The sequence below is a fragment of the Paenibacillus zeirhizosphaerae genome, from assembly GCF_030705605.1.
Classification (GTDB): domain Bacteria; phylum Bacillota; class Bacilli; order Paenibacillales; family Paenibacillaceae; genus Paenibacillus; species Paenibacillus zeirhizosphaerae.
Window position 1 is genome coordinate 519,041 of the sequence record NZ_JAPCKK010000016.1, and the last position, 230,686, is coordinate 749,726.

The window sequence follows — 230,686 nt, forward strand, 5'->3', positions numbered from 1 at the left end:
ACTTGACCACATCCAGCCCTACACCTCTTCCGGAAATATCCGAAATCACCTCCGCAGTGCTGAAGCCCGGAGCGAACAGAATCTGGTACGCTTCCTCGTCCGTCATGGCCGCCGCCTTCTCCCGGGTCAAAATCCCTTTGTTAATGGCGTTTCTCAGTACCTTCTCACGATTGATGCCCGCACCGTCGTCTTCGATCTCGATAAATACGTTATTGCCACTGTGAAAGGCACGCAGATTCACGGTACCTGTTTCCGGTTTGCCAGCAGCAATCCGGTCAGCGACCGATTCGATGCCATGATCAACCGAGTTGCGGAGCAGGTGAACGAGCGGGTCGCCGATCTCGTCGATCACCGTACGGTCCAGCTCCGTTTCAGCACCTGTGATCACCAAATCCAGCTTTTTATCCAGCGATTTGGCCAGGTCACGTACCATGCGCGGAAAACGGTTAAACACGGTGTCCACCGGAACCATCCGCAGCTTCAGCACGATATTTTGCAGGTCTGCGCTGACCCGGCTCATATGCTCAACCGTCTCGGTCAAGGCCGAATTCCCAACTTCACTGGCCAACTGCTCCAGACGCACGCGGTCGATCAGGAGCTCACTGAACAGATTCATCAGCACATCAAGGCGCTCAATATCTACGCGGATCGTCCGGTTTGGCGCAGGAGGCGCATTTTTCACAGGAGCTTTGGCCGCCTGCGGGACAGCTTGAGACGCACTCTTGCCCGCTTCCACAACGGAAGGGTGAACGACTTCCGCAACTGCTGCGGCAATCTCGGCAGAAGCGGCGTGGGCGGCTTCTATGCTCTCATTGCTCATGTGCTTCAGTGACTCTTCATCCAACTCGGTAAGCTCCGCATTCTCAACCTCGGAAATGCCGAGAATTTCTTTTCGCAGCTCATCCGTTTCTTTCTGTGTAATGAAATACAACGAGAAGCTGCGGTCGAATTTTTCCTGTTCGATATCCTGCACTGAAGGATTAGCTTTCACGATTTCTCCGGCATTTTCCAGAACGTTGAAAACCATAAACGCCCGCGCTGCCTTAAGCTGGCTCTCTTCGCTAATGGCCACCTGAACGTACAGCACACGATGCCCTTCCGAGATGGACTGCTCCAGCACGGAATACTGGAACTGATCCAGCGTAAGTCCCGCATTGTCCAACGCGCTGGCGGCAGAAGAAGCTGCGGCTGTCTCCTGCTTGGCTGTGGAGGACTGGAAGTCGCCGTTTACAATGGACTGCAACGCAGCAACAATAGAGGTGACATCGGCTTTCCCTTCGCCGCCTGCCGTGATATCCTGAACCATGGACTCCAGGGCATCCAGGCCTTTGAAAAAGGTATCGAATATAAACTCCTGCATCGCCAGCTTTTCGTTGCGTACCAGGTCGAGCACATTTTCCATTTGATGCGTAAGCGAAGCCAGATCTTCAAAGCCCATTGTTGCAGCCATCCCTTTCAGGGTATGAGCTGAACGGAAAATCACTTGCACGATTCCAAGATCGGTCGGACTGCTTTCAAGCTGAAGCATTTTTTCGTTAAGAGACTGCAGATGATCATTCGACTCATCAATAAACATGGTTAAATACTGATTCATGTCCATTGTGAGACACCTCCTCCGTGAGTTACACTCCGATTATTTCACAACTTGTATTAACTTGGGGCCGATTTCCTGCAGAGGCAGGAGATGCCTTACACAGTTTAACTCCACGGCAGAGCGGGGCATGCCGTATACGACGCAGGTTTCTTCATTTTCCGCGAATGTGGATTGAACGCCTTTGTCGTACAGCAGTTTCATCATTTTGGCTCCATCGCTGCCCATTCCTGTCAGCAGAACAAGATGCCGTTCCAGAGAAGTAAAAGGCACAAGGGACTCAAACATGGTGTCTACCGAAGGTCTATGACCGTTACGCGGCTCTTCCGATGTAAGAGAAATCGTATACCTGCTACCATGTCCGCCGGTTATTTTCATTTGATATCCTCCCGGGGCAACGTAGGCTGTTCCATTCTCCAGCATCATTCCCTGCTCCGCCTCCACGACCTTAAGCCTACTGAGCGAGTTAAGTCGCTGGGCGAGTGAGCGGGTGAAGTTCGGCGGCATATGCTGCACAATCACGATCGGTGCCGGAAAATTGCCCGGAAGGCTTTCCAGCAGTGTCTTGAGTGCTCTTGGACCACCGGTCGAGCATCCGACCGCTACCAGCTTACGCAGATCGTTGGAGCCTCCGGAGCTTTGAAGCGGAGACGGTGTTGATGCCAGAGACGGAACGACTGGACGTATTTCTGCCAACGGAGCGTCTGGCTTCTTTGGATGCTCCGGCATTTTCTGTGCTGCCCGCTTCTGGAGCTCTGGCTTAGGCTTCTTGTTATCCGTCGTTTTGGCTGCTTGCCGGGCAAGCACATCGGGAATGGAAGTGTTCCGGTTAACTTTGCTTGAAGAGAAAGGTGCCGTTCCAGGCCGCTCCGTCTGCCTGTTCTGCTGTGGAGCGGCTGTCTCACGCGGCGGCGATGCGGCCGGCGGAATAAGTGGACGTACAAGCGGCTTCAATTCAACAGTCCGCTCCTTGATCGCTCTTTCCTCGACAACCCTTTTCAGCGCTTCCTCCCGGTCAGCTCTCTGCTTTACCGCCTGCATGGCGGTTCTCATTTGCTCACGCAATGACGCGCCGACCTGCTGAATATCCTGGGAATGGGAGACGGATGGCTTGCGGATAAAATCGAAGGCTCCCGCCTCCAGTGCCATGATCGTTTCCTTCATTCCTTCCTCGTTGATCCCTGATAGCATGATCACCGGCAGCGGATGTTCCTTCATGATGAGCTTCAATGCCTCGAGACCGTTCATTTCCGGCATTTCCACATCCATCGTCACCAGATCGGGCTTGAGCCCACGGATCTTGTCCAAGGCTTCCCTGCCATTTACTGCGGTACCGGCAATTTCAAAAGAAGTATCCTGTACAATCAAATCGGAAATGATTTTCCGCATAAAGGCAGAATCATCTACGATCAGTACCCGAAAAACTGCCAATTTCAACACCTCTGTTCCCTTATCTCAGAATCATTTTGTTGAGCGTCGAAGCCATTTTTGCATAAATCCTTTGATTCCTGCTAAGGTTCCAGTTTCCGCCGCAACGGGCATTAAGGCAAAGCGGTGTGCCAAACGTAATATGTCTTTGGAAGCCGGGCAGCCCGGATAAGCGAGTGAAAAAGGAACCTGTTTTTTAACAGCTTGCATGACATGCTGATCATCGCGGATATGTCCCAGAAGCGGGATATTCAATCCCAGAAAGCGATGCGCGACCAGCGAAATTTTATTAGCAACCTGCAGGGCCTCATTATCGTTATCGGCACGGTTGACGATAATCTTAAATACCGTGTCTTGTTGCACCCCGTTTACTACTTTGATCAGTGCATACGCATCTGTAATGGAGGTGGGCTCCGGTGTAGTGATGACCAGACATTCGTCTGCCGAGGTGATGAACTTCAGATTTTCCTTGGACAAGCCGGCCCCTGTATCAAAAAACACATAATCCATCTCAGCGGCCAGCTCCTCCACCTGCTCCGCAAAACATTCCAGGTCCTGCTCCGACAGGGAAAACAGCTCGCTTACCCCTGATCCGCCTGGAATATAAGGAAGTGAACCGGCTCCATTCTGTACGATCTCGGCAATCGTCTTTTCTCTCCTCAGCACATGAGCGAGATTGTATCTGGAGGAGGTGCCCATAAGAATATCAATATTTGCCATTCCGATATCCGCGTCAAAAACGAGTACTCGTTTGCCCAGGCTTTGGAGCGCCAGCGCAAAATTCAGCGTAAAATTGGACTTGCCCACACCGCCTTTGCCGCTGGATACCGTAACGATCTTGGCCTGTCCGTTGCGCCTGGGGGGACGGCTTTGCTCATGCTGCGAAGCCATTTGTCTCAGAGACTGGGCCTGGTCGCTCATACCCGGTCTTCTCCCAGCAGAAGTGTCTGAATCATGACGTCATCGGGCATCAGCAGATCGTCGGGAACGTTCTGGCCGTTGGTCATATAGGACAATGACAACGGATAATGCCGAAGGACATTAAATATGGCTCCCAGGCTTCCTGTTTCATCCATTTTGGTGAATATCACCTTGTCCAATCCATATTTATTGAAGTGTTCGGTAATCTCAAGCATATCCTTGGATTTCGAGGTCAGACTCAAAACCAGGTAGGTTTCGCTTTCTTCCATGGGTGTCAGCAGACTCTGGAGCTCGGATACGAGCAACTCGTTTCTGTAATTGCGCCCGGCTGTATCCATCAGGATCAAATCGCAATGCTCAAGCTTCTGCAGCGCCCGCTGCAGATCCCCAGGAGATTGCACAACTTCCAGTGGGACATTCAGAATCGTGGCGTAGGTCCGCAGCTGCTCCACTGCTGAAATACGATACGTATCAGATGTAATAAAGCCAACCTTACGCTGATATTTGAAAAGCTGCTCTGCAGCCAGCTTGGCAATCGTCGTTGTTTTGCCCACCCCGGTGGGGCCTGCTATGTACACGATTTTGGTTCCCGAGGAAATTCCTCCGCCAAAACGGTGACTCAGAAACTGCTGTATTTCTTCACTTAGGGCCTTCTTAAAAGAAAATTCCTCAATTGAAACACCGCTGTCCTGCTGGCGCTGGAGCACCCGTTCCAGCCATTCGTTCGCCAGCGCTTGTTCCACATCCTGTTCCAGAAGACGTTCACGCAGTGTCTGCGCTTGCTCAGGCAGAGCCGGTGAGACCTGTGTATAACGTGAAATCCGGTTCATCATCGCTTTCATTTCACGGATTTCTTCAAGGAGCGCATCCTGGGACACAGAATCGGAAGCATCGCCATCCTTCACAGCAAAGCGCTCGTCCGCCAACGCAGCAGCCGTTAAATCAGACACCGGCAGAACCGCTTCATGCGGAAAGCTCTGAGGCCCGCTACTCCCTTGTGATTCAGCCTGTTGACGCGGCGGCTCTGCTGCTGTTTGCCTTCGCTTGCCGTCTCCCTCACTGTCTTTGCTCAGCATTGCTGCTGTTCGCTTATAGGCACCGGGAGCTGTCACACGGGCAGCGACTGCTTGCGGGACATGGGGCTGCTTTTGGGAAGAGTTAACCGGTGAGCCGGAAGTAGTTCGCGCTGATGCATCAGTCTCCTTCTCCACTGCGGCAATGACCTCGATCTTCTTTTTCGAAAACAAACCCAAAAATCCGCCGACCTTCATCTCTTTCGTGCTAAGAATTACAGCATCTGTCCCTAGTTCCCCTCTGATTTGCTGCATCGCCTCAGGCATCGTGTCAACAACGTATCGTTTCACTCTCATAAGTTCACCACCCCGACACTTTGAATTTCAACGTTCGGTTCAAGCTCGCTGTAAGATAACACCGGAATATCCTGCATGGTCCGTTCGATAACCTGACGCAGGTACATACGGATGGTCGGCGAGGTCAGGACAATCGGCTGCTGGCCGGATTGCACCAGTCGGTTAATCTGCTCGGTAAGCTTTTGATATACGGTCTGAGTTGAGACAGGATCGAGAGCCAGGTAGCTTCCCTGTTCGGTCTGCTGCACGCTTTCCGCAATTTTTTTCTCAAGGGACGGACCGACCGTGATCACCTTCAACGTATCTCCCTTTTGCGAGTATTGCTGTGTAATCTGACGTGAAAGCGCCTGTCTTACATATTCAGTAAGCACATCCGGATCTTTCGTATAGGTGCCGTAATCAGCCAGTGTTTCAAAAATGGTAACCATATCCCGGATCGATATTTTTTCACGAAGCAGCTTGGCAAGCACCTTCTGCACGTCCCCGACGCTAAGCACAGAAGGGATCAGCTCGTCCACCAATGCCGGGTAATGCTCTTTCAGATTATCGATAAGCGCTCTCGTCTCCTGTCTGCCAAGGAGCTCGTGAGCATGCCTTTTGATGGTTTCCGTTAAATGAGTGGCCACAACAGATGGGGGATCCACCACCGTATAACCCGACAGCTCCGCAATATCCTTCGTGGACTCATCGATCCATAAGGCAGGCAAACCGAAGGCCGGTTCTGTCGTTTCGATTCCCGATACGGAATCGTCATCATAGCCAGGGCTCATCGCCAGGTAATGGTTCAGCAGTAACTCACCGCCGCCTACGTTATTGCCTTTAATTTTGATCACATACTCATTAGGCTTGAGTTGAATGTTATCCCGAATCCGGATGACAGGGACCACCAAACCCAGCTCCAGCGCGCATTGACGGCGGATCATGATGATTCTATCCAGAAGGTCTCCTCCCTGCTGGGTATCCGCCAGCGGAATAAGTCCATATCCGAATTCGAATTCGATCGGGTCTACCTGCAGGAGGCTGATGACACTCTCCGGACTGCGGACCTCTTCAATCTGCTGTTCTTCTTCCATCTGCTCATCCTCGATCGATTTACGCTCAATGTTCTGCTGCATTCTACGCGCAACATAAAATAACAGCAGCGCAAGCGGCAGCGTCGTAAGGACATGAATCGGGGTAAAAAAACCGAGCAGCGCAACAGTTACTGACACAATATAGATCAGCTTCGGGAATAAAAACAGCTGTCCGGACAAGTCCTGGGCCAGATTGCCCTCAGACGAAGCGCGGGTGACGATCAGACCGGAAGCCGTCGAGATCAGCAGCGCCGGGATCTGGCTCACCAGCCCGTCACCGATCGTAAGCACCGAGAAGGTAGACAAGGCTTCCTGAAAACCCAGTCCCATGACCGCCATGCCGATAATAAAACCGCCGACCAGGTTGATGATCAGAATAATGATGCTCGCAATGGCATCACCTTTGACGAACTTACTGGCACCGTCCATCGCACCGTAGAAATCGGCTTCCCGCTCGATCTTGCTGCGACGCTCACGCGCCTGCTGCTCATTGATAAGTCCTGCGTTTAAATCCGCATCAATGCTCATTTGCTTCCCCGGCATGGCATCGAGTGTAAAGCGAGCGCCTACCTCGGCAACCCGTTCCGAGCCTTTGGTAATTACAATAAATTGCACAATAACCAAAATCAGGAACACGATAAACCCGATGGCAATTTGACCGCCCGCGATCCAGCTCCCGAAGGTGGCCACCACTTCCCCTGCATGCCCGGTTCCTAAAATAAGCTTCGTCGTGGATATGTTCAAAGCAAGGCGGAAAAGTGTCGTAATCAGCAGCAGCGCCGGGAAAATGGAGAATTCCAGCGCCTCCTTGGTATTCATCGCCAGCAGCAAAATCATAAGCGCGAGCGCAATATTAATGACAAGCAGGATATCGAGCAGCCATGCAGGAATCGGAAGTATCATCATCAGCACTATGCCGATAACGCCTCCAAGGACAGCTATATCTTTGGTTTTCAATGGTCTCTTGCCCTCCGATCCCGCTATTTCGTCTTACCTTTTAATTTATATACATACGCCAGCACTTCAGCGACCGCTTGAAACAAGTCCCCAGGAATCGTGTCCCCGATTTCCGCCCTTGCATAGAGCGCCCGTGCCAGCGGCTTATTTTCCATCGTAATTACGCCATGCTCTTTGGCGATCTCCTTGATGCGCAGCGCCATGTAATCCTGACCTTTCGCAACAATCTGCGGGGCCTCCATTTCCGAGCCGTCATACTTAAGAGCTACCGCAAAATGCGTAGGGTTGGTGATGATCACGTCCGCTTTGGGAATCTCCTGCATCATGCGCTGCATCGCCATGCGTCGCTGGCGTTCACGAATCTTCCCTTTGATCAGCGGATCACCCTCCATTTTTTTGTACTCATCCTTGATATCCTGTTTGGACATCCGCAGGCTTTTTTCATGCTCATATCTCTGGTAGAGATAATCCATAACAGCAAGCACAAACAGACAGACACCGATTTTAATGCCCAGCTCCATCGTTAAACCGGCGGCATAGGACAGGATCTGATCACCTGTCAACTCGGACATTTTGGACATATCGCCTCTTGTATCCCAAATGACACTGTACACAAGAAAACCGATAATGGTCATTTTCAGAATGGATTTCAGAAACTCTACTGCTGAACGCATTGAAAATATGTTTTTAAAACCTTTGATCGGATTCAGCTTGCTGAATTTAGGAGTCAGGCCTTCGCCTGTCAGCAGAAAGCCGACCTGCACATAGTTTGCAAGAATAGCAATCAAAAAAGCGGACACAAAAATAGGAGACAATATCAACAAAATCTGAACACCGTATTGACCGAACATCGTAATCACATTTTCCGTGTTGACATCCATCGTAAGCCTGTTCGTAAAAATATCTGTAAACAAACGGACCGTACTATCTTTGAAATAGGTGCCAAACATCATCAAGCTCAGCACGGAGATCAGCAGCACTGCAGAGGTCGATATTTCCTGACTCTTGGCAACCTGACCCTTTTTGCGGGCTTCCTGCTGCTTCTTGGGTGTAGCTTTTTCTGTCTTTTCCCCGGCAAACAGTTGCAGATCAAGGGAATATTTCAGCACTTCAACAGGCACCTCCAAATCAGGCTTTCGGGCCGCTGCCCACAATGTCCAGCAGACTTCGCATCGCTTCAAACATCACATCAAACAAACGCTCAAAAGAAACAGCGAGAGCCGGCATCAGCAGAAACAGCATGACCAGACCTACAATCAGCTTGACCGGGACCCCGATCACAAAAATGTTAAACTGTGGCGCTGTTTTGGCCAGAAAACCCAATCCAACGTCTGTCAGAAAAGTGGCAACTACAATCGGAGCAGCCATTTGAAACGCCAGCAAAAACGATTCGCTGAAGGTTCTGAGCAAAAACTCGGTGATGCTTCCACCATACAATTTGACAAAAAAATCATTGTCCAGCGGGACCCAGTTGTAGCTGTACATTATAGCGTCCAGCAAGTAATGATGGCCGTTCATGCTGAGAAAAAACAGCAGCGCGATCGTATACTTGAAATTGCCCGTAATCGGCACGGAAGCGCCTGTCATCGGATCAAATACACTGGCTATACCCAGTCCAATCTGTATGTCGATCAATGAACCCGCCGTCTGGATCGCCATAAACATCAAATAGGCAACAAACCCAAGCAGCAGGCCAATCATGACCTCGCGTATAACAAGAAGCGCATAGCTTAAATCAGTAGGCACCTGCTGGTTAATGCCGAATGTCAAATACACCAGGATGGACAGGATGCCCGCTATACCGATCCTAAACTGAATAGGAACCCCACGGGTGGCAAACAAGGGGGTAACCACAAAAAACGATGTAATTCGACAAAATATCAGCAAAAAAACAGGAAAACTCTGCAGTATAATCTCCATTCCGTCCGCCTATCCTATATATCGATACAAATTGTCGAGGATATTGAAGGTGAAATCGACCATGGTCTGCAGGATCCAAGGACCAAACAGCAGAAGAGCAAGCAGAACCGCCACGATTTTAGGTACGAAGGCCAGCGTCTGTTCCTGTATTTGGGTTGTTGCCTGAAAAATACTGATGATCAACCCCACAACCAGCCCCAGTATAAGCATGGGCGCACTCACGACAAGCACCGTATACACGGCTTGACCTGCCAGAGAGATAATAAATTCTGATGTCATGGCCGTCCTCCTTGAAGTAAATCACAATCCATAAACCCTCATGTATTGAAGCTGAGCAGCAATGATTTCACGACCAGATACCAGCCGTCCACAAGGACAAACAGCAGTATTTTGAACGGGAGCGAAATCATGACCGGAGGCAGCATCATCATCCCCATAGCCATCAAGGTACTTGATACGACAATATCTATAATGAGAAAGGGGATAAATAACATAAAGCCCATCTGAAAAGCGGTCTTCAACTCACTAATTGCGAATGCCGGAACCATGACAGTCAGAGGAATTTCCTGATAATTGCTGGGCTTTTCCATTTTCGTGTACTTCATGAATAAAAGCAGATCTTTTTCGCGTGTGTGGCTGAACATAAAGGTTTTAATCGGTTCCTGCGCTTTTTGCAGCGCTTCCGACTGCGAGAGATCTCCTTTCAGGTAAGGCTGGAGTGCTGTCTCGTTCATGGTCGCGAATGTAGGAGCCATTATAAACAAGGTCAGGAACAGCGCAAGCCCTACCAGAACCTGATTGGGTGGCATCTGCTGCGTGCCCAGTGAGGTTCTAACAAACCCAAGTACAATAACAATCCGGGTAAAGCTCGTCATCAGCATGAGCAGAGCAGGCGCAACGCTGATCACGGTAATAAGTAAAATAATGGACAGCGACGTTGTACCGGGCTGTCCGCTATCTTGGCCGCCGATGTCAATGTTGATGTCCGGAATCGGTTCAGCGGCGGACGCCGCTGTCACGGACAGGAAGCTGAACAAGACAAGCAGCAAACTGGCTAGTATAATCTTTTTTCTCATGCATCTCCCGACCGATCTGTAGTATTGTCCTCATTGCGCAGTTTGTCCAGCTTGTCTTTACGACTTGGCATCTGCCGAAGCTTGGACTCGAACAATTCATGAAATGAGATGTCGTCATCCGCTTCTTCCGGCTGGTCATGACTCTTCCTGCGCAGCTTGTCCCCCAGCTTGGCAAGAAGCGGGGCAAGCGGAGTGCGCTGCAGGGTCGCTTCCTGCTCAAGAGCGGCCATAATCCGCTCCACTTCCTCAGGATCGGATACCTTATCGATCAGACGAATCTCTTCCCCTACACCAACCAGATAAATACTGCTGCCGATCTCAATCATCTGCAGAGATTTGTTCGGAGCAAGTCCCACGCCCCCTATCACCCGGATGGACCTGCTGCCGAACCAGCTCTGATTCTTTTTGCTCAGAAAGCGAATCAGGTAGAGAATCAATACAATAATGAAGGCAAGCGCAATAAAAACTGTTACCGCATTCCAAGCACTGAAGCCTTCAACCCCTCCGCTGCCTTCCACTACCGTACCTCCTGTCCTGTATCCATTGCCGAATATTACGCGCCTAGGGTTTTGCTAATCGCTTCAATAACACGGTCCGACTGGAATGGCTTCACGATGAAGTCCTTCGCGCCCGCTTGAATTGCATCGATAACCATGGCCTGCTGGCCCATTGCAGAGCACATAATGACCTTGGCGTTGGCATCAATTTTCTTAATTTCCTTCAAAGCGGCAATGCCATCCATTTCCGGCATAGTGATGTCCATCGTGATTAGATCTGGACGGAACTCCTTGAACTTCTCAATAGCCTGAGCACCGTCCTGAGCTTCTCCTACAACCTCATAACCATTCTTTGTCAAAATATCACGGATCATCATTCTCATAAATGCTGCGTCGTCAACGATCAAAATTCGGTTAGCCATGTAAAATAAATCCTCCCTAAATTATGTTTATTGTAATTTTTGAATCCGGTCCCATTGGCTCACAATATCCGTTACGCGCACACCGAAGTTTTCATCGATAACGACAACCTCGCCCTTTGCGATCAATTTATTGTTCACCAGTATATCTACGGGCTCGCCCGCCAGCTTATCCAATTCGATAATCGAGCCCTGCGAAAGCTCCAGAATATCCCGAATCTGCTTCTGAGTCCTTCCCAATTCTACGGTCACTTTCAGCGGGATGTCCATCAGCAAATTCAGATTGTTTTCATCTACCTGAGCGTATCCGCCGGATTGCAAATTCGCGAATTGAATCGGCTGCACATTCACATTGCGCCCGGGAGCAGCGCCGTAATGCTGGGGTGCCCCATACGGCATTTGCTGCGGCATTGCTCCTTGCAGTGGAGGCTGCATATATCCTCCATCCTGAGGAGTCATCGGCTGCTGTGCATACTGCGGAGCCGTTTGTGCAGGCGGCTGCGGTGGAATAGGCGGCTGCGGAGACACTGCCTGCGTGGGCGGCTGCGGTACCGGAGCCACCGTCTGCGCAGGGGCAGGCTCGTCCGTGCCACCGATCAGAATGCGAACCATCTCCTTGGCAAACGATACGGGAAGCAACTGCATGATGGTCGAATCGATCAGATCACCAATCAGAAGCCGGAAGGATACGGTCACAAGAACTTCATCTGCCGGAAGACCGGATACCCCATTCCCCCGGGTAGGATCGAGAATATCGATGCCCGGTGGCGAAATGTTAACAAACCGGTTAAATATGGTGGACATGGAGGTAGCCGAGGAGCCCATCATCTGATTCATGGCTTCCTGAACGGCGCTGATATGAATTTCATTCAGCTCTTCATCCGTCGGATTACCTTCCCCGCCAAGCATCAGGTCGGCAATCACCTGTGCATCCCGCTTTCTGATGACAAGTGAGTTAATGCCTTCGAAGCCATCGACATAATTCACATGAACAGCCACATGCGGTTTGGGGAATGTAGATTCGAATTCAGAGCGTGTAATAATGGATACTTTCGGTGTGGTGATGTCCACTTTAACACCGAGCAATGTGGAAAGCGCCGTCGCGGCACTGCCGAACGTAATGTTGCCGATTTCCCCAAGAGCGTCCTGCTCCAGAGGAGTGAGAAGATCGTCAACCGTTTCATGTGAAGCGGGGGAGGCCCCTTCACCCATCTCGGTCTGCTTCAGGAGAGCGTCTATTTCCTCCTGTGATAAATAATCCTTACTCGTCAAATTCTTCAACTCCTTCGCTGACGATTTCGTCAATCTGGACGGCAACCCGTTCCTTGAGCACACCGGGACTTCCTATAAATTTCAATTTATCCCCCACTTTGATGGACAGACCATCCTTCACAGATGTATTAAGGGAAATAACATCGCCGACAGAAAGACCCAAAAATTCGGAGACGGATATGCTTGACTCGCCCAATTCGGCTACAATCGGCAGCTTTGCCTTGCTCACCCGTTGCTTGAGTGCAACCACTTCCTCTGGCGCTCTGGACTTCTTCTCTGAGGTAAACCACTGATGTGTAGACAGCCTTGACATGATGGGCTCTACAACAACATGAGGAATACACAGATTGATCATGCCGCTCGTATCCCCGATCTTGGTGCTGAGTGAAATAAGGGCGATCGTCTCGTTAGGTGACACAATCTGCATGAACTGCGGGTTAGTCTCCATGGCTTCAAGCCTTGGCGTTATATCAAGCACCGTTTTCCAAGCTTCCTGCAAACTTTGAAATGCTCTGCTGAAAATCCGCTCCATAATCGTTGTCTCAATCTCTGTCAATGTGCTGACCTTGGAAGGAGCGGACCCGATACCTCCTAGGAGACGATCCAGCATCGCAAATGCGACATTTGGGTGCACCTCCAGAACCATACGGCCTTCAAGAGGCTCGGCTTCAAAGATGTTCAATATCGTCATTTTAGGTATAGAACGTATAAACTCGTCATACGGAAGCTGTTCAACCTGAACGACGCTAATTTGAACGAATGTTCTAAGCTGTGCAGAAAAGTATGTTGTTAGAAAACGTGCAAAATTTTCATGAATTCGTGTTAAGCTGCGGATATGATCCTTGGAAAACCGGACGGCCCGTTTGAAATCATAGGAACGGATTCTTTTCTCCGTTTCTTCTTTTTTCAATTCCTCCGCGTCCATCTCACCTGAGGAGAGAGCAGCTAATAAGGCATCAATTTCACCTTGTGAAAGTACATCCACCAATGTTTTCACCCCCTTGCATGTTTAACCAGCCGCAAAATTAAAGTGTAGCCAGCATAAATTCAGTAAATTTGGTACTGACCAGCTTGCCTTCAGGCAGGGTCTTATTGATCAGAGCCGTCAGCCTGTCCGCAAATTCCTCACGCCCTTTGGCCGTTTTAAGCTGCTCCGGCTTGGTGTCCGCAAATGTTTGGATGACAATTGGTTTAATGCTGATGTCCTTAATTTTTTCGAATGATTCCTTGGCCTTGCCGTTGTTCAATTGGAAAGCAATATTGACGGCAACGACATAATCCGAATCCGCCAGATTGGTGCGAATCTCTTTCATTTCAGAAGTCACTTCAACAATTTCATCTGCAGAGAGCTTCGGAGCAGAATGCTCTTTGGCAGCAGCTTTTGATGATTCCCCGCCTGTTAGCTGTGGCAAGAGTAAAAAAGCGGCCAATACGATTAGTGTAATCCCGAGCAGCGTCGTAAGCAGCCAAGGCAGCATTTTCTTCATTTTTCTTCCTCCGTTTGTTGCACTTTTATCGTGGCGGCATGCATGCCGATTTCACGATTGTAATCCTTGATCAGAGCTACAATGTCAGCCGCTTTCTCCAGCACAATCAGCCTTTTTCCCGTCACCAGGGTGACATACGTATCAGGCGTTTCTTCCACGGTTTCAATCAATAATGCATTCAGCCACATCGGTGAACCGTTCAACCGCGTTACAGGAATCATCGCTGCTTCTACCTCCTGATTGACGGGGGAGCTAGGCTCCCCCGCTGTTCATAAATTAACGTTTCAGGTTAACTACTTCTTCAAGGATGCTGTCACCGGTTGTAATGATACGGGAGTTCGCCTGGAAGCCGCGCTGGGAAACGATCATCTCGGTGAATTCGTTCGTAAGATCAACGTTCGACATTTCAATCTGGCCAGAGATAATGGCACCGGTTCCTGCTGCAGCATCGTTGCCGCCAAAGAACTCTTCAATCGTTCCGCCTTCAATCGCATTGTTGGTAAGCCGGTATAAGCTTCCACCAATTTTCTCAAGACCTTCTGTGTTGGGAACTGTCGCCAAGCCTATTTGCGTGTTTAACTCAATCGTTCCGTCTTCCATTGTTTCTGCAATGAATCCATCCTGCTGAATGGTGAAAGATGTGGTATCATCCCCAATTTGGATAGGTACTCCACCGGTATCACATACATACATGCCATCCGAAGTCACCAGGTTGCGGTTGGCGTCAACATGGAAATCACCGGCACGCGTCAGGTACGGCACCTCCTGATCTTCTGTCATTTTGATGAGGAAAAATCCATCACCGTTCACACGCAGGTCAGTCGGATTATTGGTTGTCTGCGCACTGCCGGGCAAATGCAGCGTATCAATGGAGCTTACCGTTACCCCGAGACCAATTTGCTTAGGGTTGACACCGCCGCCAGCATCGCTAGGAGCACTTGCACCTGAAGTGGTCTGGCTTAACATATCCTTAAACATAACCCGGCTCGATTTAAAACCTGTCGTATTCACGTTGGCAATATTGTTGCCGATGACATCCAACTTTGTCTGAAAGCCTTTCATGCCGGAGACGCCAGAGTATAAGGACCTTAACATGAATCAAATTCCTCCTAAGTGGGTGGTGTAAAACGGACAACCGCTTCTGTCGATCAGCGGTTGCAGTTCCGGCTTCCTGTCGGGCCAGCCGGTTAAATGATTACAGCGCTGTCGATCTGGGTAAACACATTATCCTTCATGGATTGCTTATCCATAGCAGTGACTACTGTACGGTTTTGGACGTTGACGATCAAAGCCATATCCTGCATCAGGATCAACGACTCCTTTGCCCCTTTGGCCGCCGCTTTATCCACCGCCGATGTAATCTTCGCCATTTGCTCGGAGCCCAACTCAATGCCACGCTGTTCCAGGCGCTTAACAGCATGATTACTTAACGTAAGAGTCTGGGCCTGCTCCTGCAGCACCTGTTTAAAGGATTTGTTCTCATGGTTAACCGGAGTACCGCTATGTTTGGGGACGGCCCCTGGCGGCACTTTGGCGGGAAATAAACGCCCAACGATCATGGATTCGTTCATGGTGTTACACTGCTTCCTGCTTCCGTCTCACCTGCTGGCTCCTCCGGTATTGATTCTTTCGAATCTTCTCCCGCAGGGTTTTTAATGGACGTAATGTCCGTCAGAGCAATCTCCTCTTTCCCAACAGTGGCATACTGTACTCCGTCTCGTATCACAATTGAATCTACAATGCCGCTCTGTACAGTGCCCTCTGATTTTTCACCAGTGATGGGATCCGTCTTGCCTTCACTGATCCAGCTGACTTCCTTACCGATCATCGCAGAAGATACACCAAGCGATTCACTCATGGCCGTTAGCTGTGAGGAAATGTTCATCAGCTGTTCTACCGAGGTGAATTGGGCCATCTGCGCGATAAACTCTTTATCCTCCATCGGCTGCATCGGGTCCTGGTTTTGCAGCTGTGTGATCAGCAGCTTCAAAAATTCGTCTTTGCCAAGTGAGCTTGTGCCGCTGCTGTCGCTTTTTGTACTGCTTGCAGCCCTGTTCACATTGGGTTCGGCGTAATTCGGCCACATATTTGGTGTGGATGCAATACTCTCTGAAGCCATTTGTTGTTCACCCCCATTTTAAGCCTGCGCGGTAAACGAGCTTTGTCCTGTACCATTCAGACGTTGTTCCTTCGTCCAACTACGAAGCTCTTCTGCCATTTCCGCAGCTTTCAAAGCATCCTCATTTTCTTCTTTGCCACGGCTCCTGGAACGTCGTTCCTGCTGCTGCTGGTTAGCGCCGGATCCCTGATCCTGCTGGTATAAATGAGAGGACAAGGACTCATTGTGAGTGACTTCAACCTTACTCACCTGAATGCCCTGGTTGTGCAAGCTGGCGCGAAGGTGGGACATCTGTTGTTCAAGCAGGTCTTTTGCCCCGATATGCTCAGTCATAAACTGGGCCACAAGCTGGCCGTTCGACATGCTAAGCTTTACCTCGAGCTGGCCTAAATGGTCCGGACGCAGCATAATTGTCGCTTCGGACAACCCGCTTTGCTTGACGATATCGAGCTTTTGCACGACAAACTCCGTCATTTCCTTCGCAAACTGTCTGACATGTACCACTGGTTTCTCAGCCAGGGCTGGTGCTGTGCCGTTATTTTGAATGGCCAATTGTCCTGCAGTAGTCACATTATTCAACGGCATTTCATCAGCCTGCTCCGAAGATGCTGCGTCGATCTCCTGTCCGGCTTGAGTATTACGGTTGAATCCGTCACCGTTTTGTCCAGATTGCGGTCCGCCTTGCTGAACCTTCAGCTGGAACAAAGCATTGGAATCGGACGAATCTGCAGCCTGTGACTGCATCATTTCAGTCTCGAAGGATTGAGCTGGCTCAACAATCGTTTGCAAAGACTGCAAAAGCTTCATAGCTTGTGATTTTTCCTCATCTGTCGCAGCATTCAGCAGCTGTGCCAGGCTGTCCTGGAGAGCAAAACGGATGGTTGCCGGATGCTCCGCCAGGTTGAGCGTAGCGCCCATCTCAGCATCTGCACTTCCCGCATCTCTGTTCAGATACTGCTGCACTCCTGCCACCCATGCCTGAAGGGCAGAGAACAGTTCCGGGTTGCTTTGCAGCAGATCATCCAATTGATCAAGATCATTCATCAGATCAGGCAGCATTTCAAGCAACTCTGTCCCGGTGCCCTCCTCTTCAAGCGCTCCGCCAATCCCGGCCAGCAGTTGAACAGAAGAAGCCATGAGGCCAGGCGCCGCTCCCGCATTTTGCCCTGCTCCTATGACCTGAACAAGCGTCTCGTTAAATCCTGAGCTTCCCTGGGCTGGGCTGGAAGTTGATGATGAACCTGCTTTTGCTACAATCCGAGCTGTAGGAGCGCCCAGATTATTCGGTATCGTTGACATCTATTTTTCACCTCCTTTCCAGACATGACACAACGTGTCCTCACATCAGTTGCTGGCCAGCAGCTTGTTCAAAATTTTGGCCGCCTGTGCTGAATCACTCCTCGACATCTCTTCCAGCAGGCCAGAACGGGTGGCACTATCCACCGTACGCAAAATGTTTAACGCTTTTTCCGGGCTGATCTTATAAGTCTGCAAAATCAACTCGGCACCCTCTCCGGGATCCATCGAAGCAAATGTACTGCCCACAGCTTGGTCGTCCATTTGCCCTGTAGACGCCGGGGTGGTTTTCTCCTCTTGCTGCAAACGGGCTTGAAGGGCAGCAACCTTCAAATCGCTTGAATCTGTCGCATTTTTCAAATCCATCGTGATTTCAGCAGCCTTTTGCGGGTCCATTTTAGCGAGGATTTTCGACTGGTTCTCTGGTGCCATGTACATAAGCATCTGTACAGTTTCCAGATTGGTCAGATTCGACAAAATGGGAGCAGCCTTGCTTGGACTCATTTCCTCGTACATGGAGGACAGGTTTTTGATCTGTTTCAAATACGGATCTTCATCCGCCTCAGAAGTCGCGGCAGCTGCTGCTTCCTGCTCGGCTTTCGCATTCTGGAGCTGCTTTTCCAGCTCCTGAACCTTCTGGTCCCGCTCGGCCTTGGCGGCGGCGGTTTGCTTCAGTTCCGTCTCCTGCTGAGACAGTTCGCTTTTCAACTTTTTAATTGTGGCCTCGGAGCTATCGGCCTGGGCTTTCTTATCCGCAGCCTTTTGCTCTTCAGACGCTGGCTTCGGATCGGGTACCCAATTCTTGACTAACGGAATTTTGTTGGCCGTCTGCAGCAGACTGCTGCGAAAATCCATGTTAAACAATGTAAGCAGAACACCAACAAGCACGATGGTGAAAACGATCGGAATGAGAAAGAATAACACTCGCTCAATACCACCGGCAGATTCCTTTTCAAGTTCCATTTCATTTTGTGGCATTTTTCTCCCCCTCTGGCAGGACCTTCATCCCAGAGCAGCCTAACGTGCTCTCATTGCATAACGAACGGAAGCCATCTCATCCAGTTCATTCTGTTCGTGGAGGAGCAGTTCCTGTTGAAATTTTGCCTTGGCCTTCTCTCTTGCCTTAAGCCAAACCTGCTCGTCCAACATTTTATCCGTCAAAAGATTTTGTTTACTTTGCACATTCATCTGCGCATGTTGAACATCTTTGTTTTTGCGTAAGATACATTGTTCCAGGTGTCTGACGTATGCCTGTAATTCCTGGATAGAGGAAAGCGGAACACAAGCCTCCGCTGCGCTTTGGATGGCGAGTGATACCCGCTCCTTCTCGGCGGTGATCTGCTGCAGCGTTTGTTCCTCGGATTGAAGCTTGCCTACTGCGCTTGACAGCATCCATTCGGCTTGTGATTTTTCATTTGACTTTAGATCAACGACTTTCTGAAACGAATATTGGAATTTCATTTTTCAGTAGTCAACTCCTCATAAACTCAGAAATCAATCGCTCCCGCACTTCCTGCAGCTCCACCTTTTCGTCTGTCCGCTGCCGGGTGAAATCCCATACATCCTTAATCCGCTCAATAGATTCATCAATTTCGGCATTCGTACCACGCTGATAGGCACCGATGTTGATCAAATCCTCCGAGTCTTTATATACAGCCATCAGCCTTTTTACATTTTCGGCCGCTTCAATTTGGTCCCGTGGCGCAATATCTTTCATGACCCGGCTAATGCTGGCCAGCACATCGATAGCGGGAAAATGTCCCTTATTAGCAATCGCACGGTTCAGAACGATATGACCGTCCAATATACCGCGTACCGCGTCCGCGATCGGTTCATTCATGTCGTCCCCGTCCACCAGCACGGTGTAAAAGGCGGTAATGGAGCCAGCCGGACCGGTGCCCGCCCTTTCCAGGAGCTTCGGCAGACTGGCGAACACCGACGGAGTGTATCCCCTCATCGCAGGCGGTTCGCCGACAGCCAGCCCCACTTCGCGCTGGGCCATGGCATATCGGGTCACCGAATCCATCATGAGCATCACATTCAGTCCCCGGTCCCTGAAGTATTCAGCAACCGTAGTGGCGATCAACGCCGCCTTGATGCGAATTAATGCCGGTTGGTCGGAAGTGGCCACAATAACGACCGACCTTTCCAATCCTTCAGGACCAAGGTCCCGTTCAATGAAGTCAAGAACTTCACGTCCCCGTTCGCCAACGAGCGCAATGACGTTAACATCAGCAGCCGTATTGCGGGCAATCATGCCCATCAGCGTACTCTTCCCGACCCCGGAGCCTGCGAATATACCTACACGCTGCCCCTTTCCCACCGTCAGCAAACCGTCGATAGCTCTTACACCGATACTAATCGGCTCCTGAACTCTCGGTCTGCTCAACGGGTTCGGAGGTGTGTTGAATGTCGAATATCGCGCCATCCGCGAAGGAATCAGCGAGCCGTCCAGCGGCTGTCCCAGCCCGTCCAAAACCTTGCCCAGCAGCTCAGAGCCTACCTGAATGTTCAAAGGCTTCCCTGTCCCTACCACATCACAGCCGGGACCAATGGACTGCAGTTCGCCAAGCGGCATCAGCAGCACTTTATTGTCTCTGAAGCCAACAACCTCGGCCTGCAGTGGCTGGGCATTTTTACCGGGGTAAATATAGCAGACATCACCGATACTGGCGTCAGGGCCTTCTGATTCCACCATGAGGCCTATGACCTGTGTGACCTTGCCGTTCACCCTGACAGGGTCCAGATTTCTGAGATGCTCCAGATACCGGCCGGAATTAAACTCCTTCATGCCTTTGCTCCTCGCTATCTAATGCCACTCGCAGCAGCTCTTTCTTGATTTCTGCCAACTGTGTATCGATCCGGGCGTCTACGCTCCCGAATGCGGAACGAATGACGACACCCCTGTCTTTTACAGAACCGTCAGGAATAATTTGCAATTCCGCCTGGGAATCAACCGTCAGGGCGAGCTCCTCGCGCGCGGCGTTTACAAAAGCGAAGTGAGCGGGTGCCACACAAAGTGTAATTGTCCCCTGCTCCCGTTTACGGGCCAGATTTTTGCGGATAAGCTCAATCATATATTCGGGCTCGATGCTGAGCTGTTTATCAATGACCTTCTCCGCGATCCCGCAACTGAGATCTACCAGAAACGGTTCTGCTTCCAAGATAAGCTGTTCTTTGACTTCATAGGCATGAAGAAGCACTTCCTGCGCTTCTCCCATCATCTTATCTGATCTAGCCTGCCATTCCGCTGCGGCAAGCCGCTGTCCTTCCTCATATCCCTGCTGAAAGCCTTCGGCCTTAATCGATTCGATCAGTTGTTCATCCTGCTCGCGTTTCTCCTGCCACCAGACAGCAATTTGTTCCTGTGCCTCCTGAAGCAACCGTTCTGCTTCCTCTGCTGCACCTCTGACCTGCTTTTCAGCAAATTCCTTGGCATCGGAAAGAATTTCGTCTCGCAGCTTTTCAGCTTCCCGGTCGATTTGCGGCTCCAAGTGCTGCTCCTGTACTGCCTCTTCTTCCTCGTGCGTCTCCGTTGTCTGGTAGACCTGCGCAAGCTCAAGCTTCTTCAGTGTTTCTACGGGAATATATTGGAATGACTTGATCACATTAGACAATGATGTCATCTCCTCCGCCGCGGGCAATTATGATCTCTCCGGCTTCTTCCAGTCTCCGGATTATGGAAACGATACGCGTCTGTGCTTCTTCCACGTCACGCAGCCGGACAGGGCCCATAAATTCCATCTCTTCCTTGAAGGTTTCCGCCATTCGTTTAGACATATTGCGGAAAATGGCATCACGTACTTCTTCGCTTGATACTTTGAGCGCAAGCTGCAGATCAACATTCTCCACATCACGCACAATACGCTGAATCGAGCGGTTGTCCACATTGACGATATCCTCGAATACAAACATCCGTTTCTTGATTTCCTCAGCAAGCTCAGGATCCTGTATCTCCAAAGAGTCCAAAATGGTTCTCTCCGTACCGCGGTCTACACCGTTCAGGATTTGCACGATGGATTCGATGCCACCAGCGTTCGTGTAATCCTGAGTTACAGTGGAAGAAAGCTTCTGTTCCAGCACTCGTTCAACCTGGGCAATAACCTCCGGCGAAGTGCTGTCCATTACCGCCACTCTTCTTGCCACATCCGCCTGCTTCTCCTGAGGGAGAGAGGATAGGATGGCGGCAGCCTGCTCAAATTTCAGATAAGAGAGCACCAAAGCAATAGTTTGCGGACTTTCATTCTGGATAAAGTTCAAAATCTGATTTGGATCGGCCTTTCTGGCAAAGTCAAACGGTCTGACATGCAGCGTCGCCGTCAGTCTGTTGATCACTTCAACCGCTTTTTGCGAGCCGAGCGCTTTTTCCAGAATGTCGCGGGCATAGTTGATGCCGCCTTGCGAAATATACTCCTGAGCCAAGCAAATCTGGTGAAACTCCGCCAAAATGGCATCCTTTTCGGGAGCCCCAACTGATCTTACATTGGCAATTTCCAAGGTCAACTGCTCTATTTCATCATCTCTCAAGTGTTTGAAAATTTGTGCGGATACTTCCGGTCCAAGCGTGATCAGCAGGATCGCCGCTTTCTGTCTTCCGGATAATCCAAGTCCACTTGCCTTCGCCAATGCATTCACCTCTATTCGTCAGCCAACCATGTACGCAGCAGGTTGACGAACTCGTCAGGCTTCTTCTTGGCCAGACTTTCAAGCTGTTTGCGTACTTGATCTTCACTTGTCACACTTTCCAAACTAATGGAAGGAAATTCTGTCGGTGGAGGCAGGATCAGATCATCTTCATACTCTTCTTCTGCCTGTCTGCGGCGGTTCCGCATAATCAGGATAATGGCTATGGCCACTAGAGCGAGTATCGCAGCTCCAATTCCCCATACCCAAGGGTTAGAGAGTGAAAGCCATGTTGTCGGCCCCTGTTCAGGCGCTGCCTCCTGCGTAATCACCTTAACTTTAGCCGCAAGCTGCTGTTGAGTGAATGGAGTTCCGGAATCCGTCAATGACGCGCCAACGATATTCGTAAGCACCGTTTCCATATCAGCAATTTGTGCTGGAGTTAAAGCCGTTTGTTCCGAACCTGTTTCAACCGCCACATTAATGGTTAAATCTTTAACAGTATAAGGGCTTGAGACGACGTCTCTTGCGATTCTGTTAACTTCATAATTAATCGTGCTGGATGTTTTTTCGGATTCGCTTGTACCCGCCGCTGCATCTCCACCGGGATAGCCGGGAACATCCTGTTCACCTGTACCGGCAATCCCTCCGGTTTGCCCGCTTGTACCTGATGAGGTTTCAGAGGTTTCCTGCGTACTGATTTCGATGCCTTTCATTCGTTCCTGATCAACAGGCGTAACCAATTGCTCTTTGGAAGTCACCTTGTCGAAATTAAGCTGGGAAGCTACCAGCACATGAATCCGGTCCGCACCTACATATTGGGATAAAAATTGTTCTACCTTGGCTCTGACATCACTCTCAAACTTTTTCTGCAATGCCATATTTTCTTGAACGCCGTTAGATAGACCGCCCTGACCGCCCTTCACGGTCGGTATTAGCTCATACTCGTTATTGGTAATGGTGATATTTTCAACCGGCAGATTGGGAACGGCGGTTTTCACCAAGTTAAAGTAACCGTCAATTGCCTCTTGGGACGGTCGGAACCCCGGCTCAAACTGCATGACGATGGAGGCCGAAGCCTTGTCTTCCTCTTCAAGTCCTGCGAAGATATTTTCCTGTGGAAGGTTGATAATCGCTTTGGCGCTTTTGACACCGTCCATCTGTCCTAGAAGCTGCTGAACCTCACCGTTCAAAGCATTGTTATATTTCACATTAAACTCGTTCTCGGTCATGCCGATGGCATTTGAGGATTTGTCAAACGCACCCAGGCCAATCGACCCATTCTGGATGAGCCCCTGTGATCCGACAGCGACTTTGGCTTCTGCTGCAGATGCGCTGGGAATCGAGATATCCGTCCCGCTGGCACTTAACTTATAAGGGATGCCCGCTGAGTTCAGATACTCAATTACCCCAGCAGCATCATTAGCATTCAAGTCCCGGAAGGCAACTTCGTACTCCGTTTTTGTGAACTGCATAGTCAGCACCGCGGCAGCAAGCACGACAAACGCGAATGTCGCTATGAGCAGTATTTTTTGTTTTTTGCTGAAATTGGTCCAATATCCGACAAGCCTGTCACGATACTGGGCTATTCTTTCGTTCACTGTGTCACCCCATCCGAAACTTTGCTAATTCTCATTAAAGCTGCGTACGCATAATCTCTTGGTAGGCTTCTATCGCTTTGTTCCGTATTTGGGTAGTGAACTGCAAAGACAGCAAAGCCTCTTGAGAAGCAATCATTACTTGGTCAACATCCACCTGACCTATCAGGAATTTGTTCGACATTTCCTGCGAATTGATTTCCTGCTGGTTCACCTGATTCAGCGCATCCTCCAAATAGGCCCCAAATTGACGCAAAGATTCCGCAGGAGTCTCCTGCGTCTTCGAATTGTTCAATGAAGCTGCCTGCTGCACCGATGGGGACTGGATATTGAACATTGTATTTTGAATCATCTATTTCTCTCCCTCCATTGATAAAGCGATCTTAACGATCATTTACCGATCTCCAACGCTTTGCTGACCATAGCCTTTGAAGCATTCAGCGCTGTGACGTTCGCCTCGTAAGATCTTGAAGCGGAGATCATATCTACCATTTCCTTCGCGATATCCACATTCGGCATATACACATAACCGTCCGCATCCGCATCCGGATGTTCAGGGTTATAGACCGGCTTAACCGGTGAGCTATCTTCCCGAATCTCTGCAATCTTTACCCCTGAAGCCGTCGTACTGCCGTTCATCCGTGCGTTCAGCATATCGGCAAAGCTGGATTGATTAGGCTCCAGAACTACCATTTTTCTGCGATAAGGAACCGCCTGCCCATTGATTACCTGCGCCCGGGTGGTTTCTGCGTTAGCAATATTGCTTGAAATGACATCCATCCGCAAACGTTGTGCAGTTAGGGCTGAAGAACTAATACTAAAACTATTGCTGATATTCAATTTGTCCTCTCCCCCCATATCAAAAAATGTCTTCTCTTGTCTAAAAAAAGAATTTTCAACAATTAGTGTTTATTCTACTTTTTTCGATACTAATTTTTCGTTTTTACACAAACTTAACTAGGACTTAAGTAGATACATTTACCATGTTTTTGTATATTCTAAGTTTCGTAGAACTTGGGACTAATTACAATAAGAAAAAAGCCCTATCTTTTCGAAAAAAGTGGGCTTTTCATGGGTTTATTGTTAAATTTTGTTTCTTTTCAGTGAATATTATCGAATTTTTTCATCGATACACGTCTTAACAAGCTTTTTTATCCTACCAAAGAATCGGGTCATTCTTCTCTTTTTTGCTGATCAACGCAATTTCGTTATCCTGCTGAATACGGTTATTTCAGTCCCAATCAAAAAAATGAAAGCGATGCGCTTTAAAGAATATACTGACTTAAGTCCCGGTCATTCGCAATATCCCCCAGTTTTTCCTTCACATATTCGGGAGTTATCAGCATTCGGTCCAGTGTCAACTCCGGAGCCTCAAAGGAAAGATCCTCAAGCAGTTTTTCAAGTATGGTATGCAATCTGCGGGCACCGATGTTCTCGGTATTTTTATTTACAGATTCCGCAATCTTCGCGATTTCCCGGATCGCGGCTTCAGAAAATTCGATTTCAATCTCCTCCGTCCGCAGCAGATCCACATACTGTTTCGTCAGTGCATTTTGCGGTTCGGTCAAAATGGAGACAAACTCCTCCAGTGTCAGACTGCTCAGCTCTACCCGAATTGGGAAACGGCCCTGCAGCTCAGGAATCAGATCCGATGGTTTGGCCAGATGAAAGGCACCGGCAGCGATAAACAAAATATAGTCCGTTTGTACCGGGCCATACTTCGTCATGATGGTTGACCCTTCTACAATCGGGAGAATATCACGCTGTACACCTTCACGGGAGACATCCGGACCGCTTCCCTTGCCCTGGGTTGCAATTTTGTCAATTTCGTCAATAAATATAATGCCTGACTGTTCAGCTCGGGTAACGGACTCCTGAATGACATCGTCCATATCGATCAGCTTGGCCGCTTCTTCCTGAATCAGCACCTTACGCGCCTCTTTAACCGTAAGTTTGCGCTTCTTCATTCTTTTAGGCAGCAAGTTGCCGAACATCTCCTGCATGTTCATGCCCATCTGTTCATTGCCTTGTCCGGCAAACATATCGAACATATTAGGAGCTGTATCTTCAACTTCGATTTCGATCACTTCATTTTCCAGATTCCCTGACAGCAAGTCAAACTTAACCTTACGCCGTTTCTCCATGACCGATCCGTCCTGCTGCTCCGGCTCCTCCTCCTGCGTCTGTCCCGCATTTCCTCCAAACAGCATTTCAAACGGATTGCGCTGGCTCTTGCTGTTGCGACTTCCAGGTACAAGAATTTGCACAATGCGCTCATTGGCCTGTTCTTCCGCTTTATCCTTAACCTTGTCTGTACGCTCTGCTCTGACCATCCGTATAGAAGTCTCGATTAGGTCCCTTACCATCGATTCCACGTCACGGCCCACATAACCGACTTCTGTAAATTTCGTAGCTTCTACTTTGACAAAAGGAGCCCCGACCAAACGAGCCAGCCTACGGGCAATCTCCGTCTTGCCCACACCTGTCGGCCCAATCATCAAAATATTCTTGGGCACGATTTCGTCCCGGACATCCTCAGCCAGCCTGCTGCGGCGGTAACGGTTGCGGAGCGCAACCGCTACCGACTTTTTGGCTTGCTTTTGACCCACGATATATTTATCCAGTTCAGCAACAATTTGTCTCGGTGTTAACGCTTGATTGTTCATATCCATTCCTCCAGCTCCTGAGTACTCAAAGCCGATATTTATACTACAATTCTTCTACAATAATGTTGCTGTTCGTATACACACAAATCTCCGAAGCTACCTGCAGCGCTTCTCTTGCCATCTCCGCGGCCTCCAGGCCTGATCCATGACGTTTCAGAGCACGGGCTGCAGCGAGCGCAAAATTGCCCCCGGACCCAATAGCAAGCACGTCGTCATCAGGCTCTATAATTTCGCCCCCGCCCGATATGAGCAGCATCCCGCTGTTATCCATAACAATCATAAGGGCTTCAAGCTTGCGCAGAATACGATCCTGCCTCCAGTCCTTGGCCAATTCTACAGCCGCCCTCTGCAAATTCCCATGGTGTTCTTCCAGCTTGCCCTCGAATTTCTCAAACAGAGTAATAGCATCGGCGACTGAACCGGCAAAACCGGCGACTACCTGGCCGCGATATAACCGTCTTACCTTTTTGGCCGTCTGCTTCATCACTACGTTATTGCCGAATGTCACCTGACCGTCTCCGGCAATCGCGCCTTTACCGTTATGACGAACTGCACAAATCGTAGTGGCATGAAATGACATATCCATGCGGCGCCCTCCTTTATGGCTAGGGCCGCTGCACAATCTATGCAACAGCCCTCAAATATTTTTAGATTATAGAATTTATATATTTTCAGCGGGGCTGAACCATTCTATAATCGCAAGAAAAATTACCAGTAAATGCGGTCTGGCTTCTTTGAAATTATGTCTTATGCTTCCTGACCCACTGGCATGACGTGTGCTTCCTGGATATAGCTTTGGATGCTGTTTAGCGCACGTTGTGCCAAGGCTTCGTTCTTCTCTTTTTTGTTGCGGATCCTAGTTTCCAGCTTCGGAAAGAGACCGAAATTGGCGTTCATCGGCTGAAAGTGCTTAAAGTCTGCAGTCGTAATATAACGGGCCATGCTGCCAAGCGTTGTGTCCTCCGGGAAAACGAGCAGCTCCTGCCCCTGTGCCGCACGGGCGGCATTCATTCCTGCAAGCAGGCCGGAAGCTGCCGACTCCACGTAACCTTCCACCCCTGTCATCTGGCCTGCAAAGAAAAGTCCACGGCGTCCCTTAAACTGATAGGTAGCTTCCAGTTGCTTGGGCGAGTTGATAAAGGTATTACGGTGCATCACTCCGTAACGCACAAATTCGGCATTTTCAAGACCAGGAATCATGGAGAACACCCGCTTCTGCTCTCCCCACTTAAGATGGGTTTGGAAGCCTACCAAGTTATATAGTGTACCTGCCGCATTATCCTGACGAAGCTGTACCACCGCGTAGGGCAGTGTGCCTGTATGCGGATTAACAAGCCCTACCGGCTTCATCGGACCGAACAGAGCCGTCTGCTTCCCGCGCTGCATCATCACTTCAATTGGCATGCAGCCCTCAAAATAAATTTCTTTCTCAAACTCTTTCACCTGAGCCACTTCCGCCGAAATAAGCGCTTCATAAAAAGCGTCAAACTCTTCCTCATTCATCGGGCAATTGAGGTAGGCCGCTTCTCCCTTGTCATAGCGGGAAGCAAGATACACTTTGCTCATATCAATGGAATCCTTCTCCACAATCGGGGCGGCAGCATCGTAAAAATAAAAATACTCTTCGCCCATCAGCGCTTTGATTTGCTCAGAAAGTGCTGGAGAGGTCAAGGGCCCTGTCGCCACAACAACAATCCCATCCTGCGGAATTTCCTGAAGCTCCTCATTCACAACCTCAATCAACGGATGCTGATGAAGCGTGCGTGTAACTTCTTCGGAAAATCCGTCCCGGTCTACCGCTAGCGCTCCGCCCGCAGGCACGGCATTGCGGTCAGCCGCACCCAGAATGAGCGAGTCCAGCATTCTCATCTCTTCCTTCAGCACGCCCACCGCATTGGTCAAACCGTTAGCCCGCAGCGAATTGCTGCAAACCAGCTCGGCAAATTTATCTGTATGATGCGCTGGTGTTTTGACCACCGGACGCATTTCATATAAACGGACAGGCACGCCTCGACTTGCGATTTGCCAGGCAGCTTCGCTTCCGGCCAAACCTGCACCGATGACGGTTACCTTTTGTACATCCACCACTTCAATATCCCCCTGCTTTGTCTTCTTCCGGTTGCCGGTTGTTAATTACATCGTTTCTTCCATGGCATCATCTGTCTCCTCGATCATTTCCACATGATCACAGGAGGTGCATTGCAGCTTAGCCCCTTGCTTATTCCGTTTCTCCACCATCAGACTGCCGCAGTTCGGACAAGGTTTGGCAGAGGGCTTATCCCAGGACACAAAGTCGCATTCCGGATAACGGGTGCATCCGTAGAAAATACGCCCTTTTTTACTGCGCCGTTCAACAACATTGCCTTCTTTACAGGTCGGACATGTTACACCGATATCTTTCACAATCGGTTTTGTATTGCGGCATTCCGGGAAGCCGGAACAGGCAAGAAACTTGCCGAATCGGCCGAGCTTGTAGACCATGGGCTTACCGCATTTATCGCACATCTCATCAGATACTTCGTCTTCAATTTCAATTTCCTTCATTTCCTCCTCGGCGACCTCAAGCCGCTTCTCAAAGGATTGATAGAAATCATGAAGAACCTTGACCCAATCCCCTTCCCCTTCCTCCACATGGTCCAGATCTCCCTCCATGTTGGCCGTGAATTCCACATTCAGAATTTCGGGAAAAAATTGCTCCATCTGCTCAATGACAAGCTCCCCAAGCTCGGTAGGCATGAACTTTTTCTCTTCAATGGCTACGTAGCCCCTTTTTTGGATCGTTTCAAGCGTTGGAGCATACGTACTCGGACGTCCTATTCCGAGCTCTTCAAGCGTCTTTACGAGCCTTGCTTCCGTATAACGTGGCGGTGGCTGCGTAAAATGCTGCTTCGGCTCAATCTCTTCCGTCTTCAGCTTATCCCCTTCCGCAAGCGGCGGCAGCAGCTTCTCTTCTTCGGTCTTTCCATCATCATTGCCCTCAACATATACCTTCATAAATCCGGGAAACCGTACTTTGGAACCCGCTGCTCGGAAAATGGCCGAAGCTGCCTCAATATCTACCGAAAGAGTATCCATAATGGCTGATGACATTTGACTTGCCATGAATCTTTCCCAGACCAGCTTGTAAAGCCGCAGTTGATCCCTGCTTAAAAAAGGCTTCATCGTTTCCGGGTCACGCAGTGCGGAGGTCGGACGGATTGCTTCGTGAGCGTCCTGTGCGTTGGCTGCTTTTTTCGAATACTGGCGCGGGCTTTCCGGTACGTAAGATTCTCCGAATTTCCCGGCTATATATTCCTTGGCTTCCTCTTGCGCCGAAGCAGCGATGCGTGTGGAGTCCGTACGCATGTAAGTAATCAGCCCGACCGTGCCTTCCTTCCCGAGATCTACGCCTTCATACAACTGCTGAGCGACAGACATCGTTTTGGATGCGCGAAAATTTAATTTGCGCGCCGCTTCCTGCTGTAGCGAGCTGGTCGTAAATGGCGGAGACGGATTGCGGAGGCGTTCTTTCTCTTTCACGCTAATGACCGAGAACGAGGCATTTTCAATAGCTGCCAGTACCTCTTTCACATCCGCCTCGCTCGCAAGCTCTTTCTTCTCCCCGTTCAGCTTATGAAATCTAGCCTCAAAACTGCTGTCTTTCACGGACAGACGGGCTGTGATCGTCCAATATTCCTCCGGTACAAACTCGCTGATTTCATTCTCCCGGTCCAGAATGATTTTGACGGCAACAGACTGCACACGTCCGGCCGACAGGCCCTTCTTTACCTTTTTCCACAGCAGCGGACTAATTTTGTAACCTACAAGGCGGTCCAAAATCCGCCTCGCCTGCTGAGCATTTACCAGGTCCATGTTGATTTTACGCGGTGTTTTAAAAGCATCCTTGACCGCCTGCTTGGTGATCTCATTAAATACAACACGGCAATCAGCCGTATCATCCAGCTCCAGAGCATGGGCCAGATGCCAGGCAATAGCCTCACCTTCTCGGTCAGGGTCAGCCGCCAGATACACTTTTTTTACTTTTTTGCTGGCATCCTTTAATTCTTTCAGTATTGAACCTTTACCACGAATGGTTATATATTTTGGATTGAAGTCATTCTCCACTTCAACCCCGATCTGGCTTTTAGGCAAATCCCGGACATGCCCCATTGAGGCTTTAACGATAAATTTGCTGCCTAAGTATTTGCCGATCGTCTTCGCCTTGGAAGGCGATTCCACGATGACGAGTGAATCTGCCACAAGCCATCCCCCTCTCGATTACTACTTACTATTACATGTAAGCTCAATTCAGCAGTTGCTGATTAAATTAACTGATATTTTAGTCCCGCAAGCTGAGCGACCCTTTTTTTTATGATTAACGATAACAGAACTGAGTGTAAAAGTCCAAAATCCCAACCGGTCGACGTTAACAGCTCATCAACCGTAAGCGTTCCCTGCTCCAGCAGCGAAACAATCCGCTCTTCATCAGAAGAGTAGTTTTGCTTCAAAGAGCCTCCATGGTTCCCCGCACTAGCTGCGGCAAATGAGCCGGGCTCTGCATCGGCAGGAGAAAACCACCTACCATATTCCTCCATGATGTCGGAAGCTTCAGTAACCAGCTTAGCTCCTTGCTTGATTAAATTCAAGGTGCCCCGACTTTTTGGGGATGTAACAGGACCCGGCACCGCAAATACATCCCTACCTGACTCCAGGGCGGCGTCGGCTGTAATCAACGAGCCGCTGCGGATATCAGCTTCCACGACGAGTGTTCCACGGGTCAAGCCTGCAATAATGCGATTGCGCTGTGGAAACAAACCTGGATGGGATTTCGTACCAGGCGGATATTCGGAGATAACGAGGCCCCTGCGGACGATTTCCTTATATAAGGATGTGTTTTCCAGAGGATATGCTACGTCAATCGCTGTGCCTAGCACAGCCAGCGTGCTGCCGCCACAGCGGAGCACGGCTTCGTGGCATATGCTATCGATTCCCCGGGCCATCCCGCTGACAATCGTATACCCGTTGGCGCTTAGCTCCGCTGCCAGCGTTTCCGCCATCTTCCGGCCGTAGGCTGTAGGCACTCGTGTGCCCACCATGGCTACAGACACGGAGTCAAGCAGTGATCTATCTCCAAGGAAGTACAATACCCACGCAGGATCAGGAGTTTCCTTCATTAATATAGGATAGTCATCATCCAAATAAGTAATAACCCCGATGCCCGCCTGCTGAACCTGCAGCCACTGTTCTATCGCCCACTCCCTAGTAAATAAGATAGAGGCCTGGCGGGCATGCTCCACTGTCAAGCCGATCCCCATCCATTCTTTCTCCCCAAATTCAAAAATATCATGCCATTTGATTCCGCTGGAGAAGAGCCGGCTGACCGTTCTGCGGCCCACTCCTTGCAGCATCGTTAATCCCATTAAAATCTGGCGTTCTTCCATTTCCGTTTCCTCCCTAAAAGGGAAGGCTGTGCCCTCCCTATTTTGTGACAGAGATCATTTTTTTGCAAGCGTTTCCTCACCCAAAAGATGAAAACGCAAAAAAAGCAACCTTTTCATTTCCACCTTAGGAAACAAAAAGGTTGCTTACCTTTACTACATTATATACCAGTAAAAACAGAATAGTTCAAGCCCCATTAATGAGTGGTGCAAAGATTAAGAATACCCCGTTCTTCAAGTACGCTAACCAGCGTAGATCCCATTTCCGATGGAGTTGGAGCGACTTTAATACCGCAAGATTCCAACTTCTCGATTTTTTCCTTTGCCGTTCCTTTGCCACCGGAAATGATCGCGCCTGCGTGGCCCATCCGTTTACCTGGAGGCGCGGTTACGCCGCCGATAAAGCCGACAACCGGCTTGGTCATATTCTCCTGAATCCACTCTGCGGCTTCTTCTTCCGCAGTACCACCAATTTCACCGATCATAATGACGGCATGTGTCTGCGGATCCTCGTTGAATCGACGTAAAATGTCAATAAATTCGGAGCCTTTGACAGGGTCACCGCCGATGCCCACCGCGGAAGATTGACCAATACCACGGGTAGTCAGTTGGTGCACCGCCTCATAAGTGAGGGTTCCGCTGCGAGATACAACGCCCACATGGCCAGGCATGTGAATATACCCCGGCATGATACCGATTTTGCACTCGCCCGGAGTAATAACCCCAGGACAGTTTGGACCAATCAGAACGGTTTTCTTGCCTTCCATAAACCGCTTCACCTTAATCATATCCATTACTGGAATTCCCTCGGTGATGCAAATGACAAGATCCATCCCCGCATCTACCGCTTCCAGGATAGAATCCGCTGCAAAAGCTGGTGGCACATAAATAACACTGGCCGTTGCGCCGGTCTTCGCTTTGGCTTCTTCAACTGTGTTGAAGACAGGCAGCTTTACCGCACTACCGTTCTCCAGCGTGATTTCCACTTCCGTGCCGCCTTTGCCCGGCGAAGTGCCGCCGACCATCTGCGTCCCGTAATCAAGGGCTCCCTTGGCATGAAACAATGCTGTTTTCCCTGTAATCCCCTGCGTAATGACCTTTGTATTTTTGTCGACCAAAATACTCACGCTGCTCACATCCCCTATCTAATATTCTTTCATGCGGAATGCAAAAAATGTCTAAAGTATCTACTGCACGAGTGAAACAATCTTCTGTGCTCCATCTGCCATCGAATCCGCAGAGACGATATTTAGGCCAGATTCGGACAAAATTTGCTTGCCAAGTTCCACATTGGTACCTTCCAGACGAACCACGAGCGGTTGGTTCAGACCGACCTGCTTGGCCGCTTCCACGACACCGTTCGCGATGATATCACACTGCATAATGCCGCCGAAAATGTTGACGAAGATACCTTCTACTTTAGGGTCGGACAGAATAATTTTAAATGCTTCGGTTACCTTCTCCGTTGTGGCACCGCCCCCTACATCGAGGAAGTTGGCCGGATCACCACCGTAATACTTGATGATATCCATCGTGGCCATAGCGAGACCTGCACCATTCACCATACATCCGATGTTGCCGTCAAGAGCTATGTAGCTCAGATCGAATTTGGAAGCTTCAATTTCCTTCTCATCTTCTTCATCCAGATCGCGCAGCGCCTGAATATCCTTATGGCGGAACAGGGCGTTGGAGTCAAAGTTCAGCTTGGCGTCAAGAGCTATAACGGCTCCGTCACCTGTAACCACCAGCGGATTGATCTCGGCAATCGAGCAATCTTTGTCAACAAATGCCGAATAAAGTGCCACCATAAATTGGGCAGCCTTGTTTACGAGTTCATTCGGAATGTTAATGCTGTAAGCCAGCTTCCGGGCTTGGTACATTTGCAAGCCGATAGCTGGATCGATAACTTCCTTGAATATTTTCTCCGGAGTGGCTGCCGCCACCTCTTCGATTTCCGTACCGCCTTCCTCGGATGCCATCATGACGACACGTCCGGTAGCCCGATCAACCACAACGCCTACATAATATTCCTTACGGATGTCACAACCCTCTTCAATTAACAGACGTTTAACTTCTTTTCCTTCCGGGCCTGTCTGATGTGTAACCAATACTTTACCGAGAATTTCGGAAGCATAGGTCCGTACCTCATCAAGGTTTTTTGCCACCTTCACGCCGCCGGCTTTACCGCGTCCCCCGGCATGGATTTGAGCTTTCACCACTGTAACAGCGCTTCCAAGGGATTGAGCGGCCTCTACCGCTTCTTCCACCGTATAGGCTACTTTGCCGTTTGGAACGACTACTCCGTACTGTTTTAAAACCTCTTTACCTTGATATTCATGGATATTCATTCTCGAATCCTCCTATCAACATGACTGCAGCAAGGCGGTTTACAAGGAAATTTGATATAAACCCACATTATTGTAACATGTTTTTAAAACGCTTTCCTTAAAAAACGGAAGATGAAATCCAAGCTTTTTTATATCGGTATCATTCCTAAAAGCGAATATTTGGATAAATATGTATTTCAATTCATTACATTTTCTTACTGCAAGTATTCAATACTTAGTAAATGTAAACACTTATGCAGATGGGAGGACTCGTTATGAAAATGGATAAGAAATTCAGCTATGTGCCGCTATTCCTGCAGTGGGTGTTAAACATCCTGTTAACCCTACTGGCTCTTATCCTCTCCGTCTTTCTAGTCAAAGAGACCTTCACCATTTACCAGATTATTTTCAACTTAGACGGGACCCCGGCCATTGATCTGTTGGAAAGCATCCTTAACTTTTTCCTTTATTTCGAATTTATAGCGCTGATCATTAAATATTTCGAAGCCCACTTTCATTTTCCGCTTCGTTATTTTATTTATATCGGCATTACCGCCATCGTGCGGCTCATTATTGTAGACCATAAAGATCCGATGGATACGATCCTTTACTCAGGGGCCATCCTAGTTATGGTCGTCACTTTATTTATTGCGGACCTCCGCAAAAAAAGCAGCAATTGATTTTTTAATGAAGAAAAAGTATACCAGACTGCAATTTCGAAGATATGGGAACACAAAAAAAGTCCCGGGTTAACCGGGACTAGGCAAACAAGAAATCTTACCAGGGGATTACTTTCCGCAACTGTCCTTATTGTATTGGTGTACCCGGTTCAACAGGTTGTTGAATTGCTCCAGCAAAGAGCGGAATTCCTCGGTATCCTTGCAAATTTTGCCGCCAATAGAGTCAGGGATGCTTAACGCTTTATGTCTCAACTGGCTTCCGGAGTCCGTCAAAGTAATCAGCACTTTGCGTTCATCCTGGGCAGACCGTTCACGATGAATGAGGCCTGCTGTCTGAAGCCTCTTTAACAGGGGAGTCAAGGTGCCGGAATCCAGATACAGCGCATCCCCCAGCTCCTTCACCGTACACTGTCCGCGCTCCCAGAGAACAATCAGTACAAGGTACTGGGAATAAGTGACGCCCAACTGCTCAAGATAAGGTTGATACAGCTTCGTTATCTCACGAGAGCAGGCATATATTGTAAAACAAAGCTGGTTTTCTAATTTCAATGCTTGATCTGCGGTGTTACTTTCCATGTCTGTCATTCACCTACTTTCGTCATTATTTTATCACAAAATTAAAAAATAAGCATATAAATTTCGGGAAATATATTTACACAATATATTTATTGTGTTAAATTATATTTTGTAAAATATATTTGAGAGGAAGTTGATTAATGATGATGACAATTCAACAAAAAATGTACGAAACAACAGTTAAGGCTGTAGGCGGCCGCGAGGGTTACGTTGAATCTTCTTCTCCCGAGCTTCGACTCGATATCCGGACTCCAAAAGAAATGGGCGGCTCCGGCGGCAACGGTTCCAATCCAGAGCAACTGTTCGCAGCGGGCTACTCTGCATGCTTTGATAGCGCCCTTAATCTGGTGGCGCGCACACAACGTATCAAACATGAAGGCACAGAAGTTACCGCTACCGTCTCTTTTGGCAAGGTTGAAGACGGCGGCTTCGGAATTGCTGTTAAGATGGATGTCCTGGTGAAAGGCATTGACCGTGAAACAGCTACCCGACTCGTTGAAGAAGCTCACCAAGTATGCCCTTATTCCCGGGCGACCCGCGGCAATATCGTGGTCGAGCTTAACGTTATTTAAGAGTATCTCCAACAATTCCTGAATATGCCGCACTGCCTTCTCTCACTTCCCATGTCAGGCAGCTCGGCCTCAGTTCATTTATATACATGATCCTTCCGGATCACGAAAGCACCCTCTCATCCGTTGCTCGGATGGAGGGTGCTTTCGTATGTTATGTAATGGTACAGGCTTCTCTAATTGCTGCTCATATTCTTCATATCCAGCTTTCGATATTGTATAGCCTCAGCCGTATGCTCCATACCAATCTGATCTGCCCCAGCCAAGTCGGCAATCGTGCGGGAAAGCTTGAGAATACGGTCGTAGGAACGCATGCTGAGACCCAGGGCTTCTACCGTTTGCTGAAGAAGCGTGTGCGCACGCGGCTCCATTTTGCAAAACCTGCGCAGCAGCGCGCCCGATAGCTCGCTGTTCCAGGAAATTGGAAGCTCCCGGTATCTTTCGGCCTGAACTGCCTGAGCGGTTAGGACTTGCCTTCTCATCTCCTCGGAACTAATCGAAGCTTGTTCCTGCTGCCACTCCCTGGGACGCGGCACCTCAAGCTGGAGATCAATCCGGTCCAGCATGGGTCCTGATATCCGTGAGCGGTAATGCACAATCCGTCTCGGGCTGCAGGTACAGCGCTGTACGTCCGTCTCGCTTCCGTACCAGCCGCAGTAACACGGGTTCATGGACCCCGCAAGGAGAAATTGGGCTGGGTAGGTAAATACCGCCCTTGCGCGGCTAATCGTTACCTGCTTATCTTCCAATGGCTGTCTAAGCACCTCCAGCACCTGTCGGTTAAACTCCGGGAGCTCGTCGAGAAAAAGCACCCCGCGATGCGCGAGGCTGACCTCGCCCGGCTTCGGAATGGCACCGCCCCCAATAAGCCCTCCTGAAGAAATCGTATGATGAGGCGCACGAAACGGCCTGGTTCTGATCAGACCGGAAGCGGATTCTTTCAGTTTGCCCGCTGCGCTCAATATTTTGGTTACCTCAAGCGCCTCTGCCTCCTCCAGCTTTGGCATGATGGTGGGAAGTCGGCGAATCAGCATTGTTTTGCCGGTGCCCGGAGGACCAATGAGCAAAATATTGTGCATGCCCGACGCCGCAATAACCAATGCTCGTTTGGCATGCTGCTGGCCCAGGACATCGGCATAATCCTCTAATGCCCTTCCCGGTGGGGCATCATCCCCATCTTCCGACACCATCAGCACCTGCTCATTGAGCAACAGATGATCAAGGCTTTCGACACGGACCGGAGGCCTGGCTGTTTCCCCACCTTCCGGTTTCTGTGTTAGATTAATGCTAGCTGGCGGGATCATATCCTTTAAGTGCCTGACGCCGTACACCCGTATGCCTCTGACTAGCCTCGCCTCCTGCCCATTTTCCCAAGGCAGCATAACGGAATCGAAGCCCTCTCTCTTGGCCAGGTCAACCATCGAAAGTACACCGTTCACCGAACGCAAGCTGCCGTCCAAAGCCAACTCACCGATAAACATCGTCTTTTCTTCACTAGGGAGTATAATCTGGGCGCTCGCTGTCAACAGTCCAATCGCAATCGCCAAATCGAATGAAGATCCTTCCTTGCGCAAATCGGCCGGAGCCAGGTTAATTGTTACGCGCTGGGACGGATATTTAAAACCGCAGTTTTTAATGGCGGCACGCACCCGTTCCACCGCCTCGCGGATCGCCGAGTCCGGCAGCCCGATTATCGAGGTCTGAGGCAGTCCGTTGGACAAATCCGTCTCCACTTCAATCAGTACACCGTCAATCCCATACAGACAAGCGCTATTCAGCTTTCCATACATAAAAAAAGCACCTCTTTCCACCTTGAAATTCCGCCTTGTTGTAGGGCGGGTTAAATGGTTGAAAAGGGTGCTTCCTCATTTTCAATATTGGAAATATTATCAGTCGAACACTGTCAGCTTGTCAGCAGCAGGCGTTCGCTGTTGAGCTTTCGGTACTACCTCTGGATATCCGGCATACACCATGCCTACAATTTTCTCTCCTGGAAGTATGCCGAGCTGCTCACGAAATACCGGCGAATAAAGGAAAGGCTTCGTAACCCAAAAGGTTCCGATTCCTTCACTCCAAGCAGCAAGCATAAAGTTTTGGACCAACGCGCTGACCGCCGCAAAATCCTCATCCCAAATAGCCTGGCGCGGATCTTCCTTCATGACGATGATCAGTTCAACAGGAACATTCATAATGGCTGCTGCAAATTTATTGTCCTCCCCCAGCTCCGCCGTTACCGCGTCGGCCAGCTTTTGACGTCCATCGCCTGTGAATAGCAGGAAACGCCAAGGCTCGCGCAGCTTGTGATTCGGGGCCCATACAGCGATATCAAGCAGTCTGGTAAGGGTCTCCACAGGTACCGGATCCGCTTTAAACTTCTTAACCGTTCTGCGTTCCTGAATTACATCTATCACATTTGTTGCGAATACCGCAGATTCATTCATTTCAATTCCTCCTTATAAAAGCCTACAGCTCATCAAGTAAATGAGAACATTTCTCAATCCAATATATCCGCTCCTTATCTCTATGTCAAACCCTGACAAAATAAAACGGGCTGCTCTCCCAAATGTATACGAGAAGCAGTCCGTGTTCTTCACGCGCTAAGAAAATTATTTTTTCTAAAAAGCAGCTTCAATATGCTCCGTAACAACTGCCTGTTGGTCCGGAAGCAGCCTGACAGCCACCATATCAAAACGGACCGGTATATCAGCCACCCCCCGCATATGCATGTAGATTTCAGCCGTATGCCGAACCTGGGTTATTTTGCGGGCAGTTACAGACTCGGCTGCCGTTCCGTGGGTAGTTCCCGTCCTGCTCCTTACTTCTATAAAAATGAGCGTTCCGTCCTTCTCGGCGATAATATCTACTTCCCCGCTGCGGCACCGCCAGTTGCGTTCTATAATTCTACAGCCTTTATCGATCAAATATTGTGCAGCCGTCTCCTCGCCCCGCGCGCCTTTGCGTCTGCGATTATCAGACATCTCGGACATATGGACACCTTCATTCCTGATATGAATCGCCTCCTGCCAGCTTATCCATGCGGTATACGTAGCTAAGCACCTCAGCGACAAGCTGGTACAGCTCCGTGGGAATCTGCTCATTCAGATCAAGCTTGGACAGGACCTCCACCAGCGCCGGGTCCTCTTGTACCGGAACACCGTGCTCTTTGGCTCTTTCCAGAATGGCCTCCGCCACCTTGCCGCGGCCTTTGGCAACCACAACAGGTGCGTCATTTTCACCCGGGCTGTATTTAAGTGCAACCGCTTTTTTCTGGGACAGGGAAGGGGCGTCATCCGTCTGCTCTTTCATACTTTGATATCGACTCCTTTATACACCTGCGGGCTGTAGTCCCCAACGATATGGGCGGCTGTGCCGCTTTCCGCCTGCACACGGACCGGGAGCGGCTCCGCTTTCAGTGTCAGAAGCTGGTAGCCGATACCGGCCAAAGATTCAATTATAGTTTCACGTGTACTGTCCAGCAAAGACTCCGTCCACTCGCTGTTATTATGCACTTTTACACTGACGATACGATTCACAACCTGGACATCAACCATCGTCGTTCCCAGAGCTTTCATATCAAGGTCAAACCATAGGCGGCAATTGGATGAATCCAACTCTCCGCGTTTGCCCCTTCTGGACTGGATCTGTACGGATGCCGTCTCCTGGCCGTCCGGTCCAACAAAAGGGATAAACATGTGCACCTGGGCAAAAGGAGCCGTCCGGTCCGTGTTCAGCAGCAACTGCTGTCCGGTCAGATGCTGCACAACCTGCTGCGCGGCCTCCTTCAGGGCCGGCGGCACGCTGCTGCTGTCCATCAACTGCAGCAGCAGCCCCTTGACGGTGGCGTCGTCCACCTGCGCCGCCGTCTGAGCTGCCGACGCTGCGCCTGTCGGCAGCTCCACACGCGCCGGGGCCAGCCCGGCCGCCGCGCGCAGCGCCTGCTGCTCGTGCTCCGCACCGAGCAGCTTCAGCACCCGCCCCACCCACGGATCTTCCCTGTGGGTGACTGCGGGTGCTTGGCCTTCACCCGGTCCGTTGTCCGGGACCGGGTCCGCTTGCTGCGCCGCGATGCTGCGCAGCTCCTGCAGCAGCGTGCGCAGCTTAGGCAGCGCGTCTTCCTGCGGCGTAGCAGCCGCTGCTGCGCCGCCTGCCGGTAGCGGCACTCCTGCTGGCTTGTTACGGTCGGCTGCTACTGCCTCCGTCATCTCGCCCGCAACCACGGCCGTGCTGAAGGTCCCCCTGCCGGTGGGGAGGCGCGCTCCATCCGCTCTGTCCTTCCCGGCCGTTGCCGGCGCTCCACCATTCAGCGGGGAAGCGGCTGCGCCGGATCTCCCCTGCGCTCCTGGTGCTTCCAGCTCCGCATGATTCACATTTGCCATGCCGCCGCTTCCTCTAGCTTCAGCAGCCCCTGCTCCTTCACCCTGCCGTGCTGCGGCTCCATTTCCCATCCACTGAGCCGGGACCGCACCGATGTTGCCCGTCTTCGCTGCGGCCGAACCGGATCCGCTCATACCTGAAGCATTCGCACTATTCGGCAATACAGCAGTCTTTGCATTTACCTCTGAAGCCGGACTGCCGGTAGCGGCACCCGCAAGATCTGAACCACCACGGATTCCCTGCTTCAAAGTCTGTTCAACAAGCTTCTCCAGGGAAGACAGCAACTGGTCCAATGGAGGCCCGAAGATGGCCTGGTGCAGGCCTGCTACCGCTTCCGCGGTGATTGGAAGCCCCCGCTGGAAAGCCACAGCCGCCGCCTGAACAATCGTCTCCGGTTTGGCTCCGCTTGGCAGCAGGTAATCCACCGCCTCCCGCAGCAGCTCCGCATTTTCCGCCGTGAGGGGAATGCCGCTGCGCTGCATCAACTGGATCAACTCGCGGTTCTGCGACGTATCCGGCAGCTTTACCGATTGCAGCACCTCAGCTATGGCAACAGTTGAGATCGGTTGATTTGCTCCTTGAGACAGCGGCTTTAGCACGACAGTCCCATCATCGTTTGGGGGCTGCACTTGCAGCAGCGCCATCTGCCCTTCCTGAAGTGGTGTCTCTACCTTAGCCCGTACCTGCGTGCCTTGGATTTGCAGAACCGCTTCTCCACCGTCTTCGGAGACCTTCACCACCGTTCCACGGACGACCTGTCCGGTCTGCAGCTCCAGCTTTTTGCTCTCTCCTGCTTTCGCATCCCCAAGCAGTCCCCGGATCACTGACCCGATATTCATGCCGCCCATCCTCCTGTCATTCTTCTATCTATTGTATATCGGCGCGCACCTGCCTCCAGATGAGCGTATCCGGATTCAAAGATCAAACAATGTAGGCTGCTCGACCAGCAGATTTCCCAAAAAGCTGCGCCGATGCATATCCGTAGGACCGAGGGCCATGATCTGTTCACGGTGCAGCTTGGTGGCGTATCCTTTATGTATAGCAATACCATATTCAGGGTATTTGGCTTCCCATTCCCCACGACACAGCCGGTCTCTCGTCACTTTCGCGATAATGGACGCAGCAGCAATGGACTGACTCACCGCATCCCCTTTAATAATCGCTAATTGCGGCAGAGGGATATCCACTTTCTCGGCGTCAACCAGCAGATAGTCCGGCTGCAAGCCCATAGCTTCCACCGCCTTTTTCATAGCCAAACGCGCGGCCTGCTTGATGTTGATCTCATCAATCAGCTTTGCAGTCACGGTGCCGATCCCGATCGCCAGCGCATTTTCCATGATCAGCTCATAGCAGGTTTCTCTCTTTTTGTCGGTCAGTTTTTTGGAATCCGTGACTCCTTCCAATATCAGTCCTGTTGGCAAAATAACCGCGGCAGCCACCACATCCCCGAACAGACAGCCCCTCCCTACTTCATCGATCCCCGCGACATATTTATAATTCTGCTTCCAACATTCCTCTTCATAACGAAGCATTTCCGTCATTTGTATTCAACACCCGCCTTTATTTTACTCTGCTTCCTCATTCGAACGCTTCCCGTATGCAATGAATGACTAACATACTCTAGCTTATCATACCGGCCTAGGGCCAAAAAGGGGATGTCCTATTTTCGGCAAAGCTATATTTTTCCACAAAAAAACCTTCCGTATCTCCACCAGAGACACGGAAGGTTCTTCCTTTCCGTTCAAAAAAAGGGCTTAGCTCTGCTTTTTCAAAGCTTCTTGTGACTTCAATAAGGAGCTTCCAGCGAAAACCGGCCTAGCTTGCCTGCCCGCAGCTCACGCAACAGCACGCCCGACGCCTTCTCCAGATCCACCCGTCCGCCGCTGACGATACAGCCCCGTTTACGGCCAATCGCTTCCATGACGCCGACAATCTCATCCGGATTCTCACTGTCCTCGGGTCTTGCGGTCAGCTCAAATCGCTCCGCCATAGTATCCCAGTAATAGCTTACTAAATATTTTACCGCAAAAAAGGCAATATCTTCAACATTAAGTATTTCCTCTTTGATTGCGCCTGTTACGGCAAGCCGGTACCCGACATTCTGGTCCTCAAATTTCGGCCATAAAATCCCCGGCGTGTCCAACAGCTCGATCTCTCCAATCCGAATCCACTGCTGCGCCTTCGTTACGCCGGGCCGATCGCCCGTCGCTGCCACACTGCGGCCGGCCATGCGGTTAATCAGCGTCGATTTACCCACGTTCGGAATACCGACAATTAATGCACGGATTGGCCGCGGCTTTATCCCTTTCGCAATCTGACGATCGATTTTCTCCTTAAGCAGCACCTTAGCCTGAACCGGAATGTCCTTAATGCCCGTGCCTGTCTGGGCATCGACCGGCAGCGCCGTTTGTCCCTGCTCTTTAAAATAAGCGATCCACTGCTGCGTCACTGCAGAGTCGGCAAGATCTGCCTTGTTCATAATGATCATCCGCGGCTTGCCCTGCAAAATCTCGTCGATCATGGGATTGCGGCTGGACAGCGGAAGTCTCGCATCTATAAGCTCTATCACCAGATCAATCAGCTTCAGCTTCTCCTGAATCTGGCGGCGTGCCCTGGTCATATGCCCGGGGAACCACTGTATCGTCACCGTATCACCTCATTGTATAAAACATGTATTTAGAATGCGCTATTCGTCGTGATTAATCCATTCCATCTCACGGATTGGCCAGAAGATCACATCAGCACGGCCTATAACATCGTCTAAATTGATAAAACCCAGCTTGCGGCTGTCCGTACTGTTCGAACGGTTGTCCCCCATGACAAATATTTGTCCCTCAGGAACCTTCGTTTCCTGATTCACGCCATTCGGGAAATCCATCAGCATATTGTAATCTTCGCCCTTGGCATGCGCTTCCTGTACGGCTTCTTGAATGTAGGTTTCCGGAATCTGCTCGCCGTTCACCTTAACAACATCCCCTTCAACCGTCACCGTATCGCCGGGAACAGCAATCACGCGTTTAATAAAGTCGCGGTTTTCTTCAGGTACATGAAACACGATAACTTCGCCGCGCTGCGGCTCACGGATATTATACAAAATTTCATTCACAATCACCCGTTCACCTGTATGGAAATTCGGCTGCATCGACGGTCCTTCAACGATAAACGGCTTGAAGAGAAGCCAGCGGATCAGGAACACCAGCACCAAAGCGATGACGATTGCCTTAACCCATTCCCAAATCTCATTTTTTTCTTTCTTTGTTGCTCCGCCACCATCAGCCGGCTGCTGTGCAGAACCCTGCTCCAATTCGCGCTCCATCGTTCACTGTCCTCTCTTATGGTCAAGTTTCTACAGTCCCTATGTAATTTCATGTAAATGTAGAAACAAAGCGGTTCTCATGAAGAGTATCTGCCTCATGAAATTGCCTCATTGAAATAACAAAAGGGGCTTGCTGAACAAGCCCCTTTTGTTACTCGTGTATTAACGACGAATTTCTTTAATTCTCGCTGCTTTACCGCGCAGTTCACGAAGATAATAAAGCTTCGCACGACGCACTTTACCACGGCGAGCCACTTCGATTTTATCGATTTTCGGGGAATGCAGTGGGAAAGTTCTTTCCACACCTACACCGTAAGAAATTTTACGAACCGTAAAAGTCTCACTGATTCCGCCGCCACGGCGCTTGATTACAACACCTTCAAACAACTGGATACGCTCGCGCGAACCCTCGATAACCTTAACGTGCACTTTCAAAGTGTCACCAGGACGAAAGCTTGGCAAATCGCTACGCAGTTGCTCTTGAGTAATCGCTTGGACGATATTCATCTAGGACTCCCTCCTTCCGCTACAGGTGTTCATGCCTCTTCCAGAAACTCGTCTGTTTCCTTCATCATTAACAGAGGACCACCATATTACACACAACGGAAGAATTATACCATGGATTAGTTCGTTTGCGCAACAAAAATTAAGGGACTTGACCATTAAATTATTAAATTTATATTTTATTATAAGAAAAATGTCTATCGATGTAAATTCACAGAAGATAGACCGCGTTTAGCGGGAATTTTTCTTGCGATTCCAGGAAGCCTATACTAAGAAGTTTATACTTTCTGCAATCTTAAGAAAAACATCTATCGATGTAAATTCACAGAAGACAGACCGCGTTTAGCGGAAGTTTTTCTTGTCATTCCAGGAAGCCTATACTAAGCCAGCAGATCTGACACAAGAAAAAAAAGACCGCTTCAGTCCCGATGGAATCGGAGGAAGCCGTCTTTTATCAACGTTGCATCTATGTGCTCTTGGAGGCCTGTGAATCACGCAAAGATTGAATCCATTGTCTTTCCTTGGCGGTCAAATCAGCATGATCCAGCAGATCGGGACGTCTTTCCAGCGTCCGCCGCAATGATTCACGCCGCCGCCACTCCTCAATATTCGCATGGTGGCCTGAAAGCAGGATATCAGGCACCTTCCAGCCGCGAAAATCAAGCGGTCTCGTATAATGCGGATGCTCCAGCAGCCCTGTGCTGAACGAGTCAGCCACCGCACTCGTTTCATTGCCGAGCACACCTGGCAGAAGTCGTACGACGCTGTCAATAACAGTCATGGCAGGCAGCTCTCCACCTGTCAGGACATAATCCCCGATGGACAGCTCATCGGTCACCAGATGCTCACGGATGCGCTCATCATAGCCTTCATAATGGCCGCATATGAAAATCAGATGCTCCTCGCGCGCCAGCTCCTCCGCTTTTCTCTGGGTGAAAGTCTCCCCCTGGGGACACATCAGAATAATGCGCGGTGGCCTGGCCGTTCCGGCCGGTTGCTCATCCGCCGTCCATTGGGCCTCAGATTTAGTCACTTCCCCTTCTTTAGAAACCTTATCTGCTTGTCCTTCCAGCAAGTCCTCCACCGCGGCAAAAATCGGATCAGGCTTGAGCACCATACCTCCTCCCCCACCGTAGGGAGTATCGTCAACCGTATTATGCTTGTTGTCGGCGTACGGCCGGAAGTTGACTGCACTGAGTGAAACGATGCCCTTTTCCTGAGCTTTGCCGAGGATACTGGCACCGAAGACACCTTCGAACATTTCCGGAAAAAGGGTTAATACTTCCACTTTCATATCAAAGGAGTCCTTCCATGAGCCGAACCGTTACTTTTTTATTCTGCACATCCACAGACAACACAACTTCTTCGATGTACGGGAGCAACAGCTCTTTGCCCGTCTTGAGCTTGACTACCCAGACATCATTGGCACCCGGGCTCAATATTTCCTTGATCTCACCAAGCTCTTCCCCGTCTTCCGTAAAGGCGATACAGCCGATAATTTCATGGTAATAGTATTCGTCGTCCTCCAGCTCACCCAGCCGCTCTTCGGTTACTTTCAGCATACTGCCCTTATATTTCTCTACATCGTTAATATTGCCGTATTCCTTGAATTTAACGATAACTAGGTTCTTCTGAAACCGTGCCTGCTCCACCGTCACCGGAATCGGTGCCCCGCCTTTCTCCGGTATGATCAGCAGTTCGCCGTCTTTTGCGAACCGATCTTCCGGAAAATCAGTGGATGTGAGTATTTTCAGTTCCCCGCGAATGCCGTGCGTGTTAACGATCTTGCCGACATTATACAGTTTATGCATATTGCTCCTCCTACACTTAGTACGTTCCATAAGGGCCAGATATAATTTATGTTCAGCATGTACGAAAAAGGGCTAGGACATTCATCCTAACCCCCTTTCGTATATCTTTAAGATATGATATCTACGGTTACCCGCTTATCCATCTTAACGGCTGCCGATGTAACCACAGTGCGAAGTGCTTTGGCGATCCGGCCCTGCTTGCCAATAACCTTGCCCACATCATCTGGATGCACGCTAAGCTCATATACAACAAGCCGATCCTTCTCCACAGTCTTCACGATCACATCTTCCGGATGATCGACTAAAGCCTTAGCAATAAGAATTACTAATTCTTCCATGGTTGACCCTCCGAATCAGCGCCTTATTTCTGCAATTTAGACTCATGAAACTTCTTCATAACGCCAGCTTTGCTGAGCAAGTTGCGGACGGTATCGGATGCTTGCGCACCGTTTTGAAGCCATTTCAGCGCTTTATCTTCGTCGATTTTCACAACTGCCGGAACTTCAACAGGGTTGTAATAACCGATTTCTTCGATAAAACGGCCGTCACGAGGGGAACGGGAATCAGAAACCACCACGCGATAGAAAGGCGCTTTATGTGCACCCATACGTTTCAGACGAATACGAACTGCCACGAAATTCACCTCCTTCAAGAAATAGACTCTTTATTTAAACATGGGACTGGTTGGAGCATTATCTAAAAGGAAAACGCATACCTTTTCCCATGCCTTTAAGCTGTTTCATAGCTTTGTTCTTGCCGCCCTTCGGCCCCATCATATCCGAAAACTGCTTCATCATGCGCCGCATCTCGTCAAACTGCTTGATAAGACGGTTCACCTCTGCAATCGAGGTTCCGCTACCCGTCGAGATTCGTTTACGGCGACTGTGATTAATCAGCTCGGGGTGCTGCTTCTCTTCTGTCGTCATCGAGTGGACGATGGCCTCAATCCGGCTCATTTGCTTGTCATCCACTTTAATGTCCTTCATCTGCTTCATGTTACCCATACCGGGAATCATGTCGAGAATCTGATCAATGGGTCCCAGCTTCTTTACCTGTTCCATCTGTTCGAGGAAATCCTCAAACGTGAACTCGGCATTGCGCATCTTGCGCTCCATCTCTTTCGCTTTCTCGGCATCGATGTTGGACTGGGCCTTCTCAATTAAGGAAAGCATATCACCCATACCCAAAATCCGCGAAGCCATCCGTTCCGGATGGAACGGCTCAAGAGCATCCAGCTTCTCGCCAAGCGAAGCAAATTTGATCGGACAGCCGGTAACGGCTTTAACTGACAATGCAGCGCCGCCGCGTGTATCCCCGTCCAGTTTGGTAAGAACAACGCCTGTCAACTGAAGCTGATTATTGAAATGCTCGGCCACGTTCACCGCATCCTGACCTGTCATGGCATCCACGACAAGCAGGACTTCATCCGGGTTAACAACCTGATGAATCTGACGAAGCTCTTCCATCAACTCTTCGTCTACATGCAGACGGCCAGCCGTGTCGACGATCACATAGTCGTTGCCATTATCCTTCGCATGCTGCAGACCCTGCCGTGCGATTTCAACCGGACTAGTCTGATCTCCCAGCGAAAATACTGGCGCATTAATCTGCTCGCCCAGCACCTGCAACTGCTTGATCGCGGCGGGACGGTAAATGTCGCCTGCCACCAGGAGCGGCCGGTGGTTCTGCTTTTGCAGCAGCTTGGCCAGCTTGCCCGTAGTTGTCGTCTTACCAGCGCCCTGCAGACCCACCATCATAATGACGGTAGGCGGTTTATTGGCCTTGGCCAGCTTAGCCTGACTTCCGCCCATCAGCTCCGTCAATTCCTTGTTGACGATGTCGATAATGACCATACCAGGAGTGAAGCTGTCCATCACTTCCTTGCCGACGGACTTCTCCTTCACCTTGGCGATAAAGTCTTTAACAACCTTAAAGTTAACGTCCGCTTCCAGCAGCGCAAGACGCACCTCGCGCATCGCCTGGGACACATCCTCCTCGGATACCTTTCCTTTACCCCTAAGCTTGCTGAATACACTCTGCAGCCTTGAGGACAATCCTTCAAACGCCATATAGTCACACCTCCCTCTTTCTTCTGTTGTGACTCTATCTGTATCAGTTAGGACCTCTGCATTTGTTGCAGCCGGTTAACAATATCGTTAATTTGTTGAAGCTCATCCGGACTCGGTGCTTCCTCCTGCTTCATTAAGGATGCAACCTTCTCGGACAACTGCTCCAGCTCACGTGTCCGTTGTTCGTGCTTACCGAGCAAACCGAGCTTGTCTTCATACATTTCGAGCACCTGCTCAGCACGTTTAATGTGCTCATATACCGCCTGGCGGCTAATTTCAAATTCCGAGGCAATTTCTCCGAGCGAAAAATCGTCATGGAAATAATATTTGAGAAATGTCTGCTGTTTTTCCGTAAGCAATGGTTCATAGAAGTCAAACAGCAGGTTGATGCGGTTGGTCTTCTCGAGCCGATTCTCCTGACTCATTCATTACAACCCCCAACGTCAAGGAAAAACACTTTACAGTTCTTTTCAACGCTCCTTATCATACCTAAAAGAAATACGTATGTCAAGCATTAAACCTTGTCACATTTTCAAGCTGCTTTTTCAAATTTTCAATGGTGTCAAATACAGCAGAACCGCAAAGAAATGAAGCACACTGCCTCCGAGGACAAAAACATGCCAGACCGCATGATGATAGGGAAAAGCCTTCCACACATAAAATACGGTGCCCAGGGTGTAAAGCACTCCGCCAGCGGCAAGCAGCACAATTCCGGTATGCGGGATAACAGCAACCAGCGGGTTCCAGACAATGACGATCAGCCAGCCCATGGCAAGATAGAAAAGTGTCGACATAAAAAGAAACTTTTTGGTGAAAAAAGCCTTAAATACGACGCCAAACAAAGCGATTCCCCAAATGACGCCGAACAAGCTCCATCCGAGCGTACCGCGCACAGCAGTCAACAAAAACGGAGTATAGGTACCTGCAATAAAGAGGTAAATGCATGAATGATCCAGAATTTCAAATAGATCCTTTGCTTTGCCCTCTTTGAGCATGTGCAGAAGCGTAGAATTCGTGTACAGAAGAAGCATGGTGATCCCGTACACCGTAAAACTGACAACATGCCATGCCGTTCCGTGTGTGGCGGATGTGACGATCAGCAGGACCAGTGCGGCAATACTCAGCAGAACGCCGATGCCGTGGGTAATCGCATTCGCCACCTCTTCCCTGCGGCTGTATGTGTGGGTGTTAGCCATAACATTCCTCCCGTGCTTTCGATAAGATTCAAAGTCCAGCCGCTCAACTTCTTAGCTGCGGATTTTGTAGTTTCGCCTATGCTCATTATACTATGCCCGCCGCTTAAACACACATCCGGTACGTTGCCATCGATTCGGTAACTGGAGATACCATTTTATACAAGAAAAAGGAACAGAGCTACAAAAAGCCCGTCCCTTTTTTGCAGCCTGATTAGCCGCGCTTGTTATTCTATGCTGTGCTTCAGTTCGTTCCACCCTCTTCACCAGGAGCTTCCTGAATCAGCCCCGTGAAAAGCGCATGTACGAACTGGTCGGAATCGAACGGCTGCAGATCGTCTATTTTCTCGCCAAGTCCCACAAACTTGACCGGGAGGTTCATTTCCTGACGAATGGCAATGACAATGCCGCCTTTAGCCGTACCGTCCAGCTTGGTTAATACAAGGCCTGTAACACCGCTCTTTTCCCCGAACAGCTTCGCCTGGTTGAGCGCGTTCTGTCCTGTCGTCGCGTCCAGTACAAGCAGCACCTCATGCGGCGCGTCTGGAATCTCGCGCTGAATGACACGAAAGATCTTGTTAAGCTCTTCCATCAGGTTAGTCTTGTTCTGCAACCGTCCGGCCGTATCGCACAGCAGCACATCTACCTTGCGTTGCTTAGCTGCCTGCACCGCATCATACATCACAGCAGCCGGATCGGAACCGGAATGCTGTTTAATGACATCAACTCCGGCGCGCTGCCCCCACACTTCCAGTTGCTCAATAGCGCCAGCGCGGAACGTATCCCCCGCTGCGAGCAGAACTTTTTTGCCTTCCTGCTTAAAGCGATGAGCCATCTTGCCAATGGTAGTCGTCTTGCCAACCCCGTTCACGCCGACAAACAGAATAACCGTAATCCCATCAGGGTTAGTCTTCAGACTAGAGTTTTCTTCACCGCGCAGCAGTTCCGACAGCTTCTCCGACAGCACCGGCTGCAGTTCGGCGGCGTCTTCGATTTTGCGCTTACGAACTTCAGAGCGCAGCTCGTCAATCAAATTCATGACCGTATTCACGCCAACGTCGGCACCGATCAATATTTCTTCCAGTTCCTCATAAAATTCCTCGTCAATCTTCTTACGGCGGATCATCAGATCCGATACCTTTTCCACAAAGCCTTTACGCGTTTTTTCGAGTCCGTCCTTAAACTGCTTTGTCACCGATTCGGTTTTATTGGCAATGCTCTCTCTCAGCTTTCTAAAGAAACTCAAGTCCGTTCCCTCCTATAATGAAGCCCGATTTAAGATTGATCATCTTGGAACTCAGGCGATTTCCGCTTCTTCATCCTCAAGCTTGACGGACACCAGCTTCGACACGCCGCCTTCTTCCATCGTTACTCCGTACAGCACATCCGATTCTTCCATCGTGCCTTTGCGGTGGGTCACCACAATGAACTGAGTTTGCTCGGAGAACTCGCGCAAATACTGCGCAAATCTAACCACATTCGCTTCATCAAGCGCGGCTTCCACCTCATCCAGCACACAGAATGGAACCGGCTTGATGTGCAGAATAGCAAACAGCAGCGCCATCGCTGTCAGCGCCCGTTCTCCTCCCGACAGCAGTTGCAGATTCTGCAGCTTCTTGCCTGGAGGCTGGGCAACGATGTCAATGCCGGTCTCAAGCAGCTTGTCCGGGTCCAGCAGCACCAAATCCGCACGGCCGCCGCCGAACAGCTTGGCAAAGACAGCTCCGAAGCGGGAGCGGATCGCATCAAACGTTGTTTTGAAGCGCTTGGACATTTCATCATCCATTTCCCTGATAACCTCGTACAGCGTTGTCTTCGCCTCGACCAGATCGGCCTTCTGCTCGTTGAGGAAGGTATATCTTTCGTTCACCCGCTGAAATTCCTCAATCGCACCAAGGTTGACCTCACCCAATGCGGCAATGCTCCGTTTAAGCTTCTGTACCTCGGCCTGCGTGCCCTCCACATCTTCAGGCACGGGGTAGCGCTGCTTCGCCAGCTCATAGCTCAGCTCATACTCATCGGCAAGCTTGCGCAAAATATTTTCCAGCTCCACATCCAGCCGGTTCGCTCCGATTTCCGTCTGTCTGAGCTGCTCCTCCACCGCTTTAAGTTGTATACGCTGTTCCCTTGTTTCGTTTTCCTCCAACTCCAGCTTCTTGGAAAGCTGACTGCGGGCAGCCCGTTTGAATTCCAGCTTCGCAGCCGTCTCGTCCTTCAGAATACGGAAGCGGTTCAAATCCTCCACCTGCTTCACGCTTTCCTCACGATTGATACGGAGATCGGCCTCCACTGAAGCCAACAGCGAGCGGTTCTGCTTCGCATCCTTGTAAAGAGAGTTGTAGTCCCCCCGCAAGCGCTTCACCTGCTCTTCCAGCGAAAAGCGCTCCTGTTCAAGCTTGCCTTCCCTTACCCGCAGATTTGTAAGCTGACTCTGAAGCTCCTCTTTCGCCGACTCATTCGCTTTACGCGCGAACTCAGCCGCCTGAATGGCCTGATGCGTCCTTTTCTCTTCCCCTTCGAGCTCCGCCAGCTTGCGGACAGCCTCCGCGCGTGTTGACTCCAGCTCCTTAATCTCCTGATCAAAGCCTTTTTTCTCCTGGCCTGAAGCGGCCACCTGCTCCAGCACATGACGCAGCTCATGCTCAATTTGCTTCAGCTCTGATGCGGCCTGCTGCTCTTCGCCACGCTTGACGTCGCCACCCTGGCGCAGCTCATCCAACCGGAGCTGGGCTTCTTCTAGTTGTTTCTTAATATCCAACGAGCTGTGACGAAGTTTCTCCACCTGCTGTTCGGCATCAGCAATCTCCTGATCTAACTGATCAAGCTGACGCTTGCGACCGAGCAAGTTCGTATTCTTCTTGAACTGGCTGCCCCCAGTCATGGAACCGCCGGCGTTAACGACATCGCCCTCCAACGTGACCACACGGTAGCGGTACTGGCAACGAGCCGCGATCCGGTTGGCATCCTCCAGCGTTTTGGCGATGACGACATTGCCAAGCAGGCTTCCAATGATGCCTGCATAACGTTCATCATATTGGATCAGATCCGCGCCGATGCCGACGAAGCCTTCCGCGCCCTCTATAATTTGACGCTCCCCTGAGCCGATCTGGCGTGGTCGAATGACGTCCATCGGAAGGAAGGTTGCTCTGCCCAATTGACGCTGCTTCAGAAACCCGATGGCCTGTCTGGATACCGCTTCGTTTTCCATGACGATATGCTGAACTGAAGCACCCAACGCGGTCTCCATTGCCTGCTCCAGCTTTTCGGGCACGCGAATCAGCTCGGCAACCGCTCCGTGCACGCCATGCAACTGTCCTTTGCGGGATGCCTTGAGCACCTCCTTGACGCCTAACATAAAGCCGTCGAAGTCCTCCTGCATTTCCTTCATCGTATCCCGGCGAGAGATCAGCGCCTCCCGTTTTTGTTCCCATTTACGTGCGGCGGAGAGGCTTTCTTCCTGCAGCTTCTGCAGCGACTGGTATCGCTCGCTTTCACTGATATAACCCGTGCGCAGCCCGCTGATTTCCTTAGCGATTCTGGCGATATCCACTTCAATTTCCTGCTTGCGCTGCTCCAGCCCCGCCTTCCGTGTCTCCCATTTGCCGGATTCATCACTGACCCGGTTCCTCCGGCGCTCAATCGACTCCTTCTGCTGATCAGCATACCGGATCTCATTACGCGCCTGGGCCATCTGGTTCATCAGCTCGAGCAGGTTGCCCTTGAGGCTCTCCTCCTGCTCCTGACTGATTCCCCCTGTTACCCCCTCAAGTTTTGCCTGTTCAGCAGACAAGAGGGACTGCAACTGCTCCAGCTCGTCTGTGAGCTGGGTCAGTTTGTCCTGCAGCATTTCCAACTCTGTATTGCGCTCTCCGCTACGGCTTTCATTCGCCGTCAGCGTCTGCAGCAGTTGTTCGCGGTTGGCCTCAAGATTACGCAGCCGTTCTTTCAGCAATTGGCCGTAACCCTCGCTTTTTTCAGTGCCCTCAATATATTGAAGCAGTTCGCCCTGGAGCCGCTCTATATCCTCCTCCAACTGCCGCAGCTCATTGCGGTCGTTCTCCAGCTTGGCATCATGACGGGACACCACGGTGGAAAGCTGAAGCTGCTCTTCCTGTAGCTTTTTCAGCTTCTCATTGGCCAAGCTCCAGGAGGAGTGAATGTTCTCGATCTGATGCACGTACATCGATATTTCCTTCGATTTCAATTCGCCGCGCAGCTCTTTATAGTGGATCGCCTTCTCTGACTGTTCTTTCAGGGGGCCGATCTGATCTTCAAGCTCGCTAACCAAATCATGGATCCGCAGCAGGTTCTGCTCGGTATCGTCCAGCTTGCGCATAGCTTCCCGCTTGCGGGATTTATACTTTACAATGCCGGACGCTTCTTCAAATATCCCCCTCCGGTCTTCGGACCGTGTGCTCAATATTTCCTCGATCCGTCCCTGGCCGATAATGGAATAGGCTTCCTTGCCGATCCCCGTATCCATGAACAGCTCCGTAATATCCTTCAGCCTGCAAGCCTGGCGGTTGATAAAATATTCACTGTCTCCGCTGCGGTGCACCCTGCGGGTTACCGTCACTTCGCCAAAATCGAGCGGCAGGATCTGGTCCTCATTATCCAGCGTTAAGGACACTTCCCCGTAATTCACAGCTTTGCGCGCATCACTGCCGGCAAAAATAACATCCTCCATTTTGCCACCACGAAGCGATTTGGCACTCTGTTCGCCAAGCACCCAGCGGATGCCGTCAGAGATATTGCTTTTCCCGCTCCCATTCGGACCTACAACAGCGGTGATTCCACGGACAAATTCCATCTCCGTCTTATCTGCGAAAGATTTAAAACCCGCTAATTCAATGCGCTTTAAAAACATGTTATGCCTCACCTCTAAATACTGAATATCCGTCACCCTGTCAGCCTTGAACGAAAAAAGAGCAAAAAGCAGTCCGGTCCATCGATACGGCCGGGACTAGCCCGCGGGCTGCTCTTTGCTCTTGCTTTGTCCTTGGCAATTTATGCTGCTGTATCAGGATTCCGAAAGCTTAAGCTTGCTCAAAGCGACGGCTGCCGCCTGCTGCTCTGCCTCTTTCTTGGAACGTCCTGTACCGGTTCCAAGCCGTTCGCTTCCCATATACACTTCGGCCACAAACTCCCGCTCATGCGCGGGACCACGTTCTTCAACAATACGGTACTCCAAAACGCCCATATTGTGCTGCTGCGTAAGTTCCTGGAGCTCTGTTTTATAATCACTCATCTGGAGTTTTCCCTGAACTGCAATCTGAGGGAAAATGTGACGCTCCAGAAACGACCGGACGGCCTCCAGACCCTGGTCCAAATACAACGCCCCTATAAAGGATTCGAACACATCCGCAAGAAGCGCAGGGCGGGTTCGCCCGCCCGTCAACTCCTCACCTTTGCCCAGCAGTACATACTGACCAAAATCCAGACCAACCGCAAATTTCACAAGCGACGGCTCGCAGACGATGGCCGCGCGCAGCTTGGTCAACTCTCCTTCAGGCCGGGTCGGATACTGATTGTAGAGCTGTTCCGATACGGTCAGCTCCAGGACAGCGTCGCCCAGAAATTCCAGACGCTCGTTATCCTGGTGCTGGCTGAATCGGTGTTCGTTCACATAGGAAGCGTGAGTAAAGGCCTGTTTTAACAACTGCCGGTTGTTGAATTGAATATGAAGTTTCTGCTGTAACTGCTTCAAATCTCCACTCAACGAACTGACCCCTTATGCTTCGTATTTTTTCAAGACTACCGTAGCATTATGACCGCCGAACCCAAAGGAATTCGACATAACGATATCGAGCTTCGCCTTGCGCGGCTCGTTAGGTACATAGTCAAGATCGCACGCCGGATCCTGGTTGTCCAGGTTGATGGTCGGAGGAATGATCTGGTTCTGCAGCGCAAGACCGCAGATAACCGCCTCCACCCCGCCGGCTGCCCCAAGCAGGTGACCCGTCATAGACTTCGTGGAGCTGACGGCTACTTTGTAGGCATGATCGCCGAGCGCCTTTTTGACCGCTTCCGTCTCCGACTTATCCCCAACCGGAGTTGACGTACCGTGTGCATTGATATAATCCACTTGGTCCGGGGAAATGTCCGCATCGCGAATCGCCATCTTCATGCAGCGTGCGGCTCCATCCGGGTCCGGTTCCGTCATATGATGGGCATCTCCGGAAAGACCGTAGCCGATGACTTCTGCATAGATGTGTGCCCCTCGTTTTTGCGCATGTTCCAGCGATTCCAGGATCAGCACGCCGGCACCTTCTCCCATAACAAAGCCGTCGCGGTCTACGTCAAACGGGCGGCTCGCCTTCTCCGGCTCGTCATTGCGGGTAGACATCGCCCGCATGGAGCAGAAGCCAGCCATCCCTGTTGGACGAATCGTCGCCTCGGCTCCGCCGCAGACCATGACATCGGCATCCCCGCGCTGAATCATTCTGAACGAATCGCCAATCGCGTGGCTTCCGGTCGCACAAGCGGTCACAGGAGTTGTATTCGGACCTTTTGCGCCCAGCGTAATAGACAACTGCCCGGATCCCATGTTCGCAATCATCATCGGGATAAAAAACGGGCTTACCCGTTTGGGACCTTTCTCCAGCAGGATGTTGTGCTGATCCTCCCAGGTACCCAGGCCTCCGATGCCAGACCCGATAGATACGCCGACTCGTTCAGCTTCAGCATTGGTACCGATTTCGATGCCGCTGTCTTTCATCGCCATCGTGCCGGCAGCTACCGCGAATTGGACAAAACGGTCCGTTTTGCGCGCGTCCTTGCGATCCATATAATCTTCCGGATTGAAATCTTTCACGGAAGCGGCAATTTTCGTAGGGTAGTCACTTACGTCAAACGCCTCGATGATACTCACTCCGGATTTGCCCGCCATCAGATTGCTCCATAGCGTATTCAAGTCCTGTCCGAGTGCGGTGACCACGCCCATTCCTGTTATAACAACACGTTGTTTCAACGATATTCACCTCTATGTTTAACTGCAATGTAAGTGCCAGCTCTATTTCTTGCCCTGCATGTATATAGAATCAACTAAAGTCAGTAATTCATCATTACCGTCAAAATTCGAGCTTTAGTTCAGTCTGTATGGCTATGCCATCCATGGCAGAATCCCAAATTAGGAGAAAGTCCCGCCTGAATCAGAACGGGACTTGTGTTGACTTAGGTATGAGATTGTATGTAGTTTACAACTTCACCTACAGTTGTAATTTTCTCTGCATCTTCATCAGAGATTTCCATATCAAACTCATCTTCCAATTCCATAACCAATTCAACTACATCGAGAGAATCAGCACCCAAATCATCTTTAAAAGATGCTTCCAGGGTAACTTCTGCTTCGTCGGCTCCCAAACGGTCAACGACAATGCGTTTTACACGCTCCAATACGTCGGACATCCGGCTCACCTCCTCTTTGGTATTATACGAAAAACACAATAAAAATGCCATAGAAGAGACATGATCCCTCTTCTTAACGGACATGCGCCCGGCTACATGTACATGCCGCCGTCCACATGCAGAGTCTGGCCCGTCATATATGAGGAAGCGTCGGATGCCAAGAATAGCACGACCTCAGCTATTTCCTCAGGTCGTCCAAGACGAGCCAGCGGAATATTTCCAAGCATTTTCTCACGCAGTTCATCCGTCAGTATCTGCGTCATCTCCGTATCAATGAAGCCCGGGGCGACGCAATTGACCGTAATCTGCCTGGAAGAAAGCTCTCTTGCTGCAGATTTTGTCAGTCCGATGACACCCGCCTTGGCGGCAACATAATTCGCCTGACCCGCATTACCAACCACACCAACCACAGATGAGATATTGATAATACGCCCGGAACGCTGCTTCATCATCGGTCGCGTTGCGGCTTTGAGACAGTTATACACGCCTTTAAGATTCGTTTCAATCACCTGATCGAATTCTTCCTCTTTCATACGCATGATTAAATTATCTCTTGTTATCCCGGCATTATTCACCAGTATATCAATACGGCCCCACGTATCTGTCACCTGCTTGACCAATTGCTCGGCTTCATCCGTTTTGCCAACATTAGCCCGCACGGCAATGGCCTCCACACCCTTGGACCGAATCAGATCAACCGTCTCCGCTGCCGCATGCTCGCTGCCGGCATAATTGACAGCCACGTTGGCCCCTGCTTCCGCCAGTGCAAGCGCAATGCTGCGCCCGATCCCTCGAGATGCGCCCGTTACCAGTGCTGTTTTTCCGCTAAAAGGCTTGGACATGATTTCCCCTCCTTAATCTCGTTCACCAGTTAAGAAAGTGCCTGAACCGCACTCTCTAACGACTCCATGTCACTTACGTTGATCAATGTCAATGTTTTATCTATTTTTTTGATCAAGCCAGTCAGCACGCTACCAGGCCCAAACTCTACAAATGTATCCACACCTTGGCCTATGAGCCAGGCTACACTGTCTTCCCACAGCACAGGAGAATAGACCTGCTCAACCAGCAGGGAACGAATCTCTCCTCCATCCTGTACCGGAGACGCCGTAACATTCGCGACAACAGGAATCGACGCTCTTGCAAAATCCACTCCTTCGAGCTTGGCCGCCAATTTATCCGCAGCCCCCCGCATCATGGACGAATGGAAAGGACCGCTAACCTCCAGCGTAATAGCCCGCTTGGCCCCCGTTTCCTTTACCCGTTCGGCAACCAGCGCTACACCTTCCTTCGTTCCGGACACCACAATCTGGCCGGGGCAATTGACATTTGCCAACTCAACCGTTTGTCCGCCAGCCGTAATATCACTGCAAAGAGAGGAGAGCAGACTGCGGTCAGCACCAAGCACGGCTGCCATACCACCTTGTCCGCCAGGGACAGCTTCTTCCATGAACAGACCGCGGGATCGAACCAATTCTACCGCATCCGGAAAGGATAGCACCTCCGCCGCAACAAGCGCGCTATATTCGCCAAGACTATGCCCGGCTACGAAATCAGGCTTGATGCCGCTCGCTTTAAAAACCTCATATAAGGCTGTACTGGCTGTAAGCAATGCCGGTTGCGTATTGGAGGTTTGCTTTAAATCGGTATCGGGACCTTCAAAAATAAGCGTGCTCAGCGCAAAGCCCAAACGTTCGTCCGCCTGGCGGAATACCTCCTTGGCAGCCTCGGAGGCTTCATATGCGCCCTTGGCCATGCCCACACTCTGGGATCCCTGTCCCGGAAATACGAATGCTGTTTTGCCCATTCGTATTCACCTCGCTTCTATATTAATGTTTGCTATATTATCAGATTAGTGCTTACCAAACCAATACGGAGGCACCCCAGGTCAAGCCGCCGCCGAAGCCAACCATTAGCACACGGTCGCCCTCTTTCATGCGCCCTTCCTCTGCCGCCTCAACCAATGCAAGCGGAATGGAGGCTGCGGAAGTATTCGCATATTTATCCACGTTGATCACTACTTTTTCCTCAGGCAGATTAAGACGCTGCATAGCGGATTGAATAATGCGGATGTTGGCCTGATGTGGTACAAAGACATCAATGTCATCCTTGTCAAGTCCCGCTTTCTCCAGCACTACGTCAGTCGCTGTCGCCATAACACGAACGGCAAACTTGAACACCTCGCGCCCGTTCATGTAAATGTAATGCAGCTTATTCTCAAGCGTCTGCGGTGATGCCGGCAGCCTTGATCCACCCGCTTCCATCTTCAGCAACGAACCACCCGCGCCTTCAGCGCCAAGATCAAAGGATTGGAAGCCTCTTCCTTCCGGCACCTCGCCCACTACAACCGCGCCAGCCCCGTCTCCGAACAGTACACATGTATTGCGGTCCGTATAATCCGTAATCCGAGACAGACAATCCGCTCCGATGACCAGCGCATTTCTGTACATGCCAGCCTGAATAAAGCTTGTGGCAGTAGCCAGTCCGTATACAAAACCCGAACAGGCCGCAGACAGATCAAACGCCGCCGCCCCCTTCGCTCCCAGCTTATCCTGAAGAATACATGCGGTTGAAGGGAATGTCATGTCCGGCGTAATTGTAGCTATAATAATGAGATCCAGTTCTTCCGCCGTCATGCCTGCGGACGCGAGGGCTTTAACAGCGGCCTCATAAGCCAAATCAGATGTCGCCTGCTCGGGAGCCGCGATATGACGCTCACGGATGCCAGTGCGGCTGACAATCCATTCGTCGCTTGTTTCCACCATTTTTTCCAAATCGCTGTTGGTTAAAATTTTCTCTGGCACGTATTTGCCGATACCAATAATACCGACCGGTTTCAAATTATTCATTTCGATTTCGTCACTCACTTCCCGCTGATTTCCTTCGATATGCTTTCGACAAGGCGGTTCTGCAGCGCGATCCGCGCCTGTCTGACCGCATTTTTGACGGCGTTTGTGTCCGCCGAGCCGTGGCTTTTGACGACGAGTCCACTCAATCCAAGAAGCGGAGCCCCACCATGCTCAGTATAATCAAGTTTGTTCTTCAACCCTCGAAGCTCAGGCATCAGCATGGCGGCCGCCAGCTTCGTCTTCAACGACTTGTTGAATTGTTCCCTAAGCAACGAGAAAATAGCTCCTGCCGTCCCTTCCAACGCCTTAAGCAAAATATTTCCGGCAAAACCGTCGCACACAAGCACATCGCAGCTGCCTGTCAATACATCCCTGGCCTCCACGTTGCCCACAAAACGGATTGGAAGCTGCTCCAGCAGCGGATAAGCCAGCTTGGTCAGCTCGTTGCCCTTGCCGGCCTCCGTACCCACATTAAGCAGCCCGACGCGGGGCTCAGCTATGTTATGCACCTTCTGACGGTAAAGGCTTCCCATCTGGGCATATTGCGCCAGATGCTCCGGTTTGGCATCCATATTGGCTCCCAGATCCAGGGCCAAAACCCCCAGATCGTCGAGTGTCGGAATCATCGGGGCAAGCGCGGGACGCTCAATCCCTTCCATCCGACCCACAACAAGCAGGCCGGTCGTCATCAGCGCTCCCGTATTGCCGGCGGATATCATGGCATCCGCCTCCTGCTCCTTCACCATTCGCCCCGCCACAACCATTGAGGAATCCTTCTTGCGGCGAACGGCCCGCACCGGCTCATCCTCCGCATCAATGATTTCTGAGGCATGACGGATCGTCAGATTGGACGGCACCTGCTTTCCCTTCAACAGCGGCTCGATTCTGCTCCGGTCACCGACAAGCACGATCTCCGTATCCTTCCATTCAGTTGCAGCGGCCAGACCGCCCTCAACTGTAACTTCCGGCGCGTTGTCTCCTCCCATCGCATCAATGGCGATCCGCATGCTGATTCCCTCCTTCGCTGTATTCTTCCCCGGTGGAACGGTAAATGACAAAGTTCCCCTGGAAGACCATCTCTTCTCCCACATAAGTGAATACTTCCACCTTAGCCTTGCCCTTCTGCTCCGGCTGGGAGCGGACATAGGCCTTCGCTATGCATTTCTCAGCCAGATGGACCGACCGCACGAAACGGATATCCGCAGAAGCAGTCAGCGCAATCTCGTCATTGATAACGGCAACGGCTAGTGAATTGGCCTGGGCAAACACATAGTGCCCCCGTGCGATGCCCGTCCGTGAAAACACATGCTCGTCCCGAATTTCAAATATGGATATGCCGCTTTTATCCAACTGCAAATCGACGATATCACCGATCACCTCATGCAGAGGCAGCGAACGGACCTGATCGTATGACCGCTCGGCCATCAGCTTCATCCGTTCACGAAGCTCCGGAATACCGAGCTCCATCCGGTCTAGCCGGATCGTCTGAATGCTGACCTTAAGCTGGCGCGTCAATTCCTGATCCGTGACGAACGGATTGTCTTCAATTAATTGCGATAGTCTCTGCTGTCTTAGTCTCTTCGGCAGCCGCTCGATGGCCAAACGCCTCCTTCCGTCCATACGGTTGCAGAACTATTGTATAAGAAAAACGTCTATCGACGTACATCCAAAGAAGACAGACCGCATTTAGCGGAAGTTTTTCTTGCGATGACAGAATTGTTCAGCTCCGCTGAAAACTTATAAATTCTATAATCTTAAAATATATGTATAAGCGGACTTTTCCGTCCGGCTTTTCTTAGAACCAGGTACTAAGCCAGTATATAGCATAGCCCGGCAAAAGGAAAGCCGAGTTACAAAAAAAATAGCACCTCACCGTGGTGAAGCACTACTTTTACATTTCATCCAAGACGATTTGCTGCAGAATTGCAGCAAATCATTCCGAATGTTATTGAGAGATAATCTCTCTAGATTTGTATGTTCCGCACACTTTGCACACGTGGTGAGCAAGCTTCAATTCTCCGCATTGTTCACATTTCACCATGCCCGGCACAGCCAGTTTAAAGTGAGTACGACGTTTGTCGCGGCGCGTTTTGGACGTTCTGCGTTGTGGTACTGCCATCATTCCCACCTCCTTATCGAGATCAACCCTGAAGGGTATGTGTGTTATCTCATTCAAGACTGGGCAGGACGACTCAGGGCCAACCCCACCGCAGCCGGTGAATAACTCATCGATTATTTCAATCTTTTATTTCTTAAAAAAATCCTTGAGACCTGCCAAACGCGGATCTATCCGCTCGTTGTTACAACTACAGGAGCCTTCATTCCAGTTCTGGCCACAGGTGGGGCACAGCCCTTTACAATCCGTCCGGCACAGCGGCGCAAACGGAAGATGAAGCAGAAACGATTCCTCACAATAGGGAGCGGTGTCGAACGTCTCTCCTTCGATCATGATCGTCTCCATGCCCTCGTCCACGTCATCCTGCTGTTCCTGTCCTTGCTCGAAGCGTTCCGAAAAAGAGATATTCATATGCTCGTGAATCGGCGTCAAGCAGCGGGAGCACAGCGTGTCCAGCTCAACTGTCAGCGTTCCGCTCATATCGATCCGTTTCTCTTCCACGCTTACGGCTGCAAGGTCTACAGTCAGCGGTGAAACTGAAGTGATATCCTTGCGGTGTGTAATTAGCGGCTCGACATTCAAGCTCTCCCGGATCAAAACCGGACCGTCATTCATAGCAACCTTGCGAAAATGCAGATGCATATATATCACTCCAAACAAACAAAAATTATTATACCGACTGAATGAGGTGTTTGTCAACACCTTTTCCTTTACACCCTTGAGAGGAACTCGTTTCTTACGGTATGCGGGCAAAAGTGCCGATGTTCGTGTACAATGTTATACAACTATTATACCCCACTTGACAAGGGAGCTGTCATGGAGCATGAAAACGCTCGGAATCATCGTTGAATATAATCCCCTTCACAACGGCCATGTGCATCACTGGACCGCATCGAAGGCCACCGCCCGAGCGGACCGGACCATCGCGGTTATAAGCGGTCCATTCCTGCAGCGCGGCGAGCCCGCGATCGTGGACAAGTGGTCGCGCACCGAAATGGCCCTTGCCATGGGAGCCGACCTTGTGATCGAGCTCCCGGTCGCTTATGCCGTGCAGGCCGCGGAGTGGTTCGCCTACGGAGCGGTCGCGCTGCTGAACGCGACCGGCATCGTGGACGCGCTCTGCTTCGGCAGCGAGAGCGGCGACCTCGCGCCGCTGCGCGCGCTGGCGCGTGTGCTGGCCGCAGAGCCGGCCGAGCTCAAGGCCGGCATCGCCACGCGGCTGGCGGGCGGTGCCAGCTACCCCGCAGCTTACGCAGGGGCGGCCGCCGCGCTCGCCGGCGGAGAGGCGGACGGCGCGGAGCTGTCCGCCCTTCTGCAGCAGCCCAACAATACGCTTGGGCTGCACTATTTGATCGCGCTGGAACGGCTGCACAGCGCGATCACCCCCTTCACGATAGCCCGCACCGGCGCGGGCTATCACGATACGCTGGCGACTGGCAGCATCGCCAGCGCCACTGCGGTCCGCCGCCTGCTGCTGGCGGGCGGACCTGAGGCTGCGGCGCCGTATGTGCCAAGCGCCGTGCTGGACATTCTGCGGCGCGAGTGGGCCGAAGGCCGCGCGCCGCAGACATGGGAAGCGTTCAGCCGTCCGCTGCTGAACGCCTTGATCACGCGCAGCGCGGACGAGCTGGCGCGGATGCACGAGGTGACCGAGGGGCTCGAGTACAGGCTGAAGAAGCTGCTTCCAGCCCTGCCACAGCCCTCAGCCACAGCCCTGCTGACAGCGCTGAAGACGAAGCGCTATACACATGTGAAGCTGCAGCGGATGCTGACGCATATCCTGCTGAATCATGCCAAATCCGATCTGGGCCCGGCCCGTCTGGCCGAAGGACCGGCCTATATCCGCGTGCTCGGCTTTAACCGAACAGGTCAGACCATGCTGGCCGAAATGAAGAAGACCGCTTCCCTTCCAGTCATTACCCGTCCGGCAGCGTTAGACCATCCGCATCTGCAGATGGATGTGAGCGCAGCAGCCGTATACACCGCGGGCATGCCTACGGCTGCCGTGCGCAGCCTGTACGAAGACTATTTCAGAGCGCCTGTTATTGTTCCTTGACCGGCAATGCATCCAGGTAGTGCAAAGCATCGTCCAGTGTGCGGACAGACACAAGCTTCATGCCAGTCCCGATTTGCTTCGCTTTCGCTTCAGCGGCCCCTGCATTTTCCTCCGGCACGAAGAAAATTTCGGCATGCTCCCTGTCCGCTGCCACAATTTTATGACCAACGCCGCCAATAGCGCCTACCGTGCCTTCTTTATTAATCGTGCCCGTACCCGCTATGCGGTATCCTTTCGATAAATCTCCAGGCGTCAGTTGATTATAGATTTCCAGCGTGAACATCAGACCTGCGGACGGACCGCCGACATCTGTCGATGAGAAGGTGATTTCATGCCCGGCGCTCTCCGGTACGATTGTCCGAAGCGTGGCGATGCCGACCCCAAAGCCTGTACGCTGCTCCCCGGAAGCCGTATCCTTCACCGTTGTAAGCTTCACCATCCCACTCACCCCTTCTCCCTTGCGATCCAGCTTAACGGCTACGCTGTCTCCTGGCTGCTTGCCCTTCAGGATGTGCTGGAGATCATCGCTCTCCTCTACGCTTTCACCGTCAACCTCTACAATTTTATCTCCTGGATGAAAAAACGGGTCAGCTCCTGCGCCGGTCTCCAGCACATAGATGTACTGTGGGACAATCCTGTAGGCTACTCCCGCTTTTTTATAGGCCGCTTCAATAGCAGAGGACTGCGAATTGTCCATATAATACACCTGCTTGGCCGCATATTCGTCTTCACTGCTTCCCTGCAGGCGGCTTTCCTTGGTCCTCACCTCGGCATTCCTGTCACCTTTTACCAGTCCCAGCATCAGCCAATTGGCGTAGCTGGCCGATACCGTCGTCATCATAAAAGTCCCCTGCTCTGTAGGATCACCATCCTTAACGGATACCATCGGCTTGACCTCCTCAGCGCTGCCGGGACGGTAAATCAGATACGGGGTCGGCATATATACCAGCACATAAGCCATGACGGCCATGACGGCGGCATACAGTAAGGTAAACCATAACTTACGGCTTCCCGCCCTCTTCATTCGCACTTCCCCCCTTAGGTTCAATTCAGTAAATACCGAAACATACAAACCCGTGCTGACAAGCACGGTCTGCCGCCGCTCCCCGCCGCATATCCTATTACTAGCTTATGATTATAAAATATCCCGCTTGATAGAACCCATCCGGAAGGAGGAGTAACATAATGGAGACCATACAGGAAAAACAGCCTGGTCAATTGTGGACAACCTGGCTACTCGGGGCGTGCTCGCTGCTGCTGGTGGCGGCGGTCGTGGCCGCGCCTGCGCAGGTATACGAGGCTTCCGGACAAGGGCTGAAGCTGTGGTGGAGCATTGTCTTCCCCGCCCTTCTCCCTTTTCTGATGCTGTCCGAAATGCTGATCGCCTCCGGCTTTGTACATGGTCTCGGCGTGCTGCTAACTCCGCTTATGCGCACCTGCTTTGGCCTACCGGGCCGCAGTGGCTGGGTGCTTGCACTCGGCCTTACGGCCGGCAGCCCGGCTGCCGCGGAAGCGGCCAGACAGCTCGCCAATCAAGGCGAACTGGAGGAACGACAGGTCCGCCTGCTGACCAGCACAGCCCACTTCTGCAATCCCATGACAATTCTGCTTGTCATCGGAGCCGGCTTTCTGCACAGCCCGGCCACAGGATATCTGCTGCTGCTCGTACACTGGATCACAGGCATAGCTACCGGCATGATTTCCGTCCGCCTTTTCGGCACGAAAGAAAAAACAGTAAAGCAGGACACGCAAGCCGCCACGCCGCGCGGTTCCGTCCCCCGTCCTTCCATACTGCAGGTCCTATACACCGAAATAGCCACCGCCCGCCAAAGAGACGGGCGCAGCTTCGGTCGATTGCTGGGCGAGACGGTATCCAACGCTGTTCAAACCTTGATGCTGACAGGCGGATTTATCATCTTTTTTGCCGTCATGATCCGGCTCCTGAATGTCTATTTAACCCCTATGGCTCCCATGCTGCTGTGGCCGGGGCTACTTGAGCAGCACCTTGGTGCCTACGCGGCCGTCCGTTTTTTGGGCGAGCCTCATTTGCAGGCTGCGACGATCAGCGCCGTCCTGGGCTGGGGAGGGGTAAGCGGATGGCTGCAAATCGTCTCTATGACAAGACCTGCCGACAAGGGCTTCACCTTCGCGGTCACTCGCCTTCTGCATGCAGGGATGGCATTTCTGACTGCACTGATCCTGTGGGCGCCCTGGCAGCAGTTAACCTCCTTTGCGGTTCCGGCTTATCTGGAACTGCTGCCTGTACAGGAAGAAGCTATTGAAGGTTCATTAACCCGGACACTGACTCTTGCCACTGCCCCGTTTGCCCTGCTGGCGGTCATACTGGGTATGCTGCTGACGGCGTCACTTATGATTGGCTGGCGGAATCATCGTTCTTCTCGCTGATTTTTCGCATAAGAGCTTCTTCCACCTCAGGCGAGACCAGATCGATGACACTGCCGTTAAAATGCGCAATCTCCTTCACCATGCTTGAGCTCAAATAAGAATATTTCGGATTGGTCATCATGAAAATCGTCTCGGCCTCCGGGTTCAGCTTATGATTTGTGGAGGCAAGCTGCAGTTCATACTCAAAATCAGTTACGGAGCGAATGCCTCTGACAATCACCTGCGCTCCCTTCTGCCTTACATAATTGGCTGTCAAATCGCGGAAAGAATCAACTTCAACGTTCGGCATCTCTTCCGTCGCCTGGCGCAGCAGAGCGATCCGTTCTTCTACGCTGAACAGCGGATTTTTGCTTATATTGTTCAGCACCGCCACAATCAACAGGTCAAACTGCTTGGATGCCCGCTGAATAATGTCCATGTGCCCCATCGTCACCGGATCGAAGGTCCCTGGATAGACTGCAATCCTTTTTTTGTTCTCTGGCTCAGTCATGCTGCTCCTCCTCGTCTGCCGTTGCCTCTGTATGTGGTTCATGCACGGCCTCTGATTGTCCGCTTGTCTGCCCCTGTATCCGTTCATACCTGAAGATGGACACAGCCGTTTCACCATAGACCGCTTTACGGATCTGGTTGAAAGACCCGAATCGCTCCGGATAGCTGTAGCCGGATTCGTATTCAAGAATAACGACGGCTCCGTCCTGCAACAGGCCGAGCTCGTCCATCCTGTTCATCAGTTCATCTCCGTGCTTCATGCGGTAGGGCGGATCCAGAAAAACGGCATCAAAAACAGTCCCGCGCTTAGCCAATGCCTTCAAAGCACGTCCGGCATCATTGCGGAACACCTCAGCCTGGCTATCCAGGCCGGTTTTACGAAGGTTCTCCCTGATCACCTCGATGGCTTTCGGTTCCATATCGATAAAAACCGCTCTATCCATGCCGCGACTCAGCGCTTCAATGCCCAGTCCCCCGCTGCCCGCGAACAGATCAAGCGTGGCTCCGCCGTCAAAGTATGGACCAATCATGCTAAACAGCGCTTCCTTCACCTTATCGGTTGTCGGTCTTGTTCCCGTTCCGGGAACTGCCTTGAGCGGTCTGCCTTTAGCACTGCCCGATACAACTCTCACGCTATGTTCACCCATTCTCTATGTAGTCTTGACCGTCTGTCCCTGACAGACCGATATGACGTTATCGTAACACATAGCGCATATATATGGAAAATAGCGCATATTATTTTGCACAAATTTTTCATAATATCCCCACCGGCATGTATATCCCTGCCATAATCGGGTCACAATGGAGATATCGGCATTTAACCAATGCCGTAGACAACCGCGGAGAAGGCTTACGTTTCCCCATAAGCTCTTCGTCCGGTTTCTCCTCTCCCATCAAAGGGCGTCTCGAAAGAGGCGCCCGATTTTTTTTGAACACAAGACAGCCCAATTAGAATAAATGCTTTTGGATCAGGAGGATCAATCATGCGATTACGCTGGACCCCCTCATTGCTTACAGCGTGTAACCTGGCTGCCGGAGTCTGCTCCGTACTCGCTGTATCCCGGAGCTGGTACGTTTTAGCCGCACTTCTTATTTTTGCGTCCATGCTTTTTGACCTTTTTGACGGTTACATCGCGCGTCGGATCGGCGTCGAGGCTGAATTTGGCAAACAGCTCGATTCACTTGCCGACATCGTTTCTTTTGGCCTTGCCCCGTCCTTCCTGATCAATGTCTCCATTTTTCATGACTGGAACGGGGTACTAGGAGGCTTGCTTGTCATCTTTTTTACATTATGCGGCGCATTCCGGCTAGCCCGGTTCAATCTGTCCTCCTTTAGCAAAACGTTTACAGGTTTGCCGATTACAGCCGCAGGAAGCCTGCTTGCCCTGCTTTCCTTGGCTGAGCACCGGCTGACGGATTCATTTTTTGCCGCTGTCATGCTCGTTTTTTCACTCCTTATGATCAGCCGTCTCCCGTTTCCATCCATTAAAAAAGAATCCGCCGCCTATCAAAATCATAAGCACGGCAAATAAAATCAGCCCTATCCGAATCCATCGGAAGGGCCATTTTCGCTGTGGGACCAATAGTGCTTCTGTAGTAACGCAAAAAAAATCCGCCTTTGTTGACGAATTTTTTTGCGGCGTTTTTCTTACACTGGAATGTTCCTTGTTATCTGTTCCAGTCAAAGTCTATGGCATTCAGAAATGCCCGCGTAATTATCATATGGCCCGCCTGATCAGGGTGCACCCTGTCCCAAGCGAGGGATGCCGGATACACATACTCCCACTGCTTGTCAAACGCTTTTTGGGTATTCACGGGTATAGCATCAAACTCATGCGCGATTTCCATGACGGCCGCACCGTAGACATCCATCGTTGCCCGCATCGGGTCCTCAAGGTTAGGCTCAAGATAATAAGGTGTCATAAGCACCAGCCCTCTCACCTTTGGACGAACCTCGGCGAGCAGTTCCCGCAGTGTGCGCTTGTATTCATCCAGATACACATGAATCTCCGGACGGCTGAAAGCGTCAAATTGTCTCCATACATCGTTAATGCCGATTTTGACCGCAAGCCAATCAGGTTCCTGAGCTATAACATCACGGCTCCAGCGCTCCTTCAAGTCTCGTACGGTGTTGCCGCCGATACCCATGTTGACAACCCGTATGCCGAGCTCAGGATAAAAAGCCCGCAGCAGCGCATCCACCTGGGTAACATAGCCTGTTCCCAAAGCACTGCTGGAGCCTTCCCCTATAGGACGTTGCCGACCGCAATCTGTAATCGAATCGCCGATAAACACCAACTTCTCATGATTTCCCAACTTCATGATTCAGGTCTCCTCCCGAAAACTTCCAATGAATTACAAACCAATCCAAATAACATATAATCACACGGACGACAGATGTTCAAGCGGTTTTCTTTACATTTTATGTATGAAAATCATAGATCTAATATAATGTTCTAAACTGCTGGGGGGTAAGCCCCTCCATTTTACGAAAGGTGGCCACAAAATGGCTCGCATCACGGAAGCCAACCATCCTGGCTGTCTCCTTAACAGACAGAGAGGGTTCGCTGGTCATCAGCTCCTTCGCCTTGCGCAGACGGAGGACAATCAGGTAAGCATAGGCAGTAACCCCGAGCGACTGCTTAAAAAGATTGTTCAAATGCCGCACGCTGACATGGAGTACGGCAGCCATATCCTCCAATCCGATCTCCGGGCGGTTGTAATGCTTCTGCATAAAATCGAGAACGGGTGATATTCGCTCCACATGCTCGGATAAGGAGGGAAGTGAGCCGGTCCGGCCATGCTTTTTGAGCAGGGTCAAAAATTTGTAGAGGTCTGCTGAAGCATCAAGCCCCGACATATCTCGTTCCGGGGCAACGGTATTCACAACGTCCATACCGAAGCTTTCCAGACTGCTTCCTGCATCCCAGTGGTACCATAAAGCACGATTCAGTCCGAGGGAAGAGAGCACCGTCGCCGCCGCAGGGCCACCAAAAGTAATGTAGAGGGTTTGCCAATAGGACGTCGTACTGAGATAGGCATGCGGTTCGCCGGGTGGAAGCAGCACTCCGGTATGCGGAACCAAATGTACCTCTACACCTCCGTACTGAAAACGCCCCTCACCCTGCACCGTCTGCAGCCAATGATACAGCGGGTATCCCTCTGGACGGTCAACCTGCTCCTGCCTACCGTTCCATCCAATGCTTTCCATGTACATAGGAAGCGGCTGCTCCCGGTGAGTCAAGAAATATCTTTTATGGACAGTTTCCATCTGATCTCCTCCTTAATTAGTTCCATATTTTTATACTTATCATTACTTTTATTATATTTAAAAAGACTAAATATTGATATACGATAGATTTATTCTTATATGACGAGGTGAAGATTGTGATTAACAGCAAGCTGCCAAAGATGTTTTACGGAGGAGACTATAATCCCGAACAATGGGACCATGCGACACACCAAGAGGACCTGCGCTTGTTCAAACTCGCCGGCATTGATATGGCAACGATCAACGTATTTTCCTGGGCCAAAAATCAGCCGGATGAGGATACTTATCACTTCGAATGGCTGGATGAGTTGATCGAGAGCCTTTATGAAAACGGTGTCTTTGTCTGCCTGGCTACAAGCACAGCCGCCCATCCCGCATGGATGGCCACAAGATACCCGGATATTCTACGGGTTGACGCAGACGGACGGAAGCATAAATTCGGCGGTAGGCATAATTCCTGTCCGAACAGCCCAACGTACCGCAAATACTCTGAGCGAATTGCTGATAAGCTGGCGGAGCGCTACCGTGAGCATCCCGCAGTACTGGTGTGGCATGTTTCCAATGAATACGGCGGGGAATGCTACTGCGATAATTGCGAAAAGGCCTTCAGAAGCTGGCTGCAAAAAAAATACGGCTCGATTGAGGAGGTCAATCGGGTCTGGAATACGTCCTTCTGGGGACACACCTTCTACGATTGGAACGAAATTGTGCTGCCCAGCAATCTCAGCGAGCATTGGGGAGACAACAAATCATCCTTTCAGGGCATTTCACTCGATTATTCACGCTTCAATTCGGACAGTATGCTGGAATGCTACCTCTTGGAGCATGCCATGATCAAAAAGCATATTCCGGATGCTGTAGTCACAACCAATCTGATGGGCTTTTTCAAACAGCTTGACTACTTCAAGTGGGCCCGCCATATGGATATCGTCTCCTGGGACAGCTATCCTGGGCTGAGTACGCCTTACAGCTACACAGCTATGGCCCATGATCTGATGCGCGGGCTGAAGGACGGACAGCCGTTCATGCTGATGGAGCAAACACCAAGTCAGCAAAACTGGCAGGCCTACAATTCACTTAAACGGCCTGGGGTCATGCGGCTCTGGAGCTATCAGTCCGTTGCCCATGGAGCCGATACGGTGATGTTTTTCCAATTGCGGCGGTCTGTAGGAGCCTGTGAGAAATTCCACGGTGCTGTCATTGAGCATGTTGGGCATGAGCACACAAGAGTATTCCGGGAGGTCGCACAGCTCGGCAAGGAGCTGCAGCAGCTTGGGGATCAGACACTGGACGCACTGGTGGAAGCCAGGGTGGCTATTCTGTTTGACTGGGATAATTGGTGGGCGGTGGAAAAATCCAGCGGACCAACGGTCGCGTTGAAATATGTCGATCAGGTTCACAAATATTACGCAGCGCTTTTTAACCGTAATATCCAGGTTGATATGATCAGCGTTGACAGCCATTTTGATCAATACGATCTGATCCTCGCCCCTGTCATGTACATGGTGAAGCCAGGGGTTGCAGAACGGCTGGAGCGCTTTGTCCAAGCAGGCGGAACCTTCCTGACGACCTTCTTCAGCGGCATCGTTAATGAAAGTGATCTCGTTACACTGGGTGGGTATCCGGGAGAGCTTAGAAAGCTGCTTGGCATTTGGGTGGAAGAAATCGACGCGCTGCTGCCTGAACAGAAGAACCGTATTGTCATGACTCAAGAATACGGTTCACTTCAAGGGGATTATGCATGCGGCATGTTATGCGACCTTCTGCACAGTGAAGGTGCCGAGGTGCTGGCAGAATACGGAGAAGATTTCTACCGTGGTATGCCAGCGCTGACCCGCAACCGTTTCGGCCAAGGCAGCGCATGGTATATGGCCACCGACCCCGACGAGCAATTCCTTGGCAAGCTGCTGCAGCAAATCTGTGAGGAACAAGGCATTCTACCGCTGCTGGATGCTCCGGCAGGAGTTGAAGCGAGCATGCGGACCAAGGACGGCAAGCAGTATTTGTTCGTGATGAACCATAGCGCCGAGGCGCAGACCTATGATCTTGGAGTCAGAAGCGCTCGTGATTTGCTAAGCGATACAGAAATAACCGGCTCCACCACGATAAGTGGAAAGGGTGTCCACATACTGGAGCTTGGGTGAAGACATAAAGGAGCTGAACCTCATTGAAACGTTTGTTATGGATCGGCGGATTTTCCTACCTGCTGATCGGTCTTGCCCATGTCATTATCGGCTCTCTGCTGCCTGTACTGCTCACACATTATGGCAGAGATTATACCGATGGAGGAACACTAATATTTGCCCAGTTCGCCGGCTTCCTGGTCGGTGTGCTGATCTCCCCCGCCCTTGCGGCGAGATACGGGAAACGAGCCTCCCTGGTGCTGGCCCTGTTCCTGCTATGTGCCGCACAAATGCTGTACGCTTTGCTTCCACCCTGGGGCTGGCTATACCCTATAGGCGCCGCAGCCGGGTTCGGCTTCGGCATGGTCGAAGCTGTAATCGGCACCATTGTCATCGGAGGGGTTAAGGAAGGCACTGGCTCCGTGATGAGTCGTCTTGAGGTATTTTTCGGTCTCGGGGCTCTGGCTATGCCTGCGCTTGCCGGCTGGCTGATCCTGCTTGGCATGTGGAGATTCTCCTTCCCGATCATCGCTCTGCTGGCGGCGGCTATGGCCGTATTCTGGTTGATGGCATCATTCGGAAAGCTTGATCCGGTCCTCAATGAACGACAGACACGCACTGCGACTGCTCCTGTTCGTACCGTAAAGTATAAGACCCGAATGCTGCCGCTGCTGGTCCTGTTCATTCTTTTTTTCTTCTTATATGTCGGCACAGAAATGAGTCTGGCCAACTTCCTGCCATCCATGCTGCTTGAGAGACTGAAGCTGGATGAAGCCCAGGCCGCCCTCAGCGTAACCTGTTTCTGGCTTGCGATGTCGGCTGGCCGGATGTTCTCGGGGAAACTCGCGGATAGCTACGGATATGGGCGTTATGTGGTGCTCAGTTCAGCCGCAGCGGCACTGCTGCTTATGATGTTTCCGCTTGCGAACGGGACGGCTGGCACTTATGCCCTGATTATTTTGCTTGGACTTGCGATGTCGGGCATTTTCTCCATCGCCCTCGTGTTTGCCAGCAGGATGCTGCCGGATACGGAAGAGATGACTACAAGTCTGCTGATTGCTGCAGGAGGCATCGGTGGAGCGCTTCTTCCGCTGTGGACCGGAAGGAGCATGGATATTGGCGGCGCCGTCTCGTCAGCCTGGCTGCTGGCCGGATTCGGCGGGGCGCTGTGTCTGCTGGGGATCGTACTGTTTGCCATCCAGCGGAGAAACAGCAGCACGAATAGATCGGCATTGCTCAATAAAAGCAGCTAACTCCTGCATGTGTTCCTTTTCTCAGCCTGGATATGTGCTATAATATGGAAGCGTGTAAATTGTCGCTACCGATCCGGGTTGAGGAGCTGAATTCACAAAAATGAGCAAGTTGATCCTGTTTTCTCTATTATTATGGCTTGTGGGCAATCCATTCCTCGCAATTCTGATTTTAATTCTGATCATTTATGCACTGGACCGCCGATTTGTCGGGATATTCCCGAGCTTGACCCGGCCCTGGAAACGAAGACGCAATGAGAACCGACTCCGGCAGCAGATCGCCTTGAATGCAAATGATGTGTCTGCTCGTTTGGATCTCGCCCGCAGCTTGCTTGAAAGGAAAAAGCATCGCGAAGCGCTCGGGCTGCTTCATGACATCCGCTCCAGTTACGAGCAATCGGCAGATTACTGGTGCGCTGTCGGAACTGCCGAGCTGATGGGAGACGATACGGAGCAAGGCGAAACCCATCTGCTGCAGGCGCTGGATCTTAACCCTCGTGTTCAATACGGTGAGCCCTATCTGCGCCTGGCTTCCGCATTCAAGAGCTCTAATCATAACAAAGCACTCACTTACCTGGATCAATTCCAGCACATACAGAGCTCTTCAAGCGAGGGATATTATTTATCCGGCATGCTCTATCGCTCCCTCAGTATGAAAGCCGAGGCCAATGAAGCCTTTGCACAATCCTTGGCAGTTTATCGTTCTCTTCCTAAATACCGACGCAAAAGCGAACGCAAATGGGCTCTCCGCAGTTGGTACCGTAAACTCACAGGTTAGATAATGTTATGAATTGAAAAAAAGGAGCCTAAGTTCATTTTGAACTTAAAGGCTCCTTTTTTTGCGGATTTTCATGATCAGAACAACGGATAAAAACCGAGCTTGTCAAGCTGGGCAGCGATTACGCGGTAGCCGCGCCCGTTAGGATGCACCCTGTCAGACGAAAGAAGCTGCCGCTCCCGACCTTTGAACGAAGAATACGTATGGGCCACGCGGAAATACGGTGCGTTCATTGAGCTTAGAAAAGCATTAAAGCTGCGAATCCCCACAGCGGCTTCAGCCACCTCTGGAAAAGGATTGTAAAGGCCGACGAATCGAATCAGAAACGGCGCGCGGCTGCTTGCTTTTATGCTGTATAACACCGCAAGAGTTTGACACAAGCATTGCTGCAACTGGAGCATTCCAGGGCCGATATTTTTGCCCCCGGTTGATTGGGCTATACGGATCAGATCGTTTCCCCCAATAGAGATCGTTATCATATCAGCCTGCGCCAGGGCATTCCTGTAGACAAGGGAACTTGTCATATTTCGAAGCAGCTCAGGGCAGGTCATTCCCTTGACCCCCAAATTCCGATAGAGGACCCGGCTGCCCGAATATCTCTCAATAGACCTCAAATATAACGGTGCAAAGCCCTTCCCCGGCGGCGCCCCTGTCCCGACCGTAAGTGAATCGCCAATGGCCGTATAGCGGTACACCAACTCTCTCACCTCCTGGCCGGCGGATCATCGTATTCACTCCCGATAACCTACCTTATGAAATGAAAGAGAGAGTCGGCACGGTGAATGCTTATTCTTCATCCTCCGTGTTATAGACACAGTGGAAATACTCCAGCCCTGTCGCCGGATCCTCTGATCCATAAACCGTAAAGCTGAGATTTCTGAAAAATTGGGCTCCCTCTTCATCCGTGTCTGCTGTAATTTGCCGTGGATCAAAATCCTTGATGAGCTGGAGCAGCATACCCCGTCCATAGCCCTTCAGCCGATTCTCCGGCAGCACCGCAATATGATGCAGATGAGTAACGCCTTGATCCTTGCTCTCAAACCCCAACAGTCCTACAATAAGCCCGTCATCCTCATAACCGTACAAATGCAGACGGTCGTCCGTCTTGTAACGGTTGATGAGTCCTTCTTCATCTTCCCTACCCGCAACGTCGGCATAACCGAGCAGTTCGCGCACTTCGGGCCGATTCGTTTCAGACTTGATATTTTTCAGCATTCGTCTTTAACCCCTTTCATGGTGCTCCATAGTTCATTCATCCCTGCTCATCCATAATTAGCAGCGGCCAGGTGTCGAGCCATTCCTTTTGAAATACACGCACACGGAACGCGGTCGTATTCCGGAAATATGGACTTTTCCTGACCTTCATCTCAAACAGATCGTCAAGACCGAATGGCGCAACGATATGCAAGGCATCCCGAGCGTCCATATATATGCCCACTGCTGTCGCCGTCTCGGGCCAGTACCGCATGGCATCCTCTACGGAAGCATAAGGAGGATCGCCATTGCGTTCATGCATATGGGCCTGGTTTTTAACCGACCAATGGCGGTTGATCTGATCCCGGTTCAGCAACTGCTCCAAGTGTTGATCCCTGCGGATCATCCATATAAGAAAACAGAAGCTCCTCGTGCTTCATGTTCATTCCCCCTCAAATCAAAAAAGGCGCTGAATATAACCGGCAAAAAAAGTACCGGCTAGCCAACCGGTACAGAAATTGTATCGCAAATTAAAGAGAACCCTCAGCCGTAAGACCCAGCTTTTTCAACAAAGCGACAGCCTGCACCTTCTCCTCTGCTGAAAGGCCGCTAACAGCCTCAATAATGACCTGCTTGTGCTGCGGGAAAATCCGCTCAAAAAAATGTCTTCCCTCTTCTGTTAACTCCGCAAAAATAACACGGCGGTCATCCTGGGAGGCACGGCGTTTTAATAGTTGTTTCTTTTGCAGCTTATCCACAACATACGTTATATTTCCACTGGAAATCAGAACTTTCTCACCGATCTTCTGCAAAGGCTGTGGTCCCCGGTGATAGAGCAGGTCCAGCACGCCGAACTCGGTCGTGTTCAAGTCATGGCTGTGAATATCCCGGTTAGAGCGGGCAGTGACCGAGTTATAGGCCCGGGCCAGCACTACAAATAAATTAAGGGCAAGTTCATGTTCATCAAGAGTTTTAGACATATTCAAAAAGCCTCCATAACAATTACCTTTATTCAAAGATATCGCAATTGCATGGAGATGTCAAGTTTACTGTGTTGAGAAGTACAGCCTCTATTCGGGGACTGCGGCTTCTCATTTCACGCGGGTATCCAATTCACCGTCGGACTTGGCTATAATGACTTGATCCGCCATTCCGACGAACAAGCCGTTATCCACCACACCGGGGATGCCGTTCAGCATCGCTTCCAGTGCAGCGGGGTCGCGGATCTCTCCATAGCGGCAATCGGCGATATAGTTGCCGTTATCGGTTATGTACCTCACACCGTCTTTCAGCCGCCACTGCACGTCAGGACAGGAAGCTTCCAGCCTTCTTTTCGTCCATTCGCTTGCAAAAGGCACCACCTCCACCGGGAGCGCAAAGCTGCCCAGCGTATCCACCGCCTTACTTTCATCAGCGACCACGATAAAATAATTCGTGTTCGCCGCAACAATTTTCTCGCGCAGCAGTGCTCCGCCGCCGCCTTTGATCAAATGCAGTTCAGGATTGACTTCATCGGCTCCATCAATCGTGATATCCAGTCTTGTTATATTTTCAAAGGGAACAATGGGAATGCCGAGCTGAACAGCCAGCTCTTCCGAAGCGACAGATGTCGCTACGGCTTCAATTTTCAAGCCCTCCCTAACCCGCTCTCCAATTTTCTGTATCGCCCAATAGGCTGTGGAGCCTGTCCCAAGCCCGATACACATTCCATCCTTGATTGCTTCCACCGCTTTTTCCGCAGCCGCTTTCTTTAAATTCATTGATATCAACTCCCGAGCTTATTCAGTACAATCATACTGTAGATTAGTTTATATTATCCTTGACAGTAGTTAAAGCTCAACTTGTAACCGCTTTTCCGCCTATCTTATTGATTTGAGGCTAATTATAGCGTGTTTCATAGAATTATCCACCATTTGATTGATGTTTTTAATGATTATCGATTAAAATACAATTGTCAGCCTGTGTCGATTTATCGCAACTTTGGGAGTGAATTTTTTGTTAAAATGGAGCACACTATCTTTTTTCAATAAAAACCTGTTGTTGTCATTCATGAATATTATCCTGATCGGTACAGCTCTCATAAGCTCAAGCTACTTTAATCAGCGGAGCATTCTTACCGACCAACTGCACAATCAGATCGAAAGAACCACGGCAGAATGGTATAAAGGACTGGATTCCGAGCTTGTCCGGAAGGCCGTGGAGGAACGAAGCTATAATGGGCCGACCCAGACAAGGCTGCGCGCCTATTTGGATGCCGTCTCGAAGCATAATCCCAACATAAAGTATGCTTACATTTTCGGTACGGAGCTTGGTGGAATAAACCGTCTCGATACCTCCATTGTAGCCATGCCCACCTCCTTGAGAAAGGAATTCGGGCAGAATTGGAAGCTGAGGGTAGGCGATATGTACCAGCAGCCGCCCGAGGTGGCAGTGGCTCTGGGAAAAATGCTGGATACAGGTCAGCCTGGATTCACCGACATTTATAAAGACGACTTTGGCGAGTTCACCACCATCATTTATCCGATCATGGATGAAACGAACAAGAAGTTCGCCTATTTCGCTGTCGACGCCGATGCCAGCGCGATCCATGCCGGGCTGCAAAAGCTGCTGATTCATGATTTACTTACTCTTGCTGGCTTCCTTGTTATTTGTCTACTGCTGCAATATCTTGTCGTCAAAGGAACCCTTGCTCCCATTAAAGCCCTGATCTCCGGTATTGAAGAAGTTAGCCAGGGCAGGCTGGACATCCGCATTCAAGCCGGGAGTGACGATCTTGGCCAGGTGAATGAAAGCTTCAATCATATGGTCTGCAAAATAAACGACATCATGGTCAAGGTGAAGCATACGACAGATGCAGTGAGCAATTCCGCCAAGGATCTGCTCGCGATCTGTGAGCTAAACAGCAGCAACGCTAATATTATCGATCTGAATGTGAATGAAATTGCGGAAAATATACGCATGCAGGCCAAGGCAACCACGGTAAGCACGCTCTCCATGTCAGAAGTGGCTGCTGTTCTGCAGTCCGTATCAGAATGCTCCACCACCCTGGCAAAAGAAACGGAGCTGCTGCGGCAGCGGTCTAAAGAAGGTATTGAAATGGTTCGTCATATGACAGAGCGAATGCATCCGGAAACCGATTCATCACTCATCGTACAAAAGGCGGCTGACGTATTTATGGAAATGCAGCAGGCCGTCGATGAGGTCGCTGGGCAGGTACAGCATATGCGGGCGGCAACGGTCGAAATTTCAGCAGGTATCCAGGAAATGAAAGCAACTTCCGATCATCTGTCCGCCATGATTACCAAAACAGCAAGTAGCAGCGGCCAAATCTCCCAATCCGTGGAAAGGCAGTGGGCATCCATAACTGCAATCACCAACTCATCTAATAAGCTGAGCGTAATGGCTCAAGAGCTACAGAAACTCACCTCTTATTTCATGGTAGCCGAAGAGCCTCCATCCAAAACATAAACAATATGCAAATACCTTCCGGCAGTTACGCAGGAAGGTATTTGTGCAGCTTGGCTTTATTTTTATTTGAATTCTAAATAGTAATCCTGAACAATGTTCTGCAAAACAGTTTCAAAGCCAGCCTGATCCATAAATACAAGGGCAATGACGGCCAGATGAACCGGGTAAAAGCTGATCCACAGCCAGCGCGGAACCATCCGGCGAAACACTGCAGGATTGGACTGAAACAGGCTGATGACAACTGTAGAAATAAGGCTGTAATGTTGAACCACAGTAAATGGCCGATAATACATATATCCGATATAACGGTAATTCCACAATTCATACAGAAGATTCAACATTAAATGGCTGACAACCATCCAGCCCCCTCGCGTATAGCGGAATATCAGTACAAGCCCCAGTCCGTATGCTCCGTAATCCATATTGGACCATTCCATGAAGGCCCCCACAATCATATAAAAAGGAATAACCAAAGCCAACTTCTTCAGTTTGTCGGCACCGACCAGAGCCAGCAGAGAGATCAGCAGTGTAAAAATGACGTTTAGACCGACGGTTTCAAAGGCAAGCATAAAAGGCAACTGTGACAGTACAGCCAGCACAAATAAACGAAGCATGTAGCGCTTCATATTCCGTGTATGCAGGAATCCCAGGTACAGGGCAAAAGTATATATGGGAAAGGCGATCCTTCCTATAATTCGCCAAGGAGCGAGTTCATTCGGGTAAAACACGGCTCCAACATGGTCAATCAGCATCGTAATCATCGCGATCCAGTGCAATAGCCCTTGCCTCCCATTTCCTTATTCGTTGATCTGGTAGTGATTACCTTCTTGTCCAAATGGGTAATATAACGTTGTCGATCTCTTGAGGTACATACTAATTATACTTTTTAGGCTAGTGCAATGCTATTATTCAGAAAATTTTGCAGAGTGAAGGTTGTTTTCCGTTCATTTTGCAAAATCTAAGCTGAATTATAAAACTGAGGAGGAGTTCTCGTATGAAGTTTTTCTTAGATACCGGTAATATTGAAGAAATCAAACGCATTGAACGTCTGGGGCTTGTTGACGGCGTAACCACCAACCCTTCCCTAATTGCCAAGGAAGGCAGAATTTTCAAGGAAGTCATTCTGGAAATTTGCGACATCGTCAAAGGGCCTGTAAGCGCTGAGGTTATCGGACTTAAGGCGGAAGAGATGCTGGAAGAAGCTTATGATATCGCAAAATGGGCTTCCAACGTTGTCATCAAGCTGCCGATGACCGAGGACGGTCTGTATGCCTGCAATGAGCTGAGCAAAAACGGCATCAAGACCAACGTCACACTCATCTTTTCCGCCGCCCAGGGCTTGATGGCCGCCAAAGCCGGTGCTACCTTCATCAGCCCATTTGTCGGACGCTTGGATGACATTGCCGTGGACGGTATGCAACTGATTCGTGATCTAAGACAAATTCTCGACTTCCATGATCTCAAATCCGAAATTATTGCCGCTTCCATCCGCAATATTAAGCACGTAGAGGACGCTGCCCTGGCTGGGGCACATATCGCAACCATTCCGGGCTCCCTTCTTCCTTCACTCTGGAAGCACCCGCTTACAGACAGTGGTATTGAACGCTTCCTGAAGGACTGGGAGAAAGTACCCCAAACAAAATAAACGTTAATCAACAGGCTGCATTCCGGTGCAGCCTGTTTTGCATTTGTAATCCTTTTTCCCTTTGACAAAATCATAAACACGGCGTATTTGTTGGCCAGGCTTCCGTCTATTTCACCGGAGATTCAGGCAAAATTCCCTGTTGCCAAAAGTTGTCGCACCTTCTCTGCCGTATCTGTTCCCTCAAAGGGCATATTAATGACAACCTGCAATTCGGGTGATTCATTCGCTGTAAACGATAAATTATGAAAAGTCAGCTCACCTGCAACCGGATGATCCAACTGCTTTAGTCCTTCTGGTGCATAGATCACTTCCTGACGCTGCCACATTGCTTTGAATTCTTCACTGATGGCGGACAATTCCGCAATTTGCTGGGACCACCACGGATCCTCTACAAAACGACCGTACCCGGCACGAAATTGGGCCAGACAACGAAGCGCAGCTTCCTCCCAATGCTCTCCCTTGATCTGGCGGAAATAATCCGAGGTAAACGTAATCCATACCAGATTCCGTTCCCGCTCAGAGAGTTCATCGTAATTGCCGTAAACGGAGCGGAAGGCATTATTCCATCCGACAATATTTAATCTGGCATCAATTACGCTGGCCGGATGGATCTCCATTTGGTCGAGAAAATGCTGGAGTGTGGCGCTTATTCGTACTTCAGAGGATTTTTCTTCTACCGGAAAATGTCTATGAGCAAGCAAAAACAAGTGCTTTCGCTCGTTGGTATTTAATTGAAGAACACGGGCCAGGCTTTCCAAAACTTCGGAGGATACTTGAATATCCCTGCCCTGCTCCAGATAGGTGTACCAATCCTGGCTCATTCCGGCCAGCATCGCGACTTCTGAACGCCGCAGACCCGGGGTACGCCGCCTCCCTCCCTCCATAATTCCCGCATGCTGTGGTGAAATACGTTCCCGGCGGCTCCGCAGAAACTGCGCCAATTCTTGGCGGCGGTCTACTTTTAACAAATCGTTCAGCCCTCTCTATAGCTTATCTAAAAGATTATGGGAGTTTTTCTCCTAGGATAAACGTGCCCCTCGTTAACAATTACTAACTATTATACCTTATAGATGTGCCTATAACAGCAAGTCAAAAATTTCAATGCGCTGGGGCCTCTGCCTTAGCTGATATGTAAGCACAATTCACATCAATTTATTGGGAGGAATCATAATGTCAGTACAGGAACAGAAAGTTATCCTGATTACAGGAGCAAATAAGGGGATTGGATTCGAAACGGCACGTCAGCTCGGTTTACAAGGCCATACGATATTCGTCGGAGCAAGAAATATGGAAAGAGGCACTGAGGCGGAAGCAAAACTGCGCGCCGAAGGAATTAACGCCTCTTTTATTGAAGTGGATGTTACGGACCAGGCAACCATAGATGCAGCAGCCCAAAAGATTGACGAGCAGTATGGCAAACTTGATGTTTTGATCAATAATGCAGGCGGTGGTGTCGGGAAGTTTGAAGAGATCGTAGTTCCTTCCACAACCCCACTTGAAGCACTGAAAGGGACATTTGAACTCAACGTCTTCGGGGTGTTTGCCATGATGAAAACGATGCTGCCTCTGCTGCGCAAATCTGAAGCCGGACGTATTGTGAACCTGTCCAGCGGACTGGGGTCGCTTACCTTGCAGAGTGATCCAGCCTTCGAATATTACGATCACAAAATATTGGTGTACAATGCTTCGAAAACAGCAGTTAATGCGCTTACCGTTCATTTCGCTTATGAATTGAAGGATACCAACATCAAAGTAAACTCTGCCGATCCAGGCTTTACAGCTACAGATCTGAACGGTTTTACTGGCATCCGCACGGTTGAACAAGCTACGAATGTTGTGGTGCAGCTGGCAACACTTCCTAAAGACGGTCCTACAGGCGGATTCTTTGACGAAAACGGACCTCTCCCTTGGTAAAAAAATTGGATACGAGCAATGTTGCGGCAATATAACTGAACGGTGAAAATGCAGTGGGTCCTGAATTACTCAGGCCTACTGCATCTTTTGTTTATTATCGTATTCAATTATCTCAGCATGACTATTGCATTTTGTCTTGAAGGCATGTATATTATGGTTAGTGATTGATTGATCACAAATGTCCTAAAGATAAGGAAGCTACAGCCTATGCCAAAAGATTCAGCCATTTCAGTCAGCCGACAAACCGAAATTGTTTCTGCTGCCATTGAGGTTTTCGCGGAATTGGGGTATTACAGGGCAACCACAGCTAAAGTGGCAGAGCGGGCAAATATCTCTCAGCCCTATATCTTCAAATTCTTTGCCACGAAGGAAGAGCTGCTGCGTGAAGCGTTGAAGGTTTCCTGGATGCGCATTACAGATTCTTTTACCCATGTGGTGAGCACGACTCCATCTGATCGTCTTGAGGAAGAACTGATCTCAGCCTATGCGCGGATTATGTACGAACACCGTAATGAAGTCCTGCTGCAAATGCAAGCACAGACGATTATGGATGCCTCGATTATCGAGATCATGCGCGAAGGATTCAGCAAGAGCAGACAAATCGTACATCATGCTTTCCTCGAAGCTGGTATCCCTAGAGCTGCTGAAAGAACAATGCTTTTTCTCGCAAGAGGCATGCTTTGCAACATTTCCATGTCGCTGGATATCCCGGAGTTGATGAACATAGACGATTGAAGCCAATCGTCTATGTCTACTCCAATGTCAACAACTCATGACTCAAGTCACGAGCCTGTCTCTGCCTACTTCGTAGACAGTGCTTGCGCTTCGCACAAGCCTTTTAGGCTTATTCCTAACCGGTAGTGCAAACGCACCTCACGGTGCTCCTACCTTAGCGTGTTGGAACATCAGGACGGTCGACCTCGCCCCTACAACAAGAGTTATACTCCTATTGTACCTGTACCGATGTACTCGATTCCTTTGCGGTACAGATTCATAGCTCCAATTCGGTCATCATTAGAACGATAGTGACAGGTTTGGCATTCAAAGGTGTGCATCTTTTTGTTTCGATTCGCTCGTTCGATATGTCCGCATTTCGGGCAGGTTTGAGACGTGTATTTAGGGTCTACTGCGATGACGCCCTGTCCATTCAGTTGAGCCTTATACTCCAACATCTCACGGAATTGGTGAAATGCCCAGGAAACCGACACATACCGATGGTGAACACATACTTTTTCCGTGGCGGAACGAACACCTTTTAAATTTTCGATCACAAACAAAGTCCCTTTCGGATACGTTTCAACGAGTGCCTTGGTTATCTGATGGTTGACATCGGTAACATAACGGTTTTCTCTTGAACCGATTTCCTTGAGTCGTTTGCGAGCGGATGAGGTTTGTCTCATCTGAAGTTGTTTGCGTAAGACTTTATACTGGCCTCGTTTGTGTTTCATGGTTCGTCCAGGATAAAACGTCGTCTGGTTTTGAGTGTCGTAGGTGGTGGCGAGAAAGTTGATTCCCAAATCAATTCCTACCATGTGATCGACCTTTGTAAGATCCAATTCAGGAAACTCTTTGGTCATGGAAATATGCAAAAACCACTTCTTGTGTTTACACACGAGCTTGGCCGTGCCCCATTTCCATGTGCCATCAAAGAAGTGTTGCATTCCTTTTCTTTTGTAACAAAGCTTCACTCGTCCGTCCAGCGTATTTACGCTAAACCGATCATCGTTCAAAGAGTAATCTCGATGCCATACCAGATCATATTCAGGTCGTTTGAATTTGACCAAACTCCAATCGTGCCCGTTGGATCGGGCAGAGCTATAGCGGGCGATGACCGTTCTGATCACTGATTGCGCCATTTGACTTTTCAAACCAAAACGACTTCGCAGCTCTCGATAATACAAGTCATGGAGTGCACGCTGACGTAATTCTTTGGTTTGAAATACAATGACGGAAAGATAATTACATGCTTCACGATAGGTTTGGATGGTCTTGGTGAGCATTTCTGTATGCTCATGCGGGACATTAATTTGGATTTTTGCTGTAATAGTAGACATTCGATTCACCTCTTCTCACTGCATTAAATATACCATAGGATTCAGTGGGAAATGGTTAAATCTTCATGGCGGAAGGAGAAAGCATGGACCTTTCGGCTTTCGAGCTGCCGATGGCAGCCCTTATGCCGAGCGCAATTCCTCACACGACTTAAGTCGCGTGTCTCCATGCGCGGTGATGAAATGGCCGTCCCCAAGTTATTGATCATAACAGGAAGGCCATTTCAATTCATTTAGATTAAAGAGTGATCCTCATCGTTCCCAGTGCATCGGTCGGCGTGATGACAACGCCTTGGCCCCCCTGCTCACTGCTTCCCCCGTTTATGCCGGACAGTTCGTTGATTCCACGCAGTACGAGGATCCATGGCTTCCCTGCTCCTTCAGACACGACGGACAGCATTCCGCCTTCACGTTTGACGGATACAGTCAATTCCTGCTCCCCTGCGGTACTGCACACAACGCTTGTTACTGAAGCCCCGTCCTCGAGCTCGAACAGATGAAGCTGCACACCCTCAGCATAATCGTAATCCGGACGGCTGTCCTCACGCCCGATTGCAATCAGACTGTTCGGCTTCACCATCAACGGCAGGGTCATAAAGCTGTGGTTTTCTTTGCGCCAGCGTCCGCCTTCCAGGACTTCCCCTGTAAGCAGATTCGTCCAGCGGCCTTCCGGCAGGTAATACTGTACACTGCCCTCGGCGTTGAAGATCGGAGCGACAAGCAAAGAGTCGCCGAACATATACTGGCGGTCAAGCGCATGTGTCGTTGGATCGTCCGGGAATTCCAGCAGCATTGCCCTCATCATAGGCAATCCGCGCACGGAGGCTTCAACGGCCGAACCGAACAGATAAGGCATCAAAGAGCATTTCAGCTTGGTAAATGTACGCACGACATCAACTGCCTCCTCATCAAAGAGCCAAGGCACGCGATAAGACACATTGCCGTGCAATCTGCTGTGGGAGGACAATAAGCCGAATTGCACCCACCGCTTGTATACATCAGGTGTTGCCGTATTTTCAAAGCCGCTGATATCATGACTCCAGAACCCGAATCCGCTTAGGCCGAGCGAAAGCCCCCCGCGCAGTGATTCCGCCATGGATTCATAAGTGGAGGAGCAGTCTCCGCCCCAGTGAATCGGAAACTGCTGTCCGCCGGCTGTAGCGGAACGCGCAAACAGAGCGGCTTCATTTTTGCCCAATTTCTGTTCCAGCAGTTCAAAAACAGCCTTATTGTATAAATGAGTATAATAGTTATGCATTTTATAAGGATCTGAACCGTCATAATATACGACATTGGTCGGAATACGCTCGCCGAAATCGGTTTTGAAGCAATCCACACCCTGATCAATCAGCGCTGCCAGCTTACCCTGGTACCAGGCCACGGCATCCGGGTTCGTGAAATCGACAAGTCCCATGCCCGCCTGCCACATATCCCACTGCCACACGCTGCCGTCGGCTGTTTTTACCAGATACCCGTTCTCCATACCTTCATCAAACAGGATCGATTTTTCCGCGATATACGGATTGATCCAGGCGCAAATTTTAAGACCTTTTTCTTTCAAGCGGCGCAGCATGCCCTCCGGATCGGGAAACATATCTTTATCCCACTGAAAATCGCACCACTGATATTCCTTCATCCAGAAGCAATCGAAGTGAAAGACGGACAAGGGCAGGTCACGCTCAGCCATACCGTCCACAAAATGGTTCACCGTCGCTTCATCATAATCGGTTGTAAAGGAGGTCGTCAGCCACAGGCCAAACGTCCATGCAGGTGGAAGAGCAGGCTTGCCGGTCAGCTTGGTATAGTTGTCCAGCACTTCCTTCGGATTGTTACCGCCAATAATGAAGTAATCAAGCGTTTCACCTTCCACGCTAAATTGTACTTTAGATACGTTCTCTGAAGCGATCTCGTAGGAGACGCGCTCCGGATGATTGACGAACACGCCGTATCCTTTGCTCGACAAGTAGAACGGAACATTTTTATACGCCTGTTCACTGCTCGTTCCCCCGTCTTCATTCCAGATATCCACGACCTGCCCGTTTTTTACAAACGGTGTAAAGCGTTCACCCAGGCCGTAGACGTATTCGCCGATCCCGAGCTCAAGCTGCTCCCTGAAGTACCCTTGTTCGTTGGGAGCCTTGATATACCCGGGGCCACGATGGCCGCTGCCGGTCAGCCGGGTGCCATCATAGTGAAAGCCAACATTCCAGCCCTGTCCCCGTCCGACCGTGACGCTGAGCTTGCCGCTTTGCAGAACAACCGCTTCCTCCTGCTCGGAAATTTGTACATCCGTAGCTAGTGACGCTATTTCAAACTCGGGTCCTTTTCTCACCCGCCCTTTGTGATGATTGAATGTGACACGAATGACATCCGGCATCGGTGAGCTATACGTCGCTTTCAAGAGCATCCCGTTCAGGGTATCTCCTTTTCGCTCGATCCGTTTGGTGGCGGCATATACCGTCATGGAAGAACCGTCTGTCACAATATCCCGGACATCCGCCGGGTTCTGAATTTCATAGCCCTTGCGGACCATCCAGTAACCGTCTGTAAATTTCATCCCTTGCTTCCTCCTCGACATCTTCTGCATCGATATGAACTGCTGTGTAGATTGGAATTTGTTGAATTCTCAACTATAATAATATTGATTTAGGAAAGGGTTTTCTTTTAATATTTTGACGAATAGTAACAGGATTTTGATGTATTTATTTCAAACAGCTCTCTGGAAAAAGAAAAACCGAGCCTACCAGCCCGGTTTGTGATACAAGACATGATCTATAGTTGAATTTCTGCTCGCGCAGCTCGAACCTATCGATCACGATCTGCAAGTTATTATATGTGGCTATTCAAGCCCAAGTTAGGAGTAAGCATGATGAGACGCGAAACGCTCCGCGAAAATCGGATACACGGTCATCCGTCTTTCCCTGTAAGCGTATATGCTGACGTCGAGCAGCTCAACGGCAACTGTATTCTGGACTGCCATTGGCATGATGAAATGGAGTTGATCCTGGTACGTAAGGGAAGCGCCCTTTTTCAGACAGATATGCTGCATACGGAGGTCAAAGCAGGCGAAGCGTTGTTCGTGAACAGCGGAATGCTGCATGCCGGCTATTTGCACCATGATGCCCACTGTGTCTTCTCCGCTGTCGTCTTTGACCCGAAAATGCTGCTCAGCCGGGGGATGGATGTGATCCAACAGCGCTTTATCGAACCCATACTTCACAAAAAATTGCTGCCGCCTGTCCATATCAAAGGAACAGAATCGTGGGGGAAGGAAGTATTAACGGCCTTGCAAAAAATTTTGCAGGATCATGAAACACGACACCCAGCCAAGGAAATCTCGACCAAAGCTCAACTGTATAGCATCTTCGCCAGCATGTATCCGTATATGACGACTGCCGCCGGTGAACCTCCAGAAGTATCGGCGGGTCTCTCCAAGGTCGAACGCATCAAAACCGCGATCGGTTACATCCATGAACACTATCAAGAACCTCTCAGACTGAAAGCCATTGCCGATGAGGTAGGCATGAGCGAAGGCCATTTCTGCCGTTTTTTTAAGCAGATGGTGCAAAAAAGTCCGATAGAATACATGAACCACTACCGCATCCAGAAGGCATGCCTACTGCTGGAGCAGAGCGACCGCAAGGTGGTTGATATCGCGATGGAGGTAGGCTTCGACAACTTAAGCTACTTTATCGCCACGTTCAAAAAATGGAACGGCATGACCCCCTCCCGCTACCGTAAAGAGCACGAAGCATTCCTCCAATCCCCTGTTATATCTTCACCTGCTCAGCGGTAAACAGCGGAACCTTGCGAATGCCGTCCGCCCCAATCGCTACAAGTCCCTTGTCGGACAAGCGGATTTCCGGAATGACCACGAGCGCTAGCAGCGACAGTGTCATAAACGCATTATTAAGCATACAGCCCGCTTGCTGAAGCGCTGTGCTGATGCCCTCGGACTGCTCCGCAACCTCGGCAAATGGAGCGGGAGACATCAGCCCGGCGATCGGCAGCGGCATCAAGGCCTCTCCGGAAGTCGATATCACCGCAGATCCGCCCTGCATGGACATGACCTCATTTGCAGCCCGAGCCATCAGTTCGTCATCATTGCCGATCACGAGCAGGTTATGGCTGTCATGCGCCACGGTCATGGCGATGGCAGCGGGCTCCGTAAATCCGATGCCGGTTACCAAAGCAACGGAACTGTTGCCTGTTCCTTTATGGCGCTCAAAGACGGCGATTTTGCATAAATCCTTGCCGTGATCTGTAACAACGTGCCCTTCTTCTACTGGAACCATCATTCTGACTTCTTTCGTTTCGACATGGTTTTCCGTCACCTGGATGACCCGCGCTTCCGTTTCGCCTGCATGAACCGGAGCTGGCAAGGCGAAATCAGTGGCAAGAATCGTACGATCAATGTGTACGGTATTCAAGGCATCCTCGGGATAGGTGAAGCTGTCCCAATCTGCAATCATCTTGCCGTTCTCGGCCACAAGACTTCCGGCGGCGATGGTTGCAGACACCTTTACATCCGCAAGCCTGCCCTCCAACAGAATCATATCCGCAATGGAGCCCGGGGTCACCGAGCCGATGTCTCGTGCCACTCCAAAGCGTTCCGCCGTATTGATCGTCGCCATCTGAAAGGCGGTGACCGGCTTCACCCCTTGAGCGATGGCGTGCCTTACCACAAAATTCATATGGCCTTCCTTCAACAGCGATTCCGAGCTGCGGTCATCCGTCACCAGCATCATACGGCGGGTGTCCAGCCCCATCTCCGTGCAGGCTTTGATCGTCTCCGCTACGTCATGCCAGGCAGATCCCTGCCGCATCTTGGCGTACATTCCGAGACGTATCCGCTCAGCCACATCCTCGGGGGTCACGCACTCATGATCCCCCGTTATACCACTGGCCGCATATACAGGCAGCCTCCAATCGTCTGACGCCCAGGTAAAGTGTCCGTCGGCCACTTTGCCTGCACGCAGCGTTGCCTGTATTTCGCCAATCATCGTTTCCTCACCATACACGACACCGGGAAAATTCATCACTTCTCCCAGGCCGATCATATCCGGTCCCCAGCCGAGCGCCTCTGCTACCTCCTCCGGTCCGAACGCAGCGCCGGATGTCTCAAGCTCCGCATTTGTAGAAGGCACACAGGAAGCAACTTGCATATAGGCTGCCATAGGTGTTGTCCGCGCTTCGTCAAGCATGAGGCGAAGACCCTTTAGGCCCAGCACGTTGGAAATTTCATGGGCATCGAAAAAACCGCCGGTAGTACCGAGCGGAAGCACAGCTTTGGCAAATTCGGTCACAGTTAGCTGCGTGCTTTCGATATGACAATGCCCGTCCAGCAGACCAGGCGCAATATAGCGACCGTCTGCTTCAATAATAACCGTATTCGGGCCAATCGTATGGCTAACATCCTTGCCGACATAGGCGATCCGGGAGCCCTGCACCGCTACAGACATTCCGGGAATCATTTCCCCGGAAATGACATTTACAAGCGTGCCTCCACGAACGACCAGCGTAGCCGGGCGCTCCCCTCTTGCAGTGGCTACGAGTTCAGGAACACAATCCGCAAGCGCAGGACGTTCAAAAAGATTCATATGGACTACCTCCGATTTTCTTCAAAATTGCTAATCCGGTGAAAAATATATGACTCGTATTATAAGCCCGCAGGCGAGGATTTGTAAAATCTGCTGACACATCGCTGTTGCAGTGACCAAAATCGGCTCAATCATTTGTGCATGGATATGATTGTATTCCTATTGATGGAATATATTGTGACATCGTTTGGCTCAGTGCATACACAGAGCCCCGAGCCTGTGGGCCCGGGGCTGAATGGACGAGTACTGCTCTTTAATTGGTTAAATCTCGATAGATAAACGTTTCGGGCGATTGTCCTGTCACAAAAGGTGTGGTCTGGCCAAGGGAGTAGATATGCAGTAAATGCATCGCCCGTGTACATGCCGTATAGAACAGCTTCCGTTCACTTTCCCGTGCATACCTGCGGCTTGAGCCATCATAAATCAGGACGGCATCGAACTCAACACCTTTCGCCAGGTAAGCTGGAATGATGTGAATCCCCTTTTCAAAGGCGGGCGTCGTTTTTTTGATCAGCCGCGGCTTGACGGACAGCAGTTTCTCCAGCGCTTCATGAGCGGCTGCGCTTTCTTCGGCGGTTTTACAAATGACGGCTACGGATTCATAACCTTCACCCAATAAAGCCTCGACATCCCGCGTTATGGACTCATGGAGCTTACCACGTGTGCCGATCTCGGTCACCTCCGGCTTGTCGCCGCTGCGGTTAAACGGAATAATATGCTCGCCGCCGGCGACCATGCCCCGTGTGAACTCCACAATTTCCTTAGTGGAACGATAGCTCCTTGTCAAGGAAATCAGCTCCGTTTGATCCGGTCCATAAAGTCCCATCAAAGGACCGTTATCCTGAAGTACGGAAGCATGGGCATAGATCGCCTGATTAAAGTCGCCGAGAGCCGTCATTTTCGCTCTCGGAAACAACCGCTTCAGGAAGGAAAGCTGGAACGGTGAGTAGTCCTGCGCCTCATCGATAAACACATGGTGTATCCCGCCGTTGGAGCGAAAACCCAGCGTGATCTCACGCAAATACAAGTACGGTGTCGCATCCTCATAGGCTAGCTCGCCTTCGCCGATCCGCTCCAGCGTCAGCCTGCTCATCTCCTCCCAGCGTGACGGCAGCTCCGCACCGCCGGACAACCGCTCTGCAAGCTTTCTATTGCGGAACAGCTCGCTGTACAATCGGGTGATATCCACAAAACGCAGCGCTTTTATCCATTTGCGTAAGGGCTTGAGCCGGTCACTGACCACCATCCTGGCAAGAATGCTCCGCTCCCGGTCAAAATCATCAAATGTCTCGTCGATCCTCTTGTTCTTACGACGAAGCCGAGTATAGGCGCGTTGATAGTCTTCACTGGACAGAAGCTCGATCTGTTGGTCCACCCAAGACGCCGTATACTCCTCCTTTCCGAATGCCGCCAGTTCCTTCAGCAGCCATTCACGCAGCAGCTCCAAACGGTTAGCCAATCGGATGTCAGGGTCAAAATTATAAAATTTCCGGGCCATTTCTTCGGCGGATACCACCTCACGGCCTTGAAAGCGCACCGGCTTAAATATCATGCCTTCCCGTTCCAACAACGGCTTGTAGCTCTCAATCATGCTCTGAAAGATCTGCGACGATTTGAAACGAATCCCTTCCATCCTGGCCTTATATGCAGGCTGATCGGAAGCGGACAGAACGTATTCGAGCTGCTCGAATGGGTCCTCAAGCTGAAACTCCCTGCCGAGACGGCGCTCCAGATATTCCTGAAACGTGGTCTGGCTCATATTTTCCTCACCAAGCTCAGGAAGCACAGTGGACACATAGCTATTAAACATCGGGTTGGGCGAGAAGAGCACGACCTGATCCGCACTCAGTCGGTCCCGGTACTTATACAACAAGTAAGCTACACGCTGCAAAGCAGCGGACGTTTTGCCGCTTCCGGCAGCTCCCTGTACAATCAGCATCCGGCTACGATCATCGCGGATAATCCGGTTTTGCTCCTTCTGAATGGTCGCCACAATGCTTTTCATCTGGGCATCAGAGCTGCGGCTCAAAACCGCCTGCAGCAGTTCATCTCCGATCGTAACACCGGTATCGAACATGAACCGGATGCGCCCGTCACGGATCACAAACTGCCGTTTCAGGGTAAGCTCGCCCTCCATGGGGCCTGATGGAGTCTCATAGGAAGCAGGTCCCGGCATACTGTCATAATACAAATTGGATATCGGGGCACGCCAGTCGTAGACAAGAAAACCCACCTCATTATCATCCAGCAGGGATGCAATGCCAAGATAAATTTTCTCCTCTCGGCCCTCCATTTCCGCAAAATCAATTCTTCCAAAATAAGGAGACTGAAGCAGACGGTTTAACCGGTTCAGCATGGTAGCCGACTGCTTGTGCCGTTGCTCACGATCCGATAATACCTGGGACTGCTGACGCAGGCTTGTAGACGTTTCACCTACATCATCAGACTCACTGAAGTTCATCGTCACCTCATCCCAGAAATCCTTTCTCATAGAGACGACATCCTCCCGGACACGGCCGACCTCGGCTTCCAGTTTGCGGATGCGGCCGCGGATAAGGGAAGTAACTTCATCCACCCTTTGCTGCTCCTCTGTCCATTCCTGATCCGTACTCATTGGCATCTCCTCTTTCTCATCCACAACCGGACTGTACTTTATGAAAAATATGGGGATGTTGACATCCTCAATTCCATCTGCTAGAATATTAAGCGATAGTTCGTAATTTTATTTTCTTGAAATTCATTTACAAAAGCACTCTATATTTTAACAGCTTCAGCTTCCGCAATCAACCGGAAAGCTTTTTTTGTTTTTATCCCCTATTTCGCATAACTCAGCTTGAAAAGGACGCCGTCGGCGTCCTTTTGCTATGGATACAATATATTCGGGCAGCTAAGATCTGCGCAGCCACGCCATCAGGCCCTCCCCCTGATCCTTGCCGTCATCCCCGCGATGAATATGATCCGCAAGTCTGCTTAAACGGCTGAGCTGGTGACCGTAATCGTACATGGCTGCGGCCACGATAGCGAGCCGCAGCACACCTTCCTGGGTACGGTCATAACGGGCAATGGCTGATTCCATAAAAATACGGTTTTCTTCTTCGAAAATATGCGATTCATCGTCGTTAGGCTTCAGCTTATCCTCGAATTTCAGCAGTGCATGCTCGTGGAAACGGATAAGCTGCTCCAGATGATGATCGAAGAAGCGGTCCGTTCCGTCAGGCCGCTCAGCCTGGAAGTAATGCCGCTCAACCGCATCAAGCACCTCAAACCCTTTTGCGAGGCTGGTCAGCATCTGCTTGTAAACGACCATCTCACGAGTCTGACTGTACCGCGCCCTCTTAAGCTTCTTCTGCTCTTCCTCAAACAGGTGATATTTATCGGACAAGCCTTTTATGGAGCCTTCCAGACTGCTTTTCTCTTCACGAAACACCGTTTCCTTAATTTCATCCGAAATGGCCGTCCGCAGCAGCAGCGACATTCGATTAAATACGCTTTGAATCTGGCCGATGAACTGTTTCTTCGGCTTAGGCGGGAAGACCAGTATATTAATGAGAAAAGCCGAAACGATCCCGATCAGAGTGAGCAAGAAACGCGACAACGCAAATTGCCAATCGCCGGCTGTTTCAATGACCGAAACGACGGTTACCAGCGTTAAGCCGATTGTATCCGCCATTTTAAGCTGCAGACAGATGATAATGACCAGACTGCAGATAAGTCCCACGGCAATAGGCTGATTTCCCAGCACCATCCCGCCCACCAGGGCTACAATCGCACCGAGTGTACTGGTCTGCAGCTGATCCAGAAAATAACGCCAGGAACGATAAATAGAAGGCTGCATGGCGAAGATAGCAGCGATTGCGGCGCCTACAGGCGATTGGGTATTAAGTAATGAGCTTAGAAAGAGGGCCAAGGTTACGGCAATACCCGTCTTAAGCACCCGTGCTCCAAATGCCAAATAAAATCCCTCCTGCGTGTGTTGCTGTCACTCACTGATTATTTATACCGCGATCTACTATAAACAAATTAAGGGAAACTGTCCAATGCTTCTTATTACCCAATAGGATTCGAAATGCCATTCGGCCAGAATATTCGGTCCCATCTTTCTCTAAATGTGTAACCCTGCTAGAATAGTAGGGTCGCTTTAACAATAGAGTGGGGGAGCTTTCATGCAGTCATTTCAGCAGTGGCCACGGAATATCAGGCTTTTTTTTATTGCTAACATTTTGTATCAGATCGGCGGAGGCATGTTCTCTGTTCTATATAATCTATACATCCAAAGTCTCGGTTATAGCGAGTCCATGACAGGCAACGTTGTCAGCTTGCAGTCATTGGCTACCGCGCTCATGTTCATCCCGGTCGGTCTGCTCGGCGACAGACTCAGCCGCAAATGGATGCTGATGGCCGGAGCATTGGTCAGCGGTGCCGTCTTCATCGGCCGCTCGCTGCTGGAAGCACAGTCGGGCATGCTTCTATTTGCAGTACTCAGCGGCATATTTGCTGCATTCTTTCAAGTGCTGGCCATTCCCTTTCTTGCGGAAAACGTAAGCATATCCAAGCGCCTGCGCATGTTCAGCTATTACTCATCACTTGTATTGGCTGCACAGGTCATCGGCAGCCTTGGCGGCGGTGTCATTGCCGACCTGCTGCAGTCCTTGGGCTTCGGCCGGACGGCCAGCCTGCAGGCTGTGCTAATGGTCGGAGGCATCTCTACACTGGCGTCCTTCCTTCCCTTAATCCGCATAGCCGAGACCAGCGGGACAGCCGCAAGCATGGACAGCAAGCCGCAGGCAACCGGCCATGCAGCGGATGCTGCGCGCCCGGGACGAGACCACGTGCTCATCACGCAATTTGTTATTACCCAGTTGCTGATTGGCTTTGGCTCAGGGCTGGTGATTCCTTACTTGAATTTATACTTTACGAACCGGTTCGACGTTTCGTGGAGCGGCATGAGCTTACTGCTGGCCCTCGGCCAGGTCATGACGATTCTATCCATGCTAGTGGGTCCATATCTTGCAGGCAGGCTGGGTCCCGTCAAGGCTGTCGTCTGCTTTCAGATGCTGTCTCTCCCGTTTCTGCTGGTCACCGGTTTTACAAATATGTTGTGGGCCGCATCTGTCAGCTTCCTGTTCAGGCAGGCGCTCATGAATGCGGCGAATCCCATCCAATCCGCCATTATGATGGATAAAATCTCGGTAAAGCGGCGCGGGACGGCCAACTCCCTGATGCAGACCGCCTTTATGCTCGGGTGGGCGACCATGGGACCTGTGCAGTCACATCTCGTGACCACTTACGGGAACTACTGGGGATACGCCATCACCTTCAGCATTACCGGCCTGCTGTATGTCGTTTCATCGCTGCTTTACTACATCATGTTCCGTGAGCGCCGGACCTCTGCGGCAGCAGGCATAAATAAATAAGCCGCTTCCGCTGCATCATATGAAGCTGCCTTTAACTTTACAATAAGCTTAATTCCAGCATACAATGCCCTGTCATAATGAAACAGGACCTTCTGCGGTCTTCTCAAAGGCTTAGGCTTGCTATAATGAGGAGGGGCTTGTATGCTTCGGGTGGCGCTTTTTACGGATACCTTTGCGCCGGATGTGAACGGTGCGGCACTGACATTGGCCAGATGGACAGATTATTTGCGCGAGCACGAGGTTCCTTGTATTGTGTTTGCGCCGGAAGGAGACAGGGCGCAGCCTGTGGGTTCGGAAGTGGAACGCTTTCGCAGCATCCCCTTTTTTCTGTACAAGGAATGTCAGCTAGCGATCCCCAACGCCAAACAGATTAACAATCGGCTCCGGGCCTTTTCCCCCACGCTCATTCATGTCGCCACACCCTTCAATCTCGGATTATTCGGCGCCTCGTATGCGGCAAAACATCATATCCCTCTTGTCGCATCCTATCACACTCATTTCGATAAGTATCTCGACTACTACAGGCTCCGCTGGCTGGAGCCCGCATTGTGGAAGTATATGCTTTGGTTTCACAGAAACTGTGAGCGAATTTACGTACCTTCCCGGTCCACCCTTGCCGAATTGAAGAACAAAGACTTCAACAACCTGGAAATTTGGGGAAGAGGCATTGATTCGACCCTATTCTCCCCTACTGGGCAAAGGGAACAAGTATGGGCCAAATGGAACATCAGACCCCGCAAATATATCATTTTATATGTAGGCCGTCTGGCGCCCGAAAAAGGCATTGAGATTCTCATGGAATCGTTCAAGAGGCTTCCGGAGCGGCTGCGATCCCAATCCGTGCTGGTTGTAGCCGGAGACGGTCCACTGAGCCGGGTTATGGATCCCGTTGCACATGGACTTCCTGCAGACACAGTGGAATGGCTCGGTTTTGTTACCGGAATCGATTTGGCTGAATGGTATGCAGCAGCCGACCTGTTCCTGTTTCCTTCGGCCACCGAGACGTTTGGTAACGTGGTTCTGGAGGCGATGGCAAGCGGAACCGCTGTCATCGGAGCTGGAGAAGGCGGGGTTAAGGACCTGATCTGCCATGGACACAACGGATGGCTGTGTCCCGCCAATGACGCCCAGGCTTTTGCAGAGGCAGCCACCCAACTGTTAGATAACAGCGTATTGCGTGGCCAATTGGCCTCTGCCGGCCGGGAATCAAGCAGGAGCCATTCATGGGACAGCATATTCAGCCGTTTGCTTGCAAGCTATCAGGACGCTGCTTCCCCCAAGATGCTGCCGGCCGCGCGCATGTAACGCCGAAGTACAGCCTTTAGGGCTGGCCGATAATATGTTGTACCCGTCCAACCTGCCCGTCCGTCAATCGCACCTTAATGCCATGCGGATGGGTAGGGGAATTGGTCAGGATGTCCTTGACCGTTCCACGGGTCAGCTTGCCGGTACGCTGGTTCTGCTTTAATACAATATCAACGAGCAATCCCGCCCGGATATCCGATCTTTTCTGTCCACTCATGCTGTTACACCTCATTTCGTCTTGTCGATAAACCTCCTGAGCTGTTCATCACTCCAGGAGTACATACGCAGAAGTTCTTCGTACGGGTCGCCCTGAAGTCCAAGCAGCGCAGCGAATGCAGGCTCTGTCTTGAACCCATCTCTCTTCATTGATCTAATTAGCATTTTCCCATTTTGTCCGAGGTACTATTCCCAGCTCTATTAGTACGGCATGGGCCTCGCGCTGCCTGGCACTGCCCTGTACAAGATATTGCAGTTCCATAAACGGATATGTCTGTTGTTTATCTTCCATATAAACTTCTTTCCCCTACAGGCTTACGGGTGATAGAAATAGCCCATGTCAGTACATAAGTTACCGTGAGAACCGTAAAAATCATCGCGCAAAAATAGAGCATATGTCCCTTCCCGGCAGGCGTTGACCAAATCTCGGTCAGTTGATTGTACAGCTTAAGCGGGCTCGTAACGATATCCCAGGTGTTACCGCGAATAAAACGTCCAATGTAAATGGCAAAGCTGCTAAGCAGCAGCACTGCCAAAGCGAACAGTACCCCTGCCGTCCGCCCGAAGGATCTGCGCACCAATTGCTTTACGGAATCCAGTAAAACACAGCCCATAAACAGGCCCGTTAATCCAACAAGCAGCATCGCGAATGTATGATTCCAGAAATCCGCAGCCGCCCAGAAGCGTTCATCGGGCTGATAGGAATATCTGGCGAACACATGAAGCATGTCCGTGATCATATAAGGCGCATTCGGATAAAAACCCAGCCATACAAGGCCTGTCCCCATCAGAAGCAGCTTCCTGAAACTACCGCGCCTAACCGAGTAGAGAAGATCAAGCAACACTGTAAGCACGGCGGGAATCCATGCCAGCAGCATATTCCACCAGATAAAGGTGTAGGGAGGTTTGCCTGACGGCAGCTTTATATGTAAAATCCATAACGTACTGACAAGGGATGCCAATGCAAGCAGCCCAAACACAATTAACTTACCGGGATAGTTCAGCGATTTCAGTCCAGTGTGCATACATCCTCCTTCTCATCACCGGAATTAAGCACATGAATGCTTACTCCCCCATACTGTATAAAAAATGATTGCACAGCAATCCCCTTACTTCCCTTGTATCAGAAAGTGTACAACAGTTCGTTATATTCCACAATGTTCCAAAATATAAGCAAAAAGCCCCTCTTATCCATACACTGCTTTTGAGACCATGAAGGAGGGTGATCAGGTTGGCAACGTTCGCCGCAGCACTGCGGATGAAAAATCAATATGCAAAAAAATGGATGACGACCAAAGGAATCTTCGGGGTAGGGATTGGTTACCGGGATCCTAAAAACCACAAAAAAGGGGCGGCGGTGATTATTTACACGGATTCACTGTCTGCCGCCAAATCCGTTCTTTCCAAAGCATCAGCCCATTCCACCGGAGCAAAAGCACCGGTTCGTATCGTACGCTCACAGCCCTTCAGAACGAATGCCCTCTACACACGGCGAATCCGTCCTGTACCTGCAGGTTACAGCATCGGAACAATCGATGCTTCCGGTACCTTGGGTCTCGTGGTTGCCGACGCGGAGTGCCAGAGCACAAAATATATGCTTAGCAATAACCATGTCCTCAATCCACACAATACGGGAGGCGCGATCCCGACCCTACAGCCCGGCGGGGCAGATGGCGGAACACTCGCATCCGATCGAGTCGGTACGCTATACCGCTACGTCAGACTGCGCAAATCGGGACAAAACTTGCTGGATGCTGCCATTTCAGCCCCGCTGCGCAACAGCCTCATTAGCCCGCGCTACGCTACGATCGGTGTGGTGCCGGGATATATTACGTCATACAAAATTGGGGAACGGTTGAAAAAAGTCGGACGGACGACAGGTCTAGTGTACGGAAGGGTAGAATCGATCCATACGGATGTGCAGATCGAGTACGGAGAAAATTTAGGTGTACTTAGCTTCCGCGACCAAAGCATAATACGCGGTTCGAAGCCTATTTCGTTGCCCGGGGACTCGGGTTCGGTATGGCTAAGAAGAAGCGATAGTTATGCGGCAGCCGTTAATTTTGCCGGTTCGAACGATGGACGTATTTCCGTCTCTTTTCCCGTGGAAAGGGCCATGCGGGCCTTCAAGCTCCAGGTAGCGAAGCCGTCCGGTCAGGCCTTGGTGAAGCGTCGCCCCGCTGCTCCATGCTCCTGCACCCGTCCACTCACCACCAAAGAGCTTGCCCGCTGTAAACCTAAAACCGTGCGCTTGAAACCTAAAAGGTGACTCCGAATACTTTTACCATGATAAGCATATAGCAAGAAAAAGTATGCTATCGACAGTATCATTCATAGTAAAGGAGATTTTGCTTCGCTGTTATCCAGCGCATGCTTCATGCTGAAAAAGGCGTTTAATCTTTCAGATGAGAACACCATGGCGGCTACTGAAATCAGGATAAACAGCGGCAAAATGCCAATAGTCAAGCTGGAAGCCATATAACCAAGAAGCGGCGGGATAAAGGTGCTGCCCGTATAAGCTATCGCCATCTGGTAACCCATAATGGTCTGGGAGTGCTTTTTCCCGAAGCGCAGCGGCGTTTCATGGAGCATGGACGGGTATATCGGAGCGAGTCCCAGGCCTACGAGCATAAACGCCGCTACGGAAAAGCCGGACGAAAGCGGCAGACATAGAAGCAATGTACCCGACAAAGCTGTAATTTGTCCTGCACGAATCAGAGCGCGGTTGCTCAGCTTAAAAGTAATAAATCCGGCGATAAAGCGGCCAAGAGTAATCCCGGCGAAATACAAGGAAATGGCCTGCGCAGCCATGTCGGGGGCAGCACTCTTCTCATTTACCAGAAAGCTGCTCCCCCAAAGGCCTAGAGTTGCCTCAACCCCGCAGTAAAACAGGAAGGCTGCCAGGCTTAGCTTCACTCCCCGGATGTGCAATGGCTTAACCGTTTCATCCTCACTCAAGTCCTTCACATTCCTTGAATCCGGTCCTTCTTTTATAGCGGAAGCCGTGCTACTGGCGACCTTATCCCATAGTGGCAATGATAGCAGAAGAATAACAACCAGAACGAACTGGATGCCGGAAATCGTCAGATACCCCTGTCTCCAGGAGCTGTCTCCGGCCATAAATTGCGCCATAATCATTGGGCTAAGTGTGGCGCCCACTCCCCAGAAGCAGTGCAGCCAGTTCATATGATGGGCCTTGTAATAGGCAGCTACATAATTGTTCAGGGCCGCATCCACGGAGCCTCCGCCCAAGCCCAGCGGTATGGCAAACACGAACAGCCACATTACAGAAGGCGCCATACCGAAGCCGATTAATGCGCAGGCCGTCATCAAGCAGCTTACCAGGGTGACTTTGCCTGTCCCGAAACGTCTGATGACCGCTCCGCTGGCCAAGCTTGAAACAATTGTACCTGCCGCAATACTCATAAACAACCAGCCAGCCATATCGAGCGGGGCTCCGTAATCAAGCTGCATGACAGGCCATGCCGCTCCAAGTAGCGAATCGGGCAAGCCAAGACTTATGAACGCCAGATAAATAATTATGATAAAATACGTTGCCATAGATTTCTCCTATTCATCATTTTGATCCGCTCCGGCAAGCATGAGCTCCAGTCCTAGGCCCTGCAATCCGTTAAGATAGTCCTCTTTCCAATTGCTCACCGCCATCTCCGGCAGATGCTCGGCCGGAATATAGGCTGTACTGCCCGTTGCAATTTGCGCCAGCATTGCCGAATTCACTTCGTCATTACAGAAAACGATCCTGTGCGGGTTAAGAATCGACGTGATCGAAGCAATCAATCTGCTTACCGGATCGAAATCAGCCTTTCCTCTTAAGGCTTCCTCCCGGGCGAGCTGCATGGCCTGCCGGAAGTTGCGGTTGTCGTATTGCGGAACAAACGAAATTTCACCCGAGAAAAAGGTGCTGCCCCGGACCAGCCGTCCATTGACCATAATTCCCGCCCCTGGACCATTCTGGCCAAAGTACAGATATACGAGCGAGGAAGCGTCCTTATGTCTGCTATGCATATAATAGCCGAGTACTGCGGCATTCATATCATTTTCCACGACGACTGGCACGGAAAAGCGTTGTTCGCAGTAGCCTTTCAAATCCAAATCCTGAAATTGCTCATAGTCTGGTATGTGAATGATGCGTCCGTTGCTGACTGCTGCCGGAACCCCTATCGTGAGCGAGCTGATCTTCGGATATTTCGTGATCAGGGACTCAATTTGCGCAGTAAGGCTTGTAACATCCTCCATCAGCACACCCGCAACATCTCTGCGCTCCTTCACCTCGCCTCGGCAGTTGAAGACAATATATCCGGTTTCTGTCCGCTCCAAAAATACAGCCAAACCAAGCTTATAATCTGCATTATAGTCGTATCGTACCGCCCTTCTTCCACCTCCCGAATGATCGAGGCCGAGCGAAACCACTTCCCCGCTCTTCTCCATCTGATTAATGAACTTGCTGATCGTTGGAAAGCTTATGTCCAGCTTGCGGCTAAGCTCAACCTTCGTTGCACCCCCATGCTTCAATAGCTCGGTACGGATGCCACGAAGAATAATTTTCTTCATGGACTTTGGATTGGCTGTTATCTCACTCATTTTAGTTCACCCCAAAATAACTTATTAAATATCTTTAATAAGTTGCGATTAGCATATCATATTAGATAACTTGAAGTAAAGACACACGATGTTAAAAAGCTATTACTAATTCTCTTATTAATCAATTGACCTCCGTTCGATAAATGGTTATATTTGTAATATAATTGCAAATTAATTCAGGGGTGGTTAATTTGAGTGACACTACCACGATAAGAACTCAGCTTGACAACTTCATGGAACAACAAGGATTAAATATATCACGCTTTGGAAAGATCGCCGGATTAAATGCTGGCACGATGAGTTCAATCTTGAACGGAAACCGTATAATGGCTGTAAATCAATTAGACCGGATCACTGCTGTGCTAGCTTTGCCAGAGGGATATTTTTATGAACAATACGTGCAGGAATATTTAAACGAAGCTTCCCCCAATTGGCGTAGAATCAGGCCATTCTTGTACCGTTGTGCTGAATTGGACAAGCTTGATTGCATAAGACAAACGGTTGATTTGTTAATGGACAATTTAGTGTACTCTCCTTTGCTTTTTGATACGGCAGAGGATTTTTTCCATAACAACAAAGGCAAAGCAGCGGTAATCCTGTATGAGTGTGTTGCAGAAAGTGAGATTCGTCAACACTCGGAAAGATTGGCCCTATGTCATTATCGTTTGTTTCTGCTAAGAATTCGAGAAAATAATCAAACTCGAAACTTGCGTGCAGCCAATCAATTTGAACCCTATGTAGATCGTCTGGATGAGATTGACCAGCTCGATGCACTCAAAGAATTAGCAAATACATATCGATCGCTTCGGGAATGGGATAGGGTCGAAAAGACTGTAAATAAAATGGAGCAGCTTGCTAAGGTTCAGTATTTCGAAGGCCAACGCATCGAAAGGGTTCGGCGATCCATAAAAAAGCCTGGAAGACCTTTGTTTTTTTATCTCGCCTATTCTAATCTACTTCGAGCAGGTGTTAGTGATGCGCGCGGAGATTACAGACAAGCCTTGCAATACACATACGCTTATGCCGATTTAGCCTGGGTTAAAGAAAGCGACGAAGATACATTACATTGGAAGAACCTATTTAAAGAGTGGGCAAAGGCAAATACTTATGTAAACAAGCTTTTCTCAGGTGAATTAGAAATTTTACCACACTATGTAACCTATATGGAGAAGAAGCAGGATGAGATGCTTCTTGCATTGTTTAATATTTTAAAAGCAGCTAATCGTTTTAATTTTAACGTAGATAATATATTGCTCAAGTTCGAAGAACACGTAAGCACCTATTTGGAGAGACGGCATACCCTCGGCGTGTACAACGAAAAATTTGTAAACGAATATTCCCTTTACCTTTTCTATGAGTTGGCTGAATATTATCTAGCTAATAAAACAGACTCATATGGATTCAAATATTTATTAGAATGTTTGAAAACATCCTTTATAATGAAAAATGAATCATATATCACTAAGTGCATGGTGCTGTTTGAAAACACTCGCAATCTTGCATCTTCAGACACCGTAATAACCTATCACAATCTGATGAAAGAGGTGTTCATGAATGAAAAAAAGAATCACACTACTTTGGTTAGCAGTTAGTTTTTCGTTATGTTTAGTTGCAACAACTACCGATCAGTTATCAGTAGATTTACTCTTTAACACGTTAGATCAACACGGACACGGTTAATATTAGATCGATTCTAAGACATAGAGGCAATACAACATTATAAAGAAGATACTGTAACCCCTTCATCGAAAAAAGAGGCTGTCATAGACGGCCTCCTTGTTCTTTTATCCTTTCTCTATGATTCCGCCGAACCTCACGGTTGCACAGCCGTTTGTTTAATATAATCGGTTATGGAACGGAATGTAACCCGCCCCGGAGCCTGCGGACGGAAATAAGAGCTCTCTCCGCCGAACGTCAGGAACCCAACCGTTTTGGGTACTCCAGGCACCAGATCAAAGTCATTATCCGTAAAGATGCCATCATGCTCTGCGGACAACCACACATGTCTGGCTAATACATCCGACTTCAATGTAAGCGTCCATTCTTCTCCTTCTCCGCTTTCCAGGCATTCGATACGGGGCACGGGCAGAATCATTTCTTTGATTGCCGTAAAATAATGCTCCCGCACAGCCTTCGTTTCTCCGCGCTCATTTTCCAGTCTGGCCACAAGCATATGCTCGGCCGTTTTTTTGCCCCCAAGCAGTTCCTCCACAGCAAGAGTCAGAACCGTCTCATTTCCGTTAGGCTTTATCTGTATCTCCTGTTCGAGCTCCTTGACGGTACCTCCGAGAATATGCCGCACACTTACGTTCAGCTTACCTGTAACGTTCTGCAGGGTATCATTTATGACATGAAACGATACAGTTCCTTGGTTGTGCCCGGCCACCGACAACAGTATATCACTGAAGCTGCGCTTGGCTCTGTACTGCAGCGCTTTCCAGCGTCCGTAATAATCCATGCCAGCCCATGACGCAACCGGCCAGCAGTCATTCATTTGCCAATACAATGTGCCCATGCAGTAGGGTTTGCTGCGGCGATGCGCTTCGATCGCCATCTCCATGGCGTCCGCCTGCAGAATTTGGCTCATATGCAGGAAAGCTTTAAAATCCTTTGGCTCGTGCAAATACATATCCATATACTGCTTGATCAGCCGGTTACCCGCCCCATTCTTCTGATGAGCCAGCATCGGCTCCGATTCCAGCTCCAACTCATGCTCCTCAGCATAGGAACGAACAGACCGGTATTCCGGAAAAGACTGGAAGCCGTACTCGCTCATAAAACGTCCGACATACACATTATAATTTTCAAACGGTTCGACCGCATGCCATACGCCCCAGTAGTGAATGTCCCCTTCAGTGGATGCAGGATGCGCATGCTGCCCTGCATCGCCGGTCAGGTCAATCATAGGAGAAGACGGCCAATAGTCACTTCCGGGTGCAAGCCGTTCAACCACCTCTGGCAGAACACGGTGAAATATAGCTTCATAATCCGCCCAAATCCGCTCACGCTGTTCAGGGGTGTAATTCTTCTTCCAGCCCCAGCCTCCACTCTCGTTATAATGCGCCCAGGCCGAGTCGATTTCATTATTGCCACACCACAGAGCGATGCACGGGTGGTTGCGAAGACGCCGCACGTTATCCTCCGCTTCAAGACGGACACTGTTCAGAAAAACTTCATCTCCCGGATACATGCTGCAAGCGAACATAAAGTCCTGCCATACCAGAATGCCGTATTCATCACATAGCTCGTAAAACACGTCCTCCTCATAAATGCCGCCTCCCCATACACGCAGCATATTCATGTTGGATGCGGCCGCGCTGGCCACCTCATGCCGATACCGTTCAGCCGTAACTTCCGTAATAAAGCTATCATTAGGAATGTGATTGGCCCCTTTGGCAAATACGGGAGTTCCATTGAGCTCAAAATAAAAGCTTGCGCCTTGTTCATCCTTCTCACGGACAAGACGAATCGAGCGAAGGCCGGTCCGGACGGACTGCTCGGCAATCGGTTGCTCTCCCCACAGCAGCTCGGCGCGGAACTCGACCATCGCTTGCTCTCCCAGGCCGCGGCACCACCACAACTTCGGCTCAGTGATCGTCAACGGAAGTTCAAGTGTCTGTCTGCCTTGCTTCAGTTCCACTTTACTGCTCCAGTCCTGCCCATCCGCCGTCAAACGCAGCAGAACAGGACCGGCTTCGGCCGCTTCGATCTCTACCTGAGCTGTAAGCCTCGCTTCCTTGGCGTTGACTTCATCCTGACGGATGAACAGGTCCAAGATGCGGCTAACCGCCCAGCCCTCCAGCCTGATCTCACGCCAGATTCCGCTTGTAACCAAACGCGGCCCCCAATCCCAGCCGTAATGGTATGGAGCCTTGCGGGCGAAAACACTCAGCTTGCGGTCATCCAGCCCTCCAAGCTCAGACTGGTCGTTCGACGCAGGAAGCCCGTATCCGAGCTTTTCCAGCTTCGGAAGGTCCTCCTGGATCGGGGAGCGAAAGCGGATATGGATTACGTTATCGCCGACTTTAAGCAAAGACTTAATATCATTTCTCCAGGTACGGAACATATTGTCTCCCGAAAATACCAGCACATCGTTAACGCTTACATCAGCATAAGTATCCAGGCCCTCACATACCAGCTCCAGATGCTGCAAAGCCGCTGCCTCGGGCCGGATCAGGAAGTGGGCCTCATACTCCCAATCCTGCTTGTCGATCCACTGCAGCTCCCGTTCATTCGTTCCATAGAATGGATCGGGGATTGTGCCGTTGCGCAGCAAATCGGTATGCACGCAGCCCGGAACTTGTGCCGGCAGCCACTCCTTATCTGCACATGCCTTAAACCTCCATCCTTCCAACCGCTGAGTCCATTTTTCCATCATCAGCCCTCCGCTCCGTTTTTCCTCAACCTAACATTTAGGTGAATTACATAACAAAAATAACATTAGGTTTGATGAAGGTCAACCAGTTGTTGGAAAATAAAAAAAGTCGTTCGGTTTCCCGGACGACTCGTCACCATGTTATTTCACCACTTTTGCTCTACCAACCGTAGAGAGAAATTGCTCCCTCACCACCAGCTCGGCATCGATGGCTGTCTTCTCGTGAAGAGAAGCGGGATTCATCATTCTCCAGAGGAGTTGATCCACCGAACGCCTGCCCAGCAGTTCCTTGTCCATCTTAACGGTTGCCGCAATCGGGTGCTGCTCATGCGTATGATCAAACCCGGTAACACCACAATCTGCGGGAACACGGACCCCCAAGCCGTCCAGGGTGTCAATCACCAGGTGGGCGGTATGATCATTGACACATACAAACAGCTCTGGCAAGCCTTGAGCCGCAATACTCGCAAGACAAGCGGCCAAGTCTGCTGGCTCCGGCGTAAACAGCCTTTCGTCCTGCTGTACATCGATCCCGTTTCTTTCAAGCGTTGAGCGGTAAGCAGCCCAACGCTCATGAAAGCTCCAGGCATCGCTGATGTTGCCCACAAACTGCATGCGGCTGTATCCTTTGGCGATCAAGGTATGGAGCATCTCCTCCATACACGCCCAATTATCCGTAAATAGAGTATCCGCGCGAACCGCCGCATCTCTGTGATCGACCATAACGAACGGTATGCCAAGACGCCGGATATTCAGCAGTATTCCTGTCGAGATCGAACCCACCGTAATAATACCGCGAATGGCTGCAGGGTTCAGCAGCGAAAACAGATCGTCCGACGACGGCTCTGTCAGAGTAAGCACATCCAGTCCTTTATCATTTAACTGTTCCGCTATTCCTTCAAACACAGGCCCCCAGTACTTAGACTCCCTGTTCTGACTGCGGATATTGGGAAACAGCACCGCAACCGTGCCCTTCCAAACAGCCTGTTCCGGTGCAATACGTTTATGCTCCTGCCTGAAATATCCCAGCCTGCCTGCCAGCTCTACAATCGCTGCCCTCGTGTCTTCACTTACGCCCGGTTTACCCGCCAATGCACGGGAGACGGCAAATTTGGAGACACCAGCCGCTTCTGCAATCTCCTGTAAGGTCACTTTCCCTCGCATATCCATCACCCGTCAATTTATTTGTTCTATCGTAGCACAAATATTTAGGATAACAAAACCTAACAAACAACAAAATTATTTTGAATATTTTTCTTGACTGTTAGTCTTTGTTTTCTTAGAATTCATGGTATGAAAGTGCTTACACTGGTGCGTTTATTATTCTATGGAGGGGGATTTTTTCATGATCAAAATAAAAGCAGTACGCCGGATTTCCATATTGCTTCTCTCTTCAATGCTGCTGGCTGCTGCTGGCTGCGGCGGCCCTGAAAGTACGGCGAACAACCAGGATGACCCTAACGATACCAGTCCGCTGACATTGACCTATTTTAGCGGAGAGGGCAGCGCAAACTGGAACAACATGCAGGATGAGATCGGCAAGGAAGTGACGAAAAAGACGGGTGTCACGGTAGATGCGGAATTCGCCGTAAACGGCAGCGGGCAGGACAAATTCGCCCTTATGATCGCGAGCGGCGATTATCCCGATATGGTCTACCCTAAGGACAGTGTAGGCAAGCTGGTGGATGCAGGCGCCCTCATTGATTTAACCGATTTGATCGATCAATACGGGCCGAACATCAAAAAGGTGTACGGCGAATACTTTAACCGAATTAAATACAGTCTTGACGATCCCGCCATTTATACGATTCCGACCAATATGGGTGTGGACAGCATCAGCTTTGATACCGTAGGCGGTTTTGAAATCCAGCATCAGGCGCTGGAGAAGCTGGGTTACCCGGAGATACGCACGGTCAAAGATTTTGAGAATGCCCTGCGGACTTATAAAGAGAAATACCCGACGACCAACGGTCAGCCTACCATCCCCCTCTCCCTCGACGCCGATGATTGGAAAATCATGATCACAGTAACCAATCCTGCTGTTCAAGCTACGGGCGTTCCTAATGATGGTGAATATTACATCGATCCCGAAACCCACGAAGCCATCTTGCATTACCGTCGACCGGAGGAACGTGAATACTTCCGCTGGCTGAACCATATGTACAATGAAGGACTGCTGGACCCGGAAACCTTTGTACAGAAGAGCGACCAGTATAAAGCCAAGATCGCCAGCGGCCGTGTCATCGGGCTGATCGATCAGAAATGGAATTACCAGGATGCGGAGAACGCTTTGAAGGCCGCAGGCAAAGACGAGCATACCTACGCGCATTTCCCGGTAACGATGAGTGAGGAGTACGATGACCCTTCCTTCCAATCGATCGGCTTTGATACCGCGTATGGCATCGGCATTACCGTGGATAACAAAAATCCGATCCGCACGATCAAGTTTCTGGATTATCTGGCCTCTGAAGAAGGACAAATTCTGCGCAACTGGGGCATAGAAGGCAAACATTACAAGATGGAAAACGGAAAAAGAGTTGTTCCACCTGATGTGCAGGAGCGTAAAAATAACGATAACCTCAATTTTCAGAAGGAAGTCGGAATTGGGCTATACTGGAGCTGGGGACCTCATTACGGGGATGGCATCAAGGATTCCACCGGCAACTATTTCACCACCAACTATCCTGAAATGATCACGGCCAACTACAGTGAAGCAGAGAAAAAATCGTTGGAAGCATACAATATTACGATGTGGAAGGACCTCTTCAAGACCGAGGAAGATTTCCCAGTGAAAGAATGGGGGGCTGCCTATAATATGCCGGTGCCGACGAATACCGATTACAATGTCATCTACCAAAAGTCACAGGATATCGTGCGCAAAAGAATTCCGGAGGCCGTTCTTGCTCCCAAAGACCAGTTTGACAGCATCTATGATACGATGCTGAAGGAATTCGACGAGGCGGGCATGCCGGAAGCGGAGAAGACGTATACCCAACTGATCAAGAACCGCCTGGAGCTTTGGTATGGGGACAGCAAGTAAAGAGATATACGGAACGGCTAAAAGAAACGAATACTAAAAAACTGCCGAGACTTTCTCGACAGCTTGCAGCGACTCGAATTAGAGTCGCTTTATTTATGTTCACCTCCACGAAGGAGGGCGCTGGAAGGATTTAAAGCGTGAATGATCCGGACACTCCTCTCTTTACTCTGTACCAATAAGCATAGATTTCCCGGTAACCAAGCTTGTCGTACAACCTGATCGCTGGACCGTTCCCCTTTAATACCTGCAAATAGCTGTGCTTTGCGCCCTGGTGCTTGCCCCACTGCAGCAGGCTCAGAACAAGCTGTTCGGCGTATCCCTTGCCGCGGTGCTCCGGATGAGTCACGAGATCATAGATCCCGAGCCACTCCCGCTCCATCACGCCCATGACGCAGGCTACGGGTTCAGCAGCTTGATACAGAATGATAAAAGCCTTGTTTAAGACCGGCAGGGACAGCATTTTGCGCTTGACTGTCACATATTCTGCCGGCAGATGGGTGAACCTTGCGTACACGTCCATCCATTCATCACTGATTTCTGCCGCAACCTTCACATGTTCCAAGTGAGACCCCTTGATATGATCCAGGCTCAAGGTCTGTACACAGGATAAATCGGCAGTCTCATAACCTCTCTTCTCCAGCACTTCATCCAAATTGGCCGGCTGGATAAAAGGGGTGATTTTAAAGATAGGGTCAAGTCCCGCTCTGGCATAAAAGCGCTCACACGCCAAAATCTTCTCTTCAATGCAAATTTCGTCGCCACTGTAGATGGGGCTAACGGAGTTGGACCTTTGGGTATACCCTTCGGCATAACGTGTAATCCAGCCATCAACGGACATTTGGTATAGAGCAGGCAGAGCGTTTAATGAAAATTCCTCAATATATTTATGCACACTTACTACCTTCCTTCGTTAATTGGGTAGTATAAATATACATATTAATATTTTTTTATTCAATTATATAATTCAATGCAGAATAGCATCATCTCGAAACACAAACCGTTCGATATCATATACATCTCTGCCATAGGCGAGCCCCGTCTGGCTGATAGCCTGAATTTGCTTTGCCCAAGTAAGCCATTTGGGTTCCATAACATCCATCCTTTACTGATTAGGTCCACTACTGTCTATATACAGGTCCAAGCCCGAAGAACAGCCCCCCCTCTGGCAGCCGATGTAGCTGCCCGGAGAGTATCTGTTCCAAAGGAGCCAGGACGGGTCACTTTGACCTGCCCAATAGCTCTGCCATTCTGCTGCTTAACGCATCGTACTGCTCCTGATGGGTATCACTGAACGCTTCAGTTCTAGAAGAAAGCACATGTAAATATGCAATATCACCGGCAAATTGCGATGCGGTGAAATCATAGACATCATCGTTAATACGATTGTAATAATGCCAGCCTTCCTTGGTCATCGTCTTCAGGATTTCGCCTCCCAGACGATCCTGAACGACTACAGCGGTTACACCGCACTGACCCTGGGCCGGAGTGTCCACAGTCCACTTTGAGCTGGTGTGCAGCGACCACACCTCCTGTAGAGCTGCGGATATCTGATCATATAAAGCGCTTGAAAGCGAGCGTGTTTTCATACGGTTTCCCTGCCCTCCAATATGAGTTAACTAAATCTTACCTTTTTCACCAGGGTGGGAGCAACCTGGAAACAACCCTTACGGGTATGTAATTTTAAGAAGATGGTTAAGGAAATTCAGATCTTGAACAAATACGGAAGGAATTAACCCGTCCGGAAAGAAGCACTTCAAGAGAACGGATCATGAATATCGATAGAGCTGCCAGCCGTCACCCGCTGTGCTCCATGATCCGTTCCCCAAACTGAAAGGGGCTGTGACTAGTGCAGTATGGTTTCTTTGACGATCAAAACAGAGAGTATGTCATTACTACTCCGAAAACACCTTATCCATGGATTAACTACCTTGGCAATGAACAATTTTTCGGGCTGATGTCAAATACCGCGGGCGGTTATGCCTTTTACCGGGATGCGCGTCTGCGGAGGCTGACCCGTTACCGTTATAACAATATTCCTGTAGACAACGGAGGACGTTACTTCTACCTCTATGATCAGGGAGATTTCTGGACCCCCGGCTGGATGCCGGTCAAGAAAGAGCTTGAGTTCTACGAATGCAGACACGGTCTCGGTTATACCTCCATTACCGGCGAACGTGGCGGAATTCGTGTCAACCAACTGACGCTAGTGCCGCTTGGCTTTAACGGTGAGGTGCATCAGGTGACCATCAGTAACACTTCCGACGCTGTAAAGCAGGTGAAGCTGTTTTCGTTCGTTGAGTTTTGCCTCTGGAACGCGTATGACGATATGACTAACTTCCAGCGTAATCTCAACACCGGGGAGGTGGAAGTGCAGGACTCCGTCATCTATCACAAAACGGAATACCGCGAGCGGCGGAATCATTACTCCTTCTTCTCGGTCAACGCCCCGATTGCCGGATTTGATACGGACCGCGAATCATTCCTTGGATTGTACAACGGACTTGATGAGCCCCAAATTGTGGCCGCCGGGCAACCGTCCGACTCCCTGGCCAGCGGCTGGTCGCCGATTGGCTCCCACTGTCTGGAGATTACGCTCCAGCCCGGTGAGTCAGCCAGCTACAATTTTATCCTCGGATATGTGGAAAATGCTGAAGACGAAAAATGGGAATCGCCGGGAATCATTAACAAGGCCCCTGCCGAGGCCATGATCCAACGCTTCAACGATGCCAGTGATGTCGAACAGGCGCTTGACGAGCTTACAGCCTACTGGGACGGACTTCTCTCCAAGTTCACCTTACAGGGTCATGAAGAGAAGCTGAACCGTATGGTTAATATTTGGAACCCATATCAATGCATGGTGACGTTTAATATGTCCCGTTCCGCCTCTTATTTCGAATCCGGTATCGGGCGTGGTATGGGCTTCCGTGATTCCAATCAGGATTTGCTCGGCTTCGTGCACCAGATCCCGGAACGGGCACGCGAGCGAATTCTTGATATTGCCTCCACCCAATTCGAAAACGGCGGAGCCTATCACCAATACCAGCCGCTCACGAAGAAGGGAAATCATGAGGTGGGCGGCGGCTTTAACGATGATCCGCTGTGGCTCATTCTCGGCACGGCCGCCTACATCAAGGAGACCGGCGATTTCGGCATTCTCGATGAGCAGGTTCCATTCGACTGCAATCCAGACAATACGGCTACGCTGTTTGAGCATTTGAAGCGTTCCTTCTACCACGTCATGGAGAATCTGGGACCTCATGGACTTCCGTTGATCGGACGGGCGGACTGGAATGATTGTCTGAATTTGAACTGCTTTTCCAACGTGCCGGATGAGTCTTACCAAACGACGCAGAACATTGAGGGCCGCACAGCCGAGTCCGTGTTTATCGCTGGTCTGTTCGTTTATACCGGGCCGGATTTCATTGAGCTGTGCAGACGCCGCGGGCTTGTGGAAGAAGCGGACGCCGCTCAGGCACATGTGGATCGGATGCGTGCCGTAACGTTGGAACACGGCTTTGACGGTGAGTGGTTCCTGCGGGCTTACGATCATTTTGGGAACAAGGTGGGCAGCAAGGAGAACGATGAGGGACAAATTTTCATCGAGCCGCAGGGCTTCTGCGTAATGGCTGGAATTGGCGTGCAAGAAGGTCAAGCCGTCAAGGCGCTCGATGCGGTAGCCGAACGGCTGGAAACCAAGTACGGCATTGTGCTGCAAAACCCGCCTTATTCCAAGTATTATCTCAATCTGGGTGAAATCTCGTCTTACCCTCCCGGGTATAAGGAGAACGCCGGCATTTTCTGCCATAACAACCCGTGGATCATGATGGCGGAAACGATGATTGGGCGCGGCGACCGTGCTTTTGAGCTGTATACCAAAATTGCTCCTGCATACCTTGAAGAGATTAGTGATGTCCATCGCACGGAGCCGTATGTATATTCCCAGATGATCGCCGGCAAGGACGCCATCCGGGAAGGTGAAGCCAAAAATAGCTGGTTAACAGGAACAGCAGCCTGGAACTTCGTTGCCATCACCCAGTCCATTCTCGGCATTCAGCCCCAGTTCGACGGACTGAAGATCGACCCGTGCGTTCCTGCGGATTGGGAGGAATTTACGATTACACGGGTCTACCGGGGAGATACCTTTGTGATTCATATATCCAATCCGGACCGGGTCAGCAAAGGAATCGCTTCGGTTATGTTGGATGATCAGGCTCTTAGCGATAATCTGATTCCTCCGGTGGGCGATGGCGGAACCCATCATGTAAGAGTAGTTATGGGGCATGCAGTGACAGTGGAAGCTTAAGCCGCTTTGGCCGCTTAGTATTTCTCTACTAGTCTCTGCGGTATTCCAGAGCAAAGCAATAGACCCTCTATAAAAGGAAGGTCTATTGCTTTTACTTTTTGTTATCGCTAATAGAAACGTTCTAAGCCGGAGCCAGTGGGCGGGAAATTACGCATCTAAAGTATACGGAGCCAGGTCTTGCGGAAGCGCGGAAGGACGCGTACAGGTGCTCTGCATTTCATAGAATGTCCCCTGCTCCGCAGAATCATGAAATGCCCACATGGCTTCAAGCACGTGATACGCCAGCTCGCCGCTTGCCCTGTGCGGACGTCCGCTGTTGATCGCATAAGCCATATCCGCCGGACCAATGCCACGCGTATTCTGGTCATATCCGGGCAGAAGCGGCTGTTCTGTCCATTCCTTATCCCCGTTCCGGCGGAACATAACCGGACCTCCGAACGTATTCGGATCGGGAACCAGCATCGTTCCCTGCGTTCCGTAAATCTCCATCCTTGGCAGGCTGCTGCCTCCGAAGATATCAAAGCTTGTAATCATCGTCCCGATGGCTCCATCTTCAAATTCCAGCAGACCGGCTACATGAGTCGGAATGTCCACCTGGATTTTCTGTCCGTATTTCTTCTCACTTGTAATCGTACGTTCGTCGAAAGCTTTTCCGGTCATACCCGAAACTCTGCGAATAGGCCCAAGTAGCTGTACCAGGGCGGTCAAATAATACGGTCCCATATCGAACATAGGGCCGCCACCAGCCGCATAATAAAATTCAGGATCAGGATGCCATGTTTCATGACCGCCCGACATCATGAAGGCGGTTGCCGCCACCGGCTGTCCGATCACACCATCCTCCAGTAGCTTGAGTGCGGTCTGGATGCCTGCACCCATAAATGTTTCTGGCGCGCATCCCACCAGCAATCCCTTCGCTGCTGCTGCCTCCAGCACCCTGCGTCCGTCCTCGCGGCTGATCGTCAGCGGTTTTTCCACATAGACATGCTTACCTGCTTCCAGCGCACGCAGACTGATCTCAGCATGTACCGCCGGAATGGTTAGATTGATGACCAACTCAACATCCGGATCGGCCAGCAGCTCGTCTGTGGAATAGGCGCGTGGGATATCGTATCTGGCAGCCTGCTCCCTGGCCCTGGCCGGATCCAGATCCGCGCAGGCGATCAGTTCGAGCACCTCGAACTTGTGACAGTTCTCCATATAAATGCTGCTTATTTTCCCGCAGCCGATCACTCCAACCTTCACTTTATGCATTTAGGTCTCCTTTCCCGCCTATTGGCTGTCCCCCATACCGGTATAGGTGCTGTTGCTTTCCCCGGCCGCTGTGACCGCCGCCAGTTGCTCTTTGCCTTCCGCCGCCCATAACAAACCTCTGCGCATCATTTCCTTTATCGGCGGCATTTCGACAATATTGGCCTGATGGCCTAGCGAGTTATAATAGACACGCCCGGCTCCCCAATACTTGGTCCAGGCAACAGGCATATCCACCGCTCTGTTGCTGCGGTGAGGACCGTCGGCTACTGGAAAACGGGTCGTGGCCAGCACCTCCACCGCCGGATCCACATGCAGATAATACTGCTCAGACCGAACCGTAAAATCCTCAAGCCCCGCGACGAGCGGACTGGAGCCGGATCTGATCTCCACGGTATACTCCACACCGTCATTGCCCGGATGAGCCACCCACTGTCCACCCGTCATAAACTGCCAATCCACATTTTTGCGGAAGGCGTCGCACATGCCCCCATGACAGCCTGCGAGGCCCGTTCCGTTCTGAACCGCCGCCGAGACGTTGTTCACCAGCTCCTGCTCGATCTCTCCCATCGTCCAGACTGGAACGATCAGGTCCAGGCTCAGCAATTTTTCCGCATCCGCGTAAGCCTGCAGTGTATCGGCAACCTCCACCTCAAACTGCTCCTGCCGCAGCATGTCTGCAAATATAGCGGCTACCTGCTCCGGCTGATGCCCATTCCAGCCGCCCCATACGATCAATGCCTTTTTCATCCGTAACCCTCCCTAAAATCGCGCGCTCTAAGGCAACGCTTACATTTCGCTGATTTTAACCCAGCGCCGCTCGTCGATGGACCGTTCCACCGCTTCCAGCACAGCCTGACAACGTACCCCGTCACGGAAATTCGGCACCGGCTGGCGGTCCTCCGCAATCGCGGACGACAGCTCCAGCATCTCATGGATGAACGTATGCTCGAAGCCGATCGTGTGGCCCGGCGGCCACCAGGCAGCGGCATAATCATGAGCCGGATCGGTGGCCAGCACTCTGCGGAAGCCCTGCACATCCTCCTCATCTGAGTTAAAATAAACCTCCAGCTCATTCATGCGTTCGAAATCAAATTTAACGCTGCCGAGGCTGCCGTTAATCTCAAACGCATTCGTGGAACGGTGCCCAGCCGCGAAACGGGTCGCCTCAAAGCTGCCGAGCGCGCCGTTTTCAAACCGGGCCAGAAACAGGGTCGCATCGTCTACAGTGACCCTCCCTTTCGGAGCATCGGATGCCGCGCTTCCCTTGGCGCTCAAGCCTGTCATCTCAGCAGCCAGCGGCCGTTCCTTAACAAAAGTTTCACTCATGCCGATTACTTCGTCCATACCTCCAACGAGGTAATGCGCCAGATCAATCAAATGCGCCCCAAGGTCGCCATGGGAACCTGAGCCCGCTACATCCTTCTGCAGCCGCCATACGAGCGGAAAGTCGGGATCTATAATCCAGTCCTGCAGGAACCAGGCGCGAAAATGATAGATTTGACCCAGCCTTCCGCTGTCCATCAGCCTTTTAGCCAGCCTGACCGCCGGGGAAAACCGGTAGTTGAAGCCGACCATATGCTTCACTCCCGCCTCTTCAGCCGCATCGAGCATTTCACGTGCATCCTTGAGGGAGAGTGCAAGCGGCTTTTCACAGAAAATATGCTTGCCAGCCTGCGCCGCCGCAATCGCAATTTCCTTATGGGCATCACTTGGCGCGTTAATATCGATCAGATCGATGTCTTCACGTATTATGAGCTCTTTCCAATCCGTGCTGCTCGACTGCCATCCGAGCTGATGCGCTGCCTGCCTGACCGCCTCTTCGTTGCGGCCGCAGATTACCGACATTTCGGGTTTTACCGTCTCTGGAAAAAACATAGGCAGACTACGGTATGCGTTACTGTGGGCCTTGCCCATAAACTTGTAACCGATCATTCCGATACGAAGCTCTTGCATGAAAGCCCTCCTTTTCCTCTGCTTTAGTCTCTGGGTGCCTTTTTAAGGGAAGAAGCCCGGATAACCAGCTCCACCGGCAGCTTTGCTTGGAACGGCTTGTTGCCTTCATCCTTTTCCGTCCCCTCAAGCAGATGCAGCACCCGTGCCGCTGCTATTTCACCAAGCTCATAAAATGGCACCCTTACACTGCTGAGTCCCGGAGAAGTCATTTCTGCCACATCCGAGTCGTCATATCCCACAATGGCAGGCATTTGCTCAGGCATAATCCCCGTCTGCCGCAGTCCCTGCTGAATACCAATCGCCATACGGTCATTGGCCGCGAAGATGCTGTCAATCCGGTCCAGACAGGCTGCAATCTCCTCCGCCACCCTCAGCCCGCTCGTTCTGCTGAAATTACCTGCAAACAGCAATTCCGTTTCCACAGGCAGGCCTGCTTCCTGCAGTGCACGCTCATAGCCTGCCTTGCGGTCGCTGCTGTTCGAGTAAACCTCAGGGCCATTCACAAAAGCGATACGCCGGAAGCCTTGTTCCAGCAGATGGCGGACCGCCTCGTAGCTGCCCTCCGCATGATCCGCGTCCACCTCATTAAACGACTCGCCCGCAAAGTGCTGGTTGATCAGGCAGAACGGATAGCCTTTCTCCTGCATTCTGCGCAGCATGTCCCGTTCTCCCTCTTCCTCTTTGGCCCCGAGAATGAGGCAGGCATCGATCTTCTGCATCCGGAACAGCCCTTCGACATCCGTAGCACCGTCCGGGTCACGGAATACGATCAGGAGATCATAACCTTCTTCCCGTGCCCTGCTTCCAATTCCACTCAAAATTTCGGAGAAATAGTGGGCGGAGAACAGTCGTGCCTTGGGCAGATAGGGCATAACTACCCCCAGATTGCCGCTGCGTCTGCGGGCCAGACTGCGGGCCATTGCGTTCGGTGTATACCCCAGCCTGTCAGCCGCTTCAAGGACGCGTTGTCTTGTTTCCTCCTTAATTGGACCTACCCCGTTAAGCACGCGGGATACCGTAGCTTCCGAGACACCGGCCAGCTCAGCCACTTCGATTCGTCTTACGATGTTCATCAGCCCTTTTAGCATTAATGTACGCGCGTACATTTTCTCATAAACCAGCTCCCCCGTCAACCGCTTACATATTGGGGTGTGAATAAAAAGACAGCCGTTTCTACGCCGGCTGCCCTGTGTCCAATCTAGTCATCACGAGTGCCCATAGGCCTCATGAGCTTCCTCCCCGCATGATATCGCTCCCAGAAGCTGCGCCTTCAGCTCTTCTATAAATTTCCGAAAGGCGCTAGTCATATATAGATCATGTCTCCTAATAAATACAACAGGAACCTCTCCGTACCTCTCGGGAAAAAAATAATAGCGGATACCGTCCTTTACATTCATCTTATCGAAATAGGAAACAGGCAAAATAGAAAAACCTATGCCTGCCTTCACGCACCCCAGCAGCCCTTCCATCGTCCCGAACTGCATGACTTTAGCCAAACGGAAGCCTTCGTCCCGCAGCCACTCTTCCAACTTGTGCCGATAGATGCAATCTTCGTTCAAGAGCATCAGCGTCATGTCCTGAATCGATGTTAATCCCTGGAAATCCATCCCCTCTGGGATGATAAGCCCCAAGCGCTCGTTAATGACCAGCTCCTGCACGATTTCCGGATGCTCGACCGGTCCGTCCACGAGGGCTCCGTTGATCGAGTACTGCAGGACCGCATTGATTAATTGTGCGTTTCTGCCGATTTCCAAATGGACCTCCACTTCAGGAAATTTACCGCGATAAGCGGATAAAATGACGGGCAGACGCACGGCAGACGTCGTATCGGAGCCTACCGTAATCGAACCTTTTGGAATGGGAGTATCGACCACCGCTTTTTCCGCCTCTTCCAGCAGGTTCAAAATTTTTTCCGTATATTCCAAGAGCGTTTGACCAGCCGAGGTCAATGTGATCCCCCGGCTATGCCGGTAGAAGAGCGGTGTCTTCAGTTCTTGCTCCAACTGCTGCATTCTTGCCGTCACATTCGATTGCACATAGTTAAGTTTATGAGCCGCTTTCGAAATGCTCCCTTCTTCAGCAACCGTCCGAAACACCTTCAGAACGCCAATATCCATGTCCGGCACTTCTCCTCTCTTCGCCGCCCATCACTCATGATGATGGATCCCTATCAATTACCTTCATTATACATGATCCTCCTTGCCGATTATGATGGAATTACAAAAAGGAATTGACCTTAAGGAGTGGGATCGATGGAAGAAAAAATTTGGCGTTTTAAGACCCATGAGGGTCATCATGAAGAGGTAGTTGTCCGTGCAAGTGAAATCAGAAGCGTTTATGATTTATTGGCAAGGCTTAGAGGCGACGAAAGCACAATGACTCGTACGGAACATGTTTCTGTGGAAAACTGCCATCTAAAGGTTGTCGAGGATACCTTGATGAACACTTGCACCTCTTAATGCTACCCCTTCAGCGGGACCCTTCATTTAGTTTATAGCAGTTGACCGTCCTGCTCTCTCATACAAAGCGATGATATGGCGCAGCGTCATGGACTGCGGCTGCAAAGCCAATATGGCCCGCTTGCTCCTGAATGGCTGAATCCGGCCGACTCGGGCATGCGGGCCTCAAGCTAGGACATGATCCCTTCGAAGTGCGGCTGCTCTGCTCGTTGATCCTCAAAATCCTCTTTTGCTTCCATCATTCCCCTCGTTCCCCTTATTCCGCTGTTTTAGGCACTGAAAAGGAGACGACAGTTCCCTTTCCGGGCGCACTGCTGATTTGCAGTCCTTTGCCATAAAGCTGCCTCAGGCGTTTATCCGTATTCTTCAGACCGACTCCCTCGCTTGCTTCAGAGCTAGCCTGTAAAGCTCCATGCCATTGCTCTTCATCCATACCGAGTCCATCATCCTTGACCGTGACTTCAGTTCGGTCCGGAAAATCAGCCACGGCAATTGTGACCGTTCCGCCGCTATTCTTAGGCAGAATTCCATGCTTCAAGGCGTTCTCAACCAGCGTCTGCACGGATAATGGCGGAATACGCACGGTACCGCGCGCTTCTTCTGTAATATCCCACTGTATATGAATTCTGCTGCCAAAGCGTTCTTTTTCGATATAAAGATAGGAATGCAACAGCTCCAATTCATCATCAAGCGGAAGCAACTGGTTCATATTGATCGGATCGAAGCTTCGGCGCAGATAGTTCCCAAATTCATTGAGCAAGGCGACCATTCGCTCTGTGTCCACCTCACTGAGAGAGGCAATCGTATTGAGCGCATTATGTAAAAAATGGGGTTGAATTTGTGCCTGCAGCCAAGCAGCCTCCATGCGAAGGCGCTCACCGACCGATTGCTTCAGATCCATCCATGCACGGATGCGCAGCCTGAGTTCCATAGCTCCTACAGGCTTGGTTACATAGTCATTCGCACCCGAGACAAAAGCAGCCTGTACATCCTCCGGCCGATTCCTTGCTGTCAGCAGAATAATCGGCAGCTCGGAGATCGAGAATTGGCGCCGGATTTTCCCCGTCAGTTCATACCCGGACATATGCGGCATCATCACATCAGAGATTACCAGATCCCATTCCCCTTGATGAAGCCGTTCCAGCGCTTCCTTAGCGCTTAAAACAGATGTAATGTCATAATGCTCCAAAGCGAGCATATCGCCGAGGATGCGCAAATTTACCGGGTCATCATCCACAACCAATATTTTAGCTCTGTACTTCTCCGAAGAAGCTGCTGTGATTGCTGGAGAAGAATCGAGCAGGGGCGACCGTGTATATGTCTCCTCGTCCCGTCCATCCTCGCGGAGCACACGTGTCTCCCGTCTTGCTTCGAATTCGGCAGCGGATGCCGCTTCCATCTCTGCAAGATTAGGTGCCGCTTCCAGGGTAAATGAAAACTCCGTTCCTCTCCCTGGTGTGGAGTGAATTTCCAAATTTCCGCCATGCAGCTCAACCAACTGTTTTGTAATGCTTAGTCCAAGCCCGATGCCGCCGCCAATCGCGGTGATCCCTGTGTCGCCGCGTTCATAAGGCTTCAATATCCGTTGTTGTGTCTCTTTTTCCATGCCAATCCCCGTATCCTTGATACAGATCATCGCTTTTCCGTTCTTCAATCCCGCAGAAATCGTGATGGTACCTTCCTCTGTATACTTGATCGCGTTATGGACCAGATTAAACAAAATCTGCACCAGCCGGTTTTCATCCGCAACCACACGTGGAAAATTCATCGGTATATCAATGACAACCTTAAGCCGCTTTCCCTCCGACAAATACCGCAGCATATCCGCCACACCAGATGCCAGTCCATGCAGGTTCACCCACCCCTTATCGAGGCGGAAGTTTTGTTCCTTAAGCAGGGTCACATCCAGCAAATCGTTCAAAAGCAGCGCCATTCTCCGGCCGACATTAATTATTAGCTCAAGCTGCCCTTTGCTTTGGAGCTCAAGCTTCCTTCCCGCTTGGTCCAGCATCGACTGTGCCATGTTAATAATGCCATGCAGAGGATTGCGGAGTTCGTGCGATGTATTCGCCAAAAAGTCGTCCTTCAGCTTATCGGCCTTCTGCAGATCATCGGCCAGCTTCTGCACCCGCAGTGTATTCTGATAAAAACGGTTGAACCAAAAAGCGGCAAAACCAAGGAATGTAATGATCAGATCAAAAGGATAGTACGGCATATCCTTCCAGAAGTATGTTTTGATGATACCACCGACCAGTTGATTGACCGAGACGGCGGCCGCCGACAGCAGCAAAACAAAAACATCCTTCTCCCCTCTGCGTATGGCACCAAGCACAAACCAGGGAACAAGCACGATGTTCAGCAGGCAAATAATCAACAGCAGTTTACGCTGATAGACGATGAAGTCAAGCGGAAGTGTGATCGCGGCCAACAAGCATGCTACTGCAAAAACGTTGAACCAGCGCATAAACCTCCTGAATAATTCTGGAGCGAACATCTCCCGTGCGAACCAGATGAGGAGCAGGCCTATTGCCATATAACTTATAAGCCTTATTTTTATCGTCCATACAAAATTGAAGGGCAGCCATTCCATAAGCAGCCGGTCATCATCCGACAACATTGCAATGAAGGTGGAAACAAGCATCGCCGCAAAAAAAAGAACCGTTCTCTTGCGATAACCCAACAAAAACAGAATGACGCCATACAGAGCATGCATCAGAATCACAACAGCTACCATCAACTGCAGAGACTGTCTTACGAGCGTGTCATGTGAAATTGCAGTCGCCGTGCCCAGTTTGATCGACTGCGTTATGCCCCCTGCATAGGGATAATCGAAATTGGACACATGAATGAGCAGGTCAATTTCCCCCGAATCAGGCTCAAAATAGACTGAATAAGGATTGTTATTGGCTTCATTCTTTCCTGCATCCTCGGCTGGACGGCCGTTTTCACGAATCAGAACCTTGTTGATATATAACCGTGAAGCGGTCTGGATACCTGGTATACGAAGCCCGTAAACTGCAGCCGAATGATCTATAAGCACTCGCAGCCGATAGGTCCCGATTCCAAGATTGGTGCCTGTGCCAGCCCTTTGCTTCCACGCCCCCGGAACCTGTATCGATTGCTTGCTCTCCCGCTCCGCCCCTCTCTCCATCGATTGAGCCTGCAGGAATTCCCCCGGGTAAAACTCCCATTCGCCATCCAGTGTGACAATACGCTTGTCGTCAAAGGACAATCCGCGAAGATCAAGAACCCCCTGCTTGGCCAATGGTGTAGGTGGTTCAATGTTAAAAACGAGCCAAAGCATCCTTATTCCCACTAAAATAACAATAAACAACGGCAGAACCCACAGCATTTTTTTTGGAGTTAGTGTTTCAAAAAATTTTTGCAAGTCATCCAATCCTTTTGACTTTAAATTTAGTGAATTCTGCTAAACCTGTTGATTATAGAATTGATTATGGAATTGATTATAACAACAGACCTACCAGAATGTAACTTCTTAATGTAACATGACCTAAACTTCATTTCGGCAGAACCTGCGTCTCCACAATCTTCATCCTGATGCACTTGATATAATCTAAAAAAAGTACCTCCTGAATTTTTACAGCCTCAGGAGGTACCCCATATTATCCAGTTACTCTTTTATTTGCTTTTTGCGTAATTTCAACCAGATGCCTAGCAGCATAATGACCAGTCCGGTCAATTGTATAGGCAGTGCACTTCTTTCACCAGTTTGCGGAAGGGTGTGATTCTTTCCGACCGTAGTGACAGCGTTATCGCCGGAAGAGCTCATCTGACCGGAGGGTCCCTGTCCCCCGGCCGCGCCCGAATTAGGGACTTCTACTCCGTTGCCTTCACCTGTTTCAGCTTCGGATGCTTGTGTCGGATCAGGTGTAGTGCCCGTTTCAGTTCCCTGAGATGAATCCGGGGCATTACCTCCTGGCGTTTCCCCTGGTGGATTCGACCCGTTTCCTGTGCCTTGATCGGAACCAGGGTCCGATGAACCTGAATCATCATCGTCATCATCGTTATCCCCCGGGTCGCTTGGAGTTCCAGGGTTACCCGGTGGAACTGTCACCTTGCGGTTGGTAACCGTAAGAGTCAGGGTGACGATATCGTCTATTGGTGTGCCTTCCTGGCCGATGACGACATTACGGACCGCATTCTCGATTTGATACCCTGCCGGTGCTGCGATTTCCTTCAGGGTGTATACACCTGGGCGCAATCCGGTAAATACCGCCGTTCCGCTGGAATCTGTCGTCAGCGTCATAGGCTCCTGCTGCTGTCCCTGATCCCTCAGCTCAAAGGTGGCTCCTGCAAGGAGAAGGGATGAATTTTCAAAATCCAGCTTAACAATCTCCAGCCGGTATTCCGGTGTTTCTGGTTCCCCAGGACCTCCTGGGTTTCCGGGTTCATGCGACTTTTTCTCGTTTATAAGCGTAACGCTCTTGATACCGCCGGTTTGCTGAATAGATCTGTCAATGACTACAGAATGAGCCTTAGCATCCAGCACATAACCAGCAGGCGCTTCCGTTTCAATCAGCGTATAAGTGCCATATAGCAGCTTGGTGAACGTGATCTGACCCAGATCATTTGTAGTTTTCTCGCCAACCACCTTACCAGCGCTGTTGCGCAGCTCATACTTGGCGCCAGCCAGCTTAAGGGATGGATCATCCTTATCCACCTTCGTGACAGTCAATGCTCCCCGTACCCCGGAGCCTGTGCCAGAGCCATTAGAATAGCGGATTTCGATCGTTTCTTCCGTTTCCTGCACACCTGTGGTTACACCATCGCCCTTGAAGACAGCTTGATTGGTGACTTGCTCCCGGTCAGCAGACACGGCGATTTTCGAGGAATATTGAAGCACATAAGCCGTTTCAATCGGTCCGGTGAAGGTCAGCTCGAAGCTTTCCTGATCATTCGCCTCGTCATTGTGGAATGTGATGTTGTAATCCGTTCCTTTCGTAAGCAGCTCGCCAGGTGTAACAGCGCCGTTCGCCGCCACAGCCCCTTTGTACAGCTTGAAGGAATCCTTAACCAAAATCTGATTGGAGCTTGGCGTATCGATAATACGCGCGTTTTCCACATAGGACTGTCCCTCATTGATCTTGATCTGCCAGTCAATCAGGTCTCCCTTTCTTGCACCGGTTTTATCGATATACACTTCCCCGTACGGGATGGTGACTTTTTTGTCCCAGCTCCAGCTCTTTCCACCCTCTCCGGTGAGAATCGCTTTGTTGGGAATTTCGTCAGCTACCAGCGTTTTATCCAGCTTGGTATCAAACGTGATCCAGTAGGGAGAGGAAATGTTACCCAGATCAATGGTTAACAGATTGCCACTATACTGAATTCGGCTCGAATCCAGCACCAGCTTGGAGCCCTTCACTACATTTCCATTCGCCAGCACATTCGCATGATATACCTGGACAGAGTCCTTAACCAGCTTTTGCCCTTCCTTGAGCTCGTCGCTTAAGACGGCACCCGTGATAGGAAAGCCATTATAATTTGCGATAACGTCCCAGGTTAATTTTTTCTCACGCGGATCATAGCGGCCTTCTTTGTACCCGTTATTGATTGTATACTTGTTTGGCGTAAAGGAAGCTTCCACCTTCACAGGACCAGGATACTGCGACGTTTTTTCCGTCCAATTGAGCAACGCCGTATTTTTGTACACGGATTTCCCTGGATGAAATTTGGTTTTGTAGGTGATCGTGTACGTATCTTTAAAGGTACCTGTAAAGCTTAATTTGAATCCCTGATCAGGCTTGCTGTCTTCCAGCTTATAAGGCAGAACAGTCCCCCCCGAAGCACTGATATTCAGAGAATTCGGGATATACTCCAGCCCGCCGCCCGAAAAAGCATCCTCAATGACCAGATTCGTCATCGGCCATTGATCCCGGTTTACTACAATTCTCCACGTAATTTCCTTGCTGCTGTAATTGGTTGAGGCAACCGATTTCACGCCGATGCCGCTACGGAATGTGTGCGTTGCTGCAGCAGAAGTCTCCTTGCCCGAGAGCTCGGAATAGACGCTGTTCGTAACCGGCGTATTTTGATATACCCGGCCCTTTATTTTCGTCTCATACTTGATGTTGTACGCAGTATTAATGTCCGTCAAAAACTGCAGATCAAATCCGTTCTTTCCATCAACCCCCGAGACAGGAGTTATCTTATACAGACTGGAATTCACTTCCTCGCCTGTAAGCGCTTTGTACACTTTCAGCGAGCCAACGACAATATCCATGCTTTGATCAAAACGGTCTCTAATCGAAGCATCCGCCTGCGGAATCGATTTTGCACCATAATTGTATTTCACTGTCCAGGACACACTCTGTGTTGCCTGATTGTAGGTGCCGGCTTCCTTGGTTAGCAGCTTTTCGCGCTGGATCGTTACCGTCTTGCTCTCCTGTGCCACAATTCCATTCTGATCCTTCAGCTCCGCAGCGTTGGTAAAGCTAGTCTCCTCTTCCCCGGTAACCAACGTGGAATACACAATACGATAAGCGGAATCAATGCTTGGTTCGGTAAATGCAAGCCGGAATGCTGACCCATCCGGTTCCGTCGTAAGGGTATAGTGATCCTGGGTCACTTCGGTCCCCAGCTCCGGTTCCCGGTCCAGATTAACCTGAAGCCGGTACACATGAATGGAACCCGGATCAAGTGTCAACCCCTGCGGAATCTGATCGGTAACCTCAGCCTTGCTGATCTTAGCCAGGGAAGTGTTGATATCGAGGGTCCAATCAATGTTGGTGTCCTTGACCGCAACCCCCGCTTTCTTCAGCAGGTTTCCATCCTTGGGTTCAAAGTTGACCTTGACAACCTGTACCCCGCCTTTAATGGGAAAATAAATCGGAACTTCCACACTTCCTTTGATCGTTTCCGTACTGAATACTATATGAATTTCCAGCTTTCCGCCAATTTCCGAATACTGCTCTACATTGCTGTTAAACTTCATGACTACATGGCCATTGATGTCAACCGTAAACTCCCCGACACTGAAGTCGTCGTCATTTATCAGTTGCCCGTTGATGGTGTTATAGATGGTGAATTCCTTCGGAATGTCAAATTCGAATATGTCCCCGTCCTTGTAGCCATGTCCATCTTCCAGAGCCCACTCGTATTCAATCGTTACGGCGTCGCCCAGATGCGAGCGGTCAAGCCGATCCGGATTGTATACAGCGTCAATTACCGTTCCCTTCGAGTCCTTGACGGTAACCTTCGTCAGAATGCTCTCCGTCTCTGATACGGAAGTGGCGGAATCTGTCTCTTCCGTTGTCCCGTAAGTATCTCCGGTTACTGTTGCCATTTCCGTTGAACCAGCCGGGTCATCCGCATTGGCCGGTAACATTCCGATTCCGGATATCACTTGAAGGACGAGCACCCACGCCATAATGATGGCTAATAGTTTTCTTCTGTTCATCTTTTGAAATCCGTCACCCTCTTCTGTTTAATTTTATTCCGCCAGAGAATCTTTACTGCTGTTTCTTGCGACCTTTCTAATCTAAAACAGGATAAAAAAAAGCCAGCACCTTATCTGGAGTACCAGATATACCGGGGCTGGTTATATATTTATTCTTATTTTCTTTTTCCATGACTCAAACCATTCAATAATAGGGATGCTTGGTTCTACCCCCAATTCCTCCCGCATGACATTCTCCAGCCTGCTGTATTGGAGCATCACCTTATTGTTCATTTGCAGGCCAGCATAAATTTGCATTAATGCAAAATGAGATCTTTCCTCTTGAGGAAAGATGTCGCAAATCTTTAAGTAACAATTTTCTGCTTCGCCGGTCATTCCTTGTTTTTCAAACCAGCTTGCAAGAGCAAATGCCGTTTGCAGCCACGATGTTTTCAGACGTTCACGTTCGCTCTCCAGCCACCAATAATCATATTCACCAAGGTAATCTCCTGTATATGTCTCGATCACTCTCAGATAGTCTCTTACAGTTTCTCCTGAAGGGGCGTCCAGCGAAGATTGCATCCTTTTCCATTCATCAACATCCACAAGGACATTGTGCAATTGCAAAATGTAACCCTCCGCCACCGTTGCAAGTTTTAAGTAGTTCAGAAACGGCCGCAGCGTTTGTCTCACATGATACACTGTATTATACAATTGCCCATATACCCTATCCAGTTCATACTCCGGCCACAGCACCTCAATCAGCATCGATTTACGGACAGGCTGTCCGCGGTGCTGGAGCAAATACAGAAATAACTCCTGTGCCTTATTTGTACGCCACTGAAGCAGCTTATATTCGCCGGAGGAGCCTTCGATCATCACCTGCCGGAACAGATTGATTCGAATGCCTGATGAAGATGAAGGCTCCACTGCCGCAACCTCCGTCTCAGGCTGGCTCCTCATACGGTTCCGAATTCGCTCAATCGTTTTGGCCAAACGCTGCACACTTACCGGCTTCACCACATAATCAAGCGCTTCCAATTCAAATGCCTGCACAGCATAATCATTAAACGCCGTGACAAACACGATGGATACCCCTGGCCTTTTTCTCTTAATTTCCTTGGCCAATTCGATTCCGTTCATTCCGGGCAGACCGATATCGAGAAAAATAACATCTACCGGTGTATGCAATATCTCTGCCCTTCCCATCCGCACATCTGAGTATTTTCCCACGATTTCAATATTGGGAAGCTGCTTCAGTTGCCGTTCCAGAAACTCAACTGCAAGAATTTCATCATCGATAACTATTACTTTCATAGATCCGTCTGCTCCCTACTGCTAATGATCGCTTTATTCAAAGAAGGCCACCCTCAATAGTATACAGACACTGGAAAAATTAAGGAGGATGTCGTTTCTCCTAAATCAACTGTTTGAATTTCCTATATATGATATTTATTTTCCTAAATGCACTGCATTCCTTCTCAATATACTATCTGGTTCACGTTTTGCCAATAGATTCGAAAGCGTAGCTAAAAATTACTTTAAAGATGCTGACTAAGGTCTTACGGCCAAAAACTCGATTCAAGTGGATCACCACAATATGTAGGAGTATGCTGCGCAATTAGAACTGCTTCGAACAAACGCAGCCGTCTTCCGAAGAAGAACGAACTGCGTTTGTTGATTTTATAGGTTAATATCTTCTGCCACCACGCCAGGCCTCAGCTACATGTGCTGTCTGGTTCCCGCATTCCTGGTCTCTGCCTCAGCTTTCGATTCTGTTAAAGTTCCGCAATGTTCTGAGAGCCTGTAAGGTAAGCACACCCTGCCATTCTCTCTTGGCCTCTGCCCATTCCTTTTCATATTGGTTCCAAGTCCAGTTGGGCTCCCACGAACCGTCCTCTGCCTGGTTATGGACAAGCTGGTCCAGCTCGGCAGGAATCACTTCTTCATACTTTTTATAAAAAGGAGACATAGGAGAATCCACCGCCTGAAGCGGAGTTGCGCCGTAACCTGTTCGCTCCCCGGTACGGATATCTACACACCGGTCCAGGAACAGCTCAAGTTGCTCAGCTATCCTGTTCCCCTGCTCACTATCCAATCTTTCCGCCAGGTGCAGATAACAGAACAGCTCGTGCATTTCAGACAAATCACTTTGATGCAGCAAGTATTCAAGGGCATGATCAATTAATTCATTCAGATTCGTAAACTTGAATACAGACCGGTAATCAATAAAGAAAGCGATGATATCGGCATTAGGATTGCCCCAGTAGTCTCTGAACATGCCATAACGCCACCAGATGGCTCTGGGATAACTTTCCGCTTGCTGTGGGATGATGTCCCAGCCTTTTAGCTCCGGATGGTATGTATCTTCAAGATAACCTAATGCATTGAGGATCATCTCCGCGCGCAGCTCCGAAGGCTCTCCAGCCTGCAGAATCTCTAGTCCCCGTGTCGTTGCAAGAGCGGAGGAATCCGGGCAGCGAAGATCCGCTTCCAGCCCGTGTCCGAATCCGCCATCTTCATTCTGGTATGCTTGCAATTCTGTCAACACGTCATCAAAGGGACCCGTCTCAAATTCATATTCAAACAAGGCGCGCTCCAGCCTTCTGGCCCTATGCTTCATAAATGACGCTGCCCGCTCAAATCCGTTCCTGGTTAAAAGCTCCATGATTAACCTCCTAATATTAGATCAGGCTTTCCATCCTTCATGTTCGACCAATGAGCGAATCTGCGCCATATGATGTCTGCCGTGCCATGCGTATCTTTGCAGAGCGGTATCCAGCGTCATACTGCCAAGCTGTTCATTTCTGAACGTCCTTTGATAGTCTTCCTCGCCCAGAGTATGGAGCAAGGCTGTAAAGCGGCCATGCACCGCTTCGATAAGCAGTAGAGAGGTTTTCGCTGCTTCAGTCGAATAGTCCTCCTGCTGAGCCCATAAATCCTGACGATAGCCGGAAATGACCGGGTTGTCTTCCGTCAATCCCCTTCTGAAACGGATATAGGCGTTCATATCATTGTCTGCCAAATGATGAATGACCTGCAACACGGTCCAGCCTCCCGGACGATAAGGTGTCCGCAGCTGACCAGGTGTCAGATCCTGTACAAGCTCCCGCAGAATGCGCGGCATCTCGGCTATTTCCTTTATATACGCCGCACGTTGTGCGGTATCAGGCGTCGGCACGGACTCAAATTTCCCAACAGGGTACCGCAGTTCATCGTCTGCTTGATTCATATCCATTCCTCCCAATTCGCAGTAATCAGCTCAGAACACCAGCTCATAATCATGATGCTACCACACATCAAACAAATTGCCATCAGGGTCTTCGAGCACAAAAAATCTCCCCTACTTCCCTTCGTCTGCAATGTTCCCTACCTTTACATTCTCCATGACTGCATAGGTAATCCCCCAGCGAACAAACGCAGCCGTCTCCCAGAGAAGAACGAACTGCGTTTGTTAATTTTATGCAAATGCAGCTCAACCGTGAAACTCATGCTCTAAAATAGAAAACAAGTAGGAATCATGATACTGGCCTTTAAACCACAAATGCTCGCGCAAATGTCCCTCCTGCTTCATGCCGATCCTTCTCATCACATTAGCGGATGCCACGTTCCCGGGCCGGCATGTTGCATAAATCCGGTGCAGATGATGCTCGGTGAACCCGAATTGCAGCATAGCCCTTGCTGCTTCGGCCGCATAGCCCCGGCCCCAGTAAGCGGGATGAAAGCAGTACCCGATCTCTCCGTTGGGTGTATTCAATACAAGCCCGCATCCTCCGATAAGCTGTTCTTCCTCCTTGAGAATCACCGCTAATTCATAAGATAAGCGGGGGTTCTGCCCCTGTGCTGCAATCACCTGCTCTATATAATCCTTGGTCTGATGTTCGGTATTCGGCCCCCACATCGTGTATCTACACACCGTCTCATTTGACGCATATTGATGTACACTTTTCCCATCATCCGGCACATAATCACGAATCAACAGTCTTGCCGTTTCCAAATGCATACGGTACCTCCTCGTGTCCAATTAAGCTTTGCCAGTTCACAATCATTCTAGCAAAATGTAGAAAAATTGTCGCTTCTAAAATATACAGATTTGGCTCCATAAAACCGATATTACTAACACGTCGTGTTTTACACTAGATAAAAGGGGTCTTTTGTATGAAATCACTAACCAGAATGACGCTGCATAGGAAGCTGATGATTACTTTTTTGATCGTCATGTTGATTCCCGCCGTGATTGTAGGTACGTTATCCTATCATTCCTCGTCACGCAACTTTGAGCAGCAGCTATTGGACAACGCTCGCATCAATGTTGACACAGCTAACAAGATCGTTTCCCAACAGATTGGCAGCAAAATAGCAGATATCGATCAGTATGCGCGGCTGATTGACTCTGAAGATGCCGCTAATCCGGAAGCCTCCGGCCTACGTGATAAATTGAAGCTTTACCTGGCTACTCATGAAGAAGTACAGAACATCTTTCTTGGGACGGAAAATAAAACTATGGTACGGGCCCGTGAGGATGTCTCCAACGATGACTACGACCCGCGTGAGCGGCCCTGGTACCAGCAGGCAGTTGCACAGCCCGGACAGACGGTTATATCTGCAGTCACTATCGATTCGAAAAATAATCCGGTGATTTTCATCTCGCGTACCACTGCGGACGGCCGTGGCGTATTGTCCTTGTCCCTCAATTTAACCAAGCTGCATGAAATGACCGATATTCAGGTAGGCAAGCATGGTTACGTCTTCATTATGGATCAGTCCAAGCATTACGTGGCTCATCCTACCGAAGAACTTGGAAAAGCAATTAGCACTGATTATGTAGAGAAACTGTTTGCCGCTGACAAAGGTACATTTCTGTATCAATACGACGGGCAGACAAAGCAGATGATTTTCTCAACCAATGAACTTACCGGCTGGAAAGTGGCAGGCAGCATGATGAACACTGAGATCAGCGACGCCGTCAAGCCGATCCGTAATACGACCCTGATCGTTATTATCGCTTCTATTCTTGTCATTGGGGTGCTGGCCACACTGCTGATTCATTCGCTGCTGAGACCACTGAAACGGCTGCAGCGGAATACCGAGCAGATCAGCGAAGGGGATTTGACGCTGCAGGTGGCGACAGCCGGCAATGATGAAATCGGGGAGCTGTCCCGCCATTTCCAGCAGATGGTGGATAACCTTCGTTCCATGATTTCACAGGTGCAGGAGATGACTGAAAATCTGTCCTCCTCCTCCCAACAGCTGGCAGCCGGAGCGGAACAGACCACTTCAGCTATAGAGCATGTGACCATCGCCATGCAGGAGGTTGCGGTAGGCACAGAGAAGCAATTGGTCACGATTCGTGAAGGGGATCAGCGGATGCAGGAAATGTCCGCCGAAGTGGATCATATTTCAGCATCCATGCAGCAGATGTCCGATATCGCCGCCGCTTCCATTACACTTGCAGATTCCGGAAGTGAAGCGATTGGAGAAGCCGTCGTGAAAATGGACAGCATCCAGACCACTGTATCGGAGCTGGATAGCGTCATTGAGGATCTGAATACACGTTCATCACACATTGGCAGTATTGTAGGCACCATCTCCGAAATTGCCAAGCAGACCAATCTGCTGTCATTGAATGCGTCCATTGAGGCTGCACGTGCAGGCGAGCATGGCCGTGGCTTCAGTGTTGTGGCGACAGAGGTCCGTAAATTGGCCGAGCTGTCCGCACAGTCCGCGCAGCAGATTACCGATTTGATTCACGACATCCAAAACGGTGTGGCAACAGCCACTGCCCGGATGGATGCGGCCAAGGCACGCGTTGGCGAAGGAATTACGGCCGTGGACATTTCTGGACGTTCCTTCTCCCGCATTCGCAGGTCGATCGGCAAATCGGCGCAGCAAATCGATTCCATTGCGGTGGCTGCCGCCGAACTCGCCCGGAATTCGGCTAATGTCGTTGATGCCATGGAAGAGGTTGGACGTCTTTCCCAAGAAACGGCGGGCAATTCGGAGACCGTGTCTGCTGCTGCGCAGCAGCAGTTGGCATCTATGGAGGAGATCGGCAGCTCCGCCGCAGATCTGACTCGGATGGCCGAGCAGCTCCAACTGCTGGTTGCACGGTTCAAGCTGCATGCTTCCAACGGTGAAGCTGGTCAATAATTACTATATCGCATATGAAAGCCGTCCTTCGATATCGTTGAAGGACGGCTTTTTGCATCAATATAATTTTGGTTTAAAATGAAATGAATATGTACGCAGCTTAAGGAGGTCCATAATGTATGAAGTCTCATACCTCTGACCGTATTAAAATCCCGCCAGGTTTTTGGGCAGGATTACGCCAATTAGGGATTGCTGCCCACGACGTAGCTCGTAAAGCACGACTGCCGCTCACGATTATTACGGAGCCAGTAGTCACTCCTGCCCAATATTACGCCATCTGGCAGGCTTATTCCGATCTCATTGGTGATACTGCCCAAGGAATTATCAAGCTTGCTACCATCTTTGAAACAGCGCAGTATCCACCCGCTGTCTTGGCGACTTACCACGCCCGTGACTACCGCGACGCGCTCAACCGAATGGCCCGGTACAAACGGCTGTGTCCCCCTGAAAGCTTACGGATCACCGAGGAGGGCGAGCACTGTACAATCGAACTGGAATGGCAGAATACCGGACAGCCCGGTCCGCCGGTGCTGGTGGGCATCACACTGGCATTTCTTCTGGAGCTTGGACGCCGGGGCACCGGGCAGCCTTTGACAGCACAGTTCGTCGAGTTTTCACACACCATGGGTAATGTACAGGCCCTTGAAGCTTACTTCGGCTGCCCTATTCGAATTGGTGCAAAATGTAACAGGTTGACGCTGCATCGAAGTGATCTGGACCGCCCCTTTGTCTCGTACAACGAAGAGTTGCTGGAGATTCTGAGTCCCGTTCTGGACAGAACGTTGGATGAACAGCAGCGAAGCCGCTCCATTACCCAGATGGTCAAATGGATCATGAAACGCAGCCTCACAGCAGGGCGCCCCGATATTCAGGCTGTCGCGAAGGAGTTGAGGATGAGCGATCGTACCTTGCAGCGCCGACTTACTGACGAGAATACGAGCTTCAAGCATCTGTTGACACAAGCCAGACATGAGCAGGCACGAGAGTACTTGGCAGACCCCTCGCTCGATATTAAAGAGGTGGCTTTCTTGCTTGGATATGAAGACCAGAACTCGTTCTACCGGGCCTTTCGCCTTTGGGAAGGTGAGACTCCTTCAAATTGGCGCAATTCTACAGAGAGCCAGCACGACTGAGTTTTATAATTGGCGCGTTAAACAAGAACTTTGGCGCAGCATGCTAGTTACCGAACCATACGGACAAGATAATATAAATTACGATCCAGAACAGATTAAAAGGAGCAAACTATTATGGACATGGGATTAAACAATAAAACAGCTTTAGTTACGGGATCAACGAAAGGCATAGGTAAGGCAATTGCCATTGAACTTGCCAAAGAAGGTGTTCATGTACTCATTAATGGACGAAATTACGATGAGGTGGAACGCACTGTAAATGAAATCAAGTCAGATTTCCCAGCTACCTCTCCCCAAAACGCTACAGCCGATCTTGTAGATATTCAACAAAGAGAAGCTTTGTTCGAAAAATATCCCAATATTGATATTTTAGTAAACAATATGGGCATTTATGAAATTATGCAATATGAGGACATTGATGATGAAGTATGGGAAAAATACTTCCGTACCAATGTTCTGGCTGCAAATAGCTTATCTAAATTTTATTTACCTAAAATGTTGAAAAATGATTATGGGCGCATTATCTTTATTGCGAGTGAAGAAGCCATTATGCCTTCAGGACAAATGCCCCAGTATTGTATGACAAAATCCATGTTGTTATCATTGTCAAAGAGCTTGTCTAAATTGACTGTAGGGACAGAAGTTACCGTCAACACGATCATGCCGGGACCGACACTCTCTGAAAATGTGCAGCAAATTATTGAGAGTATGTACTCTGATGAAGGTATGACTTTTGCAGACAAAGAGAAAAAATTTATGACCACAAACCTGCCTCAATCTGAAATACAGCGGTTTATCAAGCCTATTGAAATCGGTAGGTTGGCTACATTTGTATGCAGTCCTTATGCATCTGCGTTTAAAGGTTCTCCAATCCGTATGGATGGAGGAATGGTACCCACTATTTTTTAATTTTATGCTTACGGACTGCTCAATTAACATCAGCCTTGATCCTGGTGAATTCAGGACCAAGGCTGATTAAATTTATTTCTATTTTTATACTCCCGCTTTAGCTGGGATCCGAATCATATCTTCACAGGTGTTCCCGTCCTAGACTGTATGCTGTTTAAGGTCTACGCCGCAGCTCAACATTGTAAGCGGTTGCCGTCCCGATGCTCAGCTCGGCTACAGTCGCTTGTCCGTTCACAGTCGTGAATTGTCCAACCGCGTTGCCGTTGAGCAGAATATCGTACGATCCCGGCTGCAGTCCGGTGAAGGTCACTCTCGTCGTATGGGCTGTTCCGGGCGTCGTACTGGTTAACGAAAAGCGGATATTGCTTTTGCTCTTAGCCACGGTGGCCGTCGTGTAGATATCGCGCTCCATTGACATGCCCAGCTTTTCGGTGATCAGATTCAGCCGCTGAAACACACCATCCTTCGGTGTGATAACATAGCTGCCCCCGGCTTCGCTCACCTCACAGCCGTAGCCGTACAAGCCGAAGAGCGGGTCGACCGCCACGTCGGCACTCAAAATTTTGATTGCGCCCCACAAGCCAAGATCGGCTTCGCCGGACATTCCTCGCCATCCGTTGAATAACGGTCCGCCTCCAACACCAAATGCCCCATAGTTGCCTTTGGTCATCTGATAGGTCCAGGCTACCGCGCCGATATTAGCCGGGTCAGAGCTGATCTGCCCGGAATTGATCGCGCTGATGTTGCCGAGCTTGGAGGCATAGGTCAGCCGCTGCTCGACCTCAGGCTTGGCGGAGTGGTTGCGCACCCAGTCATCCATCGCATATCCCTGCAGAGCGACCGTGTACTGGAAGTTCCACCACGGCTCCCCGGTAATCGTCACTGGCACGGAGTAAAAATACCATAACGGCATATGCCCGCGCGTCGCACGCACCTTGGTGTTGATCTTGTCCATCATCTGCAGGTTGCTGTTCATCTTCGCCAGCGTGTATACGGATTCCTCACCGGTATTATCGTAATTGTACTCCGAGCCGTACGGGTACGTTGTATTTTTGAAGTTATTGTATTTGGTTGCCATTTTGCTCACAAGGTCGTTGGCTTGTGCCGTATAACCCTCATCCCGCAGGGCCTTGATGATGTCAGGTGTCGTCATTTCACCCATCAAACCGGTATTCCAGTTGTAAGCAACCGGGCCGTCGTAGAGGGCTTTGAAAATATTGTAGGCGCGAAGCAAGTACGTTGTTCGAGGATGAATGTAACTAACCATGCCAGGGTAAAGCTTGGCAATCTTGTACATGCTGAAATAGGTGTTATACACGTGCGGATAAGCGTATCCCCGGTAAGTCGGCGTCGTATTCGGCTCAGGCATTAAAAAGTCATGAATAAGATAATCCGAATGATGTCCGTTCATCAGATTGGTCCAAATTGCGGTTTCCAGATACTTGTCCACCGCGGTAATTTCCGAGACAACCGGCTTCTGCACATTTTTCTCAGCCAGAAACTGGCCGTGCGTCAGACCCCAATCATCACCCCAGCCCCAATATCCGTTAAAAACATTTCTGCGCGACTTCGTTTGCATCATCCAGTCATCAAAGACTTTGTCGCGCAAATCACCGGGCACATTCCACTGCTGCTTCTCGACCATAAAAGTCGCATGGCGCTGCAAAGCATCAGCGACCGGCTCGATGGCGTAAAATTGCAGCACGGTTTTTTCGCCGTTGCCGTAGTTGACGGTAATGTTATTCTGGCCCAGGCTGCTGAGCCGCAGCGAGTATAAACGGTGACCTCCCGCAACGGTGCCAAGCGGAGTAATCGTCGTCTGCGAAGGATACTGTGCAACAACCGACGTGATCGGCTTTTTCGCCCGCAGGCTGAACTTGGCGGTCTGATCCGTCGGCACGATCATGCCGGGGATGACGGTAACATCAACCAAACCTTCCTCGTACAGCCTGTCTTTTACCGCCTGCTCATTCGCCGCTTTAAAAAATTTGAACGCATACGTTCTGCTCTCTCCAGGCGCCAGTACAAGGCTCGTATTTGGCAAATAGCCGCGATTAGTGCTCTTGATCACATTGGAATGAATATAGAACACCGTCAAGCCTTCAGGCCAGCCGCCCTGATCGGCCGCCCAGGTGCTGCCTGCATGCTCTTCGACACGCCAGTTGTCCATATATTCAAAGCCTGCACCAGTGGAGGTGTCGGGTACCATAAGCAGCGTGTTCCCGATTCCGCTGGGTCGCTGAACCGTAATGTAGGAATTGTTGTTGGCCACATTGGAGTGGGTAACAACCCGGGTTTCATAAATTTGCTCGTTATTGCCCCCGGACCAGTACTCATTGAACGGCAACGGCAGACCGAAATCTCCGATTTCCAATGCTTGTCCGCTTGTATTCGTCACCGTGATCGACCAGCGCAAATAATCGCTGGCCAAGGAATAGGATTCATCCACTTTGAAATTGCGAATCCCTTGCGCATTACTAGAGTTTTGATAGGTCACATTGACGGTGCTGCCGCTCTGACTCATTGTCCGCCCATCGGCGGAACGGCTGCTCCAGGCTGTCGTCCATGCTCCATTATTCAGGCGGTACGTAAACATCAGCTCACCCAGCCATTGGTGGTCAGATGTATTTTGCTGGGGAGCGTTAACCGCATTCATCACATAGTTGGTTGGAAAGCTGTCACCGACGATTTGCAGGTTCGTAATTTCTCCATGATCACCGGTCGTCACCCGAAAATTGCTATTAGAGATAGTATAGACTGCAGCCTTTTTAGGTCCTCTCATACGCTGTTCCTCCTTTATTTAATTCGGAATGGCCAAAACAGCACTCTTCTGCGAATCTATCCGATTTCGTAAACCACCCTCCTCCTTTCAGGAAGTAGGTAAACATTTTCTTAAATCGGTTTAAAAAATGATTTCTTGAAGGGCCCTCCTCTCTACAAATCTATTATATGAAATTTCACAAGATTGGAAATAAATACCTGACCCATTCCGCTCATGGTGATGTCCCTGCCTAAAAGAGGCTTGACGAGAAGACTGAGGCCAATTTACGCTATAAATTGAAATTGATCTTCATACTAATATGAAGATTCTCTTTAATGGAATATAAAAACTCTTGCGTCTGGCCGCCGATAGGAGAGTCGAAATTGAATAAACGCGAAATACATAACCAAGAAATCGCCTTCACCATAAGAACAGCTACCCCTGAAGATGCGGAACAGCTATCCGAATTAAGATTGCGGATTGATGGCGAGACCGAGTATCTGGACAGGGAACCGGGAGAGGCTTTTATCGACGTTACGGGTTTCAAACAGTTGATTAAAGCAGACATAGAGAAACCACGAAACTTGTTTTTGGTAGTCGAGGTTGATGGACGGATCGTCGGATTTCCCAGATGCGAAGGCAATGATTTAAAACGGCTTTCTCATAAAGTGGAATTTGGAGTTTGTGTGCTGAAGAACGATAAGCTGCTGGCTGACGGCAGGTTTTATAATACGGTGGTTATGGGCAGATTCAGAGCATGAAATATAGAGTAACTGATACTTACGTATATGTACTCGATTTTCCCGATGTAATGTGTTTCCCAAGGCCAACAAAAAACCACGAGGATTTACAACAATTAGTCGACACTTGTTTAACCTATCAAATAGCAAGTCCTGATGATTTTGAATCTTTCAACCACTATGCAGTAACCGTACCTTCAGATGGCGGTAAATTCTATACACAGGATTCTCTCAACCCTGTCTTAAAGCTGGTCAACGAGAATAAACTATAGACAACAGAAAAAGAGCTCTGCCAGCGTTTAAACAACAGAGCTCTTTTTGTGGACACGATATCCTGAATACAAGTAACTTTCTCACTGTTTTTGACCTTTTTATAAATTCATGTCAAAGGCATTTTCAATTATTGTCCTGCACCGCTTTCCGCACATAAAACCTGCTGCTTTCCTCCCAGATCTCCCCCGGCTGCAGACTGAATACGCCAATCTCATCAGCTCGCAAATCAACATTAGGGCCGTTGACCAAATTGGTCTGAGGCTCCGGACAGAAAAATCCCTCCTGCGCTCTATTGTTCCAGATCATCCATTGTTTATACGAGTTTCCAACATCATAGACCAGCGTAATTCCCCTCACTGTATCGTGCAGTTCCATCCGGTTGCGCCCGTTTTGCGGCACGGCGGTGTAATGGTTATCCATGTCCGCAAAGAAAGGATAGACGCCGCTGTCACGCATCTGCTCCTCCTCCGGCGTAAGCGGCTGAAACTGCGTCGTCGGCAGCATACGGCCGTCCAGTTCCCACCGCTGTCCGACCGTCAGCTTCAGCTTATAGTCCCGCGCCGAACCCTCTGCAACAAACGGCGCGTTCACGGATATGTGAAATGCCAGCAGGCACGGCATCACGGTATTGCCATGATTGCGAACCCTCACATACTGCATAAGACCATCGCTGCTAAGCGAATAACGCAAGGTGATGCTGAAGTGAAAAGGAAAGACCGCGTATACCGGATGGCTTTCATCGATCATAATCGAGACAGATACAAAGCTTTCCAGTCCGGTCTGTCCATATTCATCTACAGTCCACGGTATGTTGTACAGAAAGCCGTGCAGATGGTTGCCTGTCTCCTCTTCATTGACAGGAAGCTGCAGTGTTCGCCCATCCCAGGCGAACCGCCCGTCCTCATAACGATTCGGCGGAAACAGCACCGGGATGCCGTGAATCATCGGCCTTGCCTTGAAGGCCTCCATCTCCTCCGGTGCCGGTTCATGCAGGAAACAGCACAACAGCTCCTGATCGCGGAAGGCAACCAGATTGCCGCCGATCTGCGGAAGCATCACCGCCTCGTAAGGACCGTAGCGCAGCCAAACCGCTTTTTCCCCTTGATATTCGTCTTCCCAAGCTGCGTTAGTGAACGGGTGGGGATATTCTACTTTTTGCATCGGGATCAGCTCCTATTATCTAAAAATCTGTGTACATGCTCAGCTTAAGCCAAGTTAATCTCCCGAATCACCTCAAGCGGCACCTTAGGCTGGCGGTCTTCCGTCAGCAGCCCGTTGACCTCCTGCTGCACATCAGTTAGCTGTGTATAACAATAACCCGCGAGATAAGGAGTCGCCTTAATCGCTCCGGTGATGGCACGAAAGCGTTCGATGAAGGCCTCCTCGGAATCCACCTGGTTCCCGTATCCCCAACCTTTATCCGTCTGGAACGCAATGCCGCCGAATTCGCTGATGATGATCGGCTGTCCCCGATAGGCGTATCCTTCCGCAAACGCACGCTTCCATTGATTAAAGGAGATTTGGTTGTTAACAATACTCTCCTTGTCCTGATACCGCTCCAGGAACTCTGCGCCCTTTTCCACATAATCATGCAGAGTCAAAATATCCGAGACGGTGTGCTCCCATCCGTCATTGGTGACGACAGGACGGTACGGATCAATCGCCTTCGTAAGATGATAGATGCCTTGTGTGAACTGCTGCTGCCGCACATCATGGGCAATGGTTGGTATGCCCCATGATTCATTAAACGGCACCCAAGTGATGATGCTTGGATGATTGTACTGCTGCGGCACAATCTCCAGCCATTCCCTTGTAAAGCGGCTGACCGCATCGTCATTAAATTCGAAGGTAGCCGCCATTTCCGACCAGACCAGCATGCCCTTCACATCACACCAGTATAAAAAGCGCGGATCCTCCAGCTTCATATGTTTACGGAGCCCGTTATAGCCCATCTCCGCCGTTTTATCGATATCCTCAATAAGCGCTTCCTCGGATGGAGGAGTCAGGTGGCTGTCCGGCCAATAGCCCTGATCCAGAATTAGCCGTTGATAGAGCGGGGCGTTATTCAGCAGAATCTGCCCGTTCTCAATCGATATTTTCCGCATACCAAAATAGGAGGACACCCGGTCGCGCTCCTGCTCACCCTCATACAAAACAAACTGCACATCGTACAGGTTTGGCGATTCCGGCGACCACAAGCTTTGCTTCCACGGACCGCCTGCCTCATGAAGCACATTGACCTCCACCGTGATCCAGGACCTGTCGGCAGACAGGCTAACGGTTCTTACAGGCTGTCCCTTCAGTTCAATGGCCGCCTCCAGACGCAAATTCTTCTTGTCTTCAATGCCCTTGAGCTGGAAATCAAAACGGATCATATGGCGGTCGATATCAGGCGTCATTTTGACCGCCTCAATTCTTGCCTCGTTCACATGCTCGATCCACACACTTTTCCAAATTCCCGTGCTCTGCACATAAAAGCATTCAAAATTTTGCTCCACCCAGCGCTGTTTTCCCCGTGGCTGCGTACAGCTCTGGCTGTCCTGCACCTCAAGCACGAGATTGTTTTCCGCGCCGTATTTAATATATGGCGTTATGTCGAACGAAAACGCCGCATATGCACCTTCATGTTCTCCGGCAAGCACACCGTTCACCCAGCATTTCGCTTTATAGTCCACGCCCTGAAAGTGCAAAATCGTCCTTTTGGCTGCCACCTCCTGCGGGATCACTACACTTCTACGATACCAGACCTGCGGATGGAAGGTCTCGATCCCGATGCCGCTCGCTTTTGTTTCATAGGTAAATGGCACGATAATTTTTTGCCCTTCCGGAAATTGCTTGAACCACTGCTCCGTTTCCCCAATCCTTTCATCATCGAAGCAAAAGTCCCATTGTCCGTTCAAATCCAACCATTCCTTGCGCACAAATTGCGGCCTCGGATAATCTTTGATATAAGCTTTTGTAGTCATACGGTTTCCACCTATCCCTTTGATTTATTTAAGCTCATCCCTTGATGCCGGACATGCTGATTCCTTTTACGATCTGCTTTTCAAAAATAATGAACAAGATAATGATAGGCACAGAAGCAATCGCGTTGATCACCATCGGTTTAACGTAATCCTCCGAGTATTGGCCCATCAGTGTGGGAATCCCCATCGGCAGCGTAAACAAATTGTCGTCCGTAATGGACAGGAACGGCCACAGAAAGTTGTTCCACGAACCGATAAAGGTCAGAATCGCCATCGAAGCCATGGCCGGGCGGGTCAAGGGCAGCATAATGCTCGTGAAAATCCTCCAGATGCCGCCGCCGTCAATTTGTACACTCTCCAGTAAATCATTGGGGACGCCGTCGAAGAAGCTTTTGAGCACAATGACAGCCACCGGAGAGGCCAGCATCGGAATAATGAGCCCGCTGTATGAATTCAGTAAATCCAGATCCTTCGCAACCTGATAGAGCGGAATAATGGTCGCTTCTCCGGGAATCAGCAGCCCGCCAAGGATGAAGAAGAACATCCACGTACGGTAACGAAACGGCACCTTGGACAGGGCAAATCCCGCCATGGCCGCGAAAACAACGGTCAGCACTGTGACCACCACGGCTACCAGCAAGCTGTTGACCGTCCACTGGGACAGTTTGGTGGTCGTCAATACTTCCTGATAAACGGCCAGCGAATACGGAGGTTTGAACCAGTCCAGTACGGTGATAATCTTCATGCCTTCTTCCTTGACGGATACGACCAGCATCCAGACGAGCGGAGCCGCGAAAAAAAGCGCCATGATCGCGGAGCCTGTACGATACAGCCATTTCATCAGCTTTCCGCTCCTTTCCTGTTATTGATCCAGTATTGCAGCGCGGACAGCACCAGCAAAATGACGAACAAAATATAGGACATGGTCGCGGCATAACCCAAATTGTTGTTCTTAAATCCAGTCTGATAGATCAACTGGATGATCGGACGTGTTTGGTCCAGCGGACCGCCGCCTGTAATGACATAAATTTGCATAAATACTTTGAATGAAGCGATAATCTGCAGCATCGTAATCGTTTTGGTCAGCGGCGTCAGATACGGCAGCGTAATCCGCCAAAAGATTTGCGTATCGCTCGCACCGTCCAGCCTTGCCGCTTCGTAAATCTCGTCCGGTATTTCCTGCATAGCCGACAGATACAAAATAAAGTTAAAACCGACCGTCCACCACAGGGTGACTATCGTAATAACGACCCACGCCAGCCCCGTTTCCGTCAGCCAGAAGATTTCTGATTCCCCGGGCAATAACCCAATGAAATGCAGTGTTGAGTTCACAAGTCCGGTGTAAGGCTGAAAGACGAATAAGCCCAGATAAGCTGCGACGGCAACAGAAAGCACGCTAGGTATAAAAAAGATAATGCGGTAGAATTTCTGCAAAACCGATTTCCGGTTGGCAATGAGGGCCAGTAGAATGGACAGTATGATCATCGTTGGCGTGCTTAAGATCACGAAAAAGGTTGAGTGCCACAACGCCTCCCAGACCTCTCTGTCCTGCAGCGCCTTGCGGAAGTTGTCGAGTCCGACAAAACCCATTTTGCGGATCAATGTCCATTTGTAAAAGGTCATCTCAACGCCCTTAATCATCGGCCAGATCGTAAACAAAATGTACACGATCAGGAATGGAAGCAGGAATAAAAGCGCCTGCAGGTCTGCTCTCCATTTTTTGATTTTCATATGTGCGTCCCCCTTTGTTGGCACGCAAGCCGACGGATCAGCATCCGGCGGCTTATGTGATCCGCCTGCCTTACTATTCGCTCAGGATTTGCTGAATGGCAGCTTCCATCTTGTCCATGGCTTCAGCCGGAGTCATTTTGTTCGTCCATACTTCATTCAAAAATTTAAATGCCGCTTCATCACGAATTTGCCAATCTTTCGTAGACTGCTTGCTGAATTTAACCACACTTGCGACCTCGGCATAATCGCTGCGGTAAGGGAGATCCTTATATTCCGGTTTCTCCAGCACAGATGGTTTGGACGGGATATGTCCGGCCTTCGCCCACACCTGGCCGTTTTCGGCAACCCAATCGGCAAAAATCATCGCCGCTTTGCGTTTGGCCGGGTCCTCATCCTGAGTCAGCGGCAAAATAATCGTATGGGAATCTCCCCATGTCGCTTCCTGATCGAAAATTTTCGGGATCGGCATGGCACCGAACTCCAGCCCTTTCGTGGATTCCCACGTTCCTGTTGCCCAGACGCCTGTCATCATAATTGCTGCCGTGCCGCTCTGGAAATTTTTATAGAAGTCAGGATCGTTTTTCTTGATATATCCCTCGGTGAACAGCTTCTGGATGTAATCCGCCGCCTGAATGCCTTTCTCTTTATCAATGGCCGCCGACTTCAAATCATCTGATATCACATCATTACCGCCCAATTGCGAGTACAAGGCCCACCATAGACGATAAGGATCATCATTGACATTGGAGAAAGCGAATGGAGTAACCTTGGCCGGAAGCTTCTCCTTCAACGCCTTGAGGAAGGTTACAAAACCTTCGGGCGATTGCTCAAACACCGGTTTGTCGTCCTCGCCAAGCAGCCCCGCATCCTGCAGCAGCTTTTTGTTGTAGTACATAATAAATGGATGCGTATCAATCGGCACTGCATAATGCTGTCCGTCTACGGTAACCGCATCCAAAAGATTCTGATTGTAGGTGCCCCAGTCCACAGCCGCATCAGCAGCCGGGGTATCAAGCTCGGTTACTACTCCTTGATTAACCAGGTCCGGGAGTCTGGACGTATGGGATATACCCACATCCGGCCCATTACCGTTGCCCACAGAGGTAATGAGCTTCGTATAATATTCGCCCCAAGCCAGTTTGGTATTTTTTACTACGATGTTCGGGTGGGTTTTATTGAACTCATCGACCAATGTTTGCATGTTCTCACCATCGCCACCATCGAACAGTGTCCAGAAGGATAATGTCACTTTTCCGTCACCAGACGTTTCGCCGGCAGCCTGCTCCTCAGTGCCGCCGTTTCCGCTGCATGCGCTTAAAACCATTGAAAACGAGAGCAATAACGTTAATGACAGCGACCTTATCTTTTTTTTCATGTAAACCTCCCCTTTGCGCTAGTTTCATAGATACAAACAATAATGTTGTTTTATTTCATTATTATTGTATATATTAGGGAGTATATAACTGCTAATTCTATATGTCAACGCTTTCAAACATATTTTATGTAATCAATAAACTAAAAAAAGGCTTTAGTTACAGTGTACCTGCAACTAAAGCCTCTCCATCTCACCATCGTCCTGATCCATAGCATAATTTACGGTCATTTTGATATTCTGATCATAATCTCCAAATTGCCGCCCAAACAGGTTGATGCCCCCCTGATAAACAGCATCCGGCTTAATTCCGATGCGCAGCCGCAGTTTATGGCTGTTCTGCAGATTGAGCTGATCCAGAGTAACCGGGGATACCTTCTCCATATCCAGCATCGTCTTATCTTTGTCCACTCGCCATGTCTTGAGCAGTCCGTACTGGGTAGACCATTCATGCCACCAGGCCGGGTTCAGCTTCCCACGCCTGTCCCCAAAATCACCGGGACACGTCCACATGCCAATCTCGACATCATTAATCCACAAAGAAATATCGGAAGGCCAGTTATTGTCATAGTTTGGAGCTTCGGAGCATATTTCCATCGACAGTTCGAGCGATTCGATCCGCGCCTCTGCCGGTATTTCAAGCGGCATTAAATATTCCACATACCCCTTGCGGAACCATATAATCTGGGCTCCGACATGCTTCGGATGATAAAAGCTCGCCGGCTCATCCTCGCGTATGATCATGCCGTCAGCATTGGCCATGCCACATGTCGGAGATACCTCACAATCGCTATAATGGCCAATTGGCATGTCCACTTCATATGCCTGAATATCTCCTTTGGGCAATGCTTTCTCCAGATTCAGCGCAATATGAATGTCATCATAGTTGCGGCTGCACACCTTCATCGCACCACGCGAGGCGGGAAGCAGCTCCGTATTGATCAGTCTTGCAGCCTCCAGAACCTTGATATTGCTAGCTACAGTGGATACTGGAAGTTTAAGCGCTTCGGCGATTTCAACAATATTAAGGTTTTTGGAGATCAGAAGGCGGAGAATATCAACCCGCGAACGGGTGGACAATGCATGGGTGACCATCACCAGCTTGTCAGGATCATCAAAACTAAGCTCCAGCATTGCATCCCCCTCCTCATGTATTGTGTTTTATTACAATAATTTTACTTGTATGCCTCAAATGAGTCAACATCACTGTATTTAATTATTTGTTTTGTATTAAAACGGCAATCCCCCTCTTAGGGGGGATTGCCGGAAATGATCGTATTTTTCAATTTCGGCGCTTGACCGCTACGCCCCCAAAAACGCCCCACAGATTTGCAGGATCATTTAAGTATTTGTGTGGAAACCCAAGCTCAATCGAGCTTACCGCGTCGAGTCTTTGCAGTTGCTCTTCAGACAGCTTCAAATCCAGCATGTTCAAATTGCTTTCAAGCTGCCCGGCTTTGCTTGCACCCAGCAAAATGGATGTAACAGACGACTGGGCTCTCAGCCATGCCAGCGCAACATGCGCTGCCGGAGCATTCACTTCATCTGCTACCTTTGTGACTTCATCCACGATATTAAATACCCGCTCGTTTAACATACCATGGTTAGCCATCATGGTTACCCGCGAGCTCCAGCCCTCGGATTCGGTGCTGCGCTGCTGTAAATCCTCTCTTGAATATTTTCCGGTCAAAAGGCCGTTGGCCAGTGGCGACCAGGCAACAACCCCAAGCCCCACTTCCCGAGCCATCGGAGCAAGCTCTCTTTCCGACGTTCTCTCGATCAGACTATGTTCGTTTTGCAGAGCAATCAGAGGAGACCATCCTCTCAGGTCCGCGATCGTCTGCATCCGCGAAATCTGCCAGGCTGGCGTATCCGATATCCCTGCATAGAGCACCTTGCCCGCTCGCACAAGATCATCCATGGCCCGCAAGACTTCTTCCACCGGCGTCGTATTGTCCCAGGAGTGCAGATACAGCAGGTCGATATAATCTGTTTTCATTCGCGACAAGCTCGTTTCAACAGAGCGGATCATGTTTTTTCTGTGATTTCCGCCTGCATTCGGATCGCCTTGGTGCGTATTCATCGTATACTTTGTAGCAAGAACGATTCGCTTTCGCCGCTCGCCCAGAATTTCACCCAGCATTTTTTCCGAGCTTCCGTTCGTGTAACCGCTGGCCGTATCGACAAAGTTTCCGCCTCGGTCAAGATAAATATCCAGCATATTGCGGGCTTCATCGGTGCCTGCGCCCCATCCCCAATCCGTTCCGAACGTCATGGTGCCAAGAGCAAGCTCCGAGACGCGTAATCCGCTTTTTCCTAAGAAATAATATTTCATATATGCCTCCTAATCATAGTTATTCATTTTTTCAAAACTGTAAATCTTAGAAAATGATCATCGTTCGATACGCCGCTTTTTACATGAATCACCCCCTTTAAGTAATATCTCTCCACCATGGAGCCGATGGTATTTCAGAAGAACCAATCTCAACACGTTCACCTATGTGAGGTGCCACGATGACGACATTAGAAATTGAACGTTCATTCATTTTATATTTAAAAAAAGAAGGACTCCTTATGCCTTGACAGCGTCCCAGCTTGATTGAATCAAGTCCTTCACATTTCTATCATTAAATTCAAATTCTCTTCTGTAATATTGCTTGGCCAGCTCGGTAACAGGAGCATAAATCAAAACCAACAGCAGCATGGTGTCGTAATCTTTAAGTAGCTTCTGTTCTTTGCCTTCCTCAATCAATTTATAAAAAGGCTGGAACATCGAACTGGAATCTTCAAGATACAAATTCTCGACAAGCGGTGAATTGCAAAATTGTTCATAGAAGAGGAATTCATCTTTATGGTTAAGAATGAATTCAATATAGTTGCTCATAATCAGTTCAAATCTTGCCTTGACCGGCAATGGATGATGAATACCCTCGAACATACCCGAACTAATCTTTTGCTCAACATTCAAAAACAGCTTCCTCAGCATGTCCTCCTTATTTTCAAAGTAAACATAAATCGTTCCTGGTGATACCTGAGCCCGTTTGGCGATTTTAGACATGGAAATTTCAGAAAAACCGATCTCGTTCAAAAGCTGAATGGTTGCTTGAAAAATGGCTTCGTTTTTATTTTTGTCCTTATATCTCATGTTTGAATAATAAACGATCGTTCAACTAAAGTCAAATACATCTGCCTATCCATAACCATTTACCAAATATATAAATCATTTCCCTTGAGCTTGAGCATCGCTTCCATGAAAAAATAATCGCCGTAAATGATGGATTGATGGTGGCTACTAGCATGATAGGCGGCAGAGCCATTCTTAAGAATGCAGTCGCAGCCGGTTGTCCAGTCGGTGCGTGTCTGATCCAGGGTATGCAGCAGCTTGATCGCAGCTCCCAGATACAGATCCTTCTCATGAGGGCCTACTTTCTTGGCAATCTCAATCAAACCGCAGGCGGCAATGGCCGCCGCTGTTGAATCCTCCAATGCCGGCTCCTTGGGCTGCCTGAAATCGACCGGAATAATGCCGTCTTCGGGGATGTTGGCGATAAAATAATGGGCGACCCGTTTTGCCGTATGCAGATACTCTTCCTTCTGCGTATGGTTGTAGCTCATCATAAATCCATACAGTGCCCAGCTTTGCCCGCGTGTCCATGAAGAACCTTCCTCGTATCCCTGCCCGCCATAGGTTTTGACCACTCCGCCTGCAAACGGATCAAATTCAACGATATGGTTAACAGAGCCATCAGGTCTGATAAAAGCATTCATGGTTGTATCGGCATGCTTCTCCGCAATCTGCCGGAAACGGGGATCACCTGTTTCTGAGGAAGCCCAGTACAAAAGCGGGATATTGAGCATACAGTCAATGATGGCCCAGCCTCTCGTATCCTCGTCCTCCAGGTCATTCCAGGCACGAATGAATTGCCCTGCCGGATTGTAACGGCCAGCGAGCAGGTTTGCGGCATGCATTGCCCGTTTGCGGGAGTCCGGATTTCCGGTTAGTTTAAAGTTAGCCACGCTGGTGGGCTGCCACATGAAGCCCACATCATGATGCAGACCATAATAATCCTGGAAGCAGGCATCCAATTTTCGCTCCGAGATTTCAGCGATATCCTTGTATTTCGCTTGCCCTGTAACATGATACATCTGCCACATCATTCCGCCCCAGAATCCGTTGGTCCACCAGCTTATACCGTCCGCCTCCGTATTGGAAGGGTTATGCAGCGACCGGTCATCATGTTGCCCGTTGATGGTCGTATAAGGAATTTTGTTTTTCGATTTTTCGCTGACCCAGTCCATTTTGGCCGTAATTTTGTCCACAACCTCGTCTACCCAAGCCGTTTTGCTGTCTAAAACAAGCATGGATTCATCCCCCTTATCCTTTGGTCGCTCCTGATGAGATTCCCTTAACAAAGTACTTTTGCATAGAAACGAATATAATAAGCACAGGAATAACGGACAGGGCGGTTCCGGCAAAAATCATATCCCATCTCGACGAAAACTCTCCGATATACCGGTAAATTTCTACAACCATCGTTTTCGGCTCCCCGGACGGAAGCGCGAGCATCGGCAGGAGAAAATCGTTCCAGATGCCCAGCCCGTTTAATATGACCATACTGGCCGTCACCGGTCCGAGCAGCGGAAATACAATTCTCCAGAAAATCGTGTACCGGCTGCAGCCGTCGATCTCGGCCGCCTCTTCAATTTCCTTGGGGATGCCTTTGACAAAACTTGTGTAAAGCAAGCATCCAAAACCAACTGCGCCTGCGATATACACAAAAACCGGTCCGGCCAGGCTGCCGTACAGTCCAAGCATTTTAAGCTCTTTGAACAATGGAATCATGTAGGCCTGGAAAGGAATCATCATGCCAGCAAGAAAGTAAAGGAAAACGAAGTGCGTCCATTTGACGTTTCTTCTTTCGATCGCATAACCTGCCATCGGAATGATCAGGATTTGCATGACGATGGAAACCACCGTCAGGATCAAACTGTTGACGATCGCACGCGGAAATTCGGTCTCGGTCAGCAAATATTTGAAATTTTCCAGATACAGCGAGGTCGGAAACGATAGGGCATCCCGCATAATTTCACCATTGCTCTTGAAGGCCGACATCAGGTTGAACAGAATGGGAAAAAAGAATACAACGGCCACCAGCAGCGTAACCGCGAACAGGAGCACTTCGCCTATTTTTTGGCGTGCCTGCATGCTCATATCAATACTGCACCTCCCTCTTGCGAAGAATTTTCACTTGAATAATCGTAATGATTAAGATGATGACAAACAGTACCATAGCAAGCGCTGTACCGAAGCCCTGCCTCAATTCGCCAAAGCCTACCTTGTAAATGATATAGGTTAACGTTTCTGTCGCGAAGCCTGGTCCGCCATCCGTCATGACCGCAATTTGATCAAATATTTTCAGCGCACTGATCATGGAGAGCACCATACATACGGTCACGGAGCCTGCAAGCAGCGGAAAGGTAATAAAACGGAACTGCTGCCAGCCATTCGCGCCATCAATGCTGGCCGCTTCGGACAGCTCTGCCGGAATGCCCTGCAGTCCAGCCAGATAGATGATCATGTAATAACCGGCGCCCTTCCAGACTGTGGACAGGATGACGGACAGCATAGCGTAGTTGGGGTCCCCCAGCCAATCCACCGCCCAGCTTCCGAGTCCGGCCGCGTTCAGCATTTGATTAACAACGCCAAAATTATAATTCAGGATCATGGCCCATACGAAGCCCATCACGATGCCACTAAGCAACGTGGGAAAGTAGAAAATGCTGCGAAATAGATTCTTGAACCACTTTACCTTGTCAACCATCAGGGCCATGGCAATGGCCGCAATATTTTCCAGGATGACCAAACTTACGGTCATGATGAGTGTATTCTTCAGCGCATTATGAACCCGGGGACTATTCCATATCTCAACAAAGTTGGCAAAGCCGATAAAGCGGATATCCTCGCTTATTCCGTCCCATGAGGTAAAGCTGAGATACACACTGCCAAGAGTAGGAACAATGACAAACAAGGTGTACAGGATTAATGACGGAAGTATAAATACGATAGCAAAAGGGTGCTGCTTTTTCTTTTTTGGATGAACGGTTGCTGTAGTAATACGCTCTCTTGCAGATGATGCGGGTGTTCCCATAGAATGCACTCCTTCCTAAAAAGAGGAACCACCTTCACTCTGGGTGCGGGTTCCTCCAAAGCTTCTCTTTCTCACATCTCTTACATCGAATTTGCCTTCACCTGGTTGTCATATTCCGCGTCCACCTGCTGCATATAAGTTTTGACATCCCCGTCGTTCACAACCATCTCCTGCAGCTTTTTGTAGAACCAATTGCGGAACTGAGGCGGGATCAGATTCTCTCCCCACCAGTTATTGATAGCCAGCGACTTCGTAACCTTCGGATCGTTCATCAAAGCAAGCGCCGCCTCCATCGCTTCTGCGGTCTCATACGTGACCTTTTCTTTTGTTGACGGAATTCCGTTGATGCTCGCCAGATACTGCGAATATTGCTCCGGCTCGAAGAAGAAACGAATGAATTTTTTGATCGCTTCCGCTTTCTCGGGATCCTCGGCCGCTTCGGCGGACAAAGACCATCCGGCAGGTGATGGAAGTCCTATAATATTCACTTTGCCCGCACGGTCAGGCACGGCATAAAAGCCGTATTCAAAGCTCGGATCTGCTTCTTCGATTTGCGAAAACATCCATGTTCCCGAGTAGAGTTGAGCGGCTTTGCCTGTGATCAGGAAAGAAATCGTTTGATTGTCAGGTGTACTGAGCCAGCCTTTATCCACGTAATTGTTGAACAGCTCTTGGTAATCCGTCATCGCCTGCACGACATTGGCGTCTGTGAAGCTGACCTCTTTGGCTGTTTTCTTGGAATTCCAGTCCGGATCCTGCGCGTACACCTCATCAATGAGAAACTTATTCACCCAGAAGCCCATATGGAAAATGTCTTTGCCGCCAACCACCAGCGGTGTTATACCGGAAGCCTTTAATTTTTCCTGGATGGCGATGAACTCGTCATACGTTTTGGGCAGCTCGGTAATGCCAGCATCCGCGTATGCTTTTTTGCTGTAAATGATGCCTTGCGGCGCATTCATCGATAAGGGTGCGTTCCACACCTTGCCTTCTACCGCTGGAGGCGAATCGAACAAATCCAGCAGGTCTGACGGCAGCTCCACGATTTTACCCGCATGAGCAAACACCTCCGTGTCCCGCATCTCCACCAGATCAGGAAACTCGCCAACTGCATCCTTCGTTTTCAGCCAATCCAGATATGAGCTGCTGGAGTTTTCACTGAGATCCTTGATTTCAATATCCGGATTAGCCTCCATGAATCTCTTCACGGTATCGGCTATCGCTTTTTTGGCAGCCGGATCACCGGCAGCGTATCCGATAGTAAAGCTTATTTTCTTCCCGCCAGGATCAGCCCCGGTATCACCCCCCGCACCCGTGCTGTTTCCGGCACAAGCTCCCAAAATCATAGCCGTTGCGAGCAGAAGTGCGGTTAACCTGAATTTTGCTTTTTTAAGCATATCTTGCGGCCCCCTCGAAGTAAGCGTTTTCGTTATTTAGCATAACATGGAGCGTTTTTTGCTTGTATGAACTTTTTTAAGCCGCATATGCGGGGAATTTAAGAAAGCAGACCTTCCAGTTAACGGATACACACTTTTTTTCAAAAAAAGAGTCGCATAACGCGACCCTTATGAAATGATTGCTATTGAATTTAGCGCAAGATGGCCCTGATATTGCAGAGAAAGATTCCCATAATTCCTCCTGTAACAAAACCGCAAGAATTCTACTCCTCCTGCGGTTTTGAAAAACACTTGATCAGCATTTTAGAGTTTACATAATTGTTAGCTTAGTCATTCCTTCTAAACTAACCGTTTCCTTCCTTTCCCCACTCTCATAACGGTAAACTTGCAGTTTAATACTCACTTCATACTCACCAGGATGCAATTCGCTATCTTCATAGTCGCATATATCATATAATATGTGCTGGGGTTTATCATAAGAGATGGTTATTGTGTCTTTCTCCATTCCCAATCTGGATTTAATATATCCTCCGAAGATATCTTTACCATCTTGCAGAAGCAGTATTTCTCTTAAGTCAATTTTACCCGCAATTTCAATTTTATCTGTCGATGATAACCTAACTACAACAGGAATGGATTTTAAATTCGCACAATAAGTGTAACCATTTAACAGAAATACATCTAGCTTCACTTATTTCAACCCCCTATATCTTTTATAGTAGTCCTCGAAAATGTTCAAATCATCCGGTTTTAGTCCTAACTTCTTCCTTTCCATACGCCTTTGGCGTTGCTGGTGCACAAGGAAGGCAGCTATAAACATAAAAAACAGGTCAATCATGGATATATCTAACCATAATCGACCTATTAAAGGTAACGCAAAAACATTATGTGGTTTATATAAAATTAAAGCAATTTCGGTTGTACACTTTTTCAGCCGATGTTGCTTTCAGCCTCGTCACGCTCTCGTACATATTCATACTCGGATTTAACCGAAAAAACAATCCTCATCTTATCTCCCCTGATCCAGTAACCGGCATTCTACTAAGCCCAATCATAGGGCAGTTTTCTTGAGAAAAAGAGCCGCAGTAAGCGGATCTCTATTAATAGGGTGTAGAGTTTACGCCATTTACTTTACAGACTCAGCCCCACCACCTTGTTTTAACTTTACAATCCTCTCTGCAATAAACTTGCATTCATCAATAGACTTCTCAAACTCCTTTCCAAAAGATTTCTCGAATATATTGAACACTTCATCCGCTAGTTCATCAACCGTATTGGTGAAATCCATTGCTTCAAACACCTTCTGTGACTCAGAAGAATATTCATCCTCCAGTAGTGGATAAATATCCACCGGATTCCATTCGTTAATTATTTGAATGATGTTATCTCTCATCTGTTACTCGCTTACCTCCCAAATAAAGATCTCGATAACGCCTTATAAGCATCATCGTATTTGCTCTTCGGAATTACTGTTACAAGCGTCCCATCGTTGGCAACAACCGCTGCACCTTCCTCCGAGAAAAACAAATGCTTGCTTCCATTATTTTGTGAAAGTGCCTTACCATTTTCGACCCAAAATTCTGCCATTTCTTTCGTCACACCGCGTTCATTCATTCTCTCGATTCCATGAGTTGAGACCTTTGACCACTCAATTTTAGTGCCGGGGTTTTCAACGAGTGTTCCGGCTTTTCCAAAGCTGTCGCCAATCTTAGCGACACTACTCGTCCCCTCAGAAATTTTGCCTCTTAACCTATCTTGATCCTCTCCTCCAAGTGTGTATTTCCCTCCGTCCCCCAACTTCCCCTTGATCCCTATTCTTTTGCCAAGAAATTGAACAGCCATAGCCGAGGCTGCTGTTCCTGCATAAAAGGCCGCACCCTGCTCCTCAAATTTTTGTTTTTCCGTCTCTACATATTCCTTTGCCTGTTCCCTTGCATCGCCCGTGCCCCAGAGAAAGTTCCAGCCAAATGTTGCACCGCTCACTACGCCTTCGACTGGGGCGGCGATTGCATCTCGTGCCATTCCGCCAATCGTCCCTACCGGGTCTTTCTCTATCTGTTCGCCCAGTTTAACTATATTATCATCCAATGTGCTGAGCGGTTTCCATGCTCCTTCGAAAAAATCATGAACATGGTCACCGAACCCTTTCTCCGGTTCTTCTCGCGGTGGTCTTTCGGCAGATATGGATGTAGCATCAGACCGTTCATTCAGTTGGGTCAAACTGGTATGCGCAGGCCCAATAGTGCTAAAGTCTGGTTTGAAAAAATCTCCAGCATAATCATGAATGCTCTTTGTCCCAACAAGATCAGGAATATGAACTATACCTGAGTCTGCATCAACAAACCTGTTCACTATGGTTTCTAATTCATCCGCTGCTCTTTGCAGATTTACCGGGACTAGGCTCAGTGCCTTCGCATTCTCTTCGTGCAGCGAGCGGAACCTTCTTGCCGTCTCTCCTTCAAACTCATTTAACAAGGCAGTCGTTCTTGAAAAATTCTGCTCCAATATGTATTTTAACTGATCTTTCCCGACCCTGATCCTTCGAGCGACTTCCATCATGAGATCCGCAGGTACCTGTATTTTCGCCATGCCTACACATCCACTTCTATTTTATGGAACTAAATTATACTAAAATAGAATTTCAGGGCACAGCGACATTAGGTCTAACTTTGCTATGACCTTCGTGCCATCTTCAGAAGATTTCCACTTCATTTGACAGTTCACTTTCACTTTTGCGCATTTAAAAATCCACACTTCTGCATAAGGAGCACCAACGACCAATTAAGGCCTTGAAGGACAAAGGATTATCCTTGCAAAAGTGCGGATCTCTTCATTTCTTTATTAGAAAAAGAGCCGTCAACCCGGTATTGGAAAGCAGAGCAGCACAGAGGTGCCAATATCCTTCTGACTGCTCACGGACAGGCCATAATTTTCTCCGTACATGGACCGGATTCTCTCATGCACATTTTTTAGCCCGACAGACTTGCTCGGGGCGCTGGGCTCGTACAAGGTTTCATTAATGCGTGCCAGCGTCCCTCTATCCATTCCCGCGCCGTCATCATAAATCGTGATGGCCAGGTCCTTGTCCCGCTTCTCTACAGTCACCCCAACCGTCCCCTTTTTCTGCTGGCGCAGTCCGTGCTGGACCGCATTTTCCACGATGGGCTGCAAACATAATTTCAGGATCGGCCAGTCCATATCCACGTCAGGAGCGATGTCACACCTGAGCACATATCTGTTGTCATACCGGACCGAAATAATATAGAAATAGTCATGCAAATGCTCAAGCTCCCGGCGCAGACTTACGCGCTCTTCTCCATAATCAATAACGTATTTCAATTGGTTGGACAAGGAATGAATCATGTCCGCGACCTCTTCCGCCTCTTTATCCACCGCATTCATCCGGATCACTTCAAGGGTGTTGTACAAATAGTGAGGTCTGATCTGGCTTTTTAGCGCATTCAGCTCGGTTTGCTTCTGCTTGATCTGGGCCACATAAGCTTCATCAATATGCACCCGCAGGCGCTCGACCATCCGATTAAAGCCTTGGGTCAGCCTGCCTATTTCATCGTTGCTGTTGACCGGAAGCATACTGTCCAGCCTCCCGGACTCCACCACTGCCATTTGCTGAATCAGCTTGCGGATCGGCGCAGCCAAACGGCGGGAGAACCAGGCTCCCATGACAATCAAGGCCACTGAGCAAATCAGGATCGCAGTATATACGGTGGCCCGTGCGGAAAAAAGCTGCTCAAACAGTCCTGCCCGATGAATCATTGCAATCAGTTGGCCGTTAATAAAAGGAATGTCTTCACGCAGCACCAGCATCTCGTTATCCTTGCTTCCTGCTAAAATTTCATCCTTCGTCCTGTTGCCCTGATTGCTGAAATAAATATGATCCTCACCATCGAGCAGAACTACCTCGTCCTGCTCCCCAAGATAGAGCTCATTCAAAAATTGACGGAACACCGCTGTATCAATGTCGAGAAACAAGGTGCCCACCACCTTGGGTTCCCGGGTCAGCACGCCTGAGGTATCAATAAGATTACGTACAAGCGTAAAAACCTCCCGCTTGGACCCGGTGAAATACGAGTCCTGATGCTTCGGGAAAATGGCTACCTTCGCAGGCTGCGTGCTCATTTTGTCTTTCCATTCCTGAACAGGCAGTAGCTCACTTCTAAGTCCGCGATTCTCCCGTTCCTGGTAATAGATACGCCCGTCTGACGCCCGGACAAAATAAGCGCCGGTAATATAGTTATCACTAAAAACGATCGTTTTCAGGAAGGAATCGATGGGCGTCGCATTGATCTGCTCCAGCTCATTGACATTAAACGTCTGATTCCGGTTGATATCTTCGGATACTCCCTCATAACGGACGTTATACATAAGCTTCGAAATGTCATTGTACTGCTGGAAGGCCGAATTCAGATTATAGCTCATATACAGCACCATTTGCTGCAGGTTGCTGGTTGTATATCGTTCCACGTAACCCGAAAATATTTGCACGGAAAAAAAGCTTAGCGCAAAGAGCGGGATAAGCCCCACCAGCATAAAGGAAGCCGAAAATTTTACGAATATGCTTTTCATCAACAATCTCCAGAAGCGCATGAAGGCAGCACCTTCTTTGTTCGTTATGGTTAGTTATGGTTAATTATGTTTGATGTCGGCGGAAGCACTGCCGGTATTCTTGCGGCACCTTGCCAAATCTTTTTTTGAACATATCGCTGAAATGTCTCACATGGTTATAACCTACACGGTCGGCAATTTCATAGACCATAAGGTCCGATTCGAGCAGCAGCTTAAGCGCATGCCTCATCCGCACCTCTGTGATATAGTTTTTGAAATTTTGGCCGGTATGCTTCTTGAAAAAGCTGCTGAAATAGTAGGGATTCATATAGACAAGGGCGGCCATCGATTCCAGGGTAATATGGCTGGCATAATGCTCCTCAATATACGCTTTGATCTTCGTTAGCAGCACCCGTTCTTTACCCGACAGCTTGCCCGCAAAATGCTGCAGCATTTCCACCACGATCTCTTCAACCATGCGGGCAACATCCGTGTAGGAAGGACAGGCAGCCAGTTTTTCCAGCAAAGCACCATGGTCAGCCTGAAGGAGCTCCATCCCGCTCCCGATCTTCGCAAGCTCCTGATGTATGATCAGGATTGAATTGTAAACCCCCGTCACCGCCAGATTCCTGTTATCCCCTGTCTGAATCCGGATCTGCTCCAGCAGTTGCCGTATCAGCGGCTGCAACTGTTGCTTCTGTTGAGCGGTCAACGCTTTGACCACATCGGATTGCAGCTCTGCTATAGACTTATCCTCCAGACTATTCCTTGCACACTGCTCTTCATAACAAATCACCTGGTTCATACCTGTAAAATATTTTATGTTAAGCGCTTTCAGTGCAGAGCGACAGGATGCCGCCGCTTCTTCAATGCCTGTCACGCTTAACCCTATACCACACGAAACACTCAGCTTTAAATAACTGTTGATCTTACGGTGAAGGTCGTTGGCCAGTTGAAGCGGATAATCTCTCTGTTCATGCTGGATTAGAATGACAAAGCATGCTTCTTTCTGAACCAGCCATCCGTTGCCCGCGTTCCGTTCCTGCTCCAATGTCTCTCTAATGATATTGGACAGTGCAAAATTCACCAGATTGCGCTCCCGCTCCTCCCACGGTGTGCCAGTGCTATTTTCATCGATTTCCAGTACACACACAGTAGTAAATCGGCTGATCGCAATGACGTCCATTTGCGAAAGCGCGTCAAGTGTCTTTTTGTCTCCGTCCAGTAAACCGTCAAGAAGCTGTTCTATGGTGGTGGAGCGATTCTTTTTTTCATAATAAGTCAGCATCTCTTTATTTCGCTCATCAGCGGATTCTTCCTGGAGAATGGTCACCGCTTTGGCTGCTGCTTTTTCGAGCTGATGTTTATTGATAGGTTTTACCAGGTAATCCAGCGCTCCCAACTGTATCGCTTGACGGGCATAACCGAACTCCTGAAAGGCACTGATAAAAATGACCTTAGCACAGTATCCTTGTTCATTTAATTCGGCAATAATATCAATCCCGTTGCCATCCGGCATGCTGATATCACTGATAATGAGCTGAGGTTCATGTGTACGGATCAGCTCGCAGAGCTCCTGCCCGTCATTGGCTTCACCAACAATGGTAAATCCAAGCGCTTCCCAGGCTATCAATTTTTTCAGGCCGCGTAATATGACGGGTTCATCGTCTGCAAGCAATAATTTAATGGTTTCCATAGAGTGCCCTCCTGCTTACCCGTGAATAGTAATATTTACTTTTACGCGAATAAAAACATGGCCTTCATTTGCTGATTAAGATTATAACGACAAACACGGTATGAAAAAACAGGAACCTGTTCCGATCATCTGGTCCTGACGCTAAATCTAAAAAAGAATGCATATTTCGCTTAAAAAAGCAGCACACCTCCCCTTCCCCATTCTGTTATTGTGTTTCTTGACTACACAGGAAAAGGAGGAGATTGTTCTGAAACGAGCGTATGAAAGACCGTACCGCACAAGTCTGTGGAGACGGGTGACAGCCGGGTTTACTGCACTCATTTTTGCAGTCATGTGCATTCCTTCGTTGTCGGTATCTGCCTCGGCACTAACAGAGGAATCGTCGGTGGCTATCGATATGGCTGTGGCCGATCCGGTAGAGATTACGGAAACAAGCAGCAACGGCTTCCTGCATCCGGGCATCGGGGTAACCAAGGACATTCTTGAAAACATGCGGGCACAAATTATGGCGAAGCAGGAACCGTGGTATTCGTATTATAAAGCCATGCTTGTTTCGTCAACAGCTTCGAAAACGGTTACATCCAGCAATCAGGATACCACGAATCCCACCAAACCGGCGAGTGATGCATTTGATAGTCAGGGTTTTAATGCGCGCTTTATATCCGATGGATTAAAAGCGTATACACAAGCCTTATTGTATTATATTACAGGCGATGAAACCTATCGGGCTAACGCGATGCACATCATTCGCATTTGGTCCCAAATGGACCCTGCCAAATACGTTTATTTTGCCGACGCTCACATTCATACAGGAATTCCGCTGAACCGGATGGTCACGGCGGCAGAAATATTGCGGTACTCCAGCTCGCAAACGGAGGCCCTGAAATGGACGGATCAGGATACAGCCAATTTCACCAATAATCTCATTATCCCGGTGACGGAAACGTTTCTGCACGATAACAATTACTTTATGAACCAGCATACCTACCCTCTGCTGGGAGCCATGGCGGGTTATATTTTTACAGACAACAAAGACCGGTACGAAGAAGCCATAGAATGGTTTACCGTGAACAAAACGGCCAAGGATCAAGGCATTAACGGTTCGATTCAACAGTTGTTCCGGCTCGTAGATACCAATGCGGTTACGGGAGAGAAGCTGGATCAGCCGGTCGTGCAGCATGTGGAAATGGGCAGAGATCAGGCTCACGGTGCCGGAGACATTACGAATGCAGCGATCATTTCCCGGATGCTGCTTGCCCAGAGCACCAAGGTAGACCCCGTGGCAGGCACGGTCTCAACCGCTCCGGATGCGGTGGATATTTTTGCTTTTCTCGATCACCGCATTTTGACGGCAGCCAATTATTTCTGGCAATACATGCTGGGCTACGACACCCCTTGGACCCCGGTGGTTTATACCATGAATGAGAGCGGCGACCCTTTGGGCATTTACCGGGTCATATCCGACTTTTACCGTGGCCGAATGAACACCGCCCAGTTTTGGGATATTTACTACTATTATACCTATAGTAAAGGAGTCGATCTCTCAGAAAAAGCGCCTTACTTCTATGAAGCGTTCACGAAACGCATCCCGTCCAATCATTATTATCAAGGGAAGCTGGCCCAAGCCTGGGAAAGCCCGGACGGCGGAGGGGATTTCTGGCTGTATATCCCGGCGGAAGCCGTGGCGGAGGGGGCCAAATATGTGCCCAGGGAGATGACAAGTGATGCTTTGGTCGAAATCGAAGACCGGTACACGGCCCTTGACAGTCATTCGGCAACCAGGCAAGAAGGTCCCATTTCTTATGTAGAAATCACGGCAACGGATGAGGGAAGCACCATTGTGCCTTTGAATCTGTCCTTCGGCCAGCGAACCTCCCCCAAGCTCATCGGCCTGAAAATCAGGACCAACGGGACCGCCATCCTTGAGCTTAGTAAAGAAAGAAGCTCCATCCCCTTCCATACGATTACGCTGCCGGATACAAAGGGGCAATGGAGATACGTTACCTTTGACATGTCCATCAACACGGTTCCATACGCACAGACCGATGAAAACTACAGCCTTATGTATATGAAAGTAATGGGAGGCGGCAGCAAGGTGGACCTGGATCATCTCCATGTCCAGGCAGGCAGCCAGTTATCCGCTCCGGTGTTTAAATCAGGCTCGTCGGCACTGCATCTGATCGCATTTACCGGAGGAGCGATCAACGCGGATTTTTCGGCTACAGATTCGAACGTCTCGGACGTTGTCACCTATGAAATGACAGAGGGTCCTGCAGGAGCCGTTTTGGATGGCAGTACCGGCGCTTTCACCTGGACCCCCACACAAACCGGAACAAGCTCCTTTATTGTTGTGGCCAGTGACGGAACGTCGGTATCCACGAAACATGTCAAGATCGAGGTGACAGCCGACCGGCCAGCCGCCGTTGCTGCAGCCACCGCCGGATATAACCCGGCTGAAAGCTATGTGTCAGCTACCCTTGCGACATACACCGATGCTTATACCAACGTTGTCAATCATATGGAGACAGATACAGATGCGGCGTTTTATGGCAAATTGCAATCCCTTCATACAGCAGTGGGAGACCTCGAGCTTCTAAACAAAGCTTTGCCGGATGGAAGCCTTGACTATGTGAACATGGTATCTGCCTCTTCCTTCGGTAATTACCTGCCCAGCCTTACGGACGATAACGACAATAGCTATGTCGCTTACGGATTAGCGCCGGATCAGTACCATACCCTTGACTTCGGCAGTAAGTTTAACATCACGGCCCAAGCTTTCGAGGTCCAGGGCAGAAGGAGCTTCCCTGAGCGCATCGCCGGTCTTGCCGTGTTTGGATCAAATGATGGGGATAACTGGACACGGTTAACGGATCAGATGACCGTTCGCAGTGAAGAGAAACAGCGGCTCGCCGTGAAAGAGGAGTATAACAACACCCCCTTCCGTTTCTTCAAGCTGGACATCATTGAGCCGCAGAGCACGATGTTCGAGATCGGCGAATTGCGCATCTACGGTCAACGGCATGAAGTGTTCAGCAAACTGAGCGCTGTGTCGATCAGCTCGGAGCAAAGCTTGAAAAACCGGATCGTAACAGGCGATACGGTGAAGCTGGATTTTAAAGCCATTGAACCGATTCAGGATGTGAAAGTCTTAATTCAAGGACAGGAAGCAGCAGCCGTTTCGACCGACAATATGCACTGGACGGCACAATGGACCGTCAGCCCCGGTGCCGGGGACGGGAAGGTCCGCTTCTCGATCAATTACAAACTGATGTCAGACGGAAGCGCTGGAGATGAAGCGTTCCTGACGACGGACAGCACCCATCTGTTTATAACGGATGAATCGCAACTGATCCCCAACGTGACGGATATCACCTATCTGCTGGATCCCACAACAGCCGGAAACCGAACTCCTGCAGAAACCATAAAACAGGCCGGTTATCTGTTTGACGGGGACCCAAGCACCAATTCCGATTTCCGGCTTGGCAGCAACGGGGCGGGAGGTTTCATTACCTTTGACTTCAAAGCAGATCAGAGGCTCCTTGTTACGAAGGTAGAACTGTTAGCCAGACAGGATCAATATTACGGCCGGATCAAAGGCGCTGTGGTGCAGGGCTCCAACGATAACGAAAACTGGTCGAACCTCACGTCAGGGGCCGCTGCCCTTCAAGATTGGCAGACCTTTACGGTAAGCAATACAACACCATACCGGTATATCCGCATTTATAATTCGGGTTCCTGGTTCGGCAATATGGCCGAGCTAAGGCTTCATGGTTCTTTACAGGAATAAACATGAGTCCCTATCAAACACCCCTCTGCTTATTTGGGAGAGGGGTGTTGCAGCTTCCCTTCTTTACACCATTATCGGCTTCTATACCCCGAATTATGCTTCAACCATTCAAGTTCCGGGGTTACATATGCTTTTTCTTTCGGAATGTATAAGATTCTCCGTCATCCGGCACCAGAACATTGGATGAGATCCCTTTTTCAAGAAGGAAGTTCTTCAATTCGTTTCTGGATAGTGTCCAGTGATTCACTGCTTCCATATGAACCACAATAATCTTTGCTTGAGGGGCAACCTTGTAAACTTCGTAGACATCTTCTTTGCCCATGACCAGAGAGCCACCCTCTAAGAATTGATTGTCGCCGCCATTTACTACGATGACTTCTGGCTTGTGTGTATCAATTACTTCTTGTACTGCATCGTACCATACCGTATCGCCAGCTACATACAGGGTGTCCTCCGTTGCATGCTTAAATACAACGCCGCACACATGACCTGCAATTTTCAAGATTTCTCCCCGTCCATGTTCGCCTTTTGTCTTTGTTAATTGAATGTCCGCAAAGATTGTATTTTCTTGCAGCACTTCTACATTTGTAAAATCAGCGTTTTGAATTTCTTGTGCATCTTCTTCGTTTTGGACAAACATTTTGATATCTTTGGGTAACACTTTTTGAGCTGCCTCATCAAAATGATCCAAGTGGAGATGGGTAAGAATGACAGCATCTATATCGTTCACGATCTCGTCAAGTGGTACAGGCAAGCTAACCAACGGATTATACTGGTCTTGTCTCAAGGAATTCGGGAACGGTGGATACGCCCCTTTTTCCGCTAAAAATGGGTCAATCAAAAACTTTTTTCCTGCGTATTGAACAATGATCGTAGCATTGCGAATTTGCTGGATATGCATATGGATATCTCCTTATCTGTTCATTTGTGTTTCCTGACATTGTATAGTTTATAATATGAGCAGAATGCTTATACACGGATAAAATCAAGTGTTTTGGCCGTTTGACTTGAATTTTGAAAGGAGTTTATTATGCTGGATCAAACAGACATGCGAATAATAGAAGAGTTATCTAAAAATAGCCGGATTACGATGAAAGAACTAGGCATAGAGTTCATTTAACAGGACAAGCAGTTGCTGCAAGGGTTGCAAAATTAGAAGACAATGGGGTAATTGAGGCCTATACCATCAAAGTAAACCAGGTGAAAATTGGATGTCTTATCTACGCCTTTCTGAATGTCTTTATGAACGAGATTCACCATAAACCTTATCTCTCCTTTATCCAGACACAAGAGAAATATGTGATCAATAGCTACAAAATTAGTGGAGATGGCTGTTATCTCCTGGAATGCCGATTCCCAACAAATGAAGCATTGGATCAATTTCTATCAGCGTTAAACAAACATGCCAATTACAAATTATCAATTGTGATTAGTGCAATGCGTTAGGTCAAATAATGAATAATCCCCTTTGGCAATTGGTATGGTACGGAGCCCGGAATTGACGAACTCTTCTTCCACTGTCTGCCGAAAGGGGATTTTTAAATGAGAAACGACTAATCTAAATCCTTACCGTTAGTGGCAATAACCTTCTTATACCACTCAAACGATTTTTTCTTCGTTCGTTTTAATGTTCCTTGTCCTTGATCATCCCTGTCAACATAAATAAAACCATACCTTTTTTTCATTTCGCCCGTGCTGGCACTCACAATGTCTATTGGCCCCCAAACCGTATACCCCAACACATCAACACCATCGTAGTCTACCGCATCCCTCATTGCGCGAATATGCTCACTCAAATATTTAATGCGATAGTCATCTTCTACATATCCAGCTTTATCCGGAACATCGACCGCCCCCAAACCATTTTCAACAACAAATAAAGGTTTTTGATACCGGTCATAAATGTTATTCAGGGTGATTCGCAATCCAAGCGGATCGATTTGCCATCCCCAGTCACTAGCTTTTAAATACGGATTAGGCAAACTTGGGAATAAGTTCCCACCAATGGTATCCGTCATTTCAGGATCGGCACTGACCACGCTTGAGGAATAATATGAAAACCCGACAAAATCAACGGTATGTTGTTTCAGTAGTTCTTTGTCTCCTTCTACGAATGGAAGAGTGATACCTTTTCGCTCTAATTCTTTTAAAGTAAATGCAGGGTACTCTCCTCTAACCTGTACATCTATAAAGAAGTAGCTCTGATTCTCTACTTGTTTTGCCTTCCAAATATCTTCCGGATTGCATGTTCTTGGGTATGGGGCATTGGCAGCAAGCATACAGCCCACTTTGTTTTCCGGATCCACTTCGTGCGCAATTTTGGTTGCCAGAGCACTTGCCACCAATTCATGATGGCTGGCTGTAAATTTCACAGTGTCCGCATCCTCATGTTCTTCAATGTAAAGTCCTGCTGCCAGGAATGGAGCCTCCAGAACCATATTGATTTCATTAAATGTAATCCAGTACTTTACCAAACCTTTGTAACGGTTAAAAATCTCTTTGCACAATCTTTCATAGAAATCGACCATCTTTCTGTTACGCCATGAACCGTACTCCTTGACCAGGTGCATAGGAACATCAAAGTGAGAGATCGTTACGAGAGGTTCAATATTGTACTTGCGGCATTCCTTGAACAAGTCTTCATAGAATTGAAGCCCTGCCTCATTCGGTTCCTCCTCGTCGCCATTAGGGAAAATCCGGGTCCATGCGAGCGACAAACGGTAAACCTTAAATCCCATCTCTGCAAATAAAGCGATATCTTCCTTATAATGATGAAACATATCAATTGCCTGTTTGGCGGGATAGTTGTATTTATCATCAAATTCAAACATCTTTATTTTCCCCATTAACACAGCTTCCCGATCTTCACCTAATGGCGCCAGATCAACATTTGCAAGCCCACGTCCGTCGATGTTATAAGCCCCTTCAGTTTGATTTGCTGAGGTGGCGCCGCCCCACAAAAAGTCCTCTCTAAATCCCATATCTATCATCTCCCTTGAAAATCTGTCATTAAAGAATACCTGTCAGCAGAACATCGCCTGCAGTAACCTTTGACTCTTCGGTCTCAATGACCTCCAGGTACTGTTCCGTATTGGTGATAATAATTGGTGTCTCAACGGAGTATCCTGCTTTTTCAATCTCTGCGATATCAAATGAAACCAATTTCTGACCTTTTTTAACACTGTCGCCCTCGTTTACAAAAGCCTCGAAATGCTTCCCTTTCAATTTTACCGTGTTAAAACCAATATGAATCAATACTTCCATACCTTCATCGGATACTAATCCTAGGGCATGCTTGGTAGGAAACAAAGTAACAACCTTACCATCAAAAGGAGCTGTAAGCTCTCCTTTTGCAGGACGAATGCCGATGCCTCTGCCCAATAATTCTTGCGAAAAGGCTTCATCTTGAACTTCTTTGATTGGAACAATTTCTCCCTGCAGAGGGCTGTACATAGTATTTCTTCTGGATGTGCTTGATTTTTTGTCTTGCTCTGGACTTTTGGGTGATTCTGCTGCTTCGTCTTTAAACATGAACATCGTAAAAATGAAGGCTGTGATCATGGTAAAGACTACTCCGATGACAGCTATCATTAGGTTGGTTAAACTTGGATCTTTCGGATTGATCATCGTTAATGCTTCAAATACTCCTAATCCTCCAAACGTAAACTCTCTTAAGTTAAAGAGCCCATAAAATCCTCCTGCAATCCCGGAAACAATACAGCTCATGATAAACAACTTTTTACGAGGGAGAGTTATACCGTAAATTACTGGTTCTGTAATCCCAAATAGCGCTGAAATAGCTCCAGGAATCCCTAAAGCTTTCAGATTTTTATCTTTGGTTTTGATAATGATCGCAAGAACTATCGCTGCCTGGGCAAAAGATGTAGCAAAGGCAGTAGCCATCAAAGTGTCGGATCCAAGGGTCGTAATATTATTTATATATAATGGTATGATTCCCCAATGAAGTCCAAAAACGACGAGAACCTGCCAAAGTAATCCCATTAATGTCCCTGCGAGCAATGGACTAAAATCTCTAACTCCCAATATTCCTTGTGCTATTGCTTCAGAAGCGTAAGTTGCAACCGGCCCGATTAATAAGAAGCCTAATGACAAAGACACAAACACCGTCACCATCGGAACAATAAAAAACTTAATAACATCCGGTACAATCTTATCTAGCACATACTGGATCTTCGAAGCAAAGTAAACCACAATAATTACAGGTAGAACTGATGATGTGTAATTCATACTTATTAGCGGAATTCCAAACAGATCTATATAGACGGGTGAACTAAACAATGTGCCGCTAAACACGTTATAAAGCGGGTCTCTCGAGCCAGTCAGTGTATCCAATTGAATAGCAGGGTAACACATGGCTAAACCGATCAAAATTCCAACAAACGGTTGAACCTTGAATTTAACAGCTGATGTATAGCCTAAAAACACAGGGAGGAACATAAAAAAAGCATCCCCCATGGCATTTATAACCATGTAGGTTCCACTGTCTGACGAATACAAACCAAGAAAGCTAAATAAAGTGTTAAGTCCTTTTAACAAACCAGCAGCGAACAGCATACCAAGTATAGGTTGAAACAGACTCGATATGATATCAATAAATGCATCGAACGGTTTCTTTTTCTTTGTAATGGTCTCTGTAGATGGATGAGAGCTATTATTTTCTAACCTTGCGGAAGACAGAACTTCGGAATACACCTCAGAAACATGGTTTCCGATCACAACTTGAAATTGGCCGCCGGATCTTACAACAGTGACTACACCGTCAACTTTTTTCATTATTTCATCGTTTGGAATGGAATCATCCTTTAAGTGAAATCTTAATCTGGTTACACAATGGGTGAGATCAGCAATATTTTCTGCTCCCCCCACATTTTTCACAATCTCCCTAGCTAACTTTTCATACTTTCCCATTTTCTTTACCTCCATATTCTATTAAAAAATAGATTGTGAAGGGTTTGGCCAACTTAATGTCACCATCCTGAATTGCGTTTAATTCTCACCTCCTTCAAAGTACCCGATTTCAAGAATTCGTTTTGTAAACCACTCTTTGAATATGAACGGTCAGGTAAAGCTTCTCTTCGTTTGTCAGGTTATAGTTATAGTTGTTTTTAATGTAGGTTTCAATTTTTTCCACACATTCGAAGGCATTCTTGTATTTGGATTTGATAACATCCAACAAGTCCTGATCGCTTTCATCTTCGTGCATGTTACCGCTGATTAATCTTTGCGCAAAAAATTTTAAATGGGAGATAAAACGATAAAAATAAACCGACTTTTCATCAAATTCAATTTGAAAATAATATCTGACAATGTTGCTTACTTCTTGAATAATCTTGGTTACGCGGTATATATCCTGACTTTCTTCCCTTTCTTCAGCATTGACAATGTGCAACGCAATAAACCCGGCCTCATCCTCAGGAAAATGAATATCAAAACACTCGCGAATAAATTGCAGAGCTCTCTTTCCAACCTCATACTCATCAGGGTAAAACCTCTTTATATCCCAGAGCAATGCGTTTTTGAGGGTAACCCCCTGCCGAAAACGATTCGCAGCCGCAAAAATATGGTCGCTTAACGATATATATATACTTTCATTTAATTTTTTGCCTAACGTTAATTTGGCGTAGTTTATGATTTTGTCACTGACATTAAAATAATCAATCGGAATTTCGGTTAGAAGCTCCTGGAGCCTGCTAAATACTTCCTTGGTGGACAGGGAGTAAATCTTATCAATGATTTCCTCATTAATTGGATCGCCGATTTTTTTTTGATACGCTAATCCTTTGCCCATTACTATGACTTCCTGTCCAAGTTGATCGCGAGTTACCGCCGCATTATTGTTAAGGATTTTATGAATCACCATGGTTCAACCCTCCTTGAAACAAATAAAGACCTACCTGCACATATTGAAATGAACGCTATCGATAAGCGCTAAATCAAATGTGCAAGTAGGTCTAGCTTGTAATTAAACAATCACTATCCTTATCATGCAAGCTTATTATATCCGAGAATAACTAATTTAGCAATTCGAAAACGTTATTTGTAAAGATCATTTGTTGCGATTTCCAAATTATCAGAAACCCGGATACGATGGGCCCATAATATTGCCAAGACTCGTAAAAGCTGAGTTAAGACCCGCAACATAACCCTGCTGATCCTTGGCAACCATGGACATTTTCGTACTGATCGCCGGACGTCAAATGTCCATCGTCAGGAAAATAATGAACGTCACGGCAAAAATCAGCCAGAATTTATGAACGAATAACGTCAGAAGAATAAACAGACTCGCAAAGAAAAGGCACACCAATATGACACGTTTATCGCCAAAGCGTTTCAAGATCCAACGGAACGCCGTAGCCTGAATCCCAGCGCCGGCTATGGAGCCGAACGTAATAATAAAGGCGATATCCTTAAGCTCGAACCCAAATTTTTGATCGACAAACAATCCGAGTGGGGGATGAAAAATCACAAATTGACTTTTGGGACTATCCCGAATACCTCTCTTTCCAATAATTCCTCCGGTTTTTGGCCGATCGGATCACTGTGGAAATAATTACGAATGACTCCATCTTTGACATAGTTAGCAATGGACACCATAATCATCCCTTGATCAAGCGCAAGATAAGCTTTAGCAAGTTCTCCTGTGTCTACATTCACTGAATCATAGAAACCGTATTTCCCGTGCATATTGAAGTCCTTTAAAGCTTTGATATTTTTCCGCACAGCTTCAGGTGCATAATCCAGAGCAAGAAATGTTGCATGTGCAGTTACGGTTGCTCCATCTTTATAGCCTGATGTACCCAACGGTGTTGCTGCAAACTCACTATATCCTGTTGGAGTTGCAGCCGGCGAGAAGCCCCATGCAGAGTATCCTTTTTCCTTGGCATAGGCGATTTGCAGCTCTACATGACGTTTATTATTCAACCCCAATGCTTGTGTGCCAAGCTCTTTTTCTTTCAAAACGATTCCGGGCATTAGCCCTTCAAACATACTTCCTCCCCAGCTCGGTACGAACTTTACACCCTTGTATTCATAGCTTCCCTCGAAAACGGTCACTTCATCGTACTGCGCGTTTTGTCCTTGCGGAATCTGAGCCTGCCAATCCCATTCTTGCGGCAATGTACGATACATTTTCCACCAATGCTCCTTAGGCACGTCTCCTTTTCCGATGGCAATATAGCTTGCAACACGCGGTTCCGTGTAAAACATTCCGTAATGATGATCGGTCAGTTTGCCTTGAGCAACATCATAGCCGCCGCGGAACTGGCCGACTTCCGGATCATATAATGGTGTATAGTTCATATTCTCAACCAGCTTGCTTGTTTGACCGTACAGCTCTTCGTAGGCTTGCCCAACGACAATTAAGCCTGCGGAAAGCCAGCCGTTATCCACCTGAGAGATAAATTGTCCCCAATCTTTCTTAATGGAACCGTCATCTGTGTTGTACCAGTTATAGAACAGGCCGTTCCATTTTTCCAGCTTGTTGAGCGTATTTAAAGTGATTTGAATGCGCTTAACCGCTTCTTTTTTTGAAATAATGCCCAATTGTTGTGCTGAAACGGTACTCATCATATACATGCCGATATTTGTCGGCGAGGTGTGCTTTGCTTCCTTTACTCCGTCTTCCGTGATGCGCACTTCATCGTAGGTCATGCCCGTGTTTGGATCCGTATGGTCCTGGAAGTACTTATAGGTTTTATTTGCAACCGCTTTCAATTCTGCGTGAAAAGCATTTTGGGTTCCGGCGTTACTGGCTGAAGCCATCGGAGCTACAATCAGATTTGCTAAAAGGCCAACGGTCAACATGAAACTAACGAGTCTTCCATTCTTCATTCATTTTTCTCCTCTCGAATTATAATTTTATCGAAACGTTTCAATATTCTGATCAAACTTTGCTATACAGATCAAACTAAAAAACGCCAAGCGCTCATATTGAGACGCAACTCTCCTTTGAAACCGCTTGGCGCTTATATGCTGACGCATCAGCTTATGCTTTTCTCACCGAATCGCCTTTGACCAGAATCACGTATATCCGCTCATGCTCTACCGGTTCCCCGGCCAGCATGTTCAGCAGCTGCTCGGAGGCTAGTGCTCCCCACTTGCGTTTGGAGTAATCGATCGTGGCCAGTCGCGGTACCGTGTATTCGGCCAATTCGATGTTATCGAAGCCGATCACGTGAATGTCCCTGCCGATCTCATAGTCGGTATGCTTCACCGCCTTGTAGAACCCGATCGCCATCTCATCATTCAAGCAAAAGACGGCCACGGGAGAAGTATATTCCCGCAAAATCTGCTCTGCTGCGTGTTCCCCGTCGTCTTTGTTAAAATTCCCTTCGATTTCAATCAGCTGCACCCCGTCGAAACGGGCCACCGTCTGCTTCACCGCCTTCAGCCGCTGCTTCGAGTCATACGAGTCCTTTGGGCCCGTTACGACGTAGAGCTCGCGGTGTCCCTGCTCGATCAGATACTCGATAGCCAAAGCGGCGCCTGCTTTGTTGTCCAGCAGCACTTGATTGATGTTCGGGTGACTCAACTCGCGGTCGAGCACCACAATTTTATGCCCGAGATCGGCGTACTTGAGCAACTCCCCACTGGAAAACGTCGCGTCCAAAATGATCGCTCCGTCGACCATGCGCTCCGGAAGGAAGCGATGGGATTGCTTGCCGCTGCACACGACCATGTCGTATCCTTTCTGGTTGAGCACCTCTTTGACACCCTGCAGCAGGTCTCCATAAAACCCGCCGCTGTAGTCGGTTAAATATACGCCAATAACTTTGGACTCCCGGGTTTTTAAGGAGCGTGCAGCAGCATTGGGTACATAGTTCAGTTGTTCGGCGATGGCGAGGATTTTTGCGCTCGTCTCGTCCGTGACTTTCGGGCTGCCGTTTAATGCAAGGGATACCGTGGAGATAGAGACTCCGGCTTGTTTGGCAATGTCCTTAATGCTAACCACAAATTTCTCTCCTTAAAGTAGCTGGTTCAAAAAATTGTCTTCTCATTATGAAGTTAAATTGCAAGCCGATTCAGCTTAGAATTTCGAATCAGCGGAATCAGCGTTTACATAAAGATTTCGACGACATTATGTTCATTCGATCCTTCAGCCACGAAATCCTGCCGACTGAGGCGAACGCCGCCACTGCGGTAAAATCCGGGGTTCTCCCGAACGGGGACATCCCGGCCGTTGATCCGCACCCGGCGTCCCTGGCCGTCCATGCGGTAAACGAAGCAAGTTGGAATGTCCAACCAGGCGAAGTCAAATCGCAGCCCGTCCAGATGCGGCGGCAGCACGGGATCGATGACGAGCTCTTCACCATGGCGACGAATGCCTAAACAGTTGGAAATCAGTTGATTCATATAGATCCCCGAACCGCTGGAGTAAATCCGCCAGCCGCCTTTCACTGGCACGGTGCCGCTCCGCAGCTCGTCAAAGCGCTCGTCCGCTTCGTAACGGGTGGCGAACTTGCCGTCCGAGCTGCTGAAGTATGCATTGCTTTGCCGCCATTCGGCGTTCGGCACAACGTCCTTCAGGCCGACCGGATTGATCATATGCAGCCCTCTCCAGGCTTCCTCAGCTTTCCCCAGCTTGGCCATCGCTTCGATGAAACGGATATGAGCGTGCACATACTGCAGTCCGACCTCACGTCCAAAGTTGGACGCTTGCTCCGCCCGCTTGAAATGCGTGCTGACGCCGCCCCGGTATTTCGCTGGACGGTCCATCAGGCGCACGCCATCCGGATAATACAGCTTTTCCTTGATCAGGGCATAATGCGCTTCCGCCTGCTCGGCGGTCAGCAGCTCGGCGATCATGCTGCGCGTTATCGGCAGCAATCGGTAGCGGATTCCCGTTTTCGTATCTGCCGGATGCAGCATCAGTTCGGCTTGTCCCGGTTCTTCCATGTATACGAACCCCGGAATCACTTCAGTGCCCAGCATGTATTTGTTAAAGTCGCGTTTGATGCCCGCCGCAAGGTCCGCGAGTTCGGTGGCCCATGCCTGCTCTTCAGGCGGCAACGCCTCCGCCAGTTGGCGGAATGTTTGGTATGTCAACGCCACCGTCCAGCTGCTGATCATGTACCGCTTGAGCTGGGCATTAGCCGGCTGAAGCGTATCGTCCCAGTCGCCGTCCCCGTAGGACGACAAAAACGTGTCATGCAGGAAATGGCTGCGGATATAGCCGATTTCCTTTTTCGCATGTTCACGGATCGTCGCTTTGTCCGCAGACGGATCAAAACTTCCTTTTACTGTGTACGGCACCTCTTCATCAAGAATCCCGTAATCCCCGGTAGCCGCCAAATAGTCGCCCAGCACCTTCAGCGGCCATACGATGATGTCGCCGTGGCTTTCCTCCTGCTGGATTCGGGAATAACGATCAAACATGAACCACTGCGGCCAATTACCATCCTCTTCGTATTGGTGCGCATACACCGTTTTGAGAATGTCCTTGACCACCCCGTATTTTTGCGCGGCCAAAAAGTATTCCGCAGGTCCTTGACACACATCACGCGTTCCCCAGGCCGCCCCGCCGTATTGCTCCAGCCCGTGGGGCACAGAGAAGTGCACCAGCATGTTATGCGTGTACCACCAAGCGAGCGCATTTAGCTTCTGCAGCTCCTCCGCAGCTTCCCTTTCTGCCGTCAAGCGGAAACCGTTCATGACCTGTCCTAAAAAATCGCGGTAACGCGCGATCTCCTCCCGCTCCCCGCGGCTGGATAACGGCGGTTCGCCGCCGTTCAGCAGTCCTTGCACGGTCAATGTCCAATCCGCGCTTGCTTCCGTTTCCAGCACCACCAGCGAAGAACTGCCCTGTGCCGCTCCGGGAGCCAGCTTGCTTTCATCAAACCGTTGGAAGTCCGTGCCCGTGACATGCATCCGGTAGGCCAAATCCGGATAAACCGACGCTGAAAGCGCTGCGCCGTCGGCCCGGAACGTCAGCGTTCCTTCACCTTGCTCCATCCGGTATGGCAACAGGAATTCATGATCGTTCATAACGATCTGATTGGTTACCAAATACCGGTAGGTCCGCCCCTTGGCAGAAGCGACGCGCAGCGTCAATTCCGGCGCATCCACCGCCGTGTAGTTCGTCACAACGATCGTGTCGTCCGGTGTTTTATACGTCCAGCGTACATAGTTGAAGCCCATCTCGAACATCGAGGGCATCGTCAGCAGCCGGTAAACCCCGTCCATTTCCACGTAAATCCGCTGTCCCGACGCCTTGGAAACGTTCAGCGCGTTCCGTACGTTGGAAATGAGCTTATGATACGACGTATTGCCTACTACAATTTGCGAATTAAAAACGCCGTACATATAAGATGTCGTCGTGATGACGTCCCTGTCTACCCGATCATTGCCGCCCGACATCAGGATCATGCCGTGCGGGCGCTCCACTCGAAGCTCTTTTTCCTTCAATACAACATGCTCGTGCGTATCCGTGAAAAAAGACAGAAGCACGCCATCCTCGCGCTCCTCGTGATGACGTCTTGGAAATAACACTTCGAGTTCGGCTTCATTCATCGATTCGGTACGCAGCGGTTCGCCGATCGCCGCAGCCCGCGATACCGTTTCTCCCACAGCGGCGGTATCCGCCGCCGAAACCGTAGCTACTCCAGATTCAACTCTGTTCCAAGCATCCTCTATCAGCTCTTCGTACTCCAACGCTTCGATCGCCGCGGGATGGTCTTCCTGAATCAATCCGTAAAATACGAACCGCGCTGCGCCGGACAATGTTACCCGTTCCGACTGTAATGCAGTGTACGCAAATTCGTATTGATAGATACTGTTGGCCATGTCAAGTCGGGCCAGCGCTTCGGGCTGGTCGGTTTCCTTATATGACAACCCGAAAAACTGGAAGCCGTCGGTCGAATAACCGATCGCTTTGGTCAGCGAACCTTGCTGCAAATACGGGAATTTCCCTTGTTGTGGCTGGTTTTGCCGGGAACAGACAACCATTCCCCGGCGTGCATGCCTGAAGACCGCATGGTCGATATACTGCGATAAGTAGGCTTCATTGCTGCGCACGACCTCTTGTTCGGCGATGCCAACATCCTGTCCATACACGATGTCGATCTCGCACGGTGTGCGCCCCTCCAGCCGGACGTCCCAAAACCAAACGCCCCGCGGATCCAGGGTCAAAACGATCCGGTAGCGAATCCCCACCGCCTCGCCGTCCCAAACAGCCGCCGCTGCACCGGCTTTCACCCGGCCGTTCGAGCGGACGCCAAGCAAAGGAACCGCTTGAATTCCTTCTGGATGGTGCAGCCGCAAATAAAGATTGTTCAATGAACCTTCCACCAGACCAGATAACAACTGATTGATCATCGTTTCCCGGTATTTCATTTCGTACATATCGCCGCTATCCCATAACGTAAAGGCCAAATCCCCCGCTTGAAGGACCGTTCTCGCCTCTTTTGCTGCCATAATACCCCACTCCCTAATTCATATACATCTATCGAAACGTTTCAATTATCGGAATAAGTGGATTATATATCGAATCCTTGAATACGTCAATTTCAATTGAATGCGATTACACAAATTATCGAAACGTTACGATGAAGCCAATTTAATACTTTCGAGAAACTTTCGTCACCGAAAAAAATATATTGAATGCGATTACATTCTGTTTTATAATTAATCGAAACGTTTAAAAAGACTCTTTTTTAAAATTATAGAATTTATAAATTTTCAGCGGAGCTGAGCGATTCTATAATCGCAGGAAAAATTTCCGCTAAGCGCGGTCCGTCTTCTTTGAACTACGTCGGTAGACGTTTTTCTTATCAAAATCGAAACGTTTTTAAAGTCGTACTGCTTACATCGGCACACGATTTAGTTTACTACAAGGGGGCGATTTCACTCGCATGACCAACAAGGAGGTGCTTATCCCTTCAAGAGGGTACTTACAGCTATCATTATAAGAAAGGACGATCCTTATGTGGAAAAAAACTGCAACGACTATTTTGGCAAGCTCGCTGCTTCTCACCGGTATTCTTACAGGATGTGGTTCAAACAATAACGCGGATTCCGGCAGTAATAAGCAGGTAGAAATCAATGTGTGGGCGATGGGCGATGAAGCCAAATCACTGCCACAAATCGCCGACGAATTCATGAAGGAAAACCCGGATATCAAGGTCAACGTTCAGGCACTGCCATGGGCCAATGCGCACGACAAACTGCTGACGGCAGTCGCTTCGAAGAAAGGACCGGACGTCATCCAGATGGGGACATCTTGGATTCCTGAGTTTGCCAACGCCGGAGCTCTGCTTGACTTGACTCCCCTGGTGGATCAATATCCCGAGTTTAAAGAAGATCAATTCTTTGAGGGTGCCGTGAACACGACGAAGTATGACGGTAAAATCGTTGGGGTTCCGTGGTATACCGAAACCCGCGTGCTGTTCTACCGTACCGACCTGCTTAAAGAAGCAGGATACGAGCAAGCCCCGAAAACCTGGGACGAGCTGCGTGACGCCGCCAAAAAGCTGGCTGCTCGCGGACAGGGCAAATACGGCATCACGATCGACATGAAGGAGCAATCGCTGGCATTTATGTTTGCCCGCCAAAACGGCTCCAAGCTGCTGGACGACCAAAACAAACCGCTGTTCAACCGGCCGGAGTTCGTGGAAGCCGTTGTATATCTGGACGGATTCTTCCAGGATGGTTCGGCTCCGATCGACCTGGGGCTGGACGCAGTGCAAGGACTTAGCGGCGAAGGCATTGTTCCGATGTTCATCAGTGGTCCCTGGAATATCAACCTGATTAAAACTCAAGCACCGGATCTTGAAGGAAAATGGGCAGTTGCCCCATTGCCAACCAAAAAGAATAACACCTCCTTGCTGGGCGGCTCCGATTTGTCGGTATTCCAATATACCGAACATAAGGATGAAGCATTGAAGTTCATTCAATACATGAGCAAACCGGAAACACAAATCAAATGGATGCAATTGACCAAATCGCTCCCAACCAATTTAAAAGCATGGGATGACCCATCCCTGAATGACGATCCGAACTATCAAGCGCTTAAAGAGCAGTTGAAAAACTCCGAACCGATGCCGATGTTGACAACGTTCGAGGAAACTGCCCAAACCTTTTTGAAGAGCTTTGAACGTATCGTGCGCGGAGGGGCAGATGTCCAAAGCGAAATGGACACTTTTAACGCCGAAGCGGAGAAAATCCTCAGCAAATAACAGCAGATCCGCGACCGCCAAAATCCGCCGACCGGGCTGTCGGCGGAACGCGGTTTGATTTATGTGAAGAAGCGCCTAAACAAAGGAAGTGATCGTTAATGAAAGGTTTATCGCAAAAAAACGCCCCTTATCTGTTCATTGCGCCGACTTTGATTCTGCTGGCGCTATTTTCGCTGCTGCCGATCACCATCGCACTCATCATCAGCTTTACCGACATGGATATGGCCGGATTGGCCGACTATTCGAACATCAGCTTCATCGGCTTTGATAATTACAAAGAAGTATTGCAAGATTCTTCTTTTCAAAAATCGATTTTTAACACCTTGTTCTACGTCATTATCGGCGTTCCGCTCGTGATTGTCATTTCCCTGATGATCGCTCTGATGATCAACGCTGGCAGAGCCCGCATTTTCAAAGCGTTCCGGGTCATTTTCTATATGCCGTCAGTCACCAACGTCGTGGCGGTCGCCGTCGTCTGGAGCTATCTGTACAACCCGTCGCTAGGGCTGCTCAACTATATTTCAACCTCGGTTGGCCTGGATCCCGTGCCTTGGCTGCAGGACCCGGTCATGGCGAAAATTTCACTGATCATCCTGGCCATTTGGCGGGCCATTGGCCTTAACATGCTCATCTTCATCGCCGCGCTCAAAGGCATCTCGAGGACGTATTATGAAGCGGCTCAAATCGACGGAGCCAGTCCCTGGCAGCAAACCTGGTCAATCACGATCCCTCTAATGCGCTTTGCCATCTTCTTTGTGTCGATGACGACGATGATCGGCTGGCTGCAGTTCTTCGAAGAGCCGTTCGTCATGACCAATGGCGGCCCGCTGGACGGGACGCTGTCCGTGGCCTTGTTCATTTACAATAACGGTTTTCAATTCAGCAAATTCGGATATGCTGCGGCAGGATCCTTTATTTTGTTTTTCGCGATTATCCTGATTACGCTTGTGCAATATAAATTTCAAAACAAGGAAGCGCATGTCTAATGCAATCCCAGGAGGTGTATAACGCATGAAAACCAGAACCTCAGGTGATACATCGCTGCAATGGCTGATTGGAATCCTGCTGGGCGTGCTTAGCCTGCTCATGCTGCTGCCGTTCGTTTGGATGATCTTGTCCTCGTTCAAGACGGAAAGCGAAGTGGTACAAATTCCACCAACGCTGTGGCCGCAGCAGTTTACCTTGAACAACTTCAACGAGCTATTTGAAAATATGCAGTTCGGCGTTTATTTGCGCAATACGTTGATCATCGTCGCATTTTCCTTTCTCGGGTTGTTCCTGAACGCATTGGCTGGCTTTGCTTTCGCCAAATACCAGTTTAAAGGCCGGGATGGCTTGTTCTACCTCGTGCTGGCCACCATGATGATTCCCAGTCAGGTCACGATGATTCCGGTCTATCTGATCCTGAACATGATGAGTCTGACCAATACCATGCTGGGAATTGCGCTTCCGAGTATGGTTGGCGCCTTTGCCATCTTCTTGTTTCGCCAGTTTATGTCGACTATTCCCGACGAACTGCTGGAAGCAACGCGTTTGGATGGTGCGGGAGAGTTCCGCATCTTCCTGCAAATCGCCTTGCCGATCTCTAAACCCATCCTTGCTGTGCAGGGGATTCTGGCCTTTATCGCTGGCTGGAACAGTTTCCTCTGGCCGATCATTATCGCCAACGACGAGAAATTGTATACGCTGTCGGTCGGTTTGCAGCTGCTAAAAGGCCAGTACGCAGGAAATTTCGCGCTGCAGATGGCAGGCTCGGCGTTTATGGTTGTGCCAATCATCATCATTTTCATTATTTTCCAGAAACACATTATCGAAAACTATTCGATCTCGGGGATGAAGTAATCCTTAACCGCCCAATATTCCCCAAATCAAAACTAAATGTTTTTTAACAAGTCCAGTACGTTATTAAAATGAATTTCGCTCAAATGTTCGATAACTTCTTCAACTCCCAAATGCTCTGGATCTAAAATCCACATACAAATCACGCCGACTAGCCCTGACATCATGTATTCCAGGCCGATTTTCGTTTTTGGATTAGGATTAAGATAATGACCACCCATACCCGAAAGAATAAAATCTTTTAAAGCTTCTTTTAAACGAGTTGAGAAGTTAAGCTGACCATTCTGACTAAGCATCGTTCTAAAGAAAACAATGTCGGCTTCTATAGCTTTAAACATTTCATTTAAGATGGAGATAAACATTTCCTTATCTATTGCATGGATCCCTTTATCTTTCTTATCCAAGCTAAAGCAAACATTTAATTTTCCCATGCTTGCCTGACATAAATTTTCCATCAAATCAGGTTTGTCCACATAGTGTAAATAAAAAGTGTTTCGATTGATCATGGCTTCGTCGGCAATGTCCTGTACGGTTATCCGTTCGTAGCCTTTATTCTGAACTAGCGTCAAGAAGGCTTCTTTAATAGCTTTCCTTGTTTTTAAAATACGTAGGTCTACCTTGTCTTTACCCATTTGTAAACTCTCCATCCAATAAAAATAATAGTCAAATCAAGAAAATATGACTATTAATTGTCACATCGCTGAATATCGACCATTGAGTGGTTTAATTCTACGTTCTACAATTGAAAACGTCAAACGCAATAAAATTCATCCATTCAAAAAGGAGATAAACGCATGAAAACAATAGCGATCATTGGAGCAGGTAAGGGATTCGGATTGTCCTTGGCCAAGCGCTTTGGCAAAGAAGGCTTTCAAGTAGCATTAGTTGCGCGAAATGCCGTGAAGCTTCAAGAGATGGTAGACGAACTAAAAGCTGCGGGTATTGAAGCTTCTTCTTTTACGGCTGATATTTACAGTAAAGAACAAATTGAAAAGGCAATTACCAGAGTTAAAGAGAAGTACGGACATATTGATGTACTGGAATTCAGTCCTACACCGGGTAATTTCCCTCCGACTTCTGTATTGGAGCTAACGGTGGAAAATGCAAGGGACCAATTTGAAGGCTATGTTGTCAGCGCCATCCATGCCGTAAATGCTGTATTGCCGGATATGCTGTCCAAGAAGGAAGGTGCTTTGTTGTTTACAACAGGATTATCCGCACTGTATCCCATTCCAATGATGGGCAATATCGGTATCGCAATGTCAGGCTTGCGCAATTATATTGCCAATCTTCATAGTGAACTGTCGCTTAAAGGTATTTTCGTTGGTCACCGATCTTTAGGTTTATTTATTAAGGAACCAGGGACGGGCACATTCGATGATCCAGATGTTATTGCAGACATGTGGTACCAAGCCTATACAGAAAAGAATGCATGGGAAGAAGAGTATCCCAAAGGCGTTACTCCTCAAACCGTCGTATTCTAAACAAGTACGGAGTGCCTAGCGCTCAGGCTCACTTTATGAAGGAGGGTATTTTTGCGCCCAGTTAAAATGGTACGAGATGAGAATGGCACAGAAGTAATTACTGACTACAGTGTCAGATATGATGATGAATATGTACGCCAAAACGGAACTTGGTTAATAAAGGAACGCATTGCTCACTTTATCATTATAGAAGCAAGACCATTACAGGGCTAACATTCTAAACTATTTTCTAAAGCTCAACTTTCGCAGAGCACAAATCCAATTAAACCTTTGTAGCTACTGGGTTCTGAGGAATTCGAATTCTCTCCTTGCCAGTTTGCCAATTGCATGCTGCGAAAGTTGAGTTAAGTGCTTGACAGTCAAGCCGCCCGTTGACTGTGGCGAGGCATGTGAACTCGCTGCCCGGGAGCTTTGCATGATTATCCCGTTGGATCAGGTACAGAAAAATAGAAAACCGGGAACCGAAAATATACGAAGTGAGGCACGAAAATGCCTGTGGTTACGCTATTCGGGATCATCAAATGGGTCTATTATTTTTTTGATCGTACCTTATGGAGCAACAGATCGGTTCGAGATGAGGCGATCTTAGGAGAAAGCAGAGCGTTTAGGTGATGTGAAACGGACTGAGAGTCTGAGCAAAAGGGATAATCATGCAAAGCTGTATGGAGAGACAACAGGCATCAGGTAACGGACACCAAACACCATAACACCATACCCTATAGACACCCGTCTCACTCTGGATGCCAGACTCTGAGCGGGACGAATCCCCTTCTTCCAAGAAAGCTAGAAAAAAGCTATCTGCTGATTCAGCGTCAACTCCAGCAGTGAATCTCCGTTTTGCCCAGTTACATCAAGGCCTGTTTGCTGATTTCATGCTGCGAAAGTTGGGCTACAAGGAATACATAATTTTTTCACATCCAGTTTAACCGCACTTGCTATATCCACAACTGCTGCAGGTCTTGCATCCCTCGATATTAAGCAGCGAGGCCGAGCCACAGGACGGGCACAGATCGCGGGATGTCGCTGTTTGGTGGCTGTACCCCGCTCCGTCTTCGCCGCCATGATTGGATTCAAAAACGCTTTCCTCCTGTGCCAGTGTAGCCGCAATCGGGGCTGGTGTGTCCAGCTCATGCTCCACAATCCCGCTCTGTATATGAATCTCTAGCGCCTTCGCCACCGCATCAGCAATGGATTCGACCCGGTTCACCCCAAAGCCGATCGCCCCGGAACCGCCGATGCCCTTCAGATGCTTCACGAGCAGTTCTACTTTGTGGCCATGGTCGCCGTAACGCAGGAAGAGCGAGCATACCCGCCCCAAGGCTTCCGCCATTGCGAACACGTCCGAGCCAGCCTTACCGACGTTCAGGAAAATTTCTGCCGGTGCTCCGTTCAGGTCGTTGATCGTAATATAGGCCATGCCGAACGGGGTGTTGATTTTGTAGGTCGCTCCGCGCAGCACCTGCGGGCGGCTTTTATACTGTTTATCTACCACTTTTCCGGCGGGTTGAATGGCCACCTCTGCTGTTGTCGGTATCGGTGTCGGTACAGATTCTTTCGCTTCCCCCTCCTTCTGCGGCGCATCCGCGGTCCCCTCATCTTTTTTTTCGGTAGACAGCACCTGTACGTCCCGGCTGCCGTCGCGGTAAATGGTCACACCTTTGCAGCCCAGATCAAACGCCAGCTCATACAGCTTTTTCGTCTCTTCGACCGTAAAGTCAGCCGGACAGTTCGCCGTCTTCGAGATGGAGCTGTCCACCCAGCGCTGGATGGCGGCCTGTACCCGGATATGATCCTCAGCGGACAAATCCATGGCCGCGACAAAGTAATCAGGCAGCTTTTCTCCCGGATGAGCATCCAGCCATTCCTGGGCGATCGGCACGAACTGCTCGTCGAAGCCAAGCCGGCTCTGCCGGAAATATTTGAACGCAAAGTACGGTTCAATGCCTGTGGAGGTGCCCACCATCGTACCGGTGCTGCCTGTCGGCGCCTGGGTAATGACCGTGACGTTGCGCATGCCTTTGGCAGCGACCGCTTCTGCGACTTCGGGATATACCTCGATCATGTTTTTCATGAACCCGCTCTGCACATATTTCTCTGCATCAAAAGTCTGGAAGGAGCCTTTCTCCGCCGCGATATCCGCAGAGGCTAGGTAGGCTTCACGCGCCATAAAACCATACAGCTTATCCAGGAACTCCAGCGATTCCGGGCTGCCATAACGGATGTTCAGCTTGATCATCAGCTCGGCCAATCCCATCGTGCCCAGCCCGACACGGCGCTCTTTTTTCTGATTTTTCTCATTTTCCGCAAAATGATACGGCGTCTTGTCGATGACGTTATCGAGGAAACGGACTGAGTATCTCGTCGTCTGTGCCAGCTCTTCCCAATCCACATCATGCCGCTCTTCATCGTAAAATTTCGACAGGTTGATGGCGGACAGATTGCAGACGCCCCAGCCGGGAAGGCCCTGTTCCCCACAGTTATGAGCCACCATTCCCCCGGCAATCAAGGAGTTGGTTTCCGGCTCATGAATATCATATACGGTAACGACATCACCTTTTTCGATCTTGTTTACCTTTGAGGCGAATTTTTCCGACTTGCGCGAAGGTCTGGCAATCCGCTCCAACGCCTGCTGTTTTCTTGTCACAAATTTGAAGCCGATCTTTTCTGCAAAAACGACCAGGTTGTTGCCGTTCACGATTAATTCATAAAACCCGGAGCTGGAATAAATGGAACTGCTGATTCCATAATTCAGCAAGAGCAACTGTACTCCCTGCAACAGCTTCCGCGAGGCCGAAGTTAATCTCGCTGTCCGATGCATCTCATCCCGCTCATACACCGTACCATCAGCGGAGAACAATGCTTGCAGAAAAGCAGTGACGGTAGCTCGGGACGAAGTGAACAGTGCAGAGGGAACTTCTTTTTCTGTAGCCCTTACTGCCTTAACCCCCAATTCATAAAGCTGCTCAACAAGCGCTTTCCGCCACCAATACACTTGTTTAGTACCGTTGCTTCGCTCGAAAACTTTGGCGGTAACCCCTGTTATTCTCTCTCCTGCCTTAAGCAACTGGGGGATAACTTCGCTGTCTGCCGCTCCAAACACCATTCCAACATCTCCACGCTTGGAGATCCAGCCGTCTCCTGTCAGCCATCCAAGGAAAAGCCCCCACTCCTCGCCAAGTGCATCTTGGGCTGCAAATCCTCCCTCACCAGACTGCAAGTAAACGTAATCATTTGTGGTTAATTGCGCTGCCTCTTTCCATCCATGATTGGTGTACAAACGATGCTCGGGAGTCACTGAAATCTCCATGCCGTTTTTCAATGAAATGTTCAAGGTTTCTCGTTGTCCCGTAGGGAAGACGGTAGCTGTCCGCATTCTTAACCCAGGAACCTCGTAGCTTCTTCCCCCTACAACTTTCGCTTGCTCCACGAGCCTTAAATCTGTTCCGACAAGAAAAGCTTCACCTTTTGTTTTCTTATATAAGTCTTCGATGGTGATGAGCCCATATTCCGTTGTAATCCGTGTGTTCGGGTGAAAGCACGGATTCGTACAGATAATCGGATTGAAATACCAGCTGTTGGACATCTGGTTGTAGTATTCCATGAACACAACGCCAGGCTCAGCGGATTTCCAAGCCGATTCGATAATCGTATGCCAGATTTCGCGTGCTTTGACTGTCCGGTAGTGAACAACCTTGCGTCCGGCCTGCTTCCATTTGTCCAGATCGCCATCCCATAGCTCGTCATAATCCAGCGCACTTGTATCCGGGAATACCAGCTCCCAGTCCAAATCCTCCTTGACGGCTTTCATGAAGCCGTTACTCACGCATACCGACAGGTTCGCGTTGGTCACCTGCCCCATCGTCTGTTTGACGGTGATAAAATCCAGCACATCCGGATGCCAGTCGTTCATCATAAGCATTAAGGCTCCCCTCCGGCTTCCCCCCTGCTCGATCAAGCCAGTCGTATAGCTAAACAGACCACCCCACGAGACCGCACCGCTGGAAGAACCGTTCACTCCCTTCACGATAGCCCGCCGTGGGCGCAGGGAGGACAGGTTGATGCCCACACCGCCGCCGCGTGCCATAATTTCCGTCATTTCGGTCAGCGTCTCCATAATGCCACCCCGGCTGTCCTTTGGCGAAGGGATGACATAACAGTTGAACAAGGTTAGCTCGTCGCTTGCCCCCGCTCCTGCCGCAATGCGCCCTCCGGGCACCAGCTTCCAATCGTCGAGCAGGTAGCGGAACTTATCACGCCATTCCTCCTGCAGCTCCGGCGTCTTCTCCACCGATGCCATCGCCTGGGCGAGCCGGTCCCACATCTCCTCCGGTGTCTTTTCTATATTCAATGTCAGCTTCTCTACGTCAGTCTCAATCATTTCACCCCAGCGGGTGCGGACCGTCACTTTTTTCCCCTCACGGCTGACAATTTCGCCTACCTCCTTGGTCGGGAATTTGGGGTCATCCTTGGTTAGGACAAGCACGACGTCGCCAGCCTTGGCGTTGTTTGTATCCGCATCCTTCCAGGCGTAGCGGTCCAGAAATATTTTTTCACTCAAACCTGTCAGTCTCTGCTGCGTCGTTTTCAAAGAATCAGCCTCCCAATCGTTGTGATGATTAGAAATCCCGTATAAGTCCGGTCATCTATTAATAACCGCCCAGGCGCTGGCACAAAACGGATTTCCACAACCAAATCACAATATATTGTGTTTGAATTTCATTTTAACATACCATATATAGGTTTTATCATTTCGAAATTGTGAATTTTGCAGAGGGTGGATACTTCATTTCATAGCATTGCTCTGCCAATCTTCCACGGCCGGTTATGAACTCTCTGCTTTAAGTCCATACTAATGCCTACGAGTGTACAGTGCCGCTGTCATTAGCCTCAGGAGGGAGGAACTATTGTGAGACCGACAACAAATTCAACTGCTGCTCCGTCCGGGCATGGGCTGCCTGTCCCTGTCCATTTCGACCGTTCATGGGCGGAAGAACTGGATGCAAGAGTACGAAAAGGAGGACCCTGGGGAGACTGGGAGCTGTTCAGGCTTTCTATTGAAGCGGAAGAGGCCAACATCGTGCCAAGCTTCGATGAACTCCAGTGTCTGAAGCATCTGCAGGAGCTGACCCCTCTCCCGCATCAACTGGATACGGCCCGCAGGGTGCTGTTTGAAATGTCCGGACGCGCCATTCTCGCTGACGAGGTCGGACTTGGCAAAACGATCGAAGCCGGCATGATTCTCAAAGAATATATACTACGCGGCCTTGCGTCCAAAGTGCTGATTCTGGTGCCTGCTTCGCTGGTGCTGCAATGGGTACGGGAGTTGAACAGCAAATTCGGCATTTCTGCCGTCGCCCAGAAGAAGGCCCATTCCTGGTACTCCGACGTGGTCGTTGCCTCCATGGACACCGCCAAACGCGAGCCGCATTGTGATATTTTGCTGGATACGGATTATGATTTGCTGATCATCGACGAGGCGCACAAGCTGAAGAACAAAAAAACGACCAACTACCAGTTCATCACGAAGCTCCGTAAAAAGTACTGCCTGCTGCTGACGGCGACTCCGGTACAGAACGACTTGTCCGAGCTCTTCAACCTGATCACCCTTCTTAAGCCGGGGCAGTTGGGAAAACAAGGGGATTTCTCAGCCAATTTTGTCGTCGATAAGCGTCTTCCCAAAAATGAGGAGCAACTGAAAGATGAATTATCCAAGGTGATGATCCGCAACCGGCGCGGCGAAGGGCCTGTGCAGTTTACCAAACGGCATGTCTCCAATATCACACTGACACTTTCGCCTGACGAACAGAACCTGTACGATGGCGTAACCTCGTTCGTTAGAGATCAGTACCAGGCGAACGGCGGCAATCTGAGCAGCATGCTGTCCATGGTGACACTGCAGCGGGAGGTATGCAGCAGCCGTGACGCGGTATTCGTCACCCTGGTAAACCTTGCCAAGAAGCTGGCCCCCGATTCCCCGCTGCGCGACCGCATTTGGGAGCTTGTCGCAGCGATCAAGGCGATCAAGTCCAATACGAAGGCGGAAAAAACGCTTGAGCTGATCCGTAAAATGAACGATAAAGTCATCATTTTCACAGAATACCGGGCCACACAGGAGTATTTGCTCAATTACTTCAGAGAACGCGGACTGACGGCCGTTCCTTACCGTGGGGGCATGAACCGGGGACGCAAGGATTGGATGATGGATCTGTTCCGCGGTCGGGTACAGGTCATGATTGCTACCGAAGCCGGTGGCGAAGGGATTAACCTGCAGTTTTGCAGCCAGATGATCAATTTTGATCTGCCCTGGAACCCGATGCGGGTTGAGCAGCGGATCGGCCGTGTGCACAGACTCGGACAGCAGAACGATGTCCACATTTACAACCTGTCCACGACAGGCACCATTGAAGAGCATATTCTTAACCTGCTGCATGAGAAAATCAATATGTTCGAGCGTGTCATCGGCGGCCTGGACGTCATTCTCGAACGGTTCGAGCAGCGCGAATCCATTGAGAAAAGCCTGTACAAAATTATACTGGAATCCGGCAATGAGGATGAAATCCGCAGCAAGCTTCATTTGCTCGGCCATTCCCTTGATGCCATCCAACAAGAAGTAGAGCGGGAGGGTCGCAGTTTGCCGCTGAAAGGAGAATGTTAACTTGTCCATGAGTACTGACGATATCCATTGTTATGTGATGTCCTACCTGCGCTCCACTGGCTGCAGCATTATTGAAAAGTCACCGGCACACGTCACCGTCAAGCTGTCTCCCGAGGCAGACAAAGCGCTGACGAACCGGCCGTATTACTGGGGTTATGTCGAACGTACCGGCGTACCGCCGGAAACGATGTCGTATACCTTCGTATTTGATCCGGCCGCTTACGAGCAACTACAGCAAGCCGCTCCACCTGTAGATGCAAATCCCGATCCGAACAGAATGCTTGCCCGATACTTTGGAACGGCTCCTGCACTGCCCCAGCTCGGTCCCAACCGCATCTTGCGTGAGGATGTCAGCTTTGGCAGCAGAAGGCTGCAGCAGATTTTCGCCGCCGCCCGCGAAGGCGGCCGCTATGTCAACCTGTTCGAGCAGGCCGATCCCCAGCAGCTTGATGCACGCAGACCGGTAAAATATGAACCCTGGTTGGGGGGTTGCTTTAAGGTGGAATTTGTATGTGACGTGAAGCGGGAGGAACTGCACTTTCTCGGCATCTCCATGAGGACGGGACAGATCGAGAAGGATTTCGGTAAGCTGCTCGTTGGCAAGGAGCTGAGCCCTCAGCTTGCCGGGAACATGCACATCCCCCCGGTCAAGCTTCCGCTTGCTGCTGCGGTGACGCAACTGGAGTCCTATTTAATAGAAGAAATCCGGGGGCGGGATTACCGGTGGTCCGAGCTGGCGAGAGAACGCCTTGCTGAAGAACTGGCGATGATTGACCTGTATTACGAGGATTTATTGAAGGAGCCTGACGAGACCAAACGGACGACCCTGCAAGAGCAGCACAACGCCCGCCGCCAGGAAATGTCCTGGCAATATGAACCGAAGGTGCTGATTTCCGCTATTAACTGCGGCCTCTTTCATCTCCGCTGAGGACATATCCTTTCAAAATTCAGCGGACTGAGCCGCAGGGTGCCATCATTCGTCCGATTCAGGCTCCCCGTTTCCCGGCGAAAGGCATTCGGCCTGCAAATCGACAGCAGCATACGCCTTTCTTTATGACTTGTCCGGCGACACCAAGCGGCAGTATTCTCACCGCACCCGGTTTATGCTTAACTTGCCACACAGCAGATAAGTTTTTTATGAAAGAGGTGGGTATCCATGAGACGCAGAAACGCATCGGGCAAAGGTCCGGGACTTCTCGCAGCGGCCATTATCGCTTTTACGGCTGCAGGGCTATGTTCACTACCGGTCCGTGCCGAAATCAGTGGACAAGCCTTCGTCCCCTCCGATTCATCATCGCCAGCGTTGCCAGAAATCCAGGGACATCAAAGCCAACAGGCCACTCATAGCAAGCATGAAGCGGACAGTCTGTTGAGCCAAGTCATGCCTTCCGGGGCCGCTCCCCAGGCCGTCAAGCTCACTGCGGAAGCAGCCCAGGCCTCACTTGCCGCCCAACCGTCGTTCAAGGGGTGGAAGAATGCTAATTTAACCTTCAGTCCGCTCGGCCCCGGAACGCACGCCTGGCTTGTGCTGGTGCAGACAGCAGGAGAGTCTGCGGGCTATATGATCATAAGCCAGGGCAAGGACGGTTCACTCCAGTTAAACGAATACGGAACCGGAAGCCTGCCTCCCTTCAGTCTGAATGTATTAAAGCCTGTCATCGAATCACTGGCCGCGGCTGCTCAGACCACCACGAAAAATATCCGGGTGATACCGGTATATGAGGAGCCTGCTCTGGTTTATTGGACCGTACAATCCCCCGCCTGGGAGCAAACCTTATATATAGACGCTTTTACCGGACAGGATCTGCCATTGGAAGAACCCGGCTGGAGAAGCAAGCTCGAACAGGCGGCCAGCTCGGCCGGTATGGCTTCTCCACTCACGGATTCCGCATTGACGGATACCTATTCTTCCTTAGCCGATCACAACCCCTACGCCGATCTGGCATGGGTACAGCAAAAACCGCTTTCTCTCCAGAGCAGCAGTGAATTTGAAGAAGCGCTGCAAGCATCTCCTAGGATGATTTACAGCGCCCAAGGGCTTAATTATGTATTTAACTCTCCATTTACTGTAGGCGGATACCAGCAGTGGTCTTCCGGTGATTCAGCAACGGACGGAATCCTTTACGTACGAACAGAATACACCGGACAAATGACCCGTTACCTGCCGTTTAGCCGCCTTGCAGCCGCTGGAGCATTTTATACGCTGGAGAACGAAGGACATTAAGACCATACTAACCGAATAGCCCGTTCCTGATCCGGACTCGGGCTGTCGGTTATCAGCCTTATCATCGGCTCGCCTTCTGCTTTCTGTCTCCACTCCGTGAAGATTTAATCCACATGGAGAATGAGAACGGAAGCATCCCGAACCAGCGGGTTCGCCACGACTCCTTCTCCATTTTCCGGGCGCGCCGCACATCCCGGGGCTGCTCCATATACTTTACGACCTGCTCTGTAATATACCGGACAAGCTCATCGCCTTTAGCCATATGATTAACCTCCCTGCCTCCCTTTCGGGACAGCCTTATTTCCCCTCCCATACTCAGCATGCGCATTTCCCCCTCAGTCTAAACCGATTTGCAAGCAGCATGTATGAATTTCCAAAAATTGAACATATTATCACCAGACTATCCTGTTCCCGGGGGCGATGATTTCCGGGGCCGGGAACAAATGATTGCTGTTGAAATACAACACCTTTAGGTGTTATTATGAGAAACGAAACCAAAAGGTGTTATAAAAACCAGGAGGTGTACGATGTCAACCCAAGGAGCCTTACCTGAAATTCGTAAAACTGTAATTCTTAATGCTTCTATTGAAAAGGTATGGAAAGCCGTCGCTACATCTGAGGGCATTGCAGCATGGTGGATGCCCAATACATTTGAGCCTATTGCAGGACATGAATTTGTTCTTCATGCCGGCCAATTTGGCGATTCCCTCTGTAAAGTCACCGAAATTGACCCACCCCATCATGTTGCATTCCATTGGGGAAAGGACTGGCACATCACTTTTGAACTGTCTGAGCTGGAGCAGAACAAAACGGAGTTTACGCTCATTCATTCCGGCTGGGATGAAGCTCAGGTTACCGAGTTTGGACAGCCTCATCCGGTTATTCGCGGCATCATGGACGGCGGCTGGGAAAACATTGTCAAAAATCTGCTTGTTCATTATATCGAGGATTAGATTTGGGGTCTCCTGCATTAAAGCATGACGTATTTCAGGCCATCGCCGACCCCACCCGCCGCAAAGTGCTAAAGCTGCTTGCAGATCAGGACATGGCCATTGTAGCTATATCGGAGTGCTTTCCCCTGTCACGCACGGCTGTTAACAAGCATTTGCATATTTTGTCCGCTGCCGGTCTTGTCAGCAGTGAAAAAATCGGCAGAGAGACAAGGTACAGACTCCAACCCGAACCTCTCGCCGAAGTCAGGGAGTGGCTCTCTTTCTTCGAAGCGTATTGGGATGATAAGCTGGAGCTGCTCAAAAGCTACGTCGAGAACGATATGGATTAATAGTTATTTTATAGGAGTTATGGTATAGTCCCACTAATGTTAGACTGACGGTGATAAACCCCATTATTTGAATGCCATTATGAAGGGTGTGAGTGAATGCAGAACGCTAAGAAGCTGTATTACGGAGAAAAGATTACGGTGACGTTTCAGCCAGAGAAATGCATACATTCCGGTGTTTGCGTGCAAGGATTTCCTTCGGTTTTCAATCTGGACAAGCGCCCTTGGATAGACCCTGATGCTGCCACGGCAGAGGCTATTGCCCAACATATTGACAAATGTCCGAGCGGAGCCCTGGAATACGAGCTTCTTGACGAAGATAAATCGGACAAGAAAGAGGAGCATAACAATGCATAATGTGATTCACGATACGGCCAACAAACGGTTTTTGATTTCGGACCATGACGCTATGATCGCTGAAATGACATATGTAGTCTCCAGCGCGAGCCTATATATTATCGATCATACCTTCGTAGATGCTGCTTACCGTGGACAGGGACTTGGAGACCTCCTTCTCGAAGAAATGGTGAAGTATGCAAGGGAAAACGAAATTAAGATTTTGCCCTTATGCCCGTTTGCTAAAGGCAGGTTCCAGGAGCGTGCCGAATTAAGAGATGTTCTTCATCATTAGAGTTGCCGAAAAAACAATCGGACCGGACAAGGATACCCCCTGCCGATCCGATTGTTGATTTTTGAATATAGACCAGCGGAGTCCATTTGACAGGATTAGATGTGAGGGGCTACTGTTACGTTATCGAACTTCACGGTGTTGCCAAAGCCTCCACGTAGGCCTATCGTCCCTCTGCTATATGTCGTATCGGTATAATTCAGCTTCAGCACATTGTCGAGAAACACTTGAATTTTGCCGAAATTTTTAACGACCTTCAATTTGTACGCAGTCCCTGTGGATTCATTTTCGGGACGTTTTACGAGCCGTTGTACCTTGCTGAGCTATTTACCGCCAAGGCTATTCGATTTGTTTAAATGTGTCGTCAAATGCATCCTCCATTTGACCGGCCTCATCGGAAACCACGAAGAAGACAAATCGTCCCTTCGTCTTCAATACATGATTTTCGACCAAAAAATATTCGTTTGGGCGATAGCTTTCAAATTTTATTTTTTGCGCGGCAATTCGCTCCTCTATCTTCTCTTCGACGATTTCCGTCTGAGATTGTTCCTTTACCTTGATCACAACCCATTCGTCTGCTTTCACATTCGATACAGAGGTATAGAGAATAAAATCCTCCACGATATCCGCATCGAGCCTATACAATTTCTGCAGTTTTTTCAGATCCCCTTTTTTCATCTCTTTCAGATCCGCTGTCTGTTCGATTCTCTTGCCCACTGCAACGACCGAAAGTTTTTCCGTCGCCTCGCTGCCCCGGCCTGAGCATCCAGACAGAACACCGAGCACAACGACCATTATAAGAAAAAAAGAGAGAATGCCTCTTTTATTTATGCCTCGTTTTTCCATTACAATCACTCCGATAAATATGGGATGGATGGGTCTTCAACAAACGTGCCCACATTGTATAGCAGCAGCATCTCCCGGATGCCGTGTTTGTTCACAAACGCCGCCAGATCCTGCTCGTAATAGCGAAGATCCACCACATCAATTTCGCTATAATGCTTCAGCAGAAAAGGAATAAAGCTGTTCGCGTACGAATCTTTGACGATCAGCAGCTTCTTTCCGTTCGTTTGGGCTGTTTTGATTCGAATCAGCGCATGGTTGCCGTTCAGAAATACCGCATATTTATCCTTCTTCTGTAGCTGCTCCGTTGCATACAGCGAATGCGAGGTCTGTCCTTCGTCGACATACGTTACGGTATAGTTTTCTTGATCCTTTGGCAGATATAACTGGATACTGTCGGGCTGCACATGCCTGTAACCGCTCTTGGAATAAATTGAGCCGTAAAATTCATCCGTTACCTGCTGAACATGAAAGTCCTCCTCCTTCTGCGGCTTCAGCCCCATTTGCTTGCACAGCTCCAGATAAGTGGCATAAGCGCCTTTGGTCGTCCAGTGATGGTCGGTTTTATAAAAAATAGGCTGCTCCCTCTCCGCATACAATGCGGGAAATACATCGACAAAGTGAATAGCGGAAGGCAGCGCTTGCCGGATTTTGCCGAGATACGCTTCTTCAACACCGGTTTCGGCGTATTTCGGAAGCTTGTCCTGAAGCACGGCCGCCGCCGTGGGCACGATCATCACATATTTGCGCAGGCCAGGCGTGGCATCGTCAAATGCTTGGATGGCGTCCATCTTCGCTTCCAAATCCCCTTCTGCCGGAGGGATAAACTTCTGAATCAAATATCCGTCTTTTCCGAGGTAGACCCCGTTGCTCTCCTGTTTCCCCAGCAAACGGTCCATACCGGTTTTCACTCCGATCCACTGATCACGAGAGACAAACTGGTCAGATACGTAGGTCTCGAAATCGGTTGTAAAGGTGCCTGATAGCAATGTATTCAGTGAAAAATGCGGCAACTGCTTCAGCATCCGGTTCTCCGCTTCCGAAAAGACGCGATCCGGCACAATCAGATTGAGCGCGGCGACCACAACCGTAAACAACAGCAGTAATAAGGCCTGGTATTTTCCGTTGACTTCGTCGTTCCCGTCCATAGCCGCCCTCCTTAGAATCGAAAGTATAAAAATGGATTGTAGGTTGCATCCACCAAGTACGCCGTTGATAGCACCATAAACAGAACATACACAAGCGGAGTGACTATTACACCGGCAGTCCTCCACCTTTGCTTCATGTACGTCAGAGCCTTCCCGGGAAGCGGAGTGGCACAGAGAGCCAATACAACCAGCAATACGGCATTTGCGGACAGATCATAGAGCGCCTGCCGATCCGCAAATGCATGCCCGCCGAAGCCAAACATCACGCTGATGAAACGCCAGGCGGAAGCCAACTGCTCCATTTCAAACACTACCCAGCCGATGATCACGATCAGCAGCGTGTAGGCATGGCGGACCACAACGGGAGAACGTCCAAGCCACCGCAGCAGAAACAGCTTTTCGATCATCACGAAACAACCGAAATACAATCCCCATACGATAAAATTCCAGCTTGCACCATGCCATAGTCCGGTCAAAAACCATACCGCCAATACGTTGCGAAGCTGCTTCATCATTCCATGCCGGTTGCCACCTAGCGGGATATACACATACTCCCGGAACCAGGTGCCAAGCGAGATATGCCATCTGCGCCAAAACTCCGTCACACTCCTGGATGTATACGGATAACGGAAGTTTGGCATGAAATCAAACCCAAACATTTTGCCGAGACCCCGAGCCATATCGGAATAGCCGCTGAAATCAAAATAGATTTGCAGGGTGAACGCGATGATGCCAAGCCAAGCGGACAGGACGGAAAGCTCAGCGACCGGCTCCGCTTTGACGCTTGTCCACAGCCACCCGATATTGTTGGCGAGCAGTACTTTTTTCGCAAGCCCTCTGATGAACAACTCCGCCCCTTCGCCAAAACGATCCAGCGTCACTCTGCGGGAAGTAAGCTGTCCTGCGATATCGCCGTATTTCACGATTGGACCCGCGACAAGCTGGGGAAACATCGCCACATACGTCCCGAACGCAATAATATTCCTCTGTGCCTGCACCTTGCCGAGGTAGACGTCTACGACATATGACATCGTTTGGAACGTATAAAAGGAGATGCCCACCGGCAGTGGCAGATCGGTCATTCGCATATGCAGATGAAATAGCTGGTTGACATTATCGATGACAAATCCGCCATATTTAAAAAATCCCAGAATCCCCAGATTGCCGACCAGCGAAGTGATAAAAATGGTCATGGCAACCGGTTTTCGATGCCTGTACTTATCAATCAACAAACCGTTGAAGTAGTCAAACACCGTCGAGAATACCATAATGACAATGTATACAGGCTCGCCCCATGCGTAAAAAATCAAGCTTGCGACAAGCAAAATGGCATTTCGCAACTTCCTTGGCGATCCATAATAAACCAGAACGGTGACGGGCAGGAAAAGAAACAAAAAGACAAGACTGCTAAAGACCAAACTTCGTCACCTCCAAAACAGCAAACCCGCTCGCATGTTATTTCACTTGCTGCCTTAACAGCTCCAGCATCTGCACATAAAATTCCGGTTTAAAATGAATGCCGTCCGAATCGTACACATCGGCGCTACTTGAGAAGAGAGGGGACAAATCCGTAAATTCGACCTGCTCCTTGTCTGCCAGCTCTTTTACCGCCTGATTGTAATCCCCGATATTCTTGTAGCGTGGTTCCTTCTTCAGCGCTTCTTCGGATACAGGGGTAACCGTTAACAGTGTGATCCGGGCTTGCGGCAGCTTTTCCTTAATCAAGCCGATCAGCTTAGCGTAGTTGTTCATCGAGTAAGCCACCGGGTCATCTGTCGGCCATAAAATATCGTCCGAGCCTAGTTGGATAAAAACCTGCTTCGGGTTTCGCTTGGTGAGCTCGTCGATGTCTTCAAGCGCAAATTGCGCTGTTTTCCCCGCGCCAGCGAGCACGTTTTTCTCGTCCAGTACGTCATGGAAGGACAGCCCCTCCGTAATGGAATCCCCGAAAAATACGCTATTTTGAAATATCTGTTGATACGAATTAGCGGTCGACTCCGGTGCTGTAGCGCCCACATCCCCCTGTTCCTGCGCTTGGAGTGCCGGCTGTTGAGCAGTTCCATCAGGTGTTTGGCTTCCGCATGCCGCCAGTGTCAGCGAGAGGCCTCCCATTAGTAATGTCATCACGATTTTTTTATTCATGTCATCTACCTCCCTTTCGAAAAAGAGTGTAACCGCGTGAGATCAAGATAAAGTGCAGATTCGATCAAAATGATTTATAGATTGAAAAACAAAAAGGAGCCGTCTATCCAAGGACCAAGTGGTCCTCAGAGACAGCTCCTTCTGAAAATTCAGGTAAACATGCTCGTCACCCTACGCTTTTTTATTCAAATAAAAATAGAACAAGACTCCGTCCCGGGTATTCGTCACACCATAAGGCACGCCGTGCATTTCCAGAATTTTTTTGGAAATGGCAAGACCGAGTCCGGTTCCCCCGGTCGAGCGCTGGCGGGAAGGCTCACCGCGATAGAAACGATCCCATATTTTCTCCAGTTGTTCGTCCGCAATGCGTGCTCCTTTATTTTCCACACCTATTTTCACGCGACCCTGTTCTTCTGTGGTTGTTATGAAAATGGACTCCTGCTCCGGTGTATAACGGATCGCATTTGTGAGAAAATTGACGATGACCTGCTCAATTCGCAGCTCATTGCCGATCACCTCGACAGGCTGAAGTGAAGAGTGCAGACGCAGCTGTTTTTGCTCCACGTCCGCAGCTAATTTAGTGCAAATGCGCTCGATAACCGTGTCGATATAAAACGGAGCCGTCTCCATGTTATACGTGCCGGATTCATATTTGGCCAGCTCCAGCATGTCCCCGATGAGCACATTCATCCGCTGCACTTCATCCTCCATCGCGCTAAAATAGTACTCCCGCTTATGGCTTGCAATCCCGTCCTTCAGCACGGAAAGACAGCTTTGAATGACACTTAACGGGGTTTTGAGTTCATGAGATGCAGTCGAAATAAATTCCTTTCTCGTATGCTCAAGCTGCTTTTCCTTCTCAATGTCCTGCTCCAGCCTGACGATATGGGTGTGCAGCCGTTCGGAAAGCTCGTTGATGCTCCGCGACAAATCACCGATCTCATCGTTTGTCGCGACTGGGATTTTTTCGGAAAAGTCGAGCGCGGCCATTTGCTGTGCCGTTCGATTGATGCGAAGCAGTGGCCTCGCAATTTGACGGGAATAATAAAACGAGACCAGCAATATGAGCAGCACCGCAGCGGCCACAATATATACATAATAATCCTTGATCATCCCCGCAGCTTCATTCACCGGCTGCAGCGACGTGACTGCAAGCAGATAACCAGGCTGCCCGTCTGCGTCTTGAACCGGATCCACAAATATTTTGTATTTCACATGATTTTCTTCGTAATCGATGACCCGGCCCGCCTCTGCGTTCGGATAATCCCCATAAAGCAGGTCTGCTTGAAAAGCCTGAACCCGCTCCAGAAGCATCTGGTTGGTATAACGCGAAATCGCCGCGCCTTCCGGTACACGCAGCTTCGTAATCGTTCCTTTCACAAGAATGCTGGGATACTTTTCGCGATATTGCATTGGACTGGCATACCGGGTGACGACTTCGTATTCTTTGCTCACCATCTGCCGATTTTCGAGCTGGTTTTCCTCCCGCAGATTGGATACGCTTCTCGCCATCCGTTGGATAACCAGTTCATCATTCATGATCAGACCTTCAATAGCGATGTGTTCCCCTTCCTTGACCCATGGAGCGGTAAACGGATTGTCGCTGTAAAAATCTTTCACGTTCATGAAGCTGTACAGCGGAATCTTGATCATGCGGCCGGAAAGTGCGGAATTATCGTCAGCATGTTCAAGTCTGATGTCCATAAAAAAATCATCGGTGTATTTCAAATACCCCATCACATCAAGCGGCGCGACCCAGGTGTTATAACGTTCATAAAAATCCTGTTCTAGTTTAGCCGCCTGCTCTCCGTTGGCCGCCTGTTGCAGCGAACCTTGTTCGTATGCCCCGAGTGCTGTTTTTACGTCCTTCACTTTCTGATGCACGTAAAATTGCTCGAAAAATACGGTTTGTCCGACAAAAATAGCTGCGATCAGGAACAGGCATAACCCGGACGTTAACAAAAACAGCTTGAGTACGATGCCCCTTTTCATGGCTGATCCTCAAATTTGTATCCCGAACGCACTACCGTAACGATATGCCTGGCATGATCCCCGAGCTTGGAACGCAGATTGCGGATATGGCTGTTGACCGTGCGGTCATCGCCGACAAAATCATATCCCCAAATTTTTGTGATCAGCTGTTCGCGGGTAATGATGATCCCTTTGTTTTTCATCAGATAGGCCAATATTTCGAATTCGGTATGCGTTAAGCTGCAATGTTCCCCACCGGCAGACACGGTTCGGGACGGAAAATGAATCGAAATGCCGCTGCTGGTCAGCGTATCATTCTCTTCTTCGCGAACATGCTGGCGCTGCAAAAGCCGCTTCGCTCTTGCGAGCAGTATGGGCGGGCTGTACGGTTTGGCAACGTAGTCGTCAGCGCCAAGCTCGAAGCCAAGCAAGGTATCGTCTTCGTCCGAACGGGCCGTCAGCATAATGATCGGGACATTCGACGTTTTGCGGACCCGCTTGCACACAGACCAGCCATCCAGCTCAGGCAGCATGATGTCCAGTATGATCAAGTCCACCTCATGCTCCTGAAATAACGAGAGCGCTTCTTTCCCATCGCTGGCTTCAAGCACACTATAACCCTCTTCGAGCAGATAATCCTTCATAATTTCCCGTAAAATATGTTCATCTTCTACAATCAATATCGTTCTTGGCATATGATAACCTCACAACGTTTTCTAGCAACCCATCTTCTTAACACCACTTATTCCATAATCTTGTCTGGCTTGGCAACCTCCTGAATCTTGCTCTCTATGTGCTGCTCGCTTCCAAGGTAATATTTCGCTATCGGATGTAATTGGTCATCTAACGTATATACTAGCGGAGTACCCGTTGGTACATTCACATCAATAATCTCTTCCGAACTGAGATTGTCCAAAAACTTGATTAATGCCCGCAAACTATTGCCATGTGCAGCGATAATTACTTTTTTACCTGCTTTGATCTGTGGCGAAATTTCCTTATCCCAATACTCCCTAACCCGAACTACCGTTTCCTTGAGGCTTTCCGTTAACGGGATAAGTGCATCATCAATGTCGCGATATTTAACGTCGTATCTTGGATTACGGTCATCGTCCTTTGTCAAAGCAGGAGGCAGCACATCATAGCTTCTGCGCCATAATTTAACCTGCTCTTCTCCATATTTCTCAGCGGTGGTAGTTTTACTTAAACCTTGAAGCGCACCATAATGACGTTCATTTAGCCGCCAGGTCTTGTATACAAGGATCCACAGCAAATCCATTTCTTCAAGCACATAATCCAGTGTTTTAATCGCTCGCTTCAAATATGAGGTGTAGGCTACATCAAATACGAACTGTTCTTCCTTGAGTAGTCTGCCGGCGTGCAAAGCCTCTTGAATACCTTTATCCGACAAGTCTGCATCCATCCAGCCTGTAAATAAATTCGCTTTGTTCCACTCACTTTCTCCATGTCTAATCAAAACCAGCTTATACATCTCTCTACCTTCTCTTTCTGATGAGTTTTTTCCATTTAAAATGTCCAAAAAGGCAACCTCTGCTTTGGTATCGAAACATCGATCGGATTCCAGGCAATACCGAATTGTCGGTTACCGAACTATCTAGTCTACCCGCTGCGTCTTTCTGCTAAACCCTGATACTATTCTATACTGCCCTGGCAATGCAAATAAACCCGCCGACCCATAATAGGTTGGCGGGTTTTGTTTATGACTCGACTGTCGGGTTAAGGCTCGATCCCCCACACCAGAACCCCGTCTTGGTATAGCGTCACTTTTTCCCAGTCGGCGAAGGAGGTTTTGGTCGCGTCGTACGAGTAATCATCGGTCTCGTCAAAATTGCTCCAGTTCGACTTGGCCATTCGCGTCTGGATTTCGCCGGTTTGTCCGCCCGGAGCGAGCGTCCCCGCGCCGCTGGTGAAACCGACCTCCATATAATTGTCCGTGAACGTGACCGTCACGTTAGAAGAGCCAATTTGCGCCCAGTCGACCCAGGCTTGCATCGCTTCACTGCTGTCTTCGGTGAAATAGTAGTGCAGCTTCAAATCGCTTAGCTGGACGGCGTCCTGGCCGTTGTTCTTAATATTGAAGTGCGGCCGGATTTGGTTGTCGGTTGCGCTGGAATCACTGTTGCGGTACTGCACCGCCAGATCGCCCTTAGGCGCTTCCTGCGGAGCCGCGCTGGCGACGCCCGAGTCCGCGCTTTCGCCCGACGAATTGACGGCGCTGACGACATAGTAATACGTCGTGCCGTTCTCTACGGCGTTATCCGTATAAGCCGTTCCCGCGACGGATTCCGCGATCGTCTCGAACGGGCCGGACGCGCTCAGCGCGCGCTTGACGTTGTAGCTGTCCGCGACGGACTCCGCGTTCCAGGTCAGTTTCACCTGCGCGTCCCCGGCCTCCGCCGCGAGGCCCGCAGGCGCAGCCGGAGCCGGCAGGGCGGCGGGATTCGCGATGACCACGGCCGAATCTGGGCCTGTCCCGACAGCGTTGACGGCGCTGATCACGTAAAAATAAGCCGTACCGTTCATGACGTTCGTATCCGTATAGGTCGTCGCAATCCCCGTCTCGGCAATAGGCACAAACGGGCCGGACTCACTTGCCGCGCGTTTGACGATGTAATTCTCCGCACCGCGGACCGCGTTCCAGTCCAGCTTCACTTGCTGGTCGCCCGCCGTTGCGGTCACCCGCGCCGGAGCGGCCGGAGGCGTGTTCCCGCCGCCGTTATCGGTTAGCGGAATGGCCGGATAGGCGTTCTTCACGAGCTCGACAAACTGGTCGTGGAACCAGTGACCTGAAATCGGGGCGTTCGGTAAAGCCCCGGTCAACGTACCGTTGGACGTTGTGTAGGTCGGATCGCACATCCGGTCGAAGCCTTTGCCTTCGTTATTCGGAATTTGCGTGCTTGAGCCGTCCGATTCTCCGGGCGGCTTCACCCAGACGAACGCATCGACATGCGGATAACCCTGCGGATCCGCTTCAGGTCGCACGCCCATCCCCGCGCCCGCAGCGTTGCACCAGTTGCCGCGATGCAGACGCTTGTCGACACGGCCGGAGTTCACATAGGTATTGATATCCGAGCCGGACGCGCCGGTCGGACGGTCGGGCCCGCCCCATCCGTTGCGCGAAGTGTCGATCAGGAGGCCGATGTCGGACGGCCAACCTTTGGCCACAAAGCCGGAGTAGAGCGCCGCCGTAAAGTCGGCCTCATCGAAATACGGGTTCCATTCATAGTACTTCGCCGAACGGATCGGCTGGCCGTTGATCGTCAGATTCGGATCCGGCAAATTCGGTTCAACGAGCGGCGTCGTATTGGCCGTATTGGTAATGAAGCCGTCAACGCTGTCCAACCCCGCCTCCGTTCCTTGAACTACAGATGTATACAGATTAACCGACGGCTGGAGGTTGGAATCCCATCCTAGCCAACCGGAGTGGCCGATGTCCAAATATTTGTAGACGTTCGGGATATCAGCCAGTTGATCCAGCGTATAGCGGACCGCATCCCGGTAGATATTGGTCGAGTTCGCCGCCGCACAGGCCGGGTCGTTCAGGTTCGTCACCAGGTTCGGCAGCGAATCCGGTTCGATCACTGCAATAATGCGAATATCTTCGTATTTCGGGTCAGCGAAAAGATTTGCGATCACATCGATATATTCCGTTTTGTATCTTTGCAGCGCTGTCTGCGTAAGCGGCAGTTCGCCGTTCGAAGCCAAGGCATGACAGTCGCGACCAGGCAAATTGTAGATAACGAAGCTGGCCGTGATCGGCGTGTCGCCCTGCTGTTGCGCCAGCGCATTGTCCAAATGCTCTTCCAGACTAAGGCGCCCGCCGGCGGCTTCGCCGCCATGAATCGCCGCAATCCGGTCCAGCCAAACCGCCGTCGGATACGACTTGACCGTCTCCATCTTGGCCGCCAGCTCATCGTCTCCTACGCTGGCAATCGACATATCGACGGATTTTGCGTAATCCGGATTCAAATACGCCGTAGCGCCGATAAACGGATTGTCCACGTGAGCTGGGGCCGCCTCCCCTGTCCCGGCCGGCAAAGACAACGGAACGGCTAATGCCGCAATCAGACAGCCCGCGAGAAAGGGCTTCATTTTAGGGAAAAACTTTCTTTTCATCTCGTTTCACTGCTCCCTTCATTGTTTTTCTCATATTCCATTAGGACTCCAAGCCTCCTCCTACGGACGAATGCGCCCGATCTCCGGAGATATCTACCGATAGCATCACTCTCCTTATCGATTGATAGAGCTACCAGTGGAAGAACAAGTACATGTAACATAAATATAGTTAAGTATGCGCTTTCATTTCCAATTTCATCATAAGATGATAGGGATATTTTGTCAATCCAAAAAAACGCCTTCAAAAAAAACCATCTCAAAATATTCAATTTTCGCTTGAATATTTCGAGATGGTTTTTAGATGAATAATCAAATCGGCCCGCTGCGTCTTTCTGCTATACGTCTATTGGCTACAGCAAAATACATAGGCAGGAGGTATATTCCTTAATTCTCTTTTAATATCTATTTTATCAAAATAAAGTCTAATTAAATCTTTCTTTAATAAAGTGTACTGAAACGTAATAAATCTGCCTCCTTGTCTCAGATGCAGTTGTGTCAACCGTAGAATGTTCGAGGATATACTATGCGGTAAGCTTGCAAAGGGAAGTCCTGAAACAAAATAATCCACCCATGGAATCTCATACTTAATCATATATTTCTCTATGTGCTCTGCAGAATCATTAATAATATGAAGGTTAAGTTCATGTTCAAACTTCTCTTTTAAAAGGTGGTAAAACGCTTTGTTACTTTCGAAAAGCAATACTATGGTGCTTTCTTTCCTATTTTTTAATATTTCTTCAGTAAATACCCCCGTACCGGGACCATACTCCACAATGTAGCTTGCTTGGTTAAAATCGATATCGTCAACCATCTTGCTTGCAAGATATTTCGAGCTTGGAAGCAAGGCTCCTACCGTTCTTGGCTTGGTGATATATTGTTTTAGAAATGATAACACTCCCATTTCAATTTCAATCCCTCTCTTTTTTAGGCTCATGGAAAGAACAAAACCTGCAACTGTGATCGGTAGCCCACGAAAAGTACCCTCAAATTTGACAAAACCAAAGTCACCTGAAATAAAATAAATATAATGGGTCCTAAATTCCCCGTTGAAAGGATATAATCTCGAAATCTATCAATGGATACAGTTAATTTAAGGACTTCAGATAAGTATCGGATTACTAAGATAATGACTAAAAGCCCTATGAAAGCAAGCAATATTTTACCGACTATAGATTTAATCATCCTTGATATTATGATGCCTAGAAAATCCGGATTTAATTAGACAAAATAAATAGTACGGGGGTCGGTATGAAAACATGTAAAAAAATCATTGAAAGACATAAGGGGGAAATTGCTGTTACAAGAACCGCGGAAATTTATTCTGTCCACATTAGTCTTCCTGCCAAAACTTAGTGTGCAACATGCATCCGTTATGGACAGAATCCATGCATTGCATATTCCAATAATGCAAAGAGCTCCTGAATCTCTACTAGAGATAATTCAGGAGCTCTTTCGTGTCCATATGATGCGGTCGAGAGGACTCGAACCTCCACGGGGGTTAGCCCACACGGACCTGAACCGTGCGCGTCTGCCAATTCCGCCACGACCGCAAATTGTAATGAGTGCTTTGAATTTTTTATTCACAGCAATGAAGCTGATAATATCATATATACCAATTAACAGTCAATACAAAATCGACAGATTCCAAGGACCTGTCCATAACAACCCCGAAAAGCCCCCTCTAGGGAGGCCCTATCGATTGTGCTTACGCGGGAATGATAAATTTACGGCTTCAGCCGCTTGATTTCGTTATACGCCATAAGCAGCGGTGCCACACCATGCCCGTTGTTCTCGACGATCTTCTCACCGAAAACATAATACTCATAGCTCCCGTCCCGCAGCTCTCCCGTTTCCGGTTTCCTGCCGAGTCCGGCGCTGCGGCAAATGCCCCCCAGCAGTACTTCGCCGTCCTCTTCACGCAGGTAGCGGCTGATCGTTCCGTCGAACGCTTTTTGACCATAAGCGGCGTACGCTTGCGGCAGATAACCGAGCCGTGCTCCCTTCAGAATGGCATACGCGAGCATCAGCGTTCCGCTCGTTTCCAAATAATTTCCTGCCCGCGCTCCCTGATCCACTACCTGATACCACATGCCATCGCTGTGCTGATACGGCAGCAAGCCGTCCACAAGCTCCTGCAGATACTGCTTCAGAAAGCCGCTGTCGGCCGGCTCTCCTTCCAAAATCTCCAGCATGTCAACCAGTGCCATCGCGTACCAGCCGGTTCCACGTCCCCATACATGTGGCGAACGGCCTGTCGCCGGGTCGGACCAGGACATCTGTCGGCTTTCGTCGTACGCATGCCTGTACAAGCGCTTTGACTCGTCAAAGAGAAAACGGCGCACATTGCGGAACTGGGCGAGCGGGTCGCTGTAGTCTTTGTACTTCGTAAACGTTTTGATATATAACGCATAGAACGGCTGCCCCATATACAGGCCGTCAAGCCATACCTGATACGGGTAGTTCTGTTTGTGCCAGAAGGAGCCTGCGCCCGTTCGCGGATAAACCGCCAACTGCCTGTATAACAAATCCATGATCCGCTTATACCTCGGATCGTGCTCTTGGTCGTACAAGGCAAACAGGACGGTCGCCATCCGAATCTGATCGATATTGAAGTACGCCGGATCGATGGCGGAAATCCGGCCTTCCTCGTCGTACAGGCTGTCGATGAAACCTTTGACAAAGGCGTATTCCGCCTCGTCGCCTGTCTGCGCATAGCTGTCCAAATACGCCTTCAGCATGCAGCCTTCGATATAATGCCATCTCAGCGAGTACCACTTGGGCTCCGCCATGTATTGCGTTTTGAGCCGATCAACCAACACATAAGACAAGCTAACCAGCACCTCCACAATGAGTTATGTTCATTTCAACTGCCACATTTGTTTTTATATTCACGATGATTTGGAATGTTCTTCTCGATACTTCCCCGGGGTCATGCCCGTCATTTTGCGAAATGTGCGGATAAAACCGGTAGCATTCGTGTAACTCAGCCGTTCGGCGATTTCGTTGATCTTCAGCGAGCTGTCCTTCAGCCATAGCTTCGCCATGTTCATCCGGTATCCCGTCAAATATTCGCTGAACGTCACGCCGATTTCCTTCTTGAACACCCGGCTTAAGTATACCGGATGGAATTTCAGCTTCTCCGCGCACGCTTCCAGCGTGATGTCCTGATCGTAGGCATCATGAATCATCTGCACCATTTGGCAGGCGATACTCGTATATTGCGAGTCAAGCTGCTCCTTCAAGAAGGACAATGCCGGAGGAAACAGCTTTGTCTTGAACCAGGACACAATGTCCGCCGCTGTGCTTAGCTTCAGGAATTGCTGAACCGCCGAGTTGGTGCCGAGCAGACTATCCAGCGCTCCTCCCTGCTGCTGAACAAGCCGATATATTCGCGTGATCAGCCCGAGCACTAAAATCTGAAAATCGTTGAACGGCACATTCTGTTCCATAATCGATTTCACATACGCGTCGAAATGCCCAAAGGCCGAAGCCTCATCACCCGCCTGCAGCGCTTGAATCAGACTGTTCTCCAGATGGGCCCAGGAGGCGTTCGACTGGACGCTGGCCGCGGAAGCCGATTCGATATCGTCATAGCTCACGATCACATGATGGCCAAGGCTAATTCTCCGCTTCAACGCCTCCAGCGCTTCCGAATAAGCGTTCATGGCCCCTGCATACTGGTGAAACGTCCGGCTGATGCCGATGCTCACCTGGAGCTGAAGCAGCTCGCGTACCTTGCTTTGAATTTGCCCGGCCAGTTGATGAAACAGCGCTTTCAGCTCATCAGGGCGGTCCAAATCGCTGGTCAGCAGCGACACCTGGGATTGGTCCAGCAGCAGCGAGCCGATCAAGTTGTGGGGCGGAATCAGCTCTCCGACGATATTGTGTATCGCAAACAGCAATAGCTCCTTATCCTTCTCCGTATATCTTGTGTCCTGCAGCGTATCAATCTGAACGACGAGCACACCGAGCGACGCGCTGTTATCCGTAATCCCGTACACGCCGCTTTTATAGACAAACTCACGCTCGGTCACCTGACCCATGAACAGCTTGTGCAGGAAAAACTCCTTGATCTGTCCGCCCTGCCCTTGCAGTTGCTGCTGCAGATGCTTGCGCGAGCTGAACAGGATGTGCAGGCGCTCCTCAACATAGGCGAATTCATCCTTTTTCCCGGCATCATCCGCTTCTCCGCCGAATTGCTGCATGATCGCGAACATCCGCCGGACCGGTTCGTACATCCGCCGGCTTCCGAAATAAGCGAATACCGCAATCACAGAAAAAATGAGCAAACAGGCGTTGACCGTAACAAGGGCAATTTTTCGTGATTCCTTGGTAATCTCCTGGATGGATACGATCGATACGTAAGTCCAGTTATGGTGGTCAGATCCGAGAACATTGACAGCCAAGCCCTGCTCTTCAAAATACCCCGCCCTTACTTCTGAATCCGCTTTCAATTTATTTAATACCGCAGCTTCGATTTTGGGTGAGCCCGGACTGGACAAAAACGGCTCGCGTTCGCTGTTTAGCACATAGATATCTCTCCATTCCGTATTTTGCCGCAAATCCTGTTCCAGCTCATTGTAAGACAAGTCGACAATCAGCATCGCTTTTGGCTGAGAAGAGGTGGTGATCATGGGCAGTTTGACAAGCAGGCGGATCTTATAAGGATCGGCCCTTTCGTCTGCCGATTGATTCGCCCGGTCCGCGGCCTCCGCGAGCCAATACAGCTTCTTCGATTGCAGAGCATACTCGCTTATCCGTTCGCGGTCCGGGAATTTCCCGGAACCGGTAAAGCCGAGCTCACTGATCATCCAATCGTGCTCCAGATTGATCAGAAAGGTATCGGCCACGCCCGCAATGGAATGCAAATTGTATAACCCCTTTGACAAAACTGTAATGTCCTGAAAAGCGTCGGCTGTCAAGGCGCGGTCATACAAACTGGCTGTCAGGGGAGAGTTGATGTACTGCACCGCGCCCATCTCCACATTTTTGAATATTTGCTCGATTCGTGTCTTGTTTTGCAGCAAAATCTGCTCATTGCTTTCGTTGACTTTTTTCTCGATATCCTGTTTGGCAATGAAGTAGGAGATCATCCCGGTGGAGACGACCGGAACGGCAACCAGCAGCAAGGTAAAGACGAACAAACGGACTAAATATCTGGGCATCGGATATCCTCCCCCTTTGGCTACTGTATCGGGCGTTCAAGGTTATGCCGATACCCATTATACCAGAAACTGGATTCCGATAGTCTGATTTCTAACTCGCTGCTTATTTGTTCTGCTTATTGTACGCTTCGGTCAACTCTTCCATGACCTTGTCACCGCCTGCCTTTCGCCAATTGTCCACTTCCGCTTCCCAGCCTGCTTCGTCCAGTTTGCCCATGATGAATTTGGTTTGGGCGTCGCGGATCATCGTATCCAGCTCGCTGCCTCTTTCCGTATACATCGGCGACAGCAGGGTCAACGCCACATTCGGCACGGCATGCTCCAGGTTCGCGGCAACGATCTCCCAGCCTTTAGCCTGCAGTTCGTTCAGCTTGAGCGGAAGCCCTTGTCCTCCTACCTCGAACGACGGCAAACTGTCACGGTACGGCTTCACCTCAAGATTGAACAGCGTCAGATCGGTAATATCCGCTTTTCCGTCCTCTGTTTTTTGGAAGTGCTTGCCTTCGATCCCCCGGCTCAGCAGTGTGGACATTTCGGGCTCCAGCAGCTTGTCGAAGAAAGCGAGCAGCCGCTTCAATTCCGCTTCGGATTTCACGGACGATTTCGGGAATACGAAGAAACCGTTATTGCCCGGCTCCGCCGGCAGGCGATCCCCCGACGGTCCTTTGAACGGCACAACATCAACAACCGCATGAGGCACAGCCTTGGATACATTGATGTACGAAGTGGCCGCAGCGGACGCTACCGCATTGCGCATCGCGGCTTGACCCGCATTCCACTTATTGTCGGCATCGGCCGTCTGCACCACGGAGAAATCCTGATTGATCAATTTCTCCTCATACAGTCTGCGCAGCAGCTTCATGGAGTCCATATAAGGCCCGGTCATGAATTCCGGAATGACCTTACCGTCCACGTATCCCCACTTATTCGGGGCCCCTTGTGTTACGGCAAGCCGTGTCAGGAATGCGCTGCTGGCGGCCGGATCGTTGTACGATTTGTCAAGGAACAGCAGATATGAATCCCTTTGCCCGTTTTTATCCGGGTCCTGCTCGGCGACGCTCTTCGCCGCCTGGTACCAGTCGTCCAGCGTAACCGGAATCTTCAGTCCCAGCTCGTCGAACCAGTCCTTGCGGTAAACGATGCCTGCGCGGCCAATATCCCGGTATAGCGGCAGTCCATACAGCTTGCCATCCACCTTGATGTTGTCGTAGTGCATGGAATTGACTGCGGCTAAATTTTTGTAATCCTGCAGGTAAGGGCCGATTTCCCAGAACAGGCCGGACTGAATCGCGTTCAGCGTGGAAGCGTTGTACGTAATTTTGAACGCTTTCGGCATTTCGTCGGAGGCGATCATGATGTTTTTCTTGTCTTCAAACGCAGCGGCCGGAATCCATTGAATATCGATCTCTGTATCCGTGTATTTTTCGATGGCCTGCTCGACCTCTGTGTCCTTGCCCGGAGCTTCCCCGACCTGCGGTGTGGCGATGGTCACTGCCAATGGCCCGTTCTCTGTCTGTGTGCCGTCCTGCCCTTCATTCTCTCCGCAGGCGGCAAGGATGCTTGCTGTGGCGACCAGGACGCCGAATGTAGTGACGACGGATATGACACGCTTTTTCTTCATATGTGAAACCTCCTGTATGGTAGATATATGGGATGAAGACGCTTAACCTTTAACCGAGCCCAGCATGACACCTTTGGCAAAATATTTTTGCAGGAAAGGATATACAATGACGATCGGAATCGTCGCGATCACGATTGACGCCATGCGGATCGTCTGCGGCAAATACTCCATCGGCTCCGCCTGCGCGGTGGAATCGCCGATCATGTCCTGAGACAGCAGCACAATTTGTCTTAGCACGACCTGCACCGGCCATTTTTCGGAATCGTTGATGTACATGACCGCATTGAAATACGAATTCCAATGAGCAACTGCGTAAAAGAGCCCGAATGTCGCCATCGCCGGCATCGACAGTGGCAGCACGATCCGGAACAGGATGCCCAGATCGTGGCAACCGTCGATTTTCGCCGCCTCCTCCAGCCCTTCGGGGATCTGCTGAAAAAAGTTTTTGAGCACGATCAGGTTGAAGGCGCTGATGGCCCCCGGGATGATCAGAGACCAGTAGGTGTCGATCATGCCAAACGCTTTGACGACGAAATAGGTCGGGATAATGCCACCGCTGAACAGCATCGTGAACAGCACCATGAACAGCACGACGCCTCTTCCCCGCAATGTCGGTCTCGCCAGGGGATAAGCCATAAACGAGGTAAGCAGCAGATTGATCAGTGTGCCGAGCACAGTCACATAGATCGATACCAGGATGCTGCGGACCAGCGTTTCGGTGGAAAAGATGTACTGGTACGCGCCGAGCGTAAATTTCGTCGGAAACAGCATAAGTCCTCCCTGCGCCACTTCCTCGGGAGTTGCAAACGATACGGCCAGAATGTAAATAAAAGGAACAACGGTAATGATGGAACTGAGCATCAGCAGCGAATAGTTGATGACTGTGAAAACCCGGCTGCTGACCGATTTGTCCGCCAAAGGCATGGCTTGATCAACCCCTTCCGCTTAGTAAACGCCTTCTTAATAAACGCCTTCTTCGCCCATTTTTTTGGCCAAGCGGTTCGCTCCCATGACAAGCACCAGACCGACCAGCGATTTGAACATGCCAACAGCCGCGCTGTAGCTGTATTGCGCCTGCGTCAATCCCTTCATGTACACGTAAGTGTCGAACACCTCGCCGACTTCCCGGTTCATGGAATTCAGCATCAGGAAAATATGCTCAAAGCCCGTATCCAGGAAGCTGCCTAGCCTCAAAATAAACAGGATGACGATCGTGCTGCGGATCGCCGGCAGCGTAATATGCCACAGTTGACGCCAACGGCCGGCTCCGTCGATACGGGCCGCTTCATAGAGCTGAAGATCAACGCCGGACAAGGCCGCCAGAAAAATGATCGTGCCCCATCCCGCTTCCTTCCAAATCGACTGGCTTACGATCATCGTTCTGAACCATTCTTCGCTTAACAGGAACGGGATTTTTTCCATGCCCAGTCTGGCGATGAATTCATTAACGACGCCTCCTTCGGTCGTAAACAGCACGTAGAAGATGCCGACAGCAACAACCCATGACACAAAGTGCGGCAAATATACGACCGTTTGCACGAATCGCTGGAACATCTTCACGCGCACTTCATTAAGCATCAGCGCCAGAATGATGGGCAGCGGGAAAAAGAAAACCAAATTGTATACAGCAAGCAGGAACGTATTGCGGAACAGCATCCAAAATTGCGGCTCCGTAAAAAAACGTGCAAAATGCTTCAGACCGACCCAAGGGCTTTCCATAAACCCCAAATGCGGTTTGTAGTCCTGAAAGGCCATGACCAGACCGGCCATCGGAAAGTATTTGAATATGACGAAATACAAAACGCCCGGAAGGAGCAGCACGTACATCCAGCGGTCTCTTAGAATGTCTTTGACAAACTGCGGTCGAGGCCGCTTCTTCCCCATTTCCAGTGACGTCTGGGTAGCATATTGCTGGTCCATCTCTTTATCCTCCCCGTCTGATGATGTCCTTTTTTTGAAGCGCTTACATTCCACATCATAGGTTCAGGCGGGATGACAGGCAATCATACGCTGCTAACCTTTTTCACTTTTAAGCCGTTCTGCCCCCTTTTTAGGGCGTATTTTACGCGAATCATACTCTCTTTCAGCCCAATCATACTGATTTAACCTGCGGAAATTTCATTTCACACCACCAGAACATGCCTCCACTCATCTTGCTAAAAGAAGCCTTCGATGCAGCCGCATCGGGATTAAACTCGTAGTTCAAGTCCATAAAGTTCGTAGCGAGATTACAGGTTAAGTCGTATGCTTAGTTACAAGTTACTACAAGGAGGACATTCATGGACATTCCCAAAGGCACCTATGGCTTTCGGTTTGCTGAAGATAAGGAACTCAATCTGTGCGTATTATTTGCGGCCGGCTACGATTCTATCACCGATCCTTCTTATCGTTGGGACGGACTGGAACGGACCGATGGGCCTCTCCTACTATTCCAGTACACTCTCTCCGGCGAAGGCGTATACGAGTCGGGGAACCGGATTCACCGTGTCACCGCCGGACAGGCTTTTCTCGCCGAGATTCCAGGAGCGCATCGCTATTATTACCCCCCGGAATCAAAAGAGCCTTGGGAATTCCTGTTCCTGCTGTTCCGGCCCAATCTTATTGGACCCCATTGGCGCAGATTCCTGCTTGAAGCCGGGGAAGTTCCTCATCTGCCTGCAGACTCTGCGCCAGTCCGGCTGTCGCGAATGATAGTGGTCGATGCGGGGGCAGGCAGAATCTCCGATCCCCTGATCGCGTCGTCTTGCGTCTATCAGTTCGTGACAGAACTGGCCAGAATGCAGGTCACAACTCTGCAGGACAGGGATATCTGGCCGGAGAACGTCAGGCGAGCAGCGGAATTTATAGAGCTCAACTATTCACGGATGATCAGTATCGATCAGCTTTCCGAGTATGTCTCCCTGTCCAAGTACCACTTGATCCGCCGATTTTCGGCCAGTACGGGCCTGACACCCGGCGCCTACTTGACCCGTGTCCGCACCGAGAAGGCTATGGAGCTGCTCCGGGGAACCAGCCTTAGCATTGAGGCCATCGCCGAGCGGCTTGGCTACTCCAGCGGAAGTTATTTTATCAGAGCATTCCGCAGCTTGACAGGGCTCACGCCGGGAGAATTCCGCAGCGGGAGCGAAAGCCTTGCTTATCGCAAGCTGTTCTTCGATTAACCGCAATATTGTACGATCAGACTTGCAAGATTACTATAGATATCGCTAATCTCCTTTATTATGATGAACATGGCAACAGCAATAATTAATCAGTAAAGGAGCTTTACAATGGAACATAAGCTTACTGCGCCTACGCCGCCGCTTGGCTGGAACAGTTGGGACTGCTATGGCGCGGCCGTAACGGAAGACGAGATTCGGGGTAATGCGGAGTACATGGCGAAGCATCTTAAAGCATTTGGCTGGAGCTATATCACCGTCGATATTCAGTGGTACGAGCCCTACGCGAGTTCCTCTCAATACCGGCCGTTTGTTCCGCTCGTGATGGATGAATATTCGCGGCTCATGCCTGCTGAGAATCGGTTCCCTTCAGCAGCGGGCGGCCAGGGCTTCAAGCCATTAGCCGATTATGTGCACAGCCTTGGACTGCAATTCGGTATTCACATTATGCGCGGCATTGCCCGGCAGGCCGTCCACGCCGCCACGCCGATTCTGGGTACAGCCGTGACAGCACGCGATATTGCGCATACCAATTCTATCTGTCCATGGAATACGGATATGTACGGCGTCGATGCCTCGAAGGAAGGAGCCCAAGCTTATTACGATTCTCTCTTTGAACTGTATGCACAGTGGGGCGTCGATCTTGTGAAGGTGGACGACATCGCGGCTTCCAAGCTGTACGACACCCACCAGCCGGAGATCGCCCTGATCTCCAAAGCGATCGAGCGCTGCGGCCGGCCCATGGTGCTAAGCCTGTCTCCCGGCCCCGCTCCGGTGCAATACTCAGCATTCTTCGCCGAACATGCCAACATGTGGCGAGTCACGGACGACTTCTGGGACCAGTGGCCACTCTTGCTGGACATGTTCGACCGTTGCCGGACATGGCAGGGCATACCGCAGGCAGGTTGCTGGCCTGACTGCGATATGCTGCCGCTCGGTCACATCGGTATTCGCTCTGTGGATGGCGGAGGCTCGGACCGTTGGACCCGGTTCACGCGCGATGAGCAATTAACAATGATGTCGCTCTGGAGCATCTTCCGCTCGCCGCTCATCTTCGGCGGGGAGCTGCGGGACTGCGACGACTGGACGCTGTCGCTGCTGACCAACCGCGAGGTACTGCGCATGCACCGGGACAGCTTTGGAGCGAAGGAAGCGCTGCGCAAGGGCAACCTTATCGTCTGGACGGCCGAAGATGCCGCTGGCTCCCGCTACGCCGCCGTCTTCAACATTGGTGAGAGCCCGCTGCCACTGGACCTGGTCCTTGAACAGATCGACCTTACAGACATCGCCGCAGGCACCGAGCTGTGGAGCGGAACACCGGCCGAGCTTGCGGCAGGCCTGCTGCGGGCCACTGTGCCGCCGCACGGGGTACGCCTTTATCGGTTCTTTTGAAAGTACGGCAATAAGAAAAATCTCGTTTTGTCGAGTCTTTATCGCGCGCGCCCCTATGGGTTCGTTCGTGTCTTGGTGTCTTGGTGTCTTGGTGTCTTGGTGTCTTGGTGTCCTGCATGCCGCCTTTGCACGATTATCCCTTTCGTTCAGGGGGGAGGGTTGAGGGTCGGAAGCCGATAAGAGTAGAGATATAGAAAGAGAGAAGAAAAAGAGGTGGTTCAAATGAGATGTTCGGCTTGAAACAAGAACGTATGTTTGGTATAATGGAATAAAGCGAACATACGTGCGCTAATTCTTGATTTGGGGGCGAGCGGACATGGAGATCCATGCGGAAACGGAATTTCAACCCTTCAGCAGCCGTTATCACAGCGAGCAGGCCTGCATGGAGGCGCTGATCGCGCTGAAGTGGCCGAATGGCTTCGTCTGCTCACGCTGTGCTCACACCCGCTGCAGTCGTCTGACTTCCCGACGTGTCCCTTTGTTCGAGTGCGCAAAGTGCGCACATCAAACGTCCGCTTTGGTCGGCACGATTTTTGAACGAACCCATCTCCCCTTGACCAAGTGGTTCCAGGCACTGGAATTGTTCCTGCTCCCCGACGGCATCTCGGCGATGCGGCTAAGTCAGGTGATCCAGGTCACCTACAAAACCGCCTGGTTGATGCTGCACAAAATACGCCATGCCATTGGAGAGTTCGATGCCCGGGAGCTGCTCTGCGGAGACGTGAAGGTGAACAGCGACCTGTATGGGCGTAATCCGTCCCGGCCACAGTTTCCTCATCCATATGCTTCGGCGGTCGTAGCCGGGTGCACGGTCACGGAGTCGGACGAGCTGGAGCAGGTCAAAATCCGCCTGGTCCCGCAGAAGAAGGGAGATGGGAATAGAGCAAACCGTCACGAACTCGCCGTGTTCATCAATGGGCATGTAGATGTTCGTGCATCAGCGGTACAGTCGTTTCCTCTAGCCTATCGACTGTATACGCCCTTGCGGAAAGTGGTGAGAGAGGCATGGGAATCGCTGAAGAATACGTATGTAGCCTTGGGGCCGAAGCATCTGCAGGCGTACCTGAACGAGTACACCGGACGCCGCCGACTGCACCTACCTGGAGCGGAAGAAACGATGCAGCAGAAGTTACTGTACATGGGTGTGGCGATTCCGGCGATTACCTATCGTCAGCTGATCGCGCGCCAACCGAATCAGTCTCTTGCGGCTGCTGCCTGATATCGTGGCGCTTGGATCATGACGCTTTAACGGTAGGGGTTAACTGGATACGGATCAACTTGAGGGTGCCGATTAACATGAACGGTGCTGACGTTGTTGCGGGCCTGCAAACGGGAAAGTTTAGGCTGCAGCAAAATCACGGTCTGTTCGTTTTCCCGTGTCTTGTCCTCCATCTCCTGTCCGGTCTGCTTTACTTCTCCTAATCCTGCTTCCTTCTCCTTCTCGTTCTCCTAAGCCCATCTAATTTATCCTGAACCCATCTGCTTCTCCACAAAATATTTCTTTCTCCCGAGCTTGTCTATTTTCTTTGCTACTAACCTGATCAAACGGGATAATCGTGCAAGGCGTCTAGGCAGCGAATATTGATCTTCGAGATTATACAAATTCTGGTACCTAGCATCTATCCCTAGTCTATCAACGTCATTATTTGGCCCTAATTTCTACCTTGGTGTTCCATCTTGGGCCCCGGATGACTGCGATAACACATCTGTTTTTCACAAGTTAAGAAATAGATGCGATTCTGCAGTTATTTGCAATTGTTTTTGCCGTTAAGATACGTACGGATGACAATGTCTTGATTATGATTACCGAATCCGGAACCATAAAGTGTCAATCCTCCTACGTTAACTGCCTGCTCATCAACCGCGAAGCGAAGCGTCCAGAACGGTTCCCGCAGCTTGATATCCGCGAGGGTCACCTCCGACATCCGCTCACCATCTATAAATGTACCCGATGTGTCAATTCGAATTGTCTTCAATAACCCGTATTGATTCACATTTCGATGCCACCATTCAGGTGTAAATCTCCCCCGCGCTGCTCTTCCGAAGTCAGCCGGACTTGTCCATGTGCCAAGGGAGATGCCGTTGAAGGTGAACTCAATATCCGAAAGCCAATAATCCCTTAAGCCAGGAGCTTCCGAAGCCATCTCCATTGAGATTTCGATGGCGTCCGCGGTTTGATCGGCAAGCAAATAGTTAGGCATTTTGTATTCAACATAACCCCATCCAAACCACAGAATGGCAGCGTGAACCCGCTCGGGATCGAGAAAGTAGCGCGGGTCGTCCCAAACTCCGATTTCTTTCTCGCGCGTACCTAGCCCGCAAGTAGGATGGACTTCAAAAGCGGTGTAATGACCAACTGAAATACTCTGCTCGCTGATCTTCGCGGTGTGGCTGGCAGACGGCAGCTCAATCTCGACGTTTTTTTGCTTGAGAAAACACATTTTGTGCGTTCCCCCGCCCAGCCGTACCCTGTGACTTCCGATAAGCCCCGCTTGTTCGAGTTTTCGGATATGCATCGTGATGATAGAGGGGCTGAGTTCCAATCGATCCGCAATATCCTTCACATTCATCTCGTGATCCGCAATGAGGCTCATAATCTTCCATCTGACTTCACTGGCCAACGCCTCGTATAACGGCATAAATTTCGGTTCCCCGTTCGCTTTGATGATCATCATACTCTCCTGACTATATCTATTGAAATCACATATATGTTAATTTAAAAGATTTAACATGAATCATCAAGCCTAATCCATTGCAAATCTTTAAACAATGGTGTTTAATTCCCTTAACTACTGAACCCATTAGATTTATATCATTGTGAATTTATGAAAGAGGTGGAACCATGAAATACAATAACCCGGTCATCAAAGGGTTTTATCCTGATCCCAGTGTATGCAAAGTAAAAGATATCTATTATCTGGTTTGCAGTTCCTTTCAGTACTTCCCCGGCGTTCCGATTTTTGAGAGCAAAGACCTGATCAACTGGAAACAAATCGGTCATTGTCTAACCAGAGAGAGTCAGATTCAACTCGGTAAGGTCGGCAGCTCCGGCGGAGTTTTCGCTCCAACGATCCGGTACAATGACGGGAGATTCTACATGACCACGACCAACGACACCACTCGTCAAAATTTCTATGTATGGACTGACGATATTTACGGTGAATGGTCTGAACCGATCTATGTGGATCAGGGGGGAATCGACCCCGATTTGTATTTTGAAGACGGGAAAGCCTTCTTTATGAGCAACGGGAAAGACGATAACGGAATTGGCGGGATTGCTCAGTGTGAAATTGACATTGAAACGGGGGGCAAGCTGTCGCCAAGTCGTTCGATTTGGCGAGGAACAGGCGGACGATATTTGGAAAGCCCGCATATGTATAAAATAAATGGCCGATATTACCTAATGGTGTCTGAAGGCGGAACTGAATATGGCCATATGGTCACTTATGCACGGGGAGATTCGATCTCCGGTCCGTTCGAAGCCTATCCGAATAATCCGGTACTGACCAATCGCAATCTGGGTGGTTATGAGCTGCAGGGGGTTGGTCATGGCGATCTGATTCAAGATGATGACGGAAATTGGTGGATGCTGCATCTGGGCTTCCGTCAAATCGGCCGCTGGCTTACCTACCATCACCTTGGCCGCGAAGTTTTCCTGACACCGGTTACTTTCGGCGAGGATGGCTGGTTTACCGCAGGACATAACGGTACCACCCTTACCAGCTTTGAGACCGACCGCATCCCAAGCCATGTCGTGCAGCAGGAGAAGAAGACCTTTACTTTCGAGAACACGGAATGGAAGCTGGACTGGTGTTACCTCCGTCATCCTGTTGCGGAGAATTATGTGTTAGAGTTTGATAAGGTCAAGCTTAAAGGGACCGAAGTGACTCTGGATATGCCGGAATCCCCGACATTTATAGGCATTCGCCAAAGGGACTTCGATGCGGAAATCTCTTGCGATGTACAGCTTACAAGCGGAGAAGCCGGCATCACGCTCTATATGGATGAGAATCATCATTATGATTTAGCCGTACGTCAAGATGAGAACGGTTATAAAGTGATCGAGCGCCTGAATATCGGGGATATTAAATCCATCGAATATGAAGTAGACTTGGGAAGTGAGAATCATGCTACTCTGATGATACGGGCAAGTCGTGAGCGCTATAGCTTCCTCGTTCATGCAAACGGACAAGATACCCTCTTAGGCACGGCACAAACCAGGTACCTTTCCTCCGAAGTTGCGGGAGGGTTTACAGGCGTACTCATCGGTTTATATACCTATGGGCAAGGCTCTATGGCTGAGTTTTCAAAATTCAAGTGCGATTATCTATAAACCTCTCCTTAAACGGGTTGCCTAGAAAATGTAAAGCCGGTTCCTCGGGATTAACCCGGGAACCGGCTGTGTTTGTATATGCAAAAAGCTCCTGAACCGTGCGCGTCTGCCAATTCCGCCACGACCGCAAATTGTATCGTCAGCTTTAATTTTTTTTCACAGCGAAAAAATATAACCTATCATATATATCATTATAAAGTCAACAATAAAGCATTTTTTTACATGGTAGAAATTTTTCAGAGCCGAGTTCGGAAATTTTTTTCGCGAAAAGAGTTATTTTCCCCATTTTCATCTTGATTTCCGCTCATATGTTCGGTTAAGATAAGAATAAATAAGAACATAAGTTCCTGTAATAGAGGATTATTTTAATCACAATTAACCGAAGGCGGTGACTTGGCATGATTACTGTAGTCGTTACGAAAGAAGAACTTGCTTTGATTCAAAATTACTTGTACCTGCTTTTTATTCAGAGGATTTTCGAGCGGGACAGTCATATATTGGAAGACAGTGGTGTGCTGAGAACACCGGATCTATATGTGGAGCTTGTCAACACCGGAGCGGACCGTACCGGTATTATAATGTCCGAAGTGAAACATGAGTTCAGAAAGCGTGGCATCACTGTTCATCATATCCGGCAGGACGAATCGACTGTGCAAGCCTCCTTCACCTGCAGGGATTCCGGAGGAGACATCAGCATCCCGATGCCTGTGTTCCGTCTGGAAATGTACGAAAGAATGCGGGCCTACCTGGGATTAAAGACCTCCCTGCCTATCACTTCGCTTTCCACAGGAGTTGAACCGTATAAACGTGTAGAGCCATCCCGCTATACCGGACGCCGCTCCAGACACGCTGCGTCCATGCCCACCACAGCACAACGCAGACCGCTTCGCCGTCCAGTAAGTGCAGCGGCAAGAGGCTGATCGATGCAAAGAGGGAGCCACAGGTCAACTGACCTTTTGAGGCTCCCTTTTCCCCTACTAGATAACATCATCTTGCTGCACACCCAGCATATCCGGGCGGGGTTCCTTGAACGGCTGCACGTTATAACTTCTACTGAGCTTTACGATATTCCGATTCGGCCTGCGAATCAGCAAATGCTCATCATCCCAAGCCAGCACGATACCGACCACATCATTTTCCTTCAGACTGTCACGAATGACACGAACCTTCTCACCGGAAACCCGGTATACATCCAATACTTCATCACTGATCATTGATTCACCTTCTCTCTGGATACATGACCACTATAAAAAAGAGACCTAAATATAACCATTTAGGTCTCACCTGTGTATATGGAATGCCGACTAAGCAACAGATTTTCCTGAATAATTAACGCTGTGCGTGTTCTTTGCTGTCGTTCTTTTCGAACCAGAAATCAAGCACTTTTGCAGACAACACACGTTGCTCTACATACTCTACCTGGTGAGGAGTGAACTGTTCCTTCCAAGGAAAGGTTAAATCCTCGCATAGGCTTACGAGCGTCAGTAATTCAGACCAAGCGACATAACGCTTATACCAGAAAAACTGAGGATGCTCGATCATATAGGGATACAGGTCATCAAACTCTGTATGTTTACAATCCAGGGCACGTTCAAAATGAGTCTTTGCCGCCGTCAACTTTTCCAAAAAGTATTGCTCCGTCAATTGCTCTTTCCCCATGGTGCTGCCTCCTCTCCCAAAACCTTACCTATATTATAAGCGATATTACCTTCGTTGCAAAGGCATTGCAATAAATTAGGTCAAGGACTTGGAGAATTGTTACTATTCTGCAAACTGGACAGTTCCATCGGACAATGATGCGATTCGCACAAGCGATTCAATCCGGATTCCCTGCTCACGAATGGTGCGTGCCCCTGCCTGAAAGCACTTCTCGACAACTACGCCAAAGCCGGCCAGATGCGCGCCGGAGCGCTGGATGATTTTCACCATTCCTCTCGCAGCATCACCGTTGGCTATGATATCGTCGATAAACAGCACCCGGTCGTTCTCATGAATAAATTGGCGGGACAGCATGATGTCTGTTACGATTCCCTTCGTAAACGAAGGTACCCGCTCGGACAGCGCATCAGGATCTGCCAGAAGTGTCTTCTTGCGCCGGGCAAATACAAGCGGAACTCCTAGCTCATATGCCGTGGCGAAGGCTACAGCAATGCCGGACGACTCCACCGTGACGACTCTGGTAATATGCTCATCGCGAAACCGCTCGGCAAATTCCTTGCCCATTTCCATCGTCAGCACAGGATCCACCTGATGATTCAATAATCCATCCAATTTCAGTACCTGATCCGAAGCAACAACGCCTTCTTCCAATATCCGTCTTTTTAAAGCTTCCATAATTTTAACCTCCCATGCCGATCCTACTGCCGTAAAATTACCACAGAGGGCTGCAGCTTTCAAGCTAAAGTGCTCAACTTGCTGAACCGCACCGCTTTTTCCAGAACCATGTCACGCATACGGAGATCGCCACCGCCGTTAAAACTGCCAAAAAGGTGATACACCTGTAGAAATCCTATGTACGCGGATAGCAGATATCTTCCATTGTAGATATTATACTTTTCAAGTCGTAAGTCATGTCCATCACCGGCAGGACATACCTTATATTATGCACGTTCTCATTGGTACAAGGACAGGGGGAGGAACATGGGACGCAACATTCACATCCTTCAGATCGCTTTTACATACATAGGAACCATTGTTGGAGCCGGTTTTGCCACAGGGCAGGAAATTTTGCAGTTTTTCACCCGGTTCGGAAGCTTGGCGACAGCCACGATCATGCTGTCCACTATTATTTTTATTTGGCTGGGGACAAGGCTCATGCTTATCGCCCATGAAATCTCCGCACGTTCCTACGAAGACGTAAACCTGCATTTATTCGGTCCAAAAGCAGGCAAATGGATCAGTTGGATTACATTGATCATTCTACTCGGGGTGAATAGTGTCATGCTGGCAGGCTCCGGCTCGGTATTTATGGAGCATCTCCATTTAAACTACCAAAGCGGACTGCTCCTCACTCTACTCTGCACGTATTTACTGCTCAGCAAAGGGATGCATGCCATCCTGCAAATGAATTCCATCCTGGTGCCTGTCATGATGCTCCTGTCCCTTTTGCTAATCATCAGCACACTGAACACACCGAATTATGACAATTTTATTATTATCAAGACAGACCATAACCCGATACTTGTATGGCTAGCACCGATTCTGTATACTTCCTTCAATCTCAGCATGGCTCAGGCTGTGCTCGTACCCCTTGGAAGCCAGACGGCCTCCAAAAGCACCATCCGTTGGGGAGGCGTGCTTGGCGGGGTAGGCGTAGGAATTATGCTGATGGCCGCCCATTTTGCCATGTCAGCCCAGATGCCGGGCATCCAACAGTTTGAGATTCCCATGGGAAATGTCGCTATCCAGCTTGGAATCGCCGTACAAACCGTTTATATGATTATGATTTTCCTGGAAATCTTCAGCACCTTCGTAGCCGATATCTATGGCTTAACCCTGCAACTGCAGCAATATGTACGCGTGTCGCCCAGAATCATTACGCTGTTCATCATGCTGGTTTGCTTTCTGATCAGCCAATTCGGCTTCAGCCCATTGCTGTCCTTTTTGTATCCCATCTTTGGTTTGATCAGCCTGTTTTGGATAGGGATGCTCATTTATTCGGGTCATAAAGGGCATCCCCTGACTCCTTTTAACAGAAAAAACCGTACCTTCGCCAATTCACTCAAACAGCATATCTTCAAGAGCTGACAATCCTTCTACCAGCAGCCTTAGCTTATTTTGCATATTCCAAATACATTTTCTTCAGCTCATAGACTGCCCTGCTGAGCGAGTAGTTGGCCTTTGCCCTATCACAGGCGGAACGCGCGAGCTCATACCTGTACATCGGATCAGCTATCACCGACACCAGCGCCTCCGCCAAGGCAACAGGGTCATCCGGTGGAACAAGCAGTCCATTGACTCCATGCTCTATCTGCTCGGGAATACCGCCAACGGCCGTCCCAACCAGTGCCAGACAGCTGAGCGCCGCTTCCGCGAATACCGAACCGAAGGCTTCCGCTCTGGAAGGCAGTACAAAAATATCGAAAAAGGGCATGAATTCTTCGGGGTGAAGCGTGTAACCGTAAAAAATCGTTTCATTGTAGATGCCGAGCTGCTGTGCCATCCCTTCAAGCTCGGGGCGGATCGGTCCGTCCCCGATGATATGAAGCACATATTCAATTCCCTGCTTCTTTAATTCCGCGCAGGCGTGAAGCAGAACATCGAGTCCCTTGGCGGGGACAAGGCGGCATACCGTAATCAGTTGGGCTACCTCGTTTTCATGGGGTATCGGCTTAAATCTGCGTTCATCGTAGCCGTTCGGAATTACCCTGATCTCCTCATCGCGGTCCACATAGGAAGCCATATACCTGCGGAACGATTCGGAGACTGTCATCAGCCGGTCCGTACAATGTTCAAGCTCCCTGTAGATGGATACCAGAAACTGATGCTCCAGCCCTCCCTCTTCGATTTTGCCATTCAAGATCAGCTCACGCTCATAGGAGGAATGAACCGTTTGGATCAAAGGGATATCGGGGAAAACCGTTTTCATGGCCAGGCCGGCAATAGGGTGATGGGCATGAATGAGATCGAATGGTTTATGAATGCGCAGTCGGGTCCACCATAGATAGTCGCGGTAGGTCTGGATATATTTTTGTACGATAGGGCTTTCAGCGTATTGGGTCCAGTCAAAGGTGTGAAATGTGACCTCTTCTTTCCCTTTATTACGAATTCGTTTGGGCAGGGAGAACAATTCCATCTCCCACCGCGGTGAGGTAAACCGTTCCTGCATGTAAGGAATCATCGACGATACGCCTCCCGGCTGTTCCGGAGGAAAAAACAAAGCCTGCAGCAGTTCCATATGTGTTGCTTCCCCTTTCAAGCAAGACCGTATTGCATCATGCAAATCATCAGAATGCAGTTGAATGATTTGTATGATATATTGAAATTCTGACGCACTGTTGCAAAGAGTCCCGGACTGTACAAATACAATTTATTGTAGCGAATTAAGAGACTACATTCAACAAATAGACATTGAATGCATTGCCTTAAACAGCGGGAACCTCTCTGTGTATTATATTCCTTACAGCCTTACGATGTCAGAAGAACAGAATGAAATTCCTGTATACATTATCGCACGTGCCGCTCACGCAGCATAGCATAACCATGATGTAATTTTTCGTACTCAAAGGAGCCTCACCGATATGGACAAACCAACGTTGCCATCAGCATATACAGAACAAATTTCCAGCCTGCTCGGAGCAGAAACTACAGCATTCCTGGAATCCTATAGACAGCCCAGAGCACAAGGACTTCGCATCAATCCGATGAAATCCACCCCGAAGCTGCGGGAAAGCATCATAAACCAATGGAATCTGGAAGCTGTTCCGTGGTGCTCCGAAGGATATTACTATGAGGAACCCCATCGTCCGGGCAAGCATCCTTACCATACAGCAGGCCTTTATTATATTCAGGAGCCGTCGGCGATGTCGGCCGTAGAGCTTCTTGACCCCCGCCCCGGTGAAACCATTCTGGATATGGCTGCAGCTCCAGGCGGCAAAACCACGCATATCGCCTCCAAATTAAGAGGACAGGGTCTTATCGTATCTAACGAAATTCATGCCGGAAGAGCAAAAATACTGGCCGAGAATGTCGAGCGCATGGGGTTGCGTAATGTAATTGTGACCAATAGTACACCCGCCGGATTATCTGAGCGATTTCCCGCATGCTTCGACAGAATCATGCTTGACGCCCCTTGCTCCGGCGAAGGCATGTTCCGGAAGGACCCGGATGCTGTGCGCGAATGGAGTCCGGAGCTTGTCGCCATGTGCGTATCAAGACAGCAAGACATTCTCAAGGATGTACATAAGCTGCTGAAGCCTGGCGGCTGGCTGGCGTATTCAACCTGCACGTTCAACACAGCAGAGAACGAAGACGTCATGGCTTGGCTTACATCGGAATTTCCGGATATGAGCCTGGTGCAGACCGAGCGCATTTGGCCCCATTTGCAGAAGGGGGAAGGTCATTTCGTCGCCTTGCTGCGCAAAGACGACAGTGAAACGAACACCGGCAAAGGCAAAACCAACCGGAAGCGGCCATCCAGAGAACTGGACCAGGCGTGGGAAGGGTTCAATGTCTGGCGGAAGAGCGCTCTACCAGGATACGCCCCCGGACCCGGACGACCCCTTTTATTCGGTGACTCTCTCTATTGGCTGCCCGAAAACAACGGATTTGCAATTCATGACGAACAGATGACGGGATTAAAGATACCCCGGGCAGGACTCCATCTCGGGGAATGGAAGAAAAACCGCTTTGAGCCTGCCCATGCGCTAGCCCTTGCTTCAAAACCGGATGAGGCAGGCGGGGTTTTCAACGCTTCTGCTGAATCAGAGGAAGTCCGGTCATTTCTGCGCGGGGAGATGCTGAACGTGGACCCTACGCTTAAAGGATGGATTCTTGTAACGGCGGACGGCCTTCCTATAGGCTGGGGCAAAGCAAGCTCAGGCCAATTAAAGAATCACCTTCCCAAAGGACTCCGGCAGCACCTATAGACAGACCAACAGCCTCCATCTGCAACATACGCAGCATGGAGGCTATTTTTGCCTGGAAGACCTTCATCTTCAGCTTAGGCAGTGCTTGATCAAAGCATGTCTGACCCCCTGCTCATTATTAGACAGAGTAACCTCGTCAGCCGCCAGCCTAACTTCTTCAGGAGAATTGGCCATGGCAATGCCTTTGCCTGCATAGGTCAGCATACTGAGATCATTGTAATAGTTGCCGATTGCCATAATCTCGTCGGAAGCAATTCCCCGCCGCAGTGCCAATTGATGCAGCGCTTCCCCTTTAGACGCCTGCTTGTGCATCAGATCGATAAAAAAATCTCCGCTACGCAGCATATTAAACGGCTGCTCCCACCTGCTCCAATCCCGATATACCTCATCCAGCCGCTCCATAGAAGCAAACGCTGTAAATTTGACGAGCGGTTCCGACAGATCGGCCCATAACGGAAGCTGCAGCGGTTCCATCAGGAACGCCTCATACATGCTCCGCACCTCCAGCTTCAGCCCCTCCAATTGATCCACATACAGCCCAAATGCCGTATTAACGTCAAAATGAATCCCATTGTCCCTGCAATAGTCTATGTAGGGCTCCAGATCGCGTACATCCACCTGGTACTGATGCACGATTTCCCGGGTTGCCGCATCCACTGTAGCCGCCCCGTTATGAGAGATGACGTACCCTGTCAGGCCCATACGCTCCATTAACGGAATCGTGCTGAGCGGGGCGCGACCGGTACAGAGGACGATTTCGGTGCCTTGGGTGACAACCTCCCGGATCGTATCTATCGTTTCAGGAGCAAGCTCGTGCTGGTCATCCAGCAGCGTTCCATCCACATCAAGTGCTATCAGTCGGTATCTCATCTCTATCCCATCCTTATCCGTATCTAATGGTCCGTTATTCCTTTACTCCTCCAGTATGCCCCGGCTCAATAAAGCAAGCTCCTCTTCATTCAGCTCGCGGTAAGCCCCGATGGGCAGCTCCGGATCAAGACGCAGCGGTCCCATTTCCGTTCTTTTTAAATACAGAACCTTTTTGCCGACAGCTTCAAACATCCGCTTCACCTGATGAAACTTGCCCTCATGGATAACCAGCGAAATATATGAAAGCGTGCCTTCCTCTGCTTGCTTTTTGGATAAAAGTGTAAGCTGTGCCGGCATTGTTACATAACCATCATCCAGTTCAACGCCTTCTGTAAAACGGGCAGCATCCTCTTCTCCAACGTCTCCGGCTACCGTAGCCTCATAGGTTTTGGGAACATGACGGCGCGGTGAAAGCAGCTCATGGGCAAGCTTGCCGTCATTCGTCAGCAGCAGAAGTCCCTCAGTATCCTTATCCAACCTACCAACCGGGAATGGCGAAAAATGGCGTTCCTCCTCATCCAGCAGATCAAGAACCGTCCGCTCACGGACATCCTCCGTCGCAGATATTACCCCCGGAGGCTTGTGCAGCATGAGGTAAATGAACGGTTTGTAGCTGACCGTCTCCCCATCCACCTCGATCCGGTCCCGGTATGGATGAACCTGCATGCCGCTGTCCTTGACAACCGTGCCGTTGACGGTGACATTCCGCTGCTTGACCTGTCTTTTGATATCGCTACGGGAACCAAAGCCCATATGGGTCAGCAGCTTGTCCAGCCGCTGTGTCTGTTTGCCCTGTCCCTTCATACGGAAGTCCACCTCCATCCGGCCGGATATTCATTTTTCAGCATTCCGTCCTGCCATTTGCCCCATCCGGAAGCATACCCATCAATGCAGATCAAAGCATAACCTTTAGGGGAGGCTCCTTCGGCGAGCTGAACTCTGTCTTCCTCAATCAGCAGCGTTTCGCCTTTAAGGTAGCGGACAGACTCCGGGCTGCTTCCATTCAGCACAATGGATCTGACAGAGTCATTTCTGTGCAGTGCTGTAGCCAGCGGATGAGACGGGTTAAAGCGCCCGTTTTTGACCGTTCCCACAAACCATCCCGGACGGATCACCTTCAGGCCGTTCAGCCTGTCCGGGTCAAGCGGTGCCTGATAGATACGGTCTCCGTAGGCAACAGTCTGACCTGGAAGCTGCAACGTAAGCTGCCCGGCGGCAAATGAGGCTAAAACCTCTGCAGCAGTGCTCACTTCGCCTGCCCTGCCGCTCCGGCGGCTGTCTCCGGCCTGCTTACGGCCGCCTTTGTGACGTTCCGCCTTGATCCGGCCGTGTGAGCCCGCCTCCTCCCTCACTGATCGTTCAGATACACACAGCGTCTGATCGGAGGTGTTCTGCTGTCCAGGCTCCCGTTCCCAATGCAGCACAGCAGCGAAGTGTCCTTCCCCCTCAATCCGGTGCGGCCACAGTCTGCCGGTTCCTGCAAGCTGTTCTACATCGGGATAACGCTTCTTGGACGGTATCCACTCGGGACGGCCTGGGGAAAATCCGGGACGATCTGTTATGGAAACTACCCGGAATCCGTCGTTTACCTTCAGAAATTCCGCGATCATCTCCTCATTTTCTTCGGGTGCAAACGTGCAGGTCGAATATACGATAACACCGTCCGGAGCGAGCAGACGCGAGGCCATGCTCAGAATGTCCCTTTGCATGACCGTGCATTTTTCGACCGAATGCGTCTCCCATTGTCTGGCCATGTCCTCATCCTTTCTGAACATGCCTTCGCCGGAGCACGGGGCGTCAATCAGTATTTTGTTGAAGTAATGAGGAAACGCCTCTGCGATGCGTTCAGGGGTTTCGTTGAGCACAACCGCGTTGCGGACTCCGTACAGCTCGATATTTTTAGCCAATGCCTTAGTGCGTTCCGCATGGATATCATTGGTCACCAGCACGCCGCTGCCCTGCAACTTGGCCGCGATTTGTGTCGATTTCCCACCCGGGGCGGCACATAGGTCCAGGACGCGGTCTCCCGGCTGAATGCCGAGCAGTTCTACAGGAGCCATGGCGCTTGGTTCCTGGATGTAATACAAGCCCGCATGGTAATAAGGGTGCAGCCCGGGCTTGGAGCCGTAGGGAACGTAGAAGCCTGATGGACACCACGGTACAGGCCGAAGCTCGAAAGGTGATATCCTCATAAAATCTTCTACTGATATTTTCAGCGTATTCACGCGTATTCCTGTATGAGGCACGGCATCATAGGCCGTCATAAAAGCATCAAATTCCGTACCTAGCAGTCCGCGCATCCTCTCTATAAAAAGTGCCGGAAGTTGTACAGCCATATCTCTGATCATCCTGTTCTGTTGAAAAATCAATTGTTAGGTCTTCATTATAACAGTCGCTGTATATTTTAACACAAATGCCATACGGGTTATCCAATTGTTTCACTACACACTGTAATGCTGTATAATGATAGGCAACCGCCATACTATTTATACTTTGATAGGAGAGATTATTTTGAAAGCAAACAACAAAAAACTCATTCCGATTATCAGCTTCTTTGTAGTGCTGGCCGTGCTGATCGGCGTCCTCGTTGCCATTAATTCAGGCAATCGGAGTGAATTGTACAACAAATCCGTTTCCTCCCTCGATCCTGCTACCAGGGAATTGCTGAACGACCCTAACTATCAGCAAATCATTCTGCCGGATGCCCTCCAGCAGAAGATTACCAACAAAGAAAGCTTCTTCGTCTACTATTTCGCTTCCGACTGCCCTCACTGCCGGGCCACCACTCCTCAGCTTATGCCGCTTGCGGACCAGGAGGGCGTTACTCTGCATCAATTTAATCTGAAGGAATTCGAAGAGGGCTGGAACCAATACAGTATCCAGTTTACACCTACCTTGGTGTACTATGAAAACGGCGTAGAGAAGGAACGGATCGTTGGCGGACTGAGCGAAACGGCCGGAGACAACGGCAACACTCTAGCTCAGTACAAGGCCTTGTTTGAAAAATATAAATAGATCAAGAACGAAAGAACCTCCAATCACCATTCATGGCATTGAAGGTTCTTTGTCTTATTCATTCCGTTCAGAAGAGGATTGCTGACGACTCGCAAGAATTCGCGCTCTCTCCTTGTGCTTGGCCCCCCGCTGCCGCTTGGTCTGCTGGGGGATATTCGGTGTAATAAGAGCCCACGCCTTATCCACCTCCCGCTGCAACTCTGGGTCAGTAATGCGGATCGTCAAGTCATAGAAGTCGAAGGGATCGCGTTCGTAGGCTGCCAGTCGGTCCGTATACTGCGCCGTCTCTCTCACCAATTGACTCAGATCCATTCCGAGAGAGTCCCCTTCTGCGTCCCCTAGCTTGTGCAATGCGCTTTCCAGCATCATACTTGCTCCGCGCACGTTGTGATTGCGGAAATGAAACAGGCCGACCGCGACCTGAAGCAGCCCTTTATACAGCGGATTGCGTCCAGTCTCCAGCCACAGCTCTTCCAGCACCTCATGACATTCAAAGTAATCCCGATCCCGGTTAAAGTATACGAGATACGCTATATACAGTGGTGGATAATTATCCGCCATGCTTAATTTTCATCCCTATCCTCATCCATTTTGGAGCTGTCGAGCATTTTCTTGATCTCGTCAAACAGTTCCTTGATCCCTTCCATATCATGCTGCTCCCACAGCTCATTGAACCGGTGCTGGGCTTCAATCGCTTCACTTACCTTGTGGTAGAAATAAAGCTTGTGCATCGCTGTTAATGTCTTAGATACAATGTTGGATTGATCCTCGAATGTTTTTTGTGCATCCAAAATTTCCAATCGGATCGCGGACATTTCATTATCCAGCACAAAAGCCGCCTCTCCCGCTTTTTTGAGCCGCTCTTTAATATCCTCCGGCAGGCTTTCGCGGTATTTATAGCTCAGTGAGTGCTCAATGGTGGCCCAGAAATTCATCGCCAATGTTCGGATTTGAATCTCGGCCAGCACGATTTTCTGGCCGAGGGCGGTTTGGACAGGATACTTCACGATCATATGGAAGCTGCGATATCCGCTATCTTTAAAATTCGTGATATAGTCCTTCTCGTATACTACCGTTAAATCCTTCCGTCTCCGAATATACTCAGCCACCCGACGGATATCTTCTACAAACTGACACATAATGCGGATGCCTGCGATGTCTTCAATCCCGGTTTCCAATTGATCCAGCGGAACATCAAGCCGTTTCGCTTTATCCAGAATACTGGATATTTTCTTGATACGTCCGGTAACAAACTCAATCGGCGCGTATTCCTCACGTTTTTTCAGTTCCGCACGCATCGTTTTGAGTTTGACCTTCAGTTCTTCAACCGCCTGTTCGTATGGAAGCAAAAATGTTCCCCAATCTCTTCCGTCCATATCTCGCGCCTCCTGTCCCGTTCGTCTGCTTATCGGTGGTCAGCGCCCACCGCCTCGCTTATGTGATTAAAGCCGTCCCGCCGCAGCAGCTCGCGCAAGCCGGCATGAATTTTTCCATTTACACCCGGTCCCTCATAGATCAGGGCAGTATATATTTCAACCAGGCTGGCTCCAGCCTTAATTTTGTCGTAAGCATCGCGGCTGTCGAAGATGCCGCCTGATCCGATAATCGGCAGCTTTCCGCCGGTCTGCCGGTATACGCTCCGGATCACCTCGGTTGACCGCTCACGCAGGGGCCTTCCGCTAAGGCCGCCGGTTTCTCCGGCATTTTCATGAGACAGTCCCGCACGCGAAATCGTCGTATTGGTAGCAATGATTCCATCCACGCCGCTGGCTGCAATGACCTCTGTCATATATTCCAGCTCAGTGTCCGTTACATCCGGCGCTATTTTGACCAAAACAGCTTTAGACTGGCCGGATTTCACCGCTTGAGCTTCCATTTCACCTTTGACCGCAGCAAGCAGCTCCTTCAGCTCGCTCCCATGCTGCAATTTACGAAGATCCGGTGTATTCGGAGAGCTGATATTAACCACAAACAAATCTGCATACGGATATAAAGCGGCGATGCACTTCTCATAGTCCGTATAAGCCTCCTCATTGGGAGTTGCCTTATTCTTGCCTATATTTACTGCGATCGGAATCGCTCTGTCTTTCAACGAAGCCAATCGCTTCGCCATTTCCGCTGTCCCTTTATTATTAAAACCCATCCGGTTGACCAAGGCCTGATCAGGCGGAAGCCTGAATAGACGGGGCTGCTCATTTCCCGGCTGTGCGAGCGGCGTAACGGTTCCAACTTCAATAAATCCGAAGCCGATGGATGAGAAGCCCTCAACCGCTTCCGCATTCTTATCCAGTCCGGCAGCCAGCCCAACGGGGGTGGGGAAATGCAGTCCTAATAAATCAACAGCCAGATCAGCCGTTTCCTGCACACCATACATGCCACGCAGCAATCCGGTTCCCCCCGGCACTCTGGCTGCCTGCTTCATTCCGTCAATGACGACATGGTGCGCCTTTTCAGGATCCATTTTAAAAAATACAGGTTTGGCAAAATTACGGTACAACACTCAATCCACTCCGTTCTCTACCGTTTCCGCACATGCGGAGTCTCTACTGACTACTCTGAAATAGTTTAGCTTTTTCTTCCCGAAAAAGAAAGTAATAAGCATCACTATTATGGGATTTGCAGGAGAGTGGAAGCACTTCAGCGAATCATTGAAGTGGATGTCTAAATGATATACTTTTCTTAAGAAGGAGTGGAATTCATGTCAGTCAAACGCAAGCCGCCGACTCTGCAGCAAAAGAAAGAAGAGGTAAATAAAAAAGCAATTGTCTGGACTGCCGCAAGTCTGCTTCTCCTGATTTTGCTGATTGTAGTTGTCATCGTGCTGGCCAATGCAGGCAATCAATAGAGCCAGTGATAGATTCGGTTCGGATTGGTCTGGTTACTAACCTGCTTGCTTGTGTAACGAACAGCGGGGACAAGCTCCTGATCAGGCAGCCCGCCTGTCTGAATGGTAACCGGGGTGCCTGAAGGCACAAGAGCGAACAGCTCTTCCACGTCCTGCTTGCTCATACGGACACATCCCAAGGACTCATCCTTTTCGATGCTGTCCGGCTCGTTCGTTCCATGGATAGCATAGTTGGTATCGGAAAGCTGCATGCCTCGGCTGCCGAAATCCCCATCCGATTTGCCGTTTGGGTTCACGACCTTATCGGAGATTTCATAGGAGCCCTCCGGCGTTTTATTTCCCCCAAGCCCTACTTTATAGTTGCGGATCATTATATTGCCGCTTACAACCGCAAGGCGGTAATTGGACTTATCCACGATGATCCGCAAAGGCTCGGTGAAAGAAGGAGTCCCGTCCAGCGAAGAGGCAAGCGCAGTCCCCTCGGCTAATTCTGCAGAAGCATCTGCAGTCTGCGCATCGGCAAGGCGCTTTCTTAATGATGGAAAGGACGGCTTCATCCCCTCCGATACCCCGTCCATCACATTGTCAGGAAACGCTTTTGTCAGGTCTTGCAGATTGTCCGGGAGCCCGCCATATCGTTGGCGGTAGGCTATCAGCGAGCTGTTGAGAACGGCCAGTTCAACCTGACCGGAAGTCCAGGCTGTCGCCTGTGCCTTCAAGCCTGCGGCGTCCTTGGGCTCGCAATGACATTGCTTGGGATCGAGGGACTGCACCAGCACCTTTCCTCCGCCCTCTTTGTCCAGCCGGTACACAGTCTTCAACTGATCATCCCAGAGCAGCCAATTTCCTTCCTTCTTCATACCGAGAACAACAGTGCTCGCGGGAAGACTACCTTGACGGCTCAGGAGAGTGCCCACCTTCGTGGACATCGATTCAGGGGTGCTGTCTGCCGCCGTGAATTTAATCTCCGAGTTGGTGCTGCCCGCTGTCGGGCTCACCTCTTCTTTAGATGCTTCCTGTTCTATTACCTCATCAATAACTGCTGAAGTCTGCCGAATTTCAGGCACCACGCTTGCTGCTCCGCTTCCCGGAGAGATTGCTCCAGGCGCATGGGCTGACGGCAGCAAAATCAGCAGCCAAAACGAACAGCACACCAGCAGCTTACGAAGACGCATGTTTCTTTTATCCTGTGCATGAGCGATCTCGGCAAGCTTATTCTGATATTCCATCCATACATCCTGTGGAATCTGTTTTTTCTCAAACGCTTCGAATACTTCTCCGGCTTTATTGAAGCAATAGTTCGCTTTTCCTTCCTGTCCGCTGTTCTGATATTCCTTACCGAGCAAATACCAGCCCATTTTATTATCCGGATGCTTTTTTACATAAGTTTTAAGATGTGACGTATCGCTCACGGGAACCCCCAGTTGTCATTTGTCTGCAAACCCACC

Annotated in this window: 200 protein-coding genes, 1 tRNA gene and 5 pseudogenes (1 of these 206 only partly in view); 47 read left to right on the forward strand and 159 right to left on the reverse strand. The window is 49.7% G+C overall.

Annotated elements, in window-relative coordinates; all coding sequences use genetic code 11:
- From OIN60_RS12130 to sucC, 34 genes are all read right to left on the reverse strand, one after another.
- Positions 1–1,600: the 5' portion of a chemotaxis protein CheA gene (locus OIN60_RS12130; protein WP_305755120.1), read on the reverse strand. The gene continues 491 nt to the left of window position 1, outside the view; the window shows 1,600 of its 2,091 coding nt (coding positions 1–1,600); its start codon is at positions 1,598–1,600; its stop codon lies beyond the left edge, outside the window.
- Between the two features lie 33 nt (positions 1,601–1,633).
- Positions 1,634–3,022: a protein-glutamate methylesterase/protein-glutamine glutaminase gene (locus OIN60_RS12135; protein WP_305755538.1), complete on the reverse strand. Its 1,389-nt coding sequence runs from the start codon at positions 3,020–3,022 to the stop codon at positions 1,634–1,636.
- 30 nt (positions 3,023–3,052) lie between these two features.
- Entirely contained in the window at positions 3,053–3,940 is an 888-nt protein-coding gene (locus OIN60_RS12140; RefSeq protein ID WP_305755121.1) for a MinD/ParA family protein, read from the reverse strand.
- A complete protein-coding gene (flhF, locus tag OIN60_RS12145) occupies positions 3,937–5,310 on the reverse strand; it encodes a flagellar biosynthesis GTPase FlhF (protein ID WP_305755122.1) in 1,374 nt (457 codons plus the stop codon). Before flhF ends, OIN60_RS12140 begins: the two co-directional genes overlap by 4 nt.
- Entirely contained in the window at positions 5,307–7,340 is a 2,034-nt protein-coding gene (flhA, locus tag OIN60_RS12150) for a flagellar biosynthesis protein FlhA (protein WP_305755123.1), read from the reverse strand. The genes flhF and flhA overlap by 4 nt, the downstream gene beginning before the upstream one ends.
- A 23-nt stretch (positions 7,341–7,363) precedes the next feature.
- Complete coding sequence (gene flhB, locus OIN60_RS12155; protein ID WP_305755539.1) at positions 7,364–8,446, reverse strand: flagellar biosynthesis protein FlhB; 1,083 nt, start codon at positions 8,444–8,446, stop codon at positions 7,364–7,366.
- Positions 8,447–8,468: 22 nt separating this feature from the next.
- A complete protein-coding gene (gene fliR / locus OIN60_RS12160) occupies positions 8,469–9,260 on the reverse strand; it encodes a flagellar biosynthetic protein FliR (RefSeq protein WP_305755124.1) in 792 nt (263 codons plus the stop codon).
- 9 nt (positions 9,261–9,269) lie between these two features.
- Complete coding sequence (gene fliQ / locus OIN60_RS12165; RefSeq protein WP_305755125.1) at positions 9,270–9,539, reverse strand: flagellar biosynthesis protein FliQ; 270 nt, start codon at positions 9,537–9,539, stop codon at positions 9,270–9,272.
- A gap of 38 nt (positions 9,540–9,577) precedes the next feature.
- Complete coding sequence (fliP, locus tag OIN60_RS12170; RefSeq protein ID WP_305755126.1) at positions 9,578–10,336, reverse strand: flagellar type III secretion system pore protein FliP; 759 nt, start codon at positions 10,334–10,336, stop codon at positions 9,578–9,580.
- Positions 10,333–10,797: a flagellar biosynthetic protein FliO gene (locus OIN60_RS12175; RefSeq protein ID WP_305755540.1), complete on the reverse strand. Its 465-nt coding sequence runs from the start codon at positions 10,795–10,797 to the stop codon at positions 10,333–10,335. The genes fliP and OIN60_RS12175 overlap by 4 nt, the downstream gene beginning before the upstream one ends.
- Positions 10,798–10,889: 92 nt before the next feature.
- Positions 10,890–11,255 (reverse strand): response regulator, encoded by a 366-nt coding sequence (locus OIN60_RS12180; protein ID WP_305755127.1) that lies wholly within the window; start codon positions 11,253–11,255, stop codon positions 10,890–10,892.
- Between the two features lie 27 nt (positions 11,256–11,282).
- Positions 11,283–12,524, reverse strand: coding sequence for a flagellar motor switch phosphatase FliY (gene fliY, locus OIN60_RS12185; protein WP_305755128.1), 1,242 nt, complete (start codon positions 12,522–12,524; stop codon positions 11,283–11,285).
- The gene (fliM, locus tag OIN60_RS12190) at positions 12,514–13,512 is read right to left on the reverse strand and encodes a flagellar motor switch protein FliM (protein ID WP_305755129.1); all 999 of its coding nucleotides are present in this window, start codon (positions 13,510–13,512) and stop codon (positions 12,514–12,516) included. Before fliM ends, fliY begins: the two co-directional genes overlap by 11 nt.
- Positions 13,513–13,549: 37 nt before the next feature.
- Positions 13,550–14,011, reverse strand: a complete 462-nt coding sequence (locus OIN60_RS12195) for a flagellar basal body-associated FliL family protein (protein WP_305755130.1) — start codon at positions 14,009–14,011, stop codon at positions 13,550–13,552.
- Positions 14,008–14,232 carry a flagellar FlbD family protein gene (locus OIN60_RS12200; protein ID WP_305755131.1) on the reverse strand — a complete coding sequence of 75 codons (225 nt, stop codon included), beginning with the start codon at positions 14,230–14,232 and terminating at the stop codon, positions 14,008–14,010. The genes OIN60_RS12195 and OIN60_RS12200 overlap by 4 nt, the downstream gene beginning before the upstream one ends.
- A gap of 55 nt (positions 14,233–14,287) precedes the next feature.
- Positions 14,288–15,106 (reverse strand): flagellar basal body rod protein FlgG, encoded by an 819-nt coding sequence (gene flgG, locus OIN60_RS12205; protein WP_305755132.1) that lies wholly within the window; start codon positions 15,104–15,106, stop codon positions 14,288–14,290.
- Between the two features lie 92 nt (positions 15,107–15,198).
- Positions 15,199–15,582 carry a TIGR02530 family flagellar biosynthesis protein gene (locus OIN60_RS12210; RefSeq protein WP_305755133.1) on the reverse strand — a complete coding sequence of 128 codons (384 nt, stop codon included), beginning with the start codon at positions 15,580–15,582 and terminating at the stop codon, positions 15,199–15,201.
- On the reverse strand, positions 15,579–16,130 hold the full coding sequence (locus OIN60_RS12215; protein WP_305755134.1) for a flagellar hook capping FlgD N-terminal domain-containing protein: 552 nt from the start codon (positions 16,128–16,130) through the stop codon (positions 15,579–15,581). Before OIN60_RS12215 ends, OIN60_RS12210 begins: the two co-directional genes overlap by 4 nt.
- Positions 16,131–16,148: 18 nt before the next feature.
- Positions 16,149–17,429: a flagellar hook-length control protein FliK gene (locus OIN60_RS12220; RefSeq protein ID WP_305755135.1), complete on the reverse strand. Its 1,281-nt coding sequence runs from the start codon at positions 17,427–17,429 to the stop codon at positions 16,149–16,151.
- A gap of 45 nt (positions 17,430–17,474) precedes the next feature.
- Positions 17,475–18,404: a MotE family protein gene (locus OIN60_RS12225; protein WP_305755136.1), complete on the reverse strand. Its 930-nt coding sequence runs from the start codon at positions 18,402–18,404 to the stop codon at positions 17,475–17,477.
- Between the two features lie 39 nt (positions 18,405–18,443).
- Positions 18,444–18,887 carry a flagellar export protein FliJ gene (gene fliJ / locus OIN60_RS12230; protein WP_305755137.1) on the reverse strand — a complete coding sequence of 148 codons (444 nt, stop codon included), beginning with the start codon at positions 18,885–18,887 and terminating at the stop codon, positions 18,444–18,446.
- A gap of 10 nt (positions 18,888–18,897) precedes the next feature.
- Complete coding sequence (fliI, locus tag OIN60_RS12235) at positions 18,898–20,217, reverse strand: flagellar protein export ATPase FliI (protein ID WP_305755138.1); 1,320 nt, start codon at positions 20,215–20,217, stop codon at positions 18,898–18,900.
- Complete coding sequence (locus tag OIN60_RS12240; RefSeq protein ID WP_305755139.1) at positions 20,204–21,043, reverse strand: FliH/SctL family protein; 840 nt, start codon at positions 21,041–21,043, stop codon at positions 20,204–20,206. Before OIN60_RS12240 ends, fliI begins: the two co-directional genes overlap by 14 nt.
- Positions 21,036–22,061: a flagellar motor switch protein FliG gene (gene fliG / locus OIN60_RS12245; protein WP_370872473.1), complete on the reverse strand. Its 1,026-nt coding sequence runs from the start codon at positions 22,059–22,061 to the stop codon at positions 21,036–21,038. The genes OIN60_RS12240 and fliG overlap by 8 nt, the downstream gene beginning before the upstream one ends.
- Before the next feature lie 2 nt (positions 22,062–22,063).
- Positions 22,064–23,650 (reverse strand): flagellar basal-body MS-ring/collar protein FliF, encoded by a 1,587-nt coding sequence (fliF, locus tag OIN60_RS12250; protein WP_305755141.1) that lies wholly within the window; start codon positions 23,648–23,650, stop codon positions 22,064–22,066.
- 34 nt (positions 23,651–23,684) lie between these two features.
- On the reverse strand, positions 23,685–23,999 hold the full coding sequence (fliE, locus tag OIN60_RS12255) for a flagellar hook-basal body complex protein FliE (RefSeq protein WP_305755142.1): 315 nt from the start codon (positions 23,997–23,999) through the stop codon (positions 23,685–23,687).
- A 38-nt stretch (positions 24,000–24,037) separates the two neighbouring features.
- On the reverse strand, positions 24,038–24,487 hold the full coding sequence (gene flgC / locus OIN60_RS12260; protein ID WP_305755143.1) for a flagellar basal body rod protein FlgC: 450 nt from the start codon (positions 24,485–24,487) through the stop codon (positions 24,038–24,040).
- Positions 24,488–24,912: 425 nt separating this feature from the next.
- Positions 24,913–26,313 carry an ATP-dependent protease ATPase subunit HslU gene (gene hslU, locus OIN60_RS12265; protein ID WP_305755144.1) on the reverse strand — a complete coding sequence of 467 codons (1,401 nt, stop codon included), beginning with the start codon at positions 26,311–26,313 and terminating at the stop codon, positions 24,913–24,915.
- Between the two features lie 43 nt (positions 26,314–26,356).
- Positions 26,357–26,899 carry an ATP-dependent protease subunit HslV gene (hslV, locus tag OIN60_RS12270; protein ID WP_305755145.1) on the reverse strand — a complete coding sequence of 181 codons (543 nt, stop codon included), beginning with the start codon at positions 26,897–26,899 and terminating at the stop codon, positions 26,357–26,359.
- 161 nt (positions 26,900–27,060) lie between these two features.
- Positions 27,061–28,401 (reverse strand): FADH(2)-oxidizing methylenetetrahydrofolate--tRNA-(uracil(54)-C(5))-methyltransferase TrmFO, encoded by a 1,341-nt coding sequence (gene trmFO / locus OIN60_RS12275; protein WP_305755146.1) that lies wholly within the window; start codon positions 28,399–28,401, stop codon positions 27,061–27,063.
- Positions 28,402–28,446: 45 nt separating this feature from the next.
- Positions 28,447–30,552, reverse strand: coding sequence for a type I DNA topoisomerase (gene topA / locus OIN60_RS12280; RefSeq protein ID WP_305755147.1), 2,106 nt, complete (start codon positions 30,550–30,552; stop codon positions 28,447–28,449).
- 62 nt (positions 30,553–30,614) lie between these two features.
- Positions 30,615–31,733, reverse strand: coding sequence for a DNA-processing protein DprA (gene dprA, locus OIN60_RS12285; RefSeq protein WP_305755148.1), 1,119 nt, complete (start codon positions 31,731–31,733; stop codon positions 30,615–30,617).
- Between the two features lie 194 nt (positions 31,734–31,927).
- Positions 31,928–32,857 carry a succinate--CoA ligase subunit alpha gene (gene sucD / locus OIN60_RS12290; protein WP_305755149.1) on the reverse strand — a complete coding sequence of 310 codons (930 nt, stop codon included), beginning with the start codon at positions 32,855–32,857 and terminating at the stop codon, positions 31,928–31,930.
- Between the two features lie 60 nt (positions 32,858–32,917).
- Positions 32,918–34,078: an ADP-forming succinate--CoA ligase subunit beta gene (gene sucC, locus OIN60_RS12295; RefSeq protein WP_305755150.1), complete on the reverse strand. Its 1,161-nt coding sequence runs from the start codon at positions 34,076–34,078 to the stop codon at positions 32,918–32,920.
- 254 nt (positions 34,079–34,332) lie between these two features.
- On the opposite strand from sucC, the gene psiE reads away from it, so the two are divergent.
- On the forward strand, positions 34,333–34,737 hold the full coding sequence (gene psiE, locus OIN60_RS12300) for a phosphate-starvation-inducible protein PsiE (protein ID WP_305755151.1): 405 nt from the start codon (positions 34,333–34,335) through the stop codon (positions 34,735–34,737).
- 108 nt (positions 34,738–34,845) lie between these two features.
- Here the strand turns inward: psiE and OIN60_RS12305 are convergent, their stop codons facing one another.
- The gene (locus OIN60_RS12305) at positions 34,846–35,313 is read right to left on the reverse strand and encodes a MarR family winged helix-turn-helix transcriptional regulator (protein WP_305755152.1); all 468 of its coding nucleotides are present in this window, start codon (positions 35,311–35,313) and stop codon (positions 34,846–34,848) included.
- A 143-nt stretch (positions 35,314–35,456) separates the two neighbouring features.
- Between OIN60_RS12305 and OIN60_RS12310 the strand changes: the two genes are divergently transcribed.
- The gene (locus OIN60_RS12310; protein ID WP_305755541.1) at positions 35,457–35,885 is read left to right on the forward strand and encodes an organic hydroperoxide resistance protein; all 429 of its coding nucleotides are present in this window, start codon (positions 35,457–35,459) and stop codon (positions 35,883–35,885) included.
- Positions 35,886–36,058: 173 nt separating this feature from the next.
- Here OIN60_RS12310 and OIN60_RS12315 read toward each other — a convergent pair whose 3' ends face one another.
- From OIN60_RS12315 to OIN60_RS12450, 28 genes are all read right to left on the reverse strand, one after another.
- Positions 36,059–37,672 (reverse strand): YifB family Mg chelatase-like AAA ATPase, encoded by a 1,614-nt coding sequence (locus tag OIN60_RS12315; protein ID WP_305755153.1) that lies wholly within the window; start codon positions 37,670–37,672, stop codon positions 36,059–36,061.
- A 99-nt stretch (positions 37,673–37,771) separates the two neighbouring features.
- Positions 37,772–38,323 (reverse strand): nitroreductase family protein, encoded by a 552-nt coding sequence (locus tag OIN60_RS12320; RefSeq protein ID WP_305755154.1) that lies wholly within the window; start codon positions 38,321–38,323, stop codon positions 37,772–37,774.
- 174 nt (positions 38,324–38,497) lie between these two features.
- Positions 38,498–38,869, reverse strand: coding sequence for a YraN family protein (locus tag OIN60_RS12325; RefSeq protein ID WP_305755155.1), 372 nt, complete (start codon positions 38,867–38,869; stop codon positions 38,498–38,500).
- A 10-nt stretch (positions 38,870–38,879) separates the two neighbouring features.
- Positions 38,880–39,188 (reverse strand): EscU/YscU/HrcU family type III secretion system export apparatus switch protein, encoded by a 309-nt coding sequence (locus OIN60_RS12330; RefSeq protein ID WP_305755156.1) that lies wholly within the window; start codon positions 39,186–39,188, stop codon positions 38,880–38,882.
- On the reverse strand, positions 39,185–41,095 hold the full coding sequence (locus OIN60_RS12335) for a TP0910 N-terminal domain-containing protein (RefSeq protein WP_305755157.1): 1,911 nt from the start codon (positions 41,093–41,095) through the stop codon (positions 39,185–39,187). The genes OIN60_RS12330 and OIN60_RS12335 overlap by 4 nt, the downstream gene beginning before the upstream one ends.
- A 75-nt stretch (positions 41,096–41,170) precedes the next feature.
- Positions 41,171–41,797, reverse strand: coding sequence for a ribonuclease HII (gene rnhB, locus OIN60_RS12340; protein WP_305755158.1), 627 nt, complete (start codon positions 41,795–41,797; stop codon positions 41,171–41,173).
- Positions 41,798–42,042: 245 nt separating this feature from the next.
- A complete protein-coding gene (gene ylqF / locus OIN60_RS12345) occupies positions 42,043–42,903 on the reverse strand; it encodes a ribosome biogenesis GTPase YlqF (protein ID WP_305755159.1) in 861 nt (286 codons plus the stop codon).
- 39 nt (positions 42,904–42,942) lie between these two features.
- Positions 42,943–43,572, reverse strand: a complete 630-nt coding sequence (gene lepB, locus OIN60_RS12350) for a signal peptidase I (RefSeq protein ID WP_305755160.1) — start codon at positions 43,570–43,572, stop codon at positions 42,943–42,945.
- A 162-nt stretch (positions 43,573–43,734) separates the two neighbouring features.
- The gene (gene rplS, locus OIN60_RS12355; RefSeq protein ID WP_305755161.1) at positions 43,735–44,079 is read right to left on the reverse strand and encodes a 50S ribosomal protein L19; all 345 of its coding nucleotides are present in this window, start codon (positions 44,077–44,079) and stop codon (positions 43,735–43,737) included.
- 463 nt (positions 44,080–44,542) lie between these two features.
- Positions 44,543–45,370 carry a tRNA (guanosine(37)-N1)-methyltransferase TrmD gene (gene trmD, locus OIN60_RS12360; protein WP_305755162.1) on the reverse strand — a complete coding sequence of 276 codons (828 nt, stop codon included), beginning with the start codon at positions 45,368–45,370 and terminating at the stop codon, positions 44,543–44,545.
- A gap of 1 nt (position 45,371) precedes the next feature.
- On the reverse strand, positions 45,372–45,887 hold the full coding sequence (rimM, locus tag OIN60_RS12365) for a ribosome maturation factor RimM (RefSeq protein WP_305755163.1): 516 nt from the start codon (positions 45,885–45,887) through the stop codon (positions 45,372–45,374).
- Between the two features lie 107 nt (positions 45,888–45,994).
- Complete coding sequence (locus OIN60_RS12370) at positions 45,995–46,225, reverse strand: KH domain-containing protein (protein WP_305755164.1); 231 nt, start codon at positions 46,223–46,225, stop codon at positions 45,995–45,997.
- 23 nt (positions 46,226–46,248) lie between these two features.
- The gene (rpsP, locus tag OIN60_RS12375; protein ID WP_305755165.1) at positions 46,249–46,521 is read right to left on the reverse strand and encodes a 30S ribosomal protein S16; all 273 of its coding nucleotides are present in this window, start codon (positions 46,519–46,521) and stop codon (positions 46,249–46,251) included.
- A gap of 58 nt (positions 46,522–46,579) precedes the next feature.
- Complete coding sequence (gene ffh, locus OIN60_RS12380) at positions 46,580–47,956, reverse strand: signal recognition particle protein (protein WP_305755166.1); 1,377 nt, start codon at positions 47,954–47,956, stop codon at positions 46,580–46,582.
- A 47-nt stretch (positions 47,957–48,003) separates the two neighbouring features.
- A complete protein-coding gene (locus OIN60_RS12385; RefSeq protein WP_305755167.1) occupies positions 48,004–48,381 on the reverse strand; it encodes a putative DNA-binding protein in 378 nt (125 codons plus the stop codon).
- A gap of 120 nt (positions 48,382–48,501) precedes the next feature.
- Positions 48,502–49,152 (reverse strand): PAQR family membrane homeostasis protein TrhA, encoded by a 651-nt coding sequence (gene trhA / locus OIN60_RS12390; protein WP_305755168.1) that lies wholly within the window; start codon positions 49,150–49,152, stop codon positions 48,502–48,504.
- Between the two features lie 241 nt (positions 49,153–49,393).
- Positions 49,394–50,395 carry a signal recognition particle-docking protein FtsY gene (gene ftsY, locus OIN60_RS12395; RefSeq protein WP_305755169.1) on the reverse strand — a complete coding sequence of 334 codons (1,002 nt, stop codon included), beginning with the start codon at positions 50,393–50,395 and terminating at the stop codon, positions 49,394–49,396.
- Between the two features lie 51 nt (positions 50,396–50,446).
- A complete protein-coding gene (gene smc / locus OIN60_RS12400; protein ID WP_305755170.1) occupies positions 50,447–54,016 on the reverse strand; it encodes a chromosome segregation protein SMC in 3,570 nt (1,189 codons plus the stop codon).
- Positions 54,017–54,169: 153 nt separating this feature from the next.
- Positions 54,170–54,868, reverse strand: coding sequence for a ribonuclease III (gene rnc, locus OIN60_RS12405; protein ID WP_305755171.1), 699 nt, complete (start codon positions 54,866–54,868; stop codon positions 54,170–54,172).
- A gap of 12 nt (positions 54,869–54,880) precedes the next feature.
- A complete protein-coding gene (gene fabF / locus OIN60_RS12410) occupies positions 54,881–56,119 on the reverse strand; it encodes a beta-ketoacyl-ACP synthase II (protein ID WP_305755172.1) in 1,239 nt (412 codons plus the stop codon).
- Between the two features lie 203 nt (positions 56,120–56,322).
- Positions 56,323–56,556: an acyl carrier protein gene (acpP, locus tag OIN60_RS12415; protein ID WP_025334828.1), complete on the reverse strand. Its 234-nt coding sequence runs from the start codon at positions 56,554–56,556 to the stop codon at positions 56,323–56,325.
- A 92-nt stretch (positions 56,557–56,648) separates the two neighbouring features.
- Positions 56,649–57,398, reverse strand: coding sequence for a 3-oxoacyl-[acyl-carrier-protein] reductase (gene fabG / locus OIN60_RS12420; protein WP_305755173.1), 750 nt, complete (start codon positions 57,396–57,398; stop codon positions 56,649–56,651).
- A 29-nt stretch (positions 57,399–57,427) separates the two neighbouring features.
- Positions 57,428–58,363 carry an ACP S-malonyltransferase gene (gene fabD / locus OIN60_RS12425; RefSeq protein WP_305755174.1) on the reverse strand — a complete coding sequence of 312 codons (936 nt, stop codon included), beginning with the start codon at positions 58,361–58,363 and terminating at the stop codon, positions 57,428–57,430.
- Positions 58,364–58,415: 52 nt separating this feature from the next.
- On the reverse strand, positions 58,416–59,405 hold the full coding sequence (locus OIN60_RS12430; protein WP_305755542.1) for a beta-ketoacyl-ACP synthase III: 990 nt from the start codon (positions 59,403–59,405) through the stop codon (positions 58,416–58,418).
- 14 nt (positions 59,406–59,419) lie between these two features.
- Complete coding sequence (gene plsX, locus OIN60_RS12435) at positions 59,420–60,412, reverse strand: phosphate acyltransferase PlsX (protein ID WP_305755175.1); 993 nt, start codon at positions 60,410–60,412, stop codon at positions 59,420–59,422.
- Positions 60,396–60,992 (reverse strand): transcription factor FapR, encoded by a 597-nt coding sequence (fapR, locus tag OIN60_RS12440; protein ID WP_305755543.1) that lies wholly within the window; start codon positions 60,990–60,992, stop codon positions 60,396–60,398. The genes plsX and fapR overlap by 17 nt, the downstream gene beginning before the upstream one ends.
- Before the next feature lie 358 nt (positions 60,993–61,350).
- The gene (gene rpmF, locus OIN60_RS12445) at positions 61,351–61,524 is read right to left on the reverse strand and encodes a 50S ribosomal protein L32 (RefSeq protein ID WP_036645943.1); all 174 of its coding nucleotides are present in this window, start codon (positions 61,522–61,524) and stop codon (positions 61,351–61,353) included.
- A 126-nt stretch (positions 61,525–61,650) separates the two neighbouring features.
- Positions 61,651–62,163, reverse strand: a complete 513-nt coding sequence (locus OIN60_RS12450; RefSeq protein ID WP_305755176.1) for a YceD family protein — start codon at positions 62,161–62,163, stop codon at positions 61,651–61,653.
- Positions 62,164–62,344: 181 nt separating this feature from the next.
- Between OIN60_RS12450 and OIN60_RS12455 the strand changes: the two genes are divergently transcribed.
- On the forward strand, positions 62,345–63,577 hold the full coding sequence (locus OIN60_RS12455) for a nucleotidyltransferase (RefSeq protein WP_305755544.1): 1,233 nt from the start codon (positions 62,345–62,347) through the stop codon (positions 63,575–63,577).
- Here OIN60_RS12455 and OIN60_RS12460 read toward each other — a convergent pair.
- On the reverse strand, positions 63,564–64,601 hold the full coding sequence (locus OIN60_RS12460; RefSeq protein WP_305755177.1) for a YlbL family protein: 1,038 nt from the start codon (positions 64,599–64,601) through the stop codon (positions 63,564–63,566). The genes OIN60_RS12455 and OIN60_RS12460 overlap by 14 nt on opposite strands.
- Positions 64,602–64,762: 161 nt before the next feature.
- Between OIN60_RS12460 and OIN60_RS12465 the strand changes: the two genes are divergently transcribed.
- Entirely contained in the window at positions 64,763–65,983 is a 1,221-nt protein-coding gene (locus OIN60_RS12465; RefSeq protein ID WP_305755178.1) for a nucleoside recognition domain-containing protein, read from the forward strand.
- Here OIN60_RS12465 and coaD read toward each other — a convergent pair.
- Positions 65,946–66,473 (reverse strand): pantetheine-phosphate adenylyltransferase, encoded by a 528-nt coding sequence (coaD, locus tag OIN60_RS12470; protein ID WP_305755179.1) that lies wholly within the window; start codon positions 66,471–66,473, stop codon positions 65,946–65,948. The two genes, OIN60_RS12465 and coaD, sit on opposite strands and share 38 nt — an antisense overlap.
- Positions 66,466–67,104: a 16S rRNA (guanine(966)-N(2))-methyltransferase RsmD gene (rsmD, locus tag OIN60_RS12475; protein WP_305755180.1), complete on the reverse strand. Its 639-nt coding sequence runs from the start codon at positions 67,102–67,104 to the stop codon at positions 66,466–66,468. Before rsmD ends, coaD begins: the two co-directional genes overlap by 8 nt.
- A 351-nt stretch (positions 67,105–67,455) precedes the next feature.
- Between rsmD and pssA the strand changes: the two genes are divergently transcribed.
- Entirely contained in the window at positions 67,456–68,004 is a 549-nt protein-coding gene (gene pssA / locus OIN60_RS12480) for a CDP-diacylglycerol--serine O-phosphatidyltransferase (RefSeq protein WP_305755181.1), read from the forward strand.
- 136 nt (positions 68,005–68,140) lie between these two features.
- Here pssA and OIN60_RS12485 read toward each other — a convergent pair whose 3' ends face one another.
- Both OIN60_RS12485 and OIN60_RS12490 read right to left on the reverse strand, forming a co-directional pair.
- Positions 68,141–68,794, reverse strand: coding sequence for an SGNH/GDSL hydrolase family protein (locus tag OIN60_RS12485; RefSeq protein ID WP_305755182.1), 654 nt, complete (start codon positions 68,792–68,794; stop codon positions 68,141–68,143).
- A 121-nt stretch (positions 68,795–68,915) separates the two neighbouring features.
- The gene (locus OIN60_RS12490; RefSeq protein ID WP_305755183.1) at positions 68,916–69,743 is read right to left on the reverse strand and encodes a helix-turn-helix domain-containing protein; all 828 of its coding nucleotides are present in this window, start codon (positions 69,741–69,743) and stop codon (positions 68,916–68,918) included.
- Positions 69,744–69,859: 116 nt separating this feature from the next.
- Between OIN60_RS12490 and OIN60_RS12495 the strand changes: the two genes are divergently transcribed.
- From OIN60_RS12495 to OIN60_RS12505, 3 genes are all read left to right on the forward strand, one after another.
- The gene (locus tag OIN60_RS12495) at positions 69,860–71,887 is read left to right on the forward strand and encodes a beta-galactosidase (RefSeq protein WP_305755184.1); all 2,028 of its coding nucleotides are present in this window, start codon (positions 69,860–69,862) and stop codon (positions 71,885–71,887) included.
- Positions 71,888–71,910: 23 nt separating this feature from the next.
- On the forward strand, positions 71,911–73,119 hold the full coding sequence (locus tag OIN60_RS12500) for an MFS transporter (protein ID WP_305755185.1): 1,209 nt from the start codon (positions 71,911–71,913) through the stop codon (positions 73,117–73,119).
- Between the two features lie 100 nt (positions 73,120–73,219).
- Positions 73,220–73,894 carry a tetratricopeptide repeat protein gene (locus OIN60_RS12505; protein WP_305755186.1) on the forward strand — a complete coding sequence of 225 codons (675 nt, stop codon included), beginning with the start codon at positions 73,220–73,222 and terminating at the stop codon, positions 73,892–73,894.
- 77 nt (positions 73,895–73,971) lie between these two features.
- Here the strand turns inward: OIN60_RS12505 and OIN60_RS12510 are convergent, their stop codons facing one another.
- From OIN60_RS12510 to rpiA, 5 genes are all read right to left on the reverse strand, one after another.
- Positions 73,972–74,589, reverse strand: a complete 618-nt coding sequence (locus tag OIN60_RS12510; protein WP_305755545.1) for a GDSL-type esterase/lipase family protein — start codon at positions 74,587–74,589, stop codon at positions 73,972–73,974.
- A 91-nt stretch (positions 74,590–74,680) separates the two neighbouring features.
- Positions 74,681–75,109 carry a GNAT family N-acetyltransferase gene (locus tag OIN60_RS12515; RefSeq protein WP_305755187.1) on the reverse strand — a complete coding sequence of 143 codons (429 nt, stop codon included), beginning with the start codon at positions 75,107–75,109 and terminating at the stop codon, positions 74,681–74,683.
- Between the two features lie 37 nt (positions 75,110–75,146).
- On the reverse strand, positions 75,147–75,473 hold the full coding sequence (locus OIN60_RS12520; RefSeq protein WP_305755188.1) for a nucleotidyltransferase family protein: 327 nt from the start codon (positions 75,471–75,473) through the stop codon (positions 75,147–75,149).
- Positions 75,474–75,618: 145 nt separating this feature from the next.
- Positions 75,619–76,068 carry a MarR family winged helix-turn-helix transcriptional regulator gene (locus OIN60_RS12525; RefSeq protein ID WP_305755189.1) on the reverse strand — a complete coding sequence of 150 codons (450 nt, stop codon included), beginning with the start codon at positions 76,066–76,068 and terminating at the stop codon, positions 75,619–75,621.
- A 111-nt stretch (positions 76,069–76,179) separates the two neighbouring features.
- Positions 76,180–76,848, reverse strand: a complete 669-nt coding sequence (rpiA, locus tag OIN60_RS12530; protein ID WP_305755190.1) for a ribose-5-phosphate isomerase RpiA — start codon at positions 76,846–76,848, stop codon at positions 76,180–76,182.
- A 235-nt stretch (positions 76,849–77,083) separates the two neighbouring features.
- Between rpiA and OIN60_RS12535 the strand changes: the two genes are divergently transcribed.
- Positions 77,084–78,556, forward strand: coding sequence for a HAMP domain-containing protein (locus OIN60_RS12535; protein ID WP_370872474.1), 1,473 nt, complete (start codon positions 77,084–77,086; stop codon positions 78,554–78,556).
- 62 nt (positions 78,557–78,618) lie between these two features.
- Here OIN60_RS12535 and OIN60_RS12540 read toward each other — a convergent pair whose 3' ends face one another.
- Positions 78,619–79,332 carry a TraX family protein gene (locus OIN60_RS12540; RefSeq protein WP_305755192.1) on the reverse strand — a complete coding sequence of 238 codons (714 nt, stop codon included), beginning with the start codon at positions 79,330–79,332 and terminating at the stop codon, positions 78,619–78,621.
- A 218-nt stretch (positions 79,333–79,550) separates the two neighbouring features.
- Here OIN60_RS12540 and fsa point away from each other — a divergent pair, with 218 nt between their 5' ends.
- Positions 79,551–80,201 (forward strand): fructose-6-phosphate aldolase, encoded by a 651-nt coding sequence (gene fsa, locus OIN60_RS12545; RefSeq protein ID WP_305755193.1) that lies wholly within the window; start codon positions 79,551–79,553, stop codon positions 80,199–80,201.
- A gap of 122 nt (positions 80,202–80,323) precedes the next feature.
- Here the strand turns inward: fsa and OIN60_RS12550 are convergent, their stop codons facing one another.
- The gene (locus tag OIN60_RS12550; RefSeq protein ID WP_305755194.1) at positions 80,324–81,169 is read right to left on the reverse strand and encodes a helix-turn-helix transcriptional regulator; all 846 of its coding nucleotides are present in this window, start codon (positions 81,167–81,169) and stop codon (positions 80,324–80,326) included.
- Positions 81,170–81,371: 202 nt separating this feature from the next.
- On the opposite strand from OIN60_RS12550, the gene OIN60_RS12555 reads away from it, so the two are divergent.
- Positions 81,372–82,115, forward strand: coding sequence for an SDR family oxidoreductase (locus OIN60_RS12555; RefSeq protein ID WP_305755195.1), 744 nt, complete (start codon positions 81,372–81,374; stop codon positions 82,113–82,115).
- A 207-nt stretch (positions 82,116–82,322) separates the two neighbouring features.
- Positions 82,323–82,850: a TetR/AcrR family transcriptional regulator gene (locus tag OIN60_RS12560; protein ID WP_305755196.1), complete on the forward strand. Its 528-nt coding sequence runs from the start codon at positions 82,323–82,325 to the stop codon at positions 82,848–82,850.
- A gap of 203 nt (positions 82,851–83,053) precedes the next feature.
- Here OIN60_RS12560 and OIN60_RS12565 read toward each other — a convergent pair whose 3' ends face one another.
- Together OIN60_RS12565 and yicI are read right to left on the reverse strand one after the other, a co-directional pair.
- Positions 83,054–84,169, reverse strand: a complete 1,116-nt coding sequence (locus OIN60_RS12565) for an RNA-guided endonuclease InsQ/TnpB family protein (protein WP_305755197.1) — start codon at positions 84,167–84,169, stop codon at positions 83,054–83,056.
- Positions 84,170–84,404: 235 nt separating this feature from the next.
- On the reverse strand, positions 84,405–86,723 hold the full coding sequence (gene yicI / locus OIN60_RS12570; RefSeq protein WP_305755198.1) for an alpha-xylosidase: 2,319 nt from the start codon (positions 86,721–86,723) through the stop codon (positions 84,405–84,407).
- A 312-nt stretch (positions 86,724–87,035) separates the two neighbouring features.
- Here yicI and OIN60_RS12575 point away from each other — a divergent pair, with 312 nt between their 5' ends.
- The gene (locus tag OIN60_RS12575) at positions 87,036–87,962 is read left to right on the forward strand and encodes an AraC family transcriptional regulator (protein ID WP_305755546.1); all 927 of its coding nucleotides are present in this window, start codon (positions 87,036–87,038) and stop codon (positions 87,960–87,962) included.
- Here the strand turns inward: OIN60_RS12575 and OIN60_RS12580 are convergent.
- From OIN60_RS12580 to OIN60_RS12590, 3 genes are all read right to left on the reverse strand, one after another.
- Positions 87,937–89,766, reverse strand: coding sequence for an adenine deaminase (locus tag OIN60_RS12580; protein WP_305755199.1), 1,830 nt, complete (start codon positions 89,764–89,766; stop codon positions 87,937–87,939). The two genes, OIN60_RS12575 and OIN60_RS12580, sit on opposite strands and share 26 nt — an antisense overlap.
- A gap of 253 nt (positions 89,767–90,019) precedes the next feature.
- On the reverse strand, positions 90,020–92,380 hold the full coding sequence (gene helD / locus OIN60_RS12585) for an RNA polymerase recycling motor HelD (protein ID WP_305755200.1): 2,361 nt from the start codon (positions 92,378–92,380) through the stop codon (positions 90,020–90,022).
- 273 nt (positions 92,381–92,653) lie between these two features.
- The gene (locus OIN60_RS12590; RefSeq protein ID WP_305755201.1) at positions 92,654–93,718 is read right to left on the reverse strand and encodes an FUSC family protein; all 1,065 of its coding nucleotides are present in this window, start codon (positions 93,716–93,718) and stop codon (positions 92,654–92,656) included.
- A gap of 211 nt (positions 93,719–93,929) precedes the next feature.
- Here OIN60_RS12590 and OIN60_RS12595 point away from each other — a divergent pair, with 211 nt between their 5' ends.
- Complete coding sequence (locus OIN60_RS12595; protein ID WP_305755202.1) at positions 93,930–95,180, forward strand: MFS transporter; 1,251 nt, start codon at positions 93,930–93,932, stop codon at positions 95,178–95,180.
- Between the two features lie 141 nt (positions 95,181–95,321).
- The gene (locus OIN60_RS12600; RefSeq protein ID WP_305755203.1) at positions 95,322–96,485 is read left to right on the forward strand and encodes a glycosyltransferase family 4 protein; all 1,164 of its coding nucleotides are present in this window, start codon (positions 95,322–95,324) and stop codon (positions 96,483–96,485) included.
- Positions 96,486–96,501: 16 nt separating this feature from the next.
- Here the strand turns inward: OIN60_RS12600 and OIN60_RS12605 are convergent, their stop codons facing one another.
- From OIN60_RS12605 to OIN60_RS12615, 3 genes are all read right to left on the reverse strand, one after another.
- Positions 96,502–96,702, reverse strand: coding sequence for a YwbE family protein (locus tag OIN60_RS12605; RefSeq protein WP_305755204.1), 201 nt, complete (start codon positions 96,700–96,702; stop codon positions 96,502–96,504).
- A gap of 11 nt (positions 96,703–96,713) precedes the next feature.
- Positions 96,714–96,866 (reverse strand): DUF4269 domain-containing protein, encoded by a 153-nt coding sequence (locus OIN60_RS12610; RefSeq protein ID WP_305755205.1) that lies wholly within the window; start codon positions 96,864–96,866, stop codon positions 96,714–96,716.
- A 116-nt stretch (positions 96,867–96,982) separates the two neighbouring features.
- Positions 96,983–97,726: a DUF1361 domain-containing protein gene (locus OIN60_RS12615; RefSeq protein WP_305755206.1), complete on the reverse strand. Its 744-nt coding sequence runs from the start codon at positions 97,724–97,726 to the stop codon at positions 96,983–96,985.
- Between the two features lie 206 nt (positions 97,727–97,932).
- Here OIN60_RS12615 and OIN60_RS12620 point away from each other — a divergent pair, with 206 nt between their 5' ends.
- Positions 97,933–98,970, forward strand: coding sequence for a hypothetical protein (locus tag OIN60_RS12620; protein WP_305755207.1), 1,038 nt, complete (start codon positions 97,933–97,935; stop codon positions 98,968–98,970).
- 62 nt (positions 98,971–99,032) lie between these two features.
- On the opposite strand, the gene OIN60_RS12625 is transcribed toward OIN60_RS12620, so the two are convergent.
- Together OIN60_RS12625 and OIN60_RS12630 are read right to left on the reverse strand one after the other, a co-directional pair.
- A complete protein-coding gene (locus OIN60_RS12625; protein ID WP_305755208.1) occupies positions 99,033–100,262 on the reverse strand; it encodes an MFS transporter in 1,230 nt (409 codons plus the stop codon).
- Between the two features lie 9 nt (positions 100,263–100,271).
- Positions 100,272–101,303 carry an ROK family transcriptional regulator gene (locus tag OIN60_RS12630; protein WP_305755209.1) on the reverse strand — a complete coding sequence of 344 codons (1,032 nt, stop codon included), beginning with the start codon at positions 101,301–101,303 and terminating at the stop codon, positions 100,272–100,274.
- 182 nt (positions 101,304–101,485) lie between these two features.
- Between OIN60_RS12630 and OIN60_RS12635 the strand changes: the two genes are divergently transcribed.
- A complete protein-coding gene (locus OIN60_RS12635; RefSeq protein ID WP_370872493.1) occupies positions 101,486–102,895 on the forward strand; it encodes a transcriptional regulator in 1,410 nt (469 codons plus the stop codon).
- Positions 102,896–103,116: 221 nt separating this feature from the next.
- Here OIN60_RS12635 and OIN60_RS12640 read toward each other — a convergent pair whose 3' ends face one another.
- Both OIN60_RS12640 and OIN60_RS12645 read right to left on the reverse strand, forming a co-directional pair.
- Positions 103,117–105,678, reverse strand: a complete 2,562-nt coding sequence (locus OIN60_RS12640) for a beta-mannosidase (RefSeq protein ID WP_370872494.1) — start codon at positions 105,676–105,678, stop codon at positions 103,117–103,119.
- Positions 105,679–105,819: 141 nt separating this feature from the next.
- Entirely contained in the window at positions 105,820–106,842 is a 1,023-nt protein-coding gene (locus OIN60_RS12645; RefSeq protein WP_305755212.1) for a LacI family DNA-binding transcriptional regulator, read from the reverse strand.
- 181 nt (positions 106,843–107,023) lie between these two features.
- On the opposite strand from OIN60_RS12645, the gene OIN60_RS12650 reads away from it, so the two are divergent.
- Positions 107,024–108,718 (forward strand): ABC transporter substrate-binding protein, encoded by a 1,695-nt coding sequence (locus OIN60_RS12650; protein ID WP_305755213.1) that lies wholly within the window; start codon positions 107,024–107,026, stop codon positions 108,716–108,718.
- A gap of 130 nt (positions 108,719–108,848) precedes the next feature.
- Here the strand turns inward: OIN60_RS12650 and OIN60_RS12655 are convergent, their stop codons facing one another.
- The 3 genes and pseudogenes from OIN60_RS12655 to OIN60_RS12665 all read right to left on the reverse strand — a co-directional run bounded on the left by OIN60_RS12655 (position 108,849) and on the right by OIN60_RS12665 (position 110,304).
- Entirely contained in the window at positions 108,849–109,610 is a 762-nt protein-coding gene (locus OIN60_RS12655) for a GNAT family N-acetyltransferase (protein WP_305755214.1), read from the reverse strand.
- A gap of 102 nt (positions 109,611–109,712) precedes the next feature.
- A pseudogene (locus OIN60_RS12660) lies at positions 109,713–109,808 on the reverse strand (NUDIX hydrolase N-terminal domain-containing protein); the annotation flags it as partial.
- A 127-nt stretch (positions 109,809–109,935) separates the two neighbouring features.
- On the reverse strand, positions 109,936–110,304 hold the full coding sequence (locus tag OIN60_RS12665) for a YunG family protein (RefSeq protein ID WP_305755215.1): 369 nt from the start codon (positions 110,302–110,304) through the stop codon (positions 109,936–109,938).
- A 260-nt stretch (positions 110,305–110,564) separates the two neighbouring features.
- On the opposite strand from OIN60_RS12665, the gene OIN60_RS12670 reads away from it, so the two are divergent.
- Entirely contained in the window at positions 110,565–113,021 is a 2,457-nt protein-coding gene (locus OIN60_RS12670) for a glycoside hydrolase family 94 protein (RefSeq protein WP_305755216.1), read from the forward strand.
- A 147-nt stretch (positions 113,022–113,168) separates the two neighbouring features.
- On the opposite strand, the gene OIN60_RS12675 is transcribed toward OIN60_RS12670, so the two are convergent.
- The 5 genes from OIN60_RS12675 to OIN60_RS12695 form a co-directional block, all read right to left on the reverse strand.
- The gene (locus OIN60_RS12675; RefSeq protein ID WP_305755217.1) at positions 113,169–114,275 is read right to left on the reverse strand and encodes a Gfo/Idh/MocA family protein; all 1,107 of its coding nucleotides are present in this window, start codon (positions 114,273–114,275) and stop codon (positions 113,169–113,171) included.
- A gap of 18 nt (positions 114,276–114,293) precedes the next feature.
- Positions 114,294–115,022 (reverse strand): ThuA domain-containing protein, encoded by a 729-nt coding sequence (locus OIN60_RS12680; protein WP_305755218.1) that lies wholly within the window; start codon positions 115,020–115,022, stop codon positions 114,294–114,296.
- 39 nt (positions 115,023–115,061) lie between these two features.
- Positions 115,062–116,228, reverse strand: coding sequence for a Gfo/Idh/MocA family protein (locus tag OIN60_RS12685; RefSeq protein ID WP_305755219.1), 1,167 nt, complete (start codon positions 116,226–116,228; stop codon positions 115,062–115,064).
- Positions 116,229–116,251: 23 nt separating this feature from the next.
- A complete protein-coding gene (locus OIN60_RS12690) occupies positions 116,252–117,301 on the reverse strand; it encodes a LacI family DNA-binding transcriptional regulator (protein WP_370872475.1) in 1,050 nt (349 codons plus the stop codon).
- Positions 117,302–117,433: 132 nt separating this feature from the next.
- The gene (locus OIN60_RS12695) at positions 117,434–118,345 is read right to left on the reverse strand and encodes a LysR family transcriptional regulator (protein WP_305755220.1); all 912 of its coding nucleotides are present in this window, start codon (positions 118,343–118,345) and stop codon (positions 117,434–117,436) included.
- 135 nt (positions 118,346–118,480) lie between these two features.
- On the opposite strand from OIN60_RS12695, the gene OIN60_RS12700 reads away from it, so the two are divergent.
- A complete protein-coding gene (locus tag OIN60_RS12700) occupies positions 118,481–118,687 on the forward strand; it encodes a hypothetical protein (protein WP_305755221.1) in 207 nt (68 codons plus the stop codon).
- Positions 118,688–118,943: 256 nt separating this feature from the next.
- On the opposite strand, the gene OIN60_RS12705 is transcribed toward OIN60_RS12700, so the two are convergent.
- From OIN60_RS12705 to OIN60_RS12730, 6 genes are all read right to left on the reverse strand, one after another.
- Entirely contained in the window at positions 118,944–121,991 is a 3,048-nt protein-coding gene (locus OIN60_RS12705; protein WP_305755222.1) for a hybrid sensor histidine kinase/response regulator, read from the reverse strand.
- A gap of 327 nt (positions 121,992–122,318) precedes the next feature.
- Complete coding sequence (locus tag OIN60_RS12710; protein ID WP_305755223.1) at positions 122,319–126,104, reverse strand: LPXTG cell wall anchor domain-containing protein; 3,786 nt, start codon at positions 126,102–126,104, stop codon at positions 122,319–122,321.
- A gap of 141 nt (positions 126,105–126,245) precedes the next feature.
- Positions 126,246–127,400: a response regulator gene (locus OIN60_RS12715; protein WP_305755224.1), complete on the reverse strand. Its 1,155-nt coding sequence runs from the start codon at positions 127,398–127,400 to the stop codon at positions 126,246–126,248.
- Positions 127,401–127,845: 445 nt separating this feature from the next.
- Positions 127,846–128,751, reverse strand: coding sequence for a hypothetical protein (locus OIN60_RS12720; protein ID WP_305755225.1), 906 nt, complete (start codon positions 128,749–128,751; stop codon positions 127,846–127,848).
- Positions 128,752–128,772: 21 nt separating this feature from the next.
- On the reverse strand, positions 128,773–129,315 hold the full coding sequence (locus OIN60_RS12725; protein ID WP_305755226.1) for a YfiT family bacillithiol transferase: 543 nt from the start codon (positions 129,313–129,315) through the stop codon (positions 128,773–128,775).
- Between the two features lie 243 nt (positions 129,316–129,558).
- Entirely contained in the window at positions 129,559–130,086 is a 528-nt protein-coding gene (locus tag OIN60_RS12730) for a GNAT family N-acetyltransferase (RefSeq protein ID WP_305755227.1), read from the reverse strand.
- Between the two features lie 155 nt (positions 130,087–130,241).
- Here OIN60_RS12730 and OIN60_RS12735 point away from each other — a divergent pair, with 155 nt between their 5' ends.
- From OIN60_RS12735 to OIN60_RS12745, 3 genes are all read left to right on the forward strand, one after another.
- On the forward strand, positions 130,242–132,233 hold the full coding sequence (locus OIN60_RS12735; RefSeq protein WP_305755228.1) for a methyl-accepting chemotaxis protein: 1,992 nt from the start codon (positions 130,242–130,244) through the stop codon (positions 132,231–132,233).
- A 119-nt stretch (positions 132,234–132,352) separates the two neighbouring features.
- A complete protein-coding gene (locus OIN60_RS12740; RefSeq protein ID WP_305755229.1) occupies positions 132,353–133,366 on the forward strand; it encodes a helix-turn-helix transcriptional regulator in 1,014 nt (337 codons plus the stop codon).
- A gap of 114 nt (positions 133,367–133,480) precedes the next feature.
- Complete coding sequence (locus tag OIN60_RS12745; RefSeq protein WP_305755230.1) at positions 133,481–134,275, forward strand: SDR family NAD(P)-dependent oxidoreductase; 795 nt, start codon at positions 133,481–133,483, stop codon at positions 134,273–134,275.
- A gap of 166 nt (positions 134,276–134,441) precedes the next feature.
- Here the strand turns inward: OIN60_RS12745 and OIN60_RS12750 are convergent.
- A pseudogene (locus tag OIN60_RS12750) lies at positions 134,442–137,057 on the reverse strand (DUF5695 domain-containing protein); the annotation flags it as partial.
- Positions 137,058–137,371: 314 nt separating this feature from the next.
- On the opposite strand from OIN60_RS12750, the gene OIN60_RS12755 reads away from it, so the two are divergent.
- Complete coding sequence (locus OIN60_RS12755; protein WP_370872480.1) at positions 137,372–137,797, forward strand: GNAT family N-acetyltransferase; 426 nt, start codon at positions 137,372–137,374, stop codon at positions 137,795–137,797.
- A gap of 375 nt (positions 137,798–138,172) precedes the next feature.
- Here OIN60_RS12755 and OIN60_RS12760 read toward each other — a convergent pair whose 3' ends face one another.
- The 18 genes and pseudogenes from OIN60_RS12760 to OIN60_RS12840 form a co-directional block, all read right to left on the reverse strand.
- Entirely contained in the window at positions 138,173–139,210 is a 1,038-nt protein-coding gene (locus OIN60_RS12760; protein ID WP_305755232.1) for an aldose 1-epimerase, read from the reverse strand.
- A 44-nt stretch (positions 139,211–139,254) separates the two neighbouring features.
- A complete protein-coding gene (locus tag OIN60_RS12765; RefSeq protein WP_305755233.1) occupies positions 139,255–141,015 on the reverse strand; it encodes a glycoside hydrolase family 2 protein in 1,761 nt (586 codons plus the stop codon).
- Between the two features lie 34 nt (positions 141,016–141,049).
- Positions 141,050–141,856, reverse strand: coding sequence for a carbohydrate ABC transporter permease (locus OIN60_RS12770; RefSeq protein WP_305755234.1), 807 nt, complete (start codon positions 141,854–141,856; stop codon positions 141,050–141,052).
- Positions 141,856–142,746 (reverse strand): carbohydrate ABC transporter permease, encoded by an 891-nt coding sequence (locus OIN60_RS12775; RefSeq protein ID WP_305755235.1) that lies wholly within the window; start codon positions 142,744–142,746, stop codon positions 141,856–141,858. Before OIN60_RS12775 ends, OIN60_RS12770 begins: the two co-directional genes overlap by 1 nt.
- A 73-nt stretch (positions 142,747–142,819) precedes the next feature.
- Positions 142,820–144,121 carry an ABC transporter substrate-binding protein gene (locus tag OIN60_RS12780; protein WP_305755236.1) on the reverse strand — a complete coding sequence of 434 codons (1,302 nt, stop codon included), beginning with the start codon at positions 144,119–144,121 and terminating at the stop codon, positions 142,820–142,822.
- A 174-nt stretch (positions 144,122–144,295) separates the two neighbouring features.
- Positions 144,296–145,252: an ArsR/SmtB family transcription factor gene (locus OIN60_RS12785; RefSeq protein ID WP_305755237.1), complete on the reverse strand. Its 957-nt coding sequence runs from the start codon at positions 145,250–145,252 to the stop codon at positions 144,296–144,298.
- A 148-nt stretch (positions 145,253–145,400) separates the two neighbouring features.
- Positions 145,401–146,453, reverse strand: coding sequence for an aldo/keto reductase (locus OIN60_RS12790; protein WP_305755238.1), 1,053 nt, complete (start codon positions 146,451–146,453; stop codon positions 145,401–145,403).
- 237 nt (positions 146,454–146,690) lie between these two features.
- Positions 146,691–147,104: a TetR family transcriptional regulator C-terminal domain-containing protein gene (locus OIN60_RS12795; RefSeq protein ID WP_305755239.1), complete on the reverse strand. Its 414-nt coding sequence runs from the start codon at positions 147,102–147,104 to the stop codon at positions 146,691–146,693.
- Between the two features lie 3 nt (positions 147,105–147,107).
- Positions 147,108–147,263, reverse strand: a pseudogene (locus tag OIN60_RS22635) (TetR/AcrR family transcriptional regulator); the annotation flags it as partial.
- A 59-nt stretch (positions 147,264–147,322) separates the two neighbouring features.
- On the reverse strand, positions 147,323–148,480 hold the full coding sequence (locus OIN60_RS12800) for a glycoside hydrolase family 88 protein (RefSeq protein ID WP_305755240.1): 1,158 nt from the start codon (positions 148,478–148,480) through the stop codon (positions 147,323–147,325).
- Between the two features lie 13 nt (positions 148,481–148,493).
- The gene (locus OIN60_RS12805) at positions 148,494–149,330 is read right to left on the reverse strand and encodes a carbohydrate ABC transporter permease (RefSeq protein ID WP_305755241.1); all 837 of its coding nucleotides are present in this window, start codon (positions 149,328–149,330) and stop codon (positions 148,494–148,496) included.
- A 1-nt stretch (position 149,331) separates the two neighbouring features.
- Entirely contained in the window at positions 149,332–150,267 is a 936-nt protein-coding gene (locus tag OIN60_RS12810) for a carbohydrate ABC transporter permease (RefSeq protein ID WP_305755242.1), read from the reverse strand.
- Positions 150,268–150,347: 80 nt separating this feature from the next.
- Positions 150,348–151,664 carry an ABC transporter substrate-binding protein gene (locus OIN60_RS12815; RefSeq protein WP_305755243.1) on the reverse strand — a complete coding sequence of 439 codons (1,317 nt, stop codon included), beginning with the start codon at positions 151,662–151,664 and terminating at the stop codon, positions 150,348–150,350.
- A gap of 310 nt (positions 151,665–151,974) precedes the next feature.
- A complete protein-coding gene (locus tag OIN60_RS12820; RefSeq protein WP_305755244.1) occupies positions 151,975–152,355 on the reverse strand; it encodes a hypothetical protein in 381 nt (126 codons plus the stop codon).
- 435 nt (positions 152,356–152,790) lie between these two features.
- Complete coding sequence (locus OIN60_RS12825) at positions 152,791–153,057, reverse strand: DUF1871 family protein (protein ID WP_305755245.1); 267 nt, start codon at positions 153,055–153,057, stop codon at positions 152,791–152,793.
- An 11-nt stretch (positions 153,058–153,068) separates the two neighbouring features.
- Positions 153,069–154,253, reverse strand: coding sequence for a WXG100 family type VII secretion target (locus tag OIN60_RS12830; RefSeq protein WP_305755246.1), 1,185 nt, complete (start codon positions 154,251–154,253; stop codon positions 153,069–153,071).
- A gap of 267 nt (positions 154,254–154,520) precedes the next feature.
- Positions 154,521–156,248 carry a cache domain-containing sensor histidine kinase gene (locus OIN60_RS12835; protein ID WP_305755247.1) on the reverse strand — a complete coding sequence of 576 codons (1,728 nt, stop codon included), beginning with the start codon at positions 156,246–156,248 and terminating at the stop codon, positions 154,521–154,523.
- 64 nt (positions 156,249–156,312) lie between these two features.
- Entirely contained in the window at positions 156,313–157,923 is a 1,611-nt protein-coding gene (locus OIN60_RS12840) for a response regulator (RefSeq protein ID WP_305755248.1), read from the reverse strand.
- Between the two features lie 385 nt (positions 157,924–158,308).
- Here OIN60_RS12840 and OIN60_RS12845 point away from each other — a divergent pair, with 385 nt between their 5' ends.
- Positions 158,309–161,710, forward strand: coding sequence for a discoidin domain-containing protein (locus OIN60_RS12845; RefSeq protein WP_305755249.1), 3,402 nt, complete (start codon positions 158,309–158,311; stop codon positions 161,708–161,710).
- A 121-nt stretch (positions 161,711–161,831) separates the two neighbouring features.
- On the opposite strand, the gene OIN60_RS12850 is transcribed toward OIN60_RS12845, so the two are convergent.
- The gene (locus OIN60_RS12850) at positions 161,832–162,611 is read right to left on the reverse strand and encodes an MBL fold metallo-hydrolase (RefSeq protein WP_305755250.1); all 780 of its coding nucleotides are present in this window, start codon (positions 162,609–162,611) and stop codon (positions 161,832–161,834) included.
- Positions 162,612–162,740: 129 nt separating this feature from the next.
- On the opposite strand from OIN60_RS12850, the pseudogene OIN60_RS12855 reads away from it, so the two are divergent.
- Positions 162,741–163,156: pseudogene (locus OIN60_RS12855) on the forward strand (Lrp/AsnC family transcriptional regulator).
- A gap of 107 nt (positions 163,157–163,263) precedes the next feature.
- On the opposite strand, the gene OIN60_RS12860 reads toward OIN60_RS12855, so the two are convergent.
- The 7 genes and pseudogenes from OIN60_RS12860 to OIN60_RS12890 all read right to left on the reverse strand — a co-directional run bounded on the left by OIN60_RS12860 (position 163,264) and on the right by OIN60_RS12890 (position 174,142).
- Positions 163,264–164,691: a 6-phospho-beta-glucosidase gene (locus OIN60_RS12860; RefSeq protein ID WP_305755251.1), complete on the reverse strand. Its 1,428-nt coding sequence runs from the start codon at positions 164,689–164,691 to the stop codon at positions 163,264–163,266.
- Between the two features lie 28 nt (positions 164,692–164,719).
- Entirely contained in the window at positions 164,720–166,639 is a 1,920-nt protein-coding gene (locus tag OIN60_RS12865; protein ID WP_305755252.1) for a beta-glucoside-specific PTS transporter subunit IIABC, read from the reverse strand.
- Between the two features lie 109 nt (positions 166,640–166,748).
- Positions 166,749–167,591, reverse strand: coding sequence for a BglG family transcription antiterminator LicT (gene licT / locus OIN60_RS12870; protein ID WP_305755253.1), 843 nt, complete (start codon positions 167,589–167,591; stop codon positions 166,749–166,751).
- Between the two features lie 213 nt (positions 167,592–167,804).
- Positions 167,805–168,176: pseudogene (locus tag OIN60_RS12875) on the reverse strand (MFS transporter); the annotation flags it as partial.
- 17 nt (positions 168,177–168,193) lie between these two features.
- A complete protein-coding gene (locus OIN60_RS12880) occupies positions 168,194–169,561 on the reverse strand; it encodes a glucoamylase family protein (RefSeq protein ID WP_305755254.1) in 1,368 nt (455 codons plus the stop codon).
- A 154-nt stretch (positions 169,562–169,715) separates the two neighbouring features.
- Complete coding sequence (locus OIN60_RS12885) at positions 169,716–170,681, reverse strand: LacI family DNA-binding transcriptional regulator (RefSeq protein WP_305755255.1); 966 nt, start codon at positions 170,679–170,681, stop codon at positions 169,716–169,718.
- A gap of 104 nt (positions 170,682–170,785) precedes the next feature.
- On the reverse strand, positions 170,786–174,142 hold the full coding sequence (locus OIN60_RS12890) for a GH36-type glycosyl hydrolase domain-containing protein (protein ID WP_305755256.1): 3,357 nt from the start codon (positions 174,140–174,142) through the stop codon (positions 170,786–170,788).
- Positions 174,143–174,651: 509 nt separating this feature from the next.
- Here OIN60_RS12890 and OIN60_RS12895 point away from each other — a divergent pair.
- From OIN60_RS12895 to OIN60_RS12905, 3 genes are all read left to right on the forward strand, one after another.
- Entirely contained in the window at positions 174,652–175,902 is a 1,251-nt protein-coding gene (locus tag OIN60_RS12895) for a sugar ABC transporter substrate-binding protein (protein ID WP_305755257.1), read from the forward strand.
- Between the two features lie 98 nt (positions 175,903–176,000).
- Positions 176,001–176,888 carry a carbohydrate ABC transporter permease gene (locus OIN60_RS12900; protein ID WP_305755258.1) on the forward strand — a complete coding sequence of 296 codons (888 nt, stop codon included), beginning with the start codon at positions 176,001–176,003 and terminating at the stop codon, positions 176,886–176,888.
- 25 nt (positions 176,889–176,913) lie between these two features.
- Entirely contained in the window at positions 176,914–177,744 is an 831-nt protein-coding gene (locus OIN60_RS12905) for a carbohydrate ABC transporter permease (protein ID WP_305755259.1), read from the forward strand.
- A 32-nt stretch (positions 177,745–177,776) separates the two neighbouring features.
- On the opposite strand, the gene OIN60_RS12910 is transcribed toward OIN60_RS12905, so the two are convergent.
- The gene (locus tag OIN60_RS12910) at positions 177,777–178,373 is read right to left on the reverse strand and encodes a TetR/AcrR family transcriptional regulator (RefSeq protein ID WP_305755260.1); all 597 of its coding nucleotides are present in this window, start codon (positions 178,371–178,373) and stop codon (positions 177,777–177,779) included.
- A 162-nt stretch (positions 178,374–178,535) separates the two neighbouring features.
- Here OIN60_RS12910 and OIN60_RS12915 point away from each other — a divergent pair, with 162 nt between their 5' ends.
- Both OIN60_RS12915 and OIN60_RS12920 read left to right on the forward strand, forming a co-directional pair.
- Complete coding sequence (locus OIN60_RS12915; protein ID WP_305755261.1) at positions 178,536–179,225, forward strand: SDR family NAD(P)-dependent oxidoreductase; 690 nt, start codon at positions 178,536–178,538, stop codon at positions 179,223–179,225.
- A gap of 51 nt (positions 179,226–179,276) precedes the next feature.
- Positions 179,277–179,438, forward strand: a complete 162-nt coding sequence (locus OIN60_RS12920) for a nuclear transport factor 2 family protein (RefSeq protein WP_305755262.1) — start codon at positions 179,277–179,279, stop codon at positions 179,436–179,438.
- A 709-nt stretch (positions 179,439–180,147) separates the two neighbouring features.
- Here the strand turns inward: OIN60_RS12920 and OIN60_RS12925 are convergent.
- On the reverse strand, positions 180,148–183,813 hold the full coding sequence (locus tag OIN60_RS12925) for a ribonucleotide reductase barrel domain-containing protein (protein ID WP_305755263.1): 3,666 nt from the start codon (positions 183,811–183,813) through the stop codon (positions 180,148–180,150).
- 318 nt (positions 183,814–184,131) lie between these two features.
- Here OIN60_RS12925 and OIN60_RS12930 point away from each other — a divergent pair, with 318 nt between their 5' ends.
- From OIN60_RS12930 to OIN60_RS12940, 3 genes are all read left to right on the forward strand, one after another.
- Complete coding sequence (locus OIN60_RS12930; RefSeq protein ID WP_370872482.1) at positions 184,132–185,880, forward strand: DEAD/DEAH box helicase; 1,749 nt, start codon at positions 184,132–184,134, stop codon at positions 185,878–185,880.
- A gap of 1 nt (position 185,881) precedes the next feature.
- Positions 185,882–186,808: a YqhG family protein gene (locus OIN60_RS12935; RefSeq protein WP_305755264.1), complete on the forward strand. Its 927-nt coding sequence runs from the start codon at positions 185,882–185,884 to the stop codon at positions 186,806–186,808.
- 228 nt (positions 186,809–187,036) lie between these two features.
- Positions 187,037–188,104: a hypothetical protein gene (locus OIN60_RS12940; protein WP_305755265.1), complete on the forward strand. Its 1,068-nt coding sequence runs from the start codon at positions 187,037–187,039 to the stop codon at positions 188,102–188,104.
- Positions 188,105–188,165: 61 nt separating this feature from the next.
- Here OIN60_RS12940 and OIN60_RS12945 read toward each other — a convergent pair whose 3' ends face one another.
- On the reverse strand, positions 188,166–188,366 hold the full coding sequence (locus OIN60_RS12945; protein WP_305755549.1) for a YqzE family protein: 201 nt from the start codon (positions 188,364–188,366) through the stop codon (positions 188,166–188,168).
- 265 nt (positions 188,367–188,631) lie between these two features.
- Here OIN60_RS12945 and OIN60_RS12950 point away from each other — a divergent pair, with 265 nt between their 5' ends.
- The 4 genes from OIN60_RS12950 to OIN60_RS12965 all read left to right on the forward strand — a co-directional run bounded on the left by OIN60_RS12950 (position 188,632) and on the right by OIN60_RS12965 (position 190,014).
- Entirely contained in the window at positions 188,632–189,057 is a 426-nt protein-coding gene (locus OIN60_RS12950; RefSeq protein WP_305755266.1) for an SRPBCC family protein, read from the forward strand.
- 2 nt (positions 189,058–189,059) lie between these two features.
- Entirely contained in the window at positions 189,060–189,386 is a 327-nt protein-coding gene (locus tag OIN60_RS12955) for a metalloregulator ArsR/SmtB family transcription factor (RefSeq protein WP_305755267.1), read from the forward strand.
- Between the two features lie 96 nt (positions 189,387–189,482).
- Entirely contained in the window at positions 189,483–189,740 is a 258-nt protein-coding gene (locus OIN60_RS12960) for a (4Fe-4S)-binding protein (RefSeq protein ID WP_305755268.1), read from the forward strand.
- The gene (locus OIN60_RS12965; protein WP_305755269.1) at positions 189,733–190,014 is read left to right on the forward strand and encodes a GNAT family N-acetyltransferase; all 282 of its coding nucleotides are present in this window, start codon (positions 189,733–189,735) and stop codon (positions 190,012–190,014) included. Before OIN60_RS12960 ends, OIN60_RS12965 begins: the two co-directional genes overlap by 8 nt.
- A 95-nt stretch (positions 190,015–190,109) precedes the next feature.
- Here the strand turns inward: OIN60_RS12965 and OIN60_RS12970 are convergent, their stop codons facing one another.
- From OIN60_RS12970 to OIN60_RS13045, 16 genes are all read right to left on the reverse strand, one after another.
- On the reverse strand, positions 190,110–190,271 hold the full coding sequence (locus tag OIN60_RS12970) for a hypothetical protein (RefSeq protein WP_305755270.1): 162 nt from the start codon (positions 190,269–190,271) through the stop codon (positions 190,110–190,112).
- A 79-nt stretch (positions 190,272–190,350) separates the two neighbouring features.
- Positions 190,351–190,857 carry a DUF4358 domain-containing protein gene (locus tag OIN60_RS12975; RefSeq protein ID WP_305755271.1) on the reverse strand — a complete coding sequence of 169 codons (507 nt, stop codon included), beginning with the start codon at positions 190,855–190,857 and terminating at the stop codon, positions 190,351–190,353.
- Positions 190,858–190,862: 5 nt separating this feature from the next.
- Positions 190,863–192,002, reverse strand: a complete 1,140-nt coding sequence (locus OIN60_RS12980) for a DHHW family protein (protein WP_305755272.1) — start codon at positions 192,000–192,002, stop codon at positions 190,863–190,865.
- 11 nt (positions 192,003–192,013) lie between these two features.
- Positions 192,014–193,420 carry an MBOAT family O-acyltransferase gene (locus OIN60_RS12985; RefSeq protein ID WP_305755273.1) on the reverse strand — a complete coding sequence of 469 codons (1,407 nt, stop codon included), beginning with the start codon at positions 193,418–193,420 and terminating at the stop codon, positions 192,014–192,016.
- A gap of 37 nt (positions 193,421–193,457) precedes the next feature.
- Complete coding sequence (locus OIN60_RS12990) at positions 193,458–194,144, reverse strand: GDSL-type esterase/lipase family protein (RefSeq protein WP_305755274.1); 687 nt, start codon at positions 194,142–194,144, stop codon at positions 193,458–193,460.
- 171 nt (positions 194,145–194,315) lie between these two features.
- Positions 194,316–196,136 carry a sensor histidine kinase gene (locus OIN60_RS12995; RefSeq protein ID WP_305755275.1) on the reverse strand — a complete coding sequence of 607 codons (1,821 nt, stop codon included), beginning with the start codon at positions 196,134–196,136 and terminating at the stop codon, positions 194,316–194,318.
- Complete coding sequence (locus OIN60_RS13000) at positions 196,133–196,810, reverse strand: response regulator transcription factor (RefSeq protein WP_305755276.1); 678 nt, start codon at positions 196,808–196,810, stop codon at positions 196,133–196,135. Before OIN60_RS13000 ends, OIN60_RS12995 begins: the two co-directional genes overlap by 4 nt.
- A gap of 47 nt (positions 196,811–196,857) precedes the next feature.
- Positions 196,858–197,607 carry a 2,3-diphosphoglycerate-dependent phosphoglycerate mutase gene (gene gpmA, locus OIN60_RS13005; RefSeq protein WP_305755277.1) on the reverse strand — a complete coding sequence of 250 codons (750 nt, stop codon included), beginning with the start codon at positions 197,605–197,607 and terminating at the stop codon, positions 196,858–196,860.
- A gap of 245 nt (positions 197,608–197,852) precedes the next feature.
- Positions 197,853–200,252: a glycoside hydrolase family 6 protein gene (locus OIN60_RS13010; RefSeq protein ID WP_305755278.1), complete on the reverse strand. Its 2,400-nt coding sequence runs from the start codon at positions 200,250–200,252 to the stop codon at positions 197,853–197,855.
- A gap of 343 nt (positions 200,253–200,595) precedes the next feature.
- Positions 200,596–201,153, reverse strand: coding sequence for a class I SAM-dependent methyltransferase (locus tag OIN60_RS13015; protein WP_305755550.1), 558 nt, complete (start codon positions 201,151–201,153; stop codon positions 200,596–200,598).
- 565 nt (positions 201,154–201,718) lie between these two features.
- Positions 201,719–201,802 (reverse strand) — tRNA-Leu (locus OIN60_RS13020).
- Positions 201,803–201,976: 174 nt separating this feature from the next.
- Positions 201,977–203,071, reverse strand: a complete 1,095-nt coding sequence (locus OIN60_RS13025) for a glycoside hydrolase family 88/105 protein (RefSeq protein WP_305755551.1) — start codon at positions 203,069–203,071, stop codon at positions 201,977–201,979.
- 69 nt (positions 203,072–203,140) lie between these two features.
- Positions 203,141–205,417 (reverse strand): helix-turn-helix transcriptional regulator, encoded by a 2,277-nt coding sequence (locus tag OIN60_RS13030; protein WP_305755279.1) that lies wholly within the window; start codon positions 205,415–205,417, stop codon positions 203,141–203,143.
- 103 nt (positions 205,418–205,520) lie between these two features.
- Complete coding sequence (locus OIN60_RS13035) at positions 205,521–207,038, reverse strand: extracellular solute-binding protein (RefSeq protein WP_305755280.1); 1,518 nt, start codon at positions 207,036–207,038, stop codon at positions 205,521–205,523.
- 42 nt (positions 207,039–207,080) lie between these two features.
- Positions 207,081–207,962, reverse strand: coding sequence for a carbohydrate ABC transporter permease (locus tag OIN60_RS13040; RefSeq protein ID WP_305755281.1), 882 nt, complete (start codon positions 207,960–207,962; stop codon positions 207,081–207,083).
- Between the two features lie 36 nt (positions 207,963–207,998).
- Complete coding sequence (locus OIN60_RS13045; protein WP_305755552.1) at positions 207,999–208,922, reverse strand: ABC transporter permease; 924 nt, start codon at positions 208,920–208,922, stop codon at positions 207,999–208,001.
- A gap of 395 nt (positions 208,923–209,317) precedes the next feature.
- On the opposite strand from OIN60_RS13045, the gene OIN60_RS13050 reads away from it, so the two are divergent.
- From OIN60_RS13050 to OIN60_RS13060, 3 genes are all read left to right on the forward strand, one after another.
- The gene (locus tag OIN60_RS13050) at positions 209,318–210,199 is read left to right on the forward strand and encodes a helix-turn-helix domain-containing protein (RefSeq protein WP_305755282.1); all 882 of its coding nucleotides are present in this window, start codon (positions 209,318–209,320) and stop codon (positions 210,197–210,199) included.
- 108 nt (positions 210,200–210,307) lie between these two features.
- Positions 210,308–211,588, forward strand: coding sequence for a glycoside hydrolase family 27 protein (locus OIN60_RS13055; RefSeq protein ID WP_305755283.1), 1,281 nt, complete (start codon positions 210,308–210,310; stop codon positions 211,586–211,588).
- Between the two features lie 316 nt (positions 211,589–211,904).
- Complete coding sequence (locus OIN60_RS13060; RefSeq protein WP_305755284.1) at positions 211,905–212,807, forward strand: transposase; 903 nt, start codon at positions 211,905–211,907, stop codon at positions 212,805–212,807.
- A 526-nt stretch (positions 212,808–213,333) separates the two neighbouring features.
- On the opposite strand, the gene OIN60_RS13065 is transcribed toward OIN60_RS13060, so the two are convergent.
- Positions 213,334–214,257, reverse strand: a complete 924-nt coding sequence (locus OIN60_RS13065; RefSeq protein ID WP_305755553.1) for an ArsR/SmtB family transcription factor — start codon at positions 214,255–214,257, stop codon at positions 213,334–213,336.
- A gap of 173 nt (positions 214,258–214,430) precedes the next feature.
- Here OIN60_RS13065 and OIN60_RS13070 point away from each other — a divergent pair, with 173 nt between their 5' ends.
- Entirely contained in the window at positions 214,431–215,921 is a 1,491-nt protein-coding gene (locus tag OIN60_RS13070) for a glycoside hydrolase family 43 protein (RefSeq protein ID WP_305755285.1), read from the forward strand.
- A gap of 398 nt (positions 215,922–216,319) precedes the next feature.
- A complete protein-coding gene (locus OIN60_RS13075) occupies positions 216,320–216,841 on the forward strand; it encodes a YhjD family protein (protein ID WP_305755286.1) in 522 nt (173 codons plus the stop codon).
- A gap of 57 nt (positions 216,842–216,898) precedes the next feature.
- On the opposite strand, the gene OIN60_RS13080 is transcribed toward OIN60_RS13075, so the two are convergent.
- The 3 genes from OIN60_RS13080 to OIN60_RS13090 form a co-directional block, all read right to left on the reverse strand.
- On the reverse strand, positions 216,899–217,135 hold the full coding sequence (locus tag OIN60_RS13080) for a hypothetical protein (protein WP_305755287.1): 237 nt from the start codon (positions 217,133–217,135) through the stop codon (positions 216,899–216,901).
- Between the two features lie 115 nt (positions 217,136–217,250).
- Positions 217,251–217,580: a hypothetical protein gene (locus tag OIN60_RS13085; protein WP_305755288.1), complete on the reverse strand. Its 330-nt coding sequence runs from the start codon at positions 217,578–217,580 to the stop codon at positions 217,251–217,253.
- 102 nt (positions 217,581–217,682) lie between these two features.
- On the reverse strand, positions 217,683–218,255 hold the full coding sequence (locus OIN60_RS13090) for a xanthine phosphoribosyltransferase (RefSeq protein WP_305755289.1): 573 nt from the start codon (positions 218,253–218,255) through the stop codon (positions 217,683–217,685).
- Between the two features lie 306 nt (positions 218,256–218,561).
- Here OIN60_RS13090 and OIN60_RS13095 point away from each other — a divergent pair, with 306 nt between their 5' ends.
- Positions 218,562–219,668: a YkvI family membrane protein gene (locus OIN60_RS13095; RefSeq protein WP_305755290.1), complete on the forward strand. Its 1,107-nt coding sequence runs from the start codon at positions 218,562–218,564 to the stop codon at positions 219,666–219,668.
- A gap of 25 nt (positions 219,669–219,693) precedes the next feature.
- Here the strand turns inward: OIN60_RS13095 and OIN60_RS13100 are convergent, their stop codons facing one another.
- Positions 219,694–220,818 carry a glycosyltransferase family 4 protein gene (locus OIN60_RS13100; RefSeq protein ID WP_305755291.1) on the reverse strand — a complete coding sequence of 375 codons (1,125 nt, stop codon included), beginning with the start codon at positions 220,816–220,818 and terminating at the stop codon, positions 219,694–219,696.
- Positions 220,819–221,161: 343 nt separating this feature from the next.
- Here OIN60_RS13100 and OIN60_RS13105 point away from each other — a divergent pair, with 343 nt between their 5' ends.
- Positions 221,162–222,508 (forward strand): RsmF rRNA methyltransferase first C-terminal domain-containing protein, encoded by a 1,347-nt coding sequence (locus OIN60_RS13105; RefSeq protein WP_305755292.1) that lies wholly within the window; start codon positions 221,162–221,164, stop codon positions 222,506–222,508.
- A 69-nt stretch (positions 222,509–222,577) separates the two neighbouring features.
- Here OIN60_RS13105 and OIN60_RS13110 read toward each other — a convergent pair whose 3' ends face one another.
- The 3 genes from OIN60_RS13110 to OIN60_RS13120 are packed head-to-tail and all read right to left on the reverse strand — an operon-like array spanning position 222,578 to position 225,714.
- Positions 222,578–223,378, reverse strand: coding sequence for a Cof-type HAD-IIB family hydrolase (locus OIN60_RS13110; protein ID WP_305755293.1), 801 nt, complete (start codon positions 223,376–223,378; stop codon positions 222,578–222,580).
- Positions 223,379–223,420: 42 nt separating this feature from the next.
- Positions 223,421–224,182 (reverse strand): pseudouridine synthase, encoded by a 762-nt coding sequence (locus OIN60_RS13115; protein ID WP_305755294.1) that lies wholly within the window; start codon positions 224,180–224,182, stop codon positions 223,421–223,423.
- The gene (locus OIN60_RS13120) at positions 224,179–225,714 is read right to left on the reverse strand and encodes an RsmB/NOP family class I SAM-dependent RNA methyltransferase (RefSeq protein ID WP_305755295.1); all 1,536 of its coding nucleotides are present in this window, start codon (positions 225,712–225,714) and stop codon (positions 224,179–224,181) included. Before OIN60_RS13120 ends, OIN60_RS13115 begins: the two co-directional genes overlap by 4 nt.
- Positions 225,715–225,841: 127 nt before the next feature.
- Between OIN60_RS13120 and OIN60_RS13125 the strand changes: the two genes are divergently transcribed.
- On the forward strand, positions 225,842–226,393 hold the full coding sequence (locus OIN60_RS13125; protein ID WP_370872483.1) for a thioredoxin family protein: 552 nt from the start codon (positions 225,842–225,844) through the stop codon (positions 226,391–226,393).
- A 54-nt stretch (positions 226,394–226,447) separates the two neighbouring features.
- On the opposite strand, the gene OIN60_RS13130 is transcribed toward OIN60_RS13125, so the two are convergent.
- From OIN60_RS13130 to OIN60_RS13140, 3 genes are read right to left on the reverse strand one after another with little or no spacing between them, the layout of a single operon-like run.
- Positions 226,448–226,954, reverse strand: a complete 507-nt coding sequence (locus OIN60_RS13130) for a DUF309 domain-containing protein (RefSeq protein ID WP_305755297.1) — start codon at positions 226,952–226,954, stop codon at positions 226,448–226,450.
- 2 nt (positions 226,955–226,956) lie between these two features.
- Entirely contained in the window at positions 226,957–227,769 is an 813-nt protein-coding gene (gene yjbM, locus OIN60_RS13135) for a GTP diphosphokinase (RefSeq protein ID WP_305755298.1), read from the reverse strand.
- A gap of 29 nt (positions 227,770–227,798) precedes the next feature.
- Positions 227,799–228,893, reverse strand: a complete 1,095-nt coding sequence (locus OIN60_RS13140; RefSeq protein ID WP_305755299.1) for a quinone-dependent dihydroorotate dehydrogenase — start codon at positions 228,891–228,893, stop codon at positions 227,799–227,801.
- 198 nt (positions 228,894–229,091) lie between these two features.
- Between OIN60_RS13140 and OIN60_RS13145 the strand changes: the two genes are divergently transcribed.
- Complete coding sequence (locus OIN60_RS13145; protein WP_305755300.1) at positions 229,092–229,238, forward strand: hypothetical protein; 147 nt, start codon at positions 229,092–229,094, stop codon at positions 229,236–229,238.
- Here the strand turns inward: OIN60_RS13145 and OIN60_RS13150 are convergent.
- Entirely contained in the window at positions 229,232–230,650 is a 1,419-nt protein-coding gene (locus OIN60_RS13150) for a L,D-transpeptidase (protein ID WP_305755301.1), read from the reverse strand. The genes OIN60_RS13145 and OIN60_RS13150 overlap by 7 nt on opposite strands.
- Positions 230,651–230,686 lie beyond the last annotated feature (36 nt).

What these genes read in the sequence shown, in the direction of transcription:
- OIN60_RS12140 (WP_305755121.1), bottom strand. Translation starts at nt 3,940, where the DNA reads ATGAGCGACCAGGCCCAGTCTCTGAGACAAATGGCTTCGCAGCATGAG.
- flhF (WP_305755122.1), bottom strand. Translation starts at nt 5,310, where the DNA reads ATGAGAGTGAAACGATACGTTGTTGACACGATGCCTGAGGCGATGCAG.
- fliR (WP_305755124.1), bottom strand. Translation starts at nt 9,260, where the DNA reads ATGGAGATTATACTGCAGAGTTTTCCTGTTTTTTTGCTGATATTTTGT.
- fliQ (WP_305755125.1), bottom strand. Translation starts at nt 9,539, where the DNA reads ATGACATCAGAATTTATTATCTCTCTGGCAGGTCAAGCCGTGTATACG.
- fliP (WP_305755126.1), bottom strand. Translation starts at nt 10,336, where the DNA reads ATGAGAAAAAAGATTATACTAGCCAGTTTGCTGCTTGTCTTGTTCAGC.
- OIN60_RS12180 (WP_305755127.1), bottom strand. Translation starts at nt 11,255, where the DNA reads ATGGCTAACCGAATTTTGATCGTTGACGACGCAGCATTTATGAGAATG.
- OIN60_RS12195 (WP_305755130.1), bottom strand. Translation starts at nt 14,011, where the DNA reads ATGAAGAAAATGCTGCCTTGGCTGCTTACGACGCTGCTCGGGATTACA.
- OIN60_RS12200 (WP_305755131.1), bottom strand. Translation starts at nt 14,232, where the DNA reads ATGATTCCTGTAACGCGGTTGAACGGTTCACCGATGTGGCTGAATGCA.
- flgG (WP_305755132.1), bottom strand. Translation starts at nt 15,106, where the DNA reads ATGTTAAGGTCCTTATACTCTGGCGTCTCCGGCATGAAAGGCTTTCAG.
- OIN60_RS12210 (WP_305755133.1), bottom strand. Translation starts at nt 15,582, where the DNA reads ATGAACGAATCCATGATCGTTGGGCGTTTATTTCCCGCCAAAGTGCCG.
- OIN60_RS12215 (WP_305755134.1), bottom strand. Translation starts at nt 16,130, where the DNA reads ATGGCTTCAGAGAGTATTGCATCCACACCAAATATGTGGCCGAATTAC.
- OIN60_RS12220 (WP_305755135.1), bottom strand. Translation starts at nt 17,429, where the DNA reads ATGTCAACGATACCGAATAATCTGGGCGCTCCTACAGCTCGGATTGTA.
- OIN60_RS12225 (WP_305755136.1), bottom strand. Translation starts at nt 18,404, where the DNA reads ATGCCACAAAATGAAATGGAACTTGAAAAGGAATCTGCCGGTGGTATT.
- fliJ (WP_305755137.1), bottom strand. Translation starts at nt 18,887, where the DNA reads ATGAAATTCCAATATTCGTTTCAGAAAGTCGTTGATCTAAAGTCAAAT.
- fliI (WP_305755138.1), bottom strand. Translation starts at nt 20,217, where the DNA reads ATGAAGGAGTTTAATTCCGGCCGGTATCTGGAGCATCTCAGAAATCTG.
- fliE (WP_305755142.1), bottom strand. Translation starts at nt 23,999, where the DNA reads ATGATTCAAAATACAATGTTCAATATCCAGTCCCCATCGGTGCAGCAG.
- hslU (WP_305755144.1), bottom strand. Translation starts at nt 26,313, where the DNA reads ATGAACAATCAAGCGTTAACACCGAGACAAATTGTTGCTGAACTGGAT.
- hslV (WP_305755145.1), bottom strand. Translation starts at nt 26,899, where the DNA reads ATGGATATGTCATTTCATGCCACTACGATTTGTGCAGTTCGTCATAAC.
- dprA (WP_305755148.1), bottom strand. Translation starts at nt 31,733, where the DNA reads ATGGAAGAACGCCAGATTTTAATGGGATTAACGATGCTGCAAGGAGTG.
- sucC (WP_305755150.1), bottom strand. Translation starts at nt 34,078, where the DNA reads ATGAATATCCATGAATATCAAGGTAAAGAGGTTTTAAAACAGTACGGA.
- psiE (WP_305755151.1), top strand. Translation starts at nt 34,333, where the DNA reads ATGAAAATGGATAAGAAATTCAGCTATGTGCCGCTATTCCTGCAGTGG.
- OIN60_RS12305 (WP_305755152.1), bottom strand. Translation starts at nt 35,313, where the DNA reads ATGGAAAGTAACACCGCAGATCAAGCATTGAAATTAGAAAACCAGCTT.
- OIN60_RS12310 (WP_305755541.1), top strand. Translation starts at nt 35,457, where the DNA reads ATGATGACAATTCAACAAAAAATGTACGAAACAACAGTTAAGGCTGTA.
- OIN60_RS12315 (WP_305755153.1), bottom strand. Translation starts at nt 37,672, where the DNA reads ATGTATGGAAAGCTGAATAGCGCTTGTCTGTATGGGATTGACGGTGTA.
- OIN60_RS12320 (WP_305755154.1), bottom strand. Translation starts at nt 38,323, where the DNA reads ATGAATGAATCTGCGGTATTCGCAACAAATGTGATAGATGTAATTCAG.
- OIN60_RS12325 (WP_305755155.1), bottom strand. Translation starts at nt 38,869, where the DNA reads ATGTCCGAGATGTCTGATAATCGCAGACGCAAAGGCGCGCGGGGCGAG.
- OIN60_RS12330 (WP_305755156.1), bottom strand. Translation starts at nt 39,188, where the DNA reads ATGAAAGAGCAGACGGATGACGCCCCTTCCCTGTCCCAGAAAAAAGCG.
- OIN60_RS12335 (WP_305755157.1), bottom strand. Translation starts at nt 41,095, where the DNA reads ATGAATATCGGGTCAGTGATCCGGGGACTGCTTGGGGATGCGAAAGCA.
- rnhB (WP_305755158.1), bottom strand. Translation starts at nt 41,797, where the DNA reads ATGACGGAAATGCTTCGTTATGAAGAGGAATGTTGGAAGCAGAATTAT.
- lepB (WP_305755160.1), bottom strand. Translation starts at nt 43,572, where the DNA reads ATGGAGCGCGAATTGGAGCAGGGTTCTGCACAGCAGCCGGCTGATGGT.
- rplS (WP_305755161.1), bottom strand. Translation starts at nt 44,079, where the DNA reads ATGAATATCGTCCAAGCGATTACTCAAGAGCAACTGCGTAGCGATTTG.
- trmD (WP_305755162.1), bottom strand. Translation starts at nt 45,370, where the DNA reads ATGAAAGTGGAAGTATTAACCCTTTTTCCGGAAATGTTCGAAGGTGTC.
- rimM (WP_305755163.1), bottom strand. Translation starts at nt 45,887, where the DNA reads ATGCATAAACTGTATAATGTCGGCAAGATCGTTAACACGCACGGCATT.
- OIN60_RS12370 (WP_305755164.1), bottom strand. Translation starts at nt 46,225, where the DNA reads ATGGAAGAATTAGTAATTCTTATTGCTAAGGCTTTAGTCGATCATCCG.
- ffh (WP_305755166.1), bottom strand. Translation starts at nt 47,956, where the DNA reads ATGGCGTTTGAAGGATTGTCCTCAAGGCTGCAGAGTGTATTCAGCAAG.
- OIN60_RS12385 (WP_305755167.1), bottom strand. Translation starts at nt 48,381, where the DNA reads ATGAGTCAGGAGAATCGGCTCGAGAAGACCAACCGCATCAACCTGCTG.
- trhA (WP_305755168.1), bottom strand. Translation starts at nt 49,152, where the DNA reads ATGGCTAACACCCACACATACAGCCGCAGGGAAGAGGTGGCGAATGCG.
- smc (WP_305755170.1), bottom strand. Translation starts at nt 54,016, where the DNA reads ATGTTTTTAAAGCGCATTGAATTAGCGGGTTTTAAATCTTTCGCAGAT.
- acpP (WP_025334828.1), bottom strand. Translation starts at nt 56,556, where the DNA reads ATGTCCGACGTATTGGAGCGTGTAAAACGCATTGTCGTTGACCGTTTG.
- fabG (WP_305755173.1), bottom strand. Translation starts at nt 57,398, where the DNA reads ATGTCCAAGCCTTTTAGCGGAAAAACAGCACTGGTAACGGGCGCATCT.
- fabD (WP_305755174.1), bottom strand. Translation starts at nt 58,363, where the DNA reads ATGGGCAAAACAGCATTCGTATTTCCGGGACAGGGATCCCAGAGTGTG.
- OIN60_RS12430 (WP_305755542.1), bottom strand. Translation starts at nt 59,405, where the DNA reads ATGAATAATTTGAAACCGGTCGGTATTATTGGTATCGGCAAATACGTG.
- plsX (WP_305755175.1), bottom strand. Translation starts at nt 60,412, where the DNA reads ATGCGGATCGCCATTGATGCGATGGGAGGAGACAACGCGCCGGAAGTT.
- rpmF (WP_036645943.1), bottom strand. Translation starts at nt 61,524, where the DNA reads ATGGCAGTACCACAACGCAGAACGTCCAAAACGCGCCGCGACAAACGT.
- OIN60_RS12450 (WP_305755176.1), bottom strand. Translation starts at nt 62,163, where the DNA reads ATGCATCTGCATTTTCGCAAGGTTGCTATGAATGACGGTCCGGTTTTG.
- OIN60_RS12455 (WP_305755544.1), top strand. Translation starts at nt 62,345, where the DNA reads ATGAAAACGCTCGGAATCATCGTTGAATATAATCCCCTTCACAACGGC.
- OIN60_RS12460 (WP_305755177.1), bottom strand. Translation starts at nt 64,601, where the DNA reads ATGAAGAGGGCGGGAAGCCGTAAGTTATGGTTTACCTTACTGTATGCC.
- OIN60_RS12465 (WP_305755178.1), top strand. Translation starts at nt 64,763, where the DNA reads ATGGAGACCATACAGGAAAAACAGCCTGGTCAATTGTGGACAACCTGG.
- coaD (WP_305755179.1), bottom strand. Translation starts at nt 66,473, where the DNA reads ATGACTGAGCCAGAGAACAAAAAAAGGATTGCAGTCTATCCAGGGACC.
- pssA (WP_305755181.1), top strand. Translation starts at nt 67,456, where the DNA reads ATGCGATTACGCTGGACCCCCTCATTGCTTACAGCGTGTAACCTGGCT.
- OIN60_RS12485 (WP_305755182.1), bottom strand. Translation starts at nt 68,794, where the DNA reads ATGAAGTTGGGAAATCATGAGAAGTTGGTGTTTATCGGCGATTCGATT.
- OIN60_RS12490 (WP_305755183.1), bottom strand. Translation starts at nt 69,743, where the DNA reads ATGGAAACTGTCCATAAAAGATATTTCTTGACTCACCGGGAGCAGCCG.
- OIN60_RS12505 (WP_305755186.1), top strand. Translation starts at nt 73,220, where the DNA reads ATGAGCAAGTTGATCCTGTTTTCTCTATTATTATGGCTTGTGGGCAAT.
- OIN60_RS12515 (WP_305755187.1), bottom strand. Translation starts at nt 75,109, where the DNA reads ATGCTGAAAAATATCAAGTCTGAAACGAATCGGCCCGAAGTGCGCGAA.
- OIN60_RS12525 (WP_305755189.1), bottom strand. Translation starts at nt 76,068, where the DNA reads ATGTCTAAAACTCTTGATGAACATGAACTTGCCCTTAATTTATTTGTA.
- rpiA (WP_305755190.1), bottom strand. Translation starts at nt 76,848, where the DNA reads ATGAATTTAAAGAAAGCGGCTGCGGAAAAAGCGGTGGAAGCAATCAAG.
- fsa (WP_305755193.1), top strand. Translation starts at nt 79,551, where the DNA reads ATGAAGTTTTTCTTAGATACCGGTAATATTGAAGAAATCAAACGCATT.
- OIN60_RS12555 (WP_305755195.1), top strand. Translation starts at nt 81,372, where the DNA reads ATGTCAGTACAGGAACAGAAAGTTATCCTGATTACAGGAGCAAATAAG.
- OIN60_RS12560 (WP_305755196.1), top strand. Translation starts at nt 82,323, where the DNA reads ATGCCAAAAGATTCAGCCATTTCAGTCAGCCGACAAACCGAAATTGTT.
- OIN60_RS12565 (WP_305755197.1), bottom strand. Translation starts at nt 84,169, where the DNA reads ATGTCTACTATTACAGCAAAAATCCAAATTAATGTCCCGCATGAGCAT.
- yicI (WP_305755198.1), bottom strand. Translation starts at nt 86,723, where the DNA reads ATGAAATTTACAGACGGTTACTGGATGGTCCGCAAGGGCTATGAAATT.
- OIN60_RS12575 (WP_305755546.1), top strand. Translation starts at nt 87,036, where the DNA reads ATGAGACGCGAAACGCTCCGCGAAAATCGGATACACGGTCATCCGTCT.
- OIN60_RS12580 (WP_305755199.1), bottom strand. Translation starts at nt 89,766, where the DNA reads ATGAATCTTTTTGAACGTCCTGCGCTTGCGGATTGTGTTCCTGAACTC.
- helD (WP_305755200.1), bottom strand. Translation starts at nt 92,380, where the DNA reads ATGAGTACGGATCAGGAATGGACAGAGGAGCAGCAAAGGGTGGATGAA.
- OIN60_RS12595 (WP_305755202.1), top strand. Translation starts at nt 93,930, where the DNA reads ATGCAGTCATTTCAGCAGTGGCCACGGAATATCAGGCTTTTTTTTATT.
- OIN60_RS12600 (WP_305755203.1), top strand. Translation starts at nt 95,322, where the DNA reads ATGCTTCGGGTGGCGCTTTTTACGGATACCTTTGCGCCGGATGTGAAC.
- OIN60_RS12605 (WP_305755204.1), bottom strand. Translation starts at nt 96,702, where the DNA reads ATGAGTGGACAGAAAAGATCGGATATCCGGGCGGGATTGCTCGTTGAT.
- OIN60_RS12610 (WP_305755205.1), bottom strand. Translation starts at nt 96,866, where the DNA reads ATGCTAATTAGATCAATGAAGAGAGATGGGTTCAAGACAGAGCCTGCA.
- OIN60_RS12615 (WP_305755206.1), bottom strand. Translation starts at nt 97,726, where the DNA reads ATGCACACTGGACTGAAATCGCTGAACTATCCCGGTAAGTTAATTGTG.
- OIN60_RS12625 (WP_305755208.1), bottom strand. Translation starts at nt 100,262, where the DNA reads ATGGCAACGTATTTTATCATAATTATTTATCTGGCGTTCATAAGTCTT.
- OIN60_RS12630 (WP_305755209.1), bottom strand. Translation starts at nt 101,303, where the DNA reads ATGAGTGAGATAACAGCCAATCCAAAGTCCATGAAGAAAATTATTCTT.
- OIN60_RS12640 (WP_370872494.1), bottom strand. Translation starts at nt 105,678, where the DNA reads ATGGAAAAATGGACTCAGCGGTTGGAAGGATGGAGGTTTAAGGCATGT.
- OIN60_RS12645 (WP_305755212.1), bottom strand. Translation starts at nt 106,842, where the DNA reads ATGCGAGGGAAAGTGACCTTACAGGAGATTGCAGAAGCGGCTGGTGTC.
- OIN60_RS12650 (WP_305755213.1), top strand. Translation starts at nt 107,024, where the DNA reads ATGATCAAAATAAAAGCAGTACGCCGGATTTCCATATTGCTTCTCTCT.
- OIN60_RS12665 (WP_305755215.1), bottom strand. Translation starts at nt 110,304, where the DNA reads ATGAAAACACGCTCGCTTTCAAGCGCTTTATATGATCAGATATCCGCA.
- OIN60_RS12675 (WP_305755217.1), bottom strand. Translation starts at nt 114,275, where the DNA reads ATGCATAAAGTGAAGGTTGGAGTGATCGGCTGCGGGAAAATAAGCAGC.
- OIN60_RS12680 (WP_305755218.1), bottom strand. Translation starts at nt 115,022, where the DNA reads ATGAAAAAGGCATTGATCGTATGGGGCGGCTGGAATGGGCATCAGCCG.
- OIN60_RS12685 (WP_305755219.1), bottom strand. Translation starts at nt 116,228, where the DNA reads ATGCAAGAGCTTCGTATCGGAATGATCGGTTACAAGTTTATGGGCAAG.
- OIN60_RS12690 (WP_370872475.1), bottom strand. Translation starts at nt 117,301, where the DNA reads ATGAACATCGTAAGACGAATCGAAGTGGCTGAGCTGGCCGGTGTCTCG.
- OIN60_RS12695 (WP_305755220.1), bottom strand. Translation starts at nt 118,345, where the DNA reads ATGGATATTGGCGTTCTGAAGGTGTTTCGGACGGTTGCTGAAGAAGGG.
- OIN60_RS12700 (WP_305755221.1), top strand. Translation starts at nt 118,481, where the DNA reads ATGGAAGAAAAAATTTGGCGTTTTAAGACCCATGAGGGTCATCATGAA.
- OIN60_RS12705 (WP_305755222.1), bottom strand. Translation starts at nt 121,991, where the DNA reads ATGCTTTGGCTCGTTTTTAACATTGAACCACCTACACCATTGGCCAAG.
- OIN60_RS12710 (WP_305755223.1), bottom strand. Translation starts at nt 126,104, where the DNA reads ATGAACAGAAGAAAACTATTAGCCATCATTATGGCGTGGGTGCTCGTC.
- OIN60_RS12715 (WP_305755224.1), bottom strand. Translation starts at nt 127,400, where the DNA reads ATGAAAGTAATAGTTATCGATGATGAAATTCTTGCAGTTGAGTTTCTG.
- OIN60_RS12720 (WP_305755225.1), bottom strand. Translation starts at nt 128,751, where the DNA reads ATGGAGCTTTTAACCAGGAACGGATTTGAGCGGGCAGCGTCATTTATG.
- OIN60_RS12725 (WP_305755226.1), bottom strand. Translation starts at nt 129,315, where the DNA reads ATGAATCAAGCAGACGATGAACTGCGGTACCCTGTTGGGAAATTTGAG.
- OIN60_RS12730 (WP_305755227.1), bottom strand. Translation starts at nt 130,086, where the DNA reads ATGCATTTGGAAACGGCAAGACTGTTGATTCGTGATTATGTGCCGGAT.
- OIN60_RS12735 (WP_305755228.1), top strand. Translation starts at nt 130,242, where the DNA reads ATGAAATCACTAACCAGAATGACGCTGCATAGGAAGCTGATGATTACT.
- OIN60_RS12740 (WP_305755229.1), top strand. Translation starts at nt 132,353, where the DNA reads ATGAAGTCTCATACCTCTGACCGTATTAAAATCCCGCCAGGTTTTTGG.
- OIN60_RS12745 (WP_305755230.1), top strand. Translation starts at nt 133,481, where the DNA reads ATGGACATGGGATTAAACAATAAAACAGCTTTAGTTACGGGATCAACG.
- OIN60_RS12755 (WP_370872480.1), top strand. Translation starts at nt 137,372, where the DNA reads ATGGAATATAAAAACTCTTGCGTCTGGCCGCCGATAGGAGAGTCGAAA.
- OIN60_RS12760 (WP_305755232.1), bottom strand. Translation starts at nt 139,210, where the DNA reads ATGCAAAAAGTAGAATATCCCCACCCGTTCACTAACGCAGCTTGGGAA.
- OIN60_RS12765 (WP_305755233.1), bottom strand. Translation starts at nt 141,015, where the DNA reads ATGACTACAAAAGCTTATATCAAAGATTATCCGAGGCCGCAATTTGTG.
- OIN60_RS12770 (WP_305755234.1), bottom strand. Translation starts at nt 141,856, where the DNA reads ATGAAATGGCTGTATCGTACAGGCTCCGCGATCATGGCGCTTTTTTTC.
- OIN60_RS12775 (WP_305755235.1), bottom strand. Translation starts at nt 142,746, where the DNA reads ATGAAAATCAAAAAATGGAGAGCAGACCTGCAGGCGCTTTTATTCCTG.
- OIN60_RS12780 (WP_305755236.1), bottom strand. Translation starts at nt 144,121, where the DNA reads ATGAAAAAAAAGATAAGGTCGCTGTCATTAACGTTATTGCTCTCGTTT.
- OIN60_RS12785 (WP_305755237.1), bottom strand. Translation starts at nt 145,252, where the DNA reads ATGCTGGAGCTTAGTTTTGATGATCCTGACAAGCTGGTGATGGTCACC.
- OIN60_RS12790 (WP_305755238.1), bottom strand. Translation starts at nt 146,453, where the DNA reads ATGAAATATTATTTCTTAGGAAAAAGCGGATTACGCGTCTCGGAGCTT.
- OIN60_RS12795 (WP_305755239.1), bottom strand. Translation starts at nt 147,104, where the DNA reads ATGCTGAGGAAGCTGTTTTTGAATGTTGAGCAAAAGATTAGTTCGGGT.
- OIN60_RS12800 (WP_305755240.1), bottom strand. Translation starts at nt 148,480, where the DNA reads ATGCTTGTTTTAGACAGCAAAACGGCTTGGGTAGACGAGGTTGTGGAC.
- OIN60_RS12805 (WP_305755241.1), bottom strand. Translation starts at nt 149,330, where the DNA reads ATGAGCATGCAGGCACGCCAAAAAATAGGCGAAGTGCTCCTGTTCGCG.
- OIN60_RS12810 (WP_305755242.1), bottom strand. Translation starts at nt 150,267, where the DNA reads ATGGGAACACCCGCATCATCTGCAAGAGAGCGTATTACTACAGCAACC.
- OIN60_RS12815 (WP_305755243.1), bottom strand. Translation starts at nt 151,664, where the DNA reads ATGCTTAAAAAAGCAAAATTCAGGTTAACCGCACTTCTGCTCGCAACG.
- OIN60_RS12825 (WP_305755245.1), bottom strand. Translation starts at nt 153,057, where the DNA reads ATGAGAGATAACATCATTCAAATAATTAACGAATGGAATCCGGTGGAT.
- OIN60_RS12830 (WP_305755246.1), bottom strand. Translation starts at nt 154,253, where the DNA reads ATGGCGAAAATACAGGTACCTGCGGATCTCATGATGGAAGTCGCTCGA.
- OIN60_RS12835 (WP_305755247.1), bottom strand. Translation starts at nt 156,248, where the DNA reads ATGAAAAGCATATTCGTAAAATTTTCGGCTTCCTTTATGCTGGTGGGG.
- OIN60_RS12840 (WP_305755248.1), bottom strand. Translation starts at nt 157,923, where the DNA reads ATGGAAACCATTAAATTATTGCTTGCAGACGATGAACCCGTCATATTA.
- OIN60_RS12850 (WP_305755250.1), bottom strand. Translation starts at nt 162,611, where the DNA reads ATGCATATCCAGCAAATTCGCAATGCTACGATCATTGTTCAATACGCA.
- OIN60_RS12860 (WP_305755251.1), bottom strand. Translation starts at nt 164,691, where the DNA reads ATGGGATTTAGAGAGGACTTTTTGTGGGGCGGCGCCACCTCAGCAAAT.
- OIN60_RS12865 (WP_305755252.1), bottom strand. Translation starts at nt 166,639, where the DNA reads ATGGGAAAGTATGAAAAGTTAGCTAGGGAGATTGTGAAAAATGTGGGG.
- licT (WP_305755253.1), bottom strand. Translation starts at nt 167,591, where the DNA reads ATGGTGATTCATAAAATCCTTAACAATAATGCGGCGGTAACTCGCGAT.
- OIN60_RS12880 (WP_305755254.1), bottom strand. Translation starts at nt 169,561, where the DNA reads ATGAAGAATGGAAGACTCGTTAGTTTCATGTTGACCGTTGGCCTTTTA.
- OIN60_RS12890 (WP_305755256.1), bottom strand. Translation starts at nt 174,142, where the DNA reads ATGGCAGCAAAAGAGGCGAGAACGGTCCTTCAAGCGGGGGATTTGGCC.
- OIN60_RS12895 (WP_305755257.1), top strand. Translation starts at nt 174,652, where the DNA reads ATGTGGAAAAAAACTGCAACGACTATTTTGGCAAGCTCGCTGCTTCTC.
- OIN60_RS12900 (WP_305755258.1), top strand. Translation starts at nt 176,001, where the DNA reads ATGAAAGGTTTATCGCAAAAAAACGCCCCTTATCTGTTCATTGCGCCG.
- OIN60_RS12905 (WP_305755259.1), top strand. Translation starts at nt 176,914, where the DNA reads ATGAAAACCAGAACCTCAGGTGATACATCGCTGCAATGGCTGATTGGA.
- OIN60_RS12910 (WP_305755260.1), bottom strand. Translation starts at nt 178,373, where the DNA reads ATGGGTAAAGACAAGGTAGACCTACGTATTTTAAAAACAAGGAAAGCT.
- OIN60_RS12915 (WP_305755261.1), top strand. Translation starts at nt 178,536, where the DNA reads ATGAAAACAATAGCGATCATTGGAGCAGGTAAGGGATTCGGATTGTCC.
- OIN60_RS12940 (WP_305755265.1), top strand. Translation starts at nt 187,037, where the DNA reads ATGAGACGCAGAAACGCATCGGGCAAAGGTCCGGGACTTCTCGCAGCG.
- OIN60_RS12945 (WP_305755549.1), bottom strand. Translation starts at nt 188,366, where the DNA reads ATGGCTAAAGGCGATGAGCTTGTCCGGTATATTACAGAGCAGGTCGTA.
- OIN60_RS12950 (WP_305755266.1), top strand. Translation starts at nt 188,632, where the DNA reads ATGTCAACCCAAGGAGCCTTACCTGAAATTCGTAAAACTGTAATTCTT.
- OIN60_RS12960 (WP_305755268.1), top strand. Translation starts at nt 189,483, where the DNA reads ATGCAGAACGCTAAGAAGCTGTATTACGGAGAAAAGATTACGGTGACG.
- OIN60_RS12965 (WP_305755269.1), top strand. Translation starts at nt 189,733, where the DNA reads ATGCATAATGTGATTCACGATACGGCCAACAAACGGTTTTTGATTTCG.
- OIN60_RS12975 (WP_305755271.1), bottom strand. Translation starts at nt 190,857, where the DNA reads ATGGAAAAACGAGGCATAAATAAAAGAGGCATTCTCTCTTTTTTTCTT.
- OIN60_RS12980 (WP_305755272.1), bottom strand. Translation starts at nt 192,002, where the DNA reads ATGGACGGGAACGACGAAGTCAACGGAAAATACCAGGCCTTATTACTG.
- OIN60_RS12990 (WP_305755274.1), bottom strand. Translation starts at nt 194,144, where the DNA reads ATGAATAAAAAAATCGTGATGACATTACTAATGGGAGGCCTCTCGCTG.
- OIN60_RS12995 (WP_305755275.1), bottom strand. Translation starts at nt 196,136, where the DNA reads ATGAAAAGGGGCATCGTACTCAAGCTGTTTTTGTTAACGTCCGGGTTA.
- OIN60_RS13000 (WP_305755276.1), bottom strand. Translation starts at nt 196,810, where the DNA reads ATGCCAAGAACGATATTGATTGTAGAAGATGAACATATTTTACGGGAA.
- gpmA (WP_305755277.1), bottom strand. Translation starts at nt 197,607, where the DNA reads ATGTATAAGCTGGTTTTGATTAGACATGGAGAAAGTGAGTGGAACAAA.
- OIN60_RS13010 (WP_305755278.1), bottom strand. Translation starts at nt 200,252, where the DNA reads ATGAAAAGAAAGTTTTTCCCTAAAATGAAGCCCTTTCTCGCGGGCTGT.
- OIN60_RS13015 (WP_305755550.1), bottom strand. Translation starts at nt 201,153, where the DNA reads ATGGGAGTGTTATCATTTCTAAAACAATATATCACCAAGCCAAGAACG.
- OIN60_RS13030 (WP_305755279.1), bottom strand. Translation starts at nt 205,417, where the DNA reads ATGCCCAGATATTTAGTCCGTTTGTTCGTCTTTACCTTGCTGCTGGTT.
- OIN60_RS13035 (WP_305755280.1), bottom strand. Translation starts at nt 207,038, where the DNA reads ATGAAGAAAAAGCGTGTCATATCCGTCGTCACTACATTCGGCGTCCTG.
- OIN60_RS13040 (WP_305755281.1), bottom strand. Translation starts at nt 207,962, where the DNA reads ATGCCTTTGGCGGACAAATCGGTCAGCAGCCGGGTTTTCACAGTCATC.
- OIN60_RS13045 (WP_305755552.1), bottom strand. Translation starts at nt 208,922, where the DNA reads ATGGGGAAGAAGCGGCCTCGACCGCAGTTTGTCAAAGACATTCTAAGA.
- OIN60_RS13050 (WP_305755282.1), top strand. Translation starts at nt 209,318, where the DNA reads ATGGACATTCCCAAAGGCACCTATGGCTTTCGGTTTGCTGAAGATAAG.
- OIN60_RS13055 (WP_305755283.1), top strand. Translation starts at nt 210,308, where the DNA reads ATGGAACATAAGCTTACTGCGCCTACGCCGCCGCTTGGCTGGAACAGT.
- OIN60_RS13060 (WP_305755284.1), top strand. Translation starts at nt 211,905, where the DNA reads ATGGAGATCCATGCGGAAACGGAATTTCAACCCTTCAGCAGCCGTTAT.
- OIN60_RS13070 (WP_305755285.1), top strand. Translation starts at nt 214,431, where the DNA reads ATGAAATACAATAACCCGGTCATCAAAGGGTTTTATCCTGATCCCAGT.
- OIN60_RS13075 (WP_305755286.1), top strand. Translation starts at nt 216,320, where the DNA reads ATGATTACTGTAGTCGTTACGAAAGAAGAACTTGCTTTGATTCAAAAT.
- OIN60_RS13080 (WP_305755287.1), bottom strand. Translation starts at nt 217,135, where the DNA reads ATGATCAGTGATGAAGTATTGGATGTATACCGGGTTTCCGGTGAGAAG.
- OIN60_RS13085 (WP_305755288.1), bottom strand. Translation starts at nt 217,580, where the DNA reads ATGGGGAAAGAGCAATTGACGGAGCAATACTTTTTGGAAAAGTTGACG.
- OIN60_RS13090 (WP_305755289.1), bottom strand. Translation starts at nt 218,255, where the DNA reads ATGGAAGCTTTAAAAAGACGGATATTGGAAGAAGGCGTTGTTGCTTCG.
- OIN60_RS13095 (WP_305755290.1), top strand. Translation starts at nt 218,562, where the DNA reads ATGGGACGCAACATTCACATCCTTCAGATCGCTTTTACATACATAGGA.
- OIN60_RS13100 (WP_305755291.1), bottom strand. Translation starts at nt 220,818, where the DNA reads ATGGAACTGCTGCAGGCTTTGTTTTTTCCTCCGGAACAGCCGGGAGGC.
- OIN60_RS13105 (WP_305755292.1), top strand. Translation starts at nt 221,162, where the DNA reads ATGGACAAACCAACGTTGCCATCAGCATATACAGAACAAATTTCCAGC.
- OIN60_RS13110 (WP_305755293.1), bottom strand. Translation starts at nt 223,378, where the DNA reads ATGAGATACCGACTGATAGCACTTGATGTGGATGGAACGCTGCTGGAT.
- OIN60_RS13115 (WP_305755294.1), bottom strand. Translation starts at nt 224,182, where the DNA reads ATGAAGGGACAGGGCAAACAGACACAGCGGCTGGACAAGCTGCTGACC.
- OIN60_RS13120 (WP_305755295.1), bottom strand. Translation starts at nt 225,714, where the DNA reads ATGGCTGTACAACTTCCGGCACTTTTTATAGAGAGGATGCGCGGACTG.
- OIN60_RS13125 (WP_370872483.1), top strand. Translation starts at nt 225,842, where the DNA reads ATGATAGGCAACCGCCATACTATTTATACTTTGATAGGAGAGATTATT.
- OIN60_RS13130 (WP_305755297.1), bottom strand. Translation starts at nt 226,954, where the DNA reads ATGGCGGATAATTATCCACCACTGTATATAGCGTATCTCGTATACTTT.
- yjbM (WP_305755298.1), bottom strand. Translation starts at nt 227,769, where the DNA reads ATGGACGGAAGAGATTGGGGAACATTTTTGCTTCCATACGAACAGGCG.
- OIN60_RS13145 (WP_305755300.1), top strand. Translation starts at nt 229,092, where the DNA reads ATGTCAGTCAAACGCAAGCCGCCGACTCTGCAGCAAAAGAAAGAAGAG.